211 protein-coding genes and 9 pseudogenes (1 of these 220 only partly in view) are annotated in these 229,829 nt (G+C 71.1%); 110 read left to right on the plus strand and 110 right to left on the minus strand.

The features are described from left to right. Positions 1-73 precede the first annotated feature (73 nt). Entirely contained in the window at positions 74-217 is a 144-nt protein-coding gene (locus OHA72_RS49450) for a hypothetical protein (protein ID WP_327003040.1), read from the plus strand. A 101-nt stretch (positions 218-318) separates the two neighbouring features. Next, the gene (locus OHA72_RS49455) at positions 319-642 is read left to right on the plus strand and encodes a hypothetical protein (RefSeq protein ID WP_327003041.1); all 324 of its coding nucleotides are present in this window, start codon (positions 319-321) and stop codon (positions 640-642) included. 141 nt (positions 643-783) lie between these two features. On the opposite strand, the gene OHA72_RS49460 is transcribed toward OHA72_RS49455, so the two are convergent. The 5 genes from OHA72_RS49460 to OHA72_RS49480 all read right to left on the minus strand — a co-directional run bounded on the left by OHA72_RS49460 (position 784) and on the right by OHA72_RS49480 (position 3,397). Further along, positions 784-1,035, minus strand: coding sequence for a hypothetical protein (locus OHA72_RS49460; protein ID WP_327003042.1), 252 nt, complete (start codon positions 1,033-1,035; stop codon positions 784-786). A 38-nt stretch (positions 1,036-1,073) separates the two neighbouring features. Next, the gene (locus OHA72_RS49465; protein ID WP_327002333.1) at positions 1,074-2,027 is read right to left on the minus strand and encodes a DDE-type integrase/transposase/recombinase; all 954 of its coding nucleotides are present in this window, start codon (positions 2,025-2,027) and stop codon (positions 1,074-1,076) included. A 41-nt stretch (positions 2,028-2,068) separates the two neighbouring features. After that, the gene (locus OHA72_RS49470) at positions 2,069-2,500 is read right to left on the minus strand and encodes a hypothetical protein (RefSeq protein WP_327002334.1); all 432 of its coding nucleotides are present in this window, start codon (positions 2,498-2,500) and stop codon (positions 2,069-2,071) included. Positions 2,501-2,551: 51 nt separating this feature from the next. Then, complete coding sequence (locus tag OHA72_RS49475; RefSeq protein ID WP_327003043.1) at positions 2,552-2,746, minus strand: hypothetical protein; 195 nt, start codon at positions 2,744-2,746, stop codon at positions 2,552-2,554. A 180-nt stretch (positions 2,747-2,926) separates the two neighbouring features. Beyond that, positions 2,927-3,397 carry a UPF0158 family protein gene (locus OHA72_RS49480; protein ID WP_327003044.1) on the minus strand — a complete coding sequence of 157 codons (471 nt, stop codon included), beginning with the start codon at positions 3,395-3,397 and terminating at the stop codon, positions 2,927-2,929. A gap of 295 nt (positions 3,398-3,692) precedes the next feature. Here OHA72_RS49480 and OHA72_RS49485 point away from each other — a divergent pair, with 295 nt between their 5' ends. Together OHA72_RS49485 and OHA72_RS49490 are read left to right on the plus strand one after the other, a co-directional pair. Then, positions 3,693-3,989 (plus strand): Dabb family protein, encoded by a 297-nt coding sequence (locus OHA72_RS49485; protein ID WP_327003045.1) that lies wholly within the window; start codon positions 3,693-3,695, stop codon positions 3,987-3,989. A 679-nt stretch (positions 3,990-4,668) separates the two neighbouring features. Further along, positions 4,669-4,914 (plus strand): DUF2283 domain-containing protein, encoded by a 246-nt coding sequence (locus tag OHA72_RS49490; RefSeq protein WP_327003046.1) that lies wholly within the window; start codon positions 4,669-4,671, stop codon positions 4,912-4,914. Positions 4,915-4,968: 54 nt separating this feature from the next. On the opposite strand, the gene OHA72_RS49495 is transcribed toward OHA72_RS49490, so the two are convergent. Continuing rightward, positions 4,969-5,169 (minus strand): ClpX C4-type zinc finger protein, encoded by a 201-nt coding sequence (locus OHA72_RS49495; RefSeq protein ID WP_327003047.1) that lies wholly within the window; start codon positions 5,167-5,169, stop codon positions 4,969-4,971. A 137-nt stretch (positions 5,170-5,306) separates the two neighbouring features. On the opposite strand from OHA72_RS49495, the gene OHA72_RS49500 reads away from it, so the two are divergent. Together OHA72_RS49500 and OHA72_RS49505 are read left to right on the plus strand one after the other, a co-directional pair. Beyond that, positions 5,307-5,786, plus strand: coding sequence for a DUF1877 family protein (locus OHA72_RS49500; protein WP_327003048.1), 480 nt, complete (start codon positions 5,307-5,309; stop codon positions 5,784-5,786). Between the two features lie 552 nt (positions 5,787-6,338). Further along, entirely contained in the window at positions 6,339-7,607 is a 1,269-nt protein-coding gene (locus tag OHA72_RS49505; RefSeq protein ID WP_327003049.1) for a lanthionine synthetase LanC family protein, read from the plus strand. Positions 7,608-8,070: 463 nt separating this feature from the next. Here the strand turns inward: OHA72_RS49505 and OHA72_RS49510 are convergent, their stop codons facing one another. Then, the gene (locus tag OHA72_RS49510; RefSeq protein WP_327003050.1) at positions 8,071-8,277 is read right to left on the minus strand and encodes a hypothetical protein; all 207 of its coding nucleotides are present in this window, start codon (positions 8,275-8,277) and stop codon (positions 8,071-8,073) included. A 192-nt stretch (positions 8,278-8,469) separates the two neighbouring features. Beyond that, positions 8,470-9,129 carry a Type 1 glutamine amidotransferase-like domain-containing protein gene (locus OHA72_RS49515; RefSeq protein ID WP_327003051.1) on the minus strand — a complete coding sequence of 220 codons (660 nt, stop codon included), beginning with the start codon at positions 9,127-9,129 and terminating at the stop codon, positions 8,470-8,472. A gap of 178 nt (positions 9,130-9,307) precedes the next feature. Here OHA72_RS49515 and OHA72_RS49520 point away from each other — a divergent pair, with 178 nt between their 5' ends. Then, positions 9,308-10,405: a hypothetical protein gene (locus OHA72_RS49520; RefSeq protein ID WP_327003052.1), complete on the plus strand. Its 1,098-nt coding sequence runs from the start codon at positions 9,308-9,310 to the stop codon at positions 10,403-10,405. Between the two features lie 185 nt (positions 10,406-10,590). On the opposite strand, the gene OHA72_RS49525 is transcribed toward OHA72_RS49520, so the two are convergent. From OHA72_RS49525 to OHA72_RS49535, 3 genes and pseudogenes are all read right to left on the minus strand, one after another. Then, complete coding sequence (locus tag OHA72_RS49525; RefSeq protein WP_327003053.1) at positions 10,591-11,841, minus strand: endo-1,4-beta-xylanase; 1,251 nt, start codon at positions 11,839-11,841, stop codon at positions 10,591-10,593. Between the two features lie 152 nt (positions 11,842-11,993). Next, positions 11,994-12,121, minus strand: a pseudogene (locus OHA72_RS49530). Positions 12,122-12,345: 224 nt separating this feature from the next. After that, positions 12,346-12,768: a hypothetical protein gene (locus OHA72_RS49535; protein ID WP_327003054.1), complete on the minus strand. Its 423-nt coding sequence runs from the start codon at positions 12,766-12,768 to the stop codon at positions 12,346-12,348. A gap of 172 nt (positions 12,769-12,940) precedes the next feature. Here OHA72_RS49535 and OHA72_RS49540 point away from each other — a divergent pair, with 172 nt between their 5' ends. From OHA72_RS49540 to OHA72_RS49555, 4 genes are all read left to right on the plus strand, one after another. After that, on the plus strand, positions 12,941-13,231 hold the full coding sequence (locus OHA72_RS49540) for a GNAT family N-acetyltransferase (RefSeq protein ID WP_327003055.1): 291 nt from the start codon (positions 12,941-12,943) through the stop codon (positions 13,229-13,231). A gap of 94 nt (positions 13,232-13,325) precedes the next feature. Then, positions 13,326-13,892: a uracil-DNA glycosylase gene (locus OHA72_RS49545; protein ID WP_327003056.1), complete on the plus strand. Its 567-nt coding sequence runs from the start codon at positions 13,326-13,328 to the stop codon at positions 13,890-13,892. Between the two features lie 31 nt (positions 13,893-13,923). Beyond that, positions 13,924-14,463 carry a P-loop nucleotide/nucleoside kinase family protein gene (locus OHA72_RS49550; protein WP_327003057.1) on the plus strand — a complete coding sequence of 180 codons (540 nt, stop codon included), beginning with the start codon at positions 13,924-13,926 and terminating at the stop codon, positions 14,461-14,463. A 255-nt stretch (positions 14,464-14,718) separates the two neighbouring features. Then, positions 14,719-15,111, plus strand: a complete 393-nt coding sequence (locus OHA72_RS49555; protein WP_327003058.1) for a hypothetical protein — start codon at positions 14,719-14,721, stop codon at positions 15,109-15,111. Positions 15,112-15,364: 253 nt separating this feature from the next. Here the strand turns inward: OHA72_RS49555 and OHA72_RS49560 are convergent, their stop codons facing one another. Beyond that, positions 15,365-15,889, minus strand: coding sequence for a hypothetical protein (locus tag OHA72_RS49560; protein ID WP_327003059.1), 525 nt, complete (start codon positions 15,887-15,889; stop codon positions 15,365-15,367). A gap of 97 nt (positions 15,890-15,986) precedes the next feature. On the opposite strand from OHA72_RS49560, the gene OHA72_RS49565 reads away from it, so the two are divergent. Beyond that, positions 15,987-16,211 (plus strand): hypothetical protein, encoded by a 225-nt coding sequence (locus OHA72_RS49565; protein WP_327003060.1) that lies wholly within the window; start codon positions 15,987-15,989, stop codon positions 16,209-16,211. Here the strand turns inward: OHA72_RS49565 and OHA72_RS49570 are convergent. From OHA72_RS49570 to OHA72_RS49605, 8 genes are all read right to left on the minus strand, one after another. Continuing rightward, positions 16,208-18,943 (minus strand): putative bifunctional diguanylate cyclase/phosphodiesterase, encoded by a 2,736-nt coding sequence (locus tag OHA72_RS49570; protein ID WP_327003061.1) that lies wholly within the window; start codon positions 18,941-18,943, stop codon positions 16,208-16,210. The genes OHA72_RS49565 and OHA72_RS49570 overlap by 4 nt on opposite strands. 140 nt (positions 18,944-19,083) lie before the next feature. Then, positions 19,084-19,488, minus strand: coding sequence for a DUF4232 domain-containing protein (locus OHA72_RS49575; RefSeq protein WP_327003062.1), 405 nt, complete (start codon positions 19,486-19,488; stop codon positions 19,084-19,086). Positions 19,489-19,680: 192 nt separating this feature from the next. Continuing rightward, a complete protein-coding gene (locus OHA72_RS49580; protein WP_327003063.1) occupies positions 19,681-20,685 on the minus strand; it encodes a metallophosphoesterase family protein in 1,005 nt (334 codons plus the stop codon). A gap of 41 nt (positions 20,686-20,726) precedes the next feature. Next, entirely contained in the window at positions 20,727-21,482 is a 756-nt protein-coding gene (locus OHA72_RS49585) for a hypothetical protein (protein WP_327003064.1), read from the minus strand. A gap of 14 nt (positions 21,483-21,496) precedes the next feature. Continuing rightward, on the minus strand, positions 21,497-22,144 hold the full coding sequence (locus OHA72_RS49590; RefSeq protein ID WP_327003065.1) for a response regulator transcription factor: 648 nt from the start codon (positions 22,142-22,144) through the stop codon (positions 21,497-21,499). Next, positions 22,132-23,394: a sensor histidine kinase gene (locus tag OHA72_RS49595; protein ID WP_327003066.1), complete on the minus strand. Its 1,263-nt coding sequence runs from the start codon at positions 23,392-23,394 to the stop codon at positions 22,132-22,134. Before OHA72_RS49595 ends, OHA72_RS49590 begins: the two co-directional genes overlap by 13 nt. Positions 23,395-23,473: 79 nt before the next feature. Continuing rightward, on the minus strand, positions 23,474-24,136 hold the full coding sequence (locus tag OHA72_RS49600; RefSeq protein WP_327003067.1) for a hypothetical protein: 663 nt from the start codon (positions 24,134-24,136) through the stop codon (positions 23,474-23,476). A gap of 69 nt (positions 24,137-24,205) precedes the next feature. After that, the gene (locus OHA72_RS49605; RefSeq protein ID WP_327003068.1) at positions 24,206-26,284 is read right to left on the minus strand and encodes a hypothetical protein; all 2,079 of its coding nucleotides are present in this window, start codon (positions 26,282-26,284) and stop codon (positions 24,206-24,208) included. A gap of 69 nt (positions 26,285-26,353) precedes the next feature. Between OHA72_RS49605 and OHA72_RS49610 the strand changes: the two genes are divergently transcribed. Continuing rightward, on the plus strand, positions 26,354-26,872 hold the full coding sequence (locus OHA72_RS49610) for an RBBP9/YdeN family alpha/beta hydrolase (RefSeq protein WP_327003069.1): 519 nt from the start codon (positions 26,354-26,356) through the stop codon (positions 26,870-26,872). Here OHA72_RS49610 and OHA72_RS49615 read toward each other — a convergent pair. Both OHA72_RS49615 and OHA72_RS49620 read right to left on the minus strand, forming a co-directional pair. After that, complete coding sequence (locus OHA72_RS49615; protein WP_327003070.1) at positions 26,854-27,201, minus strand: hypothetical protein; 348 nt, start codon at positions 27,199-27,201, stop codon at positions 26,854-26,856. The two genes, OHA72_RS49610 and OHA72_RS49615, sit on opposite strands and share 19 nt — an antisense overlap. A gap of 40 nt (positions 27,202-27,241) precedes the next feature. Then, positions 27,242-27,445, minus strand: coding sequence for a hypothetical protein (locus OHA72_RS49620; protein ID WP_327003071.1), 204 nt, complete (start codon positions 27,443-27,445; stop codon positions 27,242-27,244). Positions 27,446-27,613: 168 nt separating this feature from the next. Between OHA72_RS49620 and OHA72_RS49625 the strand changes: the two genes are divergently transcribed. Further along, entirely contained in the window at positions 27,614-28,510 is an 897-nt protein-coding gene (locus OHA72_RS49625) for a hypothetical protein (RefSeq protein ID WP_327003072.1), read from the plus strand. Between the two features lie 33 nt (positions 28,511-28,543). Here the strand turns inward: OHA72_RS49625 and OHA72_RS49630 are convergent, their stop codons facing one another. Beyond that, positions 28,544-30,025, minus strand: a complete 1,482-nt coding sequence (locus OHA72_RS49630) for a PhoX family protein (RefSeq protein WP_327003073.1) — start codon at positions 30,023-30,025, stop codon at positions 28,544-28,546. Between the two features lie 80 nt (positions 30,026-30,105). Next, positions 30,106-31,263 (minus strand): aminotransferase class V-fold PLP-dependent enzyme, encoded by a 1,158-nt coding sequence (locus OHA72_RS49635; RefSeq protein ID WP_327003074.1) that lies wholly within the window; start codon positions 31,261-31,263, stop codon positions 30,106-30,108. Between the two features lie 64 nt (positions 31,264-31,327). Between OHA72_RS49635 and OHA72_RS49640 the strand changes: the two genes are divergently transcribed. Then, entirely contained in the window at positions 31,328-32,689 is a 1,362-nt protein-coding gene (locus OHA72_RS49640) for a diguanylate cyclase domain-containing protein (RefSeq protein WP_327003075.1), read from the plus strand. 27 nt (positions 32,690-32,716) lie between these two features. On the opposite strand, the gene OHA72_RS49645 is transcribed toward OHA72_RS49640, so the two are convergent. From OHA72_RS49645 to OHA72_RS49660, 4 genes are read right to left on the minus strand one after another with little or no spacing between them, the layout of a single operon-like run. Next, entirely contained in the window at positions 32,717-33,262 is a 546-nt protein-coding gene (locus tag OHA72_RS49645; protein ID WP_327003076.1) for a hypothetical protein, read from the minus strand. After that, positions 33,250-33,687, minus strand: a complete 438-nt coding sequence (locus tag OHA72_RS49650; protein ID WP_327003077.1) for a hypothetical protein — start codon at positions 33,685-33,687, stop codon at positions 33,250-33,252. The genes OHA72_RS49645 and OHA72_RS49650 overlap by 13 nt, the downstream gene beginning before the upstream one ends. 37 nt (positions 33,688-33,724) lie before the next feature. Then, entirely contained in the window at positions 33,725-34,258 is a 534-nt protein-coding gene (locus OHA72_RS49655) for a hypothetical protein (RefSeq protein ID WP_327003078.1), read from the minus strand. Then, a complete protein-coding gene (locus OHA72_RS49660; protein WP_327003079.1) occupies positions 34,225-34,794 on the minus strand; it encodes a hypothetical protein in 570 nt (189 codons plus the stop codon). Before OHA72_RS49660 ends, OHA72_RS49655 begins: the two co-directional genes overlap by 34 nt. Before the next feature lie 130 nt (positions 34,795-34,924). On the opposite strand from OHA72_RS49660, the gene OHA72_RS49665 reads away from it, so the two are divergent. After that, complete coding sequence (locus tag OHA72_RS49665; RefSeq protein ID WP_327003080.1) at positions 34,925-35,581, plus strand: hypothetical protein; 657 nt, start codon at positions 34,925-34,927, stop codon at positions 35,579-35,581. A gap of 148 nt (positions 35,582-35,729) precedes the next feature. Further along, entirely contained in the window at positions 35,730-36,068 is a 339-nt protein-coding gene (locus tag OHA72_RS49670) for an ArsR/SmtB family transcription factor (RefSeq protein ID WP_327003081.1), read from the plus strand. Here OHA72_RS49670 and OHA72_RS49675 read toward each other — a convergent pair. Next, positions 36,028-36,840 (minus strand): class I SAM-dependent methyltransferase, encoded by an 813-nt coding sequence (locus tag OHA72_RS49675; protein WP_327003082.1) that lies wholly within the window; start codon positions 36,838-36,840, stop codon positions 36,028-36,030. The genes OHA72_RS49670 and OHA72_RS49675 overlap by 41 nt on opposite strands. Before the next feature lie 57 nt (positions 36,841-36,897). Between OHA72_RS49675 and OHA72_RS49680 the strand changes: the two genes are divergently transcribed. The 11 genes from OHA72_RS49680 to OHA72_RS49730 all read left to right on the plus strand — a co-directional run bounded on the left by OHA72_RS49680 (position 36,898) and on the right by OHA72_RS49730 (position 47,520). After that, positions 36,898-37,491 (plus strand): TetR family transcriptional regulator, encoded by a 594-nt coding sequence (locus OHA72_RS49680; RefSeq protein ID WP_327003083.1) that lies wholly within the window; start codon positions 36,898-36,900, stop codon positions 37,489-37,491. A gap of 124 nt (positions 37,492-37,615) precedes the next feature. Further along, the gene (locus OHA72_RS49685; protein WP_327003084.1) at positions 37,616-40,012 is read left to right on the plus strand and encodes a glycoside hydrolase family 3 N-terminal domain-containing protein; all 2,397 of its coding nucleotides are present in this window, start codon (positions 37,616-37,618) and stop codon (positions 40,010-40,012) included. Positions 40,013-40,141: 129 nt separating this feature from the next. Next, on the plus strand, positions 40,142-40,477 hold the full coding sequence (locus tag OHA72_RS49690) for a hypothetical protein (RefSeq protein WP_327003085.1): 336 nt from the start codon (positions 40,142-40,144) through the stop codon (positions 40,475-40,477). Positions 40,478-40,581: 104 nt separating this feature from the next. Further along, entirely contained in the window at positions 40,582-41,139 is a 558-nt protein-coding gene (locus OHA72_RS49695; RefSeq protein WP_327003086.1) for a chemotaxis protein CheW, read from the plus strand. Continuing rightward, on the plus strand, positions 41,136-41,972 hold the full coding sequence (locus OHA72_RS49700; protein ID WP_327003087.1) for a CheR family methyltransferase: 837 nt from the start codon (positions 41,136-41,138) through the stop codon (positions 41,970-41,972). The genes OHA72_RS49695 and OHA72_RS49700 overlap by 4 nt, the downstream gene beginning before the upstream one ends. Next, the gene (locus OHA72_RS49705) at positions 41,965-42,480 is read left to right on the plus strand and encodes a chemotaxis protein CheD (protein WP_327003088.1); all 516 of its coding nucleotides are present in this window, start codon (positions 41,965-41,967) and stop codon (positions 42,478-42,480) included. The genes OHA72_RS49700 and OHA72_RS49705 overlap by 8 nt, the downstream gene beginning before the upstream one ends. 168 nt (positions 42,481-42,648) lie before the next feature. Further along, positions 42,649-43,707: a protein-glutamate methylesterase/protein-glutamine glutaminase gene (locus tag OHA72_RS49710; protein ID WP_327003089.1), complete on the plus strand. Its 1,059-nt coding sequence runs from the start codon at positions 42,649-42,651 to the stop codon at positions 43,705-43,707. After that, positions 43,700-44,737 (plus strand): methyl-accepting chemotaxis protein, encoded by a 1,038-nt coding sequence (locus OHA72_RS49715; protein ID WP_327003090.1) that lies wholly within the window; start codon positions 43,700-43,702, stop codon positions 44,735-44,737. Before OHA72_RS49710 ends, OHA72_RS49715 begins: the two co-directional genes overlap by 8 nt. A 10-nt stretch (positions 44,738-44,747) precedes the next feature. Next, a complete protein-coding gene (locus tag OHA72_RS49720; RefSeq protein ID WP_327003091.1) occupies positions 44,748-45,116 on the plus strand; it encodes a response regulator in 369 nt (122 codons plus the stop codon). Further along, positions 45,113-45,394: an STAS domain-containing protein gene (locus OHA72_RS49725; RefSeq protein WP_327003092.1), complete on the plus strand. Its 282-nt coding sequence runs from the start codon at positions 45,113-45,115 to the stop codon at positions 45,392-45,394. Before OHA72_RS49720 ends, OHA72_RS49725 begins: the two co-directional genes overlap by 4 nt. Beyond that, the gene (locus tag OHA72_RS49730) at positions 45,391-47,520 is read left to right on the plus strand and encodes a chemotaxis protein CheA (protein WP_327003093.1); all 2,130 of its coding nucleotides are present in this window, start codon (positions 45,391-45,393) and stop codon (positions 47,518-47,520) included. The genes OHA72_RS49725 and OHA72_RS49730 overlap by 4 nt, the downstream gene beginning before the upstream one ends. On the opposite strand, the gene OHA72_RS49735 is transcribed toward OHA72_RS49730, so the two are convergent. Beyond that, positions 47,495-48,232 (minus strand): hypothetical protein, encoded by a 738-nt coding sequence (locus tag OHA72_RS49735; RefSeq protein WP_327003094.1) that lies wholly within the window; start codon positions 48,230-48,232, stop codon positions 47,495-47,497. The genes OHA72_RS49730 and OHA72_RS49735 overlap by 26 nt on opposite strands. A gap of 172 nt (positions 48,233-48,404) precedes the next feature. Further along, positions 48,405-50,132: a methyl-accepting chemotaxis protein gene (locus tag OHA72_RS49740; protein ID WP_327003095.1), complete on the minus strand. Its 1,728-nt coding sequence runs from the start codon at positions 50,130-50,132 to the stop codon at positions 48,405-48,407. A gap of 206 nt (positions 50,133-50,338) precedes the next feature. Between OHA72_RS49740 and OHA72_RS49745 the strand changes: the two genes are divergently transcribed. Next, positions 50,339-51,310, plus strand: coding sequence for an ATP-binding cassette domain-containing protein (locus OHA72_RS49745; protein ID WP_327003096.1), 972 nt, complete (start codon positions 50,339-50,341; stop codon positions 51,308-51,310). Then, positions 51,307-52,086, plus strand: coding sequence for an ABC transporter permease (locus tag OHA72_RS49750; RefSeq protein ID WP_327003097.1), 780 nt, complete (start codon positions 51,307-51,309; stop codon positions 52,084-52,086). Before OHA72_RS49745 ends, OHA72_RS49750 begins: the two co-directional genes overlap by 4 nt. On the opposite strand, the gene OHA72_RS49755 is transcribed toward OHA72_RS49750, so the two are convergent. From OHA72_RS49755 to OHA72_RS49765, 3 genes are read right to left on the minus strand one after another with little or no spacing between them, the layout of a single operon-like run. Beyond that, a complete protein-coding gene (locus OHA72_RS49755) occupies positions 52,041-54,002 on the minus strand; it encodes an ATP-binding protein (RefSeq protein WP_327003098.1) in 1,962 nt (653 codons plus the stop codon). The two genes, OHA72_RS49750 and OHA72_RS49755, sit on opposite strands and share 46 nt — an antisense overlap. A gap of 34 nt (positions 54,003-54,036) precedes the next feature. After that, positions 54,037-55,248: an AfsR/SARP family transcriptional regulator gene (locus OHA72_RS49760; RefSeq protein WP_327003099.1), complete on the minus strand. Its 1,212-nt coding sequence runs from the start codon at positions 55,246-55,248 to the stop codon at positions 54,037-54,039. Between the two features lie 10 nt (positions 55,249-55,258). Continuing rightward, on the minus strand, positions 55,259-55,792 hold the full coding sequence (locus OHA72_RS49765) for a helix-turn-helix domain-containing protein (RefSeq protein WP_327003100.1): 534 nt from the start codon (positions 55,790-55,792) through the stop codon (positions 55,259-55,261). Between the two features lie 34 nt (positions 55,793-55,826). Here OHA72_RS49765 and OHA72_RS49770 point away from each other — a divergent pair, with 34 nt between their 5' ends. Further along, entirely contained in the window at positions 55,827-57,092 is a 1,266-nt protein-coding gene (locus OHA72_RS49770; RefSeq protein ID WP_327003101.1) for an alpha/beta hydrolase, read from the plus strand. On the opposite strand, the gene OHA72_RS49775 is transcribed toward OHA72_RS49770, so the two are convergent. Beyond that, positions 57,049-58,524: an NCS2 family permease gene (locus OHA72_RS49775; protein ID WP_327003102.1), complete on the minus strand. Its 1,476-nt coding sequence runs from the start codon at positions 58,522-58,524 to the stop codon at positions 57,049-57,051. The two genes, OHA72_RS49770 and OHA72_RS49775, sit on opposite strands and share 44 nt — an antisense overlap. A gap of 106 nt (positions 58,525-58,630) precedes the next feature. Here OHA72_RS49775 and OHA72_RS49780 point away from each other — a divergent pair, with 106 nt between their 5' ends. Then, positions 58,631-59,704, plus strand: coding sequence for a calcium:cation antiporter (locus tag OHA72_RS49780; protein WP_327003103.1), 1,074 nt, complete (start codon positions 58,631-58,633; stop codon positions 59,702-59,704). Between the two features lie 148 nt (positions 59,705-59,852). Then, positions 59,853-60,650 (plus strand): polyprenol monophosphomannose synthase, encoded by a 798-nt coding sequence (locus OHA72_RS49785; RefSeq protein ID WP_327003104.1) that lies wholly within the window; start codon positions 59,853-59,855, stop codon positions 60,648-60,650. 12 nt (positions 60,651-60,662) lie between these two features. Here OHA72_RS49785 and OHA72_RS49790 read toward each other — a convergent pair whose 3' ends face one another. Beyond that, the gene (locus OHA72_RS49790; protein WP_327003105.1) at positions 60,663-62,618 is read right to left on the minus strand and encodes a putative bifunctional diguanylate cyclase/phosphodiesterase; all 1,956 of its coding nucleotides are present in this window, start codon (positions 62,616-62,618) and stop codon (positions 60,663-60,665) included. 551 nt (positions 62,619-63,169) lie between these two features. On the opposite strand from OHA72_RS49790, the gene OHA72_RS49795 reads away from it, so the two are divergent. Together OHA72_RS49795 and OHA72_RS49800 are read left to right on the plus strand one after the other, a co-directional pair. Then, positions 63,170-64,378, plus strand: a complete 1,209-nt coding sequence (locus OHA72_RS49795) for an alkaline phosphatase family protein (RefSeq protein WP_327003106.1) — start codon at positions 63,170-63,172, stop codon at positions 64,376-64,378. A 131-nt stretch (positions 64,379-64,509) separates the two neighbouring features. Next, positions 64,510-64,674 carry a hypothetical protein gene (locus OHA72_RS49800; RefSeq protein ID WP_327003107.1) on the plus strand — a complete coding sequence of 55 codons (165 nt, stop codon included), beginning with the start codon at positions 64,510-64,512 and terminating at the stop codon, positions 64,672-64,674. A gap of 46 nt (positions 64,675-64,720) precedes the next feature. Here the strand turns inward: OHA72_RS49800 and OHA72_RS49805 are convergent, their stop codons facing one another. Further along, positions 64,721-65,734, minus strand: a complete 1,014-nt coding sequence (locus OHA72_RS49805; protein WP_327003108.1) for a coiled-coil domain-containing protein — start codon at positions 65,732-65,734, stop codon at positions 64,721-64,723. Between the two features lie 211 nt (positions 65,735-65,945). On the opposite strand from OHA72_RS49805, the gene OHA72_RS49810 reads away from it, so the two are divergent. Continuing rightward, the gene (locus tag OHA72_RS49810; RefSeq protein WP_327003109.1) at positions 65,946-66,278 is read left to right on the plus strand and encodes a hypothetical protein; all 333 of its coding nucleotides are present in this window, start codon (positions 65,946-65,948) and stop codon (positions 66,276-66,278) included. 169 nt (positions 66,279-66,447) lie between these two features. Further along, positions 66,448-67,692 carry a L,D-transpeptidase gene (locus OHA72_RS49815; protein WP_327003110.1) on the plus strand — a complete coding sequence of 415 codons (1,245 nt, stop codon included), beginning with the start codon at positions 66,448-66,450 and terminating at the stop codon, positions 67,690-67,692. Here the strand turns inward: OHA72_RS49815 and OHA72_RS49820 are convergent. Next, positions 67,602-68,096, minus strand: a complete 495-nt coding sequence (locus OHA72_RS49820) for a hypothetical protein (protein WP_327003111.1) — start codon at positions 68,094-68,096, stop codon at positions 67,602-67,604. The genes OHA72_RS49815 and OHA72_RS49820 overlap by 91 nt on opposite strands. A 179-nt stretch (positions 68,097-68,275) precedes the next feature. Here OHA72_RS49820 and OHA72_RS49825 point away from each other — a divergent pair, with 179 nt between their 5' ends. Continuing rightward, on the plus strand, positions 68,276-68,437 hold the full coding sequence (locus tag OHA72_RS49825) for an ATP-binding protein (protein WP_327003112.1): 162 nt from the start codon (positions 68,276-68,278) through the stop codon (positions 68,435-68,437). 69 nt (positions 68,438-68,506) lie between these two features. After that, positions 68,507-68,749 carry a response regulator transcription factor gene (locus OHA72_RS49830; RefSeq protein ID WP_327003113.1) on the plus strand — a complete coding sequence of 81 codons (243 nt, stop codon included), beginning with the start codon at positions 68,507-68,509 and terminating at the stop codon, positions 68,747-68,749. Positions 68,750-68,775: 26 nt separating this feature from the next. Here OHA72_RS49830 and OHA72_RS49835 read toward each other — a convergent pair whose 3' ends face one another. After that, positions 68,776-69,405 (minus strand): MgtC/SapB family protein, encoded by a 630-nt coding sequence (locus OHA72_RS49835; protein ID WP_327003114.1) that lies wholly within the window; start codon positions 69,403-69,405, stop codon positions 68,776-68,778. Positions 69,406-69,426: 21 nt separating this feature from the next. Continuing rightward, positions 69,427-70,323, minus strand: coding sequence for a hypothetical protein (locus tag OHA72_RS49840; RefSeq protein WP_327003115.1), 897 nt, complete (start codon positions 70,321-70,323; stop codon positions 69,427-69,429). 75 nt (positions 70,324-70,398) lie between these two features. On the opposite strand from OHA72_RS49840, the gene OHA72_RS49845 reads away from it, so the two are divergent. Further along, on the plus strand, positions 70,399-71,595 hold the full coding sequence (locus OHA72_RS49845; protein WP_327003116.1) for a M20 metallopeptidase family protein: 1,197 nt from the start codon (positions 70,399-70,401) through the stop codon (positions 71,593-71,595). 12 nt (positions 71,596-71,607) lie between these two features. On the opposite strand, the gene OHA72_RS49850 is transcribed toward OHA72_RS49845, so the two are convergent. After that, complete coding sequence (locus OHA72_RS49850) at positions 71,608-72,360, minus strand: IclR family transcriptional regulator (protein ID WP_327003117.1); 753 nt, start codon at positions 72,358-72,360, stop codon at positions 71,608-71,610. A 73-nt stretch (positions 72,361-72,433) separates the two neighbouring features. Here OHA72_RS49850 and pcaH point away from each other — a divergent pair, with 73 nt between their 5' ends. From pcaH to OHA72_RS49900, 10 genes are all read left to right on the plus strand, one after another. Then, a complete protein-coding gene (gene pcaH / locus OHA72_RS49855) occupies positions 72,434-73,189 on the plus strand; it encodes a protocatechuate 3,4-dioxygenase subunit beta (RefSeq protein ID WP_327003118.1) in 756 nt (251 codons plus the stop codon). Then, positions 73,186-73,731, plus strand: a complete 546-nt coding sequence (gene pcaG, locus OHA72_RS49860; RefSeq protein WP_327003119.1) for a protocatechuate 3,4-dioxygenase subunit alpha — start codon at positions 73,186-73,188, stop codon at positions 73,729-73,731. The genes pcaH and pcaG overlap by 4 nt, the downstream gene beginning before the upstream one ends. After that, entirely contained in the window at positions 73,728-74,102 is a 375-nt protein-coding gene (gene pcaC, locus OHA72_RS49865) for a 4-carboxymuconolactone decarboxylase (RefSeq protein ID WP_327003120.1), read from the plus strand. The genes pcaG and pcaC overlap by 4 nt, the downstream gene beginning before the upstream one ends. Continuing rightward, on the plus strand, positions 74,099-74,773 hold the full coding sequence (locus OHA72_RS49870) for a 3-oxoacid CoA-transferase subunit A (protein ID WP_327003121.1): 675 nt from the start codon (positions 74,099-74,101) through the stop codon (positions 74,771-74,773). The genes pcaC and OHA72_RS49870 overlap by 4 nt, the downstream gene beginning before the upstream one ends. Then, positions 74,770-75,411: a 3-oxoacid CoA-transferase subunit B gene (locus tag OHA72_RS49875; RefSeq protein WP_327003122.1), complete on the plus strand. Its 642-nt coding sequence runs from the start codon at positions 74,770-74,772 to the stop codon at positions 75,409-75,411. The genes OHA72_RS49870 and OHA72_RS49875 overlap by 4 nt, the downstream gene beginning before the upstream one ends. Continuing rightward, on the plus strand, positions 75,408-76,589 hold the full coding sequence (locus OHA72_RS49880) for a 4-hydroxybenzoate 3-monooxygenase (RefSeq protein WP_327003123.1): 1,182 nt from the start codon (positions 75,408-75,410) through the stop codon (positions 76,587-76,589). The genes OHA72_RS49875 and OHA72_RS49880 overlap by 4 nt, the downstream gene beginning before the upstream one ends. 105 nt (positions 76,590-76,694) lie before the next feature. Next, the gene (locus tag OHA72_RS49885; RefSeq protein WP_327003124.1) at positions 76,695-77,666 is read left to right on the plus strand and encodes a cellulose binding domain-containing protein; all 972 of its coding nucleotides are present in this window, start codon (positions 76,695-76,697) and stop codon (positions 77,664-77,666) included. A 134-nt stretch (positions 77,667-77,800) separates the two neighbouring features. After that, complete coding sequence (locus OHA72_RS49890; protein WP_327003125.1) at positions 77,801-80,128, plus strand: ATP-binding protein; 2,328 nt, start codon at positions 77,801-77,803, stop codon at positions 80,126-80,128. A 156-nt stretch (positions 80,129-80,284) separates the two neighbouring features. Then, entirely contained in the window at positions 80,285-82,747 is a 2,463-nt protein-coding gene (locus tag OHA72_RS49895) for a carboxypeptidase regulatory-like domain-containing protein (protein ID WP_327003126.1), read from the plus strand. Positions 82,748-82,837: 90 nt separating this feature from the next. Then, positions 82,838-83,224, plus strand: a complete 387-nt coding sequence (locus OHA72_RS49900; protein ID WP_327003127.1) for a hypothetical protein — start codon at positions 82,838-82,840, stop codon at positions 83,222-83,224. A gap of 52 nt (positions 83,225-83,276) precedes the next feature. Here OHA72_RS49900 and OHA72_RS49905 read toward each other — a convergent pair whose 3' ends face one another. Continuing rightward, the gene (locus tag OHA72_RS49905; protein WP_327003128.1) at positions 83,277-83,666 is read right to left on the minus strand and encodes a cellulose binding domain-containing protein; all 390 of its coding nucleotides are present in this window, start codon (positions 83,664-83,666) and stop codon (positions 83,277-83,279) included. Positions 83,667-83,863: 197 nt separating this feature from the next. Here OHA72_RS49905 and OHA72_RS49910 point away from each other — a divergent pair, with 197 nt between their 5' ends. Then, positions 83,864-84,289: a hypothetical protein gene (locus OHA72_RS49910; protein WP_327003129.1), complete on the plus strand. Its 426-nt coding sequence runs from the start codon at positions 83,864-83,866 to the stop codon at positions 84,287-84,289. Here the strand turns inward: OHA72_RS49910 and OHA72_RS49915 are convergent. The 4 genes from OHA72_RS49915 to OHA72_RS49930 all read right to left on the minus strand — a co-directional run bounded on the left by OHA72_RS49915 (position 84,286) and on the right by OHA72_RS49930 (position 87,500). Further along, on the minus strand, positions 84,286-85,122 hold the full coding sequence (locus OHA72_RS49915; protein ID WP_327003130.1) for a fumarylacetoacetate hydrolase family protein: 837 nt from the start codon (positions 85,120-85,122) through the stop codon (positions 84,286-84,288). The genes OHA72_RS49910 and OHA72_RS49915 overlap by 4 nt on opposite strands. Before the next feature lie 5 nt (positions 85,123-85,127). Next, complete coding sequence (locus OHA72_RS49920; RefSeq protein ID WP_327003131.1) at positions 85,128-86,009, minus strand: fumarylacetoacetate hydrolase family protein; 882 nt, start codon at positions 86,007-86,009, stop codon at positions 85,128-85,130. Between the two features lie 82 nt (positions 86,010-86,091). Next, positions 86,092-86,658: a carboxymuconolactone decarboxylase family protein gene (locus OHA72_RS49925; RefSeq protein WP_327003132.1), complete on the minus strand. Its 567-nt coding sequence runs from the start codon at positions 86,656-86,658 to the stop codon at positions 86,092-86,094. Beyond that, on the minus strand, positions 86,655-87,500 hold the full coding sequence (locus tag OHA72_RS49930) for an IclR family transcriptional regulator (protein WP_327003133.1): 846 nt from the start codon (positions 87,498-87,500) through the stop codon (positions 86,655-86,657). The genes OHA72_RS49925 and OHA72_RS49930 overlap by 4 nt, the downstream gene beginning before the upstream one ends. 139 nt (positions 87,501-87,639) lie before the next feature. On the opposite strand from OHA72_RS49930, the gene OHA72_RS49935 reads away from it, so the two are divergent. The 7 genes from OHA72_RS49935 (at position 87,640) to OHA72_RS49965 (ending at position 93,441) form a co-directional block, all read left to right on the plus strand. Next, positions 87,640-88,398, plus strand: coding sequence for an SDR family NAD(P)-dependent oxidoreductase (locus tag OHA72_RS49935; RefSeq protein ID WP_327003134.1), 759 nt, complete (start codon positions 87,640-87,642; stop codon positions 88,396-88,398). Between the two features lie 30 nt (positions 88,399-88,428). Next, the gene (locus tag OHA72_RS49940; RefSeq protein ID WP_327003135.1) at positions 88,429-89,223 is read left to right on the plus strand and encodes an SDR family NAD(P)-dependent oxidoreductase; all 795 of its coding nucleotides are present in this window, start codon (positions 88,429-88,431) and stop codon (positions 89,221-89,223) included. Positions 89,224-89,226: 3 nt separating this feature from the next. After that, on the plus strand, positions 89,227-89,544 hold the full coding sequence (locus OHA72_RS49945; RefSeq protein WP_327003136.1) for an alpha-L-rhamnosidase C-terminal domain-containing protein: 318 nt from the start codon (positions 89,227-89,229) through the stop codon (positions 89,542-89,544). A gap of 45 nt (positions 89,545-89,589) precedes the next feature. Further along, the gene (locus OHA72_RS49950; protein ID WP_327003137.1) at positions 89,590-90,465 is read left to right on the plus strand and encodes an alpha/beta fold hydrolase; all 876 of its coding nucleotides are present in this window, start codon (positions 89,590-89,592) and stop codon (positions 90,463-90,465) included. A 2-nt stretch (positions 90,466-90,467) separates the two neighbouring features. Beyond that, positions 90,468-91,328: an alpha/beta fold hydrolase gene (locus tag OHA72_RS49955; protein WP_327003138.1), complete on the plus strand. Its 861-nt coding sequence runs from the start codon at positions 90,468-90,470 to the stop codon at positions 91,326-91,328. A 74-nt stretch (positions 91,329-91,402) separates the two neighbouring features. Next, positions 91,403-91,903, plus strand: coding sequence for a PH domain-containing protein (locus OHA72_RS49960; RefSeq protein WP_327003139.1), 501 nt, complete (start codon positions 91,403-91,405; stop codon positions 91,901-91,903). Further along, positions 91,900-93,441, plus strand: a complete 1,542-nt coding sequence (locus tag OHA72_RS49965; protein WP_327003140.1) for a PH domain-containing protein — start codon at positions 91,900-91,902, stop codon at positions 93,439-93,441. Before OHA72_RS49960 ends, OHA72_RS49965 begins: the two co-directional genes overlap by 4 nt. Before the next feature lie 105 nt (positions 93,442-93,546). Here the strand turns inward: OHA72_RS49965 and OHA72_RS49970 are convergent, their stop codons facing one another. From OHA72_RS49970 to OHA72_RS65245, 4 genes are all read right to left on the minus strand, one after another. Next, positions 93,547-94,713, minus strand: coding sequence for a pectate lyase (locus tag OHA72_RS49970; RefSeq protein ID WP_327003141.1), 1,167 nt, complete (start codon positions 94,711-94,713; stop codon positions 93,547-93,549). A gap of 407 nt (positions 94,714-95,120) precedes the next feature. Continuing rightward, positions 95,121-96,797 carry an MFS transporter gene (locus OHA72_RS49975; RefSeq protein ID WP_327003142.1) on the minus strand — a complete coding sequence of 559 codons (1,677 nt, stop codon included), beginning with the start codon at positions 96,795-96,797 and terminating at the stop codon, positions 95,121-95,123. Between the two features lie 110 nt (positions 96,798-96,907). Next, positions 96,908-98,047 carry a WxL protein peptidoglycan domain-containing protein gene (locus OHA72_RS49980; protein ID WP_327003143.1) on the minus strand — a complete coding sequence of 380 codons (1,140 nt, stop codon included), beginning with the start codon at positions 98,045-98,047 and terminating at the stop codon, positions 96,908-96,910. 80 nt (positions 98,048-98,127) lie between these two features. Further along, complete coding sequence (locus tag OHA72_RS65245) at positions 98,128-100,551, minus strand: pectate lyase-like domain-containing protein (protein WP_442788416.1); 2,424 nt, start codon at positions 100,549-100,551, stop codon at positions 98,128-98,130. Positions 100,552-100,927: 376 nt separating this feature from the next. Between OHA72_RS65245 and OHA72_RS49990 the strand changes: the two genes are divergently transcribed. Continuing rightward, positions 100,928-102,031 carry an ROK family transcriptional regulator gene (locus OHA72_RS49990; RefSeq protein WP_327003144.1) on the plus strand — a complete coding sequence of 368 codons (1,104 nt, stop codon included), beginning with the start codon at positions 100,928-100,930 and terminating at the stop codon, positions 102,029-102,031. Positions 102,032-102,172: 141 nt separating this feature from the next. Then, positions 102,173-103,363, plus strand: coding sequence for a cytochrome P450 (locus OHA72_RS49995; protein WP_327003145.1), 1,191 nt, complete (start codon positions 102,173-102,175; stop codon positions 103,361-103,363). Here the strand turns inward: OHA72_RS49995 and OHA72_RS50000 are convergent. Continuing rightward, positions 103,353-104,309 carry a DUF5996 family protein gene (locus tag OHA72_RS50000; RefSeq protein ID WP_327003146.1) on the minus strand — a complete coding sequence of 319 codons (957 nt, stop codon included), beginning with the start codon at positions 104,307-104,309 and terminating at the stop codon, positions 103,353-103,355. The two genes, OHA72_RS49995 and OHA72_RS50000, sit on opposite strands and share 11 nt — an antisense overlap. A 210-nt stretch (positions 104,310-104,519) precedes the next feature. Between OHA72_RS50000 and OHA72_RS50005 the strand changes: the two genes are divergently transcribed. From OHA72_RS50005 to OHA72_RS50015, 3 genes are all read left to right on the plus strand, one after another. Continuing rightward, positions 104,520-105,407: an LLM class F420-dependent oxidoreductase gene (locus tag OHA72_RS50005; RefSeq protein ID WP_327003147.1), complete on the plus strand. Its 888-nt coding sequence runs from the start codon at positions 104,520-104,522 to the stop codon at positions 105,405-105,407. 26 nt (positions 105,408-105,433) lie between these two features. Further along, a complete protein-coding gene (locus OHA72_RS50010; protein ID WP_327003148.1) occupies positions 105,434-106,003 on the plus strand; it encodes a nuclear transport factor 2 family protein in 570 nt (189 codons plus the stop codon). Positions 106,004-106,178: 175 nt separating this feature from the next. Further along, entirely contained in the window at positions 106,179-106,403 is a 225-nt protein-coding gene (locus OHA72_RS50015; protein WP_327003149.1) for a hypothetical protein, read from the plus strand. Between the two features lie 37 nt (positions 106,404-106,440). Here OHA72_RS50015 and OHA72_RS50020 read toward each other — a convergent pair whose 3' ends face one another. After that, entirely contained in the window at positions 106,441-107,118 is a 678-nt protein-coding gene (locus tag OHA72_RS50020; protein WP_327003150.1) for a FadR/GntR family transcriptional regulator, read from the minus strand. 43 nt (positions 107,119-107,161) lie between these two features. Further along, positions 107,162-108,274 carry a C45 family autoproteolytic acyltransferase/hydrolase gene (locus OHA72_RS50025; RefSeq protein WP_327003151.1) on the minus strand — a complete coding sequence of 371 codons (1,113 nt, stop codon included), beginning with the start codon at positions 108,272-108,274 and terminating at the stop codon, positions 107,162-107,164. Positions 108,275-108,405: 131 nt separating this feature from the next. Between OHA72_RS50025 and OHA72_RS50030 the strand changes: the two genes are divergently transcribed. Next, positions 108,406-109,368, plus strand: a complete 963-nt coding sequence (locus OHA72_RS50030) for an acetylxylan esterase (RefSeq protein ID WP_327003152.1) — start codon at positions 108,406-108,408, stop codon at positions 109,366-109,368. Continuing rightward, a complete protein-coding gene (locus tag OHA72_RS50035) occupies positions 109,365-110,309 on the plus strand; it encodes an amidohydrolase family protein (protein WP_327003153.1) in 945 nt (314 codons plus the stop codon). Before OHA72_RS50030 ends, OHA72_RS50035 begins: the two co-directional genes overlap by 4 nt. On the opposite strand, the gene OHA72_RS50040 is transcribed toward OHA72_RS50035, so the two are convergent. Next, the gene (locus tag OHA72_RS50040; RefSeq protein ID WP_327003154.1) at positions 110,260-111,861 is read right to left on the minus strand and encodes an IS1634 family transposase; all 1,602 of its coding nucleotides are present in this window, start codon (positions 111,859-111,861) and stop codon (positions 110,260-110,262) included. The two genes, OHA72_RS50035 and OHA72_RS50040, sit on opposite strands and share 50 nt — an antisense overlap. Positions 111,862-112,238: 377 nt before the next feature. On the opposite strand from OHA72_RS50040, the gene OHA72_RS50045 reads away from it, so the two are divergent. Genes OHA72_RS50045 through OHA72_RS50055 form a run of 3 tightly spaced genes read left to right on the plus strand, consistent with a single transcriptional unit; the run spans position 112,239 to position 115,289 of the window. Further along, positions 112,239-113,504 (plus strand): extracellular solute-binding protein, encoded by a 1,266-nt coding sequence (locus OHA72_RS50045; protein WP_327003155.1) that lies wholly within the window; start codon positions 112,239-112,241, stop codon positions 113,502-113,504. Between the two features lie 4 nt (positions 113,505-113,508). After that, on the plus strand, positions 113,509-114,468 hold the full coding sequence (locus tag OHA72_RS50050) for a carbohydrate ABC transporter permease (RefSeq protein ID WP_327003156.1): 960 nt from the start codon (positions 113,509-113,511) through the stop codon (positions 114,466-114,468). Continuing rightward, positions 114,465-115,289: a carbohydrate ABC transporter permease gene (locus tag OHA72_RS50055; RefSeq protein ID WP_327003157.1), complete on the plus strand. Its 825-nt coding sequence runs from the start codon at positions 114,465-114,467 to the stop codon at positions 115,287-115,289. Before OHA72_RS50050 ends, OHA72_RS50055 begins: the two co-directional genes overlap by 4 nt. An 11-nt stretch (positions 115,290-115,300) precedes the next feature. On the opposite strand, the gene OHA72_RS50060 is transcribed toward OHA72_RS50055, so the two are convergent. Continuing rightward, a complete protein-coding gene (locus OHA72_RS50060; protein WP_327003158.1) occupies positions 115,301-116,056 on the minus strand; it encodes a GntR family transcriptional regulator in 756 nt (251 codons plus the stop codon). A gap of 147 nt (positions 116,057-116,203) precedes the next feature. Between OHA72_RS50060 and OHA72_RS50065 the strand changes: the two genes are divergently transcribed. The 9 genes from OHA72_RS50065 (at position 116,204) to OHA72_RS50105 (ending at position 124,534) form a co-directional block, all read left to right on the plus strand. Further along, positions 116,204-117,052 (plus strand): cupin domain-containing protein, encoded by an 849-nt coding sequence (locus OHA72_RS50065; RefSeq protein ID WP_327003159.1) that lies wholly within the window; start codon positions 116,204-116,206, stop codon positions 117,050-117,052. Then, positions 117,045-118,001, plus strand: a complete 957-nt coding sequence (locus OHA72_RS50070; RefSeq protein ID WP_327003160.1) for an ROK family protein — start codon at positions 117,045-117,047, stop codon at positions 117,999-118,001. The genes OHA72_RS50065 and OHA72_RS50070 overlap by 8 nt, the downstream gene beginning before the upstream one ends. 80 nt (positions 118,002-118,081) lie before the next feature. Continuing rightward, positions 118,082-118,510: a DJ-1/PfpI family protein gene (locus OHA72_RS50075; protein ID WP_327003161.1), complete on the plus strand. Its 429-nt coding sequence runs from the start codon at positions 118,082-118,084 to the stop codon at positions 118,508-118,510. A gap of 45 nt (positions 118,511-118,555) precedes the next feature. Then, positions 118,556-119,596 carry a phosphotriesterase family protein gene (locus OHA72_RS50080; protein WP_327003162.1) on the plus strand — a complete coding sequence of 347 codons (1,041 nt, stop codon included), beginning with the start codon at positions 118,556-118,558 and terminating at the stop codon, positions 119,594-119,596. A gap of 11 nt (positions 119,597-119,607) precedes the next feature. Next, positions 119,608-120,273 carry a type 1 glutamine amidotransferase domain-containing protein gene (locus OHA72_RS50085; RefSeq protein WP_327003163.1) on the plus strand — a complete coding sequence of 222 codons (666 nt, stop codon included), beginning with the start codon at positions 119,608-119,610 and terminating at the stop codon, positions 120,271-120,273. Next, the gene (locus tag OHA72_RS50090; protein ID WP_327003164.1) at positions 120,270-121,010 is read left to right on the plus strand and encodes an SDR family NAD(P)-dependent oxidoreductase; all 741 of its coding nucleotides are present in this window, start codon (positions 120,270-120,272) and stop codon (positions 121,008-121,010) included. The genes OHA72_RS50085 and OHA72_RS50090 overlap by 4 nt, the downstream gene beginning before the upstream one ends. A gap of 101 nt (positions 121,011-121,111) precedes the next feature. After that, complete coding sequence (locus OHA72_RS50095) at positions 121,112-122,110, plus strand: hypothetical protein (RefSeq protein WP_327003165.1); 999 nt, start codon at positions 121,112-121,114, stop codon at positions 122,108-122,110. Then, on the plus strand, positions 122,100-123,446 hold the full coding sequence (locus OHA72_RS50100) for a glutamine synthetase family protein (RefSeq protein ID WP_327003166.1): 1,347 nt from the start codon (positions 122,100-122,102) through the stop codon (positions 123,444-123,446). Before OHA72_RS50095 ends, OHA72_RS50100 begins: the two co-directional genes overlap by 11 nt. After that, a complete protein-coding gene (locus tag OHA72_RS50105) occupies positions 123,434-124,534 on the plus strand; it encodes an amidohydrolase family protein (RefSeq protein ID WP_327003167.1) in 1,101 nt (366 codons plus the stop codon). The genes OHA72_RS50100 and OHA72_RS50105 overlap by 13 nt, the downstream gene beginning before the upstream one ends. Before the next feature lie 6 nt (positions 124,535-124,540). On the opposite strand, the gene OHA72_RS50110 is transcribed toward OHA72_RS50105, so the two are convergent. Next, on the minus strand, positions 124,541-125,194 hold the full coding sequence (locus tag OHA72_RS50110; RefSeq protein WP_327003168.1) for an adenylate kinase: 654 nt from the start codon (positions 125,192-125,194) through the stop codon (positions 124,541-124,543). A 151-nt stretch (positions 125,195-125,345) separates the two neighbouring features. On the opposite strand from OHA72_RS50110, the gene OHA72_RS50115 reads away from it, so the two are divergent. After that, entirely contained in the window at positions 125,346-127,637 is a 2,292-nt protein-coding gene (locus OHA72_RS50115) for a winged helix-turn-helix domain-containing protein (protein ID WP_327003169.1), read from the plus strand. Between the two features lie 109 nt (positions 127,638-127,746). Here OHA72_RS50115 and OHA72_RS50120 read toward each other — a convergent pair whose 3' ends face one another. The 10 genes and pseudogenes from OHA72_RS50120 to OHA72_RS50165 form a co-directional block, all read right to left on the minus strand. Further along, on the minus strand, positions 127,747-129,954 hold the full coding sequence (locus OHA72_RS50120) for a xanthine dehydrogenase family protein molybdopterin-binding subunit (RefSeq protein WP_327003170.1): 2,208 nt from the start codon (positions 129,952-129,954) through the stop codon (positions 127,747-127,749). After that, entirely contained in the window at positions 129,951-130,940 is a 990-nt protein-coding gene (locus tag OHA72_RS50125) for an FAD binding domain-containing protein (protein ID WP_327003171.1), read from the minus strand. Before OHA72_RS50125 ends, OHA72_RS50120 begins: the two co-directional genes overlap by 4 nt. Beyond that, positions 130,937-131,392, minus strand: a complete 456-nt coding sequence (locus OHA72_RS50130) for a (2Fe-2S)-binding protein (protein WP_327003172.1) — start codon at positions 131,390-131,392, stop codon at positions 130,937-130,939. Before OHA72_RS50130 ends, OHA72_RS50125 begins: the two co-directional genes overlap by 4 nt. Positions 131,393-131,483: 91 nt before the next feature. Then, positions 131,484-132,140 carry a cellulose binding domain-containing protein gene (locus tag OHA72_RS50135; RefSeq protein ID WP_327003173.1) on the minus strand — a complete coding sequence of 219 codons (657 nt, stop codon included), beginning with the start codon at positions 132,138-132,140 and terminating at the stop codon, positions 131,484-131,486. Positions 132,141-132,154: 14 nt separating this feature from the next. Then, positions 132,155-132,526 carry a DUF742 domain-containing protein gene (locus tag OHA72_RS50140; protein WP_327003174.1) on the minus strand — a complete coding sequence of 124 codons (372 nt, stop codon included), beginning with the start codon at positions 132,524-132,526 and terminating at the stop codon, positions 132,155-132,157. A gap of 11 nt (positions 132,527-132,537) precedes the next feature. Further along, complete coding sequence (locus tag OHA72_RS50145; protein ID WP_327003175.1) at positions 132,538-132,954, minus strand: roadblock/LC7 domain-containing protein; 417 nt, start codon at positions 132,952-132,954, stop codon at positions 132,538-132,540. After that, a complete protein-coding gene (locus OHA72_RS50150; protein ID WP_327003176.1) occupies positions 132,951-134,051 on the minus strand; it encodes an ATP-binding protein in 1,101 nt (366 codons plus the stop codon). The genes OHA72_RS50145 and OHA72_RS50150 overlap by 4 nt, the downstream gene beginning before the upstream one ends. A 107-nt stretch (positions 134,052-134,158) precedes the next feature. Next, positions 134,159-134,857, minus strand: a pseudogene (locus OHA72_RS65250) (nitrate- and nitrite sensing domain-containing protein); the annotation flags it as partial. Positions 134,858-134,898: 41 nt separating this feature from the next. After that, positions 134,899-135,237: a helix-turn-helix domain-containing protein gene (locus OHA72_RS50160; protein WP_327003178.1), complete on the minus strand. Its 339-nt coding sequence runs from the start codon at positions 135,235-135,237 to the stop codon at positions 134,899-134,901. Next, positions 135,234-138,755 (minus strand): Hsp70 family protein, encoded by a 3,522-nt coding sequence (locus OHA72_RS50165; RefSeq protein WP_327003179.1) that lies wholly within the window; start codon positions 138,753-138,755, stop codon positions 135,234-135,236. Before OHA72_RS50165 ends, OHA72_RS50160 begins: the two co-directional genes overlap by 4 nt. A gap of 274 nt (positions 138,756-139,029) precedes the next feature. On the opposite strand from OHA72_RS50165, the gene OHA72_RS50170 reads away from it, so the two are divergent. The 5 genes from OHA72_RS50170 (at position 139,030) to OHA72_RS50190 (ending at position 146,408) form a co-directional block, all read left to right on the plus strand. Next, entirely contained in the window at positions 139,030-139,896 is an 867-nt protein-coding gene (locus tag OHA72_RS50170) for an IniB N-terminal domain-containing protein (protein ID WP_327003180.1), read from the plus strand. A 52-nt stretch (positions 139,897-139,948) separates the two neighbouring features. Next, positions 139,949-141,868: a dynamin family protein gene (locus OHA72_RS50175; RefSeq protein WP_327003181.1), complete on the plus strand. Its 1,920-nt coding sequence runs from the start codon at positions 139,949-139,951 to the stop codon at positions 141,866-141,868. Beyond that, positions 141,865-143,367 carry a GTPase family protein gene (locus OHA72_RS50180; RefSeq protein WP_327003182.1) on the plus strand — a complete coding sequence of 501 codons (1,503 nt, stop codon included), beginning with the start codon at positions 141,865-141,867 and terminating at the stop codon, positions 143,365-143,367. The genes OHA72_RS50175 and OHA72_RS50180 overlap by 4 nt, the downstream gene beginning before the upstream one ends. Before the next feature lie 360 nt (positions 143,368-143,727). Beyond that, positions 143,728-144,723: a lipid II:glycine glycyltransferase FemX gene (locus tag OHA72_RS50185; protein WP_327003183.1), complete on the plus strand. Its 996-nt coding sequence runs from the start codon at positions 143,728-143,730 to the stop codon at positions 144,721-144,723. A gap of 452 nt (positions 144,724-145,175) precedes the next feature. Then, the gene (locus OHA72_RS50190; RefSeq protein WP_327003184.1) at positions 145,176-146,408 is read left to right on the plus strand and encodes a hypothetical protein; all 1,233 of its coding nucleotides are present in this window, start codon (positions 145,176-145,178) and stop codon (positions 146,406-146,408) included. A gap of 105 nt (positions 146,409-146,513) precedes the next feature. Here OHA72_RS50190 and OHA72_RS50195 read toward each other — a convergent pair whose 3' ends face one another. The 9 genes from OHA72_RS50195 to OHA72_RS50235 all read right to left on the minus strand — a co-directional run bounded on the left by OHA72_RS50195 (position 146,514) and on the right by OHA72_RS50235 (position 155,094). Further along, on the minus strand, positions 146,514-148,772 hold the full coding sequence (locus OHA72_RS50195; RefSeq protein WP_327011817.1) for a thiamine pyrophosphate-binding protein: 2,259 nt from the start codon (positions 148,770-148,772) through the stop codon (positions 146,514-146,516). Positions 148,773-148,876: 104 nt separating this feature from the next. After that, the gene (locus OHA72_RS50200) at positions 148,877-149,557 is read right to left on the minus strand and encodes an aldolase/citrate lyase family protein (RefSeq protein ID WP_327003185.1); all 681 of its coding nucleotides are present in this window, start codon (positions 149,555-149,557) and stop codon (positions 148,877-148,879) included. 68 nt (positions 149,558-149,625) lie between these two features. Next, positions 149,626-150,405 carry an ABC transporter ATP-binding protein gene (locus OHA72_RS50205; protein WP_327003186.1) on the minus strand — a complete coding sequence of 260 codons (780 nt, stop codon included), beginning with the start codon at positions 150,403-150,405 and terminating at the stop codon, positions 149,626-149,628. Then, entirely contained in the window at positions 150,402-151,241 is an 840-nt protein-coding gene (locus tag OHA72_RS50210) for an ABC transporter permease (RefSeq protein ID WP_327003187.1), read from the minus strand. The genes OHA72_RS50205 and OHA72_RS50210 overlap by 4 nt, the downstream gene beginning before the upstream one ends. After that, complete coding sequence (locus OHA72_RS50215) at positions 151,228-152,223, minus strand: ABC transporter substrate-binding protein (protein ID WP_327003188.1); 996 nt, start codon at positions 152,221-152,223, stop codon at positions 151,228-151,230. Before OHA72_RS50215 ends, OHA72_RS50210 begins: the two co-directional genes overlap by 14 nt. Positions 152,224-152,267: 44 nt before the next feature. Further along, complete coding sequence (locus tag OHA72_RS50220) at positions 152,268-153,512, minus strand: amidohydrolase family protein (RefSeq protein WP_327003189.1); 1,245 nt, start codon at positions 153,510-153,512, stop codon at positions 152,268-152,270. Then, positions 153,509-153,982 carry a cupin domain-containing protein gene (locus OHA72_RS50225; RefSeq protein WP_327003190.1) on the minus strand — a complete coding sequence of 158 codons (474 nt, stop codon included), beginning with the start codon at positions 153,980-153,982 and terminating at the stop codon, positions 153,509-153,511. Before OHA72_RS50225 ends, OHA72_RS50220 begins: the two co-directional genes overlap by 4 nt. A 4-nt stretch (positions 153,983-153,986) precedes the next feature. Then, positions 153,987-154,355 (minus strand): cupin domain-containing protein, encoded by a 369-nt coding sequence (locus OHA72_RS50230; RefSeq protein ID WP_327003191.1) that lies wholly within the window; start codon positions 154,353-154,355, stop codon positions 153,987-153,989. Beyond that, the gene (locus OHA72_RS50235; RefSeq protein ID WP_327003192.1) at positions 154,348-155,094 is read right to left on the minus strand and encodes a FadR/GntR family transcriptional regulator; all 747 of its coding nucleotides are present in this window, start codon (positions 155,092-155,094) and stop codon (positions 154,348-154,350) included. Before OHA72_RS50235 ends, OHA72_RS50230 begins: the two co-directional genes overlap by 8 nt. A 190-nt stretch (positions 155,095-155,284) precedes the next feature. Here OHA72_RS50235 and OHA72_RS50240 point away from each other — a divergent pair, with 190 nt between their 5' ends. Next, complete coding sequence (locus tag OHA72_RS50240; RefSeq protein ID WP_327011974.1) at positions 155,285-155,680, plus strand: hypothetical protein; 396 nt, start codon at positions 155,285-155,287, stop codon at positions 155,678-155,680. On the opposite strand, the pseudogene OHA72_RS50245 reads toward OHA72_RS50240, so the two are convergent. The 3 genes and pseudogenes from OHA72_RS50245 to OHA72_RS50255 form a co-directional block, all read right to left on the minus strand. Then, positions 155,572-155,790 (minus strand): annotated as a pseudogene (locus OHA72_RS50245) (IS6 family transposase); the annotation flags it as partial. The gene OHA72_RS50240 and the pseudogene OHA72_RS50245 sit on opposite strands and share 109 nt — an antisense overlap. A 195-nt stretch (positions 155,791-155,985) precedes the next feature. Next, on the minus strand, positions 155,986-157,581 hold the full coding sequence (locus tag OHA72_RS50250) for a GTPase (protein WP_327003193.1): 1,596 nt from the start codon (positions 157,579-157,581) through the stop codon (positions 155,986-155,988). Positions 157,582-157,583: 2 nt separating this feature from the next. After that, positions 157,584-161,351, minus strand: a complete 3,768-nt coding sequence (locus tag OHA72_RS50255) for a GTPase (protein ID WP_327003194.1) — start codon at positions 161,349-161,351, stop codon at positions 157,584-157,586. 923 nt (positions 161,352-162,274) lie between these two features. Here OHA72_RS50255 and OHA72_RS50260 point away from each other — a divergent pair. Together OHA72_RS50260 and OHA72_RS50265 are read left to right on the plus strand one after the other, a co-directional pair. Further along, the gene (locus OHA72_RS50260) at positions 162,275-163,969 is read left to right on the plus strand and encodes a 3-oxoacyl-[acyl-carrier-protein] synthase III C-terminal domain-containing protein (RefSeq protein ID WP_327003195.1); all 1,695 of its coding nucleotides are present in this window, start codon (positions 162,275-162,277) and stop codon (positions 163,967-163,969) included. Further along, entirely contained in the window at positions 163,966-164,799 is an 834-nt protein-coding gene (locus OHA72_RS50265; RefSeq protein WP_327003196.1) for a DUF6999 family protein, read from the plus strand. The genes OHA72_RS50260 and OHA72_RS50265 overlap by 4 nt, the downstream gene beginning before the upstream one ends. Positions 164,800-164,836: 37 nt before the next feature. Here OHA72_RS50265 and OHA72_RS50270 read toward each other — a convergent pair whose 3' ends face one another. The 16 genes and pseudogenes from OHA72_RS50270 to OHA72_RS50345 form a co-directional block, all read right to left on the minus strand. Then, positions 164,837-165,541 carry an amidase domain-containing protein gene (locus OHA72_RS50270; protein ID WP_327003197.1) on the minus strand — a complete coding sequence of 235 codons (705 nt, stop codon included), beginning with the start codon at positions 165,539-165,541 and terminating at the stop codon, positions 164,837-164,839. Positions 165,542-165,824: 283 nt separating this feature from the next. Next, positions 165,825-166,202 (minus strand): sigma factor-like helix-turn-helix DNA-binding protein, encoded by a 378-nt coding sequence (locus OHA72_RS50275; protein WP_327003198.1) that lies wholly within the window; start codon positions 166,200-166,202, stop codon positions 165,825-165,827. 673 nt (positions 166,203-166,875) lie between these two features. Next, positions 166,876-168,969: a DUF262 domain-containing protein gene (locus tag OHA72_RS50280; protein WP_327003199.1), complete on the minus strand. Its 2,094-nt coding sequence runs from the start codon at positions 168,967-168,969 to the stop codon at positions 166,876-166,878. A gap of 46 nt (positions 168,970-169,015) precedes the next feature. Then, positions 169,016-169,783 (minus strand): S8 family serine peptidase, encoded by a 768-nt coding sequence (locus tag OHA72_RS50285; RefSeq protein ID WP_327003200.1) that lies wholly within the window; start codon positions 169,781-169,783, stop codon positions 169,016-169,018. Positions 169,784-170,060: 277 nt separating this feature from the next. Next, on the minus strand, positions 170,061-171,290 hold the full coding sequence (locus OHA72_RS50290; protein ID WP_327003201.1) for a CU044_5270 family protein: 1,230 nt from the start codon (positions 171,288-171,290) through the stop codon (positions 170,061-170,063). A 9-nt stretch (positions 171,291-171,299) separates the two neighbouring features. Then, complete coding sequence (locus OHA72_RS50295) at positions 171,300-171,938, minus strand: RNA polymerase sigma factor (RefSeq protein ID WP_327003202.1); 639 nt, start codon at positions 171,936-171,938, stop codon at positions 171,300-171,302. A 449-nt stretch (positions 171,939-172,387) separates the two neighbouring features. After that, positions 172,388-172,816: pseudogene (locus tag OHA72_RS50300) on the minus strand (transposase); the annotation flags it as partial. A gap of 51 nt (positions 172,817-172,867) precedes the next feature. Next, entirely contained in the window at positions 172,868-172,999 is a 132-nt protein-coding gene (locus OHA72_RS50305) for a hypothetical protein (RefSeq protein ID WP_327003203.1), read from the minus strand. Between the two features lie 207 nt (positions 173,000-173,206). Beyond that, the gene (locus OHA72_RS50310) at positions 173,207-173,650 is read right to left on the minus strand and encodes a hypothetical protein (RefSeq protein ID WP_327011975.1); all 444 of its coding nucleotides are present in this window, start codon (positions 173,648-173,650) and stop codon (positions 173,207-173,209) included. A 259-nt stretch (positions 173,651-173,909) separates the two neighbouring features. Beyond that, positions 173,910-174,170: pseudogene (locus OHA72_RS50315) on the minus strand (hypothetical protein); the annotation flags it as partial. After that, positions 174,101-174,610, minus strand: coding sequence for a helix-turn-helix domain-containing protein (locus OHA72_RS50320; protein WP_327003204.1), 510 nt, complete (start codon positions 174,608-174,610; stop codon positions 174,101-174,103). The gene OHA72_RS50320 and the pseudogene OHA72_RS50315, both read right to left, overlap by 70 nt. 517 nt (positions 174,611-175,127) lie before the next feature. After that, positions 175,128-176,957, minus strand: a complete 1,830-nt coding sequence (locus tag OHA72_RS50325) for a WD40 repeat domain-containing protein (protein WP_327003205.1) — start codon at positions 176,955-176,957, stop codon at positions 175,128-175,130. Positions 176,958-177,172: 215 nt separating this feature from the next. Continuing rightward, complete coding sequence (locus tag OHA72_RS50330) at positions 177,173-188,725, minus strand: LamG-like jellyroll fold domain-containing protein (RefSeq protein ID WP_327003206.1); 11,553 nt, start codon at positions 188,723-188,725, stop codon at positions 177,173-177,175. A 126-nt stretch (positions 188,726-188,851) separates the two neighbouring features. Further along, positions 188,852-189,403 (minus strand): hypothetical protein, encoded by a 552-nt coding sequence (locus OHA72_RS50335; protein ID WP_327003207.1) that lies wholly within the window; start codon positions 189,401-189,403, stop codon positions 188,852-188,854. A 656-nt stretch (positions 189,404-190,059) separates the two neighbouring features. Next, positions 190,060-190,245, minus strand: coding sequence for a hypothetical protein (locus tag OHA72_RS50340; RefSeq protein ID WP_327003208.1), 186 nt, complete (start codon positions 190,243-190,245; stop codon positions 190,060-190,062). Positions 190,246-190,428: 183 nt separating this feature from the next. Then, positions 190,429-190,770, minus strand: coding sequence for a hypothetical protein (locus tag OHA72_RS50345; protein WP_327003209.1), 342 nt, complete (start codon positions 190,768-190,770; stop codon positions 190,429-190,431). A gap of 188 nt (positions 190,771-190,958) precedes the next feature. On the opposite strand from OHA72_RS50345, the gene OHA72_RS50350 reads away from it, so the two are divergent. From OHA72_RS50350 to OHA72_RS50360, 3 genes are all read left to right on the plus strand, one after another. Continuing rightward, positions 190,959-191,297, plus strand: coding sequence for a VOC family protein (locus OHA72_RS50350; RefSeq protein WP_327003210.1), 339 nt, complete (start codon positions 190,959-190,961; stop codon positions 191,295-191,297). A 687-nt stretch (positions 191,298-191,984) separates the two neighbouring features. Next, entirely contained in the window at positions 191,985-192,671 is a 687-nt protein-coding gene (locus OHA72_RS50355) for an alpha/beta fold hydrolase (protein WP_327003211.1), read from the plus strand. A gap of 780 nt (positions 192,672-193,451) precedes the next feature. Continuing rightward, entirely contained in the window at positions 193,452-195,239 is a 1,788-nt protein-coding gene (locus tag OHA72_RS50360) for a reverse transcriptase/maturase family protein (RefSeq protein WP_327003212.1), read from the plus strand. Positions 195,240-195,713: 474 nt separating this feature from the next. On the opposite strand, the gene OHA72_RS50365 is transcribed toward OHA72_RS50360, so the two are convergent. Continuing rightward, positions 195,714-198,197 (minus strand): tetratricopeptide repeat protein, encoded by a 2,484-nt coding sequence (locus OHA72_RS50365; protein WP_327003213.1) that lies wholly within the window; start codon positions 198,195-198,197, stop codon positions 195,714-195,716. A 34-nt stretch (positions 198,198-198,231) separates the two neighbouring features. Continuing rightward, positions 198,232-198,714, minus strand: coding sequence for a Het-E N-terminal domain-containing protein (locus tag OHA72_RS50370; RefSeq protein WP_327003214.1), 483 nt, complete (start codon positions 198,712-198,714; stop codon positions 198,232-198,234). A 1,071-nt stretch (positions 198,715-199,785) separates the two neighbouring features. Between OHA72_RS50370 and OHA72_RS50375 the strand changes: the two genes are divergently transcribed. Then, the gene (locus OHA72_RS50375) at positions 199,786-200,277 is read left to right on the plus strand and encodes a hypothetical protein (protein ID WP_327003215.1); all 492 of its coding nucleotides are present in this window, start codon (positions 199,786-199,788) and stop codon (positions 200,275-200,277) included. On the opposite strand, the gene OHA72_RS65255 is transcribed toward OHA72_RS50375, so the two are convergent. Then, positions 200,172-200,576, minus strand: coding sequence for a LysR family transcriptional regulator (locus OHA72_RS65255; RefSeq protein WP_442788780.1), 405 nt, complete (start codon positions 200,574-200,576; stop codon positions 200,172-200,174). The genes OHA72_RS50375 and OHA72_RS65255 overlap by 106 nt on opposite strands. 213 nt (positions 200,577-200,789) lie before the next feature. On the opposite strand from OHA72_RS65255, the gene OHA72_RS50380 reads away from it, so the two are divergent. Together OHA72_RS50380 and OHA72_RS50385 are read left to right on the plus strand one after the other, a co-directional pair. Next, positions 200,790-201,440 (plus strand): helix-turn-helix domain-containing protein, encoded by a 651-nt coding sequence (locus OHA72_RS50380; RefSeq protein WP_327003216.1) that lies wholly within the window; start codon positions 200,790-200,792, stop codon positions 201,438-201,440. Further along, positions 201,437-202,531 carry an IS630 family transposase gene (locus OHA72_RS50385; RefSeq protein ID WP_442788373.1) on the plus strand — a complete coding sequence of 365 codons (1,095 nt, stop codon included), beginning with the start codon at positions 201,437-201,439 and terminating at the stop codon, positions 202,529-202,531. The genes OHA72_RS50380 and OHA72_RS50385 overlap by 4 nt, the downstream gene beginning before the upstream one ends. A 706-nt stretch (positions 202,532-203,237) precedes the next feature. Here OHA72_RS50385 and OHA72_RS50390 read toward each other — a convergent pair. Continuing rightward, positions 203,238-203,471 carry a helix-turn-helix domain-containing protein gene (locus tag OHA72_RS50390; protein WP_327000516.1) on the minus strand — a complete coding sequence of 78 codons (234 nt, stop codon included), beginning with the start codon at positions 203,469-203,471 and terminating at the stop codon, positions 203,238-203,240. A 46-nt stretch (positions 203,472-203,517) separates the two neighbouring features. Between OHA72_RS50390 and OHA72_RS50395 the strand changes: the two genes are divergently transcribed. Next, the gene (locus OHA72_RS50395; protein WP_327003217.1) at positions 203,518-204,027 is read left to right on the plus strand and encodes an integrase core domain-containing protein; all 510 of its coding nucleotides are present in this window, start codon (positions 203,518-203,520) and stop codon (positions 204,025-204,027) included. A 387-nt stretch (positions 204,028-204,414) separates the two neighbouring features. Here the strand turns inward: OHA72_RS50395 and OHA72_RS50400 are convergent, their stop codons facing one another. Continuing rightward, positions 204,415-205,224: an META domain-containing protein gene (locus OHA72_RS50400; RefSeq protein WP_327003218.1), complete on the minus strand. Its 810-nt coding sequence runs from the start codon at positions 205,222-205,224 to the stop codon at positions 204,415-204,417. A 589-nt stretch (positions 205,225-205,813) separates the two neighbouring features. Between OHA72_RS50400 and OHA72_RS50405 the strand changes: the two genes are divergently transcribed. Beyond that, entirely contained in the window at positions 205,814-206,164 is a 351-nt protein-coding gene (locus tag OHA72_RS50405; RefSeq protein WP_327003219.1) for an integrase core domain-containing protein, read from the plus strand. Positions 206,165-206,175: 11 nt separating this feature from the next. On the opposite strand, the gene OHA72_RS50410 is transcribed toward OHA72_RS50405, so the two are convergent. After that, the gene (locus OHA72_RS50410) at positions 206,176-206,367 is read right to left on the minus strand and encodes a hypothetical protein (RefSeq protein ID WP_327003220.1); all 192 of its coding nucleotides are present in this window, start codon (positions 206,365-206,367) and stop codon (positions 206,176-206,178) included. A 127-nt stretch (positions 206,368-206,494) separates the two neighbouring features. Between OHA72_RS50410 and OHA72_RS50415 the strand changes: the two genes are divergently transcribed. The 3 genes from OHA72_RS50415 to OHA72_RS65260 all read left to right on the plus strand — a co-directional run bounded on the left by OHA72_RS50415 (position 206,495) and on the right by OHA72_RS65260 (position 208,089). After that, entirely contained in the window at positions 206,495-207,019 is a 525-nt protein-coding gene (locus OHA72_RS50415; RefSeq protein ID WP_327003221.1) for a DUF6221 family protein, read from the plus strand. Positions 207,020-207,371: 352 nt separating this feature from the next. After that, the gene (locus tag OHA72_RS50420) at positions 207,372-207,716 is read left to right on the plus strand and encodes an integrase core domain-containing protein (protein ID WP_327003222.1); all 345 of its coding nucleotides are present in this window, start codon (positions 207,372-207,374) and stop codon (positions 207,714-207,716) included. Between the two features lie 67 nt (positions 207,717-207,783). Next, positions 207,784-208,089 (plus strand): tyrosine-type recombinase/integrase, encoded by a 306-nt coding sequence (locus OHA72_RS65260; protein WP_442788418.1) that lies wholly within the window; start codon positions 207,784-207,786, stop codon positions 208,087-208,089. Between the two features lie 313 nt (positions 208,090-208,402). On the opposite strand, the gene OHA72_RS50425 is transcribed toward OHA72_RS65260, so the two are convergent. The 4 genes from OHA72_RS50425 to OHA72_RS50440 form a co-directional block, all read right to left on the minus strand. Beyond that, the gene (locus tag OHA72_RS50425; RefSeq protein WP_327003223.1) at positions 208,403-210,571 is read right to left on the minus strand and encodes a polysaccharide deacetylase family protein; all 2,169 of its coding nucleotides are present in this window, start codon (positions 210,569-210,571) and stop codon (positions 208,403-208,405) included. A 587-nt stretch (positions 210,572-211,158) separates the two neighbouring features. After that, a complete protein-coding gene (locus OHA72_RS50430; RefSeq protein ID WP_327003224.1) occupies positions 211,159-211,671 on the minus strand; it encodes a flavodoxin family protein in 513 nt (170 codons plus the stop codon). Then, complete coding sequence (locus OHA72_RS50435) at positions 211,668-212,249, minus strand: MBL fold metallo-hydrolase (protein ID WP_327003225.1); 582 nt, start codon at positions 212,247-212,249, stop codon at positions 211,668-211,670. Before OHA72_RS50435 ends, OHA72_RS50430 begins: the two co-directional genes overlap by 4 nt. Positions 212,250-212,251: 2 nt before the next feature. Next, entirely contained in the window at positions 212,252-213,439 is a 1,188-nt protein-coding gene (locus OHA72_RS50440) for a glycoside hydrolase family 1 protein (protein WP_327003226.1), read from the minus strand. 51 nt (positions 213,440-213,490) lie between these two features. Here OHA72_RS50440 and OHA72_RS50445 point away from each other — a divergent pair. From OHA72_RS50445 to OHA72_RS65270, 4 genes and pseudogenes are all read left to right on the plus strand, one after another. After that, positions 213,491-213,769: pseudogene (locus OHA72_RS50445) on the plus strand (SDR family NAD(P)-dependent oxidoreductase); the annotation flags it as partial. An 85-nt stretch (positions 213,770-213,854) separates the two neighbouring features. Continuing rightward, positions 213,855-214,259, plus strand: coding sequence for an SDR family NAD(P)-dependent oxidoreductase (locus OHA72_RS50450; protein WP_327003227.1), 405 nt, complete (start codon positions 213,855-213,857; stop codon positions 214,257-214,259). Beyond that, positions 214,256-214,474, plus strand: a pseudogene (locus tag OHA72_RS65265) (hypothetical protein); the annotation flags it as partial. The gene OHA72_RS50450 and the pseudogene OHA72_RS65265, both read left to right, overlap by 4 nt. 88 nt (positions 214,475-214,562) lie before the next feature. After that, a pseudogene (locus OHA72_RS65270) lies at positions 214,563-214,682 on the plus strand (hypothetical protein); the annotation flags it as partial. On the opposite strand, the gene OHA72_RS50455 reads toward OHA72_RS65270, so the two are convergent. Beyond that, the gene (locus OHA72_RS50455; protein WP_327003228.1) at positions 214,641-214,823 is read right to left on the minus strand and encodes a hypothetical protein; all 183 of its coding nucleotides are present in this window, start codon (positions 214,821-214,823) and stop codon (positions 214,641-214,643) included. The pseudogene OHA72_RS65270 and the gene OHA72_RS50455 overlap by 42 nt on opposite strands. 173 nt (positions 214,824-214,996) lie before the next feature. Between OHA72_RS50455 and OHA72_RS50460 the strand changes: the two genes are divergently transcribed. The 5 genes and pseudogenes from OHA72_RS50460 (at position 214,997) to OHA72_RS50480 (ending at position 218,924) form a co-directional block, all read left to right on the plus strand. Further along, complete coding sequence (locus OHA72_RS50460) at positions 214,997-215,281, plus strand: hypothetical protein (RefSeq protein ID WP_327011976.1); 285 nt, start codon at positions 214,997-214,999, stop codon at positions 215,279-215,281. A 117-nt stretch (positions 215,282-215,398) separates the two neighbouring features. After that, complete coding sequence (locus OHA72_RS50465) at positions 215,399-216,661, plus strand: amidohydrolase family protein (protein ID WP_327003229.1); 1,263 nt, start codon at positions 215,399-215,401, stop codon at positions 216,659-216,661. A gap of 95 nt (positions 216,662-216,756) precedes the next feature. After that, a pseudogene (locus OHA72_RS50470) lies at positions 216,757-217,318 on the plus strand (alpha/beta hydrolase fold domain-containing protein); the annotation flags it as partial. A gap of 201 nt (positions 217,319-217,519) precedes the next feature. Beyond that, a complete protein-coding gene (locus OHA72_RS50475) occupies positions 217,520-218,056 on the plus strand; it encodes an RNA polymerase sigma factor (RefSeq protein WP_327003230.1) in 537 nt (178 codons plus the stop codon). Next, positions 218,049-218,924 carry a hypothetical protein gene (locus OHA72_RS50480; protein WP_327003231.1) on the plus strand — a complete coding sequence of 292 codons (876 nt, stop codon included), beginning with the start codon at positions 218,049-218,051 and terminating at the stop codon, positions 218,922-218,924. The genes OHA72_RS50475 and OHA72_RS50480 overlap by 8 nt, the downstream gene beginning before the upstream one ends. 7 nt (positions 218,925-218,931) lie before the next feature. Here OHA72_RS50480 and OHA72_RS50485 read toward each other — a convergent pair whose 3' ends face one another. Next, the gene (locus OHA72_RS50485; RefSeq protein WP_327003232.1) at positions 218,932-219,954 is read right to left on the minus strand and encodes a LacI family DNA-binding transcriptional regulator; all 1,023 of its coding nucleotides are present in this window, start codon (positions 219,952-219,954) and stop codon (positions 218,932-218,934) included. A gap of 119 nt (positions 219,955-220,073) precedes the next feature. On the opposite strand from OHA72_RS50485, the gene OHA72_RS50490 reads away from it, so the two are divergent. Then, the gene (locus OHA72_RS50490; RefSeq protein ID WP_327003233.1) at positions 220,074-222,512 is read left to right on the plus strand and encodes a glycoside hydrolase family 32 protein; all 2,439 of its coding nucleotides are present in this window, start codon (positions 220,074-220,076) and stop codon (positions 222,510-222,512) included. On the opposite strand, the gene OHA72_RS50495 is transcribed toward OHA72_RS50490, so the two are convergent. Together OHA72_RS50495 and OHA72_RS50500 are read right to left on the minus strand one after the other, a co-directional pair. Beyond that, positions 222,470-224,650, minus strand: a complete 2,181-nt coding sequence (locus OHA72_RS50495; RefSeq protein ID WP_327003234.1) for a helix-turn-helix transcriptional regulator — start codon at positions 224,648-224,650, stop codon at positions 222,470-222,472. The two genes, OHA72_RS50490 and OHA72_RS50495, sit on opposite strands and share 43 nt — an antisense overlap. After that, the gene (locus tag OHA72_RS50500; protein ID WP_327003235.1) at positions 224,629-225,327 is read right to left on the minus strand and encodes an AAA family ATPase; all 699 of its coding nucleotides are present in this window, start codon (positions 225,325-225,327) and stop codon (positions 224,629-224,631) included. Before OHA72_RS50500 ends, OHA72_RS50495 begins: the two co-directional genes overlap by 22 nt. 141 nt (positions 225,328-225,468) lie before the next feature. On the opposite strand from OHA72_RS50500, the gene OHA72_RS50505 reads away from it, so the two are divergent. After that, positions 225,469-226,092, plus strand: coding sequence for an adenylate kinase (locus OHA72_RS50505; RefSeq protein WP_327003236.1), 624 nt, complete (start codon positions 225,469-225,471; stop codon positions 226,090-226,092). A 12-nt stretch (positions 226,093-226,104) separates the two neighbouring features. Here the strand turns inward: OHA72_RS50505 and OHA72_RS50510 are convergent, their stop codons facing one another. Continuing rightward, on the minus strand, positions 226,105-226,710 hold the full coding sequence (locus tag OHA72_RS50510; RefSeq protein WP_327011818.1) for a class I SAM-dependent methyltransferase: 606 nt from the start codon (positions 226,708-226,710) through the stop codon (positions 226,105-226,107). A gap of 155 nt (positions 226,711-226,865) precedes the next feature. On the opposite strand from OHA72_RS50510, the gene OHA72_RS50515 reads away from it, so the two are divergent. After that, positions 226,866-228,014 carry an MFS transporter gene (locus OHA72_RS50515; RefSeq protein WP_327003237.1) on the plus strand — a complete coding sequence of 383 codons (1,149 nt, stop codon included), beginning with the start codon at positions 226,866-226,868 and terminating at the stop codon, positions 228,012-228,014. Between the two features lie 532 nt (positions 228,015-228,546). Here the strand turns inward: OHA72_RS50515 and OHA72_RS50520 are convergent. Further along, positions 228,547-229,608 (minus strand): LacI family DNA-binding transcriptional regulator, encoded by a 1,062-nt coding sequence (locus OHA72_RS50520; RefSeq protein ID WP_327003238.1) that lies wholly within the window; start codon positions 229,606-229,608, stop codon positions 228,547-228,549. A 210-nt stretch (positions 229,609-229,818) separates the two neighbouring features. Here OHA72_RS50520 and OHA72_RS50525 point away from each other — a divergent pair, with 210 nt between their 5' ends. Next, positions 229,819-229,829: the 5' portion of a beta-galactosidase gene (locus OHA72_RS50525; RefSeq protein ID WP_327003239.1), read on the plus strand. The gene runs 2,008 nt beyond the window's last position; 11 of the gene's 2,019 nt are visible here — the first part of the coding sequence; the start codon lies at positions 229,819-229,821; the stop codon falls past the right edge of the window.

Genomic DNA, 229,829 nt, shown 5'->3' on the forward strand with positions numbered 1-229,829 from the left:
GAGCGGTCGGCCACGCGCGCACCAGGACCAGTCCGCCGCCTCGGCGTTCGATGGTGCACATCATGGATAATCGGTGCCCTTGCCCCGAGCGCTGACAGCGCTCGAGGAACGGCAGGATGGGATCATCATGGCCATGTGGGACGTCAAGGCGCAGGCGGAACGCCAGCACTGGGACTTCACTCCGCTCATCGCCATCGGCCCCTGCGCTTCGGAGTAAGCCGTCACCAGGTTTGCTGCGCACTCGACACGGCCCCGATCCTGATCAATCAGGATCCTGCGGGAAGTCGCTTCCCGGATGCTTGGTTCCGGGAACTCGGCGTGAGGACGTACTACGCTGGCTCCAAACTCGCAGCCATTGCTGTCGACGCGCTCACCGGACCGCAAGTCACGCTGGCCGGCAGGGCCCTCGTCGGTCAGGCGCCCTCACGGTTCGAGGACCGGCTCTGCGATCACGCCGAGCCCCGAGGGCTGCTGCTGGCGTACACGTACGAAGGTCGCATCGGTTCACCCGACCTGGGGCTTCTCATGCGCGTTCAGCACGTGGGTGACCAGGTGCTGACCCAGCCCGTGTTCATGACCGGCGAATTGGCGCAGAGCCTCTGGGACCTCGCCCTCCCACTGCTGCAGTTCCGGGAGCTGTAAGAGGCTCGACGTACTGCGCGGGAGGCTGGCCGCTCAGTCTTGCTTTGCCGCCTGCCAGCTGTTCAAGCCTTCCGTCGCACGGCGGCGGCAGCCGCCGGCGCCGCGCTCCCGCCGCGGCAGATCCGCGCAGCACCATTGCGGTCATTCGCTGACTTTCGGCGGCCGGTTGCGGCCGCCGGGGACCTCGGCGCCGGTACCATCGGTGACCGTGGCGAACCATGACGTGGCCCAGACCGTCAGTTGATTGGGCTCGTGGAGGGTTTCGAACGGGTGGTCATTCCAGGTTCCGTAGGACGTGACCGTGACTGTTTCGCCAGGCAGCAGCCAGAAGTCCTGGCCGAAGGGCTCGAGCCACAGCTCAAGCAGCGACTCCCCGCTGTTGGTCACGAACATCGGCACGGTATCTGTCAAGTCAAATGAGACATTTGATGTCAAGTCTTCTGTAGTTCCTCGGCTGGTTGGTTGATCCAGCTGTGGTCGGGGATCTGGGGCGGGCGGGGTCGTCGGGCGAAGCGTTCGGGGTGGGCGGCTTGGGCGGTGTCGAGGGTGTGCTGGCGGGCGGCGTCGATCGGGCCGGTGGTCGCGAAGTGCACGGATGCCGGGGTGTGCCAGCCGATCCCGGAGTGGCGGTGGACGTGGTTGTACTCGGTGAAGAATCCGTCGCAGAACGCCCGTGCGGCCGGTAGGTTCGGGAATGAGCCGGGGAAGTCGTGCAGGTATTTCAGGGTTTTGAACTGCGCTTCGGAGAATGGGTTGTCATCCGATATCCGGGGTCGGGAGTGGGTTCTGGTGACGCCGAGGTTGGCCAGCAGCGCGGATACCGGCTGGGAGGTCATCGAGGTGCCGCGGTCGGCGTGGACGGTGTGCGGGATCTGGCCGTTGCGGGTGATGGCTTCGTCGATGAAGTCGCGGGCCAGGACGGAGTCCTCGGCGGCGGCGAGGATCCAGCCCGGGTTGTAGCGGGAGTAGATGTCGATCAGGACGTACAGGTGGTACCAGACGCCTTTGGCCGGTCCGCGGAGCTTGGTGATGTCCCAGGTCCAGACCTGTGACGGGGCGTCGGCGACGAGTTCGGGTTTGACCTTGGCCGGGTGGGTGGCCTGACGGCGTCGCTCCCTCGTCTGTCCCGCGGCGGCGGCGATGCGGTACATGCTGGAAAGCGAGCACCAGTAACGGTTTTCGTCGAGTTCACGGATCCAGATCTGCCCGATCGACAACTCGGCGTAGCCGGTCTGGTTGATCACTTGCAGGACCGCGGCCCGCTCCGCGGTGTCCAGTGCCTGCGGGCCCGGCTGACGTCGTTGCCTGGGTCCGAGGACCGGGCCGCGGGCGTGGCGGTAGTGGGTGGCCCGCGAACGTCCGACGAGCCGGCAGGCCGTCCGCACGGGCGTGCCGGCCTCGGTGAGGGCGTTCAGGGTTTGTTCGATCAGCGGCTCGATGACGGCGGTGTGTCCGTGCTCTCGGCCAGCGATGCCAAGAGCTCGTGCGCTTTTCCCATGATCGACAACGCGGCCTGGGTCTGGGCGAGTTTCGCGTTCAGCCGGGCATTCTCGGCGCGTAACCGTTCGGTCTCGCGTTCGGCCCGCGACAGGCGGGCCGTCGTCGCCGACGTGTTGACGGAACCATTCGCCGGTCCGGCCGGCGTGGCGGTGTTGCGGGCACGGGTCCATTCCTGCACGTGGGAATGGAACAATCCTTCCCGGCGCAGGACCGCGGACTTCTCGCCGTGCGGCGCGGCCTCATACTCGGCCACCACCTTTGCTTTGTACTCGGCGGTGAAGCTACGCCGGGTCGGACGCGGAGCCGGATCGACCGGCCCGGACCCGTTGGTCTCGGGCGCCTGCTTGTTGCTGCTCACGTACGCATCTCCAGTCACGCCCTACAAGCCAACCCCGATCGCCGGGGTGTCTCACGACAGCCTGACAGGGAGGGGCACCGCGTTACCTAACGCCTTGATCGCTTCGAAGCTGAAGTCTCCCGCGTTGGCCATGTTGGATGTAAGCGGCGCGATGATCTGATCGATCGAGAGTCCCGGTGGCGGGGCAACCGGTTCATCGGGTGCCGGTGTCGCTTTCGGCTTGGCCCGCTTCCATCTCCTCAGCATGATCAGGATTCTGCACCGGGCGGTACCCACGCGTCATCGCTCATCGGCATGTCCGACCGCTCACGCCATCGACACGTTGATACGGTCCGTAACGGTCCCGCAGGGGCCGTCCGCGCGGTTACAGCGGCAGATGTGCACGCTTGACGCAGTCAAGATCGTCGGTGGAAGAGGCGCCGGGGATCATGGCACATTGGGGTCGGGGTGGTCATCTACAAACCGTATGGCGGCGTCGCCGTCGATGAGCGAGTTGTCGACGAGCCAGTCGACCGCGCGACGTTGGGCGCGGGCGTCGCGGAAGGCGTGCCACGCCGGCAGCAGGTGCGGATGTTCTTGGTGCAGCTCGTCTTTGAAACGACGAAAGGCGCCCTTGCCCTCGATGGCCCGCGCCAGCCTCCGTCCGGTTCGGTCATCGCTGACCCGCTCGGCGAAGTCAGCCATGTCCTGGTACCAGATGTAGGACGGGAGCGGGTCGATGCAGATCAGGTCTAGATCATCGAGGTCAACGGGTGTCTGGCCGTCGATCCCGGTGTCGGAAGTCCAGAACACGACGTCTCCGGTCTGCGGATTGATCAGCCAGCGGTGCTCGTAGTCTGTCTGGTCCGCAAGAGCGGTAGCGATCTCCTCCAGGTCAAGGCTGCTCAGATCAAGCATCAGACCACGATAGTCGCCGCACATAAATCTGGCCGCGCGGCCACGGGCCGACTTCCATCGATGTTGCCTGCGCTGGTCGCGGCAGAAACGGATGTCTGAGGGGCTCGCTCGACATGCTCGCCTGCGGGCCGGCAGCGGACGGCTGGGAGCCGGCCCGGGCCGCAACGGCCCGTCTGGCATGAGTGCGGATCCAGTGCCGGCAACGAACTGCCGTCCCGGTCGGCATGAGAACCTGTCGGAAGTGGGCGGCACGGGCCGCCTGCCAGTACCCACGAGGTTCGGAGACAGAGACCTGATGTCCATCCAGCACACCGTCGTCTTCCGGCTCGTCCACGAGCCGGGATCGACCGCCGAGGTCGAGTTCCTCGAGACCGGGCGGGCGACACTGACCTCCATCCCCGGCGTCACTGACTTCGCGGTCAAGCGGCAGGTCAGCCCCAAAAGCGATCTCACCTGGCAGTTCTCGATGGTCTTCGCCGACCAGGCCGCCTACGACGCATACAACGTGCATCCGGCGCACATCGAGTTCGTCGAGACCCGATGGCAGACCGAGGTCGCCACCTTCCAGGAGTATGACTTCGTCGCCCGCTGACGACTCCCGCAACCGCCTTCCGAAACGCACGGCTACAAACATGAATGAGCCCATCAACGCCGAGTTCCCAGCCCATCGCCGGACGACCCAGGTCGTACGGACCTTAGCCGCCTGCCGGGACCTCACCCCCACAACGCGTCAATGATCGCTTCGGCCGTGATCGGCAATCCGGGCCGCAGCGCCGGCAGGCGCGCATCATCGGCGGTGCCGGTAGCACGCGGGCGTCGCCGGCAACCACCATCAGGCCCAGCGGGCAGATCGCCGCACGGATCTTCGCCTGTCCCCCGCCCACCCGCGAAAATTCCCGCTGGCCACCAACGCGGTAACACCCACTCAGGTGGGCCATCTACGACTGGTAGCGCGCCGTGCCGGCGACGCCGACCGGACTGCCCACCCATCGCACCGCCGCCACGCCACCGACCTCAGCACCACCCAAAGCTGCTCGATGCCGCTACCGCGCCGCAGCGCACCGATCGCGAACTGCCGCGTCAGGTAGCGCACGCGGGAACCTTACTGGCAACCAGAGAAGCTTCCCTCCGCGGGAGTCCCTCATCGACAGGCAGGACGAGCCCCTCCGCGCAGGTGCTCGAAGAGCGGCATGAGCGAGCGCCAAGTGATGTTACGGCAGGCCATCCGCGCAATGAGATCAGCCGTTGTGGGACGCTGTGGCATGGCTCAGTTGAAGGTCACCTACGATGAGGCGGCGAATGCCGCCTACGTCTATCTCAAGCCGGGCGCCGAAGGCGCCAGGGTGGCCCGCATGTACGCGTGCGACCCGATCGAGGTCGACGGGATGATCAATCTGGACTTCGACGCGTCCGGCTGCCTCGTCGGAATCGAGGTGCTAGCGGCGCGCACGAAGCTTTCACCGGAGTTGCTCGCAATGGCCGAGGACATCACCGAGCCAATGCAGACCGACAAGTAACGGTGCGGTGGCGCGCGGATTGCGGCATGAGCGGATGGTGCGACATCGAACTTTCTAGCTCTTCAACGGCCAGCGCTGAGACCAGCCGCCGTGCGGTGGTGTCAGCCCGACCTCCTCATCGAAGATCTCAGCGCACTTCGCGACGCACACCTGGCAGATGATCGGCCCGGCCTCGGTGGATACGACCCTGACCTGCCGGTTGTGGCGGCCGCACAGAGAACAGGTGACGTCGCTGAACTGGGACGGATCATCCACCCGACGAGAGTATCGGCTCCGTGCAGCGAGCACTGTCCGCGGCAGATCCGTTCGCCTGGGCTCGACAACACCTGTTTCTGCGTCAGTCTCGGTGTTCGTCGGCGGTCGTACGATCTGTGTCCATGGCATGTCGTGGGGTGTTCTTCGCGCTGACTGAGTCACAGGGCGAGGCTCTTGTCGCCACGCGCGATGACGTTGAGGTCCGTGCCTTCGTCGCCGGTGTCGAGGGCGCGTGGGACCGGGACTGGTTGTGTGAGGTGGACAAGGCCTGGGATGCGATGCACCGCTGCCTCAGCGACGGCACGCTGCAGCTTGGCCGGTACGGTGGCGGGCCGCTGGAGTTGGCGGTGCTCGGCGGAGGGCAGCACTACGAGGGCGAGGAGTACATCGTGGCGCACGTCCTCGCGGACCAGGTCCCCGCAGTCGCCGCGGAGCTGGACTCGGTTGAGGAGGCGTGGCTGCGCGAGCGCTACGACCTGATCGATCCGGACGACTACCAAGGCGTCCTGGAGGACGAGGACTTCGACTACACCTGGCACTACCTGCAAGATGTGCGCGACTTCTACAAGCGCGCCGCGGCTGCGGGACGCTCGGTGATCTTCACTGTTGATCAGTAGGTCGGACCGGCTCGACGCGCTCATCTCGGCACCAGCCCGCACCGGACCCTAGGGCCGATCGGCCGAAGCGGCGGACGGAGCGTGACTATCGCCAGCGAGCGATGCGCCCGACCGGCGGCAGATGTGGTGCGCCACGAAGCGCCTCGTTGTATCCCCGGTGCAGCCGGGAAGAACTCGGAGGGAGGTTCTTGGGTCCGATGGCTTACCTGGATCCGGAAGGTGAAGGGGACAAGAGCATGCCAGGAAGCAGTGGTCGCGCCCAGGCGTACGGGTGTGAGGCGCTGCGGGACCCGCGGAATATGGTGAGAGCTGAATTGCCCGAAGTCCAATCTCCAGACGATGCAAGCCGCCATCCACCGGAAAGACGCCTGAACCGGTGTCGCGCCCTGCGTCAGCATCGCACATCGGTTGACGCAACCTCCGGGGTGCGGGTTCGGGCCGGGGCCGCGGGAAAAGGACCTGCACGACAGGCGCCTCGCCAGCGGCCTACCGGTGCCGCAGGGCATCAGCCTCAGACCGCACTGCTAACCTCCCGAGAATCCTCAGATTTCCGTGGCGGTGAAGGTGGAGCGTAAGGAAGTAGCGGAGGCTCTGGCCGCGGATGCTCTGGACTGGATGATCGGGTCACTGCGTAGCACCGACGCTGGCCTGCCGTGGGCGAGCACCCCGATCGACGACCAGGCTGACCACACGCTGTACAGCGGCGGGGCAGGGATCGTGCTCGCGTTGTTGGAGGCTCAGCAGCACTTCGGGGACGATCGGTACGGCAATACCGCCCTGCGCGGCGCAGCCGTATTGACCGCTGCGGTCGACGACGAAGAGAACTGTTCGCTGTATTTCGGCTTGACCGGTATGGCTGTCGCCCTGCGCGCGGTCCACAGGTTGCTCGGCGACGAGCCGGCGGCCCGGGCAGCGGACCGGGCACTGCGTCGCGTGCGTTCGCGTTTCGACGGCAGGCGCTGGGGCGAGATGTTCGAGTTGCTCGGCGGCAACGCCGGGATCGCGCTGGGTGCACTGCACGCCGGCGACCTTGAGCTGGCCCTGCTCGCGGTGGTGCCTTACCTCGACACCGCGGACCCGACCCCCGGCGGGGTCAACTGGGCGGTTCGCCCCGGCCCCGCGCGCTCCCATCACCTCGCCCACGGAACGCTAGGCATCGCGTACGCACTCGCGGCCGTGGGCGCCGCTGCAGGCCGCGACGACCTGATCGAGTTGGCTCTGGCGGGCGCCGCCGACGTGGTGTCCCGTGACGAGGCGGGACCGGCGGGCTTTCTTGTCCCGCATTCCGACCCGCAACACGAACCCGAGTTGGTCGAGCGCTACAGCTACGGCTGGTGTAACGGCCTCGCAGGCGATGCACAGGTCTTTCGGCTGCTCGGTGCACTCACCCAGGACACTGCCTGGACCGCTCTCGCCGACCGATGCTGGCACACCGTTTCCCACTGCGGCCTGCCACGCCGCATCCGCCCCGGCTTCTGGGACAACAACGGCCGCTGCTGTGGAACGGCCGGAGTTCTGGCGCTGGCCTGCGACCGGCATGTTGAGCATGCGCAGCCGCTCGATTTCGCCGACGTGCTGGTCGACGACCTTGTCAGTCGGGCAACCGTCGACGCCGAGGGGGTGCGCTGGTCAAATCACGAGCACCGCGTGCGGCCCAGCACGCTCGAGCCCCACGTCGGATGGACGATGGGCAACGCCGGGATCGTTCGTGAGCTGTTGCGGTTCACTCGCGTCACCGGTGGAGCGGATCCCGAGTACGCCGCGCCATGGCCAGACCATCCTCCCGCCGCGCCACGGCAGGCAACATCCCCGCAAAACTGATCCCATTTCCGTGCAACGCCTGCATCGGCGCGACTCGGCGAGGGGCCGCCGGCGCACCGGCCGAGACAATCCGCGCCGGCGCCGCGCTCCGCGAGGGCCTCCATCGTGCCATGACGCGACCTCGCCGAAGACACGGCTACCTGCCAAGCCGGCACAGGTCACGTGCGCGCTCATCGGCACGTGTGCGCGTTCAACATCGGCAGACCGGTGATGGTTCATGACGAGCGGATCGCGGCGTAGCGGATGCGGAACCGCCGGCGTGGCTGCGGGTGGCCCCTATCGGGAGGATTCGTCGATGAGCCAGGTCGTCACGACGGTCGGCGCAGGGCTCATGCCATGTCCGTCGGCCGTCGGCCGCGCCTCGAATCCGTTGATGCACATGAGCGTTGGTCGAAATGCCGTCGACCAACTTTGCCGCCGCCCAGGTGCCGGAGCGTGCTGACTTGCAGCGGCTGCCTATCCCTCAGTCCCGTTCATTGCCATGCCGCTTGCTCTTGACCTTGCGGCGATTGGCGAGGCGGTCGGCAATGGCGTTGTAGAGGCGGCCCACCCAGGACGGGTCGCCGCCGCCCACCAGGGAGTGGGTACCGAGGAACTGCACATTCGGGTCGGGGCCGCCGTAGTAATCGGCGTTGGTCTGGCCCGGGATGCGCTTGGGCTGTGCGCTCATCGGTCGTCACCTTTCTGCGCGGTCCGGCGACCATAAAGGGCCGTACCTTATTGACGCCCGAAAGGCTTGGACGGACTTCCGCCCCGGCGAATCCTGAGGAAATCTTGCCGGACGGTGCTCGCCGCGCTCAGTGCCGAGGTAGGGGCCTTGTCGAGGTTGCCGGGAGGGACGGGTATGGCCGCCGGGCGGGGATCAGTCGAACTTCGTCCATTGCCCTTCGGAGACCACGTCGACGGAGCCGTCGACGACCGTGATGGCCGTCTGTTCGTCGATGGCGTAGGCCGGGACGCCGATGTCGGCGGCCCACCGCTCAGCGTCAGCCAGGGTGTTCGTCGGGAAAGCGTTCAGGTGCGGGAAGATCGAGAAGTCGACGACTCCCAGGGTTCGGTCGTCCGGCGCGGACGGCCACTCGACGAAGTACGCGCCGATCCGGGGCGTCATCACCATGCTGCCGGCACTCACGCCCACCCAGACCATGTCGGGCAGCGAAGGCAGCAGATCGGCCAGCCCGGACTCCCGCATCCAGTGGCACAGGTACGTCGCGTCGCCGCCGTCGACCAGGAGCACGTCTGCCTCCCGGATCCACGGGATCCACCGCTCCGCGCCGATGGTGGGCAGTGCGGTGAGCTCGAGGACACCGAGCGACGCCCACCCCAGCCCGGACAGGTGCCGGAAGTCGGGCTCGGCGGCCACGAAGCCCCGCACCGATGCCGGACCGCACATCGGGTGACCCCATTGTGCTGTCGGGACGCAGAGGGCACGGCACTCGGCGATCGGCTTGCCGAGCAGCTGCACGAGCGCCGAGCGGATGCTCGGGTTCGTGACGCCGCCAGACGTGAGCAAGAGTTTCAAGGCGCCTCCAAATTCGCGCGGCGACGGTGGATCTGCCGCAAGACCAGGGACCGAGCCTGGCCTCATCGTAGTTCGGACCCCGCTGCGCCCGTCGACATGACCATCGAGTGTTGGACCTCGGCCGACGGTCGGCTACGAAGGAACGCTCCGCAGAGCCGGTCGGGGTAGGGTTCCGGATATGGTCGATCTTGCCGGGCGGTTCGCTCAGCTCGCTGGCGAGTACGAGTCCCGGAAACGAGTGGCGACTTCGCTCGTTGGGCGCTGGGAGTGGTACACCTGGCCTGGTCTGGATCTTCGTCCGTTGCATTTCGAACGGGACCTGCTCAAGGCCGGCCGCCGGTTGGACGTCCGGCCGCCGGTGGATCGGGATGTCCTGCGCATCGGGTTCGATGCCGAGGGCCGCGCGGTGGTGACCGAGGAGTACAGCGGCTTTCTTCACGGCCGCCTGTACTACGAGACCTTCGTCCACTACGACGGCGAGGTGGTCGAGGCGGCGCACTTCGATACTGACGGGCCCATCTTCCTGCACGAGTACCGTTTCGAGGACGGGCTGATGCGTTCGGCCGGCATGGTCGCGCGGCACGGGTCGGGGCGGGAGTCGTACACATACACCGGTGGGCGCATCAGTCGTGTCGAGATCGAACACGACGGCCGGGCGGCTTCGGTGCTGACGGCCGAGCACGACGAGGGCGGCCTGGCCCGCGTCGTCGAGGTGACGGGCCGCCGGTCCGAAGTGCGCTACCAGCGGCCGCCGGCCGGATTCGACCTCGCCGCGGCGTGCCGGGCCCTCGAGGACGCTTTCCTCACGCTGATCCCGGACGCCCTGGCGGGCTTGGAGATCGACGGCTCGGCCGCCTGCGTCGCGCTGGGCTACGTCCGGTCGGACGCGCTGTCGTTCGAGGTGTATGCGGCCACCGAGGACGAGCGTGTCGCCCTGGCGGCGGCCGACGCCCAGGCCGCATGGTCGCCGGCCGACTTCGAGGCCGGCGCCGATGTCAACCTCGACGATGCCCCATCGGTTCGGCTGGTACGGCAGGAGCTTGCGCTGCTCAACGCCGACGACGTCGACGCCGCCGCCGGATCCGAGGTCGGCCGGCGACTGTTGTGCGCGGTGGCGGCACGGCTCAACCAGCGCGACTGGTCGGACACGCTGCCGGTCGCCGACGACTTCGTGGTGTACGCGGTCGACCTTGAACTGGCTGACCTGGAACGGAATCTGGCCGACTGCCTGCCGCCCGGCCGGTTGGCTCGGTTGCGCGAACGCGGCCTGCTCTGACCGACCTGCGTGCGGGCCCGCGCCGCCGCTGCCGCACGGCATCACGGTCCATCCGTTCCTGTGGTCCCGTGAAGCACGGCAGGACCTTGCCGCCACCACCCGCGGACCGGCGCCGATGTCCGAGCTGTTCTCACTGCAGGACGAGTTCGCCGCCGCTGCGCTGCGCATCCGCGGCGACCGAGCGGTCAGGCGAGCGTGACCGCCTGCGCCGTGCGGCCCGCGGTGACGGTGAACGGGACACCGTCGATGGTGTAGTCGCCGAGGAAGGCACGGACGGTGAGCGTGCCGTCCGCGGAGGTGCGCATGCCGGTCGGTGGCAGCCACCATTCGCCCTTGATGAGGGACTCCAGGGCGTCGTACGACGGCTTGCGGGTGCCGTCTGCGCGCACCAGGCCGCCCGGGGCGCCGAGCCAGGCCCCGTCGTCCGTGAGTCCCCAGTAGTTGACCGCCTGTACCGCCGGGTGCGCGAACAGCGTCCGGTAGTGGCGGACCACGTCGTCGGCCTGGCGCGATTCGCCGTCGGGGGTGCTCGGCCACTCCGGGATCCGGTAGTCGTTGAGGTCCTCGATGTCCGACGGCATCAGGTTTCCCGACACCAGCGTGGTCTCCGTCATGTGCAGCGGCAGGCCGTACCTGGCGAACCGGTCCAGGACGCCGATGATGTACTCCTCGCCGCGGTACCCCTGGTGCATGTGGGTCTGCAGGCCGATCGCGTCGATGCGCACGCCCGCCTCCAGCACGCCCTCGATCAGGCACTCGAACGCCGAGGACAGGTCGAAGTCGTTGAGCACCAGCGTCGCCGCCGGGTTGGCGGCGCGGGCCTCCTCGAACGCCATCCGCACCATGTGGATGCGGCCACGGGCCCGTGCCAGCGGCGTGATGGCGTTCTCCCCGTTGGCGAACACCGGCATGATGACGGCCTCGTTGATGGCGTCCCAGGTGTCGATCAGTCCGGCGAACCCGCCGGCGAGGTCGCGGATACGGGCCCGCAGCAGGCGCTCCACCTCGTCCAGACCCAGGCCCAGCAGCCACGGCGGCTGCACGGTGTGCCAGACGAGGGGATGGCCCTTGACGGCGACGCCGCGCTCGGCGAACCAGCGGGCGGTGGCGGTCAGCCGCGCGGTGTCCGGCGTGCCGCGGCGCGGCTCGTAGCCGCCCCAGTAGAACGGCAGCGTCGAGGTGTTGAACAGATTGAGCCACAGCTCACCGGCCCGGTCGAGGTCGAGCCGACCGGCCCGCCCGAACGTCTCGACGTCCTCGCCGCCGGCCGGCGCGGGACCGCCGACGAGCGAGACGAAGTCGAAGCCGATGTTGCCGAACGCGAACGCGTGACGCTGCTGCGCCACGGTCACCGTCCGGTCCGGGGCGGGCCGGCCGTCGGGCGTGAGGACGGACAGCTCGACCTCCCCGGTGCGGTGCCTGAACGTGTCGTCCATGAGTTCAGCGGACCTCCGTGCGTGAATGCGCCAGCGGGCTTCCGTGGCGACCCGACAGTGGTGCGGGCGAGTGGCCGAGCACAAGCGTAGGCCGAGCCGCCGCCCGGGATGATCGGTGCACGGGGTTCAGGTCGAGCTGCGCGAGGGCGTTGCGGGCCGGAGGGGATTTGAACCCCCGGTGGGGCATGGCACGCCAGCGGCCCCACGCGCCTGCGAGCCGCCGTGCGTACCCGGCTGCCGGCTCGTCAGCGCTGCGATAACCCGGCTCTGCCACCGGCCCGCCGCAGTATCGCCGAACCCGCGCCGGTCCAGCACCCGGATTACTGGGGCGCCGCGAGGGTCGCGGTCGACCACTGGGACCAGCAGGCGTCATACAGGCCGATCGGCGACAGCTGGTGACGAGCCGCTCCGCGTGCGCGGCGAGCGTCGAGGCCTCGCTGGCGCGACCGCCGGCGCTGTCGGCGTGAGCCCTGGTGATGAACGCGGATGATCTTGTGGGTGGGTTCAGGTGCGGGCGGCGAGGTCGGCGACGGTGCCGTACAGGTCGGCGTTGTCGCTGATGACGAGGGCGTCGTCGGCGACCGGGACAGGGACCGCGGCAAGTCCGCGCAGGAACTGGGCGAGTGGGGGTCCGGCCACGGCCAGCGCGGTCGGCCGGCAGTAGACGACCACGAGCTGGCGGCCGCGGAAGGTCACGATCCGTCCGCGGAGGAACCCGCCGTAGTCGGGCTCGTCGTCGAGAATGTGTTCGTAGCCGCGTGGCACGTTGCGGGCGTGGGCGTCTCGGGCATCGTGCAGCCGGCCGTCCGGGTGGATCCAGAACACGAAGTCGGGTTGGGTGTGGGTCAGTTCCTTGATGGCGTTGCGGCGCCCGCGGAACTGCGGCGCGAGGAACCCGAACGCCTCCGCGGCCTGGTCCCGGGACACCGACCCGACCGTGATCACCGGCACCGCCCGGCACGCCAGGAAACCCGCGCCGTGACGTACACGAATGCTGCCATGACCCGCGACGGTAACCGAACAGGTGCGGTGACAACCGTGAATTTCATCCGGTACCGGTTCAGCCGGGCCACGGCACACAATCGGTGACCCGGCTCCGGTGCTCGCCATCGGTCCGCTCAGCGTGCACCCCGACCACCAGCGACGCGGCGTCGGCCTGGCCTTGATGCACGCCGCGCTCGGCGCCGCCGACGCACTCGACGAGCCCCTCGTCGTCCTGCTCGGCGACCCCGGCTACTACTCGCGTTTCGGGTTCCGGCTCGCCGAGGAGTACGGCATAGCGCCGCCCGTGCCGCAATGGCGACCGCATTTCCAGGCGCGGACCCTCACCGCGTTCAGTCCCGAACTGCGCGGGCAGTTCACGTACGCTGAGCCGTTCAATCGGGTGTGAACCCAGGTGATGCGGCAGGATGGGTGGCATGGTCAGGCGGATGGCCGACGCGGCATACCGGCAGGAGCAGGACCGCGATCGGTATGCGCCACACGTGAGACCGATCAACGAACTCGTCGACGAGCTCCGCGACCCGGACGGGCGGGGCTGGATGCCCTACGTCGCGCCCGTTCACGGCGGCGTCAACGCACGCGTGCTGTCCATCCTGCGTGACCCCGGCCCCAAGACGCAGGACGGGACCGGCTCCGGCTACCTCTGCATCGAGAACGACGACGCCACAGCCGAGCAGCAGTACCTCGCCTTCCAGACCGCCGGGATCGACGTCCACGACCTCATGCCCTGGAACGCCTACCCTTGGTACATCAACCGCAAGCCCACCGCCGCGGAACTCGACGCCGGCGTCGAACCACTCGTCCGCCTCCTCGACCTCCTGCCCCGGCTCACCGTCGTGCTGCTCCAAGGCGGCGACGCCCGAAGCACCTGGCACCGGTTGACGCGCCGCCGCCCAGACCTCGTCGCCGACCGACACCTGACCGTCATCGGCACCCACCATCCGGGCCGGCAGGCACTGTGGTCCGCCGACCCGGCCGTCCGCGAGCAGCGACAGCAGCACAGGCTCGACGCCTACCAGCAGGTTGCCGGCGCGCTGTGCGCACGATGAAGCGGCGCTCCACACCGAGCGGATGTCAGCGATGACGAGGCGACCAACGCTGTTCCTGACTGTGGGACTCCCGTGTACCGGAAAGACCACTGCTGCTCGGCGCATCGAGGTCGAGCAGCAGGCGCTTCGCCTCACGAAGGACGAGTGGGTGAAGGCGCTCTACGGGCACGAGAATCCGCCGCCGGCGCAGGACGTGATCGAGGGACGGCTCATCCAGATCGGGCTGCGCGCCCTCGAACTCGGCGTCAACGTCGTGATCGACTACGGCCTCTGGGGCCGGGACGAGCGCTCCGCGCTGCGGCAGGCGGCAGCAGACCTGGGCGCCACGGTGGAACTGCACTACTTCGAGCTCACCCCGGCCGAGCAGCGGAGACGATGTGATCAGCGGCAGGCCGAAGCGCCGCACACCACCTGGCCCATGTCCGACGAGGAACTCGCCGGGTGGGCTGCGAGCATCGACATCCCGACGCCAGGCGAACTCGACGGCAGCGAACCCATCGACGACCCACCGGCCGGATTCGTGACCTGGGACGAGTGGCGCAGGCACCGCTGGCCGCCGTCGGTCTCCTGAGGCCCGCGGTCCGTCCGGAGACCGGCGGCGGCCGGCTTCCGCTCGGGTGCCAACCTCGGACACCGCGAGTCTCGTGTACCCGGTGAGACGAGGTTTGAGGGGTGCTGGTGGACGATGAGGCAAGCTTCCGGGAGTTCGTGTCGGCGCGACTGGGGCGGCTGTCGCGGATCGCATACCTGCTGACCGGCCCCGGGACAGCGGGCCGTCATCCGCGACATCCCCGGCACGGACCTGGGGCTGCGGCCCACGGAAGCGGTGCTCGCCGAACTCGGGACGCCGGTGCTGGGCCCGGACGACCACACGCTGTTCATTCCCACCCGCGCCACGGCCGCGACGGGGCAGGGCCGCTTCCTCGTGGGGTTCGACATCGACACCGGACGGCCGACCGAGCGGTACCCGCTGCCCGACCAGGTCCCCGCCGCCCAGCGCTCCGCCGCGGACGGAGGTGTCGAGTACGGACAGCCGGACGCGCGCTACCTCCTCGGCATCCACGCCGACGGGCCGCTGCTGCTCCACATCGCGCCGAGCCGGAGCGATCCGTTCACGGCCGGATCCGTGTCCATCGAGCTGGTCGCCCGGGACACGGGCACGCTGAGCACCGTCACGCTGGTGTCGAGGCCGATCACGCTGATCTGCTACCTCGGCTGACAGCGGCTCGCAAGGACGCAGGGACAGCGCCCGTGGTGAAGCTACGCGGGCGCTGCCCGGGCACGCCGCCCTGGTGACCGGCCGTAACCCCGGCGGCTCGGTGGTCGGCCGCCTCGACCTCGCCAGGGCGCGGTGACGGTGCTGGGCCGCACGGAGCACTGGCCCGCCCCGCCGAAATGCCTCGCCACCGCGACACTGGTGGCCTGCCACCGCGAGCGGGTGTCCGTGTGGCGGTTGTGAGCCGGCGGCGGGCTCAGCCGGCCGCGCCGGCTGTGCCCGCGGTGACGGCGCCGGACGCGCCGCCCGCGTTCCAGTCCCACATGGTCAGCACGACGGCGAGGACGAAGATCTGCACGGGCAGCGGCACACCGGGCAGGTCGGCCACCGCGTCACCGCGCCAGATGCTGGTCCGCTTGACCGAGCCCACCCGCCGGCCGTCGCTGCGCAGCTCCTGCTCCTCGCGCCACAGCGATGCCCGCTGGAACTCGTAGGTCCGCCCGCCCGCCTCGACCGTCCACCGCTTGCGGACCACCCGGTTCGCCGCGGCGAACGGCGCGCCGTCGTGGCCGACCATGCCGTACCGGCTTCCCCACAGGTTGCTGCGGACCTCGTACCGCCGCCCGTCCAGCTCGAAGCGGCCCCCGGCCGTCCACAACGACCCGTCCCACACGGCGACCTGCCGGCCGTCCGCGCTGATCGCGTAGCGGTCCTTCCAGACGCTGACCTTCCTGGCCTCCAACAGGTCATGCCCTCCCGCGCCGTGAGTGAAGCTGGACACCTCAAGGGTGCGCGGCGGCCGGGCCGGGCGGCAGTACCACCGCTCACACGTTGGCCATGACGGATGTCATCGGCCGCGCGGCGCTAGGGTGCACAGGATGACACCGGTGATGCGCCTCGAAGTCGACGGAGAGGTTTTCGACGTGACGGCGCGGCCCGGGCGTCCTGGTCAGCACGACTACACCTGGATTTCGGGACGGGACCCCGGGTATGGGTTCAGCTCGGCCCGGTCGGATCGCCAGCCGCCGACGACGGCCGAGCACGTGGCGGCCATCCGCAACTTCCTTGCCCAGATCGACCCGGAGACCGGCCATATCGCCTAGCGCGCTGCGGCGTAGGCCTTGCCGGCCTCCAGCAGGGCCGCGATCTGCTCCGGGGGCTGGGGTTTCGCGAAGTGGTAGCCCTGGCCGTGCGGGTAGCCGAGGTCGCGCAGCCGCTGGGCCTGGGCCTCGGTTTCGATGCCCTCCGCGACCGCGGTGAGCCGCAGCGCCCGCGCCATCTGGATCACCGCCGCCGCGACGGTGCGGCCGGCGGGGGCGGTACACGTGCCGGTGAAGGCGCGGTCGAGCTTGATCTCGTCGACGGGGCACGACTGCAGGGTGCTGAGGCTGGAGTGGCCGGTGCCGAAGTCGTCGAGGGAGATTCGGACGCCGAGCGCGCGCAGGGCGTGGACGGACTGGACGCAGCTCGGGTGCAGCGTCGCCGTCTCGGTGATCTCGACGGTGAGGCGGTGCGGGGCGAGGCCGGTGGCGGTGAGGACGCGGGACACGTCGGCGGCGAAGTCGGCCTCCTGCAGCTGCCTGGCCGAGACGTTGACGCTGAGGCGCGGCGCGGCGTCGTACACGGCGAGCCACTGCACCGCCTGGCGGCAGGTCTGCTCCAGGATCCAGCGGCCCAGCGGCACGATGAGCCCGGTCGACTCGGCCACGGGGATGAAGTCGGCCGGTGGGACGGTGCCGCGGTCGGGGTGCTCCCAGCGGACGAGGGCCTCGACCATCGCCGGCACGCCGCCGGCGGCGAGGTCCACGCCGTCAAGGGCGACGATGGGCTGGTAGACCACGGAGAACTGCTCCTCGTCGATGCCGGTGCGCAGGTCCCGTTCCAGGGTGGCGCGGGCGCGGACCGGCACGTCCAGCGGTGCGGCGTAGTCGACGTGGCGGATGCGGGGGCCGTCCCGGTCGGCCTTCGCGGCGTACATGGCGACGTCGGCGCGGCGCAGCAGCTCCTGCGGCGTGGCGGCGACCGTGCCGAGCGCGACGCCGATGCTGGCGGCCAGCCGCAGCCGGTGGCCGTCGACGTCGACGGGCTCGTCGAAGGCGGCGGCGATGCGGGCGATGACCGTCTGCGCGGCGGCGGCGTCCGCGTGCTCCAGCAGGATCGCGAACTCGTCCCCGCCGAGCCTGGCGACGATGTCGCCGCGCCGCACGGCCGAGCGGAGCCGGTTCGCGGCGGCGACCAGCAGCGCGTCGCCGACGGCGTGGCCGAGGGTGTCGTTGACGGTCTTGAACTCGTTGAGGTCGATGAGCAGCACCCGCAGCCGCTCCGGCGGGCCCGCGGAGAGCGCCTCGGAGACGCGTTCGCCGAAGAGGCTGCGGTTGGCGAGGTCGGTGAGCGCGTCGTGGCTGGCCTGGTGGCTCAGCCGCTGCTGGAAGTCGCGGGCGTCGGTGACGTCGCGGGAGTTGCAGACGATGCCGGCCACGCCGGGGTCGTGCAGGAGGTTGGCCATGGTGATCTCGGTCCACCGCCAGCTGCCGTCGATGTGCGCCAGGCGGGCCTGGAACACCACCGGCGCGTCGGGTTCGCGGATGACCCGTTCGTACGCGGCCAACACCTCCCCCACGTCGTCGACGTAGAGCATGTCGGCGGCGGGGCGGCCCGGCCACTGCTCCGCCGGCAGCCCGAGCAGCCGGGTCGCGCCGGGGCTCACGTACGTGAGGATCCCCTCGGCGTCGGTGACGGTGATGAGGTCCGAGGCGTTCTGCACCAGCGAGCGGAAGCGGCGCTCCCGGTCGCCGAGCTCGACCATGCCGGCGTCGAGCCGGGCGACGAGCCGGGCGTTCTCCTGGAACGTGAGCATCTGGCGGGCGACGACCAGCACGGCGAGGATCACCACGCCGACAGCGACGCCGAGCCGTTCCCCCGCGTCGTCGGAGGTCATCACGTACAGCAGCAGCACGTTGCCGGCGGCGACCGCGACGTACGGCATGACGCTGAACGGCCGGCGCCTGGCCCGCACGACGGTGGCGTCCCCGGCGGGCCGGGTGCGGCGCTCGCAGCGGGCCGCGAACACCGCGAAGAGGCAGCTCAGCGGCACGGCCAGCTGGCTGGGGCTGGGCGCGCCGGGCGGCAGCAGCGCCTCCGGTGCGGACGCGAGCGCGCCGATGACAATGGCGAGGCCGAACCACCGCAGCGCGGCCCGGTCGACCGTGGATCCGCCGGTGAGCGCGACCTTGACGATGGCGAACAGCGCCAGCAGCACCACGACCAGCGTGACCAGCCCGGTGAAGAACGCGGTCCGGTTGCCGCCCTCCTGTGCCAGCGACGGGCGCAGCCAGAACTGCCACAGGAACAGCCCGCCCGCGGCCACGACCGTGCAGGCGTCGAGCAGGAACGTGACCCGGCGCGGCCGGCCCTCCAGACCCAGCGGCAGCCGCAGCAGCGCCCAGCCCTCCAGGAGTACCGCGGCGAGGAAGACCACGCCGTCGACCGCGCCGATGCGCCCGGCCGGGTCGGCGATCGCCTGGACGCCACGCACCACCGAGCCGAGCCCGACGAGCAGCGTGCCGGCGCCCAGGTACCGCCAGAACCGGGCGGCGGCCCGGTTGACCCGCGGGTCGGCGCCGACGGTCCACAGCGCGGCACCGGCGAGGACCGCGGAGCACAGGTTGGGCACCCAGCCGAGCGCGGCGGGGCCGACGGGACCCCGCACGTTGAGCGCGAACCAGCCCCACGCGACCACGACGATCACCACCTGGGTGATCACGTCGGCGTGAGAGGGCCCGAACACGGCGTCGCGCAGACGCGCCGCCGGCCGCGGCCGTCCCGATCCGGTCATCCGCACACGTCCCTCGAAGTGCATTGTCCGGACTGCTCATCGACCGCAACCCGCGGGACCTGAGCGTCATCCGCCTGCCGACGCACCGTACCGCCCCGCACACCCGCACGCCGATCGTCCCCCTGGCCCCGCCGGTCGGCCTATTCGGTCGTGCCCGGGTAGACGGCGCTCACCGTCGTGCCGTTGACGCCGTTGGCCGAGCAGACCGGCCGGGACAACGGCACGAACACCGAAGCGGTCTCGTCCGGCACGTAGACGCGGTACCCCGCCGCCCGCACCGGCCGGCAGGTCTCCTCCGGGAACATCTCGGGGTGGCCGGTCCGCAGGACGGCGTGCGCGCCCTTCCCCGGCGCGAGCGACACCTTCGCCGGGGTGCCGCCGTCCCGTTCGGCCGGGTCGTTGATCTGCGCACCGGACGCGCCGGTCACGTACGACACGCCCGGGAAACCGTACAGGGTGCAGGTGCGGCCGGAGGTGTTCGTGAAGATCAGCCACGACCAGACGCTGCCGGCGCTACCGCCGCCCGGCGCCGCTTCCACCGTCACCCGCAGCTCGCCGGTCCGGCACCGGCCCGAGACGGACTGCGTCGACAACGTGCTGGAGCCACCGCACGGCGTTGAGGAGGGCGGTGAGACCCGCCAGGCGCTCCTGGACGCCGCCCGCGGCCGGTTCATGCGCCTGGGCTACGATCGACCCGCTGCGCGACCTCGTCGACACGCTGCTGGGCCCCTGACCGCTCAGCCGGGCAGGTCAGGCACGTCGACCCCGAGCCCGGCGGCGAGCTCGGCCGTCCTGCGCGGTGTCGTGCACCGCCTGGCGAGCGCGGCCTCGTCGAGACGGCCGCCGCGCGCCTGGAACAGGACCTGCCCGGCGGGGTGTGCGCGCAGCTGCTCGACGGTGCGGTGCCGGGCGAGGTCCTGCGCCGCGCCGACCAGCGCCGGCAGCGATGCGCGCAGCTCGCCGGCCCACGCCCGCACGGCGTCGAGCCATGCCTGTGCAGCGGCGTCGGGCGTGGTGGAGAAGCGGGCGACGGCGGCGTCGAGGTCCGGCCACGTGAAGTCGCGCCAGGGCCGGGACCTGAGCACCGGCAGCTGCCACACCCGCCTGGTGTGCGCCCAGTGATCCGCGCGGGCCGGTACCGAATGGACGGTGAGCCCGGGCGCGCACAGGGCCGTCAGGTTCCAGCCGTGACAGGCGCCGGTGTCCAGTCCGAAGACCCTGCCGTCGCGCAGCAGCGGCTCGCGCCCCGTCACGTGGTGGCCGAACACGACCGGTTTGGCGTCGGTGTAGTGCTCGTGCCAGTGGCCGCCGGGAAACATGGCGGTGAGCTCCCGCTCGCCGCTGGTGGATCCGCAGAGGATCTCTTCCTTCTGCGCCGCCAGGGGTACGCCGGGCAGCATCGCGGCGTGCACGACGCGGACGTGGCCGTTCTCGAAGGAGTACGGCAGCGTGCGCATCCACTCGACCGCGCTGTCGTAGCCGTCGCCGAGCTGCAGGCGGGTGATCTCCTGCGCGTAGGAGAAGATGCCGCGCACGTGCTTGCGCTCGTGGTTGCCCATGACGACGACGGAGTTCGGCCGCTGCTGGAAGAACCTGACGACGTCGCCGGGCTTCGGGCCGCGGTCGACGATGTCGCCGACGCTGACGAGCAGGTCGTCGGGGTGCAGCTGGACGGCGTCGAGCAGGTCGAGCAGCTCGTCGTAGCAGCCGTGGATGTCGCCGACGACGACGGTGCGTCCCATCCGCGTCAGCGTAGGAACGCACCGGGCCGGCCGCAAAGCGATTACCAGCCGCCGTCGAAGAACGCCGCGAGCGCCGGTGCCGGGTCGGCCGCGACGGTCGTGTTCGCCACGGCGATCACGGCGACGGCCAGCGAGGACAGCGCCATGAGCGCACCGAACGCCCCCGCGGCGCGCCGGTCGGTGCCGACCCGGGCGAACCGCCGCCACGCCACGACGCTCAGGGCCAGGAGGGCGGCGGCCGCGACCGTGGCGATCACCGCCATCACCGCGTGGTAGTGGGCGAAGTCGTCCACCATCACGTCGACGGCGGGCGGCGCCGGGGATGCGGCGAGCCGCTGCCGGACCTCGCCGAGGGTGCCGGACAGGGCCGCGTCGGGCGCGGCGCCGTCGACCAGCGTCGGCAGCAGCGACGCGAAGGGCGCTCCCATGCCCTGGAGGTTGGCCATCACCATGGCGAGGGAGAACAGGGCGAGGACCGTCACGGCGACGCCCGCCGACGCGACCGCGCCCCGCCGCCCGGCGCCTCGCTGGAACGCCTTCCACAGCACGGCGCCCAGCGCGACGAGCACCACCAGCAGCAGCGCCGCCGTCGCGGCCTTGAGCAGGTGGTAGCGGAACCAGTCGTCGACGATCGTCCGCAGGCGCGGGGTGAGGTTCCGTTCGCCGGTGCGCCAGTACTCGACGAACGCCCCGCGGAAGGACGCGGAGGGGTTGCCCAGCAGCGCGGGCGGGGCGGCGAAGAAGGCGGCGAGGAGCCCGGCGGCGAGCGCGGCGAGGGCCGCTGCGGTTCGGTTCAAGGGGATTCCTTTGCTCATTGCCGGCCCCGCAGGTACGTGAGCACCGCGAGGACCCGGCGGTTCGTGTCGTCGCTGACCGGCAGGTGCAGCTTGGTCAGGACGCTGCCGATGTGTTTGCCCACACCGGCCTCGGTCAGGGTGAGGATGCGGGCGATCGCCGCGTTCGAGTGGCCCTCGGCGATGAGGGCCAGCACCTCACGCTCGCGGGGCGACAGGTGCCCGAGCGGGTCGCGGCCGCGCTGCATCAGCTGCCGGACCACCTCCGCGTCGACGACGGTGCCGCCGGCGGCGACGGAGCGCAGCTTGTCGACGAACTCCTCGACGTCGGCGACGCGGTCCTTGAGCAGGTAGCCGATGGCCCGGCCCTGGCCCGAGCCGAGCAGTTCGCCGGCGTAGCTGTGCTGCACGTACTGGCTGAGCGCCACGACGGCCAGCCCGGGATCGGCGCCGCGCAGGGCCACGGCGGCGCGCAGGCCCTCGTCGGTGAAGCCCGGCGGCATGCGCACGTCGGTGACGACCAGGTCCGGCCGGGTCTCCCCCACCGCCGCGATCAGCGCGGCGGCGTCGCCGACGGCCGCGACGACGTCGAAGCCGAACCGGGACAGCAGCCCCACGAGGCCTTCACGGAGCAGGACGGAGTCCTCCGCGATCACGACGCGCATGGCAGCTCGACCCGCAGGATCGTCGGCCCGCCGGCCGGGCTGGACATGAGCAGCCGGCCGCCGGCCGCGGCGGCCCGGTCGGCGAGCCCGGTGAGGCCCGATCCCCGCTGCGGATCGGCGCCGCCGCACCCGTCGTCGCGGACCTGCACGGCGAGGGTGTCGCCGGTCCGCCGGGCGGTGACGACGGCCTCGGTGGCGGCGGCGTGCTTCACGGCGTTGGCGAGCGCCTCGGACACCGCGGCGTAGGCGACCGTCTCCACCGCGGGCGTGAACCGGTCGGCGTCGGCGTCGACCCGCACCGGCAGCGGGCTGCCGGCGGCGAGCTCCTCGACCGCGGCCCGCAGGCCCAGCTCGCGCAGCGTCCGCGGGCTGATGCCCCGGACCAGGGCGCGCAGCTCGACCATCAGCGTCTTGGCCTGCTCGTGCGCCGAGGCCACCGCGGCGGCCGCGGGTGAGCCGGCGGGCAGGTCGAGCTTGGCGAGGCCGAGCTGCATGGTGAGGCTGACGAGGCGTTGCTGGGCGACGTCGTGCAGGTCCCGTTCGATGCGGCGCCGTTCGGCGTCGAACGCGTCGGCGAGCCGGGCCCGGGACCTGGCCACCTCGACCAGTTCGGCGGCGGCCGGGTCGGGTTCGGTGCACAGCAGCAGCCGGGCCAGCGCGGCGTGCGCGCCGCCGAACGCGGCCGTCAGGTACGCCAGGACGGGGATCAGCGCCAGCCCGAGACCGGCCCGGCCCGCCGCGGTCCACGCCGAGTGCACGACGGTGAGGTGGTGGTGCACCGACAGCGGCGTGGACACGACGATGAGGCCGACGAGGCCGAGCACCCCGGCCCACACCGGCGAGGCGACGAGGAGCAGCAGGTACGCCACCGCGCGCCAGGTGGCCGGGTCGGTGTACAGGTTGCCGTCCCGCCGCGACGGTGCCGGGCCGTCGTCGGCCAGCCGCAGCCGCCACCGCTCGATGCGGGCCACGACCGGCGCCAGCATCGGCAGCACGGCGGCGAGCAGCCCGACCCCGGTCACGCCGAGCGCGGCCGCCGCGAGCGGGTAGCCCCCGCCGGGGCTGACCCGGTGGTACCGCAGCACGTCGACGGCCAGGGTCAGCGGCGCGAGGGGCACGCACAGCAGCAGCCACAGCGCGACCGACGCGGTGGCCGTGGTCGCGGCGTACACCATCGCGCGCCACGGCCATGCCGAGACGAGGAACCCGGGACGCTGCAAGGCCTGCAGCAGCGTGGTCGGCGGCGTCATGTGGTCAAGCTAGGGGACTGCGGACGACCCGGACCAGGACGCTGGACCGAGTCTTGTGGTAGAGCCAGCTATACCCGTCTCATCGGACCGGGTAGCCGATCTCGGCCAGGTCGTCGGCGAGGTGCCGCAGCTTCAGGTCCGGGTTGAGCCGCCGCACCAGCGCCTTGGTCAGCGGTTCCATCGCATACACCGCGCCCACGGCGGCGCCGTCCAGCTCCTGCTCGTAGTAGTCCGCGGCGAAGCGCAGGTACGCCTGCGGTGTCCCGTCCACGAGCACCGCGAACAGGTAGTCGGCGCCGTCAGGGTCGGGGCCGGGCGGGTAGGTGATGTCGCCGGTGTGCCAGCGGTCATCCGTGGTCTCCCGCCACAGGCACACCGTCGCGTTGAGCCGGTCGTCGTAGCTGAACGCCGGCTCGTTGACGCTGCCGGCGAACACGGCCGGGACCGTGTCGATCAGGCCCGGCCACAGCCGGCCCTCGCCTGCGGTGTTCATCGGATACTCGTGGGCGAAGCCGCGGATGAACACGCCGGCCGCGTCGAACACGATCGAATACGCGTCGCCGGAGCCGTTGCGCATCGAGGCCATCTCCTGCCCCGGGCTCCACCGCGAGTCGAAGGAGAAGAACCGGTATTCCCACTCGGGGCTGAGGATCGCGTCCAGCACGGCGATGGCCCGGCAGCGGTCGTGCAGGACGGGGATCTGCGGCAGGGCGGCGGCGACGTCGTGAGCGGTCACCGCCACATTCAATCCCATGCCGTGCGAGGTGCGAGGAAAGCGGTGGCCCTAGTTGACAAAATCGCCGTGGCGATTTTAAGGAGAAGGAAGGACCTCCATGGCCTCGCCCTCGGAGCTTAGCATCCGCCCCAGATCGACGGGGTCGAAATTACTGTCCTGATTGGACGGACGGAAGACGTAGGCGGGGCCGCCGCCGATCGCCTCGTCCGCGTCGTCGTAGCGGACCGGCATGCCGGCCGGATCCGCCGGGGCGTGCCGGAACAGGTCGTGCACGCTCGGCAGGCTCTCCAGGTATTCGACGTAGGCCGGCAGGGTCTGCTCGAGCAGGGTGCCGTTGTGGGACGCGGACTGCACCCGGGAGCGCAGGTTCGCGTCGAGGTACACCAGCTCGCGGCGGGACAGGTCCAGGTAGGCGATGAACTTGGTGAGGTTGGCGCCGCGCACCGGGAACGACAGTTGCGTGCGCGACGGCTCGAACAGCGTGCCCTGCTGCGGCTCCTCGCCCCACTGCAGCGCGGCGTGGACGTCGGTGGCGTCGGCGAACGTGCGGCGGGAGTAGCACAGCAGGCTCCACACCGCGTACCGGACACCGGCCCGGGCGAGCTCGTCGAGGTACAGATCGATGAGCTGGCAGGCGCGGCCGTCGAGGTCCTTGGAGTTCGTCGGGTCGCCGGAGAACACCGCCGCGTCGCCGAAGCGGTGCCTGTCCCAGCAGCACTCCCCGACCGGCGCCCAGCCGTCGTCGAAGAAGTTCCAGCTGTTGTCGTACCAGATGTTGGTCCCCGTGGGGCCCGACGCCCAGTAGGAGGCGGAGCGCACGAACCGGATCCGGTCCGGGATGCCGAAGACGGTGCCGCGGCCGTACGGTGCCAGCTCGGCGTCGTTCGTCGGCAGCTTCACCTTCGCCGCCGCCGGGTCCAGGGCGACCGGGCCGGCGCCGGCGAGGCGGCGGATCAGCTCGGCGCCGATGACGGCGAGCACCGCGTCGCGCGGGGCACGGGGCAGCTGCCGGCGCTGCTCGGCCTCGACGATCTGCGCCTTCGACCAGTTGCCGCGCGGCGGGAACATGCGCCACTGCCTGCCGTCGACGGTCTGCAGGTGCCGCTGCAGCTTCAGCAGTTGCAGGGTGCTGAGGCGGCCGACGACGGTCTCGACGCCGGGTGCGGCGCCGAAGGCGAGGATCAGCTGGTGCAGCCGCCGGGCGTATTCGCCGGGCCGGGTCGCGAGCAGCTCCGCGGCGGCGGGGTCCCGCTCGGCGAGCAGCCGCTCGACATCGGCGGCGAACCCGCGCACGGGGGTGCCGGTGTACAGCACGTGGTGCGCGTCCAGGACCCGCGGGAACGTGGCCCGGTAGTCGCCGGGGTGCAGGGCGAACAGCAGGCGCTTGAACGGCTCGCGGCGCCGGGCGACGTCGTCGAGCAGGTGCGTGGCGCTCTCCAGCATGCCCAGCAGGTACCGCCGCTCCGGCCGGGTGAAGCGCCGCAGGCGGTGCGGGGTGCGCAGGCCGGGGTCGCCGCCGGACAGCGCGACGGCCAGCCGCAGCACGTCGGTCGCGGTGCCGACCCGCGCCGGGACGCCGGTCTCGAGCAGCCGCACCGCGAGCCGGATCCGGTTCTCCACGAAGGACACCGTGGCGAGGTCCACGGGCCCGTCGGCGAGCGCGACGACGTCGTCCCACTGGGCGTCGGTCCAGCGCGACGGCAGCGCGCACAGCCCGTCGAGGATGCGCGGCAGCGCGTCGTCGCCGGCGGGGTGCAGGACCCGCGGCGCCGGCAGGTCCGGCAGCGGCGCGCGCTCCGCCTCGTCCTCGGTGACCAGGTCGTTGGGCAGGCCCCAGTACATGAGGATCTGGCGGGTCCAGTAGCCGACCTCGTCCATGGCGAGGACCTCGGCCGGGAAGTTCTTGTACACGACGAAGTTCGTCATGCGCTTGTCGTCGCCGGTCAGCACGGAGAGGACCGGCTCGACACCCGTCCACCAGCCGCGCAGCTGCTCCTCGCCGGCCTCGCCGAGCGTCGCATACGCCCGAGCGGACAGCGCGAACCCGTAGTAGGCGATGTTCGCCGCGACGGTGGCGAGCGACGCCGCCGAGGCGGCGGGCGTGCCGGCGGCGGGCAGGGCGATGAGGTCTCGGGCGATCAGGACTCGTTGCACGCCTGTGAGCGTCCCGCACCGCGCCCACCACGGTCAAAGCCGTTTCCCCGCCCGACTATCGTCGATGGCATGACGCGATGTCTGCTGGTGCCCGGGCGCGGCAACCCCCTGCCGCAGCACTGGATGCGGCAATGGGCCCGCGAGGATCCGGCCGTCCGCTGGGCGGCCGAGCCGACCGGCCCACCGTACGTCCCGGACGAGGCGGTCGCGGCGCTGCACGCGGCCGTCACCGCCGACGACGAGCCGGCGGTCCTCGTCGCGCACAGCGCCGGGTGCCTCACGGTGGCGTTCTGGGCCGCCCGGCACACCGGGCCGGTCGCCGCGGCGCTGCTGGTGACCCCGCCGCAGGTGGAGGCGTTCGGGGCCATCCCCCGCACGCCGCTGCCGTTCCGGTCGATCGTGGTCGGCAGCCGCAACGACCCGTACACGACCGTCGAGCAGTTCGAGGACTTCGCCCGCGACTGGGGCGCCGAGCTGCATGACGCGGGCGCCGTCGGCCACCTCGACTCCGCCACCGGCTTCGGGCCGTGGCCGGACGGCGAGCGCCTCCTGTCGGCGCTCAGGCTGGGTCAGTCCTCGACGCCGTAGCCGGTGAACGTGTAGACGCCAGGCACCTCGCGCTCGATCTCCGCCCCGACGCGGGCGCACTGCCGCTCCCAGTCCTCGTCCTGGTCCTGCTGGATCTCCTCCGGCATCTGCCCGTAGGCGTAGCCGGAGTACAGCAGGATCCCGAGCGCCTTCGGCTCGTACTCGTCGTAGTCGTACACACGGGGCCGCGCCGGCGCACCCTGCTCGTCCTTCACGCGCAGCTTGGCGGCGGCGGCCCGGACCAGCTGCAGGATCGTCTCCCGCTCGTCCGGCGGTGGCTCGGCGCCGTCCTTGCGCGCCACGAACAGGGCAGGACCATACGCGGACATCCGCTCGCCTCCGATCGACGGCGGCGAGCCTACCGGACCGTCACGCCGCCTCCTGGGCGGCCTCCGGCTCGACGAAGTCGCCGAGCTCGACGCCGACCTCGCGCAGCACGTCGGTGAGCTTGGCGACGCTCGGCACGGCCCGCGTGACACCGGGGCCGATCAACGTGTACCAGGCGATGGACCCGACGCCGCCGACCTCGACGCGCCACGTGCCGTCGGGTGTCTGCATCGCCGCACCGCTCATGCTGTCACCTCCGCTGCGCTCCGGCGCCGGCCCGAGCCGATACTGCGCCCGTGATGGACGGCCCCCTGACGCTACGACAGGGCCACGACCAGCGGGAAGGCATGATCGAGAAGTACACCGGTGTAGTTCTGTCCCTCCATCGGCGATCGTGTGTGACACCATCCTGCGGTGCGGCTGTCGCGGGTGTGGCTGGTGTTCGGCGTGATCGGCGTGCTGGCGGTCGCCGGGGCGGCGGTGTCCGCGACCGACGTGTCGCTGCGGTGCGCCGTCGTGGCGGCCGGTGTGCTGGCCTGGCACGCCGCGACGGGTGCCCGCGCTGCGGCGCCGCGGGTGCGGTGGTCGCTGACCGCCGGCTGCGTGCTGGTCGCCGTCGCCGCGCTGGCACGGCAGTGCGCCGTCGTCGACCGGCCCGCCGACGCCGGCTGGTTCGCGTACGGCGCGCCGGGGACCGCGGCGCTGGTCGAGATGCGCGACACGGTGTGCCGGCTGCTGGGGTGGGAACTGACCGCGGCCGGTGTCCTGCTCGGCGCGGTGGTCCTGTTCGCCGGCGCCGTGCACGGCCTGCCCCGCGCCGGCCGGCGCAGCCGGGTCGTGGCGGCCGTGGCCGCGGCGGTGGTGGTGGTCGCCGGGATCCTCGCGGACCGGTGGCTCGCCATCGACGAGCCGTTCGCGGCGGCGCGCGGGGTGTGGCCGGGGCTGCTGGTCGCCGCCGCCGGTCTCGCGCTGCTGGTCCTGGCGGGGCGGCGCGCCGATCACCGCTGGCTGGTCGCGGCGGGCGCGGCGCTGGTCGCGGTCCAGGCGGCCGTGACGCTGTCCGACGTGACCGCCCTCTGGCTGACCGTGGACTCGCTCACCGACTGGATCTGCTCCGACGGCGACGGGACGATGCGCGCGGTCGCGGTGAGCACGACGGCGGGCAAGGGCGGCGGGCCGGAGGTCGGGCAGGCAATGACGGTCGCGCTGACGCTCGGCGGGCCGGCCCTGATCGTGTCCGGCTCGCTGCGGGCCGCCACGCCGGCGGACGGCGCGCAGGACGGGCCGTCGCCGGAACCGGCCGACGGCTGAGGAGACGGGGCCGCCGTCCCCTCAGCCGAGCCGTCAGACGCCGATCCTGCGCCAGTCGCCCCAGATGGCGAACGTCATGCCGCGGCTGGCCTGGATGTTGACGAACAGCGTGTGCCCGTCCGGGGAGAACGTCGAGCCGGCGAACTCGTCGTCGAAGCGCGGCGTACCGGTGCTGCTGACGAGCCGGTTGAGCGCGATGTCGAACAGCTCACCCCGCGGGGTCAGCCCGCGCAGGTAGTTGTCGGCGACGTTGTCCTCGCAGACCACGAGCGTGCCGCGCGGGCTGGTCGTGACGTTGTCGGGGAAGTCCAGCACGTCGGGCCCCGTCGACTGGTACAGCAGCCGCAGCACCCGCTCGCGGATGTGGTACGCCCAGATCTGGCCGTTGCCGTTGCCGTAACCGTTCGCGATCGGGCCGGTGCTGGTCTCCTCGGGGCCGCCGCCCTGGGTGGAGGTGAAGTAGACGACGCCGCGGTCGTAGGTGGCGCCCTCCAGCCGGGAGAAGTACGCCGCGCCGCGCGCCCAACCCTGCCGGGCGACGTGGCTGATCGCGTCGTTGTTCGTCGTCGGCGCCGGCTCGCCGGGCGTGTACGGGAACACCGGCGACGGGTCGTCGATGTCGACCCACTCGACGGCGAACGCCGACCCGCGTGGCAGCGCCGCCTCGAGGTGGATGTTGGGGCGGCCCTTCACCTTGAGCATCTGCAGCCGCCCGCGGTTGCCGAGGCGGCCGGTGCGCATCGGATTCTGCCGCGGCGTGTACCGGTAGAACCCGGACGCGAAACCGAAGTCGTCCTCGGTCAGGTAGAGCGCACCGTCGTGCGGGTCGAACGCGACCGCCTCGTGCGCGAAGCGGCCGGCCGCGGTGATCGGCTCCCGTTCGGCCCTGCCCTGCACGGGGACCTCGAAGACGTACCCGTGCGGCTTGGTCAGCGGCACGTTGGACACGCCGGTGAAGTCGGCGGCGACGTCCGGGCCGTTGACGGTCTCCTCGCACGTCACCCAGCTCCCCCACGGCATCGGGCCGCCGGAGCAGTTCATCTGGGTCCCGTTGATGCTGGTGTACGAGCGGATGACCTCGCCGTGCCGGGTGACCTCGACGGTCGTGGTGCCGCCCTGCGCCATCGGGTCGTATGCGGCCGACGCGTCGCCGAACGCCGGGCCGGGCCCGTTGACCTCGTGGTTGCGGATCAGGGTGTAGTTGCCGCGCCGGCCGCGGAACGCCGCCATGCCGTCGTGCCGGCCGGGCAGCGTGGTGCCGTCGTCGAGGACGACGGGGGTCTCGGTGTCGTGGAACGAGCGGTACTCGAACCCGGCGGGCAGCCACAGCCGGACCGCGCCGTCGCGGTGGTCAGGGACCGGGCCGAGCGCCGGGCTGTGCCCCGGTCCAGGACGGTCGTGCTGTGCGGGTGCGGCCTCGCCGCGTGCGGCGAACCCGGCGAACGGGCCGAGCGCGGTGCCGCCGAGTATCGCGGCGGCGCCGCGTAACGCGGTCCGCCGGTCGATGCCAGCCATGGGCACTCCCTTCGCATGGCGTCCTTGCCATTGAGAAGCCCCGATCATCGACCGCCGTTCACCTTGTGGCAACCCTCTGTTCATCCAGAAGGGGGGCGGACCGCGGCCGCGAGGGTGCCCACGAGACGGTCGACGTCGGCGGGCGTGACGTGCAGGTGCGGCGAGACCCGCAGCGCGTCACCGCGGCGCGCCACGTAGCAGCCGGCCTGCCGCAGCGCGGCCGCGGCCCGGTCGGTGGCGCCGCCCGGCACGCGCAGCCCGAGCAGGTGCGGGCCGCGCGGCTCGGTCGCGGTGATGCCGGCCCCGGCCGCGGTGACCCGGGCCGCGACGTCGGCGGTGATCCCGGCGAGGGTGGCGGCGATCCGCGCCGGGGTCCAGGCGTGGATCTGCTCCAGCGCGGCGATCGCCATCGGCGTCAGCTCGAACAGGGTGCGGGCGCCCTGGTCGTACCGGCGGGCACCGGGCAGATACTCGTCGCGGTAGTCGACCAGACCGGCGAAGTCGTCGGAGTCCGCGCGCACGATCCAGTTCTCCTCCAGCGGCCGCCCGTCGCGGTGCTCGGCCGCGGCCCACAGGTAGCCCCGGCCGAACGGCCCCAGCAGCCACTTGTAGCCGACCGACACGACGAAGTCCGGGCGCAGGGCGGCGACGTCCAGTGGCATCACCCCGAGGGACTGGCTCGCGTCGACGACGAGGCGGGCACCGGCCTCGCGGGCACGGGCCGCGACCCGGTCGAGCTCGACCAGGCCGCCGTCGGTCCAGTGCACGTTGGGCACGGACACGATGTCGACCCGCTCGTCGATCGCGGCGATGACCGCGTCGGTCCAGGTCTGCCCCGCCTCGCGGGTCACGGTCGTGACGCCGCCGCCGTGGCGTTGCACCATCCGCCGCCACGTGTAGATCCCCGACGGGTACTCCTCGGCGAGGACGAGGACCTGCCGGGGCCTCTCGGCGCCGAGGACACCCGCGGCGACCGCGAACCCGTAGCTGGTGGCGGGGACCAGCGCGACCCCTTCGGCGTCCGCGCCGAGCAGCGCGCCGAGCAGCGACCGCAGCCGCTCCACGTCGGTGAACCAGTCCGCCTCGCGGATCGTCCACGGCCTGGCCCGCCGCCGCAGCGCGGCGTCTCCCGCCTCGCGGACCGCGTGCAGCATCGGCGAGAGGCTGGCGGCGTTGAAGTAGGCCACGTCGTCCGGCACGTCGAACAGGTCCCGCTGCGAGCCCAGTACATCGACCATCACGGCACCCTAACCCGCTGCCGCACATCACTTCAGTCGCGGGCCCACCGGCCGATAAGAGCACGTGTCCCGTCTGCGTGCGGTGGCAGACGTCTGCGTGCGCCTGTTGGACGCACCACCCGACGACGGCCATCTGCTGGAGCGTCTGGTCTCCGCCATCGGCGCGGAGCTCGCGGACTGCTGCGTCGCGGGCGCGCTCGCCGGTCCCGCCGGCGCCGTCCCGGTCGCGCGGACCGTCGCCTGCGGCGCCGAGCCGGCCCTGACCGGTGCGCTGCTCGACGCCGTCGTCACGACCCTGGACGGGTCCGGCACCCAGGCGCTGGCCGAGTCCCTCATCGTGCCGGTCCTGGTCCGTGGCGCGGTCATCGGCGCGCTCGGCGTGCTGTGTCCCGGCGGCGGCGCGGTCCCGCTCGCCGACGGCGCGTTCGTCGAGGCGGCGGCCACCGTCGCGGGCGGGGTGATCGAGCACAGCCACGCGTTCGCCGCGACCCTCGAGCTGCTCGAGGATGCCCGCCGGCAGGGGGACCTGCTCGACGCGATCTCCGACGCGATCGTCTCCTGCGACGCCGACGGCGTGATCGTGAGCTGGAACTCCGGCGCCGAACGCCTGTACGGGTACTCCTCCGGCGACGCGGTCGGCTGCGACCTGCTCGCCCTGCTCGCCACCGCGTGCGTCACCGATGGCGTCGAGGCCGGCACGGCGCAGATGCTGCAGGACGTGGCCGCGGCCGGCCGGTGGGAGGGTGAGCTGCGCGAGCGGCGCTCCGACGCGACGATGCTGACGGTGCTGTCGTCCGTCTCGGCGCTGCACGCCGCCGCCGACGGCAGCCCGGCCGGGTACGTGTTCGTCAACCGTGACGTCACCGAGCAGCGCCGGCAGGAGCACGAGGCGGCGCACGACGTCCTCACGGGCCTGCCCAACCGGCGGCGGCTGGTAGGGCGCATCCGCGACGCCGGTGAACGGGTCCGCCGCGGCGGCGGCCCGATGGCAGTGCTCTTCCTGGACCTCAACGGGTTCAAACCGGTCAACGACCGGCACGGCCACGCCGTCGGCGACGAGTTGCTCATCCGCATCGCCGGGCGGCTGGCGGGCACGGTGCGCAGCACCGACTTCGTGGCCCGCCTCGGCGGCGACGAGTTCGTGGTCGTGCTGGAGCAGTTCGGCGCGGTGGAGCGGGTCATACCGGTGCTCCAGCGGATCCTGCACGCCGTCGAAGAGCCCATGGAGCTGTCCACGGCGACGGTGGCGGTCTCCACCAGCATCGGCGTCGCGCTCGCCGGGGACACCGGCACCCCGGCCGAGGCCGAGATCGATCCCGAGCACCTGGTCAAGACGGCGGACGAGGCGATGTACCGGGCAAAGCGCCGCCCCGGCCGCGTCGCGTTCGCCGACCCGGACCTCGACCACTGCTGGCTCGGATCCTGAGCGGCGGCCGAGGTCGTCGATCGCCGGTCAGCGCGGGATGCGCGCCAGGGTGTCCGCCCAGCGGTTGCCGGACCAGGTCGGCAGCAGCGCGGCCCGGAACGCGTGGGTGTTGTTCAGGCCGCCCTTGACGAAGTAGCCGCCGGTCGGCGCCCGCATCCACTTGTTGTCCAGCACCGTGCCGTGGGTGCTGTGGTAGGTGCCGACGTTGTGGTCGTACCAGTAGAGGCCGTAGCCGCCGCCGTTGAGCAGGTTGCCGGCGACCAGGACGTCGTGGATGTCGCCCTGATCTGCCTTGAACAGCATCAGCGACGTCTGCGTGAACGGGTTCTCCAGCCGGTTGCCGAGGATCTTGATGCAGAAGCTGCCCTCGACCTTGTCGGTGGTGCCGGCGACCAGGCCGTCGATGCTGCTGGTGCCGAGCACGCAGTTGGCCTCGGTGGTCTGGATGACGTCGTTGTGGCAGGTCTCCTGGACGCAGTACGGGTCGTGCAGCCACGAGTCGATGATCGCCACGCCGCCCCAGTTGGCCCGGGCGATGTCGCCGGAGGAGTGCGTCCGGTTCAGCCGCCGCACCAGGCGCGAACCTTCTCCCCGGACAGCGCGATGAGCAGCACGAAGTTCGCCAGCAGGCCGATCACGGTCGCCGGGGGTCCCCCGTTGAGCAGCCCGACCAGGCCGGCCAGGAGGCTGACCACGCAGACCGCGCGGGCGGCGTCGCGGGACCAGCCGGCGCCCGCGAGGAGCCCGGCGCCGCTGGCGACCTCGATCGCCGACACGAGCACGGCCGTGGCGGCGAGGGCCACCACCACGCCCTCCTCGCCGTGGGAGGTCAGGTCCCCCAGCAGCGTCGCGCTGATGATCACGCCCAGCCCGCCGAGCACGATCAGGGCCAGCCCGACCGACCAGATCATCGCCGAGCGGGCCGGCCGGGCCGCGTCGCGCCGGGCACGGGCGAGCAGGCGCCGGTCCGCCGGGGTCAGTTCGTCGTGTTCACCCATCGCGGTCGTACCCCTTCCGACGGATCATCCATATTGACTAGACAATATGGTCCCGAGGAGGGCGGGCCGGCGTCAAGGCATCGACGGTGCCAACGTCCAGCCGCGCGACGGCGGGCGCGTACCGCGGGTCCGCGGCACCGTCGGCGAGCCGCCACCGCAGCGCGGCGCGGAGCTTGCCGGCCAGCTCACCGGCCCGCGCCGGGTCCGCGCCCCGGAACACCGCGGCGAGGCCGTCGCCGCCCAGCAGGGCGAGCAGCGCGGGCCCGTCGACGTCGTCGTCGCCGTCGCGCAGCAGGCGGTGCACCGCGTCGCGCAGGGCCGCCACGCCCACCGGCGGGTCCGCCGACGCCGTCGCGGCGGCCACGACGTCCCGGGCCGCGGCGAGCGCGTCGAGGTCGGCGAGCACCCGGGCCGCCTCGACCGCCACCCGGATCTCAGGGTCGCCGAGCAGGCCTGCGATCGCGTCGCCCTGCGCGAGCCGGTCGGCGTACCGCTCGTCGCCGCTCGCGCCGATCGCCGCGACCCGCACCCCGACGCTCAGCCGGGGTCCGCGGCCGTGGCGGCGAGCCATGCACCCACCCGCTCGCAGGCCGGCGCGCCGGCGTCGACCAGGCGGACCTCCAGGGCCCAGAACGGGTACGGGTCGTCGAGCAGGTCGGCGGCGGACGCCGCGCCGAGGACCTCGACGATGCGGGGCAGGTCGGCCGCGCCGTCGTCGCCGGTGAGGAACGCCATGACGCCCAGGGCGCTGTTCCAGCACGCGGTGACCCGCCGCTGAACGGCCAGCGGCAGGGCCGGGCCGGGCGCGACGGCGAGCATCGCCCGTGCCTCGGCGAGCACCTCGGCGTCGTACGCGGCAAGCGGGTTCGCGTTGCCCCAGCGGCCCTGCGCCTCCGCGTAGGTGTACTGGTCGAGCGCGACGCCCCGGGCCTGCACGTCGTCGCTGTGCAGCAGCGTCCGGTAGGCCGCGAGCAGCCCGTCCGGGTCGAGGGTGGCATAGCCGGCACTGGGCAGCGGCGGGGACGCGGTGTCGAGCGCCTCGACCGCCCGCCGGTCCGGTCCGGCGAGCTCGGCGACGTCCCAGTGAAACGATGAGAACCCGTACACCGCTGCGAATGTACTCAGCCGTTGCGGAGGTCACGCACCGATGCCGCGGTGGATGTTGCGGCAACCATGTGGTTGCTATAGCTTAGATGACGCAACCGTTTGGTTGCGTCATCTGTCGAGTGGGGGCGTCATGGCCGCGTGGCAGTACGTGGTGCTCGCCGGGCTGGGGGCCTTCCACGGCCTCAACCCGGGCATGGGCTGGCTCCTCGCCCTCGCCGGCGGCGTCCGCGAGCGGCGCCGCACCGCGATCGCGGCCACCCTCGGCCCGATCGCCCTCGGGCACGCCGCGTCGGTGTTCGTGATCGCGACCCTGGTCATGGCGCTGATGTCGGTGACCACGGCCCGCCTCGTCGCGACCGGCGGCGGCCTGGCCCTGACCGCCGTCGGCGTCTGGCGCCTGCGCGCGGCGGCGCACCACCACTGGACCCACCTGCGCCCCGCCGGCCGCCACGTGCTCGCGTGGTCGTTTCTGATGTCCTCCGCGCACGGCGCAGGGCTGATCCTGCTGCCGGTGATCGCCGCGGTACCGGTGGCGAACGCCTCCCATCACGGCCACAGCGTGGCCGACGACGGTGAACGGGCCACGGCGCTCACCGGCCTGCTGGCCACGGCGGTGCACACGGCCGCCATGGTCGGGGTCGCCGGGGTGGTCGCGCTCGTCGCCTACGAGCTGCTCTCCATCCGGGGCGTGCGGCGCATTGCCCGCATCGACGTGGAGCGGGTGTGGTCGTTCGCGCTCATCGGCTCCGGCCTGGCGACGCTGGCCTTCACCTTCTGGCCGTGGTGAGCCTTCCGGCCGTGGTGAGCCTTCCGGCCGTGGTGAGCCTTCCGGCCGTGGTGAGCCTTCCGGTCCCGGTGCGCCCTCCGGTTAGGGTGGATCGCCACGCAGCCGCCACAGGAGCCGACCATGCCGATGCCGAACCCGACGACGCTCGATGCCGCCTGATCCCGAGGAGGCGGCCGTCGCCGTGTTCACGGCCCTCGCCGACCCGAACCGCCGCGCGATCCTCGCCTCGCTCGCCGAGCACGGCCCGAGCACCGCGACGGACCTGTCCGGCCGGCTGTCGATCACCCGGCAGGGCGTCGCCAAGCACCTCGCGCTCCTCGCCGACGCCGGCCTGGTCACCAGCGACGCCGGCGGCGGCAGGCGGGTGCTCTTCCGGCACCGCTCCGAGCCGATCAGGGTCGCGCAGTCCTACCTCGCCGCCCTGGCCGCCGACTGGGACGACCGCCTCACCCGCCTGTCGTCGTTCCTGACCGAGCCGCCGCGGTGACCACGACCGTGCTGTAGTGCGCGGCGAAGCTGCCGCCCAGGGCGTCGACGGCGGCGCCGAAGCCCTCCAGGACCCGCTCCAGCTGCTCCGGCTCGAGTGTGGTGTGCCCGCCGAACGTGGGCAGCTGATCGAGCCACTGGTCGCGGGTGTAGGTCACGTCCCAGTCGAAGCGCCACTGCTCGGGCTCGCCGAACCCGCCCGCCGCCCGTACCCCGTCGGCGGCCGCGGCGCACATCGCCGCGTAGGGGCCGCCGGCGGGTGCCGGGCCGAAGCCCGCGGCGGCGAGGGACCCGGGCAGGACCCGGCGGTACACGGCGGCGAACGCCTCCGCCGCCTCGGGCTGGGCCTGGAAGGCGTTCCAGAACACCGCGAGCCGGCCGCCGGGGCGCAGCACCCGGGCCGCGGCGGCCGCGCCGGCGAGCGGGTCGACCCAGTGCCACGCCTGGCCCGCGACGACGGCGTCGAACCGCCGCCCGGCGGGGTCCCACGCCTCGAACGTCGAGACCTCGACCGGCAGGCCGGCCCGGCGGGCGAAGGCGGCCATCCGGGCGTCCGGCTCGACCCCGAGGACCCGGCAGCCGGCCGCCGCGAACTGCCGCGCCGCGATGCCGGTGCCCGCGCCGACGTCGAGCACGTCGGGGCCGGGGCTCGCGGCGACGATCCGGTCTACCATCGCCTCGGGGTAGGTGGGCCTGGTCCTGTCGTACCGTTCGGCGTCCACGCCGAAGGACTCCGCCACCTGACGGTGCTGGTGCGGTTCGATAGTGGGCATGCGCCCACGCTAGTGGGCACGCGCCCACTCGTCAACGAACGGAAGGGACGGGACGCAGTGCCGACAGGGGTCGCCATCCGCGACGTCCGCGAGCAGCTGTTCGGCGCCGCCGAGCGGGTCCTGCTGCGCGACGGCCCGAACGCGCTGACCAGCCGCGCGGTCACGACCGAGGCGGGCTGCGCCAAGGGCGTGCTGCACAAGCACTTCACCGACTTCGACGCGTTCCTCGCCGAGTTCGTGCTGGACCGCATCGCCCGCCTCGACGAGCGCACCGCCGCCCTGCGCGACGCCGCCGGCACCGGCACCGTCGCGGACAACCTGACCGGCGCCGTCACCGCCCTGTTCTCCTCGGCCGCCCTCGCCCTGGTCGGCCTCATCACCGCCCGCGACGAGCTGCGCGCCCGCCTGCGCCGCGACCTGCCGGCCGGCGTGCCGGTGCTCACCGAGGCCGCCGAGCTGATCGCCGCGTACCTCGCCGCCGAACGCGACCTGGGCCGCATCGCCCCCGCCGCCGACGTCGACACCCTCGCCGCGATGCTCATCGGCACCACCCACCTGCGCCACGCCGGCCGCGACACCCCACCCGACCCCGACACCGTCCGCCGCATCGTCACCGCCGTCCTCGCCACCTCCGGCCGCCTGCCCATGTGACGCGGTGAAGCTTTCACCCGGTCTTGCGGGGCTGAGCAGGGGGCGGGCACCGCGGCGGGTGTGTGCCGGTGCGGGGCGCACCGGGGCCGCCTACCGTCGGGCGGACCCTGCGGAAGGACCCCCGATGCGACGCTGGAAGCCCGTGCTCGCCATCACCGGCACGCTCATCGCGGCCGCCCTCGCGTTTCCTGAGCCGGCGAGGGCGGCGGCGCCGTACGAGGACCCGGGGCTACCCGTCGCCGTGCGGGTCGAGGACCTCCTCGGCAGGATGGGTCTCGACGAGAAGGTCGGGCAGATGACGCAGGCGGAGCGGGCGTCGATCAGCGCGGCGGAGGTCACGCAGTACCGCATCGGCAGCATTCTCAGCGGGGGCGGGTCGGCGCCGTCGCCGAACACCGCGGCCGGGTGGGCGGACATGGTCGACGGGTTCCAGCGGGGTGCCCTCGCGACGCCGTTGCGCATCCCGATGGTGTACGGCTCCGACGCCGTCCATGGGCACAACAACCTCTACGGCGCGACGATCTTCCCGCACAACATCGGGCTCGGCGCCACCCGTGACCCGGCGCTGGTGCAGCAGGTCGGCCGGGCCACCGCGGAGGAGGTCGCGGGCAGCGGCGTGGACTGGACGTTCTCGCCGTGCCTGTGCGTGGCGCGCAACGACCGGTGGGGGCGCACGTACGAGTCGTTCGGCGAGCGGCCCGAGCTGCCGGTGTCGATGGCGACGGTGATCGACGGGTACCAGGGCGGCGGTGTCATCGCGACCGCGAAGCACTACGTCGGCGACGGCGGCACCACCGGCGGCGTCGACCAGGGCGACGCGCAGATCTCCGAGGCCGAGCTGCGCTCGGTGCACCTGCCGCCGTTCCAGGAGGCGGTCCGCCGCAACGTCGGCTCGGTGATGGTGTCCTACTCGTCGTGGAACGGGCAGAAGCTGCACGGCAGCGACTACCTCATCACCACGGTGCTCAAGGGCGAGCTCGGCTTCAAGGGCTTCGTCGTGTCGGACTGGAACGGCATCGACCAGATCGAGGGCGGCACCGGGTTCACCGCGTCGGAGGTGCGCCGGGCCGTGAACGCCGGCATCGACATGGTGATGGTGCCGACGCAGTGGAAGTCGTTCATCGCGACGTTGAAGGCCGAGGTGCAGGCGGGCCGCGTGCCGATGTCCCGCATCGATGACGCGAACCGGCGGATCCTGACGAAGAAGTTCGAGTACGGCCTGTTCGAGCACCCCCTCGCGGACCGCAGCCTGGCCTCGACGATCGGCGGCGCCGCGCACCGCAGTGTCGCGCGGCAGGCGGTCCGCGAGTCCCAGGTGCTGCTGAAGAACACCGGCGTGCTGCCGCTGCCGAAGACCGGCGGGAAGCTGTTCGTGGCCGGCCGCGCCGCCGACGACATCGGACGGCAGTCCGGCGGCTGGACGATCAGCTGGCAGGGCAGCACCGGCGCGACCACGCCCGGCACCACGATCCTGCAGGGGATCCGGGCCGCCGCGCCCGGGCGGACCGTGACGTACAACGCCGCCGGCACCGGCATCGACGCCTCCTACGCGGCGGCCGTCGCCGTCGTCGGTGAGGGCCCGTACGCGGAGGGGCAGGGCGACCGGCCCGGCTTTCTCGGCCTGGACGCCACCGACCTGCAGACCCTCGCGACGCTGCGCGCCTCCGGCGTCCCCGTCGTGGTCGTGCTCGTCTCCGGCCGCCCGCTCGACGTCACCGCGCAGCTGCCCGACCTCTCCGCGCTGGTGGCCGCGTGGCTGCCCGGCACCGAGGGCGCCGGCGTCGCCGACGTGCTGTTCGGCGACCATGCGCCGACCGGCAAGCTGCCCGTCACGTGGCCGCGCAGCGCCGACCAGGAGCCGATCAACGACGGCGAGGGGCTGTTCCCGTACGGGTTCGGCCTCACCTACACCACGACCCCGGCCGGGCCGGGCGCCCCGACCGGACTCACCGCGTCGGCGGTCACGGCCACGTCGGCGACCCTGTCGTGGACCGCCGCGACCGGTGGCACGGCGCCGCTGAGCTACCGGGTCGCCCGCGCCGGCACCGTCCTGGCGACGGTCACCGGGACCTCGTACGCGCTGACCGGCCTCACCCCGGACACGACCTCCACCTACACCGTGACCGCGGTCGACGCGACCGGCGCCGCGGGCCCCGCGTCCGCGCCGGTGACCGTGACGACGCCGGGTGGCAGCGACGCGGCCACCTGCCAGATCACGTACGGCGTCAACGACTGGGGCGGCGGCGGGTTCGGCGGCAGCATCACGATCCGCAACCCGCGACCGGTCGCGATCAACGGCTGGACCCTCGCGTTCACGTTCCCCGGGACGCAGCGGATGACCCAGGGCTGGTCGGCGGTCTGGTCGCAGAGCGGCGCGACGGTCACCGCCCGCAACGAGACGTGGAACGCGACGATCCCGCCGGACGGCACCGTGTCGATCGGCTTCAACGGCACGTACACCGGCAGCAACCCACGCCCGACGGCCTTCACCCTCGGCGGGGCGCCCTGCACCCTGCTCTGATACGTGCCCGCACCGTGGCGGCACCGCGGCCGCAACCCCGGGACGGGACCCTTCAGGTTCCAGCACAAACTCCGGGGGGCAACTTTGTCGCGACGTCATCACCGTGCCGCGGGCCTGATCGCAGGCGTCGTGGCCGCCGGTCAGCTCATGGCGCCGGGCAACGCGTGGGCCGCAGCCACCACCGCCGTGGCCACCGCCACCAAGGCACCGGCCATCCCCGTGTCCGCGGTCGGGACCGTCGCGTCGGTCCGGACCACGGACTCGACGCTGGTCGTGAACCGGGCCTACAGGTTCCGGGACAGCCGGCCCAAAACGATCAGGTTCAACGTGACCGCGGGCACCGCCGTCGTCGTCAACGGCTCGGCCGGCGGGCTCGCCACGGTCCGCGCCGGCATGCAGGTGACGGTCACCGGCACCCAGACCAACGCGACGATCGTGGCCACCAGGGTCGTCGCGCGCAAGTGAGGGGCTAACTGTCCGACGTTCTCCTTCAGGGCGCCGCGGCGGCGCCGATGGGTCTGCTGACGGGCGTGCCGGCGGGCACGCGGTTGCCCGGAAGGGGAGATGCAGTGAGCGTTGAGGCAGCAGCCCGGGGGCGCGGCGACGCCACCGCCGATGACGCGACGCGCTATCTGACGTTCACGTTGAACGGCGAGTCCTACGCGCTGGACATCTTCCACATCACCGAGATCCTGGAGTACCGCAACCTCACCGTCGTGCCCATGACGCCCGACTTCGTGCGCGGCGTCATCAACCTGCGCGGCCGGGCGGTGCCGGTCATCGACCTCGCGATCCGCTTCGCCAAGGGCGCCACCGCCATCGCCAGGCGCACCAGCATCATCATCGTGCACATCCGCGGGATGCCCGGCTCCGGCGACGCCGGAGCGGCCGACGGCCGCGGCAGCGGCCAGGACATCGGCATCCTCGTCGACGCGGTCAGCAAGGTCGAGACGTTCACGGCGGAGGACATCGAGCCCGCGCCGTCGTTCGGCGCCGGCATCCGGGCCGACTTCATCAGCGGGATGGCGAAGCGGGACAACGACTTCATCATCGTGCTGGACATCGACCACGTCCTGTCGCTGAGCGACATGGCCGACCTGGCGACGGCGATCCCGGAAGAGTCATGACACCGTCACTGATCGGGCCCACGGAGATCACGACGACCGAGTTCCAGGCCATCAGCGAGTTCCTGCACCAGCGCACCGGCATCCGGCTCTCACCGGGCAAGGAGACGCTGGTGATGGGGCGGCTGGACAAGCGGCTGCGCAAGCTCGGGTTGGACAGCTACACGCAGTACCTGCAGGTGCTGCGCTCGCCGCAGCACGCGGCGGAGACCCGCCAGGCGATCGACCTGCTGACCACGAACGAGACGTTCTTCTTCCGCGAGCCCCGGCACTTCGAGTTCCTCGGGCAGGTCGTGGCGCCGGCGCACCGCTCGACCCGCCCGTTCCGCCTGTGGAGCGCGGCGAGCTCCAGCGGTGAGGAGGCGTACAGCGCCGCGATGGTGCTCGCCGACACGCTGCCGAACGTGCCGTGGGAGGTCGTCGGCACCGACATCTCCTCGCGGGTGGTCGCCGGGGCCGCGGCCGGCCTCTACCCGATCTCGGCGGCGGAGAAGATCCCGGCCCCGTTGCTGCGCCGGTACTGCCGCAGGGGCCGCGACGAGTACGACGGCCTGATGGCCATCGACCGGTCGTTGCGGGCCAGGACGACGTTCCTCGGCGCGAACCTCCTGGAGGACCTGACCCGGCTCGGCCGCTTCGACGTCATCATGCTCCGCAACGTGATGATCTACTTCGAGACCGCGACGAAGGCGGAGGTGATCGGGCGGCTGCAGGAGATGCTGTACCCCGGCGGATACCTCATCGTCAGCCTGTCCGAGACGCTCAACGGGATCCCGTCGCGGCTGCGGGCCGTGCAGCCGTCGATCTACCGCGTGCCCGGAGCCGACGATGCCTAGCGCGCCCGAGGTGTACCTCAATCCGGGCGACTTCCACTTCGGCGCCGCCGGTACCCGCATGCGCACGGTTCTGGGCTCCTGCGTGGCGATCACGCTGTGGCACCCGCGGCTGCGGGTCGGCGGCATGTGCCACTACCTGCTGGCACACCGCCCGGCGCCGGCGACGGCGGACCTGCCGGAGCCCAACGGCCGCTATGCCGAAGACGCGGTGCAGTTGTTCCTGCGCGAGATGGACCGCAACGGCACCCGCCCCGCGGAGTACCAGGCGAAGATGTTCGGCGGTGGCGACCAGTTCCCCGGCAGCTCCCCCGGGCCGGCGCCGCACGTGTCGAAGGACAACATCGCGATCGGGATGCGGCTGCTGCGCCGGCACGGGTTCCGCCTCACCGCCAGGCACCTGGGCGGCACGGGATCGCGGCAGCTGGTGTTCGAGCTGGACACCGGCGACGTCTGGCTGCAGCACACCGCGCGCCAGACGGAGCGGCGCACGGCACGGGCCGGCTCATGACCGGCCCGGAGCGCAGCGGAGAGGCCGGGCATCAGGGGCGCGGTCCGTCAGGCCGGCGCCGGAGCGCAGCGGAGGCGACGGCATGACCGGCCCGGAGCGCAGCGGAGAGGCCGGGCATCAGGGGCGCGGTCCGTCAGGCCGGCGCCGGAGCGCAGCGGAGGCGACGGCATGACCGCCGGGACCGGCAAGGGGATCAGGGTCGTCATCGTCGACGACTCCGCGGTCGTGCGGCAGGTCCTGTCGCGGCGGCTCGCCGAGACCCCCGGCATCGAGGTGCTCGGCTCCGCCTCGGATCCGATCTTCGCCATGACGCTGATGAACCGCAGCTGGCCGGACGTCGTCGTGCTGGACATCGAGATGCCCCGGATGGACGGCATCACGTTCCTCAAGAAGATCATGGCGACCCGGCCGACACCGGTGGTCATCTGCTCGACGCTGAGCCAGCGGGGCGCGCGGGCCACGATGGACGCGTTCGCGGCGGGCGCGGCGGGCGTCGTACCGAAGCCGACAACGGGACTGAAGCAGTTCATGTCCGACGACAGCGGTGACATCGTGGCCGCGGTCAGGGCGGCCGCGGCGGGCAAGGTCGCGCGGCTGACCCGCCCGGCACCCGCGGCCCCTGCCGCACCGGCGACACCCCGGCCCGCACCGCTCACGGCAGGGCCGGACCGGATCATCGCCATCGGGACCTCCACCGGCGGCACCCAGGCGCTGGAGACGGTGCTGACGGCGCTGCCGCGCAACAGCCCGGCCATCGTGATCGTGCAGCACATGCCGGAGAAGTTCACCGCCGCCTTCGCCGAACGCATGGACATGCTGTCCGCGATCCAGGTCCGGGAGGCCGCGGACGGCGATGCCCTCCAGGAGGGGCTGGCCCTGGTCGCGCCCGGCGGCCGGCACATGCAGCTGCTGACCGACGGCGCCCGGTTCCGGGTCAAGGTGAGCGACGGGCCGCCGGTCAACCGGCACCGGCCCTCCGTCGACGTGCTGTTCCGCTCCGTCGCGCGGGTCGCGGGCCGCCACGCGCTCGGCGTCATCATGACCGGGATGGGCGACGACGGCGCCCGTGGCCTGCTGGAGATGCGCACCGCCGGCGCGCTCACGGTCGCGCAGGACGAGGCGACCTGCGTCGTGCACGGCATGCCGAAGGAAGCGGTCCGGCTCGGTGCCGTCGACCGGGAAGTGCCGCTGACCGCCATCGCTGAGGTGATCCGTACCCATGGTTGAGTTCCTGATCGCTGCCCTCGCCCTCGCCGCCGGACTGGGCGCCGGCTACTGGTTCGGGGGCGGGCGTCGCCGCGCCGGGCAGGCCGACGACGCCGCGGCCGGCGCGCCGGGCGACTACGAGCGCAGCGTCACCGACTTCACCGCCGCGGTCGCGCCGGTCTGGTCGAGCCAGATCGAGTCGTCCCGGGTCCAGATGGAGACCGCCGTCGCCGCGGTCACCACCGAGTTCAGCCAGATCGTCGACAACCTCGACGCGGTGCTCGCCTCCTCCAGCGCGGTGCTGGAGGACAGCCACGGCGGCGGCTCGTTCGACCGTGGCCGGCAGCGCCTCGGCAACGTGGTCGGCACCCTCGACGACGCGCTGAGCTCCAAACGCGAGGCGCTGCGGGACCTGGAGACGCTGCTCGGCCTCAACGACGACCTCAAGCAGATGACCGCGGAGGTCGCCCAGATCGCGGCGCAGACCAACCTCCTGGCCCTCAACGCCTCGATCGAGGCCGCCCGGGCCGGTGAGGCCGGCGCCGGCTTCGGCATCGTCGCGCTGGAGGTGCGGCAGCTGGCGGAGCGCTCGTTCCAGACGAGCGAGAAGATGGCCGCCCGGGTCGAGGGCATCGCCGGGGCGATCGCCGGGGCGCTGACGAAGGCCGAGGGCGACACCGAGCGCGAGGGCGCCGCCGTCGCCCGGGCCAACTCCGAGGTGACCGAGGTCCTGGACGACCTCGGTGCCGTGTTCGCCGGGCTGCGGGAGTCCTCCGACCGCCTCGAGCAGGCGGCCGTCGGCATCCGCTCAGGGGTCTCGGAGGCGATCGTCAACCTGCAGTTCCAGGACCGGATCGGCCAGGTCCTGGAGCACCTCAGGGACAACATCGGCCGCATGCCCGTGGTCGTCGCCGAGTCCCGGCCGCTCGACCCGCGCGGGCTGCTCGCCGAGCTCGAAGCGACCTACACCATGCACCAGGAGCGGGAGGCGCACCACACCGGCGCCAGAACCGCCGCCGCCGTTCCCGAATCAGAGATCACGTTCTTCTAGGAGGGCACGCATGTCGAAGACCATTCTGATCGTCGACGATTCGGCGTCGGTACGGCAGGTCGTCTCCATCGCGCTGCGCGGCGCCGGCTACGAGGTGGTGACCGCCTCCGACGGTCAGGACGCGCTCAAACAGCTCGACGGCAAGCGGATCCACCTGATCATCTCGGACGTGAACATGCCGAACATGGACGGGATCACGCTCGTCGGGGAGGTCAAGAAGCTGCCGTCGTACAAGTTCACGCCGATCATCATGCTCACCACCGAGTCGCAGGAGGACAAGAAGCGGCAGGCGCAGGCGGCCGGCGCCAAGGCGTGGGTGACCAAGCCGTTCCAGCCCGCGCAGATGCTCGCGGCGGTCTCGAAGCTGATCATGCCGTGACGCCCCTGCTGGAGCTCGACGGCGAGCTGACCATCGCCGTGGCGGCCGAGCAGCAGGCGCGGCTGCGGACGTTCCTGCAGCAGGGCGCCGCCGCGGCCGGGATCGGCCTGTCCGGCGTGACCGAGCTGGACACCGCCGGCCTGCAACTGCTGCTCGCCGCCCGGCGCGAGGCGGCGCAGCGGGGCACCGCGCTGACGTTCCTCTCGCCGAGCCGGGCCGTCCGCGACGTCTTCGTCATGGCCCACCTCGCCCTTGAGCCGGACGGGGTGCCGCTGTGACCGACGACGATCTCAACGACGCGCTCGACACGTTCATCACCGAGGCGCGGGAGCTGCTGCAGGACTTCGAGGAAGGGCTGCTCGGCCTGGAGGACGAGCCGAGCGCCCAGGACACCGTCAACGCCCTGTTCCGCACCATGCACACCCTCAAGGGCTCCGCGGGCCTGTTCGGCCTGCACCACCTGGTGGCGTTCACGCACGTGGTGGAGACCGTGCTGGACTCCGTCCGCGAGGGCGAGCTGGCGGTGTCGGCGGAGCTGGTCAGCGCGTTGCTGCCGTGCGGCGACCACGTCTCGTCCATGGTCGAGGGGGTCGCCGCCGGCCGACTGGACGCGACGACCGGCGAGACCGTCGACGGCGACCGGCTGCTCGCGGCCCTCCAGCCGTTCCTGACGGTCTCGTCCTCGTCCTCGCCGGCGCCCGATCCCGTCGTCCAGGCGGACGAGACGCTGCGCACGTGGCGGCTGACCCTGCGGTTCGGGCCCGACAGCCTGCGCAACGGCATGGACCCGCTGTCGTTCCTGCGGTACCTGGCCACGATGGGCGTGCTGGAGCGGGTCACGACCCTCACCGACGCGCTGCCGGACGCCGAGCTGATGGACCCGGAGACCTGTTACCTCGGCTTCGAGGTCGACTTCGTCAGCGGCGCGGCGAAGGCCGACATCGAAGGCGTCTTCGACTTCGTCCGCGAGGACAGCCAGATCAGCATCGTGCCCGCCGACGACCAGGCGGACGACTACGTCAAGGTGATCGAAGGCCTGCCCGACCAGGACCGCCTCGGCGAGCTGCTCGTCCGCAGCGGCGCGGTCACCGACCTGGAGATCGCGCGGGCGCTGCAGATCCAGCAGGAGCGCAACCGCACCGGCGACACCCTGCCGCAGCTCGGCGAGATCCTCATCGAGACGCAGACGGTGCCCAAGCCCGTCGTCGACGCGGCCCTGGGCAAGCAGCGCAAGACCGCCGACAGCCGCTCGCAGGAGACGCAGACCATCCGCGTGTACGCCAACCGCCTCGACAAGCTCATCGACCTGGTCGGCGAGCTGGTCATCGCCCAGTCGAGTGTCGGCATCCACGGCCGGGACGACGAGGGCCACGACGAGGCGCAGAGCGAGGTGATGCGCCTGGTCGAGGAGGTCCGCCACAGCGCGCTGTCGCTGCGCATGGTGCCGATCGGCACGACACTGCGCCGGTTCGAGCGGGTCGTCCGCGACGTCTGCGTCGACCTCGACAAGGACGTCGACCTGGTCATCACCGGCGGCGAGGCGGAGATGGACAAGGCCCTCGTCGAGCGGATCGGCGACCCGCTGCTCCACCTGGTCCGCAACGCCCTGGACCACGGCGTGGAGCCCCGCGCCGAACGCGAGCGGCAGGGCAAACCCGTCCGCGGGAAGCTGCGCCTCAACGCCTTCCACGACGCCGGCTCCATCGTCATCGAGGTCGCCGACGACGGCCGCGGCCTCAACCGCGACCGCATCCTGGGCAAGGCCGTCGAGCGCGGCATGGTCCAGCCCGGCGCCGTCATGACCGACCACGAGGTGTTCGACCTCATCTTCGAACCGGGCTTCTCGACCGTCGAGACCGTCTCGAACCTCTCCGGCCGCGGCGTCGGCATGGACGTGGTGCGCCGCAACATCGCCGAACTGCGCGGCACCATCGAGGTCGACACCGCCGCCGGTGCCGGCACCACGTTCCGCATCCGCCTGCCGCTGACCCTCGCCATCATCGACGGCTTCCTCGTCGGCGTCGGCCCGTCGGCGTTCATCGTCCCCCTCGACCGCGTCACCGAATGCGTCGAGCTGCCCCCTCACGCGGCCGAGCGCGACTGCATGTACCTGCGCGGCGAGGTCCTGCCCTTCATCCGGCTCCGCACGATCTTCGACATCGCGGGCGCCCCGCCCCGCCGCCAGAACGTCGTCGTCATCGAACAGTCCGGCCAGCGCGCCGGCCTCGTCGTCGACACCCTCCTCGGCCAGTTCCAGACCGTCATCAAGCCCCTGGGCGTGCTGTTCAGCGAGGCCCGCTGCATCAGCGGCTCCACCATCCTGGGCAACGGCGAGGTCGCGCTGATCCTCGACGTCGGCCCCCTGGTCGCCGAGAACGTCAGCCGCGAGCAGGTCCTGGTGTAGCCCGGCCCGCGCCCAGTTCCTGGTATGCGGCAAGGACCGCCTCGGCCCCCTTGGCGGCCTCGACGGCCGTCCCCGCGATGCTCGCGTCCACCCGTGTCAGCGTCCGCCGTGCCTGCGCGGCGTCCCCGCCCTCGCGGCGCGCCCGCGCGGCTGCAAGGGCCGTGCACTGCGCGGCCATCCGCCGCAGCTGATCGACCCGCTGCCCGGCCGTGGCCTGGACGGACCTGATCTGCCCGGCCAGCAGCAGGTCGTGCCGGTCGAGCTCGCGGCGCAGGGGGTCGTCGTCCGGCAGGGCCGACGCGCAACTGCGGGTGGCCCGCTGCATGTCCGCCAGGCGTTCCTGTTCGCCGAAGGCACGGGCGAGGTCCCAGCGGGCCGCGCCGAGCACGGACCGGACCTCCTTGCGGTCGATGGAGGTCACCCTGGGCAGGTACTCGATGACGGTCCAGCACGCGGCGTCGGCGCGCTCCCAGTGGAACCGGTCGGTGACGGACACGTGGGGTGTGCGCCAGCGGTTGAGCCACTGCAGCGCCCACAGCGTGGCCACGACGGCCGCGGTCACGATGACGGTGGCGGCGTCCTCGAACGCCGTGAGCTTGACGACGAACAGCCCAGCCACGGTGATCAGCGGGATGCTCACCGTGCCGTCCGGCCCCGGCCAGCGCAGCCACGGCGGCCCGTACACCCGGACCGGTCCACTGTGCGACCCCACCGGTCAGCCCTCCGGCCGTCGTGGCGCGGGCGAGGTCCGGTGGGGCCGGCGGCGGCCGGGGGGGACGGGTGCGTGCATGTCGGGTCCTTCGGGGCAGGCAATGACGACTGCCGACCAGACTTCCCGGCGCACCTGTGCCGACTGTACGACCGGAACGCAACCCCCACGGCCCTCAGAACCGGTCGAACTTGCTTTCGTCGATATCGGGAACGCTCACCTCGACGGAGCGCGGCGAGTACGTGCCGCCGCCGTTGCCGCCATACTGGGAGGTGTTGTAGTTCAGGCCCTTCGACTGGGGCTTGGACTGTGACACGTCGCGCTGCGGGCGGTTGCCGCCGGCGGTGGCGCGGCGGTCGCCCGGACCGCCGGAGTCGGTGGTGAAGAAGGCCATCATGTTCTGCAGCTGATGGGTCTGCGCCGCCATCTCCTCGGCGGTCGCCGCGAGTTCCTCGCTGGAGGACGCGGTCTGCTGGGTGACCTTGCCGATCTGGGTCATCGCGATGTTGATCTGGTGGACGCCGGTGGACTGCTCGCCGCTGGCGGCCGCGATCTCCTGGACCAGGTCCGACGTTCTGGTGATGCTCGGAATGATCTTGTCGAGGAGCGCGCCGGCGTGTTCGGCGGTGGTCACGCTGCCGGCGGCCAGTTCGCTGATCTCCTGCGCCGCGATCTGGCTGCGTTCGGCGAGCTTGCCGACCTCGGTGGCGACCACGGCGAAGCCCTTGCCGTGCTCGCCGGCGCGGGCGGCCTCGATGGTCGCGTTCAGGGCGAGCATGTTCGTCTGGAAGGCGATGTCGTCGATGATGCCGATCTTGCTGGTGATCTGCTTCATCGCGTCGAGGGTCTTCTGCACCGCGCCGCCGCCGTCGTGGGCCTCGGTCGCCGCGCTCGTCGCGATGCCCTCGGTGGTGCGGGCGTTCTCGCTGTTCTGGGCTATTCCGGCGGTCATCTGCTCGATGCTGGCGGTGGTCTCCTCGACGCTGGCGGCCTGCTCGGTGGCGGCCTGCGACAGGCTCTGCGAGGCGCCGCTGATCTGGCTGGAGGCGTTGCTCAGCTGCGTCGCGGAGTCCACGACAGTGCTCACCGTCTCGGCGAGGCGGTCCAGTGCGATGTTGAGCGCGGCGCCCATGCGGCCGACCTCGTCCCGGCTCGCGACCGTGACCCGCTTGTCGAGGCGGCCCTCGGCCATCGAGGACAGGACGCCGACCGTCTCGTTCAGCGGCTTGGAGATCGACCGGCTGATCACCTGCACGACGGTGAACGCCAGCACCAGCGCCACCACGATCAGCCCGATCGACAGGATCCGCGAGGAGTCGTACGTGGACTTCGACTCGGCCAGCGTCGACTCCGCGGCCTTGTTCTCCTGCTCGACCAGGTTGGTCAGCGCCGTGTCGATGGCCGAGGCGAGCGCCGCTCCCTGGCCCTTGGCCGCCGCGTTGAACTCGGCGTACTTGTCGGCTCTGGCGAGTGGGATCAGTTGCTCCGTGAGCACCGTCTGGTAGGACTTCCACGCGGCGTTGAACGACTCCCGGTCGGCCTTGCCGCTCTGCGCGTCGCGGGCGTCGAAGGTCTGCCAGCTCTCGTCCAGCGCCTCGACGGTGGCGTTGAGCCTCTGCTCGACGGCGTCCTTGTCCGCGGTGGTCTGCGCGAGCGCCAGCTCACGGATGAGGAACCTGAGGTCCTTGTAATCCCCGCCGACGTCGTTGACCATCTGGACGGTCCGCAGGTTCTTGTTGTACAGCACGTCGAGACGTTCCTGGGCGTTGCCGAGCTGGACCAGCCCGAAGATCCCGATCGCGAGCAGCAGCACGGACACCACGCCGGCCAGGCTGCCCAGTTTCCAGGCGACGGAAAGGTCCCGGAATCCGGAGCGGCGGCGGTCGCCGGTTGCGTCAGCCATGTCCTGGGCCTCCTCAGGAGTTGGATCATGCTCCCTGATCATCGGCGCGGCACCGCGAACGTCTGAGTATTTCCGCGACGAACCTCGCGTCATCCGATCGGGCGGAAGGCGACTGAAATCCGGTGAAACCACGGTGAATGCCGGCCCCGGCACGATCGGTGCAGTCGTGGCGGACCGCGCCACAGCGACGGTTGGGAAGGAGGGACGTGACCACCACCCCGTCCCCGTCGGCGATCGTGGCCACCGGGTTGCGCAAGTCGTTCGGTGAGCACGTGGTCCTCGACGGCATCGACCTGGACGTCCCGCGCGGGACGGTCTTCTCACTGCTCGGGCCCAACGGGTCCGGCAAGACGACCACGGTGCGGATCCTGTCCACGCTGATCCGGCCCGACGCCGGGCAGGTGTCCGTCGCCGGGCACGACCTGGACCGGGAGCCCGGTGCCGTGCGGGCCGCGATCGGCGTCACCGGCCAGTTCTCGGCGGTCGACACGCTGCTCACGGGCGAGGAGAACCTCCTGCTCATGACGGACCTGCACCACCTCGGGCGGGCCGAGGGCCGGCGACGGGTCGCGGACCTGCTGGGCCGGTTCGACCTGCTCGACGCGGCCAGGAAGACCGCCGCCACCTACTCCGGCGGGATGCGGCGCCGGCTCGACCTGGCGATGACGCTCGTCGGCGACCCCAGCGTCATCTTCCTCGACGAGCCGACCACCGGGCTCGACCCGCGCAGCCGGCGGACCATGTGGCAGATCATCCGGCGGCTCGTCGCCGGTGGCGTGACGGTGTTCCTGACCACGCAGTACCTGGAGGAGGCCGACGCCCTCGCCGACCGCATCGCCGTGCTGGACCACGGCAGGGTCGTGGCGGCCGGTACCGCCGACGAGCTGAAACGGCAGATCCCGGGCGGTCACATCCGGCTGCGGTTCGCCGACGCCGACGGGCTCGACGCCGCCGCCCGCGTCTGGCCCGGCGCCGCACGCGACGACGAGGCCCTCACGCTGCGGGTGCCCGGCGACGGCGGCGTCGGGTCGCTGCGGGCGCTGCTCGACCGGCTCGACGCGGCCTCGGTCGAGGTCGCCGACCTGTCCGTGCACACCCCGGACCTCGACGACGTCTTCCTCGCCCTGACGGGCAGCCCGAACACCGCACCGATGACCGAGCAGGAGACCGCGCGATGAGCACACTCACCCACACCGTGGCCGACTCGACCACGATGCTGCGCCGCAGCCTGCGGCACACGCTGCGGTACCCGGCCTCGATGGTCACCTCCCTGGCCATCCCGGTGCTGTTGCTGCTGCTGTTCGTCGGCGTCTTCGGCGGCGCGCTCGGCGCCGGCATCGCCCACGGCGGCGGCTACGTCGACTACATCGTGCCGGGCATCCTGCTGGTGACCGTCGGTTACGGCGCCTCGACGACCGCCCTGGCCGTGAACAAGGACATGGCCGAAGGCATCATCGACCGGTTCCGCACCATGGCGATCGCCCGCAGCGCGGTGCTCACCGGTCACGTGCTCGCGGCCACGATCCGCACGATGGTGAGCATGGCGCTGGTCATCGGGGTGGGGCTGCTGATGGGGTTCCGGCCCACCAGCGACCCGGTGCGGTGGCTCGCCGCGACCGGCGTCCTGCTGCTGCTCGTCCTTGCCCTGACCTGGCTGGCCGTCGCGATCGGGCTGGCGTCGCCCACGGCGGAGGGCACGACCGGCTTCCTGCTCATCGTGCAGGTGCTGCCCTTCGTCAGCAGCGCGTTCGTCACGACCGAGTCGATGACGGGGCCGGTGCGCTGGTTCGCCCACAACGAGCCCTTCACGCCGATCATCGACACGGTACGGGGACTGCTGATGGACACCCCGGTCGGCGGGCGCGGCATCGTCGCCGTCGCCTGGTGCGCCGGCCTGGCGCTCGCCGGCTACCTGTGGGCCCGCGCGGTCTTCAGCCGGCCGCCGCGTCCGTGAGGCCAGGCTCCCCGGCCGCGAGGCCGCGCTTCCCGCCGTGGGGGCAGGCTCCCCCACGGGGTCGTGCTCCCCGGCCGTGGGGCCGGGCTCCCCGCCGCGAGCCCGCGGCGCGCCCGCAGGGCCGCCGACGCGGCGTCGTGCAGCGCGTCGCGGTCCAGGCCGGCGTACGCCGTCACCGCCGCGGCATAGGCGGCGGTGGCGGTGAGCTCGTCGCGCAGCCGCGCGTACGCGGCGGGCATCGTCGGCTGGAACTCCCGCATGAACCGGAAACGCTCGGCGAGCGCCGTCAGCCGCGCCGCGGACGCCGCGCCGCGCCCGTCACCGGTGCGCCGCCCCCGTTCCAGGTCGACGGCGGCGAGGGCGAGCAGCAGCGCACCACGGATCGGGTCGCCGACGTCGGTTTCGTCGCCCGGCACGGGCAGCAGCCGCGACAGCAGCCCCGGCAGGTCACCGGCGATGTGCCGCACCAGGTCGAGCCGGTCGTGCTGCGCGTGCGCCAGCACCGTCGCGGCCTGGACCTCCACCGCCCACGCCACGGAGCCCGGCAGCTCCCGGGGGATGCCGGCCGGATCCCGGAGCCGGTCGGCGACCCGGCGCCACAGCCGCAGCCCGGCGTCGACGTCGCCGCGGGCGAGCAGGATCTCCGCACGGACCGACGAGCCGAACATGTACGTGTCGGCGGCCATGTCGCCCTCACCCGCGTGCTCCAGCCACTGCTCCGCCTCGTCGAGGGCACCGCGTTGCAGGCTGGCGAGCGCCATCGCACCGCGTACCCGGGAGGCGCTCGAGGACACGCCGGGCTGCCGCAGCCCGTCCAGCACCGCGAGGGTCTCGGCCAGGTGCGCGCCGCCCTCCTCGCCGCGGCCGACCTGCAGGCACAGCTCACCGACCCGGGAGTGCGCCACGGCCCGCATCCACGGCGTCGCCCAGCCGCCGAACGCGGCGAGCATCGCCCTGGCGGCCAGCAGCGCGGCCTCGGCGTCGTGCTGCTGCTCGTAGAGGTAGCTGGCGGCGCCGTTGGCGACCCCGGACAGCAGCGGCTCGTCGCTGTCGCACAGCGCCCGCAGCCCGTCCGGGTCCACGATGAGGGTCCGCACGACCGTGTCGGCGGCGCCGACCAGCGTGCCCGGCGGGACCGCCGGCAGCCGGCGCAGTGCGACCAGCAGGCGCCGCGGCAGCGGTGCCCGCATGAGCATGTCGTTCAGCGCGCACAGCAGCACCGCCGTGTGGGTCACCTCCGCCGTCGCCGGGGTCGGCCGCACGTGCGACAGGATCCACGTCGCGTCCCTCGTCAGGGCCGTCATCCGCAGGAAGTTGCCCTCGACGGACCACAGGCCGGCCAGCACCGCCGCCGTGGCGGCGACCGTCGGGCCGTCGCCGCGGTCGAGCCCGTGGCGCAGGGCCAGCATGAGGTTGTCCTGCTCGGCGCGGATCCGTTCGGCCGCCGGGACGAGGTCGGCGCCGAAGACCGAACCGGCGTGCGTGGTGGCGAACTCCCGGGCCCACGCCATCAGCCCGTCGACCGCGTGGCCGGTCCCGCCGGACCGCGAACGGTGCGCGGTGCTGAACTCGCGGACGGTCTCCAGCATCCGGAACCGGGTGCCCGCACCGGTGTCGGTGACCTTCAGCAGCGACTGGTCGGCGAGCTGGGTGAGCACCGCCATGACGTCGCCGTCGCCGAGGACGTGGCGGGCGGCGGCGGCGGTGAACCCACCGGGGAAGACCGACAGCGCCCGCATCGCCGCCCGGCCCGAGGGCTCCAGGAGGTTCCAGCTCCAGTCGATGACGGCGTGCAGCGTGCGGTGCCGCGGCGGTGCGTCCCGTGCCCCGCCGCGCAGCAGCGCGAACCGGTCGTCGAGGCCGCGGGCGATCTCGGGCACCGACATGACCCGGACGCGGGCCGCCGCGAGCTCCACCGCGAGGGGCAGCCCGTCGAGGTGGGCGCACAGGTCACGGACCGCGTCCCCGGGCAGGTCGGCGCCGGGCCGGGCCGCGCGCCCGCTGCCGGAACAGCTCGACGGCCGCGTCCGGGTGCAGCTCCGGCAGCGGGTACACCGACTCCGACGACAGCCCGAGCGGCGCGCGGCTGGTGGTCAGCACCCGCACGTCCCGGGTCGCCGCCACCAGCGACCGGACCAGGTCGGCCACGCCCTGCACCACGTGCTCGCAGTTGTCCAGCACCAGCAGCGCCGGCCCGGCGCCGAGCGATGCCGCGACCTCCTGCGCGACGTCGGCGTCGGCGGCGACCCCGGCGAGCGCGACCAGGTGCACGAGCGGCTGGCGTGCCTGCCGGCTCACCGCGTACGCGAGGCGGGTCTTGCCCAGCCCGCCGGTGCCGACGACGGACGTGACCCGCGAGGTGGCCAGCAGCGCCGTCACCGCGGCGATGTCGTCGTCGCGGCCCAGCAGCGGGTTGGGCTCGTGCGGGACGCCAGCGGGCGCCTTGGCGCGCAACAACCGCTGGTGGGCGTCCTGCAGGGCGGGCCCGGGGTCGGTGCCCAGCTCCTCGCGCAACTGCCCGCGGTAGGCCCCGTACCTGGCCAGCGCCGCCGCCGGCCCGGCCGTGGCCGCCTCGGCGCGCAGCAGCTCCAGCAGGACGGCCTCGTCGCGGGGCCGTTGCCGGGCGAGGTCGGTGAGCGGCCCGACGGCCTCGGCGGGCCGGCCGAGCCGTGACAGCGCGAGGGCGCGGGCGGCGCGCAGCGACTGGCGGGTCTGCTGCAGCTCGGCGCGCAGCACGGACAGCGGGTCGGTGCCATCGGGGTCACCGGGCTCCGCCGACGCCCACAGCGCGAGGCCCTCCTCGGCCCGGTCCAGGGCGCCGCCGTGGTCCCCGGCACGGGCCAGTTCCTCGGCCGCGGCGGCGTGCAGCAGCGCCGCGGCGGTGTCCAGCTGCGGCGCCGGTACGACCAACCGGTACCCGCCCGCGGTGCGCACGATGATGTCGGCGCCCGCCTGCGCACGGGCCCGCGAGACGATGACCTGCAGCGCCTTCGCCGGATGCTCCGGCCGCTCGTCGGGCCACAGGCCGTCCACCAGCCGGGCGGTGCCGCAGCCGGTGCGCAGGTCGCCCGCGAGCAGCGCGAGCAGGCCGCACTGCCGGGGCCCGACGATCTCCCGCCCCCGGTAGGACACCCGCCCCAGCAGGATCAGCTCGACGGCCACGGTCCCAAGGTTAGTCAGCGGCCTCGATCGGGAAGTGGATGGGGCTGAGCAGGTACTGCGTCCGCTGCGGCGTCGCGGTGTTCGCCAGCCGGGGCACGATGGCCCGGCGCAGCTCGCCGATCAGCTCCAGCAGCTCGTCGCGGCTGAGCCACAGCGCGTGCTGCCGGTAGCCGACCAGGTCCGCGGCCGGGTCGGCGTGGTCGCGGCCGAGGTAGGCGTCGAACTCGGCGAGCAGGGCGGCCATGGCGATGCCGAAGCTGCGCCGGTAGTCGTCCAGGGTGAGCGACTCCAGCATGCCCGCGTCGATGACGGCCCGGTCCTCGCGCAGCCGGTAGTGGCGCTCGACGGCGCCGCGGACCCGGCGCTCGCCGGCGACCTCGAGGACGCCGCCGTCGCACAGCAGGTCGACGTGCCGGTACACGGTGGCCTTGGAGACGTCGGGGAGCCGGTCGCACAGCTGCGACGTGGTGAGCGTGCGGCCGCCGCGCAGGGCGTGCACGACGCGCAGCCTGGCGGGGTGCGCCAGCAGTTCCAGCGGGTCCATCCCACCATTCTTACATGTGCTACCGTTCGCAAGCATGAGAAAGGTGGACGTGGTCGAGCTGCTGCGGGCCGGCCGTTTCGAGGCGCTGGAGGCCCTGTTCGCGCCGCCGCTGCGGGCAGTGGTCTCCGCCGAGACCGTCCGGGTGGCGTGGCAGGTGGAGATCGATCGGCGGGGCGAGGTCCGCGGTGTCGGCACACCGGTGACCGAGGCCATGCCGGCGGGCCTGGTCCGGGTCAGCGTGCCGGTGACCTGCGAGCGCGGCGGCCTCGTCGTCGTCACGTCGGTCGACGATGCCGGCCTGCTGCACGGGCTGCGGCTCGCGCCGGGGACCACCGCCGCGTGGACGCCGCCCCGCTACGCCAGGCCACGCCGGTTCGCCGAGCACGACGTCACCGTAGGCGCCGGACCCTTGGCGGTCGGCGGGACCGCCAGCGTGCCACGCGGACGTGGCCGGCATCCCGGTGTCGTGCTGCTCGGTGGCGGAGGGCCGTTCGACCGCGACGCCACCACCGGGGCGAACAAGCCACTGAAGGATCTGGCCTGGGGGCTGGCCAGCAGCGGCGTGGCGGTCCTGCGGTTCGACAAGGTCACCCACACCCACCCGCGGGTGATGGCGCCCGGCTTCACCATGCGCGACGAGTACGTGCCGCACGCCGTCGCCGCCGTGGACCTCCTGCGGCGGGAGCCGGGCGTGGACGCCGGCCGGGTCTTCGTCCTCGGGCACAGTATGGGCGGCAAGGTGGCCCCGCGGGTGGCCGCGGCGCAGCCCGCCGTCGCCGGTCTGGTCCTGCTCGCCGGGGAGGCGCAGCCGTTGCAGCGCTCGGCCGTGCGCGTCGTGCGGCACCTCGCCGCCCTGCGCCCCGGCCCGGAGTCCGACGCGGCCGTCGAGGCGGTCACCCGGCAGGCCGCACTGGTCGAGGGCCCCGGCCTGACCCCGGCCACGCCCGCCGCCGACCTGCCGCTGAGCCTGCCCGCCTCGTACTGGCTGGATCAGCGCGACTACGACCCAGTGGCGGCCGCGGCGTCCCTGGAGGTGCCGATGCTGCTCGTCCAGGGCGGCCGCGACTACCAGGTGACCGTCGCCGACGACCTCGCCCGGTGGCGGTCGGGGCTGGCGCACCGCCCCGGCGTCACCTTCCACGTCCACGAGGCCGGCAACCATCTGTTCTTCCCCGGCAGCGGCCCGTCGACGCCGGCCGAGTACGAGGCGCCGCAGCACCTCGACCCGGCCGTCGTCGACCTCGTCGCCGGCTGGCTCAGGTCAGCAGCTCCAGCGGGCCGCGCAGGAAGTACACGATGAACAGCACCGCGACGCCGTAGAGCAGCGGGTGCACCTCGCGGGGCTTGCCCGCCGCCACCTTGATCACCACGTAGGACACGACGCCGGCGCCGATGCCGTTGGAGATCGAGTACGTGAACGGCATGAGCACGATCGCGAGGAACGCCGGCAGCGCGATCTCGTAGTCGGACCAGTCGATGGTGCGCACGGCGGTCATCATCAGGAAGCCGACGACCACCAGCGCGACCGACGCCGCCTCGAACGGCACCACCGTCACCAGCGGCGCGAAGAACATCGCCACCAGGAACAGCGCGCCGGTCACCAGGCTGGCCACGCCGGTGCGCGCGCCTTCGGCGACACCCGAGGCGCTCTCGATGTAGCTGGTGTTGCTCGACGTGCTGGCCGCACCGCCGGCCGCCGCGGCGATCGAGTCGACCAGCAGGATCTCCCGGGTCCGCGGCGGCATGCCCTCCGCGTCGAGCAGGTCACCCTCCTGGGCGACCGCGACCATCGTGCCCATCGTGTCGAAGAAGTCGGTGATGAGCAGGGTGAACACGAACATGATCACGATCAGAACCCCGGCGGTCTGCCACGAGTGCAGCACGTTGAAGTGACCGAGAAGGGACAGGTCCGGCTTGTCGATGACCTTGTCCGGCAGGACGGGGACGTTGAGGCTCCAGCCCTTCGGGTTCGGCTTGCCGTCCACGAATGACGGGCCCGCCTCCGCGATCGCCTCGATGATGATCGCGAGCACCGTGGAGACGAGGATGCCGATGAGGATCGCGCCGCGGACCTTGCGCACCACCAGCACGATGGTGAGCAGCAGGCCGACGCCGAACGCCAGCGCCGGCCAGCTGATCAGCTTGCCGCCGATGCCGAGCCCGACCGGGACGGTGGTGTTGGCCGCGTCGGGCACGCGTCGCACGAAGCCCGCGTCGACGAAGCCGATGAGCGCCAGGAACAGCCCGATGCCGACCCCGATGGCGGTCTTGAGCTGCGTGGGTACGGCGCGGAACACGGCCGTGCGCAGGCCGGTGAGCACGAGGACGGCGATGAGCACCCCCTCGATGACGACGAGGCCCATGGCGTCGGCCCAGGTCATCTGCGGTGCGATCTCGAACGCGACGAGCGCGTTGACGCCGAGCCCGGCGGCGAGCGCGAGCGGGAAGCGGGCGACGACCCCCATGAGGATGGTCATCACCCCCGCGACGAGGGCGGTCGCGGAGGCGACCGCGGCGATCGCGAGTTTGCCGCCGGTGCTGTCCACGCCACTGCTGAGGATGAGCGGGTTGAGCACCACGATGTAGGCCATCGTGAAGAACGTGGCGAGCCCGCCGCGGATCTCCCGGCTCAGCGTCGAGCCGCGGGCACTGATGTCGAAGAACCGGTCGAAGCCGTTGCGCGGCGCGCTGCGGGTCGCGGTGGAATCCGCAGCGGCGGACGGTTCAGCCATGAAGCCTCCCAGGCAGTCGGGTACCCCTGACGCGCGTGATCCCACCTGCGCGGCGGGAATCAATGGCACGCAGGTTTCGTGCGTGCAACGGCGGTCAGTGGGCAGCGTGGGCACCTCCCTGAACCGCGCGGCCGTCGTCCTGCCACCGATCGCCCTGGGCGTCCTGGTCGCCGTGTGGGGCCGGGACCTGCCGATCCCCGTCGAGGTCGTGGTCGTGGCCCTGCTCGCCGGGTCGGTGCTCGCCGCCGTCCACCACGCCGAGGTCGTCGCCCACCGGGTCGGCGAGCCGTTCGGCTCGCTCATCCTCGCCGTCGCCGTCACCGTCATCGAGGTCGGGCTGATCATCACCCTCATGGTGTCCGGCGGCTCCGGCACCGCGACCCTCGCGCGGGACACCGTCTTCGCCGCCGTCATGATCACGTGCAACGGCATCGCGGGGTTGTCGCTGCTGGTGACCGCGCTGCGCAGCCACGTCGCGGTGTTCAACGCCGAAGGCACCGGCGCCGCCCTGGCCGCCGTCATCACCCTCGCCACGATGAGCATGGTCCTGCCGACCTTCACCACCAGCGCGCCCGCGCCGGAGTTCACCGGGCCGCAGCTGGCGTTCGCGGCGACCGCGTCACTGACGCTGTACGCGCTGTTCGTGGTGGTCCAGAACGTGCGGCACCGCGAGTACTTCCTGCCCGTCACCGGCCCCGCCGAGGAGCACGCGAAGTTCCCGTCGCTGCGGCAGGCCCTGGCGAGCCTCGTCCTGCTGATCGTGGCGCTGGTCGCGGTCGTCGGCCTGGCCAAGGTCGAGTCCGGCACGATCGAGGCCGGCGTCGCCAAGTTCGGGCTGCCGCACTCCTTCGTCGGTGTCGTCATCGCCGTACTGATCCTGCTGCCGGAGACCCTCGCGGCCATCCGCAACGCCCGCCGCGACCAGGTCCAGATCAGCCTCAACCTCGCCCTCGGGTCCGCCATCGCCAGCATCGGGCTGACCATCCCCGCGATCGCGGTCGCCTCGATCTGGCTGAACGGGCCGCTGATCCTCGGCCTCGGCGCCACCCAGATCGTGCTGCTCGCCCTCACCGCCGGTGTGGGCATCCTGACCGTCATGCCCGGCCGGGCCACGCTGCTGCAGGCCGCCGTACACCTGTCCGTCTGCGCCGCGTTCCTGTTCCTGGCCGCCAGCCCATAGACCTCCCGGCCGCCGGCCCATCGACCGGCGCCGACGTCCTGGTGGGCCGCCCGGCGGCGTCAGGAAGGGGCCGGTGCTCGGGTGGCTGGCCCGGCCCGACTACCCTGTTTGTCTGAACCTGCCGGCGACCCGAGGATGGTCTTCCGTAATGATCGAGCCAGTGCGGCTGCCGTCGCCGTGGTGTGACGAGCCCCTGACCGTGGTCGTCCCGACCTACAACGAGGCAGGCAACCTGCCACGGCTGGTCGAGCGGCTGTTCGCCCTGCCACTGCCGGGGCTGAGCATCCTCATCGCCGACGACAACTCCCCCGACGGCACCGGGGAGGTCGCCGAGAAGCTGGCCGCCGAGCACCCCGGTCGCATCCGGGTGGTGCACCGGCCCGGCAAGGAGGGCCTCGGCCGGGCCTATGTCGACGGCATCGGCAAGGCCCTCGAGGACGGCGCCACGTACGTGGCGCAGATGGACGCCGACCTGTCGCACCCGCCGGAGGCGCTGCCCGGCATGCTCGGCGCGCTGCTGTCCACCCACGCCGGCGTGGTGATCGGGTCACGCTACGTGCCCGGTGGCCAGTTGGACGACGCCTGGCCGCTGTACCGGCGGATGCTGAGCGGCTGGGCCAACCTGTACGTGCACACCCTGCTGCAGGTGCGCATCCGGGACCTGACGGCCGGCTTCAAGATCTGGCGCGCGGACGCGTTGCAGGCGATCGGCCTGGACCGGGTCCAGTCCAACGGCTACAGCTTCCAGGTGGAGATGCACTTCCTGGCGACCAAGCTGGGACAGACCATCATCGAGGTGCCGATCCGCTTCGAGGAGCGCACCGACGGTGTGTCGAAGATGACCACGGGCACGAAGGTCGAGAGCGCGATGATGCCGTTCCTGCTCCGCCTGCGCCACCGCAAGATCGCCCGTACCCGCGCTCAGCTGGGCAGGTCCGCCGGCTGAGCGCGACCGCGCTCAGCCGGACAGCACGGCGGTGGCGCCGCTGGTCCTGAACCAGGTGGTGAGGTCCTCCGGGGGCATCGGGCGGGCGTAGTGGTAGCCCTGGGCGATGTCGCAGCCGAGCTCCTGCAGCGCGGTGACGTGGGCGGCGCCCTCCACGCCCTCGGCGACGACCGTCATGCCGAGGTTGTGGCCGAGCTCGATCGCGCCGCGGACCAGCACGGCGTCCTCCGGGTCATCGTCCATGTGCATGACGAACGTACGGTCGACCTTGAGCTCGTCGACGGGCAGGCTCTTGAGGTACGCCATCGACGAGTACCCAGTGCCGTAGTCGTCGATGGACAGCCGCACGCCGAGGCGGTGCAGCGCGGTGAGCGTCTCGGTGGCCAGGGCCGGGTTGGCCATGACGGCCGTCTCGGTCACCTCCAGCCGCAGCAGGTCGGCGGGCAGTTCGTGCTCGTGCAGCAGCCGCGTCACGTGACCCACCAGGTCGGGGTCCAGCAGGCAGCGCGGCGACAGGTTGACCGCGATCGGCACGACCAGCCCGTCGTCGAGCCAGGCCCGCGCCTGCGCGACCGCCAGGCGCAGCACGTAGAGGGTGAGCCGGGTGATGAGGCCGGTGGTCTCCGCGACCGGGATGAACTCCGCCGGCGGGATCGGCCCACGGGTCGGGTGCGACCAGCGCACGAGGGCCTCGGCGCCGGACAGCCGCCCGTCGTCGAGGCGGATCTTCGGCTGGTAGTGCAGGGTGAGCTGGTCCGTGACGTCCAGCGCGCGGCGCAGGTCGCCGAGCAGCAGCAGACGGTTGCCGTCCTCGGTGTGCATGTTCGGCCGGTACAGCGTCGCGCCGGTCTTGCTGTCCTTCGCCGTGTACATCGCGATGTCGGCGCAGCGCAGCAGCGCGTCGGTGTCCGTGGCGTGCTCCGGCGCGACCGCGATGCCGATGCTCACCTCGACGTCGACCGCGACGTCGTCCAGGGCGAAGCTGCGGTGCAGCTCGCTCTGCAGGCGCGCGGCCAGGCCGGCGGCGTCGGCGGCGGACGCGCCGGGCAGCAGCACCGCGAACTCGTCGCCGGACAGCCGCGCAATGACGTCGCCGGCCCGCAGCGCGCCGGTGGTCCGGGCCGCGACCTGCCGCAGCAGCTCGTCGCCGTACTGGTGGCCGAGGGTGTCGTTGACCTCCTTGAACCGGTCGAGGTCCAGCAGGAGCACGGCCAGGCCGCGGCCGTCAGGCCCGGCCTCGCGCAGGGCGTCCGTGGTGTGCTCGGTGAACAGGGTGCGGTTCGGCAGGCCGGTGAGCCCGTCGTGCGACGCGTGATACTCGTGCTCGGCAGCGTGGCGCAGCAGCCGGCGCTGGTAGCCGCCCGCCACGAAGGCGAACACGACCAGCAGCGCGAGCCCGACCCCGAACGTCGCGGTGGTGGCGGTGAAAACAACGCCCTCGATGCGGTGCAGGTCGCGCATCGCCTCCGCCGCCTCCTGCGCGCTGACCGTCGCGGCGCCGTGCACGAGGCCGCCGATCCGCTCGGCGGCCGGGTCGACGACCTCGTCGTCGATGTCGGCGGCGGACGCCGTGTCGCCCCGGTCGACGGCGGCGAACAGCCGGTCCATCGCGCCCAGGTAGATCACCTGCAGCTCCCGCACCTCGGCGGCGACGTCCCGGTCGGCGGCGGTGCCGCGCGCCTCGACGTCGCGCAGTGCCACCTCCAGCGCGCCGGACGCGCCGCGGTGCAGCGCGAGGGCCTGCTCGCCCGGTTCCAGCCGGTACCGCTGCTCGGCGACCTCTTCCAGGGCCACGGCGTCGTCGGCCAGCTCGTACGCCTCGGCGAGCGTCGTGGCGGCGATCGCGGTGTTCGCCGACGCGCGGGTCCGGGTCGTGCCCACGACGCTGACGCCGGTCAGGCCGAGCAGGACGGCGGCGAGTCCGAGCACGGCACCGGTCCGGAGCACTCGGGAAGGTCGCAGCGCCACAGGTCCTCCTGTCCCACCGTTGGGCGGCTCCGCCAGCCGAAGCGCCGATCCTGCCATCGGCCCGCCGTGGCGACATCTGACCCCTCCGCCCGGGAGCAATCCGGTTGCGGTGCTGCCCGGCCGTCACCCCCGACCGCCTTGCGCATCGACTGGCGTACACGTCGCGGCCACCTGCCGGGCCTACCGTCCGGCCTCATGGCAAATGTCGACCGGCGCACCTTCCTCCAGCTGGCGGCCGCGGCCGCCGTTCCGCTGCCCTTCGAGCGGGCGTTGTCGATCCCGGCGCACAACCGCACCGGCTCGATCGAGGACGTCGAACACATCGTGATCCTCATGCAGGAGAACCGCTCCTTCGACCACTACTTCGGCACCATGCGCGGCGTGCGCGGCTTCGCCGACCCGCACCCGGTGACGCTGCCCAGCGGCCGGCCCGTGTGGCACCAGCCGGACGGCGACGGCGAGCTGCTGCCCTTCCGCCCGCCGGTGCGCGACCTCGGGCAGACAAGGCCGGCCGCAGCCCCGACGCCCTGCTGGCCGACTTCGCCGCCGACGTGCGCGCCGGCACGCTGCCCGCGGTGTCCTGGATCGTGGCGCCCGAGGCGTACACCGAGCACCCGAACTGGGAGCCCGGCTACGGCACCTGGTACACCTCGAAGGTCATCGACATCCTCGCCGCCAACCCGGTGGTCTGGAGCAAGATGGCGCTGTTCATCACCTACGACGAGGAGGGCGGCTTCTTCGACCACCTCGTCCCGCCGACGCCGCCGGCGACCCGCGCCCAGGGCCTGTCGACGGTGCCGGTCACCAACGAGATCTTCCCCGGCGACGCCGGGCACCCGGCCGGCCCGTACGGGCTGGGCATCCGCGTGCCGATGGTCATCGTGTCGCCGTGGACCCGCGGCGGCTACGTCAACTCGCAGCTGTTCGACCACACGTCGCTGATCCGCTTCCTCGAGGCGCGCTTCGCCCGGGGGCGCCGGGACCTGGTCGAGTCGAACATCACGCCGTGGCGCCGCGCGGTCGTCGGGGACCTGACCTCCGCGTTCGACTTCAAGACCCCCAACGCCTCGCGCCGCGTCGACCTGCCGGACACCGACAGCTTCAAGCCCGGGGACCTCACCCGGCAGCCGGACCAGGTCCCGGTCCCGCCCGCCGACCCGCGGCTGCCCAAGCAGGAGCGCGGGGTGCGCCCGGCCCGCGCGCTGCCCTACACCCTGCACGCCGACGGCCACGCGACCGGCGACGCGTTCGGCTTCGAGTTCCGCAACGAGGGCGCCGCGACCGGCTACTTCCACGTCCGGTCCGCCGACCCCGCGCACGAGCCGCGCGGCTACACCGTCGAGCCGGGCCGCCGGCTCACCGACGAGTGGCCGCTCACCGACGGCGCGCACGACCTGTCGGTCCACGGGCCGAACGGCTTCTTCCGCCGTCACAAGGGCGCGGCCGCCGGCATCCAGCGGCAGCTGACGATCCGGGCGGGCTACGACGAGCGGCGGCACGAGGTCGCGCTCCAGCTCGCCAACCGGGGCCCGTCGCGGATCGAGCTGGCCGTCGCCGACCGCTACGGCAACCGGCGCACGAAGGTCGTCCTGCGGGCGGGCGAGACGAAGTCCGTGGAGTGCTCGACCGCGAAGAGCCGCGGCTGGTACGAGCTGAGCGTCACCGCCGCCTCGGACGCGGGCTTCGGCGTCTGGTACGCCGGGCACGTCGAGGACGGCCGGGAATCCGTCAGCGACCCGTTGATGGGTGGCCTGATCTGACGCGTGCCGGTGGGGCCGCTGCGGCGGCCCCACCGGCATCTCAGATCGCCGAAACCAACCCCCAGGCACGGCTCGCGGTCGCCTCCGGCTACCTGCGCTGGGAACACGCCATCCGCGCCGGCCTCACCACCATGCACCACCGCGGAAACCTGACCGGCAACCCCGACGACCTGGCACTGGGGCTGCTCACCGCCCTGCAGGGTGGCCTGCTCATGACCCAGATCCACCGCGACGTGCGACCCCTTGAAGTCGCACTGGACACCGTCCTGGACCGGATCGCATCACTGACGACGTGATCAGGGAGGCGGTCGGCACCAGGACTGCGGTGCGTCCGGGGACGCGCTACTGCATCGACAGGTGGACGTGGTTGTAGTGATCGCCGGCGGGGGTGCCGTCGCCGCCGTAGGACTTCCAGCCGCTGCTGGGCTGCCAGATGCGTTTGTACCAGATGACGTACTTGACGCCGAGGTTCTTCGCGTTGGCGATGCACCAGGCGGCGAGGGCGTCGCCGTACTGCTGGTCGGCGCCGGTGGCGCGGGCGTTGACGAAGGTCTTGGCGTTGGAGGAGAAGTCGCAGGCCTTGCCCGCCGGGTGGTCACCGCCACCGCCGCTGCGATAGCAGGACGTGTAGTGGGTGTAGCCGGCCTTGCGGGCCTCGTTGTAGGCGTTGAGCATCCGCGGGCTGATGCAGCCGGTGGTGGTCGGGTCGTTCTCGGTGCAGCCCTGCTTGGCGTAGGAGCCGTCGCTGTTGCGGCCGACGGGGTTGGTGGTGACCTTGCCGCCGCTCGGGGCGCCGGTGGTCGCACCGCCGCCGCCCGCCTTCTTCAGCGCGTCCTCGGCGGCCTTCTTGTTCGTCTCCATGATCTTCAGCTGCGCCTGCTGGTTGGCGACGGCCGCGGCGATGTCGGCCTTCTGCTGCTCCAGCTTCTTGCGCGTCTCCGCCAGCTCGTGCAGCGCCTTGTCGTCGCGGGACAGCATGTACTGCACCGTGGTCATGCCGTGCATGATCGTGTCGGGGTCGTCGCTGGCGAAGAACACGTTGGCCAGGCTGACCCGCTTGCCGCGGTAGGCGGCGTTGGCCACGACCCCGGCAGACGCCTCGAGCTCGACGACGCGGGCCTGCGTCTCGGCGAGCTGGCCGCCGATCGCGGCCTCGTCGGCGACGGACTTGTCGAGGCGGCCCTTGGCGTCGTTGTATTCGGCGTTGGCCTTGTCGAGTGCCTGGCGGACGGTGAGATTCTGGCCGCCGTCCTCGCCGGGCTCGGCGGCCGCGGGGTCGGCGATCCCGACCACCCCCAGGAGCAGGGTGATCAGCAGCAGCAGGACCTGAGGCACGCGCCGGGTCGAAGTCAGCATCGCGGCCAGCATATCCAAGCCTTTGGCGAGTGCCAGTCGAGAGAAAACCGGCGAAATACCAGCAATCGCGCCATCTCGGGCCGCGTCCCGGCCTCGTTTCCCTGGACCCGCCGGGGTAACCTGCACGGGAACGACGGGGGCGGGCGTGGGGAGACCAATCGTGGGCTGGGGGCCGGTCGCACGAGTCGCGCGGCCCGGGCGCCCCGGACGGTTGCTGACCGTTCTCCTGCTGGCACTCGCAGTGAGCTGGCTGGCCGTCGGTGGCGCGGCGCGGACCGTCCACAACGTGACCGCGGGCCGCGGCGGCCCGAGCGCCACCATGCAGCATGCCGACACCGAGTGCGAGCCGGGCGGGCCGACCCGCTGTGACCACGGCGGCGACCACCGCGCCACCGGGCGGTTGCACCCGTCCGTCACCAGCCACGACCGCGGCGGCACCGGCTACCCGGCCGGCGACCCCTCCGCCGCGGTGGACCGGGACTCCTCCGCCGGGCGGCCACCGGACCGGCCGTCGCTGGCCGAGCTGCAGGTCTGGCGCCGCTGACCGCGCGGGTTCCGCCGAGCGTAAACGTTCGCGGTGCCACGCAGCGTCACATGATCGACCGACCCGTCCCGCCGGAGCGCCCGGCGACACCTCAGAGACCCGGATGGCAAACACCTCAATGACATACACACCACCCCCGCGCATCTCCCGCCGCCGCATGCTGGCGGCCGTGGGACTGACCGCCCCGGCGGCGCTGCTGCTGGCCGCCTGCACCAGCAAACCGGCCGGCAAGGACGGCGGCGCGGCGCAGGGCCAGCCGTCGGCGAGCTCGGCGCCCCCGGCGCTGCCGGTGCAGCTCGCGATCAGCGGCCCCGCCGACGGCGCGGCCAACGTGCCCACGGCCGTGGACGTCGCCTACACGGCCACCAACGCCGCCAGCGTCACCGTCAAGCTCGTCGACGCGAGCGGCACGGAGGTCACCGGCGCGGCCGGCGCCGACGGCAAGGCCTGGCAGCCGGCCGGGCAGTTGAAGTACGGCACCAAGTACACGGTGACCGTCACCGCCACGTCGACCGACGGCAAGCCGACCACGCAGACCACGTCGTTCACGACCATGGCGAAGCCCGGCAAGCTCGGCAAAGTCACCAGCATCATCAATGACAAGCAGACCGTCGGCGTCGGGATGCCGGTCATCATCACCTTCGGCGTCGACGTGGCGCAGGCCCAGCGCGCCGCCGTCCAGCAGCGCATCCAGGTGACCAGCGACCCGCCGCAGGAGGGCGCGTTCAACTGGTTCAACGGCAAGGAGCTGCACTTCCGCCCCAAGGAGTACTGGCAGCCGGGCACCAAACTCCAGGTCAACGCCCGCACCGGCGGGACGAACCTGGACGGCAAGTGGTGGGGCGAGCGCGACGTCGCCTTCAGCGCCACCGTCGGGCCGAAGTTCGTCATGGAGGTCGACAACGCGACCAAGCAGATGACCGTCACCCAGGACGGCCAGTTGCTGCGCACCATCCCGGTCAGCCTCGGCAAGCCGAAGAGCCCTTCGGCGAGCGGCAGCTTCATCGTCATGATCAAGAACGAGTGGGAGTGGTTCGACTCGTCCACCTTCGGCGTCCCGGCCGAGTCCAGCGGCGGTTACCGCACGAAGGTGTACTGGCCGCAGCGGCTCACCTGGGACGGCGAGTACATCCACTCGGCGCCGTGGTCCGAGGGTGACCAGGGCAAGCGCAACGTCTCCCACGGCTGCACCAACATCTCCGCCGCGCACGCGGAGTGGCTGTGGAAGCAGACCCGCATCGGCGACCCGGTCATCATCAAGGGCACCGAGGAGAAGGTGAAGTGGGGCAACGGCTGGACCGACTGGACGGCCAGCTGGGACGACTACGTCAAGGGCAGCGCGGTGCCGTACGTGCCGGCCACCACCAGCGCCTCACCGTCGGCGTCGGCCTCCCCGTCGCCGTCGGCGGGCTGACCCTCACCGCGAGCGTACGGAAGCGTCACCGGCGGCCGGTTCCCCGGCCGCCGGTGACGCCGCGCCGGCTGCGCCGTCCAGGCCACCGCCGCCCACAGCACACCGGCCAGCAGGTTGCCGCCGAGCTGCGACAGCATGATGCTGCTGAGCCAGATGACCGGCAGTGCCACGGCCAGCGGCCTGGGCAGGGACCTGGACCGCGCCGTCGTGACGGCCAGGACCACCGAGCCGGCGGCCCACAGCGCGTTGGCGGGCACCGCGAGGGCCGGGAACCATCCGTAGTCCTCGCCGTGGAGGTTGGACGCGGTCATCGCGAACGCCAGCAGCCCGGTGCCGGCGACCGAGGCGAACGCACCGGCACGGCCGGCCGCCGACCCGGCGCCGAGGGCGAGGTAGCCGGGCATCCACGCCAGCAGCGCCGCAGCGACGAGGCCGAGCAGGACGTGTTCGGCGCCGCTGACGAGCGCGGCGCGATCCCGGCCGGGCTCGACCTCGCCGCGTTCCGCATCGTGCAGGAGGCGCTGACCAACGCGCGCCGGCCAGCGTCCGGATCGGCTACGACGACACCGGCATCGACCTCGAGGTGTCCAACCGGGCGCCCGCCACGGCCGCCGCCGGCGCACCGGGCGGCAGCCGCCTGGTCGGCATGCGCGAACGCGCCCGCGTCCACGGCGGCACCGTGACGACCGGCGTGAGCGGCGGGGCGTTCACCGTCACGGTCCGGCTGCCCAGGAGCGTGCAGTGACCGCGCCGGCACCCATCCCGGGTCCTCATCGCCGACGACCACGCGCTGATCCGTTCCGGTCTCGCCGGCATGCTGGGCGTCCACGCGGACATCGACGTGATCGGGTCCGTCGAGGACGGCGCCGCCGCGATCCGGACCGCCGCGCAGTTGCGCCCCGACGTGGTGGTGATGGACATCCGCATGCCGAAGACCAACGGCATCGCGAAGACCCATGTCAGCCGGGTACTGATCAAACTCGGTCTCCGTGACCGGGTGCAGGCCGTCGTGTTCGCCTATCAGCACGGTCTGGTCGTGCCCGGCGAAGGCCCGTGACGGCGCGCACGCCGGTCACGCCGCGCTCAGCGGGCGATCTCGACGCCCTGCACGCCGTCCAGGAGGCGCAGGGTCTCCGCGATCGCCGGCAGGGACGTGTTGTTGTCGCCGCGGGCGGTCAGCACGATGGACTGGTCGTGGCCGGCGTAGTCGACGCGCAGCACGTGCCCGCTCGGCAGCGCCTCGAGGGCCTCCCGCTCGACCGCGTCGAGCGGGAAGTCGGGCGCGAGGGTCAGCGTGACCTGGATGCGGTGCCGGTCCGGCAGCCAGTTCGACTCCGCCACCTTGAACAGCCACAGGGCGGCGAGCGCCGCGACGGTGACGGTGCCGGCCGCCCAGAACAGCTCCAGCCCGGTGGCCAGGCCGATCGCCGCGGTGACCCACAGTGACGCGGCGGTCGTCAGGCCGCTGATGTTGACGCCCTCCTTGAAGATGGCGCCGGCGCCGAGGAAGCCGATGCCGGTGACGACCTGCGCCGCGATGCGCGTCGGGTCGCTGCCGACCTCCTTGCCGGCGATGGTGAACAGGGCCGCGCCGGCGGCGACGAGCATGTGCGTGCGCAGGCCGGCGGGCTGCGCACCCATCTCCCGCTCCAGTCCGACGATGGCACCGAGGAGGATGGCGAGCAGCAGCGTGGGAACGACGGTCCAGTCCATCGCACACTCATACCCGTTTGTTCAGTTCTGGCGCCAGACCCCCGCGTACCGGGTGCCGGCCGCCGTCTCGTAACGCTCATAGGTGATGAGCCGGAAGCCGTCGCGGGCGTAGGTGTCCCACCAGGTCGCGTACTGCGCGGAGGTGAGGTCGCGCCGCTCGCGCCAGTCGCGGCCGTTGGTGTTGTGCAGCCAGATGGCGGCGTACCGCTGGCCGGCGCTGCCACGCGTCGCCGAGTCGAGCATCAGCAGGCGGTAACCGTCGCCGGCGTAGTCGTCGAACGTGGCCGCGAACTCGGCGCCGGACTGGTCCAGGTGCAGCCGCCACGCCAGGCCGCCCGGGTTGTCGAGCCAGATCATCGCGTACCGCACGCCGGTGCCGTACGGGTACACGTCCACGTCGACCGGCAGGCGGGTACGCCGCTGCTCGTCGTAGTAGGCGACCGCCTGGTCGTAGGTGAGGTCGTGCTTCGCGACGGCGGTGAGACCTTCGAGGTCCTCGACCCACAGCGCGGCGTAGGCCCGCGCGCCGTCGCGCGTGAACGTCTCGACGTCGGCGAGGCGCCAGCGGGTGCCCCACTCGTCGTCGGGCCCGGACGCCAGTTCGCCCTCGGTGAGCGTGACGTCGACGACCCAGCGCCGGCCGTCGAGGTTGCGCTGGAACACCGCGCCGAACCGCGGGCCGGCGGCGGTGCCGTCCGCCTCCAGATCGATCATGATCATGTTCTGGGCGACCCGGGCGTCGACGCTGTCGTGGAACTGCGCCTCCGTCGCGTCACGCACCGAGCCCCACCCGACGGACACGGGGTCGAAGACCGCGGGCGCCAGGACGGGGTGCGCGTGCGCGGCGGGCGCGCCGGCCACGACGAGCGCGATGACGGCGACGGGCGCCACCCACCTCGCGAACACGTTCGGGTCCATACGATCCTCCGAGGATCCGTCGGGGACCGGGCCAGGGTGCCCCACAGTGTCAAGCGGCTCGCGTACCGTGGCGAAATGGATCTGCGCGAGGACGGCGAGCTGCTGCGGGACGACCTGATCCGGCTGCGGCGCGAGCTGCATCAGGAGCCCGAGATCGGCCTGCACCTGCCGGCGACGCAGGCACGGGTGCTGGACGCGCTGGACGGCCTGCCGCTGGAGGTCAGCACCGGCAAGCGGCTGTCGTCGGTGACCGCGGTGCTGCGCGGGGACCGGCCCGGGCCGGTGGTGCTGCTGCGCGGCGACATGGACGCGCTGCCGGTGACCGAGCTGACCGGGCTGCCGTTCGCGTCGCGGGTGGACGGCGTCATGCACGCCTGCGGCCACGACCTGCACACGGCCGGGCTGGTCGGCACCGCGCGGCTCCTCGCGGCCCGGCGCGGCGAGCTGGCCGGCGACGTGGTGTTCATGTTCCAGCCCGGCGAGGAGGGCTACGACGGAGCGGGGCTGATGCTCGACGAGGGCGTCCTGGACGCGGCGGGCCGCCCGGTCGACGTCGCCTACGCGCTGCACGTCCTGGCCACCGACTTCCCGCGCGGCGTGTTCGCGTGCAGGCCGGGGCCGATCATGTCGGCGGCCGCCGGGCTGTTCGTCCGGGTCGTCGGCGCGGGCGGGCACGGCTCGGCGCCGCACGACGCCCGCGACCCGATCCCCGCCGCGTGCGAGATGGTGACGGCGCTGCACGCAATGGTGGGGCGGCGCTTCAGCCCGTTCGACCCGGTCGTGCTCACCGTCGGCGCGTTCCACGCCGGCCAGCTGCGCACAATCATCCCCGACGAGGCGGTCTTCGAGGCGACGGTACGCACGTTCTCGGCCGAGGCGGCCCGCACGATGGCCCGCGAGACGGTGGCGCTGTGCGAGGGGATCGCCGCGGCGCACGGGCTGCGGGCGGAGGTGCGCTTCCAGGAGGAGTACCCGGCGACCGTCAACCACGCGGCCGGCCACGAGCACGTGGCGGCCACCGTCCGCGACGTGTTCGGTGCCGAACGGTTCCAGCCGATGGCGGTCCCGGACACCGGCTCCGAGGACTTCTCGCGGGTGCTGCAGCGCGTCCCCGGCGCCTACCTGTTCCTCGGCGCGGCGGCCGCGGACGATCACGTGGGCCTGCCGAACAACCACGCACCCCGGGCGGCGTTCGACGACGAGGTCCTGGTCGACGGCGCCGTCCTGCTCGCGGAGCTGGCGCTGCGGCAGCCCGCACCGGCCGGCGCCTGACACCGGGACCGGTCAGGCGTCGAGGGTGCGGGCGATGCCCTGCGCCGCCACCTGCAGGCCGGCGACGAGGCGTTGCCGGTCGCGGCGCAACTGGGCGACGACGATGCCGAGCGCAGCCACGACCTCGGTGCCGCCGCGCAGCACCGGCACCGCGACGGAGCTGGCGCCGAGCGTCATCTCGTCGGCGGTCGTCGCGTAGCCGTCGCGGCGGATCCGCTCCAGCTGCGCGGCGAGCACCGGCGGCCGCACGATCGTGTACGGCGTGACCCGGTGCAGCGACGCGAGGACCTCGGCCCGGACCTCCGGCGGCGCGTGCGCGAGCAGGACCTTGCCGACGCCGGTGCTGTGCAGCGGCAGCCGTCCCCCGGCGCGGCTGACGATCGGCACGGACTCGTTGCCGCGCAACCGTTCCAGGTACAGCACCTCCGTGCCCTCCCGGACGGCGAGGTGCACGGTCGCGCGGGTCGCGGCGAAGATGTCGTGCAGGAACGGCGAGGCCAGCTCCCGCAGCCCGGTCTGCACCGGGGCGAGCAGTCCCGTGCTCCAGATCCGCCGGCCGATGACGTACTGCCCCGAGTCGCGCCGGGCGAGCGCGCCCACGGCGACCAGCTCGGCGACCAGGCGGTGCGTCGTGGCGAGGGGCAGGGCGGCGCGACGGGCCAGGTCGGACAGCGTGAGGGCACGGTGCCGCTCGTCGAACGCGCCGAGGACGGCGAAGGCGCGGGAGACCACCGACGCGCCCGGGGTCGACACCCGACCGGCCATTTCGAGCCGTCCTTTCCACTCAGTGGAAGTCCAGCGTAGACCGCGGGCGGCCGGGATCCGTACGGTTCGCATCGTGACCGCCACCTCCGAACGCGGCCTGCCCTCGCAGCGGGACATCTCCGCCGAGATCGAGGCCCTGCACGCCGGGCCCGCCCCAGCGCGGCAGCCGATGCTGTCCTTCACGCCGTACCGCAGCTCGACGCTGCGCCATCCGACGAAGGAGCTGCGCCACGCCGACCCCGAGGGGGCCGAGCTGCTCGCGCCCGTGTTCGGCCACTGCGACGTCGACCCGCTCGAGGCCGACCTGACCATCCAGCACGGCGGCGAGCCGATCGGCGAGCGGATCGTGGTGCAGGGCCGGGTCACCGACGGCGACGGGCGGCCCGTGCGGCGGCAGCTGGTGGAGGTGTGGCAGGCCAACGCCGGCGGCCGCTACATCCACAAGCGGGACCAGCACCCCTCCCCCGTCGACCCGAACTTCACCGGGGTCGGGCGCTGCCTCACCGACGACGACGGCGGCTACCGGTTCGTCACCATCAAGCCCGGCCCGTACCCGTGGCGCAACCACGTCAACGCGTGGCGCCCGGCGCACATCCACTTCTCGCTGTTCGGCACGCAGTTCACCCAGCGGCTGGTCACGCAGATGTACTTCCCGGGCGACCCGCTGTTCGCCCTGGACCCGATCTACCAGTCGATCACCGACCCCCGGGACCGGGAGCGCCTGGTCTCCGCCTACGACCACGACCTGTCCGAGCACGAGTGGCTGCTGGGGTACCGCTGGGACATCGTGCTGACCGGCACCCACCGCACACCCCTGGAAGCCTCATGACGACACCGGGGCAGACGGTCGGCCCGTTCTACGGCTTCGCGCTGCCGTACCCGCGCGACCACGAGCTGGTCACCGCGGCGCACCCGGGCGCGATCCGGTTGCACGGCACCGTGCTCGACGGTGCCGGGGTGCCCGTGCCGGACGCGCTGCTGGAGATCCGCCAGGCCGGGCCCGACGGGGTGGTGCCCACGGTGGACGGTTCGATCCGCCGCGACGGGACCCGCTTCACCGGCTGGGGCCGGGCCGGCGTCGACCCGGGCGGCCACTACGCCTTCACCACCGTCGAACCGGGACCGGCCATGCCGGGCCGGGCGCCGTTCTTCGCCGTCGTCGTGTTCGCCCGCGGGCTCATGGACCGGCTGTTCACCCGCGCGTACGTGCCCGGGGCCTGGCTGGCCGGCGACCCGTTCCTGGCCTCCCTCGACCCGGACGAGCGGGCCACGCTCGTCGCCGAGCGGGAACCCTCCGGGGATCTCCGCTTCGACGTGCGGCTGCAAGGCCCGGGACAGACCACGTTCCTGGACTTCGAGGGCACCCGGTGACGGCGCACGAGGACGGGATGGCGGTGCGGCGCGAGGTCCTCGGCGACGCGCACGTCGATCGCGCCGTCGCCGGCACCACCGCGTTCACCGCCGACTTCCAGTCGTTCATCACCCGGTACGCGTGGGGCGAGATCTGGACCCGTCCCGGCCTGGACCGCCGCTCCCGCAGCATGGTCACGCTCACCGCACTGATGGCGCACGGGCACTGGGACGAGTTCGCGATGCACGTGCGTGCGGCCCGCCGCAACGGCCTGACCCGCGACGAGATCGGCGAGGTGATCCTGCACGCCGCCGTCTACTGCGGCGTGCCCACCGCCAACCACGCGTTCGCGGTCGCCGGTCCCGTCCTGGCCGAGGAGGACGCCCGGTGATCAGTTTCCCGGCAACACCGGCGGACGCGGTCGCCGGGATCGGTGACTCCGCGACCGTGATGCTCGGCGGGTTCGGCGAGGCGGGCCAGCCGGTCGAGCTCATCGAGGCGCTCATCGACGGCGGCGCCGGCGACCTCACCGTCGTCAACAACAACGCCGGCAACGGCGATCGCGGGCTCGCCGCACTCATCGCGAAGGGCCGCGTCCGGCGGATCATCTGCTCGTTCCCCCGGCAGGCCGACTCGTGGCACTTCGACCGCCGGTACCGCGCCGGGCAGATCGAACTCGAGCTCGTGCCGCAGGGCAACCTCGCGGAACGGATCCGCGCCGCGGGCGCCGGGATCGGCGGGTTCTTCACCCCCACCGGCTACGGCACGCCCCTGGCCGAGGGCAAGGAGACCAGGGTGATCGACGGGCGCGGCTACGTGCTGGAGCATCCGCTGCACGCCGACTTCGCCCTCATCGCCGCGCACACGGCAGACGCCGCCGGCAACCTCACCTACCGCAAGACGGCCCGCAACTTCGGGCCCATCATGGCGGCGGCGGCCCGCACCACCGTCGTGCAGGTCCGCTCGGTCGTGGCCGTCGGCGGCATCGACCCGGAACACGTCGTCACCCCCTCGGTCTACGTCGACCGGGTCGTGCTGGTGCCCGATGAGGTGCGGTCGTGACCCTGGACAGTGACGCGCTCGCCGCCGCCGTCGCGGCCGACATCCCGCGCGGCGCCTACGTCAACCTCGGCATCGGCCTGCCCACGAAGGTGTCAAACCACTTCGCCGCCGACGCCGGCGTCGTCCTGCACACCGAGAACGGCATGCTGGGCATGGGCCCCGAGGCGACCGGCGACGACGTCGACCCCGACCTCATCAACGCCGGCAAGGTCCCGGTGACGGAGCTGCCCGGCGCCTCCTACTTCCACCACGCCGACTCCTTCGCCATGATGCGCGGCGGGCACCTGGACTGCTGCGTGCTCGGCGCGTACCAGGTGTCCGCGGCGGGCGACCTCGCCAACTGGCACACCGGCCGGCCCGACGACATCCCCGCCGTCGGCGGCGCCATGGACCTCGCGATCGGCGCCCGCGAGACGTTCGTGATGATGAACCTGTTCGCCAAGGACGGCACCAGCAAGCTCGTCACCGCCTGCACGTACCCGCTCACCGGGGTCCGCTGCGTGACGCGGATCTACACCGATCATGCCGTGTTCCTGCTCGACCGGGCCGGCGGCGTCACGGTCCGCGACCTGTTCGGCATCGGCTTCGCCGAGCTGCAGCGGCGGGTGCCCGTGACGCTCACGGAAGGTTCGCCATGACGGTCACCCGCACCACCGTCGGCATCGTCGGCGCCGGGCCCGCCGGGCTGCTCCTGTCGCACCTGCTCGCGCGGGCCGGCATCCCCGTCGTCGCCGTCGACCACCGCACCCGCCACGAGATCGAGACCACCCACCGGGCCGGCATCCTGGAACGCGACAGCGTCCGCCTGCTCGTCGACGCCGGCGTGTCCGGCCGGGTCCTCACCGACGGCCACGAGCACCGCGGGATCGACCTGCGCTTCGGCGGCGAGAGCCACCGCATCGACTTCCAGGGCCTCGCCGGCGCGTCGACGTGGCTGTACCCGCAGACGGACGTGTTCGTCGACCTCGCCGACGCCCGCGCCCGCGACGGCGGCGACGTCCGGTTCGGCGTGCGGGACACCACGGTCACCGGCGTCATCGGCTCACCGTCGATCCGGTACACCGACGAGCACGGCACCGCCCACGAGATCCACTGCGACTACCTGGTCGGCGCGGACGGCTCCCGCAGCATCTGCCGGCACGAGGTACCCGAGACCGCGCGGCGCCGGTACTTCCGCGAGTACCCCTACGCCTGGTTCGGCATCCTGTGCCGGGCACCGGCCAGCGCGCCCGAACTCATCTACACCCGCTCCGGCCGTGGGTTCGCGCTCATCAGCCAGCGCACCGACAGCGTCCAGCGGATGTACCTGCAGTGCGACCCCGACACCGACCCGGCCGACTGGTCCGACGACCGCATCTGGAGCGAGCTGCAGGCGCGGCTGGCCGGCGCCGACGGGTTCCGGCTGCGGGAGGGCGCCATCTTCGAGAAGACCGTGCTGCCGTTCCGCAGCTTCGTGCAGGAGCCGATGCGGCACGGCCGGCTGCTGCTCGCCGGCGACGCCGCGCACACGGTCCCGCCGACCGGCGCGAAGGGCCTCAACCTCGCCATCGCCGACGTGCGGGTCCTCGCCGAGGTCCTCGAACTCGCGGTGCGCCGCAACGACCCCGACGCGCTGGACGACTACCCGCGCCGCGCCCTGGCCCGGGTGTGGAAGGCGCAGCACTTCTCCTACTGGATGACCACGATGCTGCACATCCCGCCCGGCGCCGACGCGTTCGACCTGCGCCGGCAGGAGGGAGAGCTGGCGATGCTCGTCGCGTCGGAGGCGGGCCGGCGGTACCTGGCGGAGGGCTACACCGGCTGGCCCGCCGGCTGACGGTCCTGTCCAACGCTGTCCGACCGTGTCCAGGATCCGGGGACGGCGGCGGCAGCCGGCGCTGAGCATGGATGCGGCGTGACCCCCCGCATCGAAAGGCCCTCCATGAGACTGCTCCGCTTCCTCGCACTCCTCACCGCCGGGTGTCTGGCCGTGGCGGCGCTCGCCCCCGCGCCGGCCCTGGCCGCCACCACCCTCGACGCGCCGACCAACGTGCAGGCCGTGCACGTCGCGGACACCAGCGCCGACCTGTGGTGGTCCTACGACGGCCGCAGCGAACAGGCCGTGATCGAACGCAACGTCGGTGGCGTCTGGTCGGAGTTCACCCGTGGCGCCTACGGCGTGCTCGCCCTGACGGGCCTGCACCCGGGCACCGCCTACACGCTGCGGATCTTCGTGGTGGCGGCGGGATACACGGCGAGCCCGCCGTCCGCACCGGTCACGTTCACCACCCTGCCCGGCCCGGACACCGCCGCGCCGTCCGCACCCGGCTCGATGCTGTTCAGCAGCATCACCACCACGGGGGCGTCCCTGGTGTGGGGCGAGTCGACGGACAACGTCCAGGTCACCGGGTACCACCTGCAGCAGCTCATCGGCGGCGCCTGGACCACGATCCGCACAGTCGACGCGTTCAGCCGCTTCCAGCGGGTCGCCGGGCTGGCCGCGGGCACCGCCTACACGTTCGCGGTCATCGCCTTCGACGCCCGCGGCAACGCCTCCGCCCGGTCCGCGCCGGCGACCGTCACCACCCTGGCCATCACCGCCACACCGACCTGCCAGGCCCAGATCATCCTGTTCAGCCCCGGATTCATGGTCACGGTCAGCATCACGAACACGACCGCCGCGCCGGTCAGCGGCTGGTCCATCGGCTTCGCCCTGCCCGCGACGGCGGTCATCTCCAACGCGTTCGGCGGCACGATGACCCGGGCCGGCGGCACCGGCACGATCAGCCCGCCGGTGTGGGGCGGCACGATCCAGCCCGGCAACGGCATCATGTCCGGCTTCACCGGGTCGGCCTCCCCGTTCACCCCGCCGGAGAGTTTCACGCTCAACGGCATCCCGTGCACCGTGGCGTAGCGCCCTGACCTGGCGCGCGGGGCTCGCTGGCCCGCCGAGCCCTGCGCGCCACCGGCGTCCCGGCCTACGCTGCCCGCATCGACCACCACGTCCGCACCGCAGCCGCCGACGCGTTCCTGGCGCCGGTGGCGCAGGTGTGCACGACCGAGGACCTGGCCCGGATGCTGCGTGAGCTGCGCCGCCGCGACGCCCGCCGGCGCGGCGGCGTCGAGCTGACCTACCGCGAGCTGGCCGCGGCCACCGGCTGGTCGCACGGGATCATCGGCGGTTACCTCGCCGGCCGGGTGCTGCCGCCGACCGACCGGTTCGACGTGCTCGTCCGCCTGCTCGGGGCGTCACCGGCCGAACAGGGTGCCCTCGCCACCGCCCGCGACCGGGTCCAGGAAGGCCGCCGCGCCACCGCCACGCCGCCGCCACCGCCGGACGCCGCCGTGCCGAGGCAGCTGCCGGCCGACGTGCCGGCGTTCACCGGCCGGGCGGCGAGGCTCGCCGAGCTCGACGCGCTGCTCGGCGACGGTCCGCGCGTCGCGCTGCTCGCCGGGACGGCCGGCGTGGGCAAGACGGCCCTGGCGGTGCACTGGGCGCACCGGGTCGCCGCCCGGTTCCCCGACGGGCAGCTCTACGTCGACCTGTGCGGATACGACCCGGGGCAGCCCGTCGACCCGGGCGACGCCCTCGCCGGGTTCCTGCGCGGCCTCGGCGTCCCCGCGTCCGGCATCCCCGCCGCGACCGCCGAGCGCGCCGCCCGCTACCGCACCGAGGTCGCCGGCCGACGGCTGCTCGTGGTGCTGGACAACGCCTCCGGCGCCGACCAGGTCCGGCCGCTGCTGCCCGGCACCGGCACCTGCGTGGTCGTGGTGACCAGCCGGGACGCGCTCGGCGGCCTGGTCGCCCGCGACGGCGTGCACCCGATCCACCTCGGCCGCCTCGACCGGGGCGACTCGCGCACCCTGCTGCGGCGCCTGATCGGGCCCGACGCCGCCGGCACCGTGCAGCTGCTGGCCGAACGGTGCGCCGGGCTGCCCCTCGCGCTGCGGGTCGCCGCGACCCGGCACCGGCACCCGCACGACGACGGCCTCGACGCGTTCGACGCCGACGGGGACCCACGCACCGCGCTGCGGTCGGTGTTCTCATGGTCGCTGCGGCAGCTGACCCCGCCGGCCGCCGCAGCCTTCCGGCTGCTCGGCCTGCACCCCGGCCGGGTCGTCGACGTGCACGCCACCGCCGCGCTCGCCGGGCTGCCGCCGTCCGAGGGCCGGTCGGCGCTGCACGAACTGGCCCGCGCGCACCTCGTCGAGCCGGCCGGCGACGACTGCTTCGCGATGCACGACCTGCTGCGGGCATACAGCGTCGAGCTCGCCGGGCAGCTCGACGCGGACGGGTCGCGGGCCGCCCTGGACCGGCTCACCGCACACCTGCTGCACACCGCGGCGGCCGCGACCGCCACCCTGTACCCCCACGACCACCCGGGCCGGACCGCGTCCTCGTCCATTGTGGACACACCGGAGCGGGCGCAGCGGTGGCTGGACCGGCACCGGGCCGCGCTCATCGCCCTGGCCCGGTCCCGGGCGGCCGTCGAGCTGTCCCGGCTCCTGTGGCGGCACCTGGAGGTCGGCGGCCACTACCGCGACGCCCTCGCGCTGCACACCGCCGCGGCGGTGCACGGCGACGCCGGCGTCCACACCAACCTCGGCGCGATCCACTGGCTGCTCGGCGACCACGACCGGGCGAAAGTCCACTTCGGACGGTCGCTGCACGGGCACCGGGCGTCCGGCGACACCGCCGGGGAGGCACGCGCGACCGCCCGGCTCGCGCTGGTGCACGAGCGGCTCGGCGACCACGACGAGGCCGCGGCCCGACTCCGCGACGCCCTCGCCATGTACCGCGCCGCCGGCGACCGGCACGGCGAAGCCGCGCAACTGCTCAACCTCGGCTTCACGTACCACCGCATCCGCCGGCACACCGAGGCGCTCGGGCACCTGCAGCGGGCGGCGGCACTGTTCGCCGAGCTCGGTGACCGGCGGCTCGAAGGCTACGCGCTGGGCAACCTCGGCGCCGTCGAGAGCGTCTCGGGCCGCCACGACCAGGCCCTAACCCACCTGCGGCAGGCCCTGGAGCGCTGTGTCGCGGCCGGTGACCGGGGCGGCGAGGGCAGCGCGCACGGGACCATCGGCGCCGCGTACCACCGGACGGGGCGGCACGCGAAGGCCCTCGGCCACCTGCGGCGCGCCCTCGCCATCGCCCGCGCGACCGGCGAATGCGGCCTCGAAGCGGAGACGCTCACCACCCTCGGCGACGTGCTCCTGGCCACCGGCCGTCCGGACGCGGCGGCACGCCGGTTCGCGGCCGCCCGGGCCCTCGCCGAACGGACCGGCGACCGTCACACCCTCGCAACCGCCGTGGACGGCCTGTCCCGCTGCACCATCCACCTCAGGCGCGAAGCCGGCATGGCAGCCCGTTGAGTCCGTCATGAAAGTTTCGCGGCCGAGGCCGCAACGGTGAGGGCGGCCGGGCAGCGCCGGACCGCCGCAGGGCACCCCGCACGGGCGGGGCGGCCCTGGGTGAATCGCCGCCGCGGGTCATACGGTGCGGGCGACCGCCGCGCGAAGGGGCCCGCCATGGACATTCCGAGCATGCCAAGGCCCGCCGCCCGGGCCACGGTGGTCGCCCTGGCCGTCGCGGCAGTGCTGGTCCTGCTGCCGGTGCGGGCCTTCGCGGCCGGCACCACCTGGCTCCAGCGCCGCGGGATGTGGTTGCCGTCGCCGGCAGGCCAGACTGCCCGGCAGACGTTCCACCATTTCCGTCTCCGGGAGGCCGGCATGGCTCATGCACCGCGCCGTCTGATGGTCGCCGCCGTCGTCGGGTTGTTCGCCCTGCTGCCCGCGCAGCCGGCCGGCGCCGCCGGGCCGGGGGCCGTCGCCGGCAGCCTGACCGAGGCGGGCGCGCCCGTGCCGGGTGCGACGGTGTCGCTGCTGCTCAACGCGTACCCGGTCAGTGTCGCCGCCGCCGTCACCGGCGCGGACGGCACCTTCCGGCTGGACGGGGTCGCCCCCGGGACGTACAAGCTGAAGTTCAGCCTGCTCGGCGGTCTCGAACAGTTCTACCCGGGCAGGCCCGACTTCGCCTCCGGCGCAAGCATCACGGTCACCGACGGCCAGACGACCGGTGGCGTCACGGACACGGTCGTCGCGCACGGTTCGCTCGCCGGGCACGTCACCACGGCCACGGGTGTGCCGGCGGCACACGCACTGGTCGGCATCGCCCGGCCGGCGTCGGCCGATCTCGCACACGTGCTGACCGACGCCGGCGGCGGCTACCTGCTGCCGTACGTGGCCGCCGGCACCTATCAGCAGTTCGTGAGCGCGGCCGAGCGCGGCGCGCCGAGGCAGTGGGTCCGCGGGCACAAGCGGGCGGCCGACGCCGACCCGGTCACCGTCGCCCTCGGCCGGCGCACCACGGTCGATGAGGCGCTCCTGCCCCTCGGGACCATCTCGGGCCGCCTCGGCGACGCCGCCGGGCCGGTCGCGAGCCCCGTGGTGACCGCCTACTCGCAGAGCAGCCCCGCGGAGAACGTCGCCGCCCCGGGACAGCCCGACGGCACGTTCCGGATGTTCGTGTACCCCGGCACGTACAAGGTGAAGTTCACCGCGCCCGCCGGCCACGGGCTGGACCAGTGGTCGCACGGCAAGGAGTCCGAGCGCACCGCGGACGTCGTCACGGTGGCCGCCGGCGCCGGCACGGTGCTGGACGAGCGGCAGCTGCCCACCGGCACGGTCCGCGGCCGGTTGACCGACGCGACCGGCAACCCGGTGGCCGGCGGTGGCGTGGTGGTCGCCGACCCGGCCCGGGACCGGCAGTTCCAGGCGACCACCGCCGCGGACGGCACCTGGTTCCTGACCGCGTGGACCGGCAGCTACCGGGTGAGCTTCAGCACCGCGACCCAGAAGCAGTGGGCGCCCGGCGCCGCCACCCCCGCCGACGCGGCCATGGTGACCGTCACCGGCGGCGGCACGACGGTCGTCGACGACGCCCTCACCGTGCCCGGGTCGGTGGCGGTCACCGCGGTCGACGCGCGTACCGGCGGCGCGCTGTCCACGTTCTGCGCCGAGACCGTCGGGCCGTCCGTGTTCCTCCCGCCGGCCTGCACGCAGACCGGGACCGTCACGTTCCCCGACGTCGGCGCCGGGCCGCTCGACGTGAAGGTCACCGACGGCGTCCACCTGGACGCCACCGTGTCGACCCGGGTTGCCGCCGGACGGCGTACCGGCGTCACCGCACGCCTGGACGCGGGCGCGACGATCGCGTTCACACTGGTGGACGCGGTCACGGGCGCACCGGTGGACGGCTGCGTCAACCTGGTTCCGACGACCCGGGTGCCCGACCCGGACGGCGGGTACGCCGGCGACTGCGGCAGCGGCACGATCACGTTGAACCGGGTACACCCGGAGCCTTACGCGGTCTTCGCCGGCTCGTTCGACGGCACGCACGGCGCCCAATGGGTCGGCCCGCACGGCGGGGTGGGCTCCCGGGCCGCCGCACTGGTGGTCGCGCCCGCGGCGGGTGGCACGGCCGCGGTCACCGTCCGGTACGACGGCACCCGCACCATCACGGGCACCGTCACCGACCGGGCGGGCGGCGCACCGGTCGCGGACGCGACCGTGAGCACGTACGTCCCGGAGACCCGCACCGACGCGACCGGCCACTACACGATCGACCGGCTCGGACCGTACCGGTGGACGCTGGCGTTCACGCAACCGGCCTACGCGGGCCAGGTCTCGTCCCAGTACACCCTTGCCCTGCACCGGGGCACGACGGTCACCGGCCGGATCACGGGTGCCTTCGGCGGCACCCCGGAGTCGGCGACGGTGTCGGTCGTCGACGCGCGGACCCTCGACGTGGTGTCGCAGGTCGACGCCGCGGCCGACGGCACGTACGTCGCGCACGTGACGCCGTCGGAGCGGGTACGGGTGGTCGTGCGGTACACCCTGCACTCGTGCCCGGGCAACGCGACGAGCCGCGACACGCAGGTCCACCGCCCGGCGACGGTGAACCTCACGGTGCCCGAGCCCTGCGGCGTGTAGCCCGCGCGCGAACCAGTGGCTCATGAGCCCTGGGCGGCGGCCCCTTACTCTCGTGGTGGGACGGCCGTCGGGCGAGGCAGGGAGTGCTGGATGGACCGGCAGAGGATGCGCAGGATCGCGGACGGGCTTCCGCTCGGCGGTGCGCTGTCCGGGTTGGTCGTGTACCTCGACGAGACGTTGTTCGGCCACCCGCACGGCGGACCGGCCGCCGTGGGTGTCGTGTTCGTCGTGGCGATGCTCGTCACCTGGCTGTTGCGGAGGCTGTCCGGGGCGACCTGGCGGCAGACGCTGTGGCCGCGGCGGGAGCCGCCGCCCTGGACGCGGTTGCCGGTCAGCATGGCGTCGGTCGGTGAGCTCGCCCGGGCCGGGCGGAGGATCCAGGCCGTCAAGATGCACCGCGAGCTCACCGGCATGGACCTCGCGTCGAGTGTCAAGGCCGTGGACGCCATGATCGCCGAGGAGACCCGGCCCGGTTAGCCCACGGGGTCGCCACCGCCCGCCATCGGTGCACGAGGCGGGCGGTGACCGTTCAGCAGGGCGTGCCGTTGACGGTGAGGTCGGCCGGTGCCTGCGTGCTCGCCGCCGACGCGGTCCAGCCGAACGTCACCGACCGGCCGGTGCCGATGACCGCGTTGTACGCCAGGTTCGTCGCCGTCATCGTGAACGCGTCGGGCTGCTCGATCCTCGCCTGCCAGGCGCCGACGTTGCCGGTCGCGGCGGGTAACGTCCACCGGGCCGTCCAGCCGGTGACGGCCGGGCCGTGGTTGACGATGGTGAGGTCCGCGACGAAACCACCGGACCAGGCGGCGAACCGGTAGTCGCAGGAGAACCCGGTGCCGTCCGCCGCCGCGGGTGCGGCCCAGGCGAGCGGCAGGGCGGTGGCGACGGCGGCGGTGAGCAGGCGGGCACGGCGGGACATGGAGCCTCCACGGCGGGGTGCGGGAAACGGGCACTGGCGCACGCCGGTCTCGCGGCCGCAGGTGCCGCGCCGGCCGCTCGGCTCCCACCGCGGCTCGCGGCCGAAATCTACCCAGCACCGCCGCCACCGGTCAACGGCCGCGCTATCCTCGCCGCGGAAGCGCGGGGTGCCCCGCCCCGTGGGAGGGAGCACCGCCGATGCCCGCGCAGGCCGCCGTCTACCTGCCGCACCACGACGTCGACCTGGCCTCGGTGGCACCGTGGCTGCTGGTGCTGTCCGGGCCGGGCGCGGAGCACTTCGACTGCCTCGTCGACGGCGACGCGGTGCGGTTCAACGTGATGCCCGCCGCCGACCTCACCCGGCACCTCCAGGGCATGTGCGGCTGGCTCGCCACGCAGGACGTGCCGGCCGAGGACCTCCCGCTGCTGGAGGCCGCCGTCATGCAGACCCGCACGGCCCTGGGTCTCGAGACGGACCTCGAGTTCGACGACAACCACCGCGTCTGGGAGTGCCTGTTCGCCATCGCCGACCGGTACGACGGCCTCGTGTTCGTCCACAGCAGCCTGCTGCTGCCCGGCGGCGAGGCGATCTGCGGCCCGCTGCGCGACGGTGTGACAGGTTAATGCACGAACCGCTGGTGGATCTCGCCGACGCCGTCGACCCGGCTGACGAGGGTCTCGCCGGGCTGCAGGAACCGCGGCGGCTGCATGCGGTTGCCGACGCCGGCGGGGGTGCCGGTGAAGATGAGGTCGCCGGGCAGCAGCGGGCAGACGGCCGACAGCCGGGCCACCAGGTCCGGGATCGGGAAGATCATGTCGCTGGTGCGCCCGTGCTGCAGCGGCTGCCCGTCCAGCCAGGACGCGAAGGCGATGTCGTCGCGGTCGGGCAGCTCGTCCGGGGTGACCGCGACGGGACCGGTCGGGCCGAACCCGGGGTGCGACTTGCCGAGGCTGAACTGCGGCGGGGTCCCGGACAGCTGCATCGCCCGCTCGGAGAGGTCCTGGCCGCAGGTGACGCCGGCGACCGCGGCCCAGGCGTCGGCACCGTCGATGCGATACCCGCCGCGGCCGATGACGGCGACCACCTCGATCTCCCAGTCGACCCGGCCCTCGGGGAGCCGGACCTCGGCGGACGGCCCGGCGATGCAGGTGGGGAACTTCGTGAACACCAACGGCGCCGATGGGGGGACGAAGCCGGCCTCCGCGGCGTGCGGGCGGTAGTTCAGCGCGATGGCGAACACCTGCCGGGGCATCGGCACCGGCGCGTCCAGGTCCGTGTCGGCGACTGGCACGGCCGGCGTCCAGTCCGCGGCGGCGGCGAAGGCGGTGACGTCGTCCCACCGTTCGAGTGCCGCGATGGGCTCCCAGGGCAGTGTGCCGCCGGAGGCGGTGTGCAGGTCGAGGGCATGCCCGTCGCGGACGAGGACGAACCGGCCGTGCAGCGTTCCGAAGCGCACGGCGCTCAGCTCGTCGAGGAGTACAGGTCGGTGGAGTACGGCGGGGTGTCGTGCGCGTCGCTCCACGGCACGACGTGGTTGCGCAGCACGCCGACGCCCTCGATCTCCGCCTCGATGCGGTCGCCGGGCCGCAGGTAGCAGGCGAACGGGTCGGGCTGGACCGCGGCGACGCCGGAGATGGTGCCGGTGGTGATGATGTCGCCGGCGGAGTAGCCCTGCGCCGAGTGGTGCGCGACCAGGTGCGGCAGGGAGATGAGCAGCTGCGAGGTGTTGCCGCGCTGGCGGACCTCGCCGTTGACGCGCAGCTCCATGGCGAGGGCGTGCGGGTCGGGGATCTCGTCCTTCGTCACGATCCACGGGCCGATCGGGCAGAACGTGTCGATCGCCTTGGAGAAGGAGAAGACGCCGGACTGCATCTCGCGGCGCTGGATGTCGCGGGCGGTGATGTCGTTGAAGACCAGGTAGCCGGCGATGTGGTCCTCGGCCTCCTCGGGTCCGAAGAACTTGCCGCTCCTGCCGATGACGACGCCCAGCTCCAGCTCGTAGTCGAGCTCCTTGGTGAGGCCCTCCGGGTAGACGATGGCGTCGTCGGGCCCGATGATCGCGTCGACGTTCTGGAAGAACACGATGCCCTTGTGCACGGGGTGCGACCAGTTGACGGCCTGCAGCTCCTGGTGGTGGTCGGCGAAGTTGCCGGCGGTGTGGAAGAACTTCTTGGGCACGATCGGCGCGTTGAGCCGCACGCGGTCGAGCGGGAGCCGCTCGCCGGTCTCCGCGATCCGGCCGCCGCGCTCGAAGTACTCCCGTGTGGAGCCGCAGGCGAGCTCGACGACGGTGTCGCCGTCCAGCCGGCCGACGCGGCCGCCGTCAAACGTGACCAGCTTCATGAGGCATCTCTTTCATTCCACGAAAGTCGCTTTCACCCGATGATTGGGGTTGGTACGACCCGGTGTCAAGCGACGTGCGGGGCTACACGCCGGGCGCGGCGACCCGGAAGACCCTGAGCTGCAACGCCAGGGCGCCGTAGTAGCCGACCAGGGTGAGCAGCTCGAACAGCGCCGGGCGGCCGAACCTCGCGACGAACCGGTCGTAGGCGGCGTCGTCGAGGTCACCGCCGGCGGCGAGGGCCGCGGCCGTCTCCGCGGCGAGCCGCTCGTCCTCGCGCAGGGTGCCGTAGTCGCCGCGGCGCAGGCCCGCGAGGTCGGCCTCGGTCAGGTCGAGGGAGCGGGCGACGGCCTCGTGCGCGTACCGCTCGAACGCGGAGTCCCACTGCGCGGCCACCACCAGGATGGCGATCTCGCGGATCCGGGCGTCGAGGTGCGTCTGGTAGCGCACGGTCGAGCCGAGGGCCTGCAGCGCGGAGCCGAGCGCGGGCTGCAGCAGGAACGCGTTGAACGGCCCTTCGAGGCGCCCGGCGTCGTCCACCAGCCGGAACAGCTGCGGTCCGGTGGCGCGCGGGCCGCCGGCGATCGCCTGGTACAGCGCGGCCTGGTCCGGCTCGAGCTCCGCCGGCGTGAGCCGCGGGATCCGGCTCATGCGCCGTGCGCCAGCAGGCTGGAAATCTCCGCGCAGGTGGCGAGCACGACCGGCCGCAACTCCCGCACGATGCGCTGCGGCGACCAGTCGCGGGCCTGGACGGCGAGGTTGACCCCGGCGACCACGCGGCCGTCGGCGCCGGTGATCGGGCCGGCGACGGAGCGCAGCCCGTAGGCGAGCTCCTCGTCCTGGATGGCCCAGCCCTGCTCGCGGATGACGGCGAACTCGGTGCGCAGCTCGGCGAGGGAGAGCTTGGCGTTGGGCCCGTGGTTGGCCGCGAACGACGCCTCGCTGATGCGGGACTCGAGGTCCCCGGCGTCGAGGTGGGCCAGCAGCAGCTTGCCGATGGAGGTGTGCACGGCCGGCAGGGTGGAGCCGACCTGGATGTTCGCGGTCACCAGGTCGGAGTTGCGCAGCCGCACCAGGTACAGCACGCGGTCGCCGGTGAGCACGGCGAGGTTGACCGTCTCCTTGGTGCGGGTGCCGAGGTCCTGCAGCTTGGGCGTGGCGATGCCGACCAGGTCGAGGCTGCGCAGGGCGGCCGTGCCGAGGGTCAGGGTGCGCACGCCGGGGCGGTAGTCGCCGTTGGGCAGGTGGTCGAGGTAGCCCTCCGCGGTGAGGGTCATGATCACGCGGTACACCGTGGGCATCGGCAGCCCGGTCGCCGCGGCGAGGTCGCTGACCCGCCACGACGGCCGCTGCTCGTCGAACAGCGACAGCACGCGCAGCCCTTTCGCCAGGGCCTCGATGCGGTACTCGGGGCGCTCGCCCGCGTCGCCGGCACCCTCGGCCGCCACGACGGCATCGGACGTGGTGGCGGTCTTCGCGCGGCTGCGTGGCATTGAGGGCCTTCCTCGTCGTCGGGACGCCACCAGCCTAAAGCGCCTGCGAAGGCGAGCCTGGACAGCCCTCCGGCGCCCGACTAAGGTGGCAGAAACTTACTTTCATCATACGAGAGTGCGAGTCCGAGAGGTAGCCCGAATGCACGACTGGCTTGCACTGACAGGACGGCCGGCCCTGGTCGTCGGCGCCGGCGGCCTCGGCGGCGCGAGCGCGCTGACCCTCGCGGCGCAGGGCGCCCGGGTCGTCCTGGCCGACGTCGACGAGGAGAAGCTGGACCGGATCGCGCGGGCCGCGAAGGACGCCGGGTCGGGCCTGCGCACCGTCGTGTGTGACGTGCGGACCCCGGAGGGCTGCCGCGCGGTGGTCGCCGAGACCACGGTACTCGCCGGGCCGCCCCAGGTGTTCCTGCACGCCGTGGGCCGCAACGTGCGCAAACCGGTGCTCGACCTGGACGACGAAGACTGGGTGGACACCCTCACCCTCAACATGTCCTCCGCGTACTGGCTCGGCCAGGCCGTCGGCCGGCTCATGGTCGAGCAGCGCTACGGCCGGATGGTGTTCGTGTCGTCGGTCTCCGGGCTGCTCGCCCACCCGCACCACGCGCCCTACGCGGCGACCAAGGGCGGCATGAACCAGATGCTGCGGGTCATGGCCCGCGAGTGGGCGCACTGCGGCGTGACGGTCAACGCGGTCGCGCCCGGCTACATCGAGACCGACCTGACCAAGGACTACCTGGACAAGGGCAACAACCGCGAGAGCCTCGAGTCGCTCGTCCCCGCGCGGCGGCTCGGCCACCCGGAGGAGGTCGCGGACGCGGTGGCGTTCCTGGCATCCGACCGCGCGGGCTTCATCACCGGGCAGATCCTGTACGTGGACGGCGGCCGCGTCCTCGTCTGATTCCTGTTCCCACCGACCGGAGGATTCACCGTGCCCGCTTCACCGCTTCCCGTCCCCCGCCGCTTCGAGGGCCGGTCGGTCCTGGTCACCGGCGCCGGCACCGGGTTCGGCGCCGAGATCGCCGTCCGCGCCGCCCAGGAGGGCGCCCGCGCCGTCGGCGTGCACTACCGCAGCTCCTCCGCCGGCGCGGAACGCACCGCCGAGCGGGTCCGCGACGCCGGCGCCACCGCGGAGCTGTTCCAGGCCGACATCGTCGACTGGGAACAGATCAAGGCCATGGCCGACGCCGCGTTCGACCGGCTCGGCGGCCTGGACGTGCTGGTCAACAACGTCGGCGACGTGGCCCGCGAGCAGATGTCGTGGCGCGACATCACCGAGGAGTCGATCGACCACGTGCTCGCCGTGGACGTCAAGGGCACCATGCTGTGCGTCCACGAGTTCGGCGCCCGCATGCTGGAGCAGGGCCACGGCAGCATCGTCAACATCGGCTCGACCGTCATCGTGCGCGGCAGCGCCCGGGCACCGCAGTATGCCGCCGCCAAGTACGGGCTGCTCGGCCTCACGAAGTCCTACGCGCACGCGTTCGCGCCCACGGTGCGGGTCAACGTCTTCGCGCCCGGGTTCATCGAGACGGAGGCGACGCTGGGCCGCCAGGACTGGAAGTCCGGCCGCGGCGAGCAGCTGCGGTCGATGACGCCGATGGGCCGCATCCCGGGCCCCGCCGAGCTGGCCGGCGCCGCGCTGTTCCTGGCCACCGACGACGCCGCCCACATGACGGGCAACTACATGGTCGCCGACGGCGGCTACAACATGGTCGGCGCGTAACCGGTGGCCGGCATCCATCCCTGCGACCTGAGCCTCGGCGAGGCGCGGGCGCTCATCCAGCGGGCGGTCGACAAGGCCGAGCAGCTCGGCCTGCGTGGCGGCATCGCCGTCGTCGGGGCGAGCGGCGGCCTCACCTCCGCCTCAACCACCCACATCAGCCCCTACGGCCCGGTCCGCGTCGCCTGGCAGTGTGCCGCCGGGCCGTTCGAGCTGTCGGTGTCGGTCCCACCGGGCACGACCGCCACCGTCGTCCTGCCGGGCGCCCCGCCACAGGTCGCCGGCCCCGGCCGGCACACGTTTCATCCCGCCGGAAGTGGCTAGAGACACCGCGTCGGTCACTGTCGGTCCCGGGGGGGGTGCGTCGCCGTGTTCGACGACTTCGAAACGTTCGACATCGCTACCGACGGCACGTCGATACACGGACGCGTCGGCGGCAGCGGGCCGCCCGTCCTGCTGCTGCACGGCATTCCGGAGACCCACCTCATGTGGCACCGGGTGGCGCCCCGCCTCGCCGAGCACCACACCGTCGTCGTCACCGATCTGCGCGGGTACGGCGACAGCGGCAAGCCGCCCAGCACCGCCGACCACGAGCCGTACAGCATGCGCGCGATCGGCGGCGACCAGCTCGACGTCATGCGGCAGCTGGGCCACGACACGTTCAGCGTCGTCGGGCACGACCGCGGCGCACGCTGCGCCTACCGGCTCGCCCTGGACCACCCGGACGCGGTGCGGCGGCTCGGGGTGATGGACGTCGTGCCCGTCGGCGACGCGTACGACCGCGCGGACAAGGACTTCAGCCTCACCTACTGGCAGTGGTCCTTCCTCGCCGCTCCGGCACCGGTGCCGGAGCAGTTCATCGGCGCGGCACCGGCCACCATGGTGGACTTCATGCTCGACACCTGGGCCGAGGTGAAGGACGCCTTCCCGGCCTCGCTGCGCGCCCGGTACATCGAGCACTTCAGCGACCCCGCGACCGTGCACGCCATCTGCGAGGAGTTCCGCGCCGCCGCCACCCTCGACTACGAGCAGGACGAGGAGGACCGCGGCAACCGGAGGATCGCGTGCCCGGTGCTCTTCCTGTGGAGCCAGCACGGTTCGGTCGCGAAGCTGTACGACGATCCGCTCGCGCTGTGGCAGGAATGGGCCGATGACGTGCGTGGCGGCCCCGTGCCGGTCGGCCACTTCATCCCGGAAGAGGCCCCACGGCAGACCACCCGCCAGCTCGTGGACTTCCTCCGGTAGCCATGACCGCCATCGCCTACCGCACGGCCGACGTGGACGGCGTCACGGTCTTCTACCGGGAGGCCGGGCCGTCCGACGCGCCCACGCTGCTGCTCCTGCACGGCTTCCCGTCGGCGAGCCACATGTTCCGCGACCTGATCCCGCTGCTGGCCGACCGGTTCCACCTCGTCGCCCCCGACCTGCCCGGCTTCGGCAGGTCGGACATGCCCGCCCGGGACGGGTTCGGCTACACGTTCGAGCACCTCACCGACGTCATCGACGGGCTGACCGGACGGCTCGGCCTGGACCGCTTCGCGCTCTACGTGTTCGACTACGGCGCGCCGGTCGGGTTCCGGCTCGCCACCCGGCACCCCTCACGCATCACCGCGATCGTCTCCCAGAACGGCAACGCGTACGAGGCGGGCCTGAGCGACGCCTGGGCCCCCGTCCAGGCCTACTGGAAGGATCCGTCGGCGGCCAACCGGGACGCGATCCGTCCGCTCCTGGCGCCGCAGACGACGGTCTGGCAGTACACCCACGGCGTCCCCGACCCGGCCTGCGTCAGCCCCGACGGCTACGAGCTCGACAACCACTACCTCTCGCGCACCGGCGCCGACGAGATCCAGCTCGACCTGTTCGCCGACTACGCGACCAACGTGGCGCTGTACCCCACGTTCCAGGAGTACTTCCGCACCAGCAGGCCGCCGCTGCTCGCCGTGTGGGGCCGCAACGACCCGTTCTTCCTGCCCGCCGGCGCCGAAGCGTTCAGGGCCGACCTCCCCGATGCCGACGTCCGGCTCGTCGACACCGGCCACTTCGCCCTGGAGACCCACGCCGAGCCGATCGCGACCGCCATCCGCGGGTTCTTCGCCACCGACCCATGACATTTGTACTGCCGATCCCACGACGAACGGGCCGATGATGACGGGAGTCCGGATGCGACCCTGAAGGCGTGACAATGACGGCAGATGTGGTGCGACTGCGGCCTCCCCTGCACCGGGTCAGCCCCCGTGCCCTGTGGTACTGGGCGGCCAGGGCCGCGGTGCTGTGGATCGTGCTGCTCGCGGCCCAGGCGATCTGGTGGTTCGCCGACAGCGACGGCGCGAGGCTCTCCCACCTCGTCGTGGGTGCGGCGTGGCTGGTGCTGGCCGCCGCGCACCTGACGGTGATGCCGCAATGGCGCTACCGGGTGCACCGCTGGGAGGCCACCGACACTGCGGTGTACACCCAGACCGGCTGGCTCAGCCAGGAGCGGCGGATCGCGCCGATCTCCCGGGTGCAGACCGTGGACAGCGAGCGCGGGCCGATCGAGCAGCTGTTCAAGCTGGCGAACGTGACCGTGACCACCGCGTCGGCGGCCGGCCCCATCAAGATCGACGGCCTGGCCGCGAAGGACGCCGACCAGCTGGTCGCCGACCTGACCACGCGGGTCGGTCAGAGCACCGGGGATGCGACGTGACCACCGCGCTCGAACCCGCGGAGGCGGCGGTCGACGAACGCTGGCGCCGGCTGAGCCCCCGGATGCTGGCGGTGCACCCGGTGATGGAGCTGCGCCGGCTGATCTTCCCGCTGGTCGCGGTGCTGGTCGGGCTGCGCAACGGCGACGGCGGCGAGGGCGGCTGGTGGGCGCTGGGCATCGGCGGTGTCGGCATCGGGCTGGGTTTCCTGCGCTACTTCACCACCTCGTTCCGGATCACTCCGGCCTCCGTGCAGGTGCGCCGGGGCCTGCTGCGCCGCCGCACGCTGACCGTGCCGCGGGACAGGGTCCGCACGGTGGACGTCACCTCGCACGTGCTGCACCGCATCTTCGGCCTGGCCCGGGTCACCGTCGGCACCGGCAAGACCGACAAGAAGAACGACGGCGTGAAGCTGGACGGTCTCAGCAAGGCCGCCGCCGAGAACCTGCACCGCGAGCTGCTGCACCGCCCGGCGGCGACAGTTCCCGGCGCCGACGGCCTCGGCGCCGGTGCCGCGCGGCCCGCCGAGGCCACGTCCGAGACCGTGCTGGCCGCCATGCGCCCGGCCTGGATCAGGTACGGCCCGTTCACACTGTCCGGCCTGCTCACCATCGGCGTGCTGTTCGGCATCGGCTCCCGCCTGGTCAGCGAGAGCCACGTCGACCTGACGAAGATCGGCGTCGTCCACGACTCGATCAGCTACCTGCGGGACCGGCCCCTGCCGGTGGCGATCCTGCTGGTGTCCGCCGCGGTGGTCGTGTTCACCGCGATCGCGTCGACCGCCGGCTACGTCCTGGCATTCTGGAAGTTCAGGCTGAGCCGGCACAGCAGCGGCACGCTGCACGTGCGGCGCGGCCTGCTCACCACCCGCAACACGACCATCGAGGAGCGCCGCCTGCGCGGCGTGGAGCTGAGCGAGCCGCTGCTGCTGCGCGCGGTGCGCGGCGCCCGGGTCCTGGCCATCGCCACGGGCCTGCGGGTGGGCCGCGGTGCCGAGCGCGGCGGTTCGGTCCTGCTGCCACCCGCACCCCGCTCCGTCGCGGTGGCCCTGGCCGGCACGGTCGCCGGCGACGCGGCCCCGCTGTCCGTGCCCCTGACCCGCCACGGCCCCCGAGCCAGCCTGCGCAGATTCACCCGCGCCGCCACGGTGAGCACCGTACTGATCCTGATCGTCCTCGCGTTCGTGCTCTTCGCCGGCGCCCCGTGGTGGGCGTTCTGGACCGCGGTGCCGCTGCTGCCGATCGGCGCGCTGCTGGCCCTGGACCGGGCCGGCTCCCTGGGCCACGCCCTCACCCCCGACTGGCTGGTCAGCCGGCACGGCAGCCTGGTACGCCGCCGCTACGTCCTGCGCACCGACGCGGTGATCGGCTGGAACATGACCACCTCCCTGTTCCAGCGCCGCGCCGGCCTGACCACACTGACCGCCACCACGGCCGGCGGCAACCAGCGCTACTCCATCCTCGACGTCCCCGACGCCGAGGCGCTCCGGGTGGCCCGCACCGCCGTCCCCGGCCTGCTGGAACAGTTCCTCGCCGGCTGAGCGCCGGTGCCCGGGCCGTCACACCTCGGGCACCGGCACAATCGCGACCCCTCGCAGGAAGGGGCGCCCACCTGACGGCGGGCGCCCCTTGCAGGATGTGGCTACCTATCTGTAAGTGATGTCGCTCTGCTTGACCTTGCAGTTGGCGTCGTTCCAGCCGTCGCCGAGGTAGGTCGGCTCGCTGCCCTTGGCGACGCCCTTGTACTTGGCGCAGACGTGGATGCTCGTGTTGTTGTAGACGGTGACGCGGGTGATGGTGGCGGTGTCGCCCCAGTTGCTGTTGATGCCGGCCACGTAGTCGACGTCATCGAGGATGACGTTGTCGATGACGACGTGGCGCTGGTAGGAGGTGGTGCAGTTGCCGCAGCCGCGGTACAGCTTGCCGGTGCCCTTGAGGTAGAAGCCGCTGATGTTCACGGTGCCGTTGCCGTTGTGCTGGAACGTCTTGTCACTGCCGGACTTGGCGCCGCCGCCGATGACGTACGAGGTGCCGCCGCCGGTGCCCTTGAAGGTGGCGGCGTCCTCGCCGATGTCGTTCCACCAGACGTTGCGCAGAGTGCAGGTGCCCTCGCAGTGCACGCCGTCGCCGGCCGGGGAGCCGATGATGACGTTCTGCAGGGTGGCGCCGTTGGCCAGCTTGAACATCGGGTCCTGGCTCTCGTTCTGCGAGCCGTCACCCATGCAGCAGTAGGTCTTCATGCCACCGTCGAAGGTGCTCGAGACGTTCTGCGTGCTGGAGATCGACACGTTGCCCCGCGACGTCGGCCACGTCGTGGTCGGGGTGCCACCGCCGCCGGTCGAGGTCGGGGTCGGGGTCGGGGTCGAGCCGGTGGAGGTGGGGGTCGGGGTCGGGTTCGAGCCGCCGCCACTGGAGTACGTCTCGAACTCGGCGATCCGCGGCGCGCCGGACGCGCTGGTGATGTCGAGGGTGAGCTTCTTCAGCGAGGTCGAGGCGAAGGAGATGGTGCTCGGGCTCCCGCTGCCGCTGGTGAGGACGGCGCCGTTGTCGGCGTTGAGCAGACGCCACGCGCTGATCGACCCGCCGCCGGACGCCTGCCGGATGACGGCGCTGCTCACCGTCGTGGCGCTGCCCCACTTGACCGAGACGTAGCCGGTCGCACTGGCCGGCGACCAGTAGGTGCTCGTGTTGCCGTCCTTGACGTTGCCGTAGCTGGTGCCGCTGGCCTTGCTGGAACCGTCGGCGCCGGCACCGAGGCTCAGGTTGGTGCCGTCCGCGGCCGAGGCCTGCGGCAGCGCCACAGCCAGCGTCACCGCGGCGCCCGCAATCGCGACGGCTCCCCCGGATATCCACCGTAGAGCTGATCGTCTCATCCGTGTCTCACCTTCATGGTCATGGTGCGTGGCGGTCACTACCGCTTCCATATGGAGAAAGCGCTTTCCCCACGACGACAGGCTCCGGGTCTGGACGGGTCTTGCGAAGCGCCGAGCCGGACTCGGCGTTCGGGGCGGGGCCTATGGTCGACGGGTATCAATCTAGGAATGCGCTTTCCTGGATGCAAGCGAAGGCGTTTGCAGGTTTGTTGCAGCGTTTGCTTCCTGCGGATGCCGTCGACGGGTTGGCGCGTCACACAACCGAACGCCTTCTGGCGGACCCGCGATCCCCGCGGGGAAGCCATCGTGAAAATTTCACGGAGCGCGCGGCGGGTGGGCGCCGGCGCTCAGACGCAGTCGGACTCGGCCCGGATTTCCTTGTCGTGGACGTGCTCGTCGTGGATGTAGACGCCGCCGCGGAACAGCGACACGACCGCTCCGACCGCTGCGAGGACTGCGGCGAGGGTGAACACCACGACGAGCCCGCTGTGGAACGGGCCGGACAGCAGGTCCGGCAGGTAGGTCCGGCTGGTCAGCGTCGTCACCGTCTCCGCGGGCAGCTGGTCCAGGACACCGGCGGTGTTCAGCAGCGAGGCGATCGGGTTGGCGCCGAGCAGCGCGGCGAACATGAGACTGACCGGCGGCACGGAGGCGACCTGCGTGGCCACCGGTGCGGGTACGCCCTCGGCGGTGAGACCGCTGTGCAGCGCGTCCGGCAGTGACCGCGAGAGCCCGGCGACCAGGAGCGAGAAGAAGACGCCGATGGACAACACCATGCCGGCGTTCTGGAAGGTCGCGCGGATGCCCGACGCGACCCCGCGCTGCGCCGCCGGTACCGCATTCATCACCGCCGTCGTGTTCGGCGCCGAGAACAGCCCGGAGCCGACACCGTTGAGCAGCAGCAGCAGCGCGAACGCCGGATAGCTGAAGTCGACCGGAATCGCCAGCAGGCCCAGGAAGGTCAGCGCCATGATGACCAGCCCTCCGGTGGCGAACAGTTTGGCGCCGTACCGGTCGGACAGGTAGCCGGACACCGGTCCCGCCGCGATGAAGCCGAGCGTCAACGGCAGCAGGAAGATGCCCGCCCAGAGCGGGGTCTCCTCGAAGTCGTAGCCGTGCAGCGGCAGCCAGATGCCCTGCAGCCAGATGATCAGCATGAACTGCAGCCCGCCGCGGGCGATCGCGTTGAGCAGGGCGGCCGCGTTTCCCGCCCAGAACGCCTGGATGCGGAACAGGCCGAGGTCGAACATCGGCTGGCGTGCCCGGGTCTCGATCAGGGCGAAGGCCATCAGGAGGGCGAGGCCACCGACGATGCTGGAGACGACCCACGGGTTGGTCCAGCCCTCGGTGTGCCCACCATAGGGCTGGATGCCGTACGTGATCCCTGCGAGCAGGACGGTCAGGCCCACGGCGAACGTCAGGTTGCCCCACCAGTCGATGCGGACGTCCGGCCTGGGCGTCGCCGTCTCGCGCAGGTTGCGGTAGGCCCACCAGGTGCCGACCACGCCCACGATCACGCTGACCCAGAAGATCGCCCGCCAGTTCCACACCGACAGCACGCCGCCCAGGACCAGTCCGATGAAGCTGCCGGCGAGGCCGGCGACCTGGTTGACGCCGAGCGCGGTGCCGCGCTGCCGGGCCGGAAACGCATCGGTGATGATCGCGGCGGCGTTGGCCATCAGCATCGCACCGCCCACGCCCTGGACCAGGCGCCAGCCGATCAGCCACAGCGCGCCTGCCCGGTCGTCCCACGGCGTCAACGCCAGCGCGACCGAGGCGGCGGCGAACACCGCGAAGCCGGCGTTGTAGATGCGCACCCTCCCGTACATGTCGCCCAGCCGCCCGAGGGTGACCACCAGGACCGCGGTGACCAGCAGGTAGCCCATCAGCATCCAGAGCAGGTAGCTGACGTTGGCGGGGGCGAGCGGGTCGAGGTGGAGGCTGTTGAAGATCGCCGGCAGCGAGATGATCAGAATCGAGGCGTTCACGGTGGCCATGAGCATGCCCAGCGTGGTGTTGGACAAGACCGACCACTTGTACGGAATACGACCGCCTTGCCGCACAGCCGGCATGAACTTCCTTTCCCCGACCTGCTCCTGCGCGTCGCTACCCCACGCACCGGACGGCAAACAGGTCAGCGTGATTCGAGCCTTTCCGCCTCCTTCCCCGTCTTCGCCTGCGCCGCGGACCGGCTCAGCGCGGCGGCGACGGCGGTGGAGATGGCATCGGCGACCCGGCGCCGCTGCCGGCGCCGCACCACGACGAACCCGGCCACGGCCGCGACCAGGACCAGGAGCACCAGCAACTGGCCCCACGGGGTGGCCCACAGCGAGGCCGATCCTGACACCGGGCCGGTGCTCACGGCGGGGATACCGGCGCCGGCCACCGGCGTCAGGCCGATCCGCGCGGTCATCCGGGTTGCCGGCCACACGCGCTGCACCGTCACGGTGCTGGTCACCGAGTTGCCCGGCAGGATCTCCGGCAGGTCTGCGGCGGCGGTACTGCGGGAAAGCATGCCCCCCGGTCCGGCGACCGTGATGTGCTGGCGCGCCGACAGGCGGACGTTCCCGGTGTTCCTGACGGTGTAGGTGATCCGGACGCCGCCGGTGCCGACCGGGTTGACGCTGCCGCTGTAGTCGGCGTGCACGTCGGTGACCGCGAGCGCCGGATTGAGCCGGCCGCCGACCCGCAGGTACACCCGTGAGCCGAGCCGGTGCTCGACGCGGACGCCGCCGGCGGCCGCGGTGTCGACCAGCGACGTGACCAGTCCGCCGGAGTGGTCGCCGGGCGTCGCGTTCGCCGGTACCGTCAGCGTGAACGCAACGGTGACCGACTTACCGGCTTCGATGGTGACGGTGTCCATGCCCACGGTGATCCAGGCGCCGACGTCGGTCGACTTCGCCCCGGACGGCAGCACGTCGATGCCGCCGTTGTGGGTGGTGAACGCGTCGCTGGCGTAGACGCGCAGCGTGATGGGTCTGGTGCTGTGGTTCACCAGCGTCAGCCCGTCGGTGATCTTCCCGGCGGGGTCGGCGGTGTAGTCGAAGTGCGCCCGGCCGGACCCGAGCGCGTTCTGCGCCGGGGCGACGCCCCAGGACACCTGGTCCTCGAGCCTGGCTTGCGCGAACGGCGTCGCCGCGGCGCCGGGCGCATGCGACGGCTGCGGCACGGGGGTGGCGCCGGCCGGCGCCGCGAAGGTCACGAGCGGCACCGCCGCGGCGAGGACAACCGCGACGAGAACCGTCCGGACGGGCTCGAGTGCCCACTTGTTCATCGGTACCTCCGGTGCGGGCGGGCGATCGGGCCGCAGTGCCCCGGGCGTGTGTCCCGGGGCACTGCGACGTCGCGGTGTGGCTAGCTGAGCGCGGTCAGCGTCAGCGTCGTGGTGTAGGTCCCGGCCGCCGTCTCCGCGGGCACCCGCAGATCGAGGCCGCCGCCGAGGGTGGCGGTGCCCTTGCCGTGGCCGTCGATGGCCGAACCGAGGACCGACGCGTCGGCCAGCCCGTTCCCCGAGTCGAACCCGGATGCCACGGCGCCACCTGCTACGGCGCCCGCACCGGCGACGACGACGGACGGCGTCCAGCCGAGGTACTTCCCTGACAGCCCGCCGGTGAAGTCACCCACCTGCCCGGACAGCGACCACGCCGGGCCACCGGCCCGGGTGTCGGTCACCGTGACCGGCTTGAGCTGACCGGTCGACTGCAGGAACGAGCCCATGTTCGCCGCGTTCGACAACGTCACCGAGTGGTCCGTGGCGTCGATCGTCCAGGAGAACTCGCCCGGCGCCTCGAGGATCGTCGCCGTGATCGTCTGCTGGTCGTCGCCCCCGGTCGAGGGCGGCGGGTCGGCGGTGCCGGCGGGCGGGTACGACCGCAGGTACTTCGTCGCCGCGGCGTCGTTGCCCTGCGCAACCGGACCTCCGGCGTCGTTGATCACGTTGTTGATCCCGCCGCTCCCGTTGAGGAACCGTGCCACCGAGTCGTGGAACTGCACGGTGCTCCACTTCGGTGCCTCGATGGCGGAGTCGAGACGGACGTCCACGCCCTGGTTGAAGAAGGAGTAGATGCCGAGGCCGTACGCCTGGTGGCTGGTGACGCCCGCCCCGACCTTGTACGAGGCGTACCCCTTCTTCGTCCCGTCCATCCAGGCGTCCTGGCTCGGCGGGTCGTAGGGCGTCTCGCTCTGGTAGAACACGGTGGTGCCGCCGTTGCCGTTCCAGATCACCTGGTGCTGCTGGTAGTGCTCGACGAACAGACCGGTTGCCGTCACGTTGTCACCGTTGACGACGAGCCCGTGCTTGGCGGTGTTGGTCCCCCAGGCCGCGCCCGCGCCGTGGTCCGCGCGCCAGGACCAGATGTCGTCCAGGAGCACGTTGTCGGAGTTCACCTCGATCGCGGTGTCGATGCTGCCGGCCTGCGGACCACCCACCCGGATGAAGACGTCCGACAGGGTCGTCGGGTCGGCGGCGTCGGAGTGGGTGGCGTTCGCGGGGCCGACCCGGACCAGCACCGCGGACTTGACCGCGCCGGCGTCGACGGTGATGCCGGCGAGCTTCACGCCCGTCACGTCCCCGACGGTGATGGCCGCGTTGCCGGCCGACGGCGACAGGGTCGTCATGCCCAGGCCCAGGACGACCGTCCCGGCACGGGTGACGTCGATCGCCTGATCGAGGCTGTAGACCCCCGGGGTGAGGATCAGGTTCTTGCCCGCCTGGAGCTGAGCGTTGATCGTCGCCGCCGAGTCCGACGGCTTGGCGAGGTAGAACGAGGCGATCGGCAGTGACGTACCGCTGTCGGTGCCGCTCTGCCACGGTGCGCCCGAGGCGTTGGGACGGGCGTTGGGGACGAACACGGCATACCCGTTGGTCTCGTTCCAGGTCAGGAACGGGGCCTCCCGGGACATCGGCGTCGCGTTCAGGGTCGTGAACTTGCTGTGCGCGGTGTCGCCGGAGGGGCTGTCCGGGAAGTCCTGCGCGGGGGCGCCCTGCACACCCGAGAAGACCATGTTCCAGACACCGCCGTTCCAGGTGCCGATCGTGCTGTCCCGGGTGTACCACTGCTGCTGGGACCCGGAGACGATCGTGCCGGAGACCCTCGAGTCGGCGAGGAACCCGCCGCTGGCGTACTCGCCGTACCGGCCCATGAGCGTCAGGTTGCCCTGGATGTCGACGCGGCGCATCGGCGCCGCCTGCGACACCGCCCACCGCAGCTGATGCGGATCGGCGCGCGCCGGGTCGATGCTCGGCGCGTTCGGGTCGGTCGGCCGCTGGATCGGGTTGATCGCAAGGTTGCTCATCGACCGCCAGAACTGGGTCAGCGACCCCGGCGACTGGTGGTTCCATGGATCGGTCTCGGCGCCGTGGACCGGCTCCACGTGCAACGCGCCGTTGATCAGCACGTCGCCCGGCAGCGCGCCGAGGCCCGCGACCGTCTCGTAGTAGCCCACCTTGCCCAGGACGATGCCGGTGGCCGTGGCGGGGTTCGCCGCTCCGGCGGCGGACCCGTAGGTGCCCGGCTTGAAGAAGATCGCCTTCCGGGCGGTGCTGAACTCCGACTCCCCCGACGCCGCCGCCAGGATCGCGTTGATCGCGTCGGCCGACATGCTCGGGTCGAGAATCGTCACGTTGGGGCCGAAGTCCGGGTCGCCGGGATCCGCGCCGGCGGGCAGCGCCAGCAGCGCCGAGCCGGCCGCCGACAACACGATCGCCGCGAGTCCTGCGGTGGTGGTACGCCAGCTGGGCCTGGCTCGGGAAACGGGTAGACGTCTGTGTCGGGTCACGTGCTTGTCTCCCTTGAGAGCGCTCTCCTCGCCGGCTCCGAGCGGCGACGAAAGTCCACGACGGGTTGGGTGTGCGGCACTGGCACGTCGGAACGGCGGGAGCCGAAGTGTCGCGGCGTTGACGGTAGGACCACATTTCGTCCACCGGCAGGACGAAAGCGATCCGGTACGGCCACCGGCCGCTCATACGATGACGTTTCCCGCGTTTTCCGCCCATGACGGCACATGGGTCATGGATCTTGCTCACGCCGCGAACGCAAGGAACCTTCGACCCATTGCCTGCCGGCCCATCGGCGCACAAACTTCTTCCACGTCGCGACAAAAGGCGGCGGGCCAATGCCTTCGTGTCCACGGCGCCCAGGTCGAGGAGTCGCGCATGCAGTCCACCACCCGGCGCACGGTTCTGGAGCTGGTACATCGCGGTCGGGCCCGCACTCGGCGCGACCTGTCCCGGCTCATCGGCCTGTCCCGCAGCGCCGTGGCCCAGACGGTCGCGGAGCTGGTCGCCGAGGGCCTGCTGTCCGAGCACGTCACCGACCGCGAAGAGCGACGCGGACGCCCCTCGACCCAGCTGCGACTCGTCCCGCACCCCGGCTGGGTCGGCGCGATCGACCTGGGCCACCGGCACGTCGCGGTGGCCCTGGGCGGCATGCACCACAACGTCGTCGACGAGGAGCGCGTCGCGTGGCGGGTCGACCGCTCGGCCCAGGAGGCCCTGGCGCTCGCCCAGACCATGCTCGCCGACGCGGTGGGACGCCACGCGGGGCGCCGCTCGGATCTGCGGGCCCTGGGGGTCAGCGTGCCGTTCCCGGTCGTCGACTCCACCGTCCAGCCCATCGGCAGCGTCCCGGGCTGGGACGGTGTGCGCCCCGGCGACCTGCTCGGCCTGCCCAACGCGATCGCCGTAATCGTCGACAACAGCTCAGACCTGGCCGCGTGGGGCGAGTTCGTCCAGGTCGCCGACCCCGGCGTGCGGAGCCTCATCTACGTCAGCGCCGGTGACGGGGTCGGCGGCGGCCTGGTCATCAACGGGCAGATCTTCAGCGGTACGCACGGCATCAGCGGCGAGATCGGCCACGTGCCCGTGCCCGGCTGCCGGCTGCGTTGCCGGTGCGGGCGCACCGGCTGCCTGGACGCCCTCGTCAGCGCGGCCGGCGCCGGCGACACCTCCAGCGTCCGTGCCGCCGGCCGGGCGGTCGGCACCGTGCTGGCCCAGGTCTCCAGCTTCGTCGACCCCGACCTGGTCGTGCTCGGCGGCGCACTGGGCGGCTGCGATCCCGGGTTCGTCGACAGCGTCAGCGACTCCTATCTGCGCCACGAACCGTCCCGCAGGGTCGCCTTCACCGCCGCGCGGCTCGGCCTGCGGTCACCCTTGTGGGGCGCCTTCGACCGGGCGACGCAGGAGGCCTGGGCGGGCGCGTTCCAGCTGAGCCCGGAGTCACGCAACAGGCGGCTCCGGGCCACAGCGCTGCCGGCCTGACGCGGCAGGGTTTCGCGGCCGCGAGCCGGACACGCTTCGAGGCGACGGAGGCCCGGATGCACCCCGCCCGGCGGCGGTCCGGTTTGGGGGTCCGGCGGGCGGGTAGGCCCGCGTACCCCGGACCCGATCGGAGGCTCCCCGATGACAGCTCCCCCGCTGCCGGACCTCTACGAGTGGCTGGAACGGTCGCGCCGCGACGGTCAGGTGCACTACGACGACAGGCAGCAGTCCTGGGCCGTGCTCGGACATCCCGAAGCCGCGGCGGTCCTCACGGACCCGGCCACCTTCTCCTCCGATCTCAGCGATCTGCTGCCCAGGCAGGAGGACATGGACCTGTTCCAGCGCGGCAACTTCGTCCGGATGGACCCGCCGCGGCACGACAAGCTGCGGAGGTTGGTGAGCCAGGCGTTCACCCCGAAAGTGGTGGCGGGTCTGGCTCCCCGCATCGAGGAGGTCACCACCGGGCTGCTCGACGCGCAGGCCGGTGAGCGCCGGTTCGATCTGATCGACGACCTTGCGTACCCGCTGCCGGTGATCGTGATCGCCGAGCTGCTCGGCATCCCGGCGTCCGACCGCCCGGTGTTCCGGCGGTGGGCCGACGCCCTGTTCGAGCGCTCGGACGCCGGCCCCGACGAGTCGCTGGTCCGGATGATGGACGATGCCGCGCTGGACGCTCTGGCGCCGGTGATGCACGAGATGAACGCCTACCTGCTGGCGCACATCCGGTCCCGCCGGGCCTCACCCGCCGACGACCTGACCAGCAGGCTCGTGGCGGCCGAGGGCGACGGCGAACGCCTGACCGACGAGGAGATCATCGGGTTCGTCGGCCTGCTGCTGCTCGCCGGACACGTCACGACGACGGCGACGCTGGGCAACACGGTGCTCTGCTTCGAGGCCCATCCGGACGCCGCGGCCGAGGTGCGGGCCGACCCGGCGCTGCTGCCCGCCGCGATCGAGGAGGTGCTGCGCCTGCGCACACCCTTCCCGCGGCTGGCCCGGCGGGCGACCGCCGCCGTCACCGTCGGCGAGGCCGCCATCCCGGCCGGCGCCGTCGTCGTGGCCTGGCTCGCGGCCGCCAACCGAGACGAGCGGGTCTTCGCCGAGCCCGATCGGTTCGACGTCCACCGGTCCCCCAACCCTCACCTCACCTTCGGACACGGGATCCATTTCTGCGTCGGCGCGCCCCTGGCCCGTCTGGAGACGAAGATCGCGATGGAGATCCTGCTGGATCGGTACCGCGACATCACCGTCGATGCAAGCGCGCCGATCGCGTTCCGCAACCCGTGGGTGATGATCAGTCCCACCAGGCTGCCCCTGGCGGTCACGGGGTGAGCAGCAACGCCCGGCGATGGCTCGGCGGCACGGGCGGCGTCCATTCGAGCGCCTCGCGTGGCCAGTGCTGCAGCTGCGCCCCGGCCTCGTACGTGCTCTGGGCGAAGTCCAGGATCGCCTGGCGCGGATCGGCCGAGCTCCGGACGTCGTCGTAGCTGAGGACGAACTCGCCGAGGCCGGCGTCGAAACGCGCCGCGGCCGGGGCGATCGGCTGGTCCTGGATCCCCTGCGGCGCCGGATAGTTGTAGGCGAAGAAGACCGGCTGCTCGACGCGTTCGCCGTTGAGCCAGGTCCCACCGGGCCAGAAGCCCACCGTGCTCTGCTCGGCGGTGTAGCTGAACCGGGTGATCGTGTCGGCGTCCGGCGGCGGGCCCGCGGGCCGGCCCGAGTACCGCGTGGTGGCCAGATCAAAGGAGCCCCAGTAGAACTGGACCGGGCTGGCCTTGCCGGTGAAGCGGGCCCGGAACTCGGCGAGGATCGCCTCGACCTGGCACAGCACGTGCCAGTAGCGCTCGGCCTGGGCGCCGTCGTAGGTGGCGTGCCGGTCGTCCCGCTCGAACGGGATCGGGTCCGGCACCTCGACCGGCTGCGGCCAGATCGGCACGAACAGCCCGAGGTCGCTGAGCGCCGCCATGGTGTCGGCGTAGAAGTCGCAGACCGGCAGGCCGAACGGGACGGCGCGCCGCTGCCCGTCGCTGGTCTCGATGCTGAGCTGGTGTTCGAGCAGGTCGAGCTCCATCTGGAAGGTACGGGCACCGTACGGGATCGCCGCCGTCTGCAGACCCCGGGCAGACAGTTCCAGGGCGACCTGCCACCAGTGGTTCGCCATCGGTCGCAACGCCAGCGACACCTTTCCGGCGATCTGGGCGTACATGTGCAGCGTGTCGTAGGTGGGTTCCCACGCCTCGACCGGCAGCGCCGGCCAGCGCTGTTCCTGGTTGGTCATCTTCCGCCCCCAAGGTCACCGCCCCGAGCCGGGACGGCGTGCTCAGCACGTGTCATGTCCAGGTTGTGCTGCCCGGCTCGAATCCGATCATGCCGGTCCGGACGTGGCGTCGATCCGCTGCACCGTGGCCGGCGCGCCGACGGCCGACCGGGCGGCACGTCCGCACGACCGCCGCCTACCGTCCCAAGCAAGCGCTTGGTACGGTAGGTCATGCGCTTCGGCATGGTCAGTCCCGTCGTCTTCCGGCCGCCCGGCCAGTTCAGCGCCTGGGAGACCGGCGCGGGCCCGGCCGAGCTCGTCCGGGTCGCCGAGGCGGCGGACCGGCTCGGCTACCACCACCTCACCTGCAGCGAGCACGTCGGCGTGCCGGCCAGGATCGCCGCGCGGGCCGGTGGCACCTACTGGGACCCGCTGGCCACCCTGGGCTTTCTCGCGGCGCACACGACGGGCATCCGGCTGGCCACGCACGTCCTCGTGCTCGGCTACCACCATCCGCTGGAGATCGCCAAGCGCTACGGGACCCTCGACCTGCTCAGCGGCGGCAGGGTGGTCCTCGGACTCGGGGTGGGCAGCCTGAAAGAGGAGTTCGCCCTCCTCGGGGCCGACTTCGACGGCCGCGGCGCCGCCGCCGACGACGCGATCCGGGCGCTTCGCGCCGCCTGGGGACAGCCACTGCCCGAGTACGAGGGCACCCACTACCGGTTCCGGGACTTCCTCATCGATCCGCACGCACCCCGGCGCCGGGTACCGCTGTGGATCGGCGGATACACCCGCCGCTCGCTGCGGCGGGCCGTCGAGCTCGGCGACGCCTGGGTGCCGTTCGGCCTGCCGCCCGAGCAGATCACCACCATGCTGGCCGCGGTCGAGCGACCGGAGGGCTTCGACGTGATCCTCACGCCGCCGCCGCTGGACCCGATCGCGGACCCGGACGGCGCACGCCGCCACGTCGAGCAGTTGCAGGCGGCCGGAGCCACGATGATGAACATCGTCCTGCGCCATCGCAGCGCGGAGCACTGCGTCGAACAGCTGGCGGCCTTCCGGCAACTCTTCGCGCAGGCGGCATGGTCGGCCGCCGACGAGCCGGCCGCCACCGCCTGACACCGTCACCGTTGAGGAGGTACGGCATGCCGGAACATGACCGGGCGATCGCCGAGCTGCAGCGCCGCGTGAGGGACCTCGAGGACCGGCTGGCCCTCATGCAGATCCTCGCCACGTACGGTCCCGCCGTGGACAGCGGTTCGGCGGACCCGACCGCGCGCCTGTGGACCGACGACGGCGTCTACGACACCTATCCGGCGGTGCTGCACGGCCACGCGGCCATCGCGGACATGGTGACCGGCGAACTGCACCAGCGGTTGATCCACGCCGGCGCCGCCCACCTGCAGGGCCTGCCGCACCTGGAGGTGGACGGCGACCGGGCCGTCGCCACCACCTATTCGCAGCTGGTGCTTCGCGACGAGGCGACCGGCAGCTTCCGGATCTGGCGCACGGGCGCCAACCGCTGGGAGTTCGTCCGCACCGCGCACGGCTGGCGGGTCACCCACAGGGTCAACCGCCAGCTCGACGGCGGCGCCGAGGCTCGGGACCTGTTCGGAGCGGCGGTCGGCGAGCGGCCGGGTGGTGTTCTGCCGCCTCCGCAGGGCCAGGTGCCGGATCGGCCGGATCGGGATGCGGCACGGCCCGGTGAGGGGTGAGGCGGTATACCTGCCAGCAGGTATGAGCGGGTGGTGTTAACCGTAGTCGGAGAGTCCCGCTGGCGCCGAGGCTGTCCCACAACTGTACGAGAGAACCTGGATGTAGAAAAACATTCCACACCCCCTTGAACAGGTGATTCCCATGGCGACTTGCCCGCTTGAGCCGATGCTGAGCATGGCATTGTTCGTCTCCGACGCGTCGGCATACGGCGACCTCGACGACGCCACCATTCGCGAGACCGTGCACCGCACGCTCGAGCAGCTCGGGCCGGACGAGTGCTACGCCCGGGCCGCGGAGGTGTTCGGCGACCGTCCCGAGGTCGCGCTGGGCCGGATCCGGTGGGCGCGTGAGCTGTGCGCCCGCGCCATGACGCCCGCGCTCGCCGGCGCGGCCGCCTGACCATGCGGCCAGGCGACGTCCCCGGGCGGCCGCGCTGCTACTTGCGGCGTCCGGGCCCGGTCACGGTGTCCTCAACGGCGGCCAGGTGCAGCTTCATCGCATTGGCCGCCCCGTTGGCGTCGCGCTCCGAGATGGCGGCGAGGATGGCGTCATGCTCGTCGGCCGCCTGGACCGCCCGGCCCGGCACAGCGGCCGCGGCGATGGCCTGCTCCTGCAGGACCGAACGCAGCTCCGAGACCAGCCGGGGAAACAGCGGGTTGGCGGTCGCGGTGGCGATGGCCACGTGGAAGTCGGCATCGATGCCGACCCGGATGGTGGGGTCCTGCTCCTCACGGAACCGCACCAGCAGCGCGGTCATCGTCTTGAGGTCGGCCCGCGAACGGCGCTCGGCCGCGAGGGCCGCGAGGGGCACCTCCAGTGTCCGGCGGACCTCGTGCAGGTCCCGCGGAAGGTACTTGCCGGTCAGCAGTTGGGACGGCGCGAACTGCGCGTCGACGAAGGTGCCCTTGCCGGCATACGAACGGGTGAGGCCGAGCGCGTTCACGCTGTGCAGCGCCTCACGGATCACCGAACGGCTGACCGCGAACGACTTGGACAGCTCGGCCTCGGAGGGCAGCCGCTGACCCACCGCGAACTCGCCCGACTCGATGAGTTCGACGAGTTGCGATCGCACGTGTTCCGCGGCAGTGCGCTGCGCGACGGGGATCACCTTCACGGCTGCCAGGTTAACAGCCTGTCGGGCAGCCGTCCGGTCAGAACTAGGCATCGATGCCCACCGGCACCGACCAGGCCGACTCGCACGGGCTGCCGGCGGCGTGCACCAGCGTGCGGGCCGACAGATCCATCACGATCCCCGCGATGGTGCAGGTGCGCTCGGCGACCGGCTGGGCCGCGTCCGGGTGCTGGCACACGCTGTACGGCGCATCCGCGTGATCGGCGAGGGCCGCCTGCAGGCTCTCGATCGTGTGCGCGTCATGTTGCTGCACCCGCGCGGTCAGGTGGTGCAGCCGGTTGCGCGTGTGCGCCTTGCGCTCGAGGTAGCGGTCCACCCCCGTGAGACCGTCGACCAGGAAGTGGTTGGCGTGCGTGACCGCACCGTCGACGGGAGTGATCACGCCGCACGGGCCGTCGCCCGGTCCTGTCTCGATGTCGGCGCAGAACCCGCCCGCGTCGGCGATGAGATAGTTCGCGGAGTTCGCCCGCGACGTGGATTGGATCCGCTCGGCGGCCTCCGCACCGCTGTCGCTGTCGAGCACCGATCGCAGCAGCACGTGGTACGGCACGCCGAACCGGCCCTCGTCCCCGTCGGAGATGAGGGTGTTGGTGCACAGGCCGACCCCGCTGGAGTTGACCCCGACCTTCGCCAGCATCCCGGCCTCGACCACCGTGACGAAGTCCGGGCCGTCGTCCCGGCGCACCTGCAGCACGATCGCGGTCTGCCGGGCACCCTCGATCCAGTCCCAGTTCTGGCCCATCAGCGTGGTGCCGGAGGTCGTGCGCCCGGGGGTCAGCGCGAACGACGTGCACTCGGTGGACGCCACCGCTCGGGCCCGTCCGGGAGCGGCGAACATGATCTCGCTGCGGGTGTTCAGGGCCAGGATGTCGGCCACCTCGACGCCGGCACCTCGGGCGATCGCCCGGATCTCCCGGGCGGACGCCGGCGAGAAGTCCTCGATGGGACCGGCGAACCGGAGTCCATGTCGGCGCACGGTTTCCCAGTCCCACGACGCGTAGTGCATGAACACGCCGGCGTAGGTCCGCAACGCGTGCTCGATCCGGGTCTTCGCGGCGAGGCCGTACTGGTATCCCCGCTCTTCCGGGTCGCCCGCGACGGCAACGACGTCGTACCCGGAGGCGACTGTCCGCGCCATGCCCGCACCTCCACCTGTAGCTCCTGGTCTCGCCTGCCTAGCAGGCTATCAGGTTGCATGACAAGTTGTCCTTCCCCGGCGGGACCGTCACTGCGTAGACTCCTGTCGGACTGTCGGACAGGAGTCGCGCAATGCAGGTGGACCTTCCCCTCGATCAACTGGTGCGGTACGAGTACCCGCACCCCGAGCCCGGGGACTTCGACGCCTTCTGGAGCCGCACCCTGCACGAGCAGGGCGCCCATCCCCTCGATCCGCGGTTCGAGCCGGTCGACGCCCTGGTCCGGACCGTCGACGTGTACGACGTCACCTTCGCCGGATACGCCGGGGACGAGGTACGGGGGTGGCTGCTGCTGCCGCACGAGCGAACCGGCCCTCTGCCGCTCGTGGTGGAGTACCTGGGCTACGGCAGCGGACGCGGGCACCCGGTCGAGTCGCTCGCCTACGCCAGTGCCGGCTTCGCGCACGCCGTCATGGACTCCCGCGGCCAGGGCAGCGCCCTGCGCGCCGGCCACACCGCGGACCCGCACGGGTCGGGCCCGTCCGTGCCGGGGTTCATGACCCGGGACATCCTCGACCCCGAGCGGTACTACTACCGCCGCCTCTTCACCGACGCGTACCGGTTCGTCGATGCCGTGGTGACCCACGAAGCCGTAGCGCGCGACCGGATCGCGGTCACGGGCCGCAGCCAGGGGGGTGCCCTGGCGCTCGTGGCCGCCGGCCTGCGCGACGATGTCCGGCTGGCGATGCCGCATGTGCCGTTCCTGTCCGCCTTCCGGCGCGCGGTACAGGTGACGGACCACAGTCCGCACGGGGAGATCGTCAAATGGCTGGCCGCCCACCGCGGTTCGGTGGAGCGCGCCTTCGAGACGCTTGCGTATTTCGACGCCGTGTCCTTCGCCCGGCGGGCCACCTGTCCCGGCCGGTTCTGCGTCGCCCTGCACGACGTCGTGAGCCCGCCTTCCACCGTTTTCGCTGCATACAATGCCTACGCCGGGCCCAAGGAGATGACCGTGTGGCAGTTCAACGGCCACGAGGCGGGCGGGCCCGAAGACCTCTTGCGAACCATTCGCGCCGTCCGAGAGCTGGTGTCATGACCATCGTCGACTTTCACCACCACGCGCCGTTGGCGTCCTATGTCAGCCGGTTGACGGCACTGGGAATCCAGGCTCAGCCCGGCGCCCCGTTCCCGGTGTGGGAGCCGGCGGACTCGATCCGGATGATGGACCGGCTGGGCATCGACCTGGCCGTCCTGTCCGTCGCCTCACCCGGGTTCTACTTCGGCGATCAGACCTTCACCACGGCCCTGTGCCGGGACACCAACGACGAGCTGGCCGAGGTGGTCCGCGACGGCGACGGGCGGTTCGCGGCCGTCGCCTGCCTGCCGCTGCCCTCGGTCGATGCCGCGCTCACCGAGGTCGAGCGGGTGTTCGACCGGCCGGAGTTCGCCGGCGTCGGCCTGCTCACCAGCTACGCCGGGTCGTACGTCGGCCATCCCAAGTTCGACGGCCTGCTGGAGACCCTGAACGACCGCGGTGCGCTCGTCCACGTGCACCCGGTGCTGCCCGCGTGGTGGCCCGAGGGCGAGATCCCCATCAGGCCGTCGGTCCTGGAGTACCTCTTCGACTCGACGCGACTCATCACGAACCTGCTCCTCACCGACGTGCCGCGCCGATTCCCGCGGATCCGGTGGGTCTTCTCGCACTGCGGCGGCGCGATGCCGGTCGTCGCCCCGCGCATGGTGCTGGCCGAGGGCATGCCGGAGCTCGCGGCCGTCGCCTCGCAGGGCGTCCTGCGCGCGCTGGCGGCGTTCCGCTATGACACCGCCCTGTCCCACACCGCCGCCGACCTCGGCGCGCTGCTGTCCTTCATCGACGACACGCGGGTGGTGCTCGGCACGGACTTCCCGTTCTCGTCGCTCGACGAGGTGGCCGGGCGCTTCGCCCTCCTGTGCGAGTACCTCGGCGACACGCGTCGCTCGGCGGTGCTCAGCGAGAACGCCCGCGAACTCCTCGGCGACCGCGAGCGGACGCGGTGACCCGCGCCGGCGGCTGGATGGACAGCGCCCGGTAGATGGCCGCCTGCTCGGGGCCCAGCGGCGTGGTCTGCGTGACGGGGCCGGACGGACCGGCGAGGGTCACCTGGGCCACCCGCCCGAGCCGCCGGTTGATGGTCCGCCACGTTTGACCACTGCAGCGCTCGGCGACTCGGGTCAGCAGCAGGGCCAGCCACCAGATCAGCACGTGCGCACGGATGCGGTGCCCCGACCGGCCGGCCGCCGGTCCGGGCAGCAGCTGGGTCTTGAGGTCACGAGCTTCCAGGAGGTTCCTGAAGCCCAAGGCGATGTCTTCGGCGCTGAGGTGCGGGTCGGAGGTGGCGATGAGGTACTTGCCGTCGAGCCTGGCCTCGGCCTTGACCTTCGCCAGGTCCACCTTCAGGCGCCCGGCGGGTGGCCGGATCAGCCAGCGGCCGAGGGTGGGGTGGTCGCGTAGCGCGCACTCGGCCCGCACACGGGCGGCCTCGTCCCGGGCGCACCGGTCGGCGATCCGGGTCAGTTCGGCCTGGACGTAGGCGATCGCGTCGTCGCGCTGCCGGCGGTCGCGCTGCGCCCGGTCCGGGTCGTGGCACACGACGAACCGGGCGTCCTGACCGTCGAGGCGGACCTCCCGGACGCGCAGATCGTCGCGGACGTACCGGTAGCGGCCCGGGCGGGACAACACCGCCGCGACGAGGCGGTTGCCGGCGCACATGCGCATCCCGGCGATGTAGTGCCCGAAGGCGCGGCGCAGGCCGGCCAGGTCGTCCGCGCCGGAGAAGCCACGCTCGACCACGGTGACGACCAGGCCCGGATACCGGTCCAGCTCGTCGCGGACCTCGGCCGGGACGGCGTCGTCACCGGCGCCACCCGGCCAGCACCAGCAACGGACCGGGATGCCGTCCCTGGTCACGGCCAGGCCGATGACGAGCCGCTCCCCGTCGTCGCACTCGAACCGGATGGTGTCGAAGAACAACCGGTCGGGCCGGTCGGCCACGGCGAGGAACAGCGACTCCTGCACCCGCTCCTGCGTGTCCGCGTCCACGAGCAGATCCATCGCCCGGCAGGCGTGCTCATCGTCCATCGTGGACAGTCCCGGTACGGCGGCCTCCTCGCGCACCCATTCGGCGGCCGGCAGCCCGCTCATCGGGGCCACCGCCCGGTGGGCGACCAGCGCGAACAACACCCGTTCCAGGTTGGCGGTGAACCGCCGCGCGCCGGTGGCCGCACGGATGGCCGCGCCCACGTCGAGGCGGTGCCACAGCCCGTGCAGCAGCCAGGTGACCCCGACGGCCCGGACGTCGACGACCTCCAGCGACGAGGCCTGGACGGCCGCACCCGCCGGCGCGGCACCGGCCGGCTCGTCACCGCCGAAGTGCTTGCCGATCGACGCGGCCAGCCGCTGCAGCCCGGCCACGTCAACCTGGTCCACGCGGCCCAGGCTCATCAGGACGTCCGGCTTGATCCGCCCGTCCACCCGCCGGTTGTGGGCCAGCGCGACATAGCGCACCACCGCGCCGTCGGCGTTGGTCCGCGACGTGAACCGCAGGAACATGCCTACGACCAAACCATTCTTGACCTGCTAGCACAAGGTCAAGATACTGAGTCGTGTTACTACATGTTCACCTTCTCAAGCCGCTTCGCGACCGGCCGATACCCAACCTGACCAGCGGCGATCCGAAACCGATCTCTCCCGCGTGTCTACCAAACCGCGGCCCCCGGGCGCAAGGAAACTTGGTAACGAACAGAGCGGAGGCCCTTGCGATCCACCCCACTGCGGTGCACCCTGAGGGACAACCTATCCGGCTGTCAGACAGCCGGGCAGGTTGACAGGTCCGGAGGCACCGCGTACCCCGCGCTTGGCAGGTCTTCGGTCCCCAGCAGAGGAGAGCAGCGATGCGTGCAAGGAACTTATGGCGCGGCCGTGTCGCCGTGGCCATCGCACTGACGGGAGCCCTCGCCCTCGCGGCCTGTGGTGGAGGAAGTGACTCGGGCGCGAACAGCTCGGGCGAGATCAAGGGAAACATCGACTTCTGGATGGGCGACCCCATCGGCGACGCCCAGCAGCCGATCATGCAGAAGCTGGCGGACGACTACGCCGCCGCACACCCGGGGACCAAGGTGAACCTCCGGTTCCTCGGTAAGGACGCACACCAGACGTACCTGACCTCGATCGCCGGCGGCAGCGTTCCCTGTGTCGCGCTCATCGGCAACACCTGGACCCCCGAATTCGCGGCGCTCAATGCCCTCCAGGTGTACGCCGACGACCCCAAGACGCTCCAGGGCACCTACGTGCCCGGCATGATCGAGTCGACCGTCTTCAAGGGCAAGTCCTACGCCGTTCCCTACGACACCGGTGTCCGCGCCCTGATCTACCGCAAGGACATGCTCGAGGCGATCGGCAAGACCGCACCCCCCGCCACGTGGGACGAACTGCGCGAGGACGCCCTGGCCATTCAGGCGAAGCACCAGGGCGTCAACGGGTTCGGCATCATCGGCGGCGCGCACTGGTACTACCTGCCGCTGATCTGGAACTGGGGCGGGGAGATCGCCAAGCAGAGCGGCGACAAGTGGGTCTCCGAGGCCGGCTCGGCGCAGTCCGTCCAGGCGTTCCAGTTCTACTCCGACCTGCTGACCAAGGATCACCTGTCGCCCGCCGGCGCCTCGGCCTGGACCGCGGCCGACGTCGACAAGTCCATGGGCCTCGGCCAGACGGCGATGATGGTCGGCGGGTCGTGGGACCTGCGGACCATTCTCAAGCAGAGCCCCGATCTGGAGGGCAAGCTGGGCACGGCCGTCCTGCCCAAGGGGCCGGGCGGGAACAACGACACGTTCGCCGGCGGCAGCAACCTCGCCGTGTTCCGCGAGTGCAACAACAAGGCGGTGGCGAACGACTTCGTGAAGTTCATGATGAACAAGGAGAACCTCGTGCCGGTCACCTCGAACCTGGGTCTGCTCCCGGCGACGAACGACGCGCTGGCCCAGGAGAAGGCCACCGGGTCCTTCTCCGCCCCGCTGTTCAAGGCGTACGCCGACCAGGCCGACCACACCCGTTCCATTCCCCCGGTGGCCAGTTGGGGGAAGGTCGAGGGGGCCAACTCCATCGTGAACGCCATGCAGTCGATCATGAGCGGCAAGAAGACGGCCGACGCCGCCATGAAGGAACTCGCTGACCAGGTGAACCAGGCAATTGGTTGAGAATGTGAAGACCACGATCCGGCGCGCAGCGTCCTCGGCCATCCCGAGGACGCTGCGCGAGCGGCGCTTGCCGCGCGGGCAGCAAGGCTTCGAGAAGCGATTCCTGCCGTGGGCCTTTCTGGCGCCGCTGCTCGCGGTGATCGTCGGCGTGGTCGGATATCCCGTGGCGCGCACGATCTGGCTGTCGTTCTACGACGGCGAGTACCTGCAGAGCGGACCGTTCGTCGGGCTGAAGAACTACCGCGACATCTTCGCCGACCCCGACTACACCGCCGCGCTGCTGCGCACGACCCTGTTCGCGGTCGCGGTGGTCGTCACCACGATCCTGCTGAGCCTGGCCATCGCCCTGGTCCTCGACGCCGCACCCCGCGCGGCCAAGGTGCTCAGCGTCATCGTGCTGCTGCCCTGGGCCATGCCGCGGGTCGCGTCGGGCGTCGTGTGGAAGTGGATGTTCGACGACCAGTACGGCGTGGTCAACTGGCTGCTGGTCAACTGGTTCGGCCTGGACTCCTTCAAGGGCTACTCCTGGTTCAGCACAGGAACGCCGGCCATGGTGGCCATCACGGTCGCCGTCGTCTGGCACTCGGTGCCCTTCGTGGCGGTCTCCCTGTTCGCCGGGCTGCGCGGCACGCACGGTGAAGTGGTGGAGGCGGCCCGGGTCGACGGCGCCAGCGCCTGGCAGGTCCTGCGACGCATCCGGCTGCCCATGATCCGTCCCCTGCTGGTCGTGATGACCACGATCTCGACCATCTGGGCGTATCAGTCCTTCGACCATTTCCTGGTGATGACCACGCCGCCCGGCGGCCCGGACCATTCGACCGAGGTGTTGTCCCTGCTGACCTGGCTCGAGGCCTTCGCCCAGCTCGATCAGGGCTCCGCCGCGGCCATGGCCGTGGTCCTGTTCCTCATGCTGGCCGCGGTGAGCGTGCTGTACGTCCGGCTGAATCGAGAGGACGTCCGATGACGTCACTGTTGCGCCGTGGTGCGCTGTTCCTGTTCGTCGCCGTGATCGTGGTGAGCAGCCTGTTCCCGTTCTTCTGGATGCTGGTCACGTCGGTCAAGCCCGACAGCGAGCTGTTCACCCGCACCCCGCGGTTCATCGTCACGTCGCCGACCGTGGAGCGGTACACGCACCTGCTCGACGGCAACATTCCCACCCAGTTCCGCAACTCCCTCATCGTCGCCGCGGCGACGACGCTGCTGACCGGCCTGATCGCCCTGCTGGCGGGCTACGCCCTGGCCCGTTACCGGCTGCGGACGCGGCACATCCTCACGGTCGTCATCCTCGTCACGCAGCTGCTGCCGCAGACCATCCTCGTCATCCCACTGTTCACGCTGTTCCGCAACGCCGGCCTGCTCAACACGTTTCAGGGGCTGACCCTGAGCCACCTGGCCCTGACCGTGGGCCTGTGCACGTTCATGCTGCGCTCGTTCGTCGTGGAGATCCCGTTCGAGCTCGAAGAGGCTGCCCTGGTCGACGGGGCGAGCCGGCTGCGCGCCGTCTGGTCGATCGTGTTTCCGCTGGCCTGGCCGGGGCTGGCCGCGAGCTCCGTCTACGCGTTCATCACGTCGTGGAACGAGCTCATGTTCTCGGCGACGTACATGCAGCGGCCCGAGATCGAAACGCTCCCCGTCGCCCTGCAGCAGTACTTCTCCAGCTACTACACCGACTGGGGCGGGGTGATGGCGGCGAGCGTGATCTTCACGATCCCCGTGGTGATCTTCTTCCTGGTCGTCCAGAAGCGGCTGATGCAGGGAATGGCATCGGGCGCGATGAAGGGCTAGACGACAGAGGGTCAGAAGCGGAACAGCGAGGCCTGGAACCGGTAGGCGTCCCCGCGGTACAGCTGGCGGCCCACGTCGAAGCACTGGTCGTGCTGGTCGAAGGTCTTCTGGTAACCGACCAGCACCGGGTCGCCGGGCTCGAGGCCGAGCACCTTGGCCTCCCGTGCCTTGACCGCCTCCGCCGCGAGCTCGTAGTCGCACCGGCTGGCCGCGATGTCATACCGGTCGCGCAGCACGTCGTAGAGCGACACGCCGGTGAAGTCGACGTCCTCGAGGCCGGGCACCCGGGCGGCATCGAGGCACGAGTGGTCGACGCTGAGCGGCGAGCCGTCCAGGAACCTGACCCGGCGCAGGTCGATCACCGGCTGGGAGGTGTCGATGCCCAGGACCTCCGCCTCCGCGAGGGTGGCCGGGCGGACCGTGGACCGGATGACCCGGGACGTCGCCTCCATGCCGCGCTCGCGGGCGACCTCGCTGAGCCCGCGCAGCCGGTTGGGCTCGTGCACGAGCCGGTTCTCGGCGACGAACCAGCCGCGCTGCGGCGACGGCACGATCCGTCCGGCGTCGGCCAGGGCGCTGAGCACCTGCCGCAGCGTCGCCCGGCTGACCCCCAGCTCGGCGGCCAGGGTGCGCTCACCGGGCAGCCGGGTGCCCGCCGGGAACTGTCCCACGGTCAGCGCCTCGGAGAGGGCACGGTAGGCCTCGACCGCGTTGTTGCGGCCCTCCACCCGGGCCGGGGAGACCTTGAGGTCCAGTGCCTTCGCCACGGCTGCCGCTCCTCGGGTTCGTTCGTGTGCGCTGCATCCTAACTCCCTTGCTGTGCATGGGCCGGGCATGGCCGATTCGATTGACACGCACGACCCGGACCACCAGACTGGTCCAATATACAGACCAGTTTGGCACGAGAGGGCGACATGACAGACGAGAGCATCCGCGAGCCGCAGGTCCTTCGGTATCGGGACCTCGAGCGGCGCACGTGGGGCGACGAGACCACCGGACGGCTGTGCGACTGGTTCTACGCCGACGACGCGACGATGAACCTCAACATCGTCGGCATGCCGCCGAACGGTTCCGCGATCTCCTCGCCCGCCCACCCCACCGTGTTCGGCGCGGACGAGCTCTTCTACGTGCTCGAAGGGCGCATGGTCCAGAGCAATCCGGTCACCGGCGAGGTCTTCGTGGTCAACCCCGGTGAGGCCATCTTCTTCCGCAAGGACACCTGGCACTACCAGTGGAACCACAGCAACGTTCAGCTGCGGATGCTCGAGTTCTTCCAGCCCGCACCCAAGGCCGGCACGGGCGGTGCCTACGCGCGCTCCCAGCCCCCGCTCGACGGCCCGCCGAAGCAGGGCCAGGACGAGCTGCTCGGCAACTGGCCGATGGCCCGTGACACCCCGCGCGAGCGGACGACCTGGATGATCCGGGAGGCCGACACCCTCTGGCGCATGGAGGGCACCACCCGGGGCCGCGAGATCCTCGTGGGCATCCTGGCCAGCACCGAGCACCTCACCGCCGGGAAGATGTCGTTCCTGGGCGGCCAGCGCAGCGACGTGTACAGCCACGGCGCCGACAAGGTGATCTTCGTGGAGTCGGGCAACCTGCACGTCGAGCTCACCGGCACGAAGAAATGGGTCGAGCTGGACCCCTGGGACGGCGTGCGAATCCCGGCCGGCACACAGCACTCGTTCTACAACATGAGCCACGAGCCCGCCTCGTGCCTCTTCTCGGTGGCCGGCGAGTACCGGCCGGGCTGCGTTGCATGACCTCGCGGTCGACGGCGGTCACGACATCCTCGTCGCCGCCGTCGACTGGGGCGGGACCTGGATCAGGGCAGCCGCCGTGTCGGGCGGCCGCGTCGTGCACAAGGATCGTCGCGCCAAGCCGCCAGGCCTGGCCGAGCAGTACGCCACCGTCGCCGACATGGTCCTGCGGGTCACCTCGCACCTCGCCCAGGCGCCGGCCGCGGTGGGCGTGGGAATCGCGGGCGTGGTCCAGCAAGGCATCGTCGGCACCGCCCTCAACCTCGGTTTCACCGACGGCACCGACGTCGCGGCCGCCCTGCGTCCACACCTGCCGCTGCCCACCTATCTACTCAACGACGCTCAGGCCACGGCACTGGGCGTGGCCGCGCACTGGCCGCACGGGACGACCGCCGTCCTGACCATGGGCACCGGCATCGGCGGAGCGGTGGTCAGGGATGGCGCGCTTGACCCCGGGCTCGGCGGAGCCGGCGACTTCGGCCACGTGGTGATCGACGTGGACGGCCCCCGCTGCCCCTGCGGCGGCACCGGCTGCCTTGAGGCACTGGTCTCCGGACGGGGCCTGGCCGAGGCCGCGAACGCACTCGCGGAGGACGGGTCGAGTCCCATGCTCGCCGCGCGCGCCGGCGGGCGCGTCCTGCACGCCGGGGACCTGCAGGACGCCGCGGAGAACGGCGACAGCCGGGCGGCCGACGTGCTCGACCGGTCCGCGGTCGCGTTGTCCGCGGGCCTGCGCACGATCGTCGCGACGCATGACCCGCACCGCATCGTCCTGGCCGGCGCGGCCCTGAGCCCGGACACCTGGTTCGGCCGGGCGGTGCGCACGCACTGGGACCGCACCCGGCCGCGCTGGGCCCGCACGGAGCTGCACCACGTGGCAGAGGACGAGGACGCGGCGCTGCGTGGCGCCGCGTCCTACGCGCTCGACAAGCTGACCGCGGCGAGCCCCTGACGACCTTCCGCGCCGATCATTCGTGTGACACACTCAAACTGGTCCTTCCTGTAGACCAGTTTTCCTGAAAGGCCAGTCCCATGAGCTTGTCCAACCGTTCGATCGTCGTCTTCGCCTTCGACGGCTACCAGGAGCTCGAGTTCTGGTACCCGGTCCTGCGCGCCCGGGAGGAGGGGGCGGAGGTCAAGGTCGTCGGTCCGGGGGACGGTCCGTGTGAGAGCCACCTGGGCTACCCGGTCCTCGGGGACTCAGCCGCGGACGAGGTCGTGTCCGAGGACGTGGATGCACTGGTGGTGCCGGGAACCGTGACCGGTCGCCCGGCGATCAGCAACGCGCAGGTGTCACTCCTGCGCCGGCTGCGCGCGGCGCAGGTGCCCATCTACGCCAGCGGCTCCGGCGCCCACCTGGTCCGGGAGGTCGTCCTCGACGTCGATCCCGACCGCGTCGCGGCGGACGCCGACGCTCTGCCCTCCCTGTTCATCCGGCTGCGGACCGAGCTGGCCGGCTGAGCCGCCGCGCGCCTGCTCTCGTCGACGTCGAAGGAGCGTTTCGTCATGCAGATCTTCCGTACCGTGCTCGGTGACGTCCCGGCCGAGGAGTCGGGCCGCATCCTCACCCACGAGCACCTGCTCTACGGCTACCCCGGGGCCGAGCTGGACCACCGGACCGCGTTCGACCATCCCGCCGCCGTCGAACGGGTCAGCGGCCAGATCATCGACGGCATGATCCCCAACGGGTACAACACCCTCATCGACATGACCCCGGCCGAGGTCGGCCGCCACCCGCAGTTCATGGTGGACGTCGCCCGGCGCACCGGCATCAACGTCGTGGCGATCACCGGATTCTTCCCGGAACGCATGGGTGTGCCGTACTACTGGCGCCGGCAGACCATCGAGGAGCTCACCGAGTTCTTCGTGCGCGACCTCACCGAGGGCATGGTGTTCGCGTGGCAGCAGACGCCGTACAAGGCCGGCGCCATCAAGATCGCCACCGGTCAGGAGAGCGTCTTGCCCAAGCCGAGCCCGGTGGGCGCGTACGGCCGCCACGTCCACGAGGTGGAGGACCGCCTGATCCGGGCGGCCGGCAAGGCGGCCATGGAGACCGGCTGCGGCATCAACACCCACATCGACCCGATGGACTTCGAGGTCACGAACCCGGGGCGCGAGCAGCTCGAGATCCTCGACGAGGTCGGCATGGACCTGTCCAAGGTGATCATCGGCCACGCCTTCGTGCCGCCGCAGGTCGCGATGATGCGCGAGATCCTCAAGATGGGCGCGAACGTCCAGCTGGACCACATCGGCATCCCCTGGCGCGTCGGCAGCGCGGAGGAGCTGGACGAGGCGATGGCCAATGCCCTCATCGAACTCATCGAGGACGGCTACCTGGACCGCATCGTCCTGTCGTTCGACCGGTGGTTCTTCAACCCCCGGGCGACGGTCACCGAGTCCGACCCGCAGCTGGAGAACGAGAAGGTCAACCTCAACTACATGTTCACCAGCTGGGTCCCGCGCCTGAAGTCCAAGGGCGTCACCGACGAACAGCTCGACCAGATCATGATTCACAACCCTCGACGCATCCTGTCGATTGCGGTCTGACGGAGGACTGGATGGAACTGCAGAAGGCTCGAGTCGCTGTCCTTGCCGAGAACCTGTACCAGGAGCTGGAGCTGTGGTATCCGGTCCTGCGGCTGCGCGAGGCCGGTGTGAAGGTCACGATCGTCGGCAGCCGCGCCGGCGAGGTTTACGCCAGCAAGCTGGGCTACCCGGTGGTGGCCGAGGTCGGCATCGCGGACGTGTCGCCCGACGACTTCGACGCGGTGATCGTGCCCGGCGGCTTCTCCCCCGAGTACCTGCGCCGGGAACCGCGCTTCGTCGAGTTCGTCCGCGCCCTGAACAACCGGGCCGCCCCGGTCGCGGCGATCTGCCACGCGGGGTGGCTGCTGGCGACGGCGGACATCGTGAAGGGGCGGGCCGTCACGTCGGTCCCCGTCATCAAGGACGACGTGATCCACGCCGGTGGCGACTGGCGCAACGAGGCCGTCGTGGTCGACGGCAACCTCATCACCTCGCAGCTGCCCAACGACCTGCCCCAGTTCCTCGCGCGGATCCTCGACGCCCTGGCCGGCAGCGACGCAAAGGGCGGCGACGTCCCGGCCGTCGTGCATGATGCCACGCCGAGCTCGGCGGTGTACCACGCGGCCGCCGTGGTGAAGAACCGTGCGGCCGGGCCGGGATCGGCCAACTACCGGGCGTACGCGGTGGCCGGCGAGTGACCGTCGCGCTGGTCGCCGGCGGCGCCACCGGCATCGGACGGGCGACCGTGCGGGCCCTGCGCGCCGCCGGGACCGACGTCTACCTGGCCGACGTCAATGACCCGGCGGCCCGGGAGGTGGCGGCACAGCAGGCCCCGGGACGGATCGTCGTGGGGCACCACGACCTGGCCGACCGGCACGCGCCGAAGGCCGCCGTGGACGCCGCCCTGGAGGCGTTCGGGCGGCTCGACCACGTTGTCGTGACCGCCGGTCTGCACGTCGTCGCTCCGCTGGAGTCCTTCGCGTTCGAGGCGTGGGAAGCGACCATGGCGGTGAACGTGCGGGCGCCCTACCTGCTGGCCCAGGCGGCCATGGCGGCGCTGGCGGACACCCGCGGGAGCATCGTGTTCACGGGCTCGACCGCGGCCCACCGCGGCAGTCCCGGCACGTTCGCCTATGCCGCGTCCAAGGGCGCGCTCATCAGCCTGACCCGATCATTGGCGGTCGAGCTCGCGGGCCGTGGAGTCCGCGTCAACAGCGTGTGTCCCGGGTGGATCGACACCCCGTTCAACGATCCGTACTGGAACGCCCAGGCCGACACCGAGGCCGCCCTGAACGGCATCGTCACGCGGGTGCCGCTGGGCCGGCAGGGCGATCCGGAGGAGGTCGCCGCCCTGATCGTGTACCTGCTCGGTCCGGGCTCGGCCTACCTGACGGGACAGTCCGTGATCATCGACGGCGGCCTGCTCTCCGCCTGAGCCACGACAGGCATCACCCCACGGCTCATCCTCACCCGGCATTGCGGCGTCACGTCGGCATCAAGTGCTTATACCTTCCCGAGCGGGGCAGGTCGCACATCGTGCGGGCTTTTTGGGATGCGCTGGCAGCCAGCATCGGTCGTCTGACGTTGGCCGAGTGGATTCAGATCGTCTCGGCCATCGGTGCGGTCGCCGCGGCGACAGCCGCCGCCTCGGCCGCTCGCTCGGGGCGGCGGGCGGCCCGGACCGCCGCCAAGCAGTTGCCGGAGCTGCAGCGGCAGGTCGAGATCAGCGCGGCACAGTCGAAGACCGCCGACGAGCAGGTCGCCCTCGCCCAGGAGGTCCTCAAGGCCGCCACGGCGGCGGTCCGGGAAGCGGCACGCGCCAGGACGGACGAGCGGGCTCCGCTCGTCGTCGCGCTGTTCGAGGCGCCGCAATGGCCACCGTTGATCGATGCGACGCGCGACCGGATGCCCTACGGGAACGAGGTGCGGCTGCTCGACCAGCGTTCCGTGGCGCAGGCCGAAGCGGCCTCGCCGGCGCGTCTATTCGCACGCGACGCCGAGCGGACCCGGCTCATGTGGTTCCAGACCCGGGGCGTACTGATCAACGAGGGCGCGACCACCGCACGCGTGCGACTCGACGACCACGCCCAGTTCGTGGAGGCGACCGCCGCGAGGACAGAACGCCTCCTGCGACCCGGGGAGGTAGCCCGGTTCGAGTGGGCAGCGGGTCACACGATTGCGGAGTGGGCGGCCGCCCGCGAGAGACCCGACCCGCCCAACCCGCTCGGCGCCTGCTTCCTGACGATCACCGTGTTCGACTCGTTCGAGCACGGCATCTTCGATCACATCCACGTCGTCATGAGCGGCCGGCCGGTCGTCCCGGTGGACGACTCATTCGACGAGGTGAGGCTCGCTTCCCGCCAGTCCGAGGCGGACATGGAGGTCACGGTCTTCCCCACCCGGCGCACGTACCGCTCCGACGGGGTGCGAAGGGACCCCCTCCCCTGGGACGGCACGTACGCGGCATGGTGGAGAGCCAACGGACGGCGCGCCACGGAGCTGGCCGACAAGGGACAATCGGGCAATGGAGCGTGAAGAGCGCAGCGCCCGTGCGCGCCAGCTCGCTGACGAATCGGCCGCCCGAGGGGTACGGGCGGTGGCGCTGACCTTCGTCGACAACGCGGGCGTGACGCGGGTGAAGACGGTGCCGATCGGCCGGTTCGGGCATGCGGCGGCGTGGGGGGTCGGCATGTCACCGGTCTTCGACGTGTTCCTGCTCGACGACTCGATCACCACCAGCCGCCACATCGGCGGCCCGGTCGGCGACCTGCGGCTGTACCCCGACCTGGACCGGTTCACCGTTCTCGCCGCCCAGCCCGGCTGGGCCTGGGCGCCCGCCGACCGGCTCACCCAGGAGGGCGAGCCGCACGCCGGCTGCCAGCGGACCTTCGCCCGCACCAGCGCCAAGCGCGCCCGCAAGCGCGGCGTCGACCTCCAGATGGCGTTCGAGGTCGAGTGGTTCGTCGGCACCGACGACGCCTCGCCGGCGTGCCAGGGCCCGGCGTACGGCATGACCCGCGTCGTGGAGCTTTCGTCGTACGTCGACAGCCTGCTTGCGGCGCTGGACGCGCAGGACGTGCCGGTCGAGCAGTTCCACCCGGAGTACGCGCCGGGGCAGCTGGAGATCTCCGTCGGCGCGGACGACCCGGTCGCGGCGGCGGACCAGCACGTGCTCGTCCGGCAGACGATCCGCGCCGTGTCCCAGTCGTTCGGCCACCGGGTGTCGTTCGCGCCCGTCGTGGTCGCCGGGCAGGTCGGCAACGGCCAGCACCTGCATCTGTCCGCCTGGTCGCACGGCCGCAACCTGTTCAGCGGCGGCGACGGCCCGTACGGGCTCACCGCACAGGGCGAGACGATCCTGGCCGGGCTGCTCGACCGGCTCCCGGCGCTGACCGCGATCGGCGCACCGAGCGTGGCGAGCTACCTGCGGCTGGTGCCCCAGCATTGGGCGGCGCCGTATCAGTGCTGGGGCCACGAGAACCGCGAGGCCGCGCTGCGCCTGGTGACCGGCAGCCTCGGTGAGCGGGACGCGGCCGCCAACGCCGAGCTCAAGTGCTGCGACGGAGCGGCGAACCCGTATCTGATGGTCGGTGCGGTGGCGGCGCTCGTCGCCGGGATCGCGGACGGTGAGCGGCGGCTGCCGCCCGAGACCACCATCGACCCGGCGCTGCTCCCCGACGCCGAGCGACCGCCCCGGCTGCCGGGCGGCATCGAGGAGGCGGTCGAAGCACTGCGCCGCGACGATCTGCTTCCGGCGGCCCTCGGTGAGCCCCTGCTCGAGGCGTTCTGTGCGGTGCGGCGCGCCGAAGCCGAGCTGTTCCGCAATGCCGATCCGGCGGCGATCGCGGAGGCCGGCCGGTGGAAGTACTGATCGACGCCCATTGCCACACCGTCGTCGCGGGAGAGCTCGACGCGGAGGCGTTCGAGCTGGCGTGCACCGAGGCGCACCTGCCCGCACCGGCCGGAGTGTCCTATTTGGACAGTCAGGTCGGACTGGCGCTCCGGCGCTGGTGCGCGCCCGCGCTCGGACTCCCCCGCCACGCGCAGATCGGCGACTACCTCGCCCACCGCTCGGGCATCGGCTGGCGCGAGGCGACGCAGACCCTGCTGCGGTCGGCGGGCCTCACGACGTTGCTGGTCGACACGGGCCTGGCCGGCCCGGACCTGCTCGACGCCGCGACGCTCGGCGGTCTCGCCGGCGCGACGGTACGCGAGGTCGTACGGCTCGAAGCGGTCGCCGAGCACCTGGCCGCCACGGGTGTCGACGCGTCCGGGTTCGCTGCCGCGCTCGCGGAGGCCCTCCAAGACCGGACGGCTCATGCGGTCGCGGTCAAATCGATCATCGCGTACCGCGCCGGGTTGACCGTGCCCGCCGAACGCCCGGCAGCGGCCGAGGTCCGCCGGGCGGCCGGCGACTGGTTGCGCGGGGGCGGCGGGCGGCTCACCGATCCCGTGCTGCTACGCCACCTGCTGTGGGCCGGCGTCGACACGGGACTGCCGCTGCAGGTGCACACCGGCTTCGGCGACCGCGACCTGGCCCTGCCGGCCGCCGATCCCGCACTCCTCCAGCCGTTCCTCGCCGCCGTCGACGTGCCCGTCGTGTTGTTGCACTGCTACCCGTACCACCGCCAAGCCGGCTGGCTGGCACAGGTCTACCCGCACGTGTACCTGGACGTCGGCCTGACCGTGGGACACCTCGGCCTGCGCGCCGACGCGGTGCTGGCCGAGTTCTTCGAACTCGCCCCGTTCGGCAAGGTGCTCTTCTCCACCGACGCCTACCTGCTGCCCGAGCTGTACCTCATCGGCGCCGCCCAGTTCCGGCACAGCCTGCGCCGCATGCTGGACGCCTGGCGGACCGACGACGCGATCAGCACGGCAGACGCGGCGCGACTCGCCGAGCGGGTGTGCGCCGGCACCGCCCGCCGGGTCTACGCGCTCGCGGCGGGCGGGCGCGGCTGATGGCGGTCAGCTGCCCTGCGCCATCGCCGGGGTCAGCATGGTGAGGTCGACCGGTCGGCGCATCTTCTCCGGGACGTTGCGGATCACCGGGCGCAGGACCTCGAGCACCGCGAGGATCTCCCGGCCCACCTCCGCGGCGGTGCGGGTGGCGTCGACGGTGACAAGAATGCCGCGGAAGGCGTACCAGGCCAGGATCGGCTCCGTCATCTGATGGTAGAGCGCCAGCCGGCGTCGGATGGCCGGCTCGGTGTCGTCGGAGCGGTGTTCGACAGCGGCTCGGGCCAGCATCCGCTGCCTGACCGTCTCGTCGTCGGCCTTCAGGTGGAGCACCACGTCCGGGGCCATGCCGAGTTCCGAGGAGACGCGGTGGATCGCCCGCGCCTGGTCCATGGTGCGTGGCATTCCGTCGAGGACATAGTCGCCGCCGGCCGCTATCACATCGCTGAGCGCCTGGTGGATCGTGTCGCACAGGACCTCATCCGGCACCAGTTCCCCGCGGTCGAGGTAATCGCTCACGACTCGGCCGGTATCGGTGCCCCGATTGACGTGATCACGCAGGATTTCACCTGTGCAGATGTGGGGGATGTTGAAGTGGGCGGCGATCAGCGCACCCTGCGTTCCCTTGCCTGCGCCCGGCGGCGCGACCATTCCGATTCGCATGCCCTTGTCCTGCTCTCTTGTGCGAAGGTCCTCTTGTGCGAAAGTTGAGTGATGCCGTCAACGCTAGGAGCGCTTGACATGCCGGGCATCGGTGCTGCTGCCTAATGCGTGACAACCGGCGGTCTAGGTAGTTCCCGGTAGATGCCACCCGATGAGCCAGAAGGCGGAAATCATGGCGGGCACTACGACATGTGACCCATGGACGGCCACGGCGTCCGGCTTCGGTGGGCTGCTGTGCACCAAGCTGTTGCCCCCGCGGCCGTGGCCCGGATGTATGGAACGCCCGGAGCTGACCGGCTTGCTGTCGGCCCGCGCCGGGCCCGGACGGCTCACCTTCATCGAGGCGCCCGCCGGTTGGGGAAAGTCGACCGCGCTCGCCGCATGGCTGCGCACGGTGCCCGGCCCCACAGCCTGGTACTCCGTCGACGAGTCCGACAACGAGGTCCACCGGTTCTGGTCCTATGCGCTGGCCGGCCTGGCCGAGGTCGCAGGAGAGGAATCGGGAGTGGGTCGCCGGTCCCAGCGCCTGCTGGCCGCCCCCGGCACGAGCGTGCTCGACGACGTGGTGCCGGTGCTGGTCAACGAGCTGTGTGCGTGTGCCACTGCGGTGACGCTGGTGCTCAACGACTACCACCTCATTCACGACCAGCGGATCCACGCCACCCTCGGCCGGCTCATCGAACACCTGCCACCGTCATTGAGCCTGGTGGTCAGCAGCCGCTTCGGGCCACCGTCCACCTGGCCGATCAGCCGGCTCCGCGCGGAGAACATCCTCGTGGAGATCGGCGCCAAGGACCTCCGCTTCACCCGAGCAGAGGCGGCCCGTCTGCTCACCAAGGAGATCTGCGCCCCGCTCTCCGACGCCGACATCGACGTGCTGTACGACCGGACCGAAGGCTGGCCCGCCGGGCTCCACCTCGCCGCGCTCTCCCTGCAGGGATGCACCGACGTCCACGGCCTCATCACCGCCTTCTCCGGCACCGTCCGGCACATCACCGACTACCTCATGGAGGAGGTCCTCGACCGGCAGCCACCACGGATGCGGACGTTCCTGCGGCGGACATCGATCCTCGGTCGCCTGTCTGCATCGCTCTGCGATTGTGTGACCGACGCCGACGACGCCGCTGACCATCTCCACCGGGCCGAGCATGAGCTGCAGTTCCTGACCGCGCTGGACAATGAAGGGTCGTGGTTTCGATACCACCATCTCATCGCCGACGTGCTCCAGCGCGAGCTGCAACATACGGAACCCCAGCTCGTCCCGGTCCTGCATCGACGAGCGGCGGCATGGCACCAGGAGCACGGGCTACCGGTCGACGCCGTCCGGCACGCCCTGGCCGCCGCAGACGTCGCGACCGCCGGCGACCTCATCACCACCGACTACTTCCAGGTGGCCAACAACGGCCAGCTCGCCACGGTGCTCGGCTGGTTCGACGCCATCGGTGAACCGGCCGTGCGCGGCGACGCCAAACTGCTCGCGGCCCGCGCGATGACCGCGCTGATCGCCAATGACCTGAGTGTCGCGAAATCCTGGATCGACCTGGCCGTGAGCGTCGACGCCGACACCGGTGGGCAGTCACGGGCTGACCTCGGTGCGAAGGACGCGCTGGTCGAGCAGCTCTACAGCTACGCCCACGGAGACATGGGCCGGGCGCTCGGCTGGTCGCGGGAGGCCCTCCGCCTGATTCCGCAGGACCAGGTCTGGCACGACCTGAGTCGCTCGAACGCGGCATTCGTCGACACCCGCCTCAACCACTTCGACGAAGCGGTCGAGGGACACCTTTGCACGCTTGCGCATGCCGACGCGACCAACCACCACCTGCTCGCCGTCAGAGCCATCGGCGGCCTGTGCAAGCTGTTCGTGCTGCGGGGTGAGCGCGACGCGGCGCGCGAGTGGCTCGACAGCGCGGACAACGACGTCCGCTTCCGCATCCTGGACGAGCACTACCAGACCCACCGACGGCACCTCGTCCAGGGCTGGCTCGATCTCGCCGACGGCCGGCCGGACCTCGCTGAACCGGAGCTCACCCGGGCCTACCAGCTGGTACGCCGGGGATCAGCCCGGCTGGAATACGTCGAAGTGCTCAACACGCTGGCCAGCGCACGCGAGCAACTCGCCCGCAACGGCGACGCGGCCGGGCTGCGGGCCGCCGCGGATCAGATCCTCAGCACCTGCCCGGATCCGGGACATCTGCTCGGCCCGCCCGCCGAGGACGAGACGGCCGCCACGCACCCCCGGGTGCCCGGCCCGCACCTGCTCACCCAGCGGGAGTCGACCGTGCTCGCCGTTCTGGCGACCGGCGCCACCAATGCGGAGATCGCACAGGGGCTCTACCTGAGCGAACGCACCGTTGAGGCCCATCTCCGCTCCATCTACCACAAGATCGGAGTGCGGAGCCGCAGCGCGGCCACCCGATACGCACTGGACAACAACCTCACCTGATCCGCAGGCGCCGTGGCCGAACCGTCGCAGCGCGTCCGTCGACGGAGCCCGGGGCATACCCCCGCAGGAGCAAGATGCCCAGCAAGCCCGCCGGGCCTCCGCATGCGGATCAGAGGAGTTTGTCCAATGTCAGGGGCAGGCTGCGCACGCGGCGGCCGGTGGCGTGGAACACGGCGTTGGCGATGGCCGGTGCGACCCCGACCAGGCCGATCTCGCCGACGCCCTTGACCCCGACCGGGTTGAACCGGTCCGGCTCGCCGACGAAGACGACGTCGAGGTCGGGCACGTCGGCGTTGACAGGGATCAGGTAGTCGCTGAACGTGGCGTTGGCGACCCGGCCGGTGGGGTCGGTGACGGTCTCCTCCAGCAGCGCCATGCCGATGCCGCCGGCGGTGCCACCGATGATCTGGCTGCGGGCGGTCTTCTGGTTGAGGATCCGCCCGCCGTCGACCACCGACACCAGGCGGGCCACCGAGATCCGGCCGAGGTCCGGGTCGACGTGGACCTCGACGTACCGGGCGGCGAACGGCCCGGCCGGGGCCAGGCCCAGCTCCTCCGGCTTCGCCGGTACCGCCGAGCCGTCCGCCGTCAGCTCGGGGAGGTCGTGCCGGTCCAGGATGTCGCGGTACGACTCGCCGCGGGTCGGATCGTCGTTGCGCTGCAGCCGGCCGTCCACCGCGGTCACGTCCGCCGCGGTGAGGCCGCGCAGCGGCGAGGCGATGTCGTCGGCGACCAGGTCGAGGAACGCCTGGACCAGGTTCTGCGCGGCGGCGTGGATCGCGCTGCCGAGCGACGCGGTCATCCCGGAGCCGCCCTGCGGCGGCGCGGCCGGCAGGTCGGTGTCGCCGAGGCCCATGCGCACCTGGTCGGTGCGCAGCCCGAGCCGGTCCGCGGACAGCTGCGTCATCACCGTGTACGTGCCGGTGCCGATGTCCGTCGCGGCGCTGCGCACGTACGCCCGCCCCTCCCGGTCGATCGACGCACGGGCCTCGCACGCCGCCTGGAACCAGAAGAAGCTGACGCCGGCCATGCCCCACCCGACGAGCATCCCGTCGCGGCGCATCGAGCGCGGCCGCGGGTCGCGGTCCCACCAGCCGAACCGGTCGGCTCCCAGCAGGTAGCACTCCCGCAGCGCCTTGCTCGACCAGGGCAGCCCGAGCTGCGGGTGCTCCTCGGCGTAGTTGCGCAGCCGCAGCTCGACCGGGTCGATGTCGAGCTCGTGCGCGAGCTCGTCCATCGCGCACTCGAGGGCGAAGTGGCCCTGCGTGTCGCCGGGGCCGCGCATCGACGTCGGCACCGGGATGTTCAGCCGCCGCTGCAGGTCGGTGTTGACCACGTTCGGGCAGGCGTAGCCGACGGCCGACACGGTCGTCACCGACTCGGGACGGTTGTCGTCGTCGACGGCGACCGGCTGCACCGACTCGTGCTGGATCGCGGTCAGCCTGCCGTCGCCGTCGGCGCCGATGCGGATCCGCTGCACGGTGGCCGGGCGGTGGCCGACGCCGGTGAACATCTGCGGCCGGGTGAGGACCAGCTTGACCGGCCGCCCGACCACGCGGGCCGCCATCGCGGTGATGATGACGTGCGGCCAGACCCGCAGGCCCGCGCCGAACCCGCCGCCGATGTACGGGGCGAGGACCCGGACCCCGGCCTCCGGCACCGAGAACGCGCCGGCGAGCGCGGCGCGGGTGGAGTCCGGCCACTGCGTCGAGTCGTGCACGGTGAGCCTGTCGCCGTCCCAGACGGCCACGGTGCTGAACAGGCCCATGGGATTGTTCGTCTCGTCCGGCGTCGTGTACTCGGCGTCGATGATCACGTCAGCGGCGGCGAACCCGGCCACGACGTCGCCGCGGCGCCGGTCGCTGCCGAACGGGTCGTAGACCGTGATCGCCCGCGGGTCGTCCATCGACAGCACCGCGTCGGTCGGCTCGTACACCACGTCGACCAGCCGTGCGGCGGCGGTGGCCTCCTCGACCGTGTCGGCGATGACCACCGCCACGTACTGCCCGTGGTGGACGATTTTGTGCCGTTGCAGCGGCGGTGGCGGCTGGCGCCAGATCGGCGTGTCCGGCGACCGCTCGATCCGCGGCGCGTTGTCCGGCGTGATGACGGTGAGTACGCCCGCCGCCGCCTCGGCCCGGGTCGTGTCGATGCCGGCGATCCGGCCGGCCGCGATCGTGCTGCGCACCAGCGCCGCGTGCACCATGCCCGGATACGTGGCATCGGAGGAGTACGGCGCGCGGCCGGCGGCCTTCAGCGGGCCCTCGACACGGTCCTTGCCCATCCCGAGCACCCCGGGGCGTTCGACGGTTGTCACCAGCCTGCTCCCGTCGTGATCTGCAGCGCCCGGACCAGCGTGCGCTTGGCGAGTTCCACCTTGAACTCGGTGCCGGGCACCGTGAACGGGTGCTGTATCGCCGCGTCGGCCGCGGCCCGGAACGACGCCTCGGCGACCGGCGCGTCGCGCAGGACTTCCTCGGCGTCCCACGCCCGCCACGGCACCGTGCCGACGCCGCCGAGAGCGATCCGCGCCGACCTGACGAGCCCGTCCTCCACGACCGTGGCCACCGCGGCCGAGGCCAGCGCGAACTCATACGAGGCGCGGTCGCGGACCTTCAGGTACGTGGTGCGCGCCTGCGCGGGCGGCAGCGGGATCTCGACCTCGGTGATGAGCTCGCCGTGGCGCAGGACCGTCTCCCGGTCCGGGGTGGTGCCCGCCTGCAGGTACAGCTCGGTCAGCGGCACCGTCCGCGGCCCCCGGTCGGAGCGCAGATGCGTGACCGAGCCGAGCGCCGTCAGCGCCACCGCCAGATCCGACGCGTGCAGCGCGATGCACGCCGGCGACGCGCCGAGGATCGCGTGCATGCGCGCCACCCCCTCGACCGCCGCGCAGCCGCTGCCCGGATGGCGCTTGTTGCACGCCTCCACAGCGGGATCCCGGAAGTACCGGCACCGCGTGCGCTGCATCAGGTTCCCGCCGATCGTCGCCATGTTGCGCAACTGCACGGACGCGCCCTGCAGCAGCGCCTCGCGGACCATCGGCAGATGCTGAGCCACGGCGGGGTCGGTGGCGGTCTCCTCCATGGTCGTCATGGCGCCGACCCGGATCGAGTCGCCAGCGATCACGACCCCCTTGAACGGCAGGCGGCTGATGTCGACGAGCCGCCGCGGTGTGACGACGCCGTCCTTGAACACCAGGTCGACCTCCGTGGTGCCGCCCGCGAGGTACTCGGCCTCCGGGTCGGCGCTGACGGTTGCGATCGCGGTGTCCGCGTCCTCGGTACGTGTGTACGTGACGGTCACCGCCCGGCCACCTCCCGGATCGCGGCGACGATGTTCGGGTACGCGCCGCAGCGGCACAGGTTGCCGCTCATGTACTCGCGGACGTCCTCGTCGCTGCCGGCCCGGCCCTCGTCGAGCAGCGCGACGGCGGACAGCACCTGGCCCGGCGTGCAGTACCCGCACTGGAAGGCGTCATGCCGGACGAACGCCTCCTGCACCGGATGGCCGCCGCCGAGCCCTTCGACGGTCAGCACCTCACGGCCGTCGACCTGCGCGGCGAGGGTGAGGCAGGCCAGCACCCGCCGCCCGTCGACGTGCACCGTGCACGCCCCGCACGCGCCCTGGTCGCAGCCCTTCTTCGTGCCGGTCAGCCCGAGCCGGTCGCGCAGCGCGTCGAGCAGCGTCACCCCTGCGTCGACCTGCAGCTGTTCCGGCCTGCCGTTGACAGTCATGGTCACTGTGATGTCGTTCATGATGCGACGTGCGCTACCCCGCCAAATCGGCCCTAAACGGTCACCCTGAGTCCCGCACGTCCGTGGCGTGCACCTCTTCGCGGTTCCGGGGTCAGCCGACGCCCTGGCAGGGGCGGCCGTCGATGGCGCACCCGGTCGGGGTCGCATCCAGCAGCGCGGCCCCACTGACCCGGAACGACACGGTGACCTGCCGGCCCGCAGCGACCTGTGCGGTGGTGGAGACGGGGATGAACGTCCACACGGCACCGTCGCGGGTGACGGTCGCCCCGTCGACGTCTGTGACGTTGAGCGTGCTGCGCGGCAGGGTCAGCGTCACCGTCCAGCCGCTCACCGGCGCCGTGCCCGGGTTGGTGATCGCCACCGTGGCCTGGTAGCCGGCGAGGCCGCCGTCGGCGCCCTTGGTGAACCTGGCGGTCAGCGGCACCGGCGCGGCGGTCCGGGACCCGCTCGAGGTGCTCGTCCCCGGTGTCGGCTTCGTCGAGCGGCTCGGCGACGCGGTGACCGACGCCGAGGGTATGTGCTGGGCAGAGCCTCCCGGGTGGCCGGCGGCCGACGGCGGCGACCCGGCCGCCGCGGAGGTCGACGGCGCGGGCGGCCACACGAACGCCGCGACGAGCACCGCCGTGCCGAGCAGCGTGGCGAACGCGCCGGCGATCAGCCCCAGCACGACCGACGTGTCCGCGCCACGCAGCAGGCGGCGGAGGCCACCCGGCGCGTTGGCCAGTTTGTCCAGCACCATGACCGGCATGCTCCGACGCTCCTTCACAGTTCCCACAGCCCGCTGAGGACCTTGCCGAGCAGCTGTTCGGACGGCTCGTCGGCGGAGCGCTCGGCGCCGGTCACGACGAGCCCGTTGGCCTGCAGGTCGGCCAGGAGCACGCGGGCGGTGCTCACCGGCAGCCCGAGGTGGACGGCGACCTCGGCAACCGAGACGGGACGGGCGCACAGCCGCAGGATCTCGGACTGCTCCGGGGAGAGGTCCTCCAGGCCGGTCGGCGCCGGCCCGACGGTCACGACGGTGGCCAGGTCGAGGCCGTCCGTGTCCATGGCGACCCGGCCGCGGGTCACCGCGTACAGGCGGACCACCGGACCGGCGTCCGCGTCGTACCAGACCTCGTCGGCAAGATCGGGCATGATCTGTGCGGTCACCGGATGCCGCCAGGCGTCAGACCGGTCCCGGCGAGGACCCGAGCGGCCCGGTCGGCGGCCTCGGCGATCGGCCCGTTCACCGTCTCCGGGTCCGTCGCGGCGCCGAACGTGACGGCGAGCAGCGCGCCGTCGCCGGCGGGCTCGACGGCGAGCAGCACGTGCTCCATCTCGACGATGGTGCGCAGGGCGGTGCCGCCGTGCAGCTGACGACCGGCCGCGACGGCGAGGGCGTGCAGGGCCGCTGCGGCCGCCGCGACGAAGTCGCCGGACTCCGTGGTAACCGCCTGGGAGGTGGCCAGCGGCAGCCCGTCGGGCGACAGGAGCACGGACAGGTCCGCGGTGGGCACCCGCTCGACGAGGTCGTCGAGCAACCGATGCAGGTCGGTGGCGGATGCCGGCGCGGTCTGCGTCATGGTCGTTCCTCCTTCGGTAGCGCGGCTTCGTCCACAGTGGAGTGCTGCGGTGGCGTGTCGCTGTGCACGGGCAGCTCGACGGTGCGTGCGGCGGCGTTCGGGCCGGGGTCGCCGGGCGGTCCCGGCGCTCGGGCGGCGAGGCGATCGCGGAAGCGGGCGGTCCGGTCGACCGGTTGCCGGTCCGGACCGCCGGCTCCGCGCCGCCGCACGAAGCCGGCCGCCCCGGCCGGGACCGGGCGCGGTGCCCGGACCGGCAGGCCGCCGGACCGCGGGTCGGGCAGACCCGTCGAGTCGGGCAGGCCGCGCGGTTCCGGCGGCTCGGCTGGCTGGTCGGTGTCGACGACCAGCAACGCCAGCGGGACCCGGACCCGGACGACGATCCCGCCGCGCGGCGCCTCATCCAGATCGATCGCGATGTCGTGCGCGCGGGCCAGCCGACCGGCCATCCGCAGCCCGGTCATCGTCGCGTCTCCGGGCCGGTACGGGCGGGCCAGTACATCGCGGGCCGACGCCAGCTCGTCGACCGGCATGCCAGGGCCGCGGTCCTGCACGACGATGGTGTACGCGGTGAGCCCCAGTTCCCCGGTGACCCAGACCGTCGCCTCGCCGGGCGCGAACCGGGTGGCGTTGTCGATCAGCTCGGTCAGCAGGTGGGTGACGTCACCGACAGCCGGTCCGACCAGCGAGGCAGGGTCGACCGAGGCGACCATCACCGCGGCGTGCCGCTCCACGGAGGCGGCCGCTGCGCGCGCCACGTCGACGACGGGCACCGGCCGGCGCCAGCGGCGGCCCGGCTGCTCGCCGCTGAGAATGATCGCCTTCTCGACGTTGCGCCGCAGCTGGGTCGCGAGGTGGTCGGCGCGGAACAGCGCCGCCAGGTCAGTGGCGTCGGCCTCGCGCTGCTCCAGCTCGTCGAGCACGCCCAGCTGCCGGTGCAGCAACGCCTGGTTGCGCTTGCTGAGCCGCAGCAGCACCGCGGCGGTGCCGTCGTCCGGCTCGGCCGCCGCCACGGCCCGGCGCCGAGACGCGACGTAGGCGGTGAGGACCGCGACGAGCCCGAGGCCACCGAAGAGCCCGGCCTGCACGACGGCCGACACACCGGACGGTACGGCGGCGACGGCGCCGGCACGAACCCCTCGGCGACGACCCGGTGCACCGCCGCGAGCGCCGGCTCGACGGCCGCGCGCCAGGCCGCGGCGTCGAGTGTCCCCGCCCCGCGCAGCAGCGCGTCCTCGGCCCCGGTCACCCCGGTGTCCGGCCCGCCGGCGAGGCCGGCCAACGCGGCACGGTCGGGTGCGGCGAGCCCGGCGACAGCGTCCGCGCGCAGCACCCGGCGGGCGCCGGCAAGGTGGGCCAGCTCGGTCCGGTCGGTTTCGGTGAGACCGGCCGGCGCGCCCGAGACCAGCATGTCCTCCCGGGCCAGCAGCTCGCCGGCGCGGGCCAGGCCGGCCAGCGCGCGCTGCCGGTCGGCAGCCGGCGGGTCCGTCCGGGGCCACGTGGTGGCGCCCAGCCGCAGCGCGGCCTCGACGGCCTCGGTGTACGCCGCCGTGGGTTGCTGACGGTCGAGCGAGCGGGTGTCCACCCCGGTACGCACAGCGGGCAGCGCCGCCAGCCGGTCGAGCAGCCGTGACGCGGCGCCCCGGGCCGGCGTGCCGGTCCAGGAGGCCCGGACCCGGTTGGCGGAGTGACGCAGGTCGGCCGCCGCCCGATCGGTACGGGCGCGCTGCTCGGCGAGCAGGTCGCGATCGCTGGCGCCGGCCAGGACGAGCACGGTCAGGCGGCGCTCCTCCTGCAGGGCGGCCATCACCGGCTGGGCGGGCCCGACGAGGTCCGCTGCGGTCGCACGGTCCTGGAAGTGCGTCAGCGCGGCGCGGCCACCGTGGTAGGTGCCGAAGGCCCACATGACGGCCAGGAGGAGGAGCAGGGCCTGCCGGCGTCGCAATGTCACGACGCCCCTCCCGCGGTGGCCGTGCCCGCCTCGTCGCCGGCCAGCACGCGCAGCTGCTCCAGCAGGTCGGCGCGGCTGTTGGAGCCGAGCCGCTGCCGCATCCGGGCCATGTGGTGCTCGACGGTCTTGGCGGCGATGAAGAGCCGGTCGCCGATCTCCCGGTAGGTCAGCCCTTCGAGGACGAGCCTGGCCACCTCCTGCTCGCGGGTGCTGAGGACCGGCTCCGCCTGGTCCCTGCGGCCACCGGGTCCGGGCGCCGGCTCGGCCGCGACGGCACCGGCCCGCCCGGCGCCGCGGCCCTGCAACAGCCGGGCGCACTCCAGCAGCCCGGTCATCGCGCGGCGATCGGTGGTCCGGATCGCGGCCTGCCCCGCCAGCCTGGCTCCGTCCCAGCGGAACCCCACCGCGTGCAGCCCCCGCGCCGCCGCCTCGACGGCGACGGGGTCGACCCGCCCGTTGAGGACCTCCAGCTGGCGGCGGCGGCCGCAGCGGCGGCCGCGTAGCTGCTGTGTCCACTGTGGACCGTGAGTGCGGTGACGTGGCGGGCGGCCACCGCGGGCCGCTCGGCGATGACCGCCGCGTGCAGCGCGCTCCAATGCAGCGGCACCGCCCACAGCGGCGGCTCGCCCATCGCGGCCAGCAGCAGGTCCGCCTCGCGCAGGTGGGTGGCGAGCCAGCGTTGCTGGCCGAGCCGGGCCGCCGCGATCGCGAACTCGCCCAGCGGCAGCATGGTGAACAGATCCACGGGGTGGCGGACCAGCGCCTCACACGCCGCGGGCCAGCCCCGGTGCAGTCCGACGAGGTCGCTGCGCCGGCGGGCCAGGCCTATACCCAGCGCCGCGGCGAACACCAGGTCCCGTGGTTCGAGCCGGTCCCGGTCCACGGTCGCGGTGGTGAGCTGCGCCTCCGCGGTGGTGAGGTTGCCTCGTACCATCTCCAGCCAGGCGCGGATCAGCCTGTGCCGGGTGGCCAGCAGGGCGCCGCCCACCTGGGACTCGAGGGCCCGTTCCAGGACCGACTCGCCGATGTCCAGCTCACCGCAGTGCAGGGCGACGAGGCCGGCCAGCGCTGCGGGACTGTCCGGCAGCGGCAGGGCCGGGCCGGCGGACTCCAGCAGCGCCGCCGACTGCACCAGCGTCGACAGCGCGCCGGTCGCGGTGCCGGTGAACGACGTGTGCGCACCGCGCGCCATGAGCACCGCCGCGCCGGTGAGCAGCGTCGGCGGCCCGTCCACGGGCGACTCGCGCAGCACCGCCTCGGCGTCGGCCAGCCGGCCGGTGCCCAGCAGACCGATCGCGGCGAACGCGGCCGACGGGCCGCGGTTGGACCAGCGGTACAGCTCGGCGCTACGACCCAGCTGGCCCCGGTGCGCGATCGCGGTGGCCGCCAGCTGCGCCGCCTCGGCGCGCTCCGGCGAGTCCGGGGTGGCGACCACCTGGTCCGCCAGGCGCAGCGCGGCATCCAGGTCACCCGCCAGCGCCGACGCCTGTGCCTGGCGGACCAGCGTGGGACGGCCGGCGGCCGCCGCGGCCGCGAACAGGTCGGCGGCAAGGGCCGGTTCGCCGTCCAGCGCCTCCTCGGCCGCGGCCTCGAATGCCATCGCCATCCCGGCGCCACCGAACCGGTCGGACCCGCCGGGGCCCGCGCCGAGCAGGGAGCGCACCAGCGGCAGCACCGGGCCTCGTCGATCCAGTTGCAACTCGGTCAGCCGCTGCCACACCGCCACCCGCTCGGCCATCGGGGTCAACGTTGCCAACGCCAGCCGGGCGATCGGCACCAACTGCCCGTCGCGCCCGACCAGGCCCGTCGCGCGGGCCGCCTCGAGGACCGCGCCGACGCCGTCGGGCCCGCAGCCCAGCAGCGCGCCCAGCAGGTCGATCCGCAGGCCCAGGCCGGCCTCCGCGACGAGCAGGGCGCGCCGTACGTCGGGTTCGAGCTCGTCGAGCTCGGCGGTGAACCCGGCGACGGCCGCCGCCGGCACCTCCAGCCGCGCGCCGCCGTGCCGCCCGCCGCTGGCCGCCAGGGCCGCCGCCAGGCGGACCACGTATGCCGGCACCCCGGCGGTCTGCGCCGCGACGAACGCCGTGACCTCGGGCGCCGGGGTCAGCTCCCAGGCACCGGCGAGGTACGCGCGGACCTGTTCGGGGCCGAACGGTGTCAGCGTGACCGGCGGCCGGAGCCGGGGCAGCGCGTCGATGAGCTCCAGCAGCTCGACGGGGCGCGGCCACGGCCGGTAGGCGAGCACCAGCCGGGGGTGCACCTGGCGGACCCGGTCGCGCAGCGCCGCCAGCCGGGCCTGGCCGAGCAGGTGCGCGTCGTCGACGAGCAGGACCGCGTCGTCGTCCGGGCCGGGATCGGCCTGCCACGGCGTCCGGACCCGCACACCCGCGGCGGTGAACGCGTCGCCCAGCTCCCGCAGCAGCGCCGTCTTGCCGTGCCCGCCCGGGGCCCGTACCTGCGCGCAGACCGCTCCGCGCGGGTCGGCCGCGGCCGCGTCGAGCAGTTGCCTGACCGGCGCGCCGTGGACCAGCCGGTGCGCGATCGCCGGAACCCCGGTCAACGCCGCCCCGGTCCGGCCGGCACGGCGGGCGACCAGCGTCCGGCCAGACGGTCGGCCGTCCGGCTCATCGTCCGATGCCGGCTCCGCGGCGCCCTGCCACGACGGTGGGGCGGCGAGCGGCAGCACGGCGGTGGTCTCGTGCGGCCAGACCGGCGCAGATCCGGTGCGGTGGCCGCCCACGATCCGCCGGGCGACGAGCGCCGCACCCCGCGCCGGCGTGGTGCGCGGATCCTCGTCGATCAGGATCGGACCCGCGGTCCCGGGTGGTCCAGACAGGTCGGGCAGGTGGGCGGTGATCAGCTCGGCGACCAACGGGGTCCGGGCGGCACCACCGACGAGCAGCACCCCGGCCACGTCGGCCGGATCGTGGTCGCCGCCGTACACCAGGCGCACCAGGCCGTCCACCGTCGCCCGCAGCAGCGGGCGGATGAGCGTCTCCAGCTCGGCCCGGGAGACCGGCAGCGCACGCTGCGACCCGCCGGACGGGCCGCCCGGGTCCGGCGCCCACCACGGCAGCGGCACGTCCGCCCCGGTGGAGTCCGACAGCCGTTCCCGGGCCCGCGTGCAGTCGCGGCGCAGCAGCACGGCGACCGGTCCGGAGTCGACATCCGCCACGGGATCGGCAACGGCCCGGCCGATCGCCGCCCGGACGTGCGCCACCAGTGCGTCGTCCAGGTCCGCGCCACCGACCGGGTGCTCCTCGTGGGCGAGCAGCTCCACCGACCTGCGGGCCGCACGGCCGACCAGGAACGTGGTGCAGGTGGTGGCGCCCAGGTCGTAGCCGGCGAGGATGCCGTTGGCCGGCCACTGCCCGGTGGCCAGCCGGTGCTCGGCCGCCGCGACGGGGCCGGGCAGCAGCACGACGTCGTCGAGCCCGACGTCGCGCAGCGCCTCGTAGAGCACGCCCTGCCGGTGCAGGCCCCAACCGGCCGGGTGGGTGAGGACCACCTGCTCGCACGGCTCGCCCTCCTGCTCACGGAGCCGATCGACCACCAGCCGGACCAGCGCCGCCAGCAGCTCCTGCGGGTGGTACGACCGGCCGTCGACGACCATCGGCACGTCGTCGCCGACCCGCCGGTTGAACCCGCGCAGGATCCGGCCCGGGTCACCGGAGGTGTCGGCTCGCACACCGTCACCGGTGAGCAACATGCCGGTCGGCGACAGCTCGATCAACGATGCGGCGGCAGGCGAGCGGGCACCCAGCCGGACCGTCTCGGCCTCACCCCACGTGGCATCGCTGCGCCGGCAGACCGCGGCCGAGGTGAAGCTGTCGCCAATGTCAACTCCGAGCACGTACGACATGGTGGTGTTCCTCGATGAGTTCGGCGGTTCAACCGGTTGTTCGTACCAGAAACGGCATCGACAATCTCCCCTAGATCTCAGGTCGGCCGGAATTCCCCTAAGGCCCCTAACCGCAGGTGGAGGCCACCCCCCAAGGAGTCGTCCGGTTACTCGGCGCGATCCCCGATGCCGGTTGCGACCCCGTGAACCTACCTTCGGCGGCGGCGCTGGACGAACGCATCCAGTCGCGTTTATGTTGTTGACACCCTGCGAGGAGAACAGGTTCATGGAAACCCTGACACTGCACGACTTCGTGCTCACCCTGATCACCGACCCGGCCGCGCGCACGGCATTCGAGCTCGACCCCGAAGGCGTCCTCGTCGACGCCGGCCTGGGCGACATCACCGAGGCCGACGTGCAGGAGGTCATCCCGCTGGTGATGGACTACGCGCCGGTGGGCGGCCTCACCAGCGTCGTCGGCGCCGACGAACCGGTGCTCAGCGGGTTCGACGGCGACGTGACCGGCGCGGTCCGGCAGCTGCAGGGCATCAGCCAGCTTGCCGTCGTCGGCCACAACCACGGCTCCGACCTCACGGTCAACGCCACGGCGGCCGCCGGCGTCTCGGTCAACCTCGGTGAGCTGCCCCTCGCCACGTCCGGGCTGCCGGTGCTGGGTGGCTCGGCGAGTGGCGGATTCGACATGTCGCTGCTCGGCGACCCGTCGGACACGCTCGACGCCGTCGACCCGGTGCTCGGCACGATCGACCCGGTGCTCGGCACCGTCGACCCGGTCACAAGCAGTGTCGACCCGGCGCTGCAGGCGGTCGACCCGATCCTCGGCGGCGTCGACCCGTTGCTCGGCGGCGTCTACGGCACCGTTGACGTCACGCTCGGCACGGTGTCCGGGCTGGACCCGGTCACCGGCGCGGTCGACTCGCTGGGCCTCGGCGGGCTGACCGGCACCGGCACCGACACGCACGCCCTCGTCGACCCGCTCACCGGCACCGTGACGCACACGGTCGACTCCACCGTGTCCGGCGTCTCCGGCTCGGTCCTGTCCGGGCACGGCGGCGGCCTCGTCGGCGATGTGCTCGGCGGCGACACCGCGGCGGGCGGGCACGACCAGGACGGTCTGCTGGGCCACCTGCACTGACCATCGCAGCGCCGATCGCCGCAACATCGACCTTGGACGGAAGCACGTCTTGATGGACCCCTGGGAGGCCGGACTCGCGACGTACCCGCGTCCGGCCTCCCCCTTCACAGCGGAGCCCGGCACGGCGGAGACGCGCTGGCTCGACCTGCTCGACCGCACCACCCGCACCTGCGTGGCGCACGACCGGCCCGACCTGGCGCGCTGGCTGGTGCGGCGACGCGCGCAGCTGCTCGACCCGCAGCTGCGCGTCATGGTCGTCGGGGAGGCCAAGCAGGGCAAGAGCCAGCTCATCAACGCGTTGCTCAACGCCACGGTCTGTCCCGCCGGGGACGGCGCCCGGCGGCGAGTGGCCACGGTCGTGCGGCACGCGGCGGCACCCTCGGCGCATCTGGTGCGCCGGCAGCCGGCCCAGCCGCACGGCGACGAACCCGCGGAGGACCGGCTGCCGCTGCCGGTCGAACGGCTCGCCGAGCGGCTCGACACCGGCGACGACCACCACCCGCCCGGCGAACTGCTCTACGCCGAGGTGGGCCTGCCCCGGGAACTGCTCGCCGGCGGGCTGACCCTGATCGAGGCACCCGCCGTGGACTGGTCCGACCCGGCGCCGGCGGTGACCGCGATCGGCACGCTGACCCGCGCCGACACCGTCCTGTTCGTCACCGAGGCGACCCGCGAGCTGTCGCCGGCCGAGCTGGCGCTCCTCGTGCACCTCGGCCGCTCGTACCCCGGGCTCGTGGTCGCACTCACCAAGACCGACCTGGCCCCGGACTGGCGGTGGGTGCTGCGACGCGACCATCAGCTGCTGGCCGAGGCGGGTGTGCCGGCGCGCCTCGTCGCCCTGTCCGCGACCCTGCGCCTGCACGCCGCGCGGACCGGTGACCAGGCGCTCAACGCGGAGTCCGGCTTCCCGCACCTGGTGACCCACCTGCGTCGGACGGTGGCCGGCAAGAGCGAGCAGCTGGCCCGCGTCGGCGCCGGGCTGGTGACCCGGTCGGCGCTGGAGGACCTGGCCGCGGCGCTGCGCGACGAGCTTGCCGCCGAGCGCCGGGGCGGGACGAGCGACGCCATGTCGCGGCTGCACGACGCCCAGCGCGGGCTCGAGCAGCTGCGCAGCTGCACGACCCGCTGGCAGTACGCGCTGGCGGACGAGGTCGCCGACCTGGTCTCCGACATCGAGTACGACCTGCGTGAGCGGACCCGCGCGATCCTGCGCAAGGCCGACGAGAACCTCGACGAGGCCGATCCCGGCCGCAGCTGGCGACCGTTCGAGGAGTGGCTGGACGGCTCGCTGCGCGACGTCGCCGAGGCGAACTTCGGCTGGCTCGCCGAACGCATCGAGTCCATGGCCGACCGGGTGGCGCAGGAGTTCCCGGACGGCGCGGTCGACTACCTTCCACAGTGGACACCGGCGCTGCTGCGGGACGCACCGGATCGGGTCGACCGGCTCGGCAAACCGGCCGTCGACCGGCTCTCGCTGAGCCAGAAGGTCTTCACCGGTCTGCGCGGGTCGTATGGTGGCGTGCTCATGTTCGGCCTCGCCACCGGCCTGGCCGGGATGCCGCTCATCAACCCCCTCTCCCTCGGCGCCGGCGCCCTCTTCGCCGGCAAGAGCATCCGCGACGAGAGCCGCTCCACCCTCAAGCGGCGGCAGGCCACCGCGAAGGCCGCCGTCCAGCGGCACGTGGACGACGTCTTCGCCAGGCTGAACAAGGACGCCAAGGACGTGATCCGGCAGGCACAACGGGTGCTGCGCACCCACTTCACCGACCTCACCGAGGAGTTGCAGCAGGCGGTCGTCGAGTCGGCCCGCACCGCCAAGCAGGCGGTCGACAACGACGCGGCGGTGCGCGAGCACCGCACGCGGCGCATCCAGCGCGAGCTGGTCAGCCTCTCCGGCCTGTACAAACAGGCCACCGCCCTGAGCGTCGCCCGGCCCGCGCTCGTGCCGGCCCAACGGCCGCCGTCCGCATGAGGCCCGCCGACGACCTCCGCCACGCGGTGCGCAGCCTGATGGGCGAGGCGCTGTACCTGTACCAGGACAGTCCACGCGCCTCGACCTGGCTGCGCGACCACCTCGACCGCTTCGACGAACCGCTGCGCGTCGCGGTCACAGGACGAGCCGGCGCCGGCAAGTCGGCGCTGATCAATGTCCTGGTCGGCGCGGAAGCCGCACCTATCGGCGCCGGGCTCGCCGGGCAGCCACTCACCCGGTACCAGGACGGGCCGGCGCCCCGGATCACGGTCTACTCAACCGTGGGCCCCGCCTACGAGCTGCCCGTGGCACGGCTCGGCGACGGGCTGCGCCTCGACCCGGCCGCCCCGCCACCACCGGACGCCAGCGAGCTGGTGGTCGAGCTACCGGTCCGGGCGCTGCGGCATTGGCAGCTCGTCGACACCCCCGCCATCCAGATCGGCGCCGGCGGGGACGGCGCACCGGGCGCCACGCTCGCCCGCCGGGTGCTGCGTGACGCGGACGTCGTGCTGTACCTCACCCGCCACGTCGACGACGCCGATCTGCGCTTCCTGCGGATGGCGCGGCAGGGCACGGTCGCGGCGGCGACGCCGGTCAACGTGCTGACCGTGCTGTCCCGCGCCGACGAGATCGCCGGTGGTGGCATCGGCGCGCTGACCGAGGCGAAACAGCTCGCCCGGCGGCACCGACGCGACCCGGTGTTCGGGCCGATGTCGCAGCACGTCGTCGCCCTCGCGCCGCGGCTGGCCCGCGCCGCCACCACACTCACCGACCCGGAGTTCGCCGCGCTCGCCACGATCGCCGGGGTGCCGCGGACAGACCTCGACGCCGTCCTGCTGTCGGCGGACCGGTTCACCGGACACTATCCGGCGTCGAACGCCGTGTTCCCGGCCCCGGCCGACGCCGCCACGCGCCGGGTGCTGCTCGACCGGCTCGGGCTGTTCGGCGTGCGGCTGTGCACCACCCTCGTGCGCACCGGCTGCCGGACCCGCGAGCAGCTGTCGGCGGAGCTGGTGCGCCGCAGCGGACTGGCCGAGCTGCGCGAGTCGGTCCGCGAGCTCTTCCTCGACCGCAGGGACGCGCTGAAGGCCCGCTCGGCGCTCATCGCCCTCGAGTTCATGGTCCGCACCGAGCCGACGCCGGGCGCCGAACATCTGCTCGCCGGGCTGGAGCGCACCGTCGCCGGGACCCACGACTTCCAGGAGCTGCGGCTACTGGCGGCGCTGCGGGCGGGCCGGGTGAGGATGCCGGCCCCCCTCGTAGCGGAGGCACGGCGGCTCGCCGGTGCCGCCGGCACGAGCATCGTGGCGCGCCTGGGGTTGGAACACGACCCCACCGAGGACGAGCTGTGGACGCTCAGCAACGAGGCCCTGCGTCGCTGGCGCCTCGCCGCCGAGGATGTGGCCCTCACCGCCGAGCAGCACCGCGCCGCGACCGTCGTGGTGCGCAGCTGCGAGGGGATCGTCGCCCGCGTCGGTGCGGCCGGCGTGGCAGCCTAGTCCGGCCTGCCCGGGTCGTCCCCGGCGATCAGGATCCGCGCGCTCACGGACCCATCGCCAGTGCCGTCACCGGCCGATCGTGAGCAACCTGTGAAGCCCGCGTTGGGTTTCGATCCGATCCCGGCCGTTCGCGGCTTCCGGACGGCTTCTTCATCGGATCCGCACGACCGCCTCCCTACCGTTCCGCCACCGGCGTGCAACGAATGAGGAGGCTCATGTGCGGACTTCTGGTGTACGTCAGTGCGATCGGCCGGGCCGACCCGGTCGACGCTGAACCCACGGGCCCGCATTCGGCCGGGACTCCAGCGCGGCGCTCGTCCCGGCTCACCTGGTCTCTCTCCGAAAGGTGGCCCACTCCGCATGTCTGAGCATTCCCCCATCGCGTGGTCCAACGAGGTGCCCGGCACGTCGTGGGACGACGACCTGTTCGCCCGCGGCGGGCACTTCCTGCAGAGCACCCACTGGGGCGCGTTCAACCGGCAGCTCGGCCGGAAACTGTTCTTCGGCCAGGGACCCGGCTGGCAGTGCTTCGCCATCCTGGAACGGTCCAACAAGGCAACCCGCCTCTACTGCCCGTACGGTCCGGTCGCCGAAAGCCTGGTGAGCTACCAGCTGGCGATCGTGGAGCTCAAGGCGCTGGCCCAGGAGCAGGGTGCCATCTTCGTGCGGATGGAGCCGTGGGCGCCGGTGACGAAGGCCGACCTGCAGCGGCTCAAACATCGACCGGCGCTGAGGGAGATCCAGCCCTCGCTGGTGTGGCAGCAGGATCTGACCAAGCCGCGCGACCAGATTCTCAAGGAGATGTCCAAGAACAACCGGCAGCGGTACCGCAATGCCGCCAAGGCGGGTGTGCGCATCGAGGCGAGCCATGATCCCGGCGACGTGGAGGTGCTGCTGATGGTGGTCCACGAGGTGGCCGCCCACAACCACATCATCCAGCACCCGGACGACTACTTCCGGACCATGGCGCAGGTGCTGCTGCCCCGCGACGCGGCCACCCTGTACGTCGCCCGGCACCACGACGAGCCGGTCTCCGCGGCGATCGTCTTCGACGGCCCGACCACCCGCCACGTCGGCCACTCCGGGAGCATGCACGCCCACCGGCACGTCCACCCGGGCGCCATCATGCGCGCCACGATGGTCCTGGACGCCCAGCAACGCGGCCAGAAGATCTTCGATTCGCTGGGCGTGGCGCCGCCCGACGAGCCGGAACACCCGTGGGCCGGACTGACCAAGTTCAAACTGTCGTTCGGCGGCGACTACCGGTACTACCTCGGCACCTGGGAACTGCCGGTGAGCCCGCTGTACCACGCCTACCGGTCGGTCTACCTGGCGTATTCGGCGACCCGTCGCTGACGGCCGGCCCGCGGTCACGGGCCGGTTCCGGCTCGAAACCTTCCTCCAGCCCGGCCCCGCCGGTCCACAGCACCGCCGCGCCCGCCGCCGAGGCCAGGTCCGGCGTCCACCCGTGCGCCTGCCCGGCGCTCTTCCACCCGAACGCGAGCCGGTGACCCGAGCCGTTCGGGTGCACCGCCGCCGCGCGGTCCGCCGCACGCATGACCGCCGGCGCGAAGGCGACCGCACGCTCCATGACGAAGCGCCGCGGCAGGTCCCGCCCCAGTTCACCGTTCAGCCGCACAGCGAGATCCCGATCCGCCAACATGGTCCACCCCCCGAAGCGATCAGTCCGCCCAGCCCTACCGTGCAGGTACCAGGACACCCGGTTCCGGATGTTGGTCCGCTCAGCAAAGCCGGGCTATGTCAGCTCCATCGATTTTGCGGCCTGACGGCGCCTTACAGTTGTCCGCATGGTGCTGGATGAAGCCGTGGTTGCCCGGAACATCCGACACCTCACGGACAGTGTTCCGGCCGACCTGCTGGAGCTGCTCGTCACCGCCGGTTTCTGGACCCCGCGACACGCACTGTCGCATGCCCTGCGCCCGGCGAGCCTGCGCGAGCGCAGCGACGTGCTCTACCACCGGGTGCCGCACCCGCTGCCCACAGACCCGCAGGCGGCCGCCTACGCCGTAGGCGCCCCCGTCACCGAGCTGGAGCAGGACGGGCTGCAGGCCGAAGCCCTGGCCGGCCTCGCCGCGCACCTACCGGCACACCTCCTCGGCGAGGCGCTCGTCGCGGCCACCGCGATCAGCGACGAGTCGTGCCGGGCATGGGTGTTGACCGCGCTCGCACCGCACCTACCGCCCGACCTCCTCGATGAGGCGCTCACCGCAGCCAGCACCATGACCCGCGGCAACGCACGTGTCGACGCGTTGACCGCGGTACTGCCGCAGCTACCACCCGAACAACGCGCCACCTTGACGGCCGACGCGCTGGCCGCAGCCGCGGACCTGCAGCCAGACGACCAAACCCGGGCCCTCACGTTCCTCGCCCCGCATCTGCCGCCGGAGCTGCTCGGAGAGGCACTCGCCGTGGCATCGAGACTGGCTGCTGATCACCTCCGGGTCGAAGTCTGGGCCGCTCTGATTCCGCACCTGCAGGGGGACCACCAGGCCGCCGTCCTCGCCGACGCGTCGGCAACAGCGACCGGACTCGGCGCCGGCACCAGCCGGACCAGGGCCGTGACCAGACTCGCCGCACATCTGCCCTTCGAGGCCCTGGCGGAAGCGGTCACCGCAGCCGGCAGCGTCGATGACCTCTGGGAACGCGCCGACCTGCTGGCCGACCTGATCCCGCACCTGCCCACACAGCTGCGAAGTACGGCAGCGCACGTAGCGCTGGCCGCAGCCGTAGCCGTCCCTCGGGAGAACTGGCGGGTACGGGCCTTGGCCCGCATCGCCCAGGTCGCACCCGAGGCCCACCTGGCCCGGATACTGGCCGAACTGCTCGCCGTCACCCGGCCGGAATGGCGGGCCCAGGCCCTGGTCTGGATCGCGCCGCACCTACCAGCCGACCTCCTCGGGGAAGCCCTCACTGCGACCAGCGACATCACCGACGTACACCGGCGCGCAGAAGCATGGGCCGCGCTCGCCGCCCACCTGACCGCCGCTGGCCGGACGGGCGAGCCACAGCAAACTCGCTGAGAAGGTGACGGCGTGCAGTGCGCGCAGGTGCTCGACGCCTCGTCCGTGGCAGGCCGGGGTCGGAGCGGCCGCAAGCGACCGCTCCGATCCCCTGCACCGGCCGGTTCAGCCGGACAAGGACAGCGCCGCGAGAGCGGCGTTGACGATCGCGCCGGGCGCGAGGTCATGCACCCGGTAGAGCTCCTGCACAGAGCCCGACTGGCCGAACCCGTCCACGCCCATCGGTACACAGGCGACGCCGAGCGCGGAGCCCAGCCACGCCATCGCGTGCGAGGAGGCGTCGTGCACCGTCACGACCGGCACACCGGCGGGAAACGCCGTGCGCAGTACGCCGGGCTGAGCGGGTGGCCGGGCGGAGCGGACTCCTTCCCGGATGGCCCCGCGCCACGCGTGGTAGACGCGGTCCAGCGAGGTCACGTCGACGACGTGCGCGGCGATGCCCTCGTCCGCCAGCTCCGCCGCGGCGGCGAGTGTCTCCGGCAGCACGGCGCCGGTCGCGGCCAGCGTCACCACGGGCGCTCCGGTCGCGGCCAGCTCACTCGCGTCGACCAGCCGGTAGGCCCCGGCTATCACCTGCTGGCGCAGGACCGCGTCGCCGAGCCGGGCCCGGGCCGCCTCGAACGGCCCCTGGTCCAGCGGCCGGGTGCTCAGCCGCAGGTAGTAGGCGCCCGGCTCCTCCCGGGCGATGCGACCCAGCGCGTCGCACAGCTGCCAGTCGAGCGCGGTCACGTAGGCCGGCTCGAGCAGTTCGACGCCGGGCAGCTCCAGCCCGATCGACGGGGTGATCGTGGACTGGTGCGCGCCGCCCTCCGGCGCAAGCGTGATGCCTGACGGGGTGCCCGCCACGATGAACCGGGAGCCCGAGTAGGTGGCGTAGATGAACGCGTCCAGCCCGCGGCAGACGAACGGATCGTAGACCGTGCCGATCGGCAGCAGCGGCTGGTCGGACAGGTCCCAGGCCAGGCCGAGCTGACCGAGCAGGAGGAACACGTTCATCTCGGCGATGCCGAGTTCGATGTGCTGACCGGCCGGGCTCTCGGTCCAGCGCAGCACCGCGTCGTCGTTCCAGGACTGCCGCGGTTGCGGCGAGAACACCCCGGCCCGGTTCACGAAGCCGGCCAGGTTGGTCGACGTCGCCACGTCCGGCGCGGTCGTCACCAGCAGCGGCGCCACCTCCGGGATGCGGCTCAGGTTCACCAGCACCCGGCCGAACGCCTCCTGTGTGGACAGGGGGCGGCTCGACCGCAGCCCGGTGCTGGTCGGCACGGTGACCTGTGCGGCCGGGCGACGGGCCGGGCGGGTCAGTTCCGCACGCCGGCGCTCCACCAGCGCCCCGGCCGGTGTGGCCGGGTCGAGACGGTCCCACTCGGTGGCCGCGGTCAGCCCGTTGGCGGCGCGCAGGGTGTCGACCTGCTCGGTCGTGAGCAGGGCGGAGTGGTTCCGCGGATTGCCGGCAATCGGCAGCCCCCAGCCCTTCACGGTGTAGAGGAAGACGACAGTCGGGCGGTCGGTGACCGCGTCGGCGGCCCGCAGCGCCTCCAGAATGCTCGCCGGATCGTGTCCGGCGAGGTCGGTGAGGAGCGGGAGCAGGTCCGCGTCCGGCACCGCACGCAGCAGTTCCACGACCTCGTCCGGCGCGCCCTCGCAGAACTGTGCCCGCGCCACGCTGGCGCTCATCCCGAACAGGGCCTGGTAGCGCTCGTTCGGCATCGCGTCCAGCCAGGACCGCAATGCGTCTCCGCCGGGCCGGGCGAAGGCACTCTGCAGCCGGCGCCCGTACTTGACCTCGACGGTGTGCCAGCCGGCCGCCTCGAACAGCCCGCCCCACTGTCCGATCCGGACGCCCGGCACGATCCGGTCCAGCGACTGCCGGTTGAGGTCCACGATCCAGGTGACGTTGCCAAGTCCGGCGGTGGCGGTGTCGGCGACCGCCTCCCACACGTTGCCCTCGTCCAGTTCGGCGTCGCCGAGCAGGGCGATGAAGCGGCTGTGCGGCCGAGCCCCGAAGTGCGCGTCGACGTAACGGCGCACCGCGGCGGCGAACAGGGGCGCCGCGGCACCCAGCCCGACCGAGCCGGTGGAGAAGTCGACCTGATCCGGGTCCTTGGTGCGGCTGGGGTAGGACTGGAGTCCGCCCAGTGCCCTCAGCCGGGTGAGATACGACCGGTCCAGCCGGCCGAGCAGATACTCGATGGCATGAAAGACCGGTGAGGCGTGCGGCTTGACGCTGACCCGGTCGGCCGCGTCGAGGTGTGCGAAGTAGAGCGCCGTCAGCACCGACACCATCGACGCCGACGATGCCTGGTGCCCACCGACCTTCACCCCGTCCGCGGTGTCCCGGTCGTGGTTGGCGCTGTCCACCATGCGTGTGGCGAGCCACAGCACCCGGCGCGAGATCTCCTCGAGCAGCGGGATCGACGGATCCACCGGCGACGTTTGAGCGGCGCTGGGGCTCTGTGCTGCCTCGATCACGACCGTACCTCCCGAATGCCTCGTTCTATGACGGTGTTGAGAGCCAAAATCACCAGGTCCGGCACCGCCACGGCGGCGGTCAGCCGTCCGCTGACGGCGACGTACGACAGCCCGTGCCGGCGGGCCGCCTCGACAACCGCGACGTGGGCCGCCGCGATCTGCGGATGCGCCACCTCCCCCGGGAAGCCGAGGGCGTAGCTCAGGTCCCGTTCGCCCACGAGCAGCGCGTCGATGCCGGGGGTGCCGGCGATGTGCTCCAGCTCGGAAAGGCCGCGGCCGGTCTCGATCTGCGCGCACACCCACGGCGGGCCGAGCACCTCGGCCCGCCGGCCGTATCCGGTGGCCCGGGTCGCCCCGACGCCACGATGGCCGCGTGGCGGCGGGGAGACGGCCGATACCCATGCCCTTGCCGTTTCCGCGTCGTCGACCCGCGCCGCGATCACACCGTCGCCGCCGGCGTCGAGGAACCGCGCCGCCCGGGCCGGCTCCGAGACCGCGGTGCGGATCGCGATGCTCGCCCCGTTCGCGTGCGCAACGACCGCCGCGGTCGCGGCATCGGCGTCGGCGATCGCACCGTGCTCCAGGTCGAGGATGACGGCGTCGACGTCGCGCGCCAGCAACTCCACCACCACCGGGTCGGCCGTCGGGGTGAGCACCGCCGTGCCGAGGAAGCCCACGCCACCCCGCTGATGAGCGGCCCCTTCACTCTGCCCCGAGCCAATCCCGCCGCCACTCCCGCCGCCGCTCACGCATCGACCTCCGCGCCGCCGCGCAGCGCCTCGCGGACCGTCCGCTTGATGGTCAGGAAGGTCTCCTCCATCTCCACCTCCGAGGTTCGCGGCCGGGGAAGGTCGACGATGATGTCCAGCACCACGCGGCCGGGGCGCCTGCTGAGCACGACCACCCGATCGCCCAGCAGGATCGCCTCGTCCACGTCGTGGGTCACGAACAGCACCGTGCCCCGGTAGGATTCGCGTACCCGCAGCAGCAGGTCCTGCAGCGTGAGCCGGGTCTGTGCGTCCAGCGCGCCGAACGGCTCGTCCATCAGCAGCAGGCGCGGCTCGTTCGCCAGCGACCGTGCGATCGCGACCCGCTGGCGCATGCCGCCGGAGAGTTGGCGCGGGTAATGGTTCTCGAATCCGGACAGGCCCACCGCGTCGAGCACCTCGCGTGCCTTGGCGGTGGCTTCCTTCTTGCTCACGCCACGCACTTTGGGGCCGTAGCAGACATTCTCCAGCGCGGTCAGCCAGGGGAACACCGCGCCGTCCTGGAACACCATGCCGCGGCTGTGGTGCGGGCCCGTCACGGCTTCGCCGTCGAACCACACCTTCCCGGTGGTCGGCGGTTCGATCCCCGCCGCGGCCGACAACAACGTGGACTTGCCGCAGCCGCTCGGGCCGACCACGCAGACGAACTGCGACTCCGCGATGCCCAGGTCCAGCCGGTCCAGCGCCTTGGTGACGGTCTTGGACCGGGCGTCGGTGAACTCCTTGCTGACGCCGTCGAAACGGACCAGATCGCTCATCGCACGTCCGTCCTGAACACTCGACGCAGCAGCCACTGCACCGGCGCGTCGCTGAGCACGCCCAGCAGACCGATGAGGACCATCAGAGAGATGATGATGTCGGGGCGCAGGCTTTCCCGGGCCAGCAGCAACGACGCACCGAGCCCTTCGTTCACGCCGGTGAACTCCCCCAAGATCATGTAGATCCAGGAGTAGGCCAGACCAAGCCGCAGTCCGTTGAGCACGGAGGGAATCGAGGCCGGCAGTGCCACCGTCCGGACCGCCTGCAATGTGCTGGCGCCCAGCGTGCGGGCGGCGCGGACCAGGTTGGGCTCGATGAACCGCACACCCTGGATGGTGGACAGCGCGATCGGGAAGAACGAGCCGAGCGAGATCAGGAACACCGCGGACGGAGTGCCGAAACCGAACCAGATCAGCGCTAGCGGCAACCAGCAGATGCCCGGGACGCTGCGCAGGAGGCCCATCAGGGGCTCCAGGAACGCCGCGGCCATCCGGGAGAAGCCGACCGCGAGGCCCACCGGCACGCCGATCAGGGCACCGACGAGGAAGCCGCCGAGCACCCGCTGCAGGCTGGCCCAGAGGTCAGCGAGGAACGTGCCGGAATACTGCACGCCGTTGCGCGGCCCGAAGATGTAGGTCGTGGCACCGTCCACCACCTTGGCCGGGCTGGGCAGCTGGAACGAGGTGAAGACGTGCGGTGCCCAGAACTGCCACAGCAGCAGGATGATCAGCGGCAGCACCGCCCCCACGGCGATGCGGGTGAGCCGGCTTCCGCCGAGCCCCCACCGCACCGTCGCGGAGCGCGGCTGACGCTGCGGCGGGTCAAGAGCCGCCACTGCCCACTGCCTTGCTGAAGGTGCCGTTGACGATCGGTTTGACGTCCACGTCCTTGGTTACCAGGCCGATCGCCTTGAGCTGGACGGCCAGTTCCTGGTAGTTGCTGACGAAGGTGTCGTCGATCTTCCAGGCGAAGACGAGATTCTCCAGCGACTTCTCGGTGGCGGCGCGGTCCGCGCCCCACGTTTCGGCGACAGCGGGCACCAGGCTGGGGTTGGCGACGACCTCGTCAATCGCCTTGGCCTGCGCCGCCACCACGTTCTGGACCAGCTTCGACTTGTTGTCGATGATGTCCTGACTGGTGAGAATGCCGGCGTTGATGGTGCCGATCGGGGTGTCGTACGGCGCGACCAGGGAGCGCCCGCAACCCTTGATGATGGCGACCGAGGAGTTCGGCTCGTTGCCGACGAAGGCGTCGACCTGCTTGTCGCACAGCGCGGTCGGCATGTCGGCGAGGCCGACCTTGACCAGCTTCACGTCCGTGCCGGGATTCAAGCCCGCGCCCACGAGCAACTGGCGGGCAACCACGTCGTGGATCGAGTTCGGCGCATAGCCGATGGTCTTGCCGCGCAGCTCGGCGACGGAGTTGATGCCGCTGCTGGTGCCGACGATGACGCCGGTGCCCTTGGTGGCGGTCTGGGCGATGACTCTGATCGGCTGGGTCTGCGCGTTCGCCACGATCGCGATGGTCAGGCCGGTGCAGGCCACGTCGATGCTGCCGGTGAGCAGCGCGGTGACCTGGTCGGCCGGTGCGGTGTAGTAGGTCGTGGTGACCTTGGAACCCTTGGGGAGGTACTTCTCCCAGAGCGTGGTCGGTGCGCATGCCGACGCCTTGATGATGCCGACGCGGACGTTGACGGGATCGGTGGCGGCGCCGGAACTGGAACCGGAGGTGGAGTCGGAGTCGCTGCTACAGCCGGCGGCTGCGAGTACGGTGACCGCGCTTAACGCTGCGGCCAGCTGAACGAGGCGAGATCTCATGTGCCGTAACTCCCAACGGGGGGGTTGGTGCTGGTGTCGTACGGTCAGTCGGCGTCGGCCGGCTTCGGCGAGAGCGCGAGCTCCCAGATGTTGTTGCGATAGCGCCGCTCGTCCGCGGCCAGCAGCGCCGACTCGTAGATCTCGCCACCCTTGATGACCTGGCGGACCCGCTCCAGCGCGTAGGGGTCGGCCAGCGGATCGCCGTCGACAACGGCGATGTCGGCGCGCAGGCCCGGCGCGATGGTCCCGTGCCGGTCGGCCATCCGGAACGCCTCGGCCGGCCACCTGGTGCATGCCAGCAACGAGTCGTGCGGGTCCATGCCCGCCTCGCGCAACAGCGCGACCTCCTCGGCGTAGCAGCCGACCGTGTCCGTGCCCACCAGCATCTTCACCCCGGCGTCGACTGCGGCCCGAACGGCGGACTTGTGCGGCGGGATCAGCGGCGCGTGCCGGGCGGCCCAGTCCGGGCCACGATCGAACCTGGGGTGCGCGGTCTGCACGTCGTACGAGCTGATGGTCGGCGTCAGATAAACCCCGTCGGCGGCCATCCGGCGCGCCAGCTCGTCCGTGAGATAGTGTCCGTGGTCGATGATGTCGGCGCCGTTGTCGAGGACCGTGCGGATCGCCTCTTCGCCCATCACATGGCAACAGGCGAGCGCGCCGTGCCGGCGTACCTCGGCGTAGGCTGCGGCGACCTCCTCGGACGAGAAGCCCGGCAGGGTGTGCGTGCCGTCCGGCGCGACCACCGGGTCGTCGCTCGCCATCAGCTTGATGAAGTCGGCACCCGCCTTGAACTGGTGCCGCACCGCGGCAACCATCCCGTCCGGGCCGTCCGCCTCCTCGCACACCGACCAGGCGTGCCGTCCAGAGGCCACCAGCGGGCTGCCGCAGGCAATGACCGTCGGGCCTAGAAGCCGGCCATCCTTGATGATGTCGCGCACGGCGAGGTGGATGCCGCGGGGGCCGGCCATGTCCCGGGCCAGTGTGATGCCCTGGGCGAGCAGCACCTTGGCGACACGGAACGCGTGGGCATAGAGGTCGGAGTCGCCACGGGTGAGGACCTTGCCGACGTCACCGGTCATGTACATGAACGAGAGGTGCACGTGCGCGTTGGTCAATCCCGGCAGGACCGTGGCGCCGGACGCGTCGATCGTGATGTCGCCCGCCGGGACGGGGCCGTCGTCGATGACATCGGCGATGAGACCGTCCTCGAGCACCACCGTCGCCGGGCGCGAACCACGGGCGATGCCGTCGAAGACGGATCCGCCGTGAATCACTGTCCGGGTCATGAGTTCTGCCCGAGCAGCCAGCTCGAGCCGCCCAGGTTCTCGGCCTCGCCGGTCTGGAAGCCCGCCCGCTCGACGCCGGTCTGGAAATAGATCACGCGAGCGTCATTGAAGCCCGAGTTGCGCAGCCCGTGGTTGGTGCCGCGAGGAATCCACACCCAGTCCATCTCGCCGAGGTGCTGGTCCTTGCCATCGGGGCCGATCGCCGCGACGCGACCGGAGACCACGACGTAGATCTCGTCGAAGTCGTTGTGGACGTGCAGGCCGGGCGAGGAGACGCCCGACGGCAGGACAATGAGCCCGCCGGTGCACGACTCGGTGGTGACCGCCCCGGGATCGTCCCGGTTCATGTGCAGGTATCCCTCGGGTCCGCCGACCGGCGTGACGATCCATCGTCCGTGACCGGCGACGCCGGCGTTGGTGCTTCCCCAGAAGGGCTTCAGGTCGGCCTGTCGTATCACCTGGATGCTCACGTATCTACTCCTTGTCTCGCAGTCCGACCAGATCTGGCCGCAACGGGCTGTGCATCTCGACCACCCACGCCTCCTGCGGCGCGTGGGTGGAGTGGAAGACCCCGACGGGGTGGTGCCAGACGTCGCCTGGGCCGAGCTCGATGTCGTCATCGCCGATCCGCATGCGCACCCGGCCACGCACCACGACACCCATCGACTCGTGCTCCGGATGGTTGTGCCAGGGATGGTCGAAGCCGGCGGGCAACACCAGCTTCACGGCCATCAGCTGCGTCCCTACGATCAGGTTGAGCCGCGGTGGCGTGGCGATCTGCACGCCGCCGGCGTTGTTGAGACAGATTGCCGGTTCGGTGAGAAACGGGCGTGGCTCAGCCATCGCTCTCCTTCGTGTGCTGCTGTGCGGCCGCCGCCTTACGCGGCCGCGCGGTGCGGTTGCCAGCGCTTTGCCGGCGTGGTCCCGCGGTGTCCATGGGGATGGTGAGGCCGACGCTGCGGGCGAAAGAGCCGATGTGCTCGAGCATCGCCGAGCCGGCCGCCGCCGGGTCGCGAGCGTGTATCGCGTCGAGGATCGCGCGATGCTCGTCGAGCACCAGGGTGCGCCGGGAATTCTCGATCAGGCTCTCCTGCCGCGTCTCGCTGAGCGTGACCAGCAGCGGCGTGACCGCGAGCACGAAGTATCCGTTGCCGGTGCACCGGGCCAGCTGCTCGTGGAAGGCGATGTCGTAACGGAGGAAGTCCGCGTCGGCCTCCGCCTCGCTCATGAAGAGGTACAGCCGCTGGAGCTCGGCCAGGTCCTCGACGCTGCGCCGCTGCGCGGCGAGCGAAGCCACCGGCGGCTCGATCACGAGGCGGCTCTCCAGCAGCTGGTCGTATGTCAGCTCACCGAACTGCAGCTGCAAGCCGAGCGCCTGGATGAGCTGTTTCGTGCCGGTCTGCACCACCCAGGCGGAGCCGTGGTTGGCGACGATGCCGCCCTGGTCGGCGAGGCCGCGCAGCGCTTCACGCACGGTGGACCGACTCACGGAGAAGCGGGTGGCCAGTGCCCGTTCGCTGGGCAGTTTCACCTCACCCGCGGCATGCGTCTCTGCGAGAAGAGCCAGGATCTGGTCCCGCACGTCCGCTACGGCAGACACAAACAACTCCTCGATCCGGTCCGACCTATCAAGAATTGGTCCGTCCAATATCGCAGGAGCCCCCGGCAGTGTGTCAAGAGCCGAGACACAGTATTTACCCAGCTCAGGTCCCATACAGAAAGATCGATCAGTGCCCAGACGGGCGCGTCAGTAAGGGCGGCGGGGCGCATCGATGGTGCACTCGATCCTCGAGTTCGACGGCCTCGGTGACGTCCTCGGCTGGCAGCGTCGACGCGCCGGGCCGGACGACCCGGCGCTGCTGCCGGAGACGGCCGGCATGGCCGTCGCCGCGCTGCGCGCCGACGACCTGCTGGCCAGCCTGCTCGGCCCGCCGCTGCTGGAGGCGTTCTGCGCGGTCCGGCTCGCCGAGGCCGACCGGTTCGCCGGCGTCACCCCGGAGGAGATCGGCGAGGCGACCCGATGGAGTCAGCACTCCGTTCAGTTCGACAGCTACAACCACCGGGCCGCGTCAGCCAGCAATGGAGTGAAGCGTTGGACCCACCGGAAGACGGTGACATGGTCGGTCTCGACGCCCCGCTCGACAAGGGGTTCTTCGACATCACGGTAGGAAAGGTTGTAGCGCAGGTACAGCCGGACCGCGACGACAATCACGTCCGGCAGGAACCGGAACCCGGCGAACGCCGACCGTGGTGGTTGGACTGGACGCCATCGGGTCAAGAGCTTCACCGTTCAAGCCTGCCCACCAAGACAACGCTCAACGCATCGAACCCTGTCTACGAACTGCGGAACTCGGGCGCCGTGGCACCCGCGTGACACCCACCGTCCACACCGGACAGGAACGAAGAAGCGGTCGGCCCGCGCTTCCACAGGCCAACCGCCGCTTGATGTTGCGCGCCGAAGGGACTCGAACCCCTAACCTTCTGATCCGCAGGGCTCGGTACCCGCTCGAGAGAGACCCTCGCCTTCCGCAACGGCTTCTTGCAGTTCCTCGACGAGTTGGCGCAGGCTCCCGTCAAGGTCGACCTGGTCTCTCGTCTGCGCGACGATCTCGTCGCGGACGTCGTCGACGAATGGCTGCCAGGTGTCGCGAGCGCGCTGCGTGCATTCGGCGACGACCTGTTGCCGCTGCTCGGCCGCCGCCTTGTCCTGGTTCAGGCGCGCGCGATCCGCTCTGTGCTCGTCGATGAACTTCGCCAGGTAGACGGCAAGGGGAAGCGCGGCTTCGGCGGTGCCGAGGCGCGGTCCCAGCTTCCCGGCCGCCTTCGCCGACTTGGTCTTCTTACCGGCGGTCGTCTCGGATGCGTCGTTCATGGTCTTCAACACACCGAGCAGCATCGTCCCGATGTTGTTGGTGTGTTCTGCGATCCGGCCGGGCGCCTCCGGGGCAGTGGAGGCATTTTCCCCGGACTCGAGTGTCGCGATCAGCGAAGCGAAACCGGCCCAGGACGGCCGGGCGCGTTCTCGCTCCTTGGTCTTGCGGATCGACTGCCGCAGCCGCTCGAGGCGGACCTCGTGCTTGGTGAACCATTCGTCGAGCGTGCGCTGGAGCTCATCGGTGCCTGAGCCCGACTCCCACGAACGCCGCATCACTTCTTCGACGAGACCGTCGAGGCCGGCCTGGGCGGCCCGGTCGAGAATGTCGAGCTCACGCTGCCACTGGTCGCGGCGAGCGACGCCGTCGGCCGCTACCTTGGCTTGTGCCGTGTAGTCCGCCAGTTGCCTGTGCAGTTCGGTCACGGTCTCGTCCAGGACCGCTGTCCAGTACCGTTGCCCGGCCGCATGCCGCCATCCGGGCAGCGCCGATGGGGACACCGCCTCGAGAGCATCCGTGAGGTCCTGCATGCCGTCCCAGCCACGGAACTCGTCCCAGGTCTCCCGGCCGAGATCGGTGGCCGGCCCGGCCATCTGGAACGGGTCCTGCGAGACGACGAAAACCGGCGCCCGGTCGTCCAGACCGAACAGTTCCCGTAACTCGCTGACCTTGCGATCACCCAGTTCCCGGTACCCCGCGAGATCGTATTCCGGGTCTCTGCCCGCCTCGTCGAACCGCGAGATGACGAACCACATCGTCCCCGCCGGCCAGCCCTGCGTGAACAGCTTCTGAAGCACGTCGCGTTCGGCGGTCACCAGCTGCGGGGTCAGTACCGCGACGCCGACGTCCGTGAGCCCGACCGCCGCCATCGCGCGGCGCGAGTTGTTCTGCGCACGGATGTCGGACGCACCGGCCTCGAATCCGGGGGTGTCACGGATGATGCACCTACCGACCTCGATGTCGTTGACCTCGAAGGTCTCGTGGCGTGCGCTGATCGTGAGCCAGGTGGGAACCTCGCTGCCCGAGTCGATGAGCAACCGGCGGAGCAGGGAGCTCTTGCCAGTGTCGTAGGAGCCGAAGAGGGTCACGACCGGTCTGTCCAGTTTCTGGAAGGCATCCCAGTCGTCGACGTACTGCCCGGTCGATCCGCCGGGAAGCCGCCCCAGCCAGTCTCGTACCGCATCGACGTCAACCACTGTTATTCGTTCCTCTCCGGCGTACCGATCAATTCTTCCGCGGCCGCGATCAAGGCTCCGGCCGCCTCAGCCCGCGCTCTCGCCGAGTCCATCCGTTCGTTGACCGACGATTCGAGATCGAGGTGTTCTTCGAGCAGCGCTTCGAGCTCCTTGGTCCGCTGCCCGAGGTATCCGACGGGGCCTTCCCCTTGCTCACCGTGCATGATCTGGTCGACGATCCGCGCAGCCGCCTCGTCGATCTTCCGATATGCCGAATCCTGCTGCTGCTTGTGCTTCCCGGCCTTCTGGGCGTCAGTGGCCATCTCCACGATGTCCGCGATGGAAGCGATGACGCCGAGGACAACCGCGGCCCGGGCAACGTTTGCGCCGCCCTTCAGCGCACCCCACGGCTTGAACTTGTAGCCGAACTGCTTGCCGATCGCGTAGACCGCGTCCCGGTTTCCGAGGGCTTTCGCGAGCGGCGCTACGGTTCCCGCGACATTGCCGGCGCCCTCGGTCGCCTCCTCGTACCAGGCCGTTCCCCGGGCCTCGAACTCTGCCGCGTACCCGGGTGCCACCTGGAACTCGGCAGCGCGCATCTCGCGCCCGATCGCCGATATGTGATCACCGTGCCACTCGTCCAGTTTCCGCGCCGCATCGGCGAGATATCGTTCGAGATCAGCTTCGAACTGCGGGGCCATCCACCAGGACTCGACGAGGCTCTCCAGCTTCTGGGCGCCCTTCCGATCGAGCTCCGCGACCGCGGCCTTCGCCGTCACCACGTGGCGGTCCACCATCCGGCGAGCGTCCTCGCGCAGTGAGCCCTCGACGACCGTGGCGTCGTTCACCGCAGCCCGGAGGCTGGCGATCACCGGTTCCGTGCGGCGCAGCTCCTTCGCGCCGTCGGTCAGCACCTGGCGCAGCGTCTGCCGGTGATGCTTGAGGCCGGTGACCGCCGCGTCGAAGGCGGCCGACGACGACGCATCGGACAGCTGTTCGTCGGAGAGACCTGACAGTGCGCCCGTCAGTGCGGCCACGCCGTCCCACAGCCGATGCTCGTCGAAATCAGCGGGTCCCGCCGTCACATCGCCGCCTACCAAGCCGAACGGATCCCCGGACAAGCAGTGGATCCGGTCGATGTCCACATCGACCGAGCGAGCGGCGAGCGCCGCACGCAGTTCCTCGCGTTTGCGGTGCTGCCGGTTGAGAAAGTCCTCGGGGGCGGTCAGCGGATCCACGCCCAGCTCGTCGCACCGATTGACGAGGAACACCATCCGCCCGCCTTTGGCGGCGGTCATCTCCGAGCCGCGTAGGAGCTCTTCCAGTATCGAGGTGTTGCCGACCAGCAGATTGATGTGAACGACGACGAACACGAGAGCAGCCTCGGTGATCGTCTCGAACGCGGCGGTGTCGTGTTCGTCGCGTCCACTCTGCAAGCCTGGCGTGTCGACGAGATCGAACCCGGGGAACTGGTAGCGGTTCGCGGTCGTGGTCGCGGGCAGCGCCCGAATGTCGAACCCGTGCGGCTGCCGGCCGCTGTCCACCATGATCCGGCGGATCAGCGACGACTTTCCCGAGTTATAGTCACCGAGAACGGCAAATGCCGGCCGTGCCCCGGCGACGCGCCAGAAGGTTCGTACGATGTCGAACAGCGCCGGGTCGCGCCGGGCCGCATCCTCGAGGTCGTGTCGCCACGATTGGATCTCCGCCGTCGGCGGTGCGGCCCACGCCGCGGCTATGGCGCGCGCCAGCCGCGTGTGGTTCGCCTCCTGGCGACTCGAGTACGCGTCGTGCACCGCATTGTCGATCTGCGCCGGCTTGTGGTCGATGCTGGCCGCGAGCCAGTCCTCGCCCAGCAATGCCCGCGTCACCTCGGCCGGGGTTTGCCCCATCCGGCGCTGTGCCCGCAGCAGGACGTCGGTCACCGCGGGTGCGGGCTGGACCGCATCCGCGTAGGTCCGCAGGCTGTCGATCAGGCGCACGATCCGGCTGCGCGCCATGCGAAGCCCGATCGCAGTGCGGAGCGACTCGCCGACCGCGGGAGCCAATGACGTCCACGCCGTTTTCCGGCTGTCGTGGACGAGCGCATCCTCGTAGGCGACGAACGTCTTGTCCACAGCGCGATGGCATTCGGTGATGGTGTCAGCCATCGCTTTTCGGGCTTGCTCCGAGTCTTTCCCGTTCTTCTTTTTGCCCAAGTGCTGCCCGATTTGTCCAACGATCCCGACGCCCGCGGCAGTGGCGGCGAGTACCCAACCTGCGGGATTCCAGAAGAGGGGTACCGCAAGGGCGCCGATACCCACCGCGATACCCGCGCCCCGGAAGGCATCACCCGTCACACCGCCGGCCTTGTCGCCGGGGATCGTTGCGGCGTGGGCCATCGCCGGTCCGTCGGCGACGGATGTGTGGTCCACCGCGATCTCGAGCTCACGCTGCAGGAACGCCTGGCGGGCTGCCCACACGACTTCCGCCGCGGCGGACATGGCACCTTGGTCGTACACGGCCGCCGCGAACTCCGACTCGCCGAACGCTGTGCGCTCGGTGAATGCCCTTTGGATCGCATCGTCCACGTTTGCCTTCGCCTGGCGGTGGCATCCCGCAAGGTGCGAGGCGACGAGGTGCCGGACGAAGCGGTCCAGCGACCCGTTGGCCGGCGACGTGTACGGGCCGCGCCGCGCCTGCTCGGAAACGCCGACCAGATCCGCGCTGAGCGCCGCGTCGTGCAGCCATCGGGCACGTTCGGCGTCTTCCGGATAGCCGAGCACGGCGAACAGCGACTCGACCTCGCGTTCTCGGGACTCCGCTTCCCGCTCGATCTCGGCCGCCAGGTCTTCAAGCTCCCCGATCCCTCGGCAGCACCGTGATCGGATGTCCTCGCGCAGCGCGGTCAACCGGAGATCGGCGCCGCCTTCCGCGATCGAGGTGGCGATGAGGCGCTCCAGCGTCCCAAAATTCGACCAGCGATCGAGGTAGTCCGTCCCGAACTTCCCCCGTTCGCTGTGGAACTCCTCCAAGGCAGGGCCGCGGAAGGGAATCGAGGCGCGCGCGAACAAGGCCCGTTGGCTTTGGATGGCGACGACCGGGGTGTCGAGCAACCCGATCTGCACGAGCTGGGTCCGAATGTTGTCGGCATGCTGGCGAACCGTCTCGGACTGATTCCGGCGGCCGGCCTCACGAACCTTCGCGGGATGGCGCCAGCGCGGGTTGCGGACGTTGAGGACAGCCACCACCGGCTTTCCCCGGTCGCGAACCCAGGCGGCAATCTTCTCGAACTCCATCGCCTGCTGATTGAGGGTGTCGAAGCACAGGAGCACGATGTCGGCGATCTCGACTGCCTCGCGGGCCCTGGCCTCGAGAACGTCGCGGCTCTCGGTCCGTCCCCAGCCGTTGATCCCGGGTGTGTCGAACAGCCGGCAATCCCGCCACTCGATGTGGCGCGCCTCAGTGGTCCAATCGCTGGCAGCCCATGGCGAGACGTACTCCCCGTCGAGCCGGCCGAACACCGACAGCAGGGTGCTCTTCCCGACGCCGCTGCGCCCGAAGAACGCGATGTTGAACGACCCGAGCGACCCGCGCTCACGATCGAGGTGACCTCGCAGTTCCTTCGGAAACCCACGAGTGAAGCCGTCCAACCGGGTAATCAAGCCAGACGAGGACGGCGCGATGCTCTGCCCTTCCGCAAATGCGCCGACCAGGTCATCCGTGATGTCATCCAGGCGCGTAAGTTCCGCATGTCCCTGCTCGACGGCCGATCGAACGGCCTCTTCGAGCGACACCACCTCTGTCGTCAACTCGTCATCACTTTCCGCCGGCGGGCCGGTGACCGCTCATTCGGATCCGAGACAATCCAGCTCGCCGACGCCACATCCACCGTCGACCGCGACTCGCCGACAAATCGGCGAATCCCAGGCGCCGTCACCACAGGATCAGCTTTGCAGTAGCCCCGCCCGGAACAGTCATAATGATCGTTCCTACTTGACGGTCAAGCCCCCGACAAGACTCCGGAAGGCCATGAACCGACCCCGGACGCCAGCGGCGCCTCCACCGATCCGGCAACCACCTGCCACCATCGGCAAGAAGCTCCACGCGCCAGCAGATGCCAGCCCACCTGATCCCTCGCCATCCAAAGTCCCCCACCGCGTCGTTCTGCTGGCCAGACCCCCGAGTAGCGCATGAGCGTGCCGAGGTCGTGGCCGGTGCGACCGGTGAACATCTACCGCGAGCGGAACGCTAACGGATGGCACACCGCGACACTGACAGCACTTGATTTTGCGTCAAGGGCGATGTACACAAAAGGGACCAATCTGGCGTTGACACGGGGCATTCTGCCCCGTTTTGACCGAATTAACGTTAGCGCCGCCGTAAGCGCGCGCTAACCAGGACTGCCCAATGTTTACATCATGAGCTTGAATATTCCCAGCTCACACTGTCGGGACGGCGGGATTCGAACCCACGACTCCGATGACAGGGGCGCCGAGCAGCCATCACGTGAGTCCTTCGATGCTTGTTGCCGCGACGGGCTTCGCGCCATTCAAGCGCCAACGTCCGCGGCCGGGTCGACAGCAATGTCATCCTCCGCAGACAGCGCCGCCTCCGTGGCCGTATTCATCCAGCGCGGCCCGCGGCTCTGCTCGGATACCTAGGTACCGCGGCTCAGGCCGGTTGAGTCGCGCGACGGATCCGCGGCCGGCATCCGCAGGGCTCAATGGTCCACATGGGACAGACGCGAGCGGTGTACATCACAGGATGCGGCGCGTACCTGCCGGGCGAGCCGGTGGACAACGCGGGGATCGCCGATCGGCTCGGCGGGACGGACCGGGCGACGGCCCGGCGGCGGGAGCGGGTCCTCGCCGGCAACGGCATCCGGCGCCGGCACTACGCGGCCGGCGGCGGCAACGCCGAGCTCGCCGCCGAGGCCCTGGAGCGGGCGGTGAAGGACGGCGGGCTCACCGTCGACGAGATCGGCATGCTCGCCACCGGCACCACAATGGGCGACCAGCTGGTGCCCGGGTTCGCCGCGATGGTGCACGGCCGGGTCGGCGGCGGCCCGAAGGAGCTGCTGTCGGCGGCGGGCGTGTGCGCGTCCGGCATGGCGGCGCTCAAGGCGGCCGCGGCGGCGGTGGCGCTCGGCGAGCACGACGCGGCCGCAGCCGTCGGCTCGGAGCTCGTCAGCCGGGTGCTGACCGAGCCGCGCTTCGCCGCCGGCGGGCGCTCCACGCCCGACGCCGACTTCCTGCGCTGGACGCTGTCCGACGGCGCGGGCGCGGTCGTGCTGACCGACCGGCCCCGCGCCGACCGGCCGAGCCTGCGGGTCGAGTGGGTAAGGTCGGTGTCGTACGCCCACGAGCGGCCCGCCTGCATGCGCGCCGGCGAGGGCTGGCTCGACGCGCCCAGCGCCGCGGAGGCGGAGGCGGCGGGCCTGCTGCGGCTGCGCCAGGACGTGACCGCGCTGCCGGACCTGGTCCGCCTTGGCGTGACGCTGGTGCGCGAACACGTCGACCTGGACACCGTCGACCACGTGCTGTGTCACTACAGCGCGAACACGTTCCGCGACCAGATCTTCGCCGCCCTCCCCGAGCTGTCCGAGAAGTCCTTCAGCAACCTCGAGACGTGCGGCAACACCGGCACGGCGAGCATCTTCGTGATGCTGGAGGAGGCGTGGCGGACCGGCCGGTTCGCCCCCGGCGACCGGGTGCTGCTCGCGGTGCCGGAGTCGGGCCGGTTCACGATCGCGTTCGCGCTGCTCACCTGCGTATCGCCGACGCAGCTGCTGGACGACCTCGCCGGGGTCTGGAGCGAGCTGGAGGAGGGGCTGCGCGGCGTGCCGCTGGTCCGGCGGATCGAGGCCGGCACCGCGACCGTCGAGGACTACCGGGCGCTGCTGCTCGACCTGCGCCAGCAGGTGGTCGAGGGCGGCCGGTGGATCTCCCGCGCCGCGTCGAACTTCTCCGCGGAACGCTTCGAGCTGCGCAGCGCCGCGATCCGCCACGCCGCCGACGAGCACCGGGACTTCCTGCTGCTGGAGCGGGACTTCGCCGCCGTCGGGGGCGACCCGCGGGCGATCCGGGCCCGGGCGAAAAACCCCGGCTCGGAGGCGCTGTCCGCGTTCATCCTGCAGCAGGCCTCCCAGCCGGACCCGGTGGACCTGCTGGGCGCGATGTTCGTCATCGAGGGGCTGGGCACGTTCAAGGCCCTGGGCTGGGCCGGCCGGCTGGCCGGCGCGCTCGGGCTCGCCGACGGGCAGATGAGCTTCCTGCGGTACCACGGGGAGCACGACGCCGAGCACGTCGGCCAGCTGCACCGGCTGCTCGATCTCGTCGGGGCTGACCCGGAGGTCTGCGCCCGGATCGTGCGCACCGCCCGGATCGTCGCCCGCCTCTACCTGCTGCAGCTGCAGGAGATCCGGTGACCCCGACGATCTGGGACGAGCTCGCCACCCGGGAGCCGATAGACCCGGCGACGCTCGCGCTGATCCTCGCCGACCAGCGCACCTGGTCGCGGCGCTGGCTCTACCCGGTGCTGCGGCCGGCCTGCAACCTGCTCGTCGCGCTCGCCGTCGTGGCCCGCCGGCTGGTGCCCGGCCGGCTCACCGCGCACGCGACGATGGACGCGCTGTGCGTGTGGTTCCTGCGCCGGTGCGTCAGCCCGGCCGCCGGGGCGCTGCTGGTGCGGCACTTCGTCGTCGAGACGAACCTGCTGGCCTGCATCGCCCGCAACGCCGGCGGCCCCGAGGTGTCGCTGCGCCCGCGGTCGCTCGCCGAGCTGGGCGACCGGGCCGTGATCGTGCACGACGTCAACGTGTACGACGTGCTCGGCGCCCTCGGCCGGCAGGTCGTGCCGCCGCCCGGCGGGCTGGACACCACGATGCTCGCGGTCGGCCCGATCGACGCGGAGCCGGGCACCCGGCGGTGGCTGCGGCTGGACATCCAGTCGGCGCTGTGCCTGATGAACATCCCGTTCGCGCTGTGCCTGTCGGCGGAGGAGTACCGGCGGGCGGTGCAGTCGCTGCGCCTGGACGCGCACCTGCTGGCGGCGCTGGCCGACCTGACCGGCGACCCGGTGTACCGCACCTGGGCGCCGGCCGGGGTGGCGGTGCGGGTCGACTCGCGGCTCGAGGTGCCCCGGGCCGTCTACGAGCACGCGGTCATCTGCGAGTACGCCCACGAGCGCCTGCTGCGTACGACCCCGCCGCCGGCCACCGTCCGGCGGACGGCCGACGCCGTGGGGGTCCCGCGCTAGAGCCTGATGCCGAGGAGGGCGTCGACCGCGGCGGTCATCAGTACTGATCGCCCAGGCCGAGCACCGGGTCGACGTAGATGTCGGTGCAGATCTGGGTGTGGTCGATGATGTCGTCGGGCGGGTTTCCCTTCGGCCAGTTCCACTGCAGCACGTCGGACGGCAACATGTAGTCGAGGTAGTCCAGCGTGTAGGTCCGGCCGGAGCCGGTGGCGAACCAGTACCAGTTCTCGGCGGCGGCCCAGGCGTAGGACGTCGACCATGTGTAGGAGCCGACGAACCAGTTCGAGTGGCTCGTGCGATCAGATCCCGGCCAACTGCCCACGTGTGGCCAGAAGCCGTAGTTCATGCACTGCGAGATGAACGCCGTGCAGTCGTCGGAGTATGTCAGGGCGTTCGGGTTGTAGTTCACGCCGTACGTGAGCGCGTACTCGATCATCCGGGCGTAGTTGTACGACTCCAGGAGGTTCGGGCTCGCCTGACCGCCGAAGGTGCGGCCGTTGATGACCTTCGGTGCTCGTGGCGGCTCCCCCGTGCCGGGGCGGATGCCGCTGCCCTTGGTCAGGCCGTCGCCCCGGAACTTCGCCGGCACCGCGTCGAGGAACTGGGTCTCGGGCAGGTCACGATAGTCACCGGAGATGAACTGCGCGCTCTCCAGCCGCAGCACTCCGCAGTCGCGGGCGAACTGCACGTCGTGCTCAACGGTGTACCTGGTGAACTTCCCACCGCACGCGAGTGGCTTCACGAAATACAACGTCGTGTCTTCCGGACTCTCGCCAGCGGCCTCGCCGCGTCACCGGTTACCCACAGCACCGTTGTCGTGGTGTTGGGCCGGTCATAGCCGCCTGTGCGTTCGAAGAACACCCGCCGGAACTTGAACTGTTCGTGATCGGATCGCTGGCGGTCAGAGAATGACCGCGTGGACGGAACGGTGAGGTCCACCGGTCCTGCCGAGGCGCCACCGTGCGTCACCCGGAGCGCGCGTCCTGAGAAGTACTCCCTGGACGAGCCCTTCGATGATGGCCAGGTCATCTGCGGGCGGGGCTGCGAGAGCGAGGCGGGGTATTGCGGCGACCGCGCCGCCGAGTGCGACTCCGTGCGCCTCGATGTCCGCTCGCATCCTGCCGCTCACCACCGACCCGCTTCCGGACCCGGCTGACCAACTGCCGCACCCCGGCCTCACTCGCGTTGATGATCTCGGCGATCTGCTCGTAGGGGTAGTCGAACGCCTCCCGCAGCACGTACGCGGCCCGCTCCGTCGGCGTCAGCCTCTCCATCAGCATGAGCACCGCGACCTCGAGCGCCTCCCCCGCTCCGCCGCCGGCAAGCCACCGCTGCGGCACCGTCAGCCGCCGCCACCACACGACCGGCGCCTGCTTCGTCCGCTGCGTCCGCCTGCGCGCCATGACACCCTCCCTGTCACACCGCAGACCGCATCCGGTCCGCGGCGCACACGGTAGGAGACCGCCGCCCGAAACTCCACCAAGAGGCCACACCGGCAGAGTCCGGCACCGATCCGGCGATCATGTTGACGCTTGAACATTTCCGCGGTTCCCACGACGGCGCAATGCAGCCATCCGGCATGGCCGGATCCCTTGACTCATGGCAGACGCAGCGTCAAGGCGTCTGATCGCTCGCCCACGCAACGTCAAATACCACAGCGCAACCACGTGAACAGCAAGCACACGCCCAGAACCCAGGTCGTTCGGAAACGAATAACCCGAGTTAAGGGTCCAGCAGCGACATACTCGACCACATATTCAGGCCAAGGAATGAACAGGGGGTTTCCGCATGTAATTTTACCTGCGGAAACCCTCAGATTGTCGGGACGACGGGATTCGAACCCACGACCCCTTGACCCCCAGTCGTTGAGGGTCCCAGCGACGTGCTCAAGCACGTTCTCCCAGGTCACTGGAAGCATAAACCGGCCGAGTAAAGGAGTCCGTGATCCCGCTCCTTTGCGGTGCGCCCGACGAGGCGTAGGTCGAGCACCGGTGCCGGATGGTAGTCGAGCCGGGCGGGGGTGCCCGCCGCGAGGGCTGCCGTGACGGCGAACTCCGGCAGGGCGCGATGGCAAGGTCAATGCCGCCGGAGAGTGGCGGCAAGCGAGCCCGCCGAGTTCGTGGTTGCCTCCACGCCGCTGACGTTCCCGGCCCGCAGACGCTGGGACACCGCGCCGGGACTCACGTCGGCGTCCGGATACTCCGGGGACGCGGCGTTGGCGATCTGCGACACGGTCAGCACGACCCCGACGGGATGGGCCTGCAACACCGCCAGGATGTGCTTCGCCACGTTACGCCGACCGGGCCGACCGGCGACCGAACGGATCTCCGGCGCGACCGCCGGGTCGTCGTCGACCTCCTCGGTCTCCTCGCGGTGCTCAGCCGCCCCGACCGTCGCGGCCGGTCTCGGCAGTGCGTCGCAGAGCACCGAAGCCAGCGACGCACCGCGCGTCTGGATCGCCCGGTCGTCCCATTCCTCGGGCAGGGTTCGGTTGATGTTGAGCGCGCTGCGTTCCAGGATCTCCTTCCGCTTGGCCACCCACGGGCCGTTGGAGACGGACTGGTTGAGCCGCTGCGTCGTCAACGTCAGATTGCCGAGTGTGTGGAGCAAACCGTGACGTCGCGCGCTTTCCTCGGCACGGCTGGCAGTGCCGGTCGCCGCGAGCGGCCAGTGCTGCTCCCACGCCTGGGGAAGGAGGTGCTCGATGGTGAGCCGGTCGAGGTCATGGATGATCTGTTCGGTACTGGCCGTCTGGAGCTGCCGATTGGCGAGGTCCAGGACGATGCGCACCCGGCCGCGGGTGAGTTGCTTGTAGAGCGGCAGCACACCAACGGCGTAGCGGACGTCCTCGTCCGACGGCCAGTAGTTCGAGTCGACGGTCTGACCCGCGAGGAACTTCAGGACAACATCGTCGGCTGATTGCTGTCCTGGCCGAAGCTGCCGCAGGAGGTCGAGCATGAGGCGGTTGTAGTTCTTGGTGGTGAGCCGGCAGATCATCCGTCGAAGAAGGTACGACTCCAGCACCTGAAGCACGTCGCGGCGGGTCGCGGCGTTGTCGCGGCCGAATACGAGCAACAGCACGGGCATGATGACGGTGGTGTCCAACGCCGCCAGCCGCCGTAGGAACACCTGCTCCGACGGTGCGAGTCCGGCACCCGTGTCCAACGTGCTGTAGACGTCGCCGAACGTGCCGAAGCGGGCCATCAGATCGGTGAGCGGTAGCCCGCTGTCCCTCACGTAGCGCCTGAACGTCAGGAACAGCTGGTGTGCCGGTACCTCTTGAACGAGCTCCATAGTCAGGAAGTGGCCCAGAAACGCGTCCAGCCGCGGCCGCACGAGTCGGCCCTGGCGAACGTCCTCACGCCAGTACCCGTCGTCGAACCGGGCCCAATGCCGGTCGTACAGGTCCTGGACCGGCAAACCTTGCCGCTCCGCCTCATGGAACAGGTGGTTGCGGACCAGGTCGGACGCCCGAAGCGGAGTACCGCGGGCGTTGAGACTCTCGAAAATGACCTGTGGGTTGTCCCGGCTGCCGAGGTCGATCACCACGACCTGCAGGCCATGATTGAGCACCGAGACAAGTTGATCGAATGCACCTTCCCGATCGGCAGGGTCGAACTGCAGCAGCCAGTCTCGAACGGTGCCGGCGAAATAGAGGTAGGCCTGCACGATCGTCGGCCGCTCCTGCGGATACTGCGACGCCAACGCCGCGGCTGATCCGGCGGAGAGGGCGTTGCGGAAGGCGCCGCGGTCCGCGTTGGTGGGCCAGACCTTGAACGTGTCGTCCGGATCGCTGCTCATCTCATCGTCGTTGACGGTGAGGCGTTGCAGCGACTTGATGTTGCGCTCCGGGAGCGCCAGCTCGGACGCGACATCGCGCACTGCCGCCAGGAGCAGCTGCAGGGTGGTGAGCCGTTGCTGGCCGTCGATGACCTGCCGGACCTCCGTTGTGTCGGTCTGCCCTTTGACAAGGTCGAGAACGATAGCGCCGAGAAAGTGCGGTGCCTCGGCCTCGGCCTGTCCGTGTAGGTGCCAGGCCGCCATGACGTCCTGCCAGAGCGGTTCCCAGTTCTCCTCGCGCGCCCACACGTACGGCCGTTGGAACAGTGGTACGACGAACCGCACCTCCCGCCGGAACATGTGGATCAGCGTGAGCGGCTTGGTCTCCATCGGCGTCCATCCACGAGGGTCGGGAGCAGCGGGTCAGATCTGGCGCTCACGCAAGGCTACGACACGTGAAGGGTGTGCCCTGACGGCGCGGCACGCATGGAGGGGCGCGGCTGAGCCTTGCCAGGCCGGACGGAGGAGCCCAGGTCGGCCGATAGATGCTTGTAGTCCGGTACCCATGGCTGGACGGTGGAAGTGCGTGGCTGTGGGAGGCGGCCCTGTGACGACGAACGAGGGAGCGCGCTTCCTGACCGCGATCGCACTGGTCGCCGTCGACCACGCCGACGGTGAGCGCCCAGTCCGCCGTGCCGGGGCTGCCGACCGTGCCGGCGTCCGGCCCGGAGTTGCCCGCGGCGACCGCGAACAGGGTGCCTGACTGCCCGGTCAGCCGGTCGACCATCTCCCCCATCAGGTCCTCGGTGCCGTGAGCGGTGGGCCCGCCGAGGCTTGTGTTCACGACCTGGGCGCCCTGCTGGACCGCCCACTCCCTCCCGGCGATGACCCACGACTCCAGGCCCTGGCCGTTGCCGTTGCCGTTGTCGGCCTTGCCGTCCAGCAGTGTCGCGTCCGGCGCCACCCCGACGTACCTGCCACTCAAGGCGGCGCCGTCGCCGGTGACGATGCCCGCGACGTGCGTGCCGTGCCCGAACTTGTCGGCGATACCCGAAGCGCTGCCCGTGAAATCCTGTGCCCCGAGGACGGCGCCGGCGAGGTCCGGGGTGGCCGGTGTCGATCCCGCTGTCCAGCACCGCCACCTTGATGCCCTTTTCCGTGTAGCCGATCTTCCACGCCCCCGGCGCACCGATCTGCGGCACACTCTTGTCCAGTACCGCCTTCACCTGGCCGTCCAGCCAGATCTTGCTCGCGCCGGCAGGCAGCGTCTTCGCCCGCGGGTCGGCGACGGTCCTCCAGAATCCGGCCGCGTCGGCCATGTTCAGCGTGCTCGCACTCCCGCCCACACTGGACAGTGCCTTCGCCGCCTTCGGCCCCGGCGCCGACGTCTGCCCACCGGGAATCAGTGGCAGGGTCGCGCGGCTGCGGTCGTCGTATCCGGACCGCACCAGCAGCGACACGTCGAACAGCTGGCGGTCGACTCAGCAGGTCCCCGCGCTGTGCATGACCATGGAGGGCGTGTTCCCGGCTGGCGGCTCGTCGTTCGTCCAGCGCATCTCCATCACGGCCCGGTAGCTGAACAGCGCGCCCTTCGGCACCCACGACAGGTAGTCGGCAGGCTTGATCACCCGGGTCTCGAACGAGAGCGTGTCCCCGGTGTCGGGGCTGAACACGATGCTCACCGCGTAGGGCCCGCCCGAGTCTGCGCGCTGCTCCTCGACCGTGTCGTTGCTGGTGATGGAGACGGCGACGCCGTTGCGCCCCTTGCCGTCCTTCACCGCACCGAGCGACGTCACGCCGGGCATCCCGGCGAGCACCTTGTACGCGGCGGCGCGGACCTGCGGCGTGATGGGGTTGAAGAACAGCAGGTTCTGCACGCCGGCGAAGAGCGACTCGCCGAGCTCCACGTCGCTCTTGTGCGGCAGGTTCCGCTTCTGGATGACGCCGATCAGCCACTGCTTCAGCGCGGCAGGGTCGGACGGCAGCGCACGGATCTGGTCCGCCGTCAGGTACTCACCGAGGACCCGGAACTGGGACGGCTCCTTTCCTGCCCCCTCGTCGGACCGGGAGACCTGGCTGGTCTTGGCGGCGTCGATGGTGTAGCTCTTGTTCGGGTCCGACGGGCAGCCCGGCCCCTGGTCGATCGGCCAGCTGCTCGGCGACCCAGCCTTCTTCCAGGCCGCCTTGTCCGCGTCGGAGGCGGGCTCGGCACCGGCCCAGCGGGTCTCGAACACGTTGAAGCGGTCCTTGATCGAGTACCACTCGTTGTAGGAGTAGTGGCCCATGATGGCGTACTCGGCGCCTTTCTGACCGACCTGTATGAGCTGGCCCTCCTCCCAGCTGGACAGCCAGTACTTGCCCGAGCCGGGGTCGGTCTGGTGCAGCGTCTGCTCAGCCGCGGTGAGCAACAGATCCTGCGCCGACCGGTTGTCCGGCTTCAGCGGACCGGTGTCCCATGTACGGGCCGGCCCCGGGCTGCCGTTCGCGCCGGGCGGCGCGGAAGGGGCCGGGCTCAGGACGTGCGCACCGACCACGATCCCGGTCGACACGGCGAGCGCACCGGCGGCGATGGGCAGCATGAGCCGTACCCGCCAGTGCGACGCGGGCTTGGCGTAGATCTGGCGCGCCAAGTGGCGCCGCGCCTCGTTCACCGTCTCCGCCGACGGCGGGGTCACCGGCCTGGCGCCGGCAAGCAGCTCAAGTTCGTCCATAGTAGACCGTCACCTTTCGATCGGGTTGATGTTGTCCAGGGCGACGCGCAGCCGCTTCCTGGCGCGATGCAGCCGGGATCCGACCGTGCCGACCGGAATGCCGAGCGCCGACGCGACCTCCTCATGCGACAGTTCGCCCCAGACGACGAGCAGCACCACGTCGCGGTCGCCGGGCTGCAGATCGGCCAGCGCCGCAACGAGCCCGTCCCTCGCCGCCGCCGCCGACACTCGGGAGTCGGCACGGTCCACATCACCCGAGTACGCGGGCTGCGCCGCCACCCGCGCGTGTGCCCGGTAGCCGCGCTCCTCGATTCGCCGATGCTCGCGGACGAGGTTCGTCGCGATCCCGTACAGCCAGGCGCGAACCGTCCCGCGCCTCGGGTCGAAACGGTCCCGCTGCCGGAACGCGACGAGGAACGTCTCGGCCGCCACGTCGTCGCCACCCGCACCGCCGAGCCGTCGCGACGCGTACCCGTGCAGTGCGGTGAAATACCGGTCGAACAACGTCGAGAAGCTCTCCGGATCGGAGAGCGAACGCGTCAACAACTCGGCGTCGTCCCCATCCACTGCCACCTTCGAGCCCATCCAACTCCCTTCGTCGGCCACACACTTCATGTCCTGATTGACGGCGCAGAAAATGATCTTCACGGCGTGCGGCGGAAAGTTCTAGATCTTGGCGAACACAGCCATGAGCAGAGAAGCCGACCCGGAATGACGGCGACCTGAGGTCTCGACCAGACTGTCCTGCCAACGCGGCTCAGGTGCGGCGGTGCGCCCGGCGTCTTTCACCGGCCCGAACGATAGGTCACCGGCGTCGAGACGCGCGGCGGACGGTACACCGGGACGGCCTTCCTGGAAGAACATCAGCCCGCCCCGGCCGAGCCAGAACGGTCACTGCGTGGGGAAAGGAGGCTTCGCTGAAACCTGCATGACCGTTGAAGGCCACCGCGTTCAACATTGCCTGATCGGAAAAGGTAGCCCGGTTGACCGCTACGCCGGCCTCGAAGCGCGCCCCTACGAACCGCGCCGGGCCCGCGAACCGTGCCGAGGCCATGGGGAGTGTCAGATGAACGGCTGATCCGGGTTTGTTGAGGTGGTCAGTGGCTGGCCGGGGTGAGCCGGCCTTCGAACCCGATCTGGAACGCGTTCAGGGGCGCCTTCCAGCGCCTGGTCCACCGGCGGCGGCCCGCTCCGGTGGGGTCCAGGCTCATCAGGGCCATGTACACGCACTTGAGCGCGGCTTGTTCGTTGGGGAGGTGCCCGCGGGCGCGGACGGCTTTACGGATACGGGCGTTGACGCTCTCGATCGCGTCCGTGGAGCAGATGGACTTGCGGATCTCGACGTCGAAGGCCAGGAACGGCACGAACTCCGCCCAGGCGTCCTCCCACAGTCGCACGATCGCCGGATACTTCTTGCCCCAGGTCTCGGCGAACTCGAGGAACCGTTCCGTCGCGGCGTCCTCGGTCGCCGCGGTGGAGACCGGCCTCAACGCTTTGGCGATCTTGTCCCGGTCCTGGCGGGCGGATCAGCCGCCGGTGCCAGGCCAGTAGCGTTGCGGGGTGACGATCCGGTGCTTCTACAACTCCCGCGGCAGCACCCGGACCAGCGCCGACAACACCGCCCGTTCCGGCCACGACAGGCGCGGCCGACCGACCTGCCGACGCAGCACCGCCACCTCGTGACGCAGCACCAGCAACTCGGCGATCATCGCGGACTCGCGCCGACGCGATGCAGTCGGCTTCGGTGAAGCTCTACTTCTCGCCCTTACCGCCGCGCGAGGGTCCACCGCTGATCCGGGCCGAACCCGTGCAGCGCCGGGCCCCGATCCAGCTCACCCGCCAGACGGCGACCGCATCCCATCGACACCGCCATACATCGGCCGACATCACCCGACGACGTCGACAGAGCCCACCTTTCAAGATCGGTGGCCTTCAGATCCGTCGATGGCGTCCTTCCACCCGCCGACCAGTCCGACCAGGAGCGAATCGTCCGTACGACCGTCCTCGACCGATCCGACCAGCTCCGGGCCGTAGTAGACATCGAATGACACATTGTGCCGCTCCGAGATCCGGCAGACTTCGCCCAGCACCTCTTGCACTTCTTCCAGGTGGGCCCGGCGCACCTGCCCGTCCAGTTCCTCGCCCCACGGCGGCAGGGTGGCATGAACGGACAGCGCGAGTCCGACTATGCGGCTGCCGATTCCTCCTGACGACTCGTCGCAGAATTCAGGCGGTCCGAGGACCCATGACCGGCGGCCGGCGAGCCCGTCCGCCGACGAACGCAGCGCGGTCGTGACCGCATCGGATGCCTTCCCTTCCACCACGACAACCAGATTGTCGATCGGATGCTCTTCCCGCACGGTGATGCCTCCATTTAGCCGCACATGCCCGGTCCACCCGGGTTGACGCTGGTCCCTGCCCTTGCCGAGAACCGCATCCGCACAGGTCAGGCGGCATGTTGGTACTCATGGAGGATGCCGCCGAGGCGATCGTGTCTCGGATGTCGAGGCGGGTGATCTTGTCTGGATCGGCGATCGGTACGGGTAGCGACCGGAGCGGGCGGGTGTTCGCGATGCCCTGGTGTGGGCGGTGTCCGTTGTAGAACTGTTCGGACTCGTGCAGGGCGTGGAGCAGGTGCCGCTGGTTCCAGATCAAGGTCCGGTCCAACAGTTCACGGCGGCAGGTCTGGACCCACCGTTCCATGATCGAGTTCATTCTCGGTACCTGGACTCCGCTGAGCACGACGTCGATGCCAGCGTCGGCGAGGACGGCGTCGAACAGTTCGGGGAACTTGCCGTCCCGGTCGCGGATCATGAGCCGCGCCCAGGAGCCGTTGCCTTCGAGGTCCATGACAAGTGCTTCGCGGCCTGTGCCACCCATGCGGTGGTTGGGTGCCCGGTGGCGCCCAGGATGTGGATTCGGCGGCTGGCGTGCTCGATCACCGCGAACACGTACATCCGCGCTCCGGTAAGGGTGACCGTCTCCAGGAAGTCACACGCCAGCAGGGCGTCGGCCTGCGAGCGCAGGAAGTCGGCCCAGGTGCTGCAGGCGCGCTCGGGCGCTGGGTCGATCCCGGCGTCCTTCAGGATCTCCCAGACGGTGGATGCGGCCACCTTGACTCCCGGTACGAGCAGTTCGCCATGGAGGCGCCGATAGCCCCAGCTGGGATTCTCCCGCGCCAGGCGTAGCACCAGGGTCCGGACGGAGTGCATGGTACGCGGCCGGCCCGGGCGCTTGGGCCGGGAGCCGGCCGCGTGACGGCGGGCGATCAGATCGCGATGCCAGCGCAGCACCGTATCGGGGCGCACCAGCAGCCGCACTCGGCGCAGCACGCCGGTGGGCGGGCTCGGTCAGGATCCGGTCGGCGGTCGCGTACTCGCCGGCCACGCCCACCGTGCCGTGCGCAGCCTCGTCGCCGGACTCGTCCCAGACCGTCGCGTGGACAACGTCCGCGGTCGCCTCGGTGTCGAGGTGATACGGCTTGCCGGGCACGGGCCGGGGATGCTTGCGCAGGTCGGTCGCCATGAGCATTTCCGAGCGTCGGAGCAGTACCAACCCTGCGGCTTCCAAGCTCTTGACGGCCCGCTCCGGATCACCGCTCGGCACCGTGAGCCACGTGACGCCGTCCTCCGCCACGACCCGCTCCGCCAACCTCCCCAGCGACCCGGGATCGACGTCCGCAACGAGCGCGAAGTACTCGACCTCGCTGCCGGGCTGCCGGGACTCCACCCGCAGCCCGTCGCCAAGGTCTTCAGCGGCCGGCAGGCCCCGGCTGACACCCCACCCGCGCTGCCACCATACGACAAGCTCCCGGAGATCACTCACCCTTCGAGTAGATCACGCATCGCCCGGTTGCCGCGGCGCCGTCGCCGCCCGATCGGGCCGAAACCGGGCCAGGTCGGCTCCGAACGCCACGATCAGGTCGCCGTCATCGGTCGCGGCGATACTCCGCGGGGCGATCGGCAGCTCCAGGCGGGGACAGAGGTCCGCACCGGTTTCCAGGTTCGTCAGCGACACCGTGCCGTCGGCGCGGGCGACGTAGACGGCCGGCCAGGCGGCGATCGCGACCGATGAGATGGCCGCGCCCTCGACGTCCGGTCCGCGCCACGTCCCGGCGAGATCCCGGCCCCGGACCACCCGCCACCCATCGCGACCCGGGGCGAACAAGCCGGTGACGACCCGGGTGCCCGCGACGGCGGCAACGAAGTCGTCGTCGAGCTGCGGAACCGGTCGCGGCGGGGCCGTCATGTCGTCGAGGTGGAAAACCATGGGCGGCTCGCCGGTGGTCGACAGAATGACGACCGGTCGGCCGTCGAGGTCGGCCGCCACCAGCCTCATCAATGATCGGGGCACCTCGACCGCGGCGAGACGCACGCCGTCGTCGGCCCGCCACACTTCCAGCCTTCCCATCGGGGTCGCCGTCACGAGGACTCGAACGCCCTGCACGGACGCGACCGCCAGGTGTCGCAGCCACGACGCGTTCAGATCGATCGGCGCGGCGAGCTGCTCCTGCGCGATGACGTCCCACCTTCGCAGCCAGCGGTCGCTGCTGTGGCTCGTCCCGGACCCGGTCGCGGCCAGCACCCGGTCGCCCTCCTGCCAGACGGCCAGTGTATGGGCACACTGGACGTCGGTGACCGTGGCCGGGGCGACCGGACGCCCGTCGTCGGGCCGCCGGGCCATGATGATCCCCTCGTCATCGACGGAGACCACGACCCGCCCGCTCGGCGGCAACCGCACGTGCCCGACTTGCTCATCGTGTCCGGCGGAGCGAGTGACCGGCACCTCCAGGTCCCACACCCCGATGACGCCGTCCTGGGCCGAGCCGGTCAGCAGCCAGGCCCGGCCGTCCCACTCCACCGACCCCAGCATCGATCGGCCGACCGGTCCGGCCAGCGGCGGGCCGGCCGGCGTCGACGTGGCGAGATCCCACAGGTGCACACGCCCGCGCGTCGGAACGGCCAGAATGCCGTTGATCGACGCCAGCCGCGGTCGTCCGTTGCGCTCCTGCCAGATCCAGTGCAGACCCTGCGAATAGTCGTTGACGTGCCGAATGATCTCCGGGGCGAGCTGCTCGCCCGCCGCCACGTCGAACGTCACGATCTCTCGTCGCGACGTGACCAAGGTCAACGCATCGCGGCCACCCACCGTCGACCACACCAGGACCGCAACCTCACTGACCGCCTGCGCGCGCGACGATGGCAGCGGGAGCCGCGTGCCGGCTCCGGCATCCCACAGCGACAGCCGGTGCCCGCCCGCGGCTAGGACCTCGCGCCCTTCGGTCGACCGGCCGACGGCGATCGAGAACACCGTCGTACGTTCGCTCGTCGCCAACCGCTCGCCCGTGCGCAGCGACCACCAGCCCACCGTCGCCTGGTCGTCCAGCGTGATCAGTACCTGTTCGCCGTCCGCCGCTACGACGATGACGTCCTCGACGCCCGCCGGACCGACCCGGAGACTCCGCACCGACGCCGGCCCGGACGGATCCCACACCCGGACCACGCCGTCGGCATGTCCGGTCACGACGATCGGCTCACCCGCTCCCCCGAACGCCAGACACCTGGCGCCCGGCGCGGCTATCTCGGAGTGGCGACCGGACCGGACGTCCCACACCACGAGCCGAGCCCCCCCGGCATCTCCAAGGGACGCGCCGGTGATCGCCGCCACCCATAGATCGTCACCGACAACGGTCGCCGCCGGCGCTGCGGTCAGCGTCCCGGCCCGAAAGGCGAACCGCATCCTGGGGTCGTCATTCCGGTCAGTCCGCCACACGACCTGCCATGAGTCCGCCACGCCGGTTCCCAACCGTTCATCCCGGTGAGGGTTCGGTCGTCGCCGGCCGGACCCTCACTACCACCAGTCAGCACCCTAGTGGCTCACACTCACCAGTCGTTCCATTCGACGTTCCGCGAGATCGGGAAGCGGGCGTTCGCGAAAGCGCGCAGCGCAATGTGGAACAGCGCATCGTTTCCGGGGCCGTAACGCTGGGGCTGGTAGTGCCCGGATTCGTTGCCCACCTGGACAATCTCGCCGTTTCGGACGTGGAAGTTGCCCGCCGCTATGACCGGATTCGCTTGGCCGCCGCTCCGGCCCGCCAAGCTCGTGTGGCCCGCACCCGGGTGGGTGCCCCCGACAAAGTCCCAGCCGACCTCGCGACCTTGGACGGTTTCGTTGTGGAAGGACCTGACGCCGCCGCCGGACTGTACGACGTAGGTGTGTTCACCGTCCTGCAGACCGCCGGCGCCACTCGTGCGAACGGCATCGTCGTCGATCGGAGTTTGAGTGCTCGTATCGTGGGCGTCGCGGTTGGGGAATCGAGCCGGATCGTGGGTGTTGGCGTTGTCCCACTCGATAACCTCGTCGTCCCCGCCGGGGGCGCCGCAGACGGTTCTGTTGTGGACGAGGATTGTCGCGCCGGCGGTGGAGACGTGGTACGTGTGGACGTCGGCGACGGTGAGGTCACGCATGTCCTTCGCGCCGGTGAAGTTGTCGACCGCGACGACCTCGGCGGTCGCGCCCTCGTCCGTTTTGAGTTCGGTGCCGGGCTTGAGGTCGGCGGCGTTGACCCAGGTGCTGGTGGTGCGGTCCCAGAACGGGTGGTGCTGGGTCGTGTGGAGCACGGTCGTGGTGGTGCCGACCGCGACCGCGGCCGCGGTAACCAGGGCCGCGCCCGCCGTTGCCAGCTTCGACGGCTTCGAGGCGTTCGCCCCCTTGGTCGTCGCGGTTTTGACCCGGATCGTCACGTCAGTCAGGTCGGTGTCGTGGTTGACCCACAGCTTGGTCACCGGCTTGGCCGAGGTCGTGCCCGTCTCGGGGTCGGTGGCCGTCACCTCGTCGCCGAGCTCGATGTCCTCGATCTTCTTCGTCGAGCCGTCGGCCATGAGGACGGCGGTCTGCGGGTCGAAGCTGTGCCTGCCGCACGGCGACGCCCGGCCGGCCCTACCGCCGCTGATGGCGCCGGTGATGCCGCCGATCGCGGCGCTGGTGGCGACGGAGCCCCAGTCGACCCGGCCGTTGGTGCCGATCTGGCTGACGATGTCCTCCACCGCGCCGCTCACCGCGCCCGCGATGGCGCCACTGATGGCGCCGGCCACCACCTTGCCCACGGCGTTGACGGCCATGCCGGCGAGCTTGGTCGCGGCGAAGCAGGCCACCTTGCCGCCGACCACGCCGCCCAGCGGGCCGGCAATGCCCTGCATGGCGCCGGTACCGGCCGAGGTCAGGGCGTCCTTCCAGCTGTGGATGTTGCCCTGGGCCGCGTCCTTGGCCAGGTTGACCAGGGCCGCGGCGCCGACCATGCAGGCGACCGCGCCCGCGCCGGCGGTGGCGGCGGTACAGGCCATGCCGGCCAGGACGCCGCCGACGATGGCCAAGCCCTCGATGATTTGGTTCTTGTGGTCCTTGATGAACTTGGCGGTGTTGACCACGGCGTCGGCAAGCCGTTTGGCACTCGCCGCCTTCGCCGTCTTGGCGACGGCGAGCAGGCCGCCCTGCTTGTACGCCGCCGAGGCCGCTTGTCCCATGCGCGTCAGGGCGTGGCCAGCCTGCGCCGCATACTTGCGACCGGCCGTGTAGACCGTTGTCGCCGCCTTGACGAGCGGGGCGACCGTGTACTTGTAGACCGTGCTGGCGACGCTGTAGGCGGCCGAGACGACGGTGGCCGCGAAGTTGTATACGACCGGCGGGAGGACGGCCTTGGCGACGGTGCTGACCGCGCTGGCCACGCTCTTGAGGGCCGACTTGAGGCTCCAGTGGCCGCTCGGGTCCGTGGCGATGAGCGGGTTGGCGTCGCCGTAGGCGAACCGGTTGGCCGCCGCCGAGTTCGGGATCGGGCTGTTCGACGCGGTGTCGCGGGTGTCGAACTGGCCCGTGTCGGTGTTGTACCAGCGGGCCATCATGTTGACCCGGCTCGTCGACTGGTCCGTCCACTCCGACTGGTAACCCAGGCTGCCCTGCATCCCCGTCGTGGCGAGGACCTTGCCGAGCGGGTCGTAGACCGTCGTGCCGGAGGTGGCCGTGCCGGTCGCGGTGAACAGGCCGGTGAGGTCGTCGTGCTGGTCGGTGAAGGCGTACTGCGCGCTGGCGCCCTTTACCCCGACGACCGAGCCGCCCGGGTCCCGGGTGTACGTCGCCGTGGTATCCGCAGCGAGGTCGTTGTCGACGCCCGTGTAGGACAGGCCCGTCTTGGTCTGGCGGCCGAGGCCGTCGTAGGTGTAGGTCGTGGTGCCCTGCTGGGTCACCTGGCCGTAGGCGTCGGTCTTGGTCAGCACGCCGTTGGCGGACGCGAGGGTGCCGCGGGGGGTGTAGGTGTAGGTGGTGCCGCCGGACTGGGTCAGCAGGCGGTTGCGCTGGTCGTAGGTAAAGGTCTTCGTACCGTTGGTCAGGCGGTTGGAGGCCTTGTCGTAGGTGTACGCCGTGGTGGCGGTGCCGTTGTTCCAGGACAGCAGGCGGTCGGCGAGGTCGTACGTGTAGGTGTTGCTGACCGTGCCGCCGAAGCCGGTTGTGGCCTTGGACGTCTCGTTGCCGTTGTTGTCGTAGCCGTAGGTGATCGACGCGACCGCCGTACCGCCGGATGTCTTCAGCTCGTCGGTGTTCAGACGGTGACGAGTGTCGTAGCCGAAGGTCCGGACGTTGCCGGTGCCGCCGTAGATGACCGTCTTGGGCTGGTTGATGGTGTTATACGTCAGCTTCGTCTGGACCGACGTCGTAGTGTTGGCGACCGTGTCGAGACGGCCGGCGGTGTCGTAGTTGTAAGCCGTGCTCCCGGCCGCGTCGGCCCGGGTGGAGAGCTGGCCGTCGTTCTTGTAGGTGAAGGTCGCCGCGCCAGAGACGCCGCTGGTGGTCCGGAGCTGACCGCGGTCGTCGTAGGTGAAGGTGTTCGCTCCGCCCGAGCCGGTGGTCGAGGTTAGGTGGCCGGCCAGGTCGTAGCCGAAGCTCCGCGCGGCGGTGGTCACCTCGGCGCCCGCGCCGGTCTGCCCGGTGAGCTTGCCGACCTCGTTGTAGGTGTTGGTGATGGTCACACCGCCGGGCATGGTCTGCGTCACCGGGCGGGCCAGGGCGTCGTAGGCAATCTTGAACGTGCGGTCGGTCAGGTTCGGGTGGGCCGTCGTGGACGGCTCGATCTGCTCCTCGGGCACGTTCCAGACGTTGTACTTCGTGATGAACGCGTTGCCGCGACCGTCCGTGAACCGGGTCTGGTTGCCCGCGACGTCGTAGCCGAAGGTCGTGACGATGTTGTTCGCGGGGACCGCGTCGACCGGCTGCGTCTCCTGCGTGAGCCGGCCCACCGCGTCGTAGCCGAACGTGATCGTCGTGCCGCGGGCGTCGGTTTTCGTGCGGATCTGGCCGCCCCGGTCGTAGGTCTGCGACGTCGTGGTCAGCGCCGCGCCGCCGCCGGCCGCGAACTGCTCGCTCTTGACCGGGTGACCCGCCAGGTCGTACGTGACGGTGGTGTAGGAGTTGTCGGCGAGGGTCGTCTTCGTCGAGCGGCCCACCGCGTCGTACGTCGTGGCGGTGACGTTGCCGGCGCCGTCCTTCAGCGTGACCACGTCGCCAGCGGCGTTGTACGTCTGCTCCTGCGTCACGCCCGTCGGCGACGTCGTCTTCTTGAGCTTGCCGTCCGTGCCGTACTCGAACAGCGTGTCGTAGTGGGTGCTGTCCTGCCGCACGACCGCCGACGTGGTCACCTTGCGGGCCAGGAAGTCGTAGGTGTTCGTCGTCGCGGCGCCGGTCGCGTCGGTGACCGTGGTCTGGTCGCCGTTGGCGTCGTAGCCGAACTTGGTGACGCCGGTGTCCGCGGCGACGGTCTTCGATACGCGGCCGAGCTGGTCGTAGGTGTAGAGCGTGTCGTGGTTGAGGGCGTCGGTGAGCTTGATCAGCTGACCGGTGTCGTCGTAGACGCGGGTCGTCGTCGGCGTGAGCGCGGTGGACGAGCCCGGCGCCGTGTACGCCGGGGCGATGCTGGTCAGGACATGGCCGGCCGAGTCGTACGTGGTCCGCGTGACGCCGCCGCGCGGATCCTTGACGTGTGTGCGCAGGCCGAAGGTGTCGTAGCCCATGTACGTGACCGGGCGGGTGGACAGGGGCGTCCCGCCGTCGGACTCGGCCATCGCGGCTGGGCCGGTGATCACGGCCAGGCGGCCGGCCTCGTCGTAGGTGTTGTCGGTGACGTTGCCCAGCGCGTCGGTGCTGGCGAGGATTTGGCCGGCCTTGCTGAGCTTCGCCGTGCTACGCGTGACGGTGGCGCCCGCGGCCGGGGCGGTACCGCCGTAGACCTGCCCGATCTCGGCGGCGGTCAACGGCCGGGAGTAGGCTTGGACGTCGCTGATGGAGCCGTTCCAGTAGTCACCGTAGCCGCCGCTGAAGTTGCGGCCGACCGTCAGCGGGCCCTTGGCCTTCCACGGCAGCCGGACCGCCGTGGTGGTCGGGGCCGCGTTGTTCACATACAGCGACATCGTCTGGCTGTCCGCGTCGTACACACCGACCAGATGCGTCCAGGTGTTCGTCGCCGCCGCCGACGCCGACAGCACCTGATACTGCACAGGGCTGGCCACATCCGAGCTGCGCAGCTGCCAGCTCCACTTACCCGTGATCGGCTCGACCTGCAGCGCAAACGCCGTCTGGTTCACACCCTCCTGCGTCACAACCGTCTGCCAGCCAGTGCCGGCGGCCCTCTTCGCCCATGCCGACACCGTGAACCCGTTTGTCGTGTCGAGGACCTGGCCGGCTGTCGACGCGTAGGCGTTCGTACCGTTGAACACCGCCGAGCCGGCGCTGGTCGATGTCGCCGGGTGGTCCGTCGACCACGCCACGTTCGTCGCGGTCGCGGCCGAGTTGCCGACCGAGTCCGCGGCCGTGACGCCCGTGGTCTCGTCGAGCTTCCAGCGGGCGACCGGGGTGAGGCCGGCCGTGTTGTAGGTGGTCGAGCTCGTATCGCGGCCGAGCTCGTCGTAGGTGTTCTCGGAACGAGACAGGACCGTCCCGGTGCCGTCGGTGACAACGCTGGCGATCGCGCGGTCGTCCGGGGACAGCGACATGGTCGTCGTCCGGTTGATGCCGGTCGGGTCGAACGTCTCCCCCGTCACCCGGTTGGCCTTGTCCAGCGTGTACAGCTTCGTCGCCGTGCCGTTGTCGGTGACCGCCTTGACGATGTTGCCGGCGGCGTCGAAGGAGTTGTCGACCTGGATGAAGTCCGGCTGGCCCGCGGTCGGGTTCTTGCGGATGATCTTCGCTTCGAGGCCGTTGTCGGTGTACTGGTGGACCGTCTGGAAGCCCATGGCGTCGATCTCGAGGACCATCCGGCCGTTGCCGTCGTACTGCTTCTCGTTCAGGGTCAGCGTCGTCGGCGCGGAGGGCGCGTTGGGGTCCCCTGTGTAGTTCAGGACCTTGACGAACCGCAGGCGGTGCTCGGCGTCGTACTCGTTCTGGGTGATGCCACCGTCGGCGCCGGTCTCCTTCACCACGTCGCCCAAGACGTCGTACTCGTACGTCGTCGTCTTGCCGCCGTTCGTCTCCGTGACGGTCTGCCCGTACGTGTTGAACGAGCTCGACATCGTCCGCGAGGCGTCGCCGCCGGTCGGGTCGGAGACGACCTGGGACAGCACGTGGCCGTCGACGTCGTAGGACGTCGTCGTCACCGTCGTGTGCACCGCGCCGGTGATCCGGTTGGTGACGGGCGTACCGGTCTGGGTGCTCACCCGGTTCTGGCCGTCGTAGGTGAACGTGCTGCCGCCGCCGGTCGGCGTCGTCTCGGTGTACTCCAGCTGCGAGGCGATCCGGCCGAGGTTGTCGTAGGTGAACTTGACGACCTTGCCAGCCGGGTCGGTGAGCTGGGCGACGTCGCCGTTCGCGAAGTAGTCGACGGTCTGGACCCCGCCCGACGGGATGGTGACTGCCCGCTGCAGGCCGTTGGGCGCGAACACGCCCGCCGGGCTGCCGTAGGCCTGGGTGCTGGATGTCAGGTCGGTCTTGGTGATCCGGCCGAGCGGGTCCTTCGTCGACGTCCGGTTGCCGTTGGTGTCGTAGGTGTACTCGGTGACGTAGTTCGGGTCGGTGGCGCTGGTGGAGCGGCCGTCGCGCTGCCGGATGAGCATGTCGTTGCGACGGTCCGGAGTCGGCGTCGCGTTCGTCGCGCCGCCTTCGGGGAAGTACTCGAAGTACACGTTGCTGCAGACGTTGTCCTTCTGCACCTGACACGTCGTCGTCGACACGATGTTGCCGCGCACGTCGTGCTCGTTCGTGGTGATGTTGCCCAGCGGGTCGGTCGTGGTGCGCAGGAAGCCGTTCTCGCTGTAGCCGTAACGGGTCTCGTTGCCCAGCGCGTCGGACTCGGCGACCTTGCGGCCGGTGTTGAGGTCGAAGGTGTAGGTGAGGTCCTTGCTCTGCGGGTCATTGTTCAGCGGATGCTTGACCGTGACGATCTTGACCGGCGCGCCGGTGTTCTTGCTCTTCTGCCAGCCCGCGTACTGGTTGGCGACCGTGCCGGCCGAGAGCTGCTTGCGGTAGTAGGCGACGTCGGAGATGAAGCCGTTGAAGTAGCTGGCCTGTGCCGAGCTCGCGCCGGGCCAGCCGAACCAGGCGCCGGCGCCGACGGTGGCGTGCGTGGACAGGTCGTCGGCGAGGGTGTTGGTGCCCGAGCCGATCTCGGCGCCGTCGAGGTACAGCTTCTGGCTGTTCTTCGAAGCGGTGACGGCTGCGTGATGCCAGTTGCCGTCGGTGACCGTGCCCGCCGAGGTCATCACCAGACCGTTGGCGGTGGTCCAGAACCCGCCGCGCAGCTTGCCGTCAGTACCGATGTACAGCCGCGGGGTGTGCCAGTTCGACGTGGTGATCGTGTTGTCCCAGGTGCCAAACAGCACGCCGCCGGCAGTCTGGGTCTTGAACCACAGGCTGATCGAGTATGTGCCGTTGGTCGGTATGTCGCTGCCTGGCCCGGTGTCAGGCAGGTTCACGATGGATGTGGAGCCGTCGAACTGGGCCGCGGTGGAGTCGTCGAACAGGCCGTTGGGCAGTCCGAGCGTCACGTTGCTGTACGTGGCCGGGTTACCGTTGACCTCGTTCGTGGCGAACGCAGCGCCGTCGCCGTCGCCGAACCGGTAGTAGTCGGCCGGTGACCCGGCGAGCGCGGCGCTGGCGTACACCTTGCTGGAGCCAGTGGTGACCGGCGGCCCGAGCTGCCACACGCCACCGTTGGAGTCGGTCACCGTCTTGACCGTCGAGTCCTTGGCCTCGTAGACGATCGCCGCGGTCGTGTTGCCCGACGGGCGCTTCACCGCGGTCAGCGGACGCGCGGTCGCCGTGCCGGCCTTGTAGATCGAGGCGATGTTCGCCGGCGTCAGCGGCCGGTCGAAGCTGGACACCTCGGCGATCGAGCCATCGAACCAGCCCGTCTGCTCGGTGACGCCGGCCGCCGGCTGGTCGGGCCACGCGTGGCCCCAGTAGCCGGAGCCGATCGCGACGTTCTTGAGCAGGTCCGCGTACGCCATATTGAGGACGCCGGAACGGCTGCCCTGCAGCTCGCCGTCGAGGTACAGCGACTGGGTGGCGCCGGCGCCGGTGAGCACCACGTGGTGCCAGGCGCCGTTGTCGACCGTATTGGTGCTGGCGATCGGGTTGACCGTGCCGTTCCAGAGCTCGCCGTACAGCTTGCCACTCGTGCCGACGTACAGGGCCGGCGTGTACGTGCCGGAGGTGCCGCCGGTCCCGGCCTGGTCCTTGGAGAAGCCGAGCAGGATGCCCCGGTCGTCCGGCGCCACCTTGAACCACATGCTGACCGACTGGTAGCCGCTGCCGAACGGCAGGTCCTTGCTCGGCACCGTGACCATCGACGAGGTGCCGTTGAACGTCGGCGCGGTCACCGTCGAGGCCGGCAGCGGGCCGGCGCTCGTCGCCGCCACGCCAGCGTACGTGCCGTTGTCGGTGCCCTGGTTCTCGATGACCTCGCTGACCGCGGCCGGCTCGCCGGCGGCCTCGCCGAGGCGCCAGTAGGCGCGCGGCCCGAGATTCTGCACCGCCGACTGGTACAGCGACGCAGTGCCATAGGTGTAGGTGTGGCAGGCCGTCGTCGACGTCGGCGGGCAGACCTTCTGCAGCTGGCCGTTGGCGTCATACGTGTACGTCCACGTGAGGGCGGTCCCCTGGTCATCCCCGACCGGGTCGGTGGCGACGGAGGCGACCTTCGCGGTGACGCCCGGCGGCGGCGTGGCCATCGGCGTGTAGGTGATCTGGGTGTTGCTCGCCAGCACCGGCTGGTGGAACGAGTGCTGGACGGCGGCGGTGCCGGTCGCGTTCTCGATGCCGACGACGGCCGCGGCGCCCTTGTCCTGATCGTTCGCGGGGTCGATGCCGTCGTAGCTGAAGGTGATGGTGCCGTTCTCGCTCAGCGCCGCCTTCACGGTGACGCGGGTCGAGCGGCCGAACAGGTACGCCTCGTACCACTCGATGCTGAACACCCGGTTCGGCGCCGTGCCACTGGTCTTGGTGGTGACCGTCGCCTGGCCGTTGATCTGCAGGTCGTCCCAGAACGGGTACAGGGCACCGTTCGGGTTCGCCGCGCTCGGGATCGCGGAGTTGTCGCCGTCAGCGGCGAAGCCCGCGAACGCGATGACGCCGTTGGAGGAGACCGTGGCGTTCGTGTAGTTCTGCCCGTACAGCGGGAACGCGAACGGCAGCGTGACACCGGTCGACACGTCGTCGCCGGTCAGCGGCAGCACCGTCACGCCCGGGTCGTCGGTCTGGTCGGAGAACGTCGCCGGGCTCGTGGCTTCCGCATAGCCGGGCGTGCCGCCGGGCGCGGCCCAGGTCAGGTGCAGCGACCGGCCGGACGCCGACGTGACCTGGCTGATCAGGTTGTTGGTGTAGGAGAACGTCTCCTTGCGGTCCGAGGCGTCGGTGATGGACGTGATGCCCCAGGTGTACGGCGTGGTCGCGCTGCCGGTCACGAGGGCCTGCCGGAACAGGTACGCCGTGCCGTCCTTGTCCACGAACTTGTACCCGAGGCCGTCGCTCTCCTTGGTGAACGTGGCGAAACGGCCGGGCGGTGACGCGAAGGAACCGTCCGTGTTGCGGCCGAACGCGATCTCCTGACCGGTCGGGTACCGCACCGTCACCGTGTCCACTACCGGCGTCGCGTCACCGGACATGACCTCGGTGACCGACAGGTCGAACACGCTCGACCAGCCCTGACCGAACGCCGAGTTGGTCCGCGGGTCGAGGCTGTTGTAGTCCCGCTCCACGGTCAGCGCCGGGCCGACCGTGGCGACGGTCGCGTCCGTGGCCGTGGTCGTGTAGTTCCGCACGCTCGGCTCGTAGCCGAGCTCACCGTTCTGCGACAGCGTCGAGGTGATGTCGGGTTGCGGCACCGACGTCGTGAACGTCTGCCAGTCCTGATAGACCTGCGCGGAGGAGCCGTCGCTGGCCAGGGCGATCCAGGTGTACGTCTCGCCCCACTTGAGGCTGCCGGCCGGCACCCGCACCGTCGGCGACGCCTGCGCGCCGGAGGTCCACTTGGTGACGCCGTTCTTGTCCTGGACCACGAAGTTGTAGGACAGGTTCGCATTCGGCGCATGGTCCGGGTCGTAGGCCAGGACCTGCAGCTCCGGCGTCAGCGTCGGCGCCGCATAGCCGTAAGGCGGCAGCGTGCTGGTGACGACCGGGGTCTCGAACTGGTACGTGATCTGCAGGAACGGCGCGTAGTTCGGGTTGTAGTTGGCGGTGGTGAACTTCTTCCAGTGGAACGGGTCGGTCTGCGACGTGGTGATCGCCAGGCCATTGTTGCCGATGTTGCGGGCCCAGTTGTTGAACGTTCCGACGCTCAAGTTGACCACGACCCAGTCGCCGATCGCCGGATTGCCGCCGCCGTTGCCGCAGGCGGTGGGAACGTTCGGTGTGACGGAGCCGATCGAACTGCCGAACGCCGGCCCGGGATAGCTCAACGCGCCGGTGTTCCAGCCCACGCTGATCGGGTTGACCTCGAACGACTTCGGTGTACACGTGTACGCCCAACGGTCGAAGACGTTCAGCTTCGCCGCGGTCACGTTCACGTTCGCGAACGTGCTGAAGAAGTTCGAGAACTTCAGGAACGAGTACGCCTTGACGCCGGAGCCGTTGTTACCGATCGACATCTCAACATCGCCGGACTGGTCGCTGCTGCGGTCGTTGCGGACCGTCGTGTCCTGCGTCGCGTCCAGCGCCGTGGTCACCGACGGGTCCACCACGACCGGCCAGACCCGGGCCGCGTCGTCGAGCCACGCCCGGTCGACGGACACCTGCAGTGCCTGACGGCCATTCAGGTCGACGATCTCGTACTTCGCCTCGGTCGCCTGCTCGAACCCGCCGGACTGCGGGTCGTACTTCGAGTCGTGCACGATGCCGCTGGGGATCACGGCCGCGACCTTGCCGTCCGTACCGACCAGCTCGATCGCGCCGTCAGCGCCGTTGCGGGCGGTCAGATGCTCCAGGTTGAGCGGGAAGACCCACGCGTTGCCGGCCTTGGCGTCGGCGACGACGAGGTCCTCCTTGACGCCGTCGCCGGTCGCGCGCAGCTGGAGGTCGATGCCCGGCTGGACACCCTTGTACGTCACGGTGTCGCCCGTGACCTCGCCCGGCACCTTCGCGGCACCCTGCAGCGAGTACCCGAACGTGCCGCCGCCGACATTGCGCAGGATCACCAGTTGCGGGTCGTCGGCGCTCTTGGCGATCGACACGTCCGCGGCGGACACCTTAGGGTGCAGGCGCTTGCCGTCGTCGATGAGGTCTGTGTCGATGCGCTGCCAGGTGCCGTCCGCGGCCTTGACGTTAACCTGGCCGGAGTACTCGCGGCGGGTGAACGAGCCGTCCGCGTTCTGGTACAGCTCCGAATCGGCGCTGCCCTTGGCCGGGACCAGCGTGCTCGTCTGCTCGTCGAAGCTCGCCGGTCCGGACCTCACCGCGGACTTGCCGATGTCGACACGGTGCTTCGGCGCCTGATACGGCCCTACCGCCCCGATACCTTTGCCCGCGGGGTTGCCGGCGCCGCGCCCGACCCGGCCGAGCTCGTCGAGCTGGTCCTGGGTCAGCGCCCCAGGCTTGCCCGCCTTCTGCTGCTGCGGTATGCCGTTGAATGCCTCGCGGCCCCAGTCGTGGTCCGGGTCCGGCTGCAGCCACGACGGCAGGCGCAGCGGGAAGCCGGCACCGGGTCCGTCCTGTACGACGCCGGACGGGACCGCGGCGACGAGCGCCATCGTCAGCAACACCCCGACGGCCACCGGCCGTGGCACGCGCCGGGGAACCCGTCCGAACAGGTTCCCGTTACGCGGTGCGATCTTCACGCTCCGCACATGCGCCAACCAACGACCAGCGTTCATGCCGTGCCTCCCCGTGAGCAACATGTGCCGCGCAGAGACTCGATCAGGAAACTCCCAGAAACAATGACTGATCAGCGGATAGCGCTGGATCAATGTCCGTCATCTGCCCGATTCAACATGATCGACCGATGTGATGCGGTCACCCGCGAAAAGGCGTCGCGGCCAGGGCCTTTCCCATTCATGACCGCAGATGCGTGACATAGATCACATGCAACGTTGCTATCGCGGCGCGGCCGCCACCGCCTCGGTGATCGTCCGGACGACCCCGTCATGCGGCGCCACGGCATCCACCGTCGACACGTTCGGCGCCGCCGCCGATGCACCGACAGTGACGAACCGCTCGGCCGGGAACGTCGCCGCGCCCTTCGCGACCGCCCGCACCGGCAGGTCCCCAGCGGCGAAGATCAGGTCACAGCCGCCCTGGGCGAGACTGTTGAGGAACGTGACCGCGTTGTCGACGGTCTGCGCACCACTGATCTCGAGGTACTGCACCTTCGCCCGCGTCTGCAACGAGGCATCCTGCATCGCCTTCCACACCGGCTCCGCCGCCGCGTCCCGCACGCCGTCAGCGGGGGTGAGCAGACAGGCGGTGAACTGCAGGTACTCCCGCTCCCGGGACTCCGGCGCCGACTGTGGCCACAGCGCGACCATGAACACGATCGCGACCACCAGCGCCGCCCCGCCGCCGGCAAGCCACCGCTGCGGCACCGTCAGCCGCCGCCACCAGACGACCGGCTCCTGCTTCGTCCGCCGTATCGGCCTGCGCGCCATGACACCCTCCCCCGCCGCACCGCAGACCGCCTTCGGTCCGCGGCGCACACGTTAGGAGACCGTCGCCGGAAACTCCACCAAGAGGCCCACACTGGCAGAGTCCGGCACCGATCCGGAGATCACGTTGACGCTTGAACATTTTCCGCGGTTCCCGCGACGGCGCAATGCAGCTATCCGGCATGGCCGGACCCCTTGACTCGTGGCAGACGCAACGTCAAGGCGTCTGATCGCTCGCCCACGCAACGTCAAATACCACAGTGCAGCCACGTGAACAGCAAGCACACGCCCAGAACCCAGGTCGTTCGGAAACGAATAACCCGAGTTAAGGGTCCAACAGCGACATACATATTCAGGCCAAGGAATGAAAATGGGGTTTCCGCATGTGGTTTTACCTGCGGAAACCCTCAGTTGTCGGGACGGCGGGATTCGAACCCACGACCCCTTGACCCCCAGCATCGGACCGGTTCCACTGTGGAGTGTCGGCTCGTGTCGGCCCGTGTTCTCACATCCAAGTGACCTGCCCATATTAACACGGCTGCGTGTTGGCCGGTGTTGCGTCATGCTTCCGTGTCCGTCTGGAGTTGATCTCCATTGTGAGCGCGTTGTTAGCGCACTCCAATCAAGTGCCGTTCGTGATGCTGCGTCCACACCGGCTCTCAACCCGGCCGCCCGCGATGCCGACCGTATCGTCCTGACGGCGACAGATGCTCGGCATCGACCGCGTCGGTGCCGACCATCAGGAAGTCGGCCGCCGGGTCGAGGAATCCGACCAGGCACCGCCCGCCGACCTTCAGGAATGGGCCCACCTGGAGTGGCACATCGAAAACCGGCTGCTCCGGCATACGCGACGAAACCTTCCGCGAAGACACCCACACAGCCCGCACCGGCACCGGACCCGCGGTCGCAGCGGTCCCCCGCAACATCGCGATCGGGTTTCACCGCAGCAACGGCGAACCCAACATCGATCGAGCCACCAGACGCGCCAACCGCCGACCACACGATCTCATCGACGCCGTGACCAGGAACTACCCGACTACGCAATGACCCTGCCCTGCAGGCGGTTGACCTGCGAAACCCTCAGATTGTCGGGACGGCGGGATTCGAACCCACGACCCTTGACCCCCAGGCCATTGGAGTAGGCAAATATGCAGGTCAAGCACAGTATGCACGCGATCAAAGTTGTAGCCGTAGTGGTGCCCGCTTCGGCGATGCATCGCGGGTTCCTTGGCAACTTCGTCGGGGGCCGCCAGAGCCTCGGCGTCGCCGGCGTACTTCGACCGGAGCTTCTCGATCTGCCGCTCCATCGGCGAGTAGAAGTCGTCCCACCAGGCTTCGTCCGGCAGGTCGAAGTGGTCGACCAGCGACAAGCCGCTCTTCTGAATGAGCCGTCGGTCACAGCCTCCCGTTGGTCTGAGGCAGGGGTAAACCGCTACTTCAGCGGTGGATGTGGCGAGTACGGTGTGGCTGTGGCCGGTGATCGCGTGCAGCGGCGGCTCACGGAGACAGACATGCGGACGCGAAGGAGCGAATGGTGCCAGGCGCTGTGCTGCGGGGGGTGACTCTGGACTGTGCCGACCCGCAGACGCTGGCGGACTTCTACGGTGCGCTGACCGGGATGCGCGAACTCTTCAGTACGGACGAGTTCGTCGCTCTGACGGACGACTCCGGCTGTGATCTGGGATTCCAGAGGGTCGACGGATATCGGGCTCCGCAGTGGCCGGGTCAGGACGTGCCACAACAGTTCCACCTGGATTTCCGCGCTGACGACCTCGATGCGATGGAAGAGCTGGCCCTGAAACTCGGCGCGGACAAGCCGGACCATCAGCCCGGCGACGGACGCTGGCGGGTACTCCTGGATCCGGCTGGCCACCCCTTCTGCCTGACGTCTTCCTGACGTCACCGGCGTTGACAGGTATCCCTCGTCAGACGCCGTAGCGCTCAGGCTTGAGCGAGCGGTTCATCAGCTGCTGGCCGCCTCGGGGAGGACATAGCGTCAGATGTGCTGGTCACAGCCACTCGTTGATGGCCGATACCAGTACGGTTGCCTCGTAGCGGACCGCGAGCTTGTCCCACCTCATGGCCACGGCACTGTCCGTCTCAGAAATCATGTCGGATGATCATGCGGCGAGCTGGCCTGCGACAAGTAGTCCGAGACGAACCGGACGGTCCCGGCTCGGACTGTCCCGTCGACAAGATGCGACGTCGTTCGATGTCCCAAGGATCATGTCATCGGTCAGCGCCCCGTCAACTGGACTTCGACAGGTACAGCGAGACTCGGCCGGTCAGGACTCTCGGTGATGTTGGCGGATCCGATGCATCAACCGATGCCGGCAGAGGACCGTGAGCGGTTCACCCAGAGGTCGCTCGCCTGCGCGGCCGTGACCGTGAGTCACCACCACCTTGGCCGCACCGTTGGCTTTGGCTGGCTATGGGGCGCACCGGATCGCGCCAGATGCGGATGCCGCCAGGACGCCTCCGGTGCCATCGCCCGTTCCGGACACGCCATCTACTGACCTCAACGTGCCGACCGCGGCACGAGCGGACGGTGTCGAAGGTAGCGTTGCCGGACGTGGAGTCTCGGATGGTTGCTGTCGGAGCTACGACGCTGTACGTCGGCGTGACCGGTGATGGCCCGGACGTCGTCGTCCTGACCGGTGGTCCCGGTTGCGTGCAGTACCTGGAGCGGGACGACATTGCGCCGCTCAACCACCGCACCTGGTACCCCGAACCGCGAGGCGTCGGCCGCTCGGGCGGCGGCCCGCACACCATGGAAGAAGCCATCGCCGATCTCGAAGCGATCCGTAAGGCGGTCGGTGTCGGCGCCTGGATCGTGGTCGGCCACTCATGGGGCTGTGACCTTGGTGTGCGCTACGCGGTCGAGCATCCGGAGGCTGTGGTGGCGGTGGTCGGTATCGCCGGCCGGGGACCGCAGCGCGACCGCACGTGGTCGGAGGCATACGAAGCCGGCAAGAGCATCGAACCTGTCGTCGAGATCGATTGGGTGCCTGAAGTCCATGCTGCGCTCAGCGATTCGTTCACCGACTGGATTCATCGGCCGAATCTTTGGCGGCAACTGGCCGACTGCAGCGTGCCGATGCATTTCATCGCCGCCGGGGATGACATCCGGCCGTCGTGGCCCGTGGAGCAGCTCGCTGCGCTCGTTGCGCGGGGACGGTTCTCGACCGTGCATGGCGTACCGCATGACTTCTGGTCCACCCACTCCGAGGTATGGACCGAGACCGTCACGAACGCCTGCATCGCCTCATGATCCTCACCCGCGTCGATCCACTCGACTGTGATTTTCTCCCCGGCGCGAAGCCGGTAGATCTCCGCGGTGGGCTCAAAAGCCACCGTGCTGGCGACATCTGACCCGATGGTGAATCGTATAGCAACATTGAACTACCCGTGGATCTTGGGTGCGAACCGGCCCTCCGCACCCTCGCCGGCCTGAGTCATACAGGCCGCCTCCGGCACGTTCAACGCGGGCTGATCAGACGCGCTGTCATCGGCAAATCCGCTGCGCCGCGAGGCGTCCTGTTGTATCCCCAGCGCAGCTGGGAGGAACTCGGAGGGAGGTTCCTGGGTCTGATGGCTGACCTGGATCCGAAAGGTGAAGGGGACAAGAGCATGCCAGGAAAGCAGTGGTCGCGCCCAGGCGTCAGGGGCGGTGCGCTGCGGGACCCGCGGAATATGGCGAGAGCTGGATTGCCCGAAGCCCAATCTCCAGACGATGCAAGCCGACATCCACCGGCAAGACGCCCGAAGCCGGTGCCGTGCCGTGCGCTGGTGTTCCGGATTCGCCGGCGCAACCTTCGGGGCACAGGGCGATGCCCAGTGAGGGCATTCAAGGAGATGAGTGGGCCGCCTACGTTCCGCTGTCACGTACACCAGGGACGAACGCGGGATCGCCTACGGGACGCGAGTCCTATGGCGACGGAGGCCTCGTAGTAGTCGCAGGAGTCACGACCTGCCAGGGGGTCCGGGAGAGCCGGACACAGGGCGAAGGGGGCCAGGTGATCGGACACCACGATTCCGGGAGGTATGCGTAATGCAGAACGCCGAAACGGTACTGGATGTCCTGCGTGAGCGCGGTAGGCGTGGCCTGCCGTGTACCGAGCTGTATCGACAACTGTTCAACCCGGACCTGTACCTGATGGCCTACGGGCGCATCTACGCCAACCACGGCGCGATGACGCCCGGGGTCGACGGGGAGACCGCCGATGGCATGACCCTGGGCCGGATCGGGCGCATCATCGATGCGTTGCGCCACGAACGTTACCGGTTCATGCCCGCGCGCCGTGTCTACATTCCCAAGAAGGACGGGAAGAAGTTGCGGCCGTTGGGTCTGCCATCATGGGCGGACAAGCTCGTCGGTGAGGTGGTGCGGCTGCTGTTGGAGGCGTACTACGAACCGAGGTTCTCCGCCCGGTCACACGGTTTCCGTCCCGGTCGGGGGTGTCACACGGCGTTGACCGAGGTGGCGACCTGCTGGTCCGGGACAACCTGGTTCATCGAGGGTGATCTCGCCGACTGTTTCGGCAGCTTCGACCACGAGGTCATGCTGTCGATCCTGGCCGAGCACATCCACGACAACCGGTTCCTGCGGCTGCTGCGTAACATGCTGCACGCCGGGTACCTTGAGGACTGGGAGTTCAACGCCACCCTCTCCGGTGTTCCGCAGGGCGGGGTGGCTTCGCCGGTATTGAGTAACATCTATCTTGACCGACTGGACCAGTTTGTCGAAACACAGCTCATCCCCGAGTACACCCGAGGCGTGAGCCGGGCACACAACCCGGCCTACGGGCGGGTGAGAGCCGCGATCGAGCGCGCCCGGCGTCGCCGCGACGTCGAAGCAGTCCGCCAGCTGCGGCAGCAGCTGCGGACCCTGCCGCGGGGCAACCCCCGCGATCCCGACTTCCGGCGGCTCCGGTACACCAGATACGCCGACGATCACCTGCTGGGATTTACCGGACCACGACAGGAAGCCGAGTACATCAAGGCCCGGCTGGCGCAGTTCCTGCGCGATGACCTCAAGCTGGAACTCAACCAGGACAAGACGCTCATCACTCATGGGCGTACCGGCGCGGCGAGGTTCCTCGGCTACGAGATCACCGTCCAACACGCCGACCACAAGACCACCCGTGGTCACCGGTCGGCCAACGGGAAGGTCGCCTTGCGCGTCCCCCGGGACGTGATCACTGCCAAGAGCGCCGCGTTCATGAAACTCGGCAAACCCGAGTTGCGCCCCGAACTGCTGAACCACCCCGATCACGAGATCATCGGCAGGTACGGGGCACAGTGGCGCGGCTATCTGCAGTACTACCTGCCCGCGCAGGATGTGTGGAGGCTCAACCGGCTGCAATGGGTCATGTTGACCTCCATGCTCAAGACCCTGGCCGGCAAGCACCGCTCGACCGTGTCGAAGATGGCCGACAAGTACCAGGCCACCATCGACACCCCCGCAGGGCGACGGGTGTGCTTCCAAGCCACGGTCGAACGCGCCGACAGGAAACCGCGGGCCACACGGTTCGGCGGTATCCCCCTCAAACGGCAGAGGAAAGCGGTCCTCGACGACCGTCAACCCGCCCCACTGGCCGGCCGACGCAACGGCAGCGAACTACTCGCCCGCCTGCGCCGAGGCTGGTGCGAACTATGCGAGCAACGCGCCCAGGTGCAAGTCCACCAGGTCGCCAAACTCGCCCAACTCGCGACCCCGGGACGAACACAACCGGTATGGGCGCAACAGATGGCCAGGATGCGGCGCAAGACACTGATCGTCTGCCCACCCTGCCACAACAGCATCCACCACCGGCAACCTGCCAACACGCTCACGTAGCAGTCACTGGAGAGCCCGTTGCCGGGACAACCGGCACGGCGGGTTCGGGCCGGGGGTCGCTGGAAAAGGAACCGCGAACAACGGAAACCTCGCCAGCGACCTACCGGTGCGAAGCGCAGCACCAGCGGAACCGCCACGATCGACGCTACGCAGCGTTACCAAAGACGCGGGACGCATTCCCCAGCAGCCCCGGCGGCACTCGCGGGAAACGTCAAGCCCGTCCGGATAACACACTGATCCATTGAGACCCGCCAGATTGCCTGAGACGTCGTCCGGGCATAAGTGTACATATCGGGCCCATGCCGCCACCATGTACGCGAATCCGACGGGAAACCCGCCAGCTGTCCGAGAATCCGCCAACCTCACGGAGACCGGACAGGCACTGTCTCGTCCGGTCCTACTTGTCGGCGCTCGGGGCGCTGACGTGGCGTTGGACAACTGTGTCTGAACGGTCGGGCCGCGAAGTGTCCGGACTTACTTGGCACTTTCCTCGCCAACGGCGCCGGCCTGCCCACGCCAGTAGGCGAGGTTGTGACGGGTGGTAAGGATGTCGGGGTGGTCCGGGCCGAGCACCCGCAGCCGGTCGTCGAGGAGCTGCTCGGACGCGGCGGCGGCACCCGCCGGGTCCCCAGCCCGCCCACGCCAGTAGGCGAGGTTGCCGCGGGTGGTAAGGATGTCGGGGTGGTCCGGGCTGAGCACCCGCAGGTAGTCGTCGAGGAGCTGCTCGAACGCGGCGGCGGCACCCGCCGGGTCGGCCCGCCCACGCCACCGGGCGAGGTTGTGGCGGGTGGCGAGGGTGTCGGGGTGGTCCGGGCCGAGTACCCGCAGGTAGTCGTCGAGGAGCTGCTCGAACGCGGCGGCGGCACCCGCCGGGTCCCCAGCCTCCCCACGCCACCGGGCGAGGTTGCCGCGGGTGGCGAGGGTGTTGGAGTGGTCCGGGCCGAGTACCCGCAGGTAGTCGTCGAGGAGCTGCTCGAACGCGGCGGCGGCACCCGCCGGGTCCCCAGCCTCCCCACGCCACCGGGCGAGGTTGCTGCGAGTGGCGAGGGTGTCGGAGTGGTCCGGGCCGAGTACCCGCAGATAGTCGTCGAGGAGCTGCTCGAACGCGGCGGCGGCACCCGCCGGGTCGGGCCGCCCACGCCAGTAGGCGAGGTTGTGACGGGTGGCGAGGGTGTCGGGATGGTCCGGGCCGAGCACCCGCAGCCGGTCGTCGAGGAGCTGCTCGTACGCGGCGGCGGCACCCGCCGGGTCCCCAGCCCGCCCACGCCACCGGGCGAGGTTGTGACGGGTGGCGAGGGTATCGGGATGGTCCGGGCCGAGCACCCGCAGCCGGTCGTCGAGGAGCTGCTCGGACGCGGCGGCGGCACCCGCCGGGTCCCCAGCCCGCCCACGCCAGTAGGCGAGGTTCTGACGTGTGGCGAGGGTATCGGAGTGGTCCGGGCCGAGCACCCGCAGATAGTCGTCGAGGAGCTGCTCGAACGCGGCGGCGGCACCCGCCGGGTCCCCAGCCTCCCCACGCCACCGGGCGAGGTTGTGACGGGTGGCGAGGGTATCGGAGTGGTCCGGGCCGAGGTGTGCCGTGGCGGTGGTGTGCAGCTGGTGGAAGTAGTCGCGGGCGACGGCGACAAGGCCGGTGTTGCCGAGGCTGTTGCCGGTGCGGAACAGGATGAGGTGGCCGGCGTCGGTGGTGGTCCACAGGTGCCGGCCGGTGTGCTGGTGCAGGATGATCGTGTTGGCGCGCAACGGTTGGGCGGTGCCGGCGTCGGGCTCGTGGGCCGGCCACACCTCGTTGATGGCGTCGGCGGCGGCGACGGCGAGGTCGTGTTCGTCCTCGGCCGGGGTGTGTTCCCGCACGACGCGTTGCAGCAGCGCATGGACCCGGACGAGGCCGTCAGTACTGTCGGCCGGTGGAGCCGTGACGAGGCTGAGGCGGTGCAGGGCCCGCACGGCGTCGCGGGTGTCGTCGCCGTCGATCGGGTGCCCGGTCCGGGTGGTGCAGTAGCCGGTGACCGCGGCGGTGGCGAACAGCCCGGCAGGGATGCCGTTGGGGTCCAGCAGCGCGGCCAGCCGCAGCAGCAGGCCCGCGACGCCACCGGTGGCCCCGTCCGCCAGGTCGATCGACAGTGCCCACGTATCGGCGACGGCGGTGGGTTGGTCGTCGGGCAGGACCTGCGGCCGCAGGCTGTGCAGGCGGCGCCGGGTGAGGCGACGGCGGTAGCCGGCGCAGGTGAGGTCCTGATCGGCGATGTAGGCGGCGGCCTGCGCCAACGCCAGCGGGAGCCCACCCAGGTCGGCGGCGAGCTCGGCGGCCTCGTCGAGGCGGTGCGGCTGATCGCCGAGCCGGCTGTGCAGGTAGCCGACCGCCTGCCCGGGCGTGAACACGCCGACATCGATCAACGCCCGGCCGGCCAGCAGCGCCGTGTCGCGGCGCCGGGTGGTGACGATGGTGGCACCCGTCGGGGTGACCGGCGGCCACAAGCCCTGCAGATCAGCCGGGTCGGTCAGGTCATCCAGCACCAGCAGCCACCGCCGGCCGGTAGCCGCCAGCCAGGCCAACAGCCGCTGCGCCGCGTCACCCGGGTCCGGATCCTCGACCCCGGTCACATCGACGGCGGCCTGGGCGTAACGGGTCAGGACCGCTGCGCGGGACGTCGCGGTCACCCAGACCAGCAGGTCCACCTGGCGCTTGCGCCACCAGCGGTGCGCCAGACTTGCTGCCAGTTGGGTCTTGCCGACCCCACCCAGGCCGGCCAGGACCTGACACACCACCGCCGCCGCGCCGCCGGCGGTGACCGCCGCCTCCAACGCCGCGTCCACCGGCCGGTCGAGGCGGCCCACCGCGACCGGCGGGACGACCCCGACCAGGTGCGGCCACGACACCGCTCGACGCCCGGCGTAGTAGTTGGTCTGGGTGTTGTGGTCACCGACCTGCACGCCCCGCGCCGCACGGGCATCCACACCGCCCTGCTCGGCAGATGGCAACCGGTGAGGGTCAGGAGAAGGTGTTGTGCTGGGTGTTGTGGTCACCGACCTGGACGCCCTTCGCCTCCCGCGTATCCACGTGGTACTTGCCCGCTTGCGACCCGATCGGATCGGCCAGCGCCAACAGCGTCCGGGCCGCTGCCAGCACCTGCGGGTCCTGGTCGGCGCGAGCTCCGGTCAGGGCCTCGCCGAGTTCGGTCTGCCAGGTGCCAGGCTCTGCCTCGACCGCGTCCAGCACCGTGTCCGGACGGCCCTGCCGGGTCAATGCCCGGCGCAGCAGATCCCGCAGGCTGGTGTACGCATCAAGGACCGCAGACTGTGCCGCCGCTGTCACCCCGGCGGTCGTGCCCGCGGCCGTGTCGGCCATCAATGCGGTCAGGATCAGCTCGATCTCGGACACGAAGATCCCCTTCCGTTGATGGCACCGGCCGATTGTGTCACCACCTGTCGAAAGATCGTCATCACCGAACGTCCCATGACCACGACCCGACACGACAGCTGCGTATGGCCGCGCCATGCACCGTGCTGTCCGGTCTCAGAAACATGTCGAATGATCATGCGGTGAGCTGGGCTGCGACAAATAGATGGAGACGAACAAGGCGGCCCTGGCCCGGTCCGTCGCGTCACCGTGCGGCGTCGTGGCTCGACGTCCCGAGGATCATGTCATCGGTCGGCGCCCGTGAGCTGCGGCTCGACATGTGCAATGAGACACCGACGGCTGGCTTCTCGCTGCAGGTGGCGCTTTCGAGGTCGGCTGGCGCTCCAGCGCTCGGAAGAGGTCCGAACCATCGCTGATCCATTGAGACTCGCCAAGCTTACCGAGACGTCATTCACCCGGTCGGAGTACGCCAGCTGCACAACCGCCAGGCCGCCCGAGAATCTGCCGAGACGGCTACGCGGATCGCTGGGAAACTGCCAACTCCACTGGGACCGGACACGTGCTCGGCGACGCGCAAGGTAGGCCCGAACGGTGCAAGATCATGTGCAACCTAAGTGCGGACGGTGCAACCTAAGTGCGGACGGTGCAATCTGTCCGCGTACAGGACAGGCACCTTGCCATTATTTCTCACCAAGTTGTCGCAAGCGACATGTCCGGCGACATCTTCGTGAGAAGGCGACACCTTCATTGAGAAACTACAGAGGTGTGGGATCTCATCGAAGATGTCGCCGCACTGACGGCTGAGCTGGGCCTTCTCGGTCGTCTCACGTATTTGTCGCCGCGCTCTGTCTCACCGATCTGTCGTCTTCTTCATGACGCTGTCCTTTTGCCGGCTCTCGATGGTGGCTTGGCGGCGTTGACGGTGGCGTTGACGTGACAGTGGATGCGGGCTGCGCTGACGTTGCCGGACGGGGCGGTGTCGGCAGGGGTGCGTGGAAGCTGGCGCGTCTCGCGCACAGGGGTCCGGATGTCCGGCAGGCATGGGTTGGCACGAGCGCAGCCGACACGCAGGTACCGATCATCGGCATCGCGTGGCCGATCTACTACGTTTGAAAGCCGATCGAGGTAGCTGGCTCCACCGCTCGCATGGTGATGCGCGCGACATGTGAGCGCCATTATCATCTAATGACGGCTGCCGTGGTTGTGTCCCTGTTCGCTCTTGGCGTTTCGGGGATTGTGGCGCTTCGACAGATTGCCCAGTTCCATAGGGTCAACCATTTTTCCGTTATTGCACAATTGCTGGGAGAATTCCGCAGGGCGGAGTTCCATGAGCGGTACGACTACGTTGTAAATAAGCTCGGAAGTGACCATGCCCCTGACCTGGGCCTACTCAACCTTCCCGAGCCCGCGCGCACGAACGTAATGGATATCGCCTTCTACTTCCAGGAGTTTGCCTCGCTCAGGGCGTTCGGCATCCTCCACGAGTCTGAAAACCTCGGGAACTTGTATCGGCGAACTATTGAGGTTTGGGACGCGATAGAGCCATATGTGCTGGTTGAGCGGGGGCGTTCTCAGAATCGAGCAAACGAACACACCCTCGCCCTTCTGCAGCAATACGCTACGAGACTCAAGGCGCTCCGATCGCGCAAGAAACTTCCTGGCCTTGATGCCGCATAGCGTTGACGGTGGTGTTGCCGTGACGGTGGATGCGCCGGCTGCGCTGACGTTGCTGGATGGTGCCTGTGTAGGTCAGGCGGTGACGCGCGGGAGCCGTGCAGGGCGTGGATGTCCGGCTGGGCAAGGGTTTGCAGCAGGGTGGTGCCGAGCTTCGTGGGGCGGTGAGGCTCGCCGTCGGCAGTGGCGCGGTGGTAGAGGGGTTGGCCGAGGTCGGTTTCGAGGCGGCGTAGCTGTTCGATGAGGGTGGTCCGGTTGACGCCGATGGTGTTGGCGGCGGCGTTGATGGTGGGGTGGGCCATGGTGACGGCGAACCGTTCGAGCCTGGTCCAGCCGCTGGTCTGTCCTTGGACAGCGCGGAGCAGATGCTCGGGCAGGTCGGCGGGGACGGTGCGGGTGCCGGAAACCTCATCCGCACTGGTCACGGCCGTGTAGACCAGTTGGCTCGATCTCGGCGCGGTCGACCCTGTCGGGCTGCGACAGATCGCCGTGAGTCATTGGGAGACGATCCTGCAGTGCTGCTTCGACTGGCGTACCTCGGCGTCACCAACGCCCTCGCCATGCTGCGACTGCTGCCGATGAGCGATCGCGCCAAAGACGCCGAAATCTTGGCCCTCCGCCACCAGCTCACCGTTCTCGAACGGCAACTGCACGGCCAGAAGCCGCAGTTCACGCCGGCCGACCGGGCGTTCCTCGCCGCCCTGCTGCACCGACTTCCCCGCGACGTGCTACGCCGGATCCGGCTACTCGTGCGCCCCGAGACCGTGCTGCGCTGGCACCGCGACCTGATCACCCGCCGACACGCGGTGATCTCCCGACCCAAGCGTCCCGGGCGGCCACCCACCGTCCGGTCGATCCGCGTGCTGGTGTTGCGCCTAGCCCGCGAGAACAGTACGTGGGGGTATCGGAGGATCCACGGCGAGCTGCTCACCCTCGGGATCAAGGTCGCCGCCTCGACGATATGGGAAATCTTGAAGGACGCTGAGATCGACCCGGCACCCGAACGGACCACAGACAGCTGGGCGACGTTCCTACGCTCGCAAGCCGCGGCCATCCTCGCCGCCGACTTCTTCGAAACCGTCACCTTGACCGGAACCCGACTGTACGTCCTAGTGTCACGTGATCCTGGTTGCGTTATGTCGGGTGGGTCGTTGATGCTGGTGTGATGCTGACGGAGGCCCAGGCCGCGGAGTTGCGGGCGGTGATCAACAGTCGGGATGTCCCGGCGGTGGTGGCGACCCGGGCGCGGATCGTGTTGTGGATGGCGGAGGGCCGCCGCCGTAAGGACGTTGCCGGGTTGGCCGGGGTGTCACTGCCCACTGTGGACCGTTGGGTGCAGCGGTACACGGACAACGGGTTGGCCGGGCTGGAAGACGGTTCCCACGCCGCGCCGCGGGAGCAGGTCCCGGCCGCGGTCCGGGCCCGGATCCTGGCGTTGACCCGTGCCACGCCGCCGGTGGAGACCGGACTGTCGCACTGGTCGTCCCGGCAACTGGCCGCATACCTGAAGCGGGCCGAGGGCGTGTCGGTGTCCTGGCACTACGTCGCGAAACTGTGGCGGGACAACAAGCTGCAGCCACACCGGCAGGGCACCTTCAAGCTGTCGAGAGATCCCCGCTTCGCCGAGAAGGTCGCCGACATCGTCGGGCTCTACCTCGACCCGCCCGGCGGCGCGGTCGTCCTGTCGATCGACGAAAAAACTCAAGTCCAAGCCCTGGACCGGACCCAGCCGTTACTGCCGCTGGACTTCGGGGTGACCGAGCAGCGCACCCACGACTACCGACGGCACGGCATCACCAACCTGTTCGCCGCCCTGGACGTCGCCACCGGGCAGGTCACCGCCGACTGCCAGCCCGTCCGCGACGGCGCCCGGTTCCTGGCCTTCCTGCGCAAGGCCGTGAAACCCCACACCGGCAAAGAGATCCACGTGGTGCTGGACAACCTGTCCACCCACGGCACCCCCGAGGTCCGCGCCTGGCTGGCCGCGAACCCGAACGTCACGTTCCACTACACCCCGACCGGCAGCAGCTGGTTGAACATGATCGAGATCTGGTTCGGGCTGATCACCCGCCAGTCCATCCGCCGCGGCACGTTCACCTCGGTCAACGCCCTCATCGTCCGCATCCGCGACTACGTCGCGCACTGGAACACCGAAGCCAAACCCTTCACCTGGACCGCCACCGCCGACGAGATCCTCGCCAAGGTCCGCGGGATCCAGACCAACATCAAGCAACTCGTCGACAACAACGCGAAGTAGCAACACCAGAATCACGCGACGCTAGGCGGACCGTGCCGCGTCGAGCCGATTGCCCAAATCTTGGAGAAGAGCGTCGTACCGATCGGGTGTCAGCCACGTGCCTCCATCTCGCAGGGCCGATCCGAGGAGCACATACCTTACGCGTTGGATCGGGGTTCGGACTCGAGTTCCGTCTGTGAGCTCGATCCAGAGCCTCCCTGGGACGAGGATGTCCGGCGCGGTGTAGAACCGCAGCACCCAGTCCCAGGTGAAGGTACGTGTCCGATGCACCCATCGAATACGTACTCCTGCATCGGACACGACCAGGCCGGTTCGCGCCAACCGCCACGCGATCGTGAGCCATGTGCCTAGGAACGGCGGAACGATCAATACCCCAGCGACGGTTGCGCCTCGCCAGTGCGTTGCCATCATGAACGTGACGACCGCGGTGAAGGCCGTACCGAAGAGCGCCAGGCCGTACACAAATGGTCGCCAAGGGTCGATATACGGCGTCGTCCAGTTCGCCACATGACCATCATGTCAGTGATCGTCCACGCAGGACATCCGTCGGTCCCTGCCCGCTGCGGTCTCCAGCGCCCGTACGTATGCGGCTTCCTCGTTTGCGGCGTATGCACCCTTCGCCGCCAGCCGGGCTGCAACTCGGCGGGCCATCGGCAAAGTTGACACGGCGCCGCGCTTGGCGTAGCTCAGGTGAAAATATCCGCATTCAGGCAGCGTCCGAAGGTGTTGTTACTTCGCGTTGTTGTCGCCCGTTGTCCGTGTACCGCTGCACCCAACGGTCCACAGTGGGCAGTGACACCCCGGCCAACCCGGCAACGTCCTTACGGCGGCGGCCCTCCGCCATCCACAACACGATCCGCGCCCGGGTCGCCACCACCGCCGGGACATCCCGACTGTTGATCACCGCCCGCAACTCCGCGGCCTGGGCCTCCGTCAGCATCACACCAGCATCAACGACCCACCCGACATAACGCAACCAGGATCACGTGACACTAGCCGTCATCGAGCACGCCACCCGCCGTGTGCACATCCTCGGCGCCACCCCGCACCCGACCGCCGCCTGGGTCACCCAGGTGGCACGCAACTTGGCCATGGACCTGACCGACGCCGGCTGCCACGCCCGCTTCCTCCTTCGTGATCGCGACGGCAAGTACCCGGCCTTGTTCGACCAGATCCTCGCCGACGTTGGGATCCGGGTCGTCCTCACCGGGATTCAAATCCCCCGGATGAACTCGCTCATGGAGCGATGGATCCAAAGCTGCCGCAACGAGTTGCTCGACCGCATGCTGATCTACAACCAGGCCCACCTCCTGCACGCCCTGCACGAGTACGAACGCCACCACAACGCACACCGACCCCATCGAGGCATCGCCAACGCCCGCCCACTCGCGCCGCTGCCCGAACCAATCACAGAACCAGCCACGCTGACCCGACTCGACGTCCACCGACGCGACCGCCTCGGCGGCATCCTCCACGAGTACCACCAGGCCGCTTGACCTGCATGGACGGGGTATTCGGCACCCGCAGGCTCCACTGTGGAGTGTCGGCTCGTGCTGGCCGGTGTTCTCACATCCAAATGACATCGTAATGCTGCGTCAATACCGGCCTTGCGCGGAGACGAGGAGTCGCCGGTCTGCTGGTGTTCAGGCTGCAGTCAGCGCTCCGGCGACCGCGTACCTGGGCATCACCAACGCGTTCGCGTTGCTGCGGTTGTCGCCTGGGCAGCGATCGGGACAAGGACGCGGAGATCCTGGCGTTGCGCCACCAGCTCGCGGTGCTGCAGCATCAGCTCGACGAGCAGCGGGTCCGGTTCGACCCAGCCGACCGGGCCTGGCTCAACCTGACCCGCGCCCCGACGCCGTCCCACCGGCGTCCGGGGCGGCTCACGGTGTGGTCAGGCGCAGGCCGTTGCCGTCAGCGGCGGTCAGCGTCAGGTGGTTCGCGTCGATGGCGTACATGACCGTGCCGCGCAGCACACCGAGCACGACGGCCTCCACGGTGCCCCGCTCGTCCGTGCACGCCATCAGGGTGCTGCCCACAGCGGTGAAGCTGAGCTTCGCGCCGTCCACGGCGTACGTCCCGCCGAGGGAGTTGCAGCCGCCGGACCCGGTGACCTCGCCGCCCGCGGTGAAGGTCAGATGGGCGCGGACCCCGGCCGGCACCGAAGCGGCGGCCCCGGCACCGGAGGCCCCGGCCGACACGGAAACGTAGGACGCGGACAAGATCAGCGTGTCGACGGTCCACTCGGCGCCGACAAGGAGCCGGTCCGGGTCGGCGATCTCACGGTCCAGCAACGTTATGCTGATGCCAGCGCCGTCCAACACAAGCTCGTCGCCCGTCAAGCGCCACACCGGTCTGCCACCCAGGAACGTCGCGACCCAGACGTCCTGCTCCCCCAGTGGCGAAAGGCAGGCCATCGCGGTCACCGACATCTCGCCGACCACCAGCCAGTCGCCCTCCAACTGCGCCTGGGCTTGCATGGTGTTGCACCCTGCACGGACGACGAGCCTGCCGCCGGCGAACCGCAGCTCGATCCGGGTGCCAGCGGCCAGCTGCCGCGGCTTGCCCTGCTCCGTCACCGCCGTCGACAGGTACGTGTGCCCCCAGGGCGGACCCGCAGCGGGGCTGGCCGCGCCGCCACGGGCGCAGCCCGCCAGCACCAGCAGCATCAGGACGAGACCGAACCGTGTCATCCCCTTCCGACGCGGCGGCGGCCGATCCGGTTCCCGTCCGATCTTGTGCCTGGCGGAGCGGGCGCCCTACGGCGGCGGCAGGACCCAGGAATTGCCGCTTCGACTTGAGGCTGCCTGGTCGCGCCCGTGCCAGATGCCGAACCCGATGCCGGCCCTGTCTCCGGTCCTGTCGCCGGCGCCGATGCGTTTGTGGGATCGGCGGACGCGGTTATACCTGCTCCTGCACCAGATTCTGCAGATGCTCACCCACCTCGCCCGCGACGGCGGAGCAAAGGACGTCGAACTGCTGGTGCTACGGCATCAGGTGGCGGTACTGCGTCGGCAGGTGCATCGACCCGATCTGCAGCCTGCGGATCGGGTGGTGTTGGCGGCGTTGTCGAGGCTGTTGCCCCGACCACGCTGGTCGGCGTTCTTCGTCACCCCCGGCGACACTGCTGCGCTGGCATCGGCAGTTGATCGCCCGGCATTGGACCTATCCACACGCGCGGCCCGGCAGGCCACCCGTCGATCGGGACATCCGCGAGTTGGTGCTGCGTCTGGCCGCGGAGAACCCGACGTGGGGGCATCGCCGCGTGCAGGGTGAGCTGGCTTGTCTGGGGTACCGGATCGCGGCCAGCACGGTCTGGAAGATCCTGTTCGCCGCCGCGGGCATCGACATGATTCGCACACCACCCAAGCCCCACTGGCGAACGCCTACGCGGAACGCTGGGCCGGCACCGTCCGGCGGGAGTGCACCGACCGGATCCTCATCGCCGGCGAACGGCACCTGGCGAGCGTCCTTGACGAGTACACCAAGCATTACGACGGCCACAGGCCACACCGATCACTCGACCAACGACCACCGAACCCGCCACCACAGGTCGTCGACCTCACCACCGCCCGAGTCCAACGACACCCGATCCTCGGCGGCATCATCAACGAATATTCGCAGGCAGCGTAACCGAACCCCGTTTACAAGCCCCACACCGCCAGCGCCGCCGCGCCGGCGTTGTGCACCGTCACCACCTGTAGGTGCGGCTCCTGCCACATGACGTTGACCTGGTGCGCCGTCAGGATCGGGTTGGCCGGATATCGCAGGACGGGCGCGTTGAGCGACACGACCCCCGCTGTCCCGTCACCGAACTCCACCTCGCGCGTCGTCACAGCGTCTACGGTCGCATCCTGCGGGCCGCTCGCGCGGCGTCATCACGAACTGCGAGCGAACGGTGAACTCAACGAGATGGGAGCAAATCCGGACCGCCATTGCCGCCACCTGAGGAGAATCGAGGGCATGACGAACGAGCTGGTGGTTTTCATCGAGGCACGGCTGGCCGAGGACGAGTCAATCGCCAGCATGATCTCGGCTGGCGGCTATGCACCGCAGGTGTGGATCGTCAAACCGGACCAGCCCGGCGGCTGGCGAGAGATCCGATCGTCTGACCGTACCATCATCCAGGACCCTTGGCAGGCGCACGACGAGGGCGGTGAGCCGGTCGCGGTCGTGCCGGGCAGTCGCAACCAGCACACCCATATCGCCCGTCACGATCCCGCCCGGGTGCTCCGCGAGGTGGAGGCCAAGCGGCGGCGGCTCGAGCGACACAAGCCGGGTTATTCCAGCGGTCAACTCGAGTACGGCAAGCACTACGAGGTGTACCGGCGCGAGGACGGCAAGGCGATCGAGGTGCTGGTTCAGGACGACGAGCCGCGCGAGCCGAACTGGTGCCGAACCTGTAATGAGCCCACGCCATGCCGAGAGCTTCGCAATGAAGCAACGGTGTGGTCCGACCATCCCGACTACCCCGAATGGGCGATATGAGCCAGGGCCGGATCGTCGTTCACCGCCTGCCTCGACCGCGCGACCACGGCCTTCTGCTGGACGGTGCCGTTGCGTTTGCTGATCGGAGGGCGCGTTTGGGCGGGTGAGTGGCCGGTCTCAGATGGCGGTGGCGAGCTCGGTGAACGCCTGTCGGGCTCGTAAATCCGGTTGGGGCTGTGACGTGCGGTTTTGTGTGGAGTCTGCCCCGCGGTAGCGGCGACAATCGAGGTCGTGACCGCGTCGCTGGTGTACCTGCTCCTGCACCAGATTCTGCAGATGCTCACCCGACCCGACCTGCAGCCCGAGGATCGGGTGGTGCTGGCCGTACTGCCGCGGCCACTGCCCGACCGCAATGGTCGGCGTTCTTCGTCACCCCGGCTTCGACACGGTCTTCACCGCCGCGGGTATCGACGTACTCCGCACACCGCCACAAGCGCCGAGGGCGAACGCCTACGCGGAGCGCTGGGTCGGCACCGTACGACGCGAATGCACCGACCGGATCCTCATCGCCGGCGAGCGGCACCTGGCCAGCGTCCTAACCGAGTACACCACCCACTACAACGACCATCGGCCACACCGCTCACTCGACCAACGACCACCCAACCCGCCACCGCAGGTCGTCGACCTCAACGCCACGCGGGTCCAACGGCGCCCGACCATCGGCGGACTGATCAACGAATACACGCAGGCAGCGTAGCCAAACCGGATTTACGAGCCCCACACGCACCGACGGGCCGATCCTGCGCAGCACGCTCGGCACTCGGATGGACCGCCACGCCGCGACGCGCAGGCTCAAGCACCTGGCTGCCACCGCCGGAGTGCGTATGCCGCGCATGCACCCACACATGCTGCGGCACACGTTCGTCACGACGATGCTCGACGCCGGCATCAGCCTGCGCGACGTCCAGATCGCCGCCCGCCACGCCGACCCACGCACCACCATGCGATACGACCGGGCCGCAACAACCTCGACCGGCATCCGAACTACATCCTTGCCGCGTACATGGCCTCGGGAACGTAGCCGCGGCGTACGACTCTGGCTCCCCTCTATGTCAAAGACTTTGTGGTGATCGCGGGTTTCGGCTTGGTGCCGACGGGTCCGGGAAGTGACTTCGCCGAAGATCCGGCGTGGGGATGAGAGACGTGTCCCTGTATCCCCGGACCCGTCGCCGCGGTGTCGACGGCGTCGTTGATCATTTGTCAGTAGACGATGTCGGGCAGGCGCCGTTCAGGCATCGCATCGCTTCCATCGACGCCTTCCCGGCTGCCTTCCCGGCTGCCTTCCTGCGGTCGAAGCAGGCCCGGCCGAGGGTGGCGTTGCGGAGCTGGACGGTGGCCATGATCTGCCGGTTCCCCGCCCCTGAAAGCCGGTGTCGCACCTGGTTACAGTTGCGCCGTTACCTCATCGAGCGCGTCGTTGTAGGTTTTGACCGTGAGGCCGCTGTTTTGCAGGGCGTTGAGCTGCTGCTCGAAGTCGGCTTGGTTGGTGTCGTACTGGCCGCCGTCGGTTTGGCCACTCGGCACGACCCGGTGGTAGACGAGCACGAGCCAGGTGTTGGTGGCTTTGGCCTGGTTGAGCCAGCTCTGAAGCTCGGCCAAGGTGGTGTCGATCTCTATGTTCTGCACCCGGATGCGATAGATATCGAAGTTGTCCTTGCTGTTGAAGCCCTCATCCACCGTGCGGTGCGATCGGTAGGACTTCTTCACTTCGTCGAGTACGGTCGCGTTGTAATCGCCGTAGGGCGATGCAATGTTTCGCACAGCCTGACCGGAGACTTGCTGAAGGTATTGCTGCGAATGGGTCAACTCACTGCGGAGCTGGGCCAGGGGAATCTGCGAGAGGAATGGATGCGTGATGCTGTGCGAGCAGATCTCGTGACCGGCGTTGGCGAAGGCTAGGACATTCTCGGGGGCGCCCGGCACGCCCTCGATGGCCTCGGTCATGTAACACTGGGTGCTCTTGAAGTTCCGGGCCTGAAGTAGTGGCAAGGCCGAGGTGGCATTACTTTCGTGGCCGTCGTCGAACGTCAGCGAGACGAGTGGCCGGTTGAAGCCTGTGGGCGTATACGGCTCGAGGCTGTAGTCGTCGGTCTGCACCCAACCGTTGCCAGTGAGGAAAACGAAGACCGAGACGGAGGCGGCGTCACTCGGCACAGTGAAGGTGTCACTGTATTTTTGCCAGGTCGTCGCGGCGTTCGCGGGCGGCAGGGGTTGTGGCATGCCGAAGTACGCCGCCGTGCCGTTGCTGCGATTGAACTGGGCGACAACGTGCGGTTGTGTGTTGGTCTTGTACCACGCGCTGAACCGGTACTGTTTGTTGGGTTCGAGCGGTAGCGCCTGGTGCATCCATTTGGCGTCGCCGTCCGTGTAGTTACTGACGGTTACCTTGACGCTGTGGCTGCCCGTGTGGCCCTCGCCGACGTAGTCGAAGCTAGCGGTGTTGCTTCCCCACTTGCCGGTGCTCCAGGCCGCCGGGCTACTACCGTTAGCCGATTCGACCGAGGGGTTTGCAATGGGGTTGCTGGGGGTCGGTGCGGCAACGGTCAGGCTGGCATCGTCGAGCGTTAGCGAACCGTTGGCGGCAATGACGTGGAAGACGCTGAGCTTGCTGACGTCGGCCGGGATCGACACGGAAAAACTTGCCTGTTTCCAGGTACTGCTCGCCGCCGCAACGGCCAATGACTCGTAGTAGACAGTGCCGTCCGGCCTGGTGAATTGAACGATGAGTTCGGTCTGCACGCTGGACTGGTACCAGTCACTGAAGGTATAGGAGACGCCTGGGGTGACCGTCACGGGGGTGAAGTACCACTTGGCGTCACCGTCGGTGTAGTTGGTGACCGTAACCTTTACGCTCCGGGACCCGCTATGGCCGGTCGTGAGATAGCTGAACGCCGCGGTATTGCCGCCCCAGTTATTACTGGTCCAGCCATTGGGCTGGTTGGGGTTGGTGGCGGACGCTACCTCTACAGATGAGTTGGCAACGAGCTCGGCCGGCGGCGGGGGCGTCGTGGCTCCGGCCGTCAGGCTGGCATCGTCGATGGTCAGCGAGCCGACCTTGTCGAGCAGATGGAAGACGGTCACACTCTGGGCATTCGCCGGCGCGGTGAAGGTCTGCGTGGTCTGGCCCCAGGCGGTGCCGGTCGTGGCTGGCGCAGGGGTCAACTCGATGTAGCTGAGGCCGCCGCCGGTAGTCGTAAACTGCACGACGAGGCTGGTGCTCACGGTCGCCTGGTAGTAATCGCTGAAGGTGTAGGTGGCGTTTGGCGTGACCGCTACGGGCGTGAAGTACCATTTGGCATCGCCGCTCGTGTAGCTTGTGGTCTGGACCTTGACGCTGCGCGTGCCGCTATGACCGGTGTTGAGGTAGCTGAAGGTGGTTGCGTTCGTCCCCCATGCCCCTGTTTGCCAAGCCGTCGGCGTGGTTGCACTGGCTGCGGTTTCGACCGACGGGTTGGCGATGAGATTGGTGGCCGCCCACCCGCTCGGTGCGTGATAGAGCAGAGCACCCATTCCTATGAGTGCGGCTGATGTGATTGTGAGTAGTTTTCGCATGGTGCCGCCTTTGTCAAGTGCTTCGGGCGTATCGACCCTCAGACCCGACGCTGTGCATGTAGTGCGAATCTGACATAGCGTCTGTTTGCCGGCGATCGTCCCTGGCTGGAGTGAACTGCGACTACTGAAAGAAAGGCCATCTGCACACGAAGTGAGACCGCCTTGAGCGCTGGGACAAGTCGGTAAAGATTTCCTCCACTGGAAGATCAGACGGCTGCTCATGGTACACGGCCTCTACGTCGTTGTATGTCCGGCTCGATCGCTGGCCGACCGGATCGCGGTCCTCGACTACGGACGGGTGGTCGCCGAGGAATCGCAAAAAACTCAAGCGCCGCATCTCCAGGGCCTTTGCAGGACTCTGTTGGTTAATTCGCTGTGATCGGTTCCGAAACCAGCACCTGCTTGCCTTATGTCCTTTATGGGTAGCGCGCCGGGATGTCGATGAGGCCGAGGGCGTCGGACCCGGTAAGTGAGTGCCGTGAGCACTGCAGGCCTCAGCACCCGGTTGTCGGTCTGTATCAGCGTCCCCCTTTCGTGAGGCGGTGCGCGGCGGCTCGGGCAGTACGCCCCCTTCGCTGGTGCACCGATCAAGAACTCGACCCGCTCGCTGCGGTCCGGGTCGACATCGAGCGGTACCTGCGCACACCGCCGACCCGGACGTGATGATCGCCGAGGGCCAGACGGTCGTCGCCCGCCGCACGATGGACCTGGGCATGCAGATCCTCGAGCTGGCATACGAGCACGAGGGCGAACCGTGGCGGCAGGGCGTGTACCTCTCGCAGCGCCAGGAGGTTCTCGATGATGGCGGCGTCGGCGTTCGGGCCGAGGAGGCGGTCGCCGAGCAGCTTCAACCGGGCGGCCACGGTGCGGGACATGATCGGGGTGCTGACGATGAGGCCGTCGCAGTCGACGAGGTGTTCCCAGAGCCAGTCCGCGTCGTCCTGGGCACGGGACTCCGCGGTGCCGGTGGGCAGGCGCAGCTCGTCCAGGCGGATCAGTGAGACCGCGGCGCCCGAGGCCTGAACGGCCTGCAGCGCGGCCTTCAGCAGGATCTCGGCGCTGCCGCGGGCCGCGCCGCAGCTGAGTCCCAGGACGTTCACAGTGACACCTCCGCACCGACCGGTAGGACCCGTACGACGCCCGGTGGGGCGAAAGCAGACAGCATGCCCGTGTACTTGGCGGGGTCGGTGGTCTCGGCCTCGTGGATGGGCACCGCGACCCGGGGACCGACGCGGTGGATGTGCTCGACCGCCTCCGACAGCTTCAGCCACGGGCCGTCGACCGGCACCGCGAGGATGTCGACGTCACGGTCCGGCACGACGAACGCGTCGCCCGGATGGAGCAGGCCGTCGATGAGATAGGCGGTGTTGGTACACCCGGGGACGTCGCCGTACACAGGGGCGTGCAGGCCGCCGAACGCCTCGACCGTCGCCCCGCCGATTGTGAACCGGTCGTGGGCGGCAAAGTCGCCCTCGGACCGCAGCGTCGCCGAGGGGTTGGCGGCCAGCAGCGCGGGGAGGCGGGCCATGTCGACGTGGTCGGGGTGCTGGTGGGTGACGAGGACGGCGTCGAGGTCGCGGACGTCGTCGAACGCCGACATCGTGCCCGGGTCGATGAGCAGCCGGGCGCCGCCGGTCTCGACGAGCAGGCAGGCGTGGCCGAGGTGGGTGAGTCGCATCGTCACTCCAGCTCGCCGGTCCGCGCGACCGACCCCAGCCATCGCAGACTGGGTTTGGGGGTGCGGGCGAACGTGGTGCGGTCCACGGCGACCAGGCCGAACGTCGGGCGGTATCCCTCGGCCCACTCGAAGTTGTCCAGCAGGCTCCAGTGCAGGTAGCCGCGCACGTCCAGACCGTCGTGCAGCGCGGCGGCGAGGCCGGTGAGGGCGCCGCGGGTGTACCGGATGCGCTCCTCGTCGTCGGCGGTCGCGATGCCGTTCTCGGTGACCAGCATCGGCGTCCCGGCGCTCTGCGCGGCGACGTGCCGCAGCGCGAGGCCGAGCGCGGCGGGGTAGTACTCCCAGCCCATCTGGGTCGTGGCGGCCCCAACCGGCGGCACGACGCCGGACGCGCCGATCAGCAGCCGTGAGTAGCACTGCACCCCGACGACGTCGTCGGCCGTGCTCTCGGCCAGGAACTGGTCCTCGTACGTCCAGCGCATCGCGTCGGCGGCCGGGCCGTGTTCCGGGGCGGCGGGCTGCATCACCAGGTTCGCCACGGTCCATCCGGTCCGCAGGCCCGGCACGTCGGCGAGGACGGCGCGGGCGGCGCGGTGCGCGGCGATCAGCCCCTCGACCACTGGCGGGGCCGGCGGCGGCAGGAAGTTCGGCACGGTGGCGCCGGCGCGCAACGCCATGACGGCGGCGTGGATGTTCGGCTCGTTGATGGTGAACGCCCACGGGACGCCCTCGCGCAGGATCGGCAGCACGAAGGAGCAGTACCGGGCGAACAGGTCGGCGGCGTCCGGCGCGGTCCAGTGCCCGGCGTGCACGAACCACTGGGGCATCGTGAAGTGATGCAGCGTCACGACCGGGGTCACGCCGCGGGCCAGGCAGGCGTCGATCATGCGGCGGTAGTGGTCCAGGGCGGCCCGTGAGAAGTGCCCCGGCGACGGCTCGATGCGGCTCCACTCCAGGCTGAACCGGTACGCGTTCAGCCCGGCGTCGGCGACGATCGCGATGTCCTCGCCGTAGCGGTGGTAGCTGTCGCAGGCGTCGCCGCTGCGTTCGGGCACGAACGGTGGCGAGGCGTTCTCCGCCTCCCACCAGTCGTTGCCGACGTTGCCGCCCTCCACCTGGTGTGCGGCGGTCGAGGCGCCCCACAAGAAGCCCGGCGGTACGTTCAGGCTCCCTTGCCCGTCCACTCTCATTCTGCGAATGTTACTTCCACACAGTGAACACGGGAAGAGCGGAGACCGCCCATGGGCCGGCTCGATGGCAAGAAGGTTCTCATCACCGGCACCGGCGGTGGCATCGGCCGGGCCACCGCCATCGTCTGCGCCGCCGAGGGCGCCCACGTCGTGGGCTGCGACCTGCACCCGGACACCTCACAGGAAACGGTCGACCTGGTCCGCGCCACGGGCGGCCGGATGGACGCGATGGCGCCGGTGGACCTGGTCACCGAGGACGGCGCAAGCCACTGGGTCGAGCGGGCCACGCACACGGCCGGTGGGGTCGACGTCCTGGTCAACAACGCCTCCGCGATCCGGTTCGGCGCGATCGACGCGCTGTCGCTGGACGACTGGCGCTTCACCATCCGCAACGAGCTCGACACTCGTCTTCCTCGTGACCCGCGCCGCGTGGCCGCACCTCGTCGCGGGCGGCGGCGGGTCGATCGTCAACATCGCCTCGATCTCCGCGACCCGTGGCGCGTTCTTCATGCCGCAGAACGCGCACGGCGCGGCGAAGGGCGGCGTGCTCGCGCTGACCTACCAGCTCGTCGTCGAGGGCGGGCCGCACGGCATCCGGGTCAACGCGGTCAGCCCCGCGATGACCGAGACTCCGCACACCCGCCCGCTGCTGGCCGACCCCGACGGACCGGCCAGGGCGATCCGGGACCGGGTCCCGCTCGGGCGCTGGGGACAGCCGCGCGACGTCGCCAACGCCGTGCTGTTCCTGGCCTCCGACGAGTCGGCACACGTCAGCGGCGCCAACATCCCCGTCGACGGCGGCGCGGCGGTCGTCGGATGAGCGACCTGCTGTACCAGGGCGATCCCGGCTACGAGCAGGCCCGCGTCGGCCGCGTGTTCAACGCCCGGCGCCCGGACCGCTACCCGGTGGCAATCCTCGCGGCCCGCTCCGACGACGACATCATCGCCGGGGTCCGGGCGGCGGCCGAGCGCGGCTGGTCAGTGGCGGTGCGCTCCGGCGGGCACTCGTGGGCGGCATGGAGCCTGCGGGACGACACGCTGCTCATCGACCTGGGCGGGCTGCGCGACATCACCTACGACGCGGCCACCGGCGTCGCGCCCCACGGTCCGCGGCGGCCTGGACCTGGCGCCGTTCCTCGCCGAGCGGGGCCGGGCGTTCCCCGGCGGGCACTGCGCGTCGGTCGGGCTCGGCGGGTACCTGTTACAGGGCGGACGGGGCTGGAACGGCCGCGCCTGGGGCTGGGCGTGCCAGAGCGTCGTGGCCGTCGACGTCGTGACCGCCGGCGGCGAGCTCGTCCACGCCGACGAGACGCGCCACGCCGACCTGCTGTGGGCCGCCCGCGGCGCCGGACCCGGCTTCCCCGGCATCGTCACCCGCTTCCACCTGCGCACCTACCCGGCGCCCGCGGTGATGTGGCAGGACACCCGCACGTACTGCCTCGACGACACCGTGGAGCTGCTCACCTGGCTGCACGCCGCGCTGCCCGGCCTCGACCGGACACGCCGCACTCGTTCTCCATCTGGTACGGCCGGGCACCCCGGCGGGACCTGCCGGACATGGCGTTCTCCGTCGAGGGCGACGTGTACCTCGCCACGTACGCCATCTACACCGACGCCGCCGACGACGGGCGGTACCGCACCTGGGTCCACGACAGGACCGCCGCGCTCGCCCGGCACGGCGGCGGGGTGTACCTCGGCGACACCGACTTCACGGCCACGACCGACCGCTTCATGAGCGAGGACAACCTGCGCCGCCTCGAAGCGATCCGCGCGGGTACGCGACCCGCACGGCGTCTTCGCCTCCTACCTGGTCGCCGACGCCGAACGGCTCGACGTCCATGACTGAGCCGCGACTGGAGCCCGCCGAGGCGTTGACAGCACGACACGAGCCGGAAACACTGGCGGTGCGGAACAGGGAAAGTAACTCTCGGCTAGTGAAAGTAAGCAGGAGGAACTGACATGACGCGCACCGTGTTCACCGGCGGGCTGGTGTTCGACGGCACCGGAGCCCCCTCCTACCCGGGCGAGGTCATCGTCGAGGGCGGCCGCGTCGTCGGTACCCGCGCCGGCTGGCAGGACGAACACGAGCCCGGCGACACCGTCGTGGACGCGACCGGCTGCACCGTCATGCCCGGCCTCATCGAGTCCCACGCCCACCTCACGTTCCCCTCCGCCGTCGGGCACATCGACCCGTCGTTCAATCCGCCCCTGGACGTGAGCTTCTTCCACCACATCGAGGGCATGCCCAGCGAGCTGGCCCGGGCCGAGCGCAACGCCCGCATCCTGCTCGACGCCGGGTTCACCTCCGCGTACTCCGCCGGGTCACTGCTGCCGATGCCGACCGAGGTGATCCTGCGCGACAAGCTCAAGGCCGGCGCCGTCCCCGGGCCGCGGCTGCGGGCCGCCGGCCTGGAGCGCGACAACCACCCGCAGCGCCCCGACGGGCACGTGGAGCCGGACTGGCAGGGCCCCGACGCGTGCGCGGCGTTCGTCCGCGAACAGGCCGCGATGGGCTTCGACAGCATCAAGTTCCTGCTGAGCAACGACGACGTGTTCGTGCCCGGCGGCAGCCACATCACCCAGTACACCGCGGAGGAGGCGAACGCCGCCGGGGCGCAGGCCCGCGAGTCCGGCGTGTGGCTCAACTGCCACGCCCAGTCCGCCGAGTCGGTCAAGCTCGCGGTGCGGGCCGGGTTCCGCTCCATCTACCACTGCACCTACGCCGACGAGGAGGCCCTCGACCTCCTCGAATCGGTCAAGGACCAGGTCTTCGTCTCCCCCGCGCCCGGCATCATCTACGCCAACGTGCACGAGGGCGAGGAGTTCGGCATCACCCGCGACGTCGCCGAGAGGATGGGCTCCGTCGCCGCCCTGGAGGGCATGGCCGCCATCTACCCGGAGATCCGCAAGCGCGGCATCCGCGCCCTGCCCGGCGGCGACTACGGCTTCCCCAACAACCCGATCGGCCGCAACGCCCGCGACCTCGAGCTGTTCGTCGACGTGCTCGGCTACTCCCCGGTCGAGGCGCTGACCGCGGCGACGAAGCACGGCGGGGAGCTGATGGGCAAGGGCGACCTGCTCGGCGTCCTCGCGCCGGGGTACGTCGCCGACGTCCTCGTCGTGCGCGGCGACCCGACCGCCGACGTGCGCGTCCTGCAGGACCAGGACAACCTCGTCTACATCGTCCAGAGTGGACAGTTCTACAAGCAGCCCCGCCCGTGACGGCACTCCTCGACGTCGTCTACTCCCGCCCGGAGGGCTTCCGGCCGCTGAGCCTGGACCTGTACCTGCCGCCGGAGCCCGCCCGGACCCTGTGCGTGTACCTGCACGGCGGCGGCTGGCGGGTCGGTGCCCGCGCCGACGGCCCCGGCGGCGCGGGCAGATGGGAGCCGTCGTTCTTCCACCGCGTCGCGGGTCTCGGGCTCGCGATCGCCAGCGTCGACTACCGGCTCAGCGCCGAGGCCACCTTCCCCGCCCAGAGCGACGACGTCCGCGCCGCGACGGCGACCCGCGCTCGGCGTGACCGCCACGCGGACCGTCGCCTGGGGCGTGTCGGCCGGCGGCCACCTCGCCGCCCTGGAGGCCCTCGACCCGCGGGCGCCGCACCCGCTGCGGGCCGTCGCGTGCTGGTATCCGCCGACCGACCTGCTCGCCCTCGCCGGCGACGTCGACGACGCCGGCGGCACCGGCGACCAGGGCCCCACCTCCCGCGAGTCCCAGCTGATCGGCGCGCCGCTGCGCGAGCGGCCCGACCTCGCCGACGCGGCCAGCCCCGTGCACCGGGCGCACGCCGGCGCACCGCCGTTCCTGTTCCTGCACGGCACCGCCGACCGGATGGTCCCGCCCCGGCAGAGCGGGCGCCTGGCCGACGCGCTGACCGCGGCCGGCGGGGAGGCCACCGTCGAGCTGGTGCCGGGTGCCGGGCACCAGTTCACCGGCGTCGACGACGGCACCCTGGCCGGCCTGGTCGAGCGGACCGTACGCTTCCTGACGACCGCGGGCGCCGACCGAGGCTGAAATGAACGGGCGCGGCCGGACATGTAGAGGCGACACACCGCCTCCGCATGATGGGAGCCACTCTTGGCACGAGCGCCCAGCGCCGCCCGTTTCGAGGCCCTGTACCGGGCCTGCTACCAGGATCTGCTCGGCTACGCCCTGCGCCGCGTCGAGCGGCCCGAGTCCGCGGCCGACGTGGTCGCCGACACCTTCCTGATCGCCTGGCGCCGCATCGACGAGATCCCGGACGAGCAGGCCCGGCCCTGGCTGTTCGGCGTCGCCCGCAACGTCATGGCCAACCATCAGCGCGCCGACCGGCGCCGCGCCGACCTCGGGGCGCGCCTGCGGCAGGAGCTCGCCGGGGCCACCACGATCGAGCCGCCGGTGCCGCCGGAGATCGCGCACGCGTTGCGTGCCCTGCCCGAGGGCGACCGGGAGGTGCTGCGACTGGTGGCCTGGGAGGGCCTCACCGCCGACGACCTCGCCGTCGCGCTCGGCTGCTCGGTCAACGCCGCCCGGATCCGCCTGCACCGCGCCCGCCGCCGGTTCGCCGAGGCGCTGCGCTCCCCGTCCCTGACCAGCCGTGCCCGTACCAGCTTTGAAAGGAGCCACCGTGACTGACGTCGACGAGGAGCAGGACCACCTGATCCGGCTGCTGTCCCCCACCGTGCACATTCCCCCGTCGGCGCAGGCTGCCGGCGACGAGCTGCTGCACGACATCCTGCGCACCCCGGCACCGCCGTCGCCGTGGCGGCGCCGCCTGCTCGTCGCCGTCCCGGTCGTCGCCGGGCTCGCCGCCGCGGCGCTGGTCGTCAGCGCGCTGCTGCCGGCGTCGGCGCCGGTGGGGCCGATCGGGCCCGCGCCGGCCCATGCGGCGCTCACCGTCACCGAGGACGCCGGGTTCCTGATCGTCACGATCAACGACCCGGCCGCCGATCCGCAGCGGTACCGCGACGAACTGGCGAAACACGGGCTGAACATCAAGATCGAGCTGGTGCCGGCCAACCCGGAGGACGTCGGCAAGGTGGTTTTCGGGGAGCTCGGCGACACCGGCGGCGGACCGACCCTGGAGCCGATCGAGGACCCCGGACGGTGCACCGCCAACGGCGCCTGCCAGGTCGGGTTCAAGGTGCCGCTGAACTTCACGTCCTACGCGGTCGTCGAGTTCGGCCGGACCCCGCTGCCCGGCGAGTTCATCGAGGGCGGATCCGACCAGCAGAACGCGGTCGCCGACGCGCTCGTCGGCAAGCGGGTGTCCGACGCCCGCAAGATCCTCGCGGCGGAGGGCATGACCGCCGAATACCGGGTCGGCTGGGACTCCCTGCCCGCCACCGAGGCGCAGGTGCCCGGCGACTGGATCGTCTACGACACCGCGCCGATCGACACCAAGGTCCTTGTGCTGTGGGTGTCGGCGGACGGCAAGGCACCGCCGAAGCCGCGGCCGAGCGGGTCGGGCGCGGTCCCCGCGCCGAGCGTCAAGGCGGGCTGAGGCCCGCTCATCGCGCCGGGGGCGGGATCTCACCCGACCCCCGGGCGATGTACCGGGTCGGCAGCGTCACCGCCTCGGGCGGGCCGTCGGCGCCGTCGAGGCGGGACAGCAGGAGCAGCGCCGCGCGGCGGCCCATCTCGGCCGGGTCCTGCGCGATGACGGACACCGGCGGGTCGAGCATGTCGGCGAGGGGGAAGTCGTCGAAGCCGACGTGGGCGACGGTGTGGTGCAGCCCGAGGTCGACCAGGGCGCGCCGGGCGCCGACGGTCAGCCAGTTCTGCGCGGTGACGACGGCGGTCGGCGCCGGCGTGGTGGCGAACATCCCGGTCACCGCGAGGCGCGCCGCCTCGGCGGTGTGCACGTCGAGGCGCACCGAGGCGGCCCGGGTCCGGCAGCCCAGCTCCGCCATCGCGGCGGTGAAGCCCTCGTGCCGCTCGCGTGCCGTCCACAGTGAGCTGTGGTCGGCGACGAACCCGATCCGGCGGTGCCCGAGCGCGTGCAGCGCCCGCACGGCCCCGGCGACCCCGCCGCGGTTGTCGGCGGTCACGGTGTCCACGCCGGGCACCGGCGAGGCACGGTCGACGCACACGATCGGGGTGCCGTCGCGGTGCGCGGACTCCAGCTCGTCGTCGGGGGCGCCGGTCGGCACCACGATGAGCCCGTCGACCCGCCGGGTGCGCAGCACGCCCAGCAGCTCGCGCTCCCGCTCGGGCTCCTCGTCGCTGCTGCCCGCCAGGACGAGCAGGCCGCGCTGGACGCCGACGTCCTCGACGGCCCGGTGCAGGGCGGAGGAGAACGGGTTGGCCACGTCCTGCAGGACGAGACCGATGGTGTTGGTGCGCCGGTCGGCGCGGCGCAGGCTGGTGGCGGCCGTGTCCTTGCGGTAGCCGAGCTGCCGCGCGGCGTCCAGGACCCGGCCGGTGAGGTGCGGGTCGACCGGCACGCCGTTGAGGACCCGGGAGACGGTGGCCAGGCCGACCCCTGCGAGGGCCGCGACGTCCTTCATCGTGGCACGCACATGGACATTCATATATGGACATCTTCCATCGTCAAGCGCACACTGTCGAACACGCGTCAGGAAACGTTTCCACAACCTACCGGCACCGCCAGCCGGTGACCAGTCACCTTCCCGCCGAAGGGACCACAACCATGCGCACCGTTCGTCTCCGAATCCTGTCCGTGCTCGTGCTCGCCGCGGGCCTGCTGGTGACGGTGCTGCCCGCCGCACCCGCCGCCGCCAGCGCGTCCAGCGACTACCCGGAGTTCCCGTACCCGGCCGCCACCGGCTACGACGAGCCCTACCGGGGCCAGTTCCACTTCAGCTCGCGCAGCGGCTGGATGAACGACGTCAACGCACCGCTCTACTACAACGGCCTGTACCACCTGTTCTACCAGCACAATCCGCACGGCCTGGCATGGGACACCATGCACTGGGGCCACGCCACCAGCCCGGACCTGGTGCACTGGACGCAGAAGCCGATCGCGCTGGAGCCCGGCGCGCACCCCGGCGACCTGTTCTCCGGCGCCGGCGTCGTCGACGCGGCCAACACCTCCGGCCTGCGGACCGGGACGGACGCACCGATCGTCGTGTTCACCGGCACCAACGGCGTCTCGATCGCCTACAGCACCGACGGCGCCCGCACGTTCCAGAACTACGACCGCGGCCGCAAGGTCGTCACCCCGTCCGGCACCAGCCGCGACCCGAAGGTGCTGTGGGACGCAGCCCGCGGCCGGTGGGTCATGGTCGTCTGGTCCGACGGCGGCGGGAACGGCGTCAACGTCTACACGTCGGCCAACCTGCTCGACTGGACCTATCGCAGCCGGTACAGCGCCGGCTGGCTCTTCGAGTGCCCCGACTTCTTCCCGCTGCCCGTGGACGGCAGCACCGGCAACGTCCGGTGGGTCATGACCGACGCGTCCGGCGAGTACGTCACCGGCACGTTCGACGGCACCACGTTCGCCCCCGACTGGTCCTCCCCGCAGCGGATGGACCAGGGGCACAACGCGTTCGACGGCTCGTTCTACGCGGGCCTGACGTTCAACAACATGCCCGACGGCCGGACCGTGCAGATGGCCTGGCAGCCCGGCAACCGCGGCGGCACCTGGACCGGTAACGCGTCCTTCCCCGCGCAGCTGCGGCTCATCACCACCCCCGCCGGCCTGCGGATCACCCGCAACCCGGTCGCGGAGCTCGCCGGCCTGCGCGCCGACACCACCACCTGGTCCAACCGCACCATCACCGCCGACCCGGCCACGGACCCGTTCGCCGGGATCACCGCCGACACGTACGAGATCGTCGCCGAGTTCGACACGAGCACCGCCACCGCGGCACAGTTCGGCTTCCAGCTGCACCGCCGCGCCGACGGCGGCTACGACCGCGCGGTCACCTATGACCGGGCCGCACAAACGCTGTACGGCGCGCCGCTGCCACCGCTCAACGGCCGGGTGAAGATGCGGCTGCTGGTCGACCGCGGGCAGCTGGAGGTGTTCGGCAACGACGGGCGGCTGTCCTGGACCGACAACGTCAACTTCAACTCGGCGCAGGCCAGCCAAGGCATCCGGCTCTTCGCCACCGGCGGCTCGGTGCGGCTGGTCTCCGCCGAACTGCACCGGCTGCGCTCCGCGTGGGGGCAGGGCGAGGCGACCCTGGAAACGAACCTCGCCGGGCCGTGGCGGGCGGTGGGCGGGTCGTGGGGCGACGCCGCGACCGGCAAGCGGGGCACCGCCGGTGGTGACGCCTTCTACCTGAGCGCCACGACCGCCGCCGACTTCACCTACGAGGGCGACGTCACCATCGCGTCCGGGACCGCCGCGGCGCTCACCTTCCGGTCCAACGCCGACGCCACCCAGCAGTACACCGCGAACGTCGACGCGTCCGGCGTGGTGAAGCTGTGGCGCCCCGGCCGGGTCATCGCGACCGCCCCGGCGACGGTCACGCCCGGTCGGACCTACCACCTGAAGGTCGTGGCCGCCGGGGCGAGCATCAAGGTGTTCCTCGACCACGGCACCACCCCGGTCATCGACGCCACCGACATGGCATACGCCAGCGGGTACCTCGGCGCCAACGTCTTCAACGGCACCGCCGCCGTGCAGAACCTGACCCTCAACGGGCCCGGCTTCGCCACCAACCTCGCCGGGCCGTGGCAGCCCGTGAACGGCACGTGGACGACGGCGGCCCCGCGCCCCGGCGCGCACGGCAACGCCGCCGGCGACACCTTCTACCTCAGCAGGACCGTCGCCGCCGACTTCACGTACGAGGGCGATCTGACGATCGTCAACGGCACCGCGGCCGCGCTCACCTTCCGGGCCAACGCCGACGCCACCCAGCACTACACCGCCAACATCGACGCGTCCGGCGTGGTGAAGCTGTGGCGCCCCGGCCGCGACATCGCCACCTACGCCACGGCGATCGTGCCGGGGCGCACCTACCACCTGAAGGTCGTCGCCGCCGGCGCCGGCATCAAGGTGTACCTGAACAACGGCGCCACACCCGTCATCGACGCCACGGACACCGCGTACGCCAGCGGGTTCCTGGGCGCCAACGTCTACGACGGCACGGGGGTGGTGCAGCGGCTCAACCGCAGCTGACCCCCCGGCCGCCCGCGTGATCTCGCGCGGGCGGCCGCCGCCGGGTCACCCGGCTCGGGCCCGTCGTCCTGCAGGGCCTCCAGGGCGCCGCCGAGCGCGGCGCGGGAGGTGATGCCGAGCTTCGGGAACAGCCGGTGCAGGTGCGCGCCGACGGTGCGGTGCGACAGGAACAGGCGCTCGCCGATCTGCTTGTTGGTCAGGCCCGTCGCCGCGAGCGTGGCGATCTGCCGCTCCTGCGGGGTCAGCGCCCCGGTCGGGCCGCAGCTCGTTGCGGGTCCGCTCGCGCCGAGCTGTTCCAAGCTCTCCAGGGCCCGCCGCAGCTGGAGCCGGGCCGTGCCGGTGTCGCGGGTGCGGCGCAGCCATTCGCCGTAGGCCAGCCGGATCCGGGCCTTCTCGAACGGCCACTGCTCGGCGTGGGGCACGGCGAGCGCGGCCGCGTACAGCCGGTCCGCCTCGGCGTCGGGGGCGGCGAGCGCCGCGGCGCCGGCGGTGAGCAGTGCGGTGCGGGACGACACCTCGGTGAGCCCGGCCCGCCGTGCGGCGGCGACGTGCGCCCGAGCCTCGTCGATGTGTCCGATGTGGACGGCGGCCTCGACGAGGTCCAGCACCATCCACCGGCCGGGGATGCCGACGCTCGGGTGGCCGGGCGGGTCGATCCGGCCCGCCTGCAGGTAGGCGTCCTCGTAGTCCCTGCGGCCCAGCGCGGCGACGCCGCGCGCCTGCCGCGCCAGGGCCTCGGTCAGGCCGACGCCGCGCGGCGTCGCCCAGCGGGTGACCTCGTCGGTCAGCACCTGGGTGCGCCCGGCCTCGCCGCGCGCCGCCCCGATCAACGCCAGCCGGCACCGGATCTGCCCTTCCAGGAGGTGGTAGCCGTCGGCTTGGGCGTAGTCGAGCGCCTCCGTCGCCAGCCGCTCCGCCTCGTCCCACTGCCCGTGCGCGATCGAGTCGACGCTGAGCATCAGCAGCCCGGCGATGACGACGGTCACGATGCCGCCGTCGCGCTCCCGGTCGATGACCCGGTGGCACAGGTGCCGGTATTCGGCGAGGGCGTCGAGCTCGACGGCCGCGTAGGCCAGGGGGATGAACTGCCACGGCGCCGGATCGTTGGACAGCTCCGCGAAGGCGGCCGTCAGCCGTCGCCGCACCGGGTCCGCGGTCCCGGCCGGGTCGGTGTAGGCGTCGTAGCACAGCTGCAGCGCGGCGACTGCCCGCGGGTCGAACCTCGACAGCGCTGCCCGCAGCAGCTCCCACGGCTCCGGGCATCCACTGTAGACACACACGAACAGCAGGGAGTAGAGGATGCCGTAGGCGTCCCAGCCATCGGTGACGGACGGGGTGCCGTCGAGGTCGTCGAGCGCCTTGACCAGCAGGCGCTGGGCCTCCTCGATGTCGCCCTCGTCGTTGGTCAGCAGGTGCGCGGTGGCGGCGAAGACCAGCCCGGTCGCCGTGTCGGTGCTCTGCCCGGCGTCGCGCAGCAGCTGCGGCACCCGGTCGAGCTGCCCGGTCACGTTGGCGAGGAACGCGGCCTCGACGAGCCGCCGCGACCGCTGCCCCGGCCGGTCGCTGAGCTCGCTGGCGCGCACGAGCGCGCTGACCGCCCCGGCCGCCCCGCTGCGCCGCCCGGCCCGGCCGGCCCGGCCGCCCCACGCGGACTTGGCCACGTCGTCCAGCGCGCGGGCGACCGTCTCGTCCGGCCCGGTCGCGGCGTCGGCGAGGTGGCGGGCCCGGCGCTCCGGCACGGTGCCGCAGCACGCCGCGGGCGAGTCGGCCAGCGCCGCGGCAAGGGCCTCGTGCGCGTGCCGCCGCTCGTCGGCGGACGCCAGCTGGACGATCGCCGCGCGGATCAGCGGATGGCGGAAGACCAGCCGGTCGCCCGCCTCGTCGACGGTGACGAGACCGGCCCGCCGCACCGGTGTCAGGTCCCGCAGGTCGGCGCGCGGCCGGGCGGCGGCCCGCAACGTGGACAGGTCCGTCTCGACGTCCAGCGCCGCCAGCAGGAGCACGGCGCGGGCCGGCTCGGGCAGCGCCGCCAGCCCGGCGGCGAACGTCGCCTCGAGGCGGCCGTTCAACGGCAGGTACGCCGGCAGGGCAACCTGCCCCGACCGCTGCTGGTCCGTCAACGACTCCGGCAGCTCCACCAGCGCCAGGGGTTGCCGGCGGCGTCGGCGAGCAGGCGGCGACGCACGACGCCCGGCAGCCCCGGCCGGCAGGCGTCCAGCAGCGCGGCCGCCGCCGGCAGCGGCCCGACGGTGCGCTCCGGCAGCCGCATCTCGTCGAAGATGCCGGGTGTACCGGTGCGCAGGGCCGCGAGGAACCGCGCGGGGGTGCCGCCGACGCGGCGGGCGAGGAATCCGAGCACAGTCGCGCTGGTGGGGTCGATCCACTGCACGTCGTCGACCAGCAGCAGCAGCGGCCGGCCCGCGGCGACCTCACCGGTCAGCGCCAGCACGGCCGTGGACAGCACGAGCGGGTCGGCTTCGCTGGCACCGGTCCGGCCGAAGACGTGGGCGAGGGCGTCGCGCTGGTCGTCGGGGAGCCGTCCGGCGACGTCCCGGGCGGCGTACAGCATCTGGTGCAGCGCGGAGAACCGGATCCCGGTCTCGAACGGCGCGCCGGTCGAGCGCAGCGCTCGCGCGCCGGCGGCGCTCGCGCGGGTGGCGGCGGCGTCCAGCAGTGCGGTCTTGCCGGCGCCCGGGTCGCCGCGCAGCAGCAGGCTCTGGCCGGGAGGGTCGGAGCCGGCCAGCAACGCGTCGATGATGCGCAGTTCGGATGCCCGGCCGAGCAGGTCGCCACCGGGCGGCACTGAAACCTTCACCGTGTGCCCCCCTCGGGCGGGGTGCGTGTCGTGGCATGTGGCGTGTCCCACGGTAGTCCGGATGCAGTCATCTGACCCATGCCCGGACCCGGTGCCCGCCGCAGCATTCACTGGTAGCCACCCACCGGACAAGGAGAGACCATGCGGGTACTGATGATCGCCCCACCCGGAGCCGGAAAAGGCACGCAGGGCGCCCGGATCGCCGCACACTTCGGCGTGCCGCACCTCGCGACCGGCGACCTGCTACGCCGCCACGTCGCGCTCCGTACCGGCCTGGGCCAGACGGTGCAGCAATACCTGGACCGTGGCAGCCTGGTACCGGACCGGCTGATGCAGGACCTGGTCCGCAGGGCGCTCGCCGAGGCGACGGCCCATGGCGGCGGCTACGTGCTGGACGGCTACCCGCGCACTCCCGCGCAGGCGTGGGCCGCGTATCAGATCGCCTCATCGCTCGGGGCTACCGCACAGATCGCGCTGCACCTGCGCGTCGACGATGACGAGGTGGTGCGGCGGCTGCTGGCGCGTTCCGGGATCGAGCACCGCTCCGATGACACCGAGCCCGTCATACGGCGGCGGCTGGCGCTGTACCACGAGGTCACCGAGCCGATTCTGCAGTGGTACGACCGGCGCGGCATCCTGCTGTCCGTCGACGGGATGCCCCGCCCGGACCAGGTCACCGAGGACATCATCGCGGCGCTGCGGGACAGGCGTGGACACCACGCCGACCGCCCCGGGCCCGTCCCGGCGCTGCTGGCCGCCGCGTGATCACCACCGCGATCAGGAGGCGCGCAGGACCGCCACGAGGAAGTCGGCGCCGGGGGTGAACGGGCGCAGGTCCCACGTCGCCAGCAGCAGGTCCGGCACCAGACCCGCGGCCGCGGCGTCGGCGAGGAACTCGTCGAAGTCGTAGCCGCGGCCGGCACCGAACCCGGTCACGACGCGCCCGGCGCCGCGCAGGTGCACCCGCAGCCGGCGCAGCACCTCCCGGCGGGTGTCGACCGCGACGAATGTCATCACGTTGCCGGCGCAGACGACGGCGTCGAACCCGTCGGCGACGCCCTGCGCCGGCAGGTCCAGCTCCGACAGGTCACCGACGAGCCAGCGCGCCGCGGGATGGTGCCGCCGTGCCGCCGCGACCAGGACCGGGTCGAGGTCGACGCCGAGCACGTCGTGCCCCGCCGCGGCGAGGTGGCCGCCGACGCGGCCCTGACCGCAGCCGGCATCGAGGATCCGTGACCCGCGCGGCAGCATCGCGTCGATGAGGCGGGCCTCGCCGGCCAGGTCGGCGCCGGCCTCCGACATCGACCGGAACCGGTCGATGTAACGCTGCGAGTGCCCCGGGTCGGCCTCGACGAGCTCCAGCCAGCCGTTGCGGTGCGACATCCACGCCTCTTTCGTTGCAGTCATCCGGACTTCGACATTTTCGAAAGCCCAACCACACCAACGGATGCCCGTGGTTCGGCATGATGTCGACCATACGTCGTCCCATGGAGGTCCGTCCGGTGTCAGCGTCTCCCCCGCGCGCTTGGGCGCCGATCGTGTTCGCGTACGCCGCCTTCGTTCTCGTCGGTCTCAGCGCGGGCGTCGGCGGGGTCCTCCTGCCCGCGCAGATCCGCGACTACGGGCTGGACAAGGCGACGATCGGGATCACCTTCTTCGCCTTCTCGGCAGGGTTCCTGCTCGCCGGTGCGACCGCCGGGGCGCTGATCCAGCGGCTCGGGGCGCGGGCCGCGCTGAGCGTGGGCGGCGCAGCGTTCATCGCCGCCGGGCTGTACACCGCGACCCGGCCGGCGTTCGCCGCGCTCGTCGCCGTGCAGCTCATCGCCGGGTACGGCACCGGCGTGCTCGAATCGGTCCTCAACGCCCAGCTCGCCGCGCTGCCGGACTCGACCACGCTGCTGAACTGGCTGCACGCGTTCTTCGGCGTCGGGGCGCTGATCGGGCCGCTGCTGGCGACCTGGATGCTGGGCTTCACCCAGTGGACGTCGGTCTGGCTGGTCCTCGCGCTGGCGTGCGTGCCGCTCGTGATCGGTTTCCAGGCCACACTGCGGCCACTGCCCGTGGCGCAGCAGGACGCGCCACGGAAGGGACTGCTGCGGGTGGCGGCGCGGCGGCCCGCGGTCCTGCTCGGCGCCGCCTTCCTCGCGGTGTACGTCGGGCTGGAGATCAGCGTCGGCAACTGGGGATTCAGCTTCCTCGTCGTCGAGCGCGGCCACGGCGACCTCCTCGCCGGCTACACGGTCAGCGGGTACTGGCTCGGCCTGACCCTGGGCCGGTTCGTGCTGAGCCCGGTCGCGGCGCGGCTGCGCTGGACCGCGACCCGGCTCACCTTCGCCTGCCTGTTCGGCGTCGCCGGTGCCACCGGGCTGCTCTGGATCGCGCCGGTCCTGGCGGTGCCCGCGTTCGCCCTGCTCGGCTTCTGCCTCGGCCCCATCTTCCCGACCACGATGGCGGTCGCCCCGTCCCTGGCCACCGACGAACTGGCGCCGACCACGATCGGGCTGCTCAACGGGGTGTCGGTGCTCGGCGGGTCACTGCTGCCGTTCCTGGCGGGCGCCCTCGCCGACCGGGCCGGACTGTGGACGCTGCCACCGTTCGCCCTCGCGCTCGCCGCCGCGCAGCTGGCCATCTGGTGGCGCACGGTGCAGCACCTGACCACGCCGGCAAGGGAACTGGAGAAAGCTTGAGTGCGGCGCGCAGCGTCGCATGGGGGGTGTGGGGTGGGAACCCCCCACGCAACCGCGGGGCGTCAGCCCCGGGGAGCTGGAGAAAGCTTGAGTGCGGCGCGCAGCGTGGGGGTGGGGTGGGAACCCCCACGCAACCGCGGGGCGTCAGCCCCGGGAGCTGGAGAAAGCTTGAGTGCGGCGCGCAGCGTCGCATGGGGGGTGTGGGGTGGGAACCCCCCACGCAACCGCGGGGCGTCAGCCCCGGGGAGCTGGAGAAAGCTTGAGTGCGGCGCGCAGCGTCGCATGGGGGGTGTGGGGTGGGAACCCCCCACGCAACCGCGGGGCGTCAGCCCCGGGGAGCTGGAGAAAGCTTGAGTGCGGCGCGCAGCGTCGCATGGGGGGTGTGGGGTGGGAACCCCCCACGCAACCGCGGGGCGTCAGCCCCGGGGAGCTGGAGAAAGCTTGAGTGCGGCGCGCAGCGTCGCATGGGGGGTGTGGGGTGGGAACCCCCCACGCAACCGCGGGGCGTCAGCCCCGGGGAGCTGGAAACAGCCTAAATCGGCGGGGGCAATGCGGTGCTGCCGCGTTCGATGAGGCGGGTCGGGACGAGGTCGGTGCCGGGGTCGGCGGGCTCGTTGCGCAGCTGCCGCAGCAGGGCCTGCACGCAGCGGCGGCCGACCTCGGCGAAGTCCTGGTGCACGGTGGTCAGCGGGGGCAGGTAGGACGACGCGTCGGCGATGTCGTCGAAGCCGACCACGCTGACGTGGGCGGGCACCGGACGGCCGCGTTCGTGCAGGGCGCGCAGGACGCCGAGGGCCATCTGGTCGTTGGCGGCGAACACCGCGGTGCAGTCCGGCCGCGCGGCCAGCCGCAGCCCGGCCCGGTAGCCGGACTCGGCGGACCAGTCGCCGCGCTCGACCGGCGGCACGGGGCGGCCGGCCGCCTCCAGCTCGGCGCGCCACGCCTTCGCCCGCCGTTCGCTGGCGAACGACTCGGCCGGGCCGGCGACGTGCCACACCGTTCGGTGCCCGAGGTCCAGCAGGTGCCGGACGGCCTGGCGGGTGCCGTCGGCCTGGTCGGTGTCCACGACCGGATACCGGTCGCCGGCGTCGGAGTCGACCACGACGACGTGCACGCCGGGCGGGAGCGCCACGGTGCCGGCGTCCAGCAGGTGGATCTCGAGGATGACGATGACGCCGTCGACGGCCAGCTCGCCCATGCGCGTGAAGGCGCCCAGCACGTTGTCCTGGGTCGGCATGTCGACCGGGATCAGCGTGATGGCATAGCCCTCGGCGGCGGCGTGCGTGGCGATCGCCTCGACGGTGCGGCTGTTGCCGGTCGAGGAGAGCCCGAACAGGATGACGCCGATGGTGTTGAACTGCCCGTAGCGCAGCGACCGGGCGGCGCTGTTGGGCCGGTAGCCCAGCTCGCGCATCGCGGCGAGGACCTGCTCGCGGGTCGTCTCGATGACGCCGGGGTGGCCGTTGGAGACGCGGGAGACGGTCTGCGAGGACACGCCGGCGAGCGCGGCCACGTCTGCCATGGAGACCCGTTGCTTGCGCCGGCCGCCGGGAATGTCCGAGCCGCCGCGCTGCACGCCCGCGGCCACATCCATTCGGGTGCTCCTTGACGGTCCTGGTGAGGGGTGCCACTATACCGCGACGCACGTTTACGTAAACATCACATCCCGTGGTCAAGTAAGCACACATGACGCACGCTGCTTGCCGCGAGATGTTTACGTAAACATCCGAGGAAGGGGCACCGGCGGCGACGCAGGTCGTGACCGGCTGGACCATCCCGTAGCCGCGATGCAACAGGAGACGCTGTGCAAGAAGA

The sequence above is a fragment of the Dactylosporangium sp. NBC_01737 genome, from assembly GCF_035963215.1.
GTDB lineage: Bacteria > Actinomycetota > Actinomycetes > Mycobacteriales > Micromonosporaceae > Dactylosporangium.

Coding starts and splice junctions, on each gene's coding strand:
- OHA72_RS49460 (WP_327003042.1), bottom strand. CDS start 1,035: ATGTTCGTGACCAACAGCGGGGAGTCGCTGCTTGAGCTGTGGCTCGAG.
- OHA72_RS49475 (WP_327003043.1), bottom strand. CDS start 2,746: ATGCTGAGGAGATGGAAGCGGGCCAAGCCGAAAGCGACACCGGCACCC.
- OHA72_RS49480 (WP_327003044.1), bottom strand. CDS start 3,397: ATGCTTGATCTGAGCAGCCTTGACCTGGAGGAGATCGCTACCGCTCTT.
- OHA72_RS49485 (WP_327003045.1), top strand. CDS start 3,693: ATGTCCATCCAGCACACCGTCGTCTTCCGGCTCGTCCACGAGCCGGGA.
- OHA72_RS49510 (WP_327003050.1), bottom strand. CDS start 8,277: ATGAGCGCACAGCCCAAGCGCATCCCGGGCCAGACCAACGCCGATTAC.
- OHA72_RS49520 (WP_327003052.1), top strand. CDS start 9,308: ATGGTCGATCTTGCCGGGCGGTTCGCTCAGCTCGCTGGCGAGTACGAG.
- OHA72_RS49525 (WP_327003053.1), bottom strand. CDS start 11,841: ATGGACGACACGTTCAGGCACCGCACCGGGGAGGTCGAGCTGTCCGTC.
- OHA72_RS49550 (WP_327003057.1), top strand. CDS start 13,924: ATGACGAGGCGACCAACGCTGTTCCTGACTGTGGGACTCCCGTGTACC.
- OHA72_RS49565 (WP_327003060.1), top strand. CDS start 15,987: ATGACACCGGTGATGCGCCTCGAAGTCGACGGAGAGGTTTTCGACGTG.
- OHA72_RS49570 (WP_327003061.1), bottom strand. CDS start 18,943: ATGACCGGATCGGGACGGCCGCGGCCGGCGGCGCGTCTGCGCGACGCC.
- OHA72_RS49580 (WP_327003063.1), bottom strand. CDS start 20,685: ATGGGACGCACCGTCGTCGTCGGCGACATCCACGGCTGCTACGACGAG.
- OHA72_RS49590 (WP_327003065.1), bottom strand. CDS start 22,144: ATGCGCGTCGTGATCGCGGAGGACTCCGTCCTGCTCCGTGAAGGCCTC.
- OHA72_RS49595 (WP_327003066.1), bottom strand. CDS start 23,394: ATGACGCCGCCGACCACGCTGCTGCAGGCCTTGCAGCGTCCCGGGTTC.
- OHA72_RS49610 (WP_327003069.1), top strand. CDS start 26,354: ATGACGCGATGTCTGCTGGTGCCCGGGCGCGGCAACCCCCTGCCGCAG.
- OHA72_RS49615 (WP_327003070.1), bottom strand. CDS start 27,201: ATGTCCGCGTATGGTCCTGCCCTGTTCGTGGCGCGCAAGGACGGCGCC.
- OHA72_RS49620 (WP_327003071.1), bottom strand. CDS start 27,445: ATGAGCGGTGCGGCGATGCAGACACCCGACGGCACGTGGCGCGTCGAG.
- OHA72_RS49630 (WP_327003073.1), bottom strand. CDS start 30,025: ATGGCTGGCATCGACCGGCGGACCGCGTTACGCGGCGCCGCCGCGATA.
- OHA72_RS49635 (WP_327003074.1), bottom strand. CDS start 31,263: ATGGTCGATGTACTGGGCTCGCAGCGGGACCTGTTCGACGTGCCGGAC.
- OHA72_RS49650 (WP_327003077.1), bottom strand. CDS start 33,687: ATGGGTGAACACGACGAACTGACCCCGGCGGACCGGCGCCTGCTCGCC.
- OHA72_RS49655 (WP_327003078.1), bottom strand. CDS start 34,258: ATGGCTCGCCGCCACGGCCGCGGACCCCGGCTGAGCGTCGGGGTGCGG.
- OHA72_RS49665 (WP_327003080.1), top strand. CDS start 34,925: ATGGCCGCGTGGCAGTACGTGGTGCTCGCCGGGCTGGGGGCCTTCCAC.
- OHA72_RS49670 (WP_327003081.1), top strand. CDS start 35,730: ATGCCGCCTGATCCCGAGGAGGCGGCCGTCGCCGTGTTCACGGCCCTC.
- OHA72_RS49675 (WP_327003082.1), bottom strand. CDS start 36,840: ATGCCCACTATCGAACCGCACCAGCACCGTCAGGTGGCGGAGTCCTTC.
- OHA72_RS49685 (WP_327003084.1), top strand. CDS start 37,616: ATGCGACGCTGGAAGCCCGTGCTCGCCATCACCGGCACGCTCATCGCG.
- OHA72_RS49700 (WP_327003087.1), top strand. CDS start 41,136: ATGACACCGTCACTGATCGGGCCCACGGAGATCACGACGACCGAGTTC.
- OHA72_RS49705 (WP_327003088.1), top strand. CDS start 41,965: ATGCCTAGCGCGCCCGAGGTGTACCTCAATCCGGGCGACTTCCACTTC.
- OHA72_RS49710 (WP_327003089.1), top strand. CDS start 42,649: ATGACCGCCGGGACCGGCAAGGGGATCAGGGTCGTCATCGTCGACGAC.
- OHA72_RS49715 (WP_327003090.1), top strand. CDS start 43,700: ATGGTTGAGTTCCTGATCGCTGCCCTCGCCCTCGCCGCCGGACTGGGC.
- OHA72_RS49720 (WP_327003091.1), top strand. CDS start 44,748: ATGTCGAAGACCATTCTGATCGTCGACGATTCGGCGTCGGTACGGCAG.
- OHA72_RS49740 (WP_327003095.1), bottom strand. CDS start 50,132: ATGGCTGACGCAACCGGCGACCGCCGCCGCTCCGGATTCCGGGACCTT.
- OHA72_RS49750 (WP_327003097.1), top strand. CDS start 51,307: ATGAGCACACTCACCCACACCGTGGCCGACTCGACCACGATGCTGCGC.
- OHA72_RS49765 (WP_327003100.1), bottom strand. CDS start 55,792: ATGGACCCGCTGGAACTGCTGGCGCACCCCGCCAGGCTGCGCGTCGTG.
- OHA72_RS49770 (WP_327003101.1), top strand. CDS start 55,827: ATGAGAAAGGTGGACGTGGTCGAGCTGCTGCGGGCCGGCCGTTTCGAG.
- OHA72_RS49775 (WP_327003102.1), bottom strand. CDS start 58,524: ATGGCTGAACCGTCCGCCGCTGCGGATTCCACCGCGACCCGCAGCGCG.
- OHA72_RS49785 (WP_327003104.1), top strand. CDS start 59,853: ATGATCGAGCCAGTGCGGCTGCCGTCGCCGTGGTGTGACGAGCCCCTG.
- OHA72_RS49800 (WP_327003107.1), top strand. CDS start 64,510: ATGCACCACCGCGGAAACCTGACCGGCAACCCCGACGACCTGGCACTG.
- OHA72_RS49805 (WP_327003108.1), bottom strand. CDS start 65,734: ATGCTGACTTCGACCCGGCGCGTGCCTCAGGTCCTGCTGCTGCTGATC.
- OHA72_RS49820 (WP_327003111.1), bottom strand. CDS start 68,096: ATGCCCGGCTACCTCGCCCTCGGCGCCGGGTCGGCGGCCGGCCGTGCC.
- OHA72_RS49830 (WP_327003113.1), top strand. CDS start 68,507: ATGCTGGGCGTCCACGCGGACATCGACGTGATCGGGTCCGTCGAGGAC.
- OHA72_RS49835 (WP_327003114.1), bottom strand. CDS start 69,405: ATGGACTGGACCGTCGTTCCCACGCTGCTGCTCGCCATCCTCCTCGGT.
- OHA72_RS49840 (WP_327003115.1), bottom strand. CDS start 70,323: ATGGACCCGAACGTGTTCGCGAGGTGGGTGGCGCCCGTCGCCGTCATC.
- OHA72_RS49845 (WP_327003116.1), top strand. CDS start 70,399: ATGGATCTGCGCGAGGACGGCGAGCTGCTGCGGGACGACCTGATCCGG.
- OHA72_RS49850 (WP_327003117.1), bottom strand. CDS start 72,360: ATGGCCGGTCGGGTGTCGACCCCGGGCGCGTCGGTGGTCTCCCGCGCC.
- pcaG (WP_327003119.1), top strand. CDS start 73,186: ATGACGACACCGGGGCAGACGGTCGGCCCGTTCTACGGCTTCGCGCTG.
- OHA72_RS49880 (WP_327003123.1), top strand. CDS start 75,408: ATGACGGTCACCCGCACCACCGTCGGCATCGTCGGCGCCGGGCCCGCC.
- OHA72_RS49885 (WP_327003124.1), top strand. CDS start 76,695: ATGAGACTGCTCCGCTTCCTCGCACTCCTCACCGCCGGGTGTCTGGCC.
- OHA72_RS49895 (WP_327003126.1), top strand. CDS start 80,285: ATGGACATTCCGAGCATGCCAAGGCCCGCCGCCCGGGCCACGGTGGTC.
- OHA72_RS49900 (WP_327003127.1), top strand. CDS start 82,838: ATGGACCGGCAGAGGATGCGCAGGATCGCGGACGGGCTTCCGCTCGGC.
- OHA72_RS49905 (WP_327003128.1), bottom strand. CDS start 83,666: ATGTCCCGCCGTGCCCGCCTGCTCACCGCCGCCGTCGCCACCGCCCTG.
- OHA72_RS49910 (WP_327003129.1), top strand. CDS start 83,864: ATGCCCGCGCAGGCCGCCGTCTACCTGCCGCACCACGACGTCGACCTG.
- OHA72_RS49920 (WP_327003131.1), bottom strand. CDS start 86,009: ATGAAGCTGGTCACGTTTGACGGCGGCCGCGTCGGCCGGCTGGACGGC.
- OHA72_RS49925 (WP_327003132.1), bottom strand. CDS start 86,658: ATGAGCCGGATCCCGCGGCTCACGCCGGCGGAGCTCGAGCCGGACCAG.
- OHA72_RS49930 (WP_327003133.1), bottom strand. CDS start 87,500: ATGCCACGCAGCCGCGCGAAGACCGCCACCACGTCCGATGCCGTCGTG.
- OHA72_RS49935 (WP_327003134.1), top strand. CDS start 87,640: ATGCACGACTGGCTTGCACTGACAGGACGGCCGGCCCTGGTCGTCGGC.
- OHA72_RS49955 (WP_327003138.1), top strand. CDS start 90,468: ATGACCGCCATCGCCTACCGCACGGCCGACGTGGACGGCGTCACGGTC.
- OHA72_RS49960 (WP_327003139.1), top strand. CDS start 91,403: ATGACGGCAGATGTGGTGCGACTGCGGCCTCCCCTGCACCGGGTCAGC.
- OHA72_RS49980 (WP_327003143.1), bottom strand. CDS start 98,047: ATGAACAAGTGGGCACTCGAGCCCGTCCGGACGGTTCTCGTCGCGGTT.
- OHA72_RS49990 (WP_327003144.1), top strand. CDS start 100,928: ATGCAGTCCACCACCCGGCGCACGGTTCTGGAGCTGGTACATCGCGGT.
- OHA72_RS49995 (WP_327003145.1), top strand. CDS start 102,173: ATGACAGCTCCCCCGCTGCCGGACCTCTACGAGTGGCTGGAACGGTCG.
- OHA72_RS50000 (WP_327003146.1), bottom strand. CDS start 104,309: ATGACCAACCAGGAACAGCGCTGGCCGGCGCTGCCGGTCGAGGCGTGG.
- OHA72_RS50005 (WP_327003147.1), top strand. CDS start 104,520: ATGCGCTTCGGCATGGTCAGTCCCGTCGTCTTCCGGCCGCCCGGCCAG.
- OHA72_RS50010 (WP_327003148.1), top strand. CDS start 105,434: ATGCCGGAACATGACCGGGCGATCGCCGAGCTGCAGCGCCGCGTGAGG.
- OHA72_RS50015 (WP_327003149.1), top strand. CDS start 106,179: ATGGCATTGTTCGTCTCCGACGCGTCGGCATACGGCGACCTCGACGAC.
- OHA72_RS50025 (WP_327003151.1), bottom strand. CDS start 108,274: ATGGCGCGGACAGTCGCCTCCGGGTACGACGTCGTTGCCGTCGCGGGC.
- OHA72_RS50030 (WP_327003152.1), top strand. CDS start 108,406: ATGCAGGTGGACCTTCCCCTCGATCAACTGGTGCGGTACGAGTACCCG.
- OHA72_RS50035 (WP_327003153.1), top strand. CDS start 109,365: ATGACCATCGTCGACTTTCACCACCACGCGCCGTTGGCGTCCTATGTC.
- OHA72_RS50040 (WP_327003154.1), bottom strand. CDS start 111,861: ATGTTCCTGCGGTTCACGTCGCGGACCAACGCCGACGGCGCGGTGGTG.
- OHA72_RS50055 (WP_327003157.1), top strand. CDS start 114,465: ATGACGTCACTGTTGCGCCGTGGTGCGCTGTTCCTGTTCGTCGCCGTG.
- OHA72_RS50065 (WP_327003159.1), top strand. CDS start 116,204: ATGACAGACGAGAGCATCCGCGAGCCGCAGGTCCTTCGGTATCGGGAC.
- OHA72_RS50075 (WP_327003161.1), top strand. CDS start 118,082: ATGAGCTTGTCCAACCGTTCGATCGTCGTCTTCGCCTTCGACGGCTAC.
- OHA72_RS50080 (WP_327003162.1), top strand. CDS start 118,556: ATGCAGATCTTCCGTACCGTGCTCGGTGACGTCCCGGCCGAGGAGTCG.
- OHA72_RS50085 (WP_327003163.1), top strand. CDS start 119,608: ATGGAACTGCAGAAGGCTCGAGTCGCTGTCCTTGCCGAGAACCTGTAC.
- OHA72_RS50100 (WP_327003166.1), top strand. CDS start 122,100: ATGGAGCGTGAAGAGCGCAGCGCCCGTGCGCGCCAGCTCGCTGACGAA.
- OHA72_RS50110 (WP_327003168.1), bottom strand. CDS start 125,194: ATGCGAATCGGAATGGTCGCGCCGCCGGGCGCAGGCAAGGGAACGCAG.
- OHA72_RS50115 (WP_327003169.1), top strand. CDS start 125,346: ATGAGCCAGAAGGCGGAAATCATGGCGGGCACTACGACATGTGACCCA.
- OHA72_RS50130 (WP_327003172.1), bottom strand. CDS start 131,392: ATGAACGACATCACAGTGACCATGACTGTCAACGGCAGGCCGGAACAG.
- OHA72_RS50135 (WP_327003173.1), bottom strand. CDS start 132,140: ATGCCGGTCATGGTGCTGGACAAACTGGCCAACGCGCCGGGTGGCCTC.
- OHA72_RS50140 (WP_327003174.1), bottom strand. CDS start 132,526: ATGCCCGATCTTGCCGACGAGGTCTGGTACGACGCGGACGCCGGTCCG.
- OHA72_RS50145 (WP_327003175.1), bottom strand. CDS start 132,954: ATGACGCAGACCGCGCCGGCATCCGCCACCGACCTGCATCGGTTGCTC.
- OHA72_RS50160 (WP_327003178.1), bottom strand. CDS start 135,237: ATGACCGGGCTGCTGGAGTGCGCCCGGCTGTTGCAGGGCCGCGGCGCC.
- OHA72_RS50170 (WP_327003180.1), top strand. CDS start 139,030: ATGGAAACCCTGACACTGCACGACTTCGTGCTCACCCTGATCACCGAC.
- OHA72_RS50175 (WP_327003181.1), top strand. CDS start 139,949: ATGGACCCCTGGGAGGCCGGACTCGCGACGTACCCGCGTCCGGCCTCC.
- OHA72_RS50180 (WP_327003182.1), top strand. CDS start 141,865: ATGAGGCCCGCCGACGACCTCCGCCACGCGGTGCGCAGCCTGATGGGC.
- OHA72_RS50185 (WP_327003183.1), top strand. CDS start 143,728: ATGTCTGAGCATTCCCCCATCGCGTGGTCCAACGAGGTGCCCGGCACG.
- OHA72_RS50190 (WP_327003184.1), top strand. CDS start 145,176: ATGGTGCTGGATGAAGCCGTGGTTGCCCGGAACATCCGACACCTCACG.
- OHA72_RS50195 (WP_327011817.1), bottom strand. CDS start 148,772: ATGGTGGACAGCGCCAACCACGACCGGGACACCGCGGACGGGGTGAAG.
- OHA72_RS50205 (WP_327003186.1), bottom strand. CDS start 150,405: ATGAGCGATCTGGTCCGTTTCGACGGCGTCAGCAAGGAGTTCACCGAC.
- OHA72_RS50215 (WP_327003188.1), bottom strand. CDS start 152,223: ATGAGATCTCGCCTCGTTCAGCTGGCCGCAGCGTTAAGCGCGGTCACC.
- OHA72_RS50220 (WP_327003189.1), bottom strand. CDS start 153,512: ATGACCCGGACAGTGATTCACGGCGGATCCGTCTTCGACGGCATCGCC.
- OHA72_RS50230 (WP_327003191.1), bottom strand. CDS start 154,355: ATGGCTGAGCCACGCCCGTTTCTCACCGAACCGGCAATCTGTCTCAAC.
- OHA72_RS50240 (WP_327011974.1), top strand. CDS start 155,285: ATGGTGCACTCGATCCTCGAGTTCGACGGCCTCGGTGACGTCCTCGGC.
- OHA72_RS50260 (WP_327003195.1), top strand. CDS start 162,275: ATGGGACAGACGCGAGCGGTGTACATCACAGGATGCGGCGCGTACCTG.
- OHA72_RS50275 (WP_327003198.1), bottom strand. CDS start 166,202: ATGGCGCGCAGGCGGACGCAGCGGACGAAGCAGGCGCCGGTCGTGTGG.
- OHA72_RS50280 (WP_327003199.1), bottom strand. CDS start 168,969: ATGGAGACCAAGCCGCTCACGCTGATCCACATGTTCCGGCGGGAGGTG.
- OHA72_RS50290 (WP_327003201.1), bottom strand. CDS start 171,290: ATGGACGAACTTGAGCTGCTTGCCGGCGCCAGGCCGGTGACCCCGCCG.
- OHA72_RS50305 (WP_327003203.1), bottom strand. CDS start 172,999: ATGATCGCCGAGTTGCTGGTGCTGCGTCACGAGGTGGCGGTGCTGCGT.
- OHA72_RS50335 (WP_327003207.1), bottom strand. CDS start 189,403: ATGGCGCGCAGGCCGATACGGCGGACGAAGCAGGAGCCGGTCGTCTGG.
- OHA72_RS50340 (WP_327003208.1), bottom strand. CDS start 190,245: ATGCCGGAGCAGCCGGTTTTCGATGTGCCACTCCAGGTGGGCCCATTC.
- OHA72_RS50355 (WP_327003211.1), top strand. CDS start 191,985: ATGGTTGCTGTCGGAGCTACGACGCTGTACGTCGGCGTGACCGGTGAT.
- OHA72_RS50360 (WP_327003212.1), top strand. CDS start 193,452: ATGCAGAACGCCGAAACGGTACTGGATGTCCTGCGTGAGCGCGGTAGG.
- OHA72_RS50375 (WP_327003215.1), top strand. CDS start 199,786: ATGACGGCTGCCGTGGTTGTGTCCCTGTTCGCTCTTGGCGTTTCGGGG.
- OHA72_RS65255 (WP_442788780.1), bottom strand. CDS start 200,576: ATGGCCCACCCCACCATCAACGCCGCCGCCAACACCATCGGCGTCAAC.
- OHA72_RS50390 (WP_327000516.1), bottom strand. CDS start 203,471: ATGCTGACGGAGGCCCAGGCCGCGGAGTTGCGGGCGGTGATCAACAGT.
- OHA72_RS50400 (WP_327003218.1), bottom strand. CDS start 205,224: ATGACACGGTTCGGTCTCGTCCTGATGCTGCTGGTGCTGGCGGGCTGC.
- OHA72_RS50415 (WP_327003221.1), top strand. CDS start 206,495: ATGACGAACGAGCTGGTGGTTTTCATCGAGGCACGGCTGGCCGAGGAC.
- OHA72_RS50420 (WP_327003222.1), top strand. CDS start 207,372: ATGGTCGGCGTTCTTCGTCACCCCGGCTTCGACACGGTCTTCACCGCC.
- OHA72_RS65260 (WP_442788418.1), top strand. CDS start 207,784: ATGGACCGCCACGCCGCGACGCGCAGGCTCAAGCACCTGGCTGCCACC.
- OHA72_RS50425 (WP_327003223.1), bottom strand. CDS start 210,571: ATGCGAAAACTACTCACAATCACATCAGCCGCACTCATAGGAATGGGT.
- OHA72_RS50435 (WP_327003225.1), bottom strand. CDS start 212,249: ATGCGACTCACCCACCTCGGCCACGCCTGCCTGCTCGTCGAGACCGGC.
- OHA72_RS50440 (WP_327003226.1), bottom strand. CDS start 213,439: ATGAGAGTGGACGGGCAAGGGAGCCTGAACGTACCGCCGGGCTTCTTG.
- OHA72_RS50460 (WP_327011976.1), top strand. CDS start 214,997: ATGGCGTTCTCCGTCGAGGGCGACGTGTACCTCGCCACGTACGCCATC.
- OHA72_RS50465 (WP_327003229.1), top strand. CDS start 215,399: ATGACGCGCACCGTGTTCACCGGCGGGCTGGTGTTCGACGGCACCGGA.
- OHA72_RS50485 (WP_327003232.1), bottom strand. CDS start 219,954: ATGAATGTCCATGTGCGTGCCACGATGAAGGACGTCGCGGCCCTCGCA.
- OHA72_RS50490 (WP_327003233.1), top strand. CDS start 220,074: ATGCGCACCGTTCGTCTCCGAATCCTGTCCGTGCTCGTGCTCGCCGCG.
- OHA72_RS50505 (WP_327003236.1), top strand. CDS start 225,469: ATGCGGGTACTGATGATCGCCCCACCCGGAGCCGGAAAAGGCACGCAG.
- OHA72_RS50510 (WP_327011818.1), bottom strand. CDS start 226,710: ATGTCGCACCGCAACGGCTGGCTGGAGCTCGTCGAGGCCGACCCGGGG.
- OHA72_RS50520 (WP_327003238.1), bottom strand. CDS start 229,608: ATGGATGTGGCCGCGGGCGTGCAGCGCGGCGGCTCGGACATTCCCGGC.